The following is a 230,686-nucleotide window of genomic DNA, read 5'->3' on the forward strand; positions in this document are numbered from 1 at the left end:
TTCTCGGCGCTCTCATCCAGGTATGCCAAGTCGCTTTTCAAGCCATCCAAGCCTGTATTCTCAAAAATCATAAGCGTTTGATCCTCCTCATAAGCTTCCGAGTATAATTCTCGTGTGTTTCTCTAGTTCATGATAGTATGTTTCCCCTTCCCGTGCAAGCTTTCCAAAGGCCTTTCGTATCGGTTTTCGTTCAATTCTGCTACAATATACTGCAATAGGTTTGAAGAGGAAGGTTTGGGGCTATGAACAAGCCCTGCTGATGATCGAAAGGATGGGGTTACATGACAAATCAAATATGGTGGGAAGATCTGCAGATCCATATGGTGGAATGGCGGCGTCACCTTCATCGCAATCCTGAAGTTTCCTTTCATGAGGAGAAAACATCCTCTTTTGTGGCAGATATGCTGGAGAGCTTTGGCATTGAGGTGAAACGTCATATAGGTGGCCATGGGGTGATTGGAATACTTCGCGGGGACAGGTCAGGGCCTGTAGTCATGCTTCGCGCTGATATGGACGCCTTGCCAATCCAGGACGAGAAAGATGTAGAATATGCCTCCCAACAAGCTGGGGCAATGCATGCCTGTGGTCATGATGGTCATATTTCTATGTTGCTCGGAACGGCACTGTATTTTAGTCGGCATAAGCAGGAGGTGCGGGGAGAGATCCGTTTTCTGTTCCAGCCGGCGGAAGAACTGCTTCCAGGCGGTGCGGTTCAGGTCATAGCAGACGGAGCACTTGAAGGCGTAGACGTTATCTATGGCATTCATCTATGGACACCGCTTCCCGTTGGCATTGTTGCAAGCACAGCAGGACCGATGATGGCTGCGGCAGATGACTTTTACATTGATATCAAAGGAAAAGGTGGTCACGGCGGCATGCCGCAATCTACCGTTGATAGTGTCGTTGCGGGCTCTGCGCTTGTGATGCAGCTTCAGACTATAGTTAGCCGGTCCGTTGATCCGTTGCGCCCGGCAGTACTAACGATTGGCACGATGCAGGCGGGTTCTGCGCAGAATGTGATTGCAGAGCAGTGCAAACTCAGCGGCACGGTGCGAACGTTTGATGAAGAGACACGGACGAATATGAAAGAACGTGTGTTAGCCATGGTGGCACAAACTGGGGCTGCTTATGGTGCGGAAACACAGGTGAAATACATCATGGGGTATCCGCCGGTGGTTAATGATGCGCAGGAGACTGAACGTTTCTTTAATGAAGCAACGGCGATATTTGGACCAGACCGGGTGCAGAACTCTCCAATGCTGATGCCTGCAGAGGACTTTGCGTATTATTTGCAAAAGGTGCCGGGATGCTTCATGTTTGTCGGTGCGGGTAATCCGGAGAAAAATGCGGTGTACCCTCATCATCATCCGATGTTTGATTTTGACGAGGACGCCATGCAGACGGGCGTGAAACTGTTTGTGGCAATGGCGAAAGGCTACGCTACCGAATGCTGAGAACTATAGTTGGGCATCCTGAACATACCAAGGGTATGGACAGGGTGCTTTTTTTTGTTGTGTATGAAATGAAGTTTTCGGTCGGAGTATACGAGTCAGATTTTTGTTCGAATGATACAGATTAGGAATGGATGTGGGAAAGATGGAGATGTTCAATCCGCAGGGAGCTTGCATTGTACAGCGTGATTTCACGGTATTGCTCGAAGTGGGGCATCCCGAGTTTGAAACAGCCAGAGCGGAGCTCAGTATGTACGCGGAACTCGTAAAGACACCTGCAACGTTTCATACCTACCGGATCACCCCGTTGTCGCTGTGGAATGCGGCAGCACTAGGCTGGAATTCAGAATGGGTGATCAAAAGTCTTGAGAAGGTGTCACGCTGGAATGTACCTGCGGCTCTCGCTCAAGATGTGTGCAGAATAATGGAGCAATACGGCAAATTAAAGTTACATGCCGATCCGGACCATGCCAAAATGCGCCTAACTAGTGATGACGAGCAATTGTTGGATGATTTGAGCGACATCAAATCGATATCTGCTTTCCGTATGGAACGAACGAGCTTACATGAGCTTGTGTTATCGGGAGAAAAGCGCGGTTTATTGAAGAGGGAACTGACACGTCTTGGTTACCCTGTATTGGATTATGCCGGTTATCGGAAAGGGAGCGAACTTTCATTTGGCTGGCGGCCTAATATTAATGATTCAACGAATAGTATGTCTAGTAGATGCGGAGAGGGAAAAAGAGCTACATTTGCGCTTCGGCCTTATCAGCAGAAGGCAGTGGATGCTTTTCAAGACGGTGAAGGCATCGGCGGTAGCGGACTTCTGGTACTTCCCTGCGGAGCAGGCAAAACGATTATTGGCATGGCTGTGCTGGAACGGTTGCAATGTGAATGTCTTATTCTAACGTCCAATACAACGTCTGTCCGGCAGTGGATACAGGAAATTCAGGATAAAACAACGATAACTGCGGACCAGATCGGAGAGTATTCGGGGCAGAAAAAGCAGGTGAAACCCGTGACGGTGGCAACGTATCAAATTTTGACGCATCGAAAATCTAAAGCTGCCGATTTCACCCACATTCATCTTTTACAAGAGAGAAAGTGGGGGCTGATCATCTATGATGAAGTGCATTTGTTGCCTGCTCCGGTGTTTCGGGCTACTGCGGACATTCAGGCCACTCGTCGTCTGGGTTTGACCGCCACGCTTGTTCGTGAAGATGGATGTGAACAGGATGTCTTCTCGTTGATCGGCCCCAAATTGTATGATATGCCATGGAAAGAGCTGGAGCAGCAAGGCTGGATTGCAGAAGTGAAGTGTCAGGAAGTGAGGGTGCCCTTGTCTCCTGAATTAAGATCAACTTATGTGCAGGCTGAGAGTAAACATCAATTTCGTCTAGCAGCTGAAAATCCGGCGAAATTAAAGGTTGTAAAGCGTTTACTGGAACGACATCAAAACCTACCGACACTTGTCATTGGACAATACCTTGATCAGCTTGAGATGATTGCCCGGGAAATTGATGCACCTCTAATCTCTGGATCGATGTCACAACAGGAACGGATTCACTGGTTTTCTGCTTTTAGAAAGGGCGAAATTCGTACGATTGTTGTATCGAAGGTTGCCAATTTTGCGGTTGACTTGCCGGATGCTGCGGTAGCCCTCGAAATCTCTGGTAGTTTTGGTTCAAGGCAAGAAGAAGCCCAGCGACTTGGACGGATTTTACGCCCCAAAGCAGGTGAGAACAAAGCTTATTTCTATGCACTGGTCTCCGAAAATAGCAAGGAACAGGAATTTGCGTTAAATCGCCAGATGTTTTTGGTAGAGCAGGGCTACGAATATGCGATTGTGCATGAGCAGGACAAGGTTCATTAACATGTTGCAGAAGGGAAGGGAAATGCTGATGTCTGATCTGGAGTTTGAAGTGGAGAAATCGATGGAATCGAGAAAGTCGGCTGATCTGGCACTGTGGTCTGCACTTACGTCAGCGGAGCAACGGGTGCTTGGTGCTCTTTTTCACAAATATGCGGGTCAAACGTTCTCTTCTCTTCTGCCTTCGGAGGTTTGGGCTAAGGAAGGATTAAGTGGAGCAGAAGCGAAGCTTGCTTTTGCCATGTTGCGCCGTAAACAATGGATTAAATCCGTACATAAAAGCTGGGGAGAATGCTCTTTTCATATCCCTGGATGTCATCTGGCAACGTTGACCTTATCGTATACAGGTCGTGTGGAGCGCATTGTTGAACCGATGGTCGGTTCTGTCAGGCGTGTCATTAAGGAAGGGAAACCGCATATCGCAGGGGAATTACTTCATCTCCTTGCTTGGATTGATAGAGAAGGTCTGCCTGTCACTGGCAAAGGTACAATACATAAGAGAACGGTACAAAAGTTAAGCACATTAACGATCATGTCTCCAGAGGATTTCGAACCGTTGGAGATTACGTATGATCATAAGGCATTATATCCGGTGCATGTAGTCATTTTGCTGGATTTACTGCTCTGCTTGAACTTGGTGCAACAAACAGATAAAGGTTTCGAAATCAGGCAAGATAAATTGCAACAGTGGATCAAGTTGTCCTGGTTCGAGATGCATGGTGAAGTGTTTAGAGTATGCATGGAGCGATATGGGGCGTCTGGATCAGAGATGCAACATTTTCGCTATCAGCTCGCGGTACTTTCGCCTGGAGTGAATCAATGGTGCCGTGTACTATGCGAAGGAGGCAATTCAGGATTTCAAGGCTTTTTGCATGCTTTAGCTGGCTGGGGGTTTGGTGAGATCGGTGAGAACGAGAATGGGGAGGTTGCATTTCGCTGGTTGATCGATCCAGCCGAATTTTTGAATAGGGGAGTAGACTGTGGAGTTTATCATGTAGATAGGCTACACAAGCAGGGGGAGATACACTACGGCAAATTTTATGTTCAACCCGACTTTGAAGTTATGGTGCCGCCCGATGTGCCAGCTGAAGTCTGCTGGAGACTCGAGCAATACTGTGAACGGATCACACGCGACCAGATGTCAATCTATCGTTTAACCAAAGACCGAGTGGAAACCGCTGCTGCGAGTGGAGTGAAGTGGGAAGGCATCGCTGATTTTTTACAGAGACATGGCCAAGGGGAGTTGCCCGGCCAAGTATTGGTTACGTTGAAGGACTGGGCAACAGTCGGGGAGAAAGTTCAAGATAAGCAAGATCTGGTATTTGCTACGAATCCGGATCACCCTGAACAGCGGAACTCCCCTTTCTTTTACAACGGTGAGACTCAAGGTTTATTGCAATTCCCATTAATGCCTGGTATGACGGTGGGCTACGATGAGGATGAGTCTGACTATGATGCGATTGAAAAATCGGCATGGAACGAGAGGAAGGCTGATGTACCTGAGACTTGGCACAGGGAATGGAGAAAGTATCACCTGTCAACTGAGCGCCAAATTGCAATGCAAGCCATCGAATGGCAAGTGAAACTAGGAATTCAAAAGGGGAAGGATACGTTTGTTCTAATTCCGCATCAGGTGAAAGAGCAAGAGCGATGGATACTGGAAGGATGGTGCATCCTTGATCCGCACGAAACTGCATCGCGTACGGAATGGCGAACGTTTACCCCGGAAGACTGGGATGCAATGCGTCTTATTCTACCGGATGATGTCTAGTTTAGTGGAAAAACTCTTCTTAACCTTTCATGGATATGCTATGATGAATAAGTCTACGTTAAGTAGAACTTTATATATAGATAGGATGAATAATTCATGAGCGTAGCGGAAATAAACACGGTCGATATGGCCCAAGTGTTAACGGGCGCATATGAACTGGGCGACATGATTAACCAATCTGCCGAAGTATCGGATTATTTATATTGGAAGCAGCAAGTCGAAACAAGTTCTGAGATTCAAGAGGGCATCCGCAGATTAAATGCCAAGAAAGAGCTTTTTGAAGAAACACAGCGTTTTGGCCATTTTCATCCTGACTTTCATGCAGCGAAGGATCAGGTGCAAGCGATCGAGAAGGAACTGGAATCTTTTGAAGCTGTAGCTCGTTTCAAACAGGCTGAGCAAGCTTTGGATGAGATGCTGTTTCAGATGTCCGAAACCATTGCTTTTGCTGTATCGAGCACGATTAAGGTGCCAAGCAACGATCCTAATCCTAAAGGTGGCTGTGGTAGCGGCGGCAAATGTGGATGCAGTTAAACTTGAAGACCGTTACATTATAGTTTTTTAGAATTTGAACAGACCGGGCCTTTCGAGGGCCGGTCTCCATTTATAGAAGGGCGGGGAACGATGGTGTTTGCGGAAAGAACAGGATTTATTATTTGGGTCAGTGATTTGAAAGCGGCCCGCAATCTCGAAAAATATGGTACCGTGCATTATATCTCCCGCCGTATGCATTATGTTGTCATGTATGTTAATGCAGAACGGGCTGACGATACGATGAAAAACGTAAAGCGGCTTTCCTATGTGCGCAAAATCGAGCGCTCCTATCGAAACGAGATTAAAACCGAGTATGCTAGCAAAACGGCGGACAAAACAAGTTTTTACGGAGTATAGCAGGAAACATAGGAGGGACCCGCTGGGTCGCTCTTTTCTAAAATAAGCATAAATAGATTATTGCGAAAAAAAGTTACACTTACGCCTTGTTGTTACGGGACTAATGTTGTAATATATTGGGTAATAAATAGATAGAAAGTCCTATCTGGTGGAGAGTGATTCCCATGCGTGATAAGGTGATGCAACGTTGGAGCACCTACGAGCCGTTTTTTGTGGCTCTCGGAGACAAGAAAGTGGCTGACATCGTCATTACCCATCATGCAAAGATGCGGTATGCAGACCGTATTGAGCCTGCACGTAGTGATGATGACCATATTGCGGCTTGGTTATGGGAGTGTCTGAAGCAGGACAGGGTAACGCCATATTACCGCAATGAGCAGGATGTTTATCTGATTGACGATGATCTGGTGGTGGTTGCTGAGTTTTCCGAGCTTGAAGGAGAATATGACATTACAGGCAATCCGCTACACAAAATGATTGTAGTGACGTTTTTGGGACGTATGTCGGAGACGATTGAACTGAGAGATCTGAAGTCATATTATTCTTGGCTGAGGCATTCCAGAAGAATGACGCTGGTCAAAAATAGCCGGAAGCATAGATGATGAAACAGATTTGAGATTGCAATCATAAAAATTTATGGATGAGAAGTGAAGAATCATTTGTACCAACGCATGCAGACAAGCTGCATGCTTTTTTTTGTTGCCAGACTGGAAATCGGATACAATATAGTAAGTGTAGTAGAAGAGGGGCGAAGATATGAATTTTCATCAGTTGCACATTTTTTATACGGTAGCGGAAAAGGGGAGTTTTTCCGCAGCTGCGCAGGCGTTACATATGACTCAACCGGCCGTGACGATGCAGATCCAATCGCTGGAGGATTATTTTGGGACTAAACTGCTGCATCGTTCCACCAAAAAAATAGAATTGTCGGAGGCAGGGAGGACATTACTGCCTCACGCCAAGCGAAGTGTGGAACTGGTTCGTCAGACAGATGAAGCCATGTCTGCTTTTACGCAGAAATTGCAGGGAAGATTACAGCTTGGAGCAAGTCTGACCATTGGTGAATATGTGTTGCCACGTATGCTTGGGCCCTTTGCCAAGCAGTATCCCGATATCTCGATTGTGATGAAAGTGATGAATACCACGCAGATCATGGATGAGATTTTGAAGCACCAGTTGAATTTTGGATTAATCGAAGCACCGGTAAATCATCCGGATATGATCGTCGAACCTGTGATGCAGGACGAACTGAAACTGATTGTACCAGCAGGACATGATCTGGCAGGACGTGGAAAAGTAAACTTGGAAGAGGTAATGAACTACCCTTTTGTGCTACGTGAGGAAGGTTCAGGTACTCGCCAAGTGATGGAAGGTCAACTGCAAAAGAAAAAAATAGATCCGAATGACATGAATGTGGTTATGGAGCTTGGGAGTACAGGTGCGGTCAAATCGGCTGTAGAGGCTGGCGTGGGCATTACGATGTTGTCTCCTTCGTCCGTGCAGCATGAGCTGGCCCTGGGGCTTGTACATATTGTGGATATTCGCGGGCTTGAATTCAAACGGCAGTTTTATGCCATTCACCTTAAGTCATCTTTGTTGCCTTTGTCGGCTGTTGCCTTTCTAGGGTATTTGCGACAACAGGAGCTCGAGCAGGGAGAACGGGCTTAAGGATGAAAGGGCTGTAAAATTTCAATCAGAAAGGAATGGGAGCCAATGGATCAGCATCAAGGACGCTGTGATCTTCATACGCATAGTCAGGCTTCAGATGGGATGCAACCACCGGCTGATAATGTGAAGCTTGCAAAACAGAGAGGACTGGCTGCGGTAGCCTTAACGGATCATGATACGGTAGCAGGTGCAGCCGAAGCGAAGCAAGCGGGAAAAGAGTACGGTATCGATGTTATAGCTGGAGTTGAAATCAGCACGCGGGCTGGTGGTAAAGATATTCATGTGCTCGGTTATTACGTGAATACGGAGGATGAGTTATTTCTGCAACGGTTGCGCGGATTGAGAGAAGCGCGGGAGGAACGGAATCATCTGATTATTGGCAAGCTCCAGCAACTAGGATTGGATATAAGCTGGCAGGAAGTACTGGATGGACTCGGACGACCGTTAGCGCTAGATGAGAGTATTGGTAGACCTCATATGGCTGATGTATTGGTGAAAAAGGGATACGCTACCGACATGCGAGATGCATTTGATCGATATCTTGCTGAAGGCAAGCCTGGCTTCGTATCTGTCCCCCGAGTTACGCCTAAGGATGCTTGTGAGTGGATTAGAGCTGCAGGAGGTGCTGCAGTAATTGCGCATCCGGGTCTCTATAGCGATGATGAATTAGTACGCCGTATTATCACAGAATCCCTTCCGGATGGCATTGAAGTCTTTCATTCAGACCATGGCCCGGAAGAGGAACGTAGATATGCAGAGATGGCTAAAGCTTATAATCTTATAGTGACCGGCGGATCAGATTACCATGGCGAACGACAAGGCGTTGTTTTTCATGGAGATCTGGGTAGCAAGACGGTACCTTTTGATGTGCTCGAAAGACTGCAGGCGGCTTCACACAGCAAGAGATAACATCATTAGGATGTGTTTATCCTTAAATTGAATAGTTAACCCAATCGCCACGTTTAGCTCCAAGCCGATCGAATAATTGTTGCGCACGCTCGTTAGTCATGGCTGTAATCCATGACATATATGCACATCCATGTTCATGCGTGTATTGCTGACAGCGTGCGAATAAATTGGCTTCGGTTTCTCCTTCTCTGAATGCTTCCGTGACAAAAAGGTCATTCATAATCGTTACACGTTCTGCTTTCATCGTACTGTACGTGAAAAACAACGTAGCGAATCCAATCAACTTTCCGTCCTCTTCTGCTACAAATTGAGCGCCGATCTGCTGCTCCAGCAGGTTGTTAATCAAAAGTTCGATTGCTTGGTCACCTGGCCACGGATTATTGTAGAAACCTACGACGTAGTCATGCATCAATACTGTCAGTTGTTTCAGATCTTCCGAGCGAGTTTCTCTGATATGAATCGGCATAGTACACATCCTTCTTTTATGTTTTATGTATTCATTGAATTAATACGGAGTTATTATACGGTAATGTGAATAAATATACAATAAAATTAATAAATGGAGTGACATGTGTTACTTTTCTAAACATATATGGTAACCAAAAAAATCCCTTCAGCCTTAGCTGGCAGGGGATTTTTTTGGTTATCGTTACATCTCATCCTATAAGATAAGTGGCAGCTTATCCATTTTTTATCGTGGATGGTAAGCTTTTAATTAATTCATCGTTTGGTGTTACAAACAGAGTTTTCTGATGGTCGTATATGACAAATCCGGGTTTTGCACCACTTGGTTTGCGAACGTGACGGATATACGTGTAATCCACAGGCACACTGCTTGATTCCTTTGCTTGGCTGAAATAAGCGGCGAGTTGAGCGGCTTCCTCCAGCGTAGCTTCACCAAAATCAGTGCTGCGAATAACGACATGGGAACCCGGAATGTCCTTAGTGTGCAGCCAAGTATCATTAGCTGATGCCAGGCGATTGGTCACGTACTCGTTCTGTAGATTGTTTTTGCCGACCAGAATGTCAATTCCCTCTGATGAAGTGAACTGATGCACAGTTGGACGATCATTTTTCTTCTTTTTCTTGCCTTTTTTGTTCCGATCACGCAGATAACCTTGCTGTACAAGTTCGTCTCGAATTTCTTCGATATCGTTCATGGAGGCGATGGAGAGCTGCTGAAGCAGATTATCCAGATAGGCGATTTCATCCTTGGTTTTACCAAGTTGCTCGTGAATGACAGCCAGACTGTTTTTATATTTGTTATAACGTTTGAAGTAACGCTGAGCATTATCAGAAGGTGTGAGCAGTGGATCAAGCTGAATCGTAATGTTGCCCTGATCTTCATCGTAGAAGTTAATCAGCTCTACACTCTTATCACCCTTGTTGACCAAGTGCAGGGATGCGAATAACAACTCGCCCCATAGTCTGTACTTGTCCGCATCGTCGGCTTCAAGCAAGTCTTTGTTAAGATTATCGAGCTTTTTAATGTTTTTGCTACGCTCATTCTGCAGGAACCGGAGCAGATCGCTTACTCTTTGTTTAACGGTATCTCGCTCGGCCTTGTCCCCGTAGTAATCCTCCATACATTTGCTCATCGTATCGTACGTTTTTTCCTGATCCTGAATGCTCTCTAGTCGAATAGCGGAAAAGATCATTTTGCCTTTGGCGTTCAGCCCTGTTACAGGGGTGTACTGATGTTCTTTTACAGATTCGATGACTGACTTAAAAGCAGTCCAAAGTGCTCCTGCTTCCATGCGATCTGAATCGGAACCTGTTCGCGTTGCAATCTCACCTGCAATCAGCGGACTCATCCCACTAAAAGCATTGACGAGCCAACGTGAGGCGTCTGCTTTTGTTTCTATAGCCGTTTTAGTTGTGTCCGTTTGTGATCCAGCTTCATTTTCGTCTGCATCTACATTTGCTGCAGTAGCAATCTTCTGCTCAAACTCGTTTTGGGATACCTCTAACGGATTGCTTTTATGTTGCTCTGGCGGTGCAGTATAGGAAAAACCAGGCATAACCACACGATAACTACTGATTGATGGTGTGACATGGTGAATCCCGTCTAATATCGCATCCGTCGTAGGATCAAGCAAAATGATGTTACTGTGACGTCCCATCAGTTCGATAATGATTCGTTTGACCGAAACATCTCCAAGCTCGTCCCGCTGACGCACATCGATATGAATGATCCGTTCCATTCCAATCTGACGGATATTCTCAATGATAGCCCCTTCGCAGTGTTTCCGCATCAGCATGCAAAACATCGGTGCCTCTGTCGGATTCAAAAATGTTTTCTCTGTAAAATGTACACGCGGATATGTCGGGCTTGCCGATACAAGCAGTTTGCTGTTACCGCGCTGAGCGCGCAGGGTAAGCACCACATCATGGCCGTTAGGCTGATGAATTTTGCTAATACGTCCTCCGATACAGCCTTGCAGCTCATGTACGATGGCTCGGGTTACAATACCGTCAAGTGCCATATTGTCCACTTCCTCTCTATCTAGCATCTGAATGAATTCATGCAGAATGCATCATCTATAACGGTTCACAGGCAACCGCAGCCTATGTAATAACATTTTTATACGATGGCTGACTGCATTTTTCCAAATAACGGAGTTGAGCAGTAATCTACGCAGACCTTTATTTTAGCTTATTCTGCCCATGAGGGAAAGGATTCAGCTTCCGGGTGCTATTCACGGACCTGTCCGAATACATATAGAGCAGGTAGTTTGTCCGGCATAGTGTACAGCCTGCCCTAGCAACATGCCGGTGAAACATGTGAGCTTGCATTGCAGATGAAATAGGACTGGGAGGGAATTTTGGAGCATGGAACATACCAAGTGGCATCAATTAAACGACGAAGAGCTTCGTGAAACTCTCGGCGTGAGCCCGCAGGAAGGGTTGACGGACGAAGCGGCAGCAGAGAAGCGGAAAATTGCTGGTTCAAATGAACTGAGCGAGGGACAGCGGATATCCCCGATCACCCTGTTGCTGAATCAGTTTAAGGACTTCATGGTGTTAGTTCTCATGGGAGCGACGCTGGTATCCGGTTTACTTGGAGAGTATCTGGATGCAGTAACGATTGTGGCAATTATTGTATTGAATGCTATTTTGGGATTTGTACAGGAGTTCCGGGCAGAACGTTCTCTTCGAGCACTGAAGCAGTTGTCGGCTCCTGCCGCCAAAGTACTCAGGTCGGGACAGGAGGTACATCTTGCGGCCAAACAATTGGTACCGGGAGATGTTATCATGGTGGAAAGTGGTGACCGCATTCCTGCGGATGTGCGCTGGCTGGAAACCAACAGCCTCGATGTAGAGGAGTCGGCACTCACCGGAGAATCCGTGCCTGTCAGCAAACATTGCAGACCTATAGCTAGTGACGATGTTCCTTTAGGGGATCAAAAAAACATCGGTTTTATGGGCACTATGGTCACACGCGGTACAGCCAAGGGAGTTGTCATTCGGACGGGGATGGACACCGAGATGGGGAAAATCGCTGATCTGATCCAAAATACGGAGGAGCAGGAGACTCCGCTACAGCACAGACTCGAGCAGTTAGGCAAAATTCTGATCTTTGTTGCACTTGGATTAACGGTGATGGTCGTAGTCGCAGGTATCCTTCATGGACAACCCGCAGTAGGCATGTTCCTGGCAGGTGTCAGTCTCGCCGTGGCAGCCATACCGGAAGGATTGCCGGCTATCGTTACGATTGCACTGGCGTTAGGTGTCCAGCGGATGATCAAACGTAAGGCCATCGTACGTAAGCTGCCATCTGTAGAAACGTTAGGTTGCGCGTCGGTGATCTGCTCGGATAAGACAGGTACACTGACACAGAACAAAATGACGGTAACGAACGTGTGGCTTGAAGGGCGCAGCATTAAGGTGACTGGAGACGGTTATGCACCAGAAGGTCATATGTTGGAAAATGATCGAATACTCGACCTGAAAAATGATCAGTCCTTACGAAGAATGCTACAGATCAGTGCACTTTGTAACAATGCCAGTATTGTCGAGACGATTGTAAACGATCCAGCCAGCAAGAAAAAGAGTAAAGAGTCCAAAAAAGAGAGCAAGAAAGGCCGGAAGAACGGCCAGCAGGAGGAAGAGCAAGTTAGTGCTAACCAAGTGCTCTGGGAGTTAAAAGGGGACCCGACAGAGGGTGCACTTGTAGCCATGGCTTCTAAAATGGGTCTTACTCCTGCAGGACTCAAGGAATTATACGATCGAGAGCAGGAATTCCCGTTCGACTCCGAGCGAAAACGGATGTCTGTTATGATCAAACATCAAGGTGGGCGTATGGTGTATACCAAAGGGGCACCTGATGTATTGATTGAGCATTGCAGTTATATTTTGTGGGAAGGCAAGGTGGTTCCGTTCACCGGGACTCTGCGCCAGAAAGTGATGGCTGCCAACGAAAGTATGGCTGGTAACGCTCTGCGAGTTCTTGGTATGGCCTATCGTGAAGTCAAGCCGAAGGAACATGTGGCTGACGAGCATGCAGCTGAAAGCCAGCTTGTATTTGTTGGGCTTGCTGGCATGATCGATCCACCTCGCCGTGAAGTTCGTGATGCCATTGCGACATGCCGCAAAGCGGGCATCCGGACAGTGATGATCACGGGAGATCATGGAACAACAGCGGAAGCGATCGCTCATCAGCTGGGTATTCTCCCGCGCGGAGGAGCATCGTTAAGCGGGCAGCAACTGGCAGGCATGACGGATGAACAATTGGATAAAACGGTCAATGATATCTATGTGTTCTCCAGAGTCTCGCCTGAGCACAAATTGCGTATCGTCAAATCGTTGCAGCGCAAAGGACACGTTGTCGCGATGACTGGGGACGGCGTCAACGATGCACCTGCGATCAAGGCTGCGGATATCGGGATTGCCATGGGCATCACGGGAACGGATGTGACAAAGGAAGCTTCATCTCTCATTTTGAGTGATGATAATTTCTCCACCATTGTGGCGGCTATTGAAGAAGGGCGTAACATCTATGAGAACATTCGCAAGTTTATCCGTTATTTGCTGGCTTCGAATGTCGGCGAGATTTTAACGATGTTCTTTGCCATGATGATGGGCTTGCCGTTGCCACTCGTGCCAATCCAGATTCTATGGGTAAACCTGGTGACCGATGGTTTGCCAGCGATGGCGCTCGGGGTGGATCAGGCGGAAAAAGATTTGATGGAGCACAAACCTCGCGGCGCAAAGGAAAATATTTTTGCACGCAGGCTGGGCTGGAAAATCATAAGTCGCGGTGTATTGATCGGACTATGTACGCTCGGTGCCTTCTGGTTGACACTTCAGGCCGCACCGGATCATCCTGGTCAGCTACTCAAAGCTCAGTCCGTCGCTTTTGCTACATTGGTGCTCGCCCAGTTGATTCATGTGTTTGACTGCCGAAGTTCCCGTTCGATCTTCCACCGCAATCCGTTGCAGAATAAATATCTCGTTCTGGCTGTTATCTCATCGGTTGTGCTGATGCTGGTGGTAATGTATGTGGAGCCGTTGCAACCCATCTTCAAAACGGTACCTCTCGGTCTGCGAGAATGGGCTATCTGTATCGTAGCCGCAGGCATTCCAACATTCCTTATGGGGGCTGGCAGTGTCTGGGGTGGTCGTCGGAATCGTCGCCGCATGGGCGGTCCTGGACGCTTCGTACCGAAAAGTACAAAGTTTTCAGCATAAAATCAATAGCTTTTAATATCTCGTTTCGATATGCTATCCTCAAAATGATTCAAAGCGAAAGCTTTGATATTTTGCAGGATAGCTTTTTTTGTATGCTTTGTGCGCATGATATGAAGATTAGCTATAAATAAACTATAAAGCTTTGGCGGAAGACTGCCAAAAGGAGTGGGCAAGATATGGAATTTACGAAAATGCACGGACTAGGCAACGACTTTATCGTTGTATTTGGTGAAAAACAGCTTCCAGCAGATGCGGCTGAACTTGCGGTAAAATGGTGCAATCGGTTCTTCGGTATCGGAGCAGATGGTCTGGTTTATATACTGCCTTCGGAGAAGGCGGATTTTCAGATGCGCATCATGAACTCGGACGGTTCTGAAGCGGAGCAATGCGGCAACGCGATCCGTTGTGTGTCCAAGTATGTATATGACCATGGGCATGTTGATCGCGAGCAAATTACGATTGAAACGATTGGTGCAGGGGTTCAACCTGTAACTCTTAATATCCGGGATGGCAAGGTAGAGACCGTAAGGGTAGACATGGGCGAGCCGATTCTGGATGGTCTTCAAGTACCTACCACAGTGGATGCGAATCCGGTGGTCAATCACAACATTGAAGCGAATGGACATGCATTCAAATTCACAGCGGTGTCTATGGGCAACCCTCACGCGGTCATCTATGTCGATGATGCGGTGAATTTTGATCTGACAACATGGGGGCCATTGCTTGAGGTTCACCCGATGTTCCCGAAAAAAATTAATGTTGAATTCGCAACGGTACGCGACCGCGGATATGTAGACATGCGTGTATGGGAGCGTGGCGCTGGTCCGACACTGGCTTGCGGAACAGGCGCTTGTGCAACGCTGGTATCCTCTGTACTGAATGGTCATACAGATCGTACTGCTGTAATTAGCCTTAAAGGCGGGGATCTGAACATTGAGTGGAACGAGGCGGATAACCACGTCTATATGACGGGACCAGCCGAAGTTGTTTTCAAAGGATTTACTTCATAGTTTCTTGAAAAAAGTAGAGGGTTACACGGAAGAGGCCTGCAGGGCCTCTTTTTTTATCCAAATTAGACAAGATGTTACATGCTGTCCGGTCATCAAGGACGAATTCAGCACATATTTCGCAGGAATGTCCACTGGAGTCGGACATACAGTAAATACCTGTGTTTTTCTTCGTTTTTAAGCATTTTTTGTGTTACATTAGTATGAAAACGATCACAGTCAGGCGGGGGGAAACGGGATGAAGGCAGATTTACGTACAGCGATGAAGCAACGTGTCCTTGTTGGGGATGGGGCCATGGGGACATTTCTATATCAAATGGGATTTCCGGTAGGGATATCTTATGAAGAGTTGAACTTAATTTCACCTGAAGTTGTGGCTGATGTGCATCGTCGTTATCGTGATGCAGGCACGGATATATTCGAGACCAATACGTACTCGGCTAACTTTGACAAGTTGTCTAAATTTGGGCTAGAGTCCAAAGTGGAGGATGTGAACCGTGCGGGCGTACGCATCGCGAAAGAAGTGGCAGGGGCAGAGGGCTACGTTCTGGGTGCAGTAGGTTCGATTCGCGGCGGCAAACGGACAAATGTGTCTACTAGTGAATTGAAACGCTTCTATCAACAGCAGATTTTTGCGTTACTAGACGAAGGCGTAGATGGCATCTTGCTTGAAACGTTCTATGATATCGAAGAGATGGATATCGCTCTTTTGCAGGCCCGCAAGCTGAGCGACCTGCCTGTGATTGGACAATTCGCGGTAGAGGATGTAGGCCATACGCTGGACGGTTACACAATGCCTGAAGCATTTCGTATCATGCGCGAACAGGGGGCTGACGTCATCGGTTTCAATTGCAGGTCTGGTCCGAACGGGATCATGCGTGCGATGGAAACCGTTTCTGGACGTATCGGTGTTCCGATGTCCGTATATCCGAATGCGGGTGCGGCGGACTATGTGGATGGTCAGTTCCGTTACGGTGCAACACCAGAGTACTTTGGTCAGACTGCAATACAGTTTGCGGATCTTGGTGCACGTATTATCGGCGGTTGCTGCGGTACAACGCCGGATCACATCACTGCGATTAAAGAAGCGCTTGCGGATTACGTACCTCAGCCGATTGCTGAACCTGATCCTGCCGAGATTACGTCACGCATTGTACTTCATGAGAATGTGGATGAACGCGCAGGACGAGGGGGCCAGCCAACCATTGTTGATCTGGTCAAACAACGCCACACGGTCATTGTAGAGCTTGATCCCCCGCGTGATTTGGATATTGCCAAGTTTATGAAGGGTGCCGAAACACTGAAAGCGGCAGGAGCGGATGCCCTTACGCTTGCTGACAACTCCCTTGCTGTAACACGTATGAGTAATATGGCACTCGGACATCTGGTGCAGGATCGCACAGGACTTCGTGCACTTGTGCATATTGCCTGCCGTGACCGTAACTTGATCGGAACTCAATCCCATATGATGGGATTCGATGCACTCGGCATTAACCATGTGCTTGCCGTTACGGGCGACCCTGCAAGGTTTGGTGACTTGCCTGGTTCAAGCTCCGTGTACGATTTGACATCGTTTGAAATCATAAGAATGATTAAACAACTGAATGATGGTGTAGCCTTTTCGGGTAAACCGTTGAAACAGAAAGCCGGCTTTGTTATTGGAGCGGCCTTCAACCCGAACGTGAAACATCTGGACAAAGCGGTACAAAGGCTTGAGAAGAAAATTGCCTCCGGGGCAGACTATATTATGACTCAGCCGGTGTATGATCCGGAATTGATCGTGGCGATGCGTGAGGCAACCAAACATCTGGACATTCCTATTTTTGTCGGTATTATGCCACTCGCAAGCGGCCGAAACGCAGAGTATCTGCACAATGAGGTTCCAGGTATCCAGCTTTCCGATGAAGTGCGTTCACGGATGGCAGGACTGGAAGGTGAAGAGGGGCGTGCCATGGGAGTGACGATTGCAAAAGAGCTACTGGATGTAGCTACAGAGCACTTCAAGGGCATCTATCTGATGACTCCGTTTATGTTCTATGGCATGACGGCAGAACTGACTCAATACGTCTGGGAGAAATCGGAGCATCAATGTCCTACTTGTTTCAACCCTAATAATCAATTACAATAGTAAAACGGATGTGATGCCGATGTCATTCAGTATGACCGGATACGGTCAATCCGCCTTTCATTTTGGCGGCTACAAGGTACAATTGGAGATCAAATCAGTCAATCATCGTTATTGCGAAGTGATGATGCGTCTGCCTAGAGAGTGGACGTATTATGAAGATGGTTTGAGAAAGATCGTACAGGGCCGCTTGAAGCGTGGGCGGATTGATGTTTATGTAATGAAAGAAAAAGAGGAAGACCAGGCTCTCCCCGCTGTTCTGAATGAGCAGGCGGTCAGGGCCTATCTGCAGGCTGCAGAGCGGCTTGAGTCTCAATTTGGAATGCAGGGCAAGCCAAGTATTGTGGATATGCTAGGTTTGCCGGATGTTATGGTTCAACCGGATGGGACAAGCCCCATCCAAGAGGAACAAAAAGACGAGTGGGAGCAGGTTCTGCAGGCTGGGTTGAACGAAGCTCTGTCCAGTTTGGAGCAGATGCGCGCTCGTGAAGGTCTTCATCTGGCCAATGATCTGGAACGGCGGATTACCCGTCTGGAGTCACTACACACCGAGATGCTTGCACTTGCACCCACTGTGGTGAGCGATTACCGCAACAAGTTGAGACAGCGTCTTACGGAGTTGCAGGAGGACGGCTCTTTCCCTTTTGATGAGCATAAATTGGGTATGGAAATCGCAGTCTTTGCTGATCGTTCCAACATTGAAGAGGAGCTTACGCGTTTACTCAGCCACTTTGGACAATGTAGAGAATTGTTGAAGAGCGAGGAATCGGTAGGCCGCAAGTTGGACTTCCTGATTCAGGAGATGAATCGCGAGGTTAATACGATTGGATCAAAAGCCAACCACTTGGCTCTGGTGAACCGTGTTGTCGAGATGAAAGCGGAGCTGGAGAAGATTCGTGAGCAAGCGGCGAACATCGAATGAACGGCTAAATTTCGGCAAAAGAGTCGCATGTATAGGGGGAAGAACCTGATTATGGCAATCAAACTCATTAACATTGGATTCGGTAACATCGTATCGGCGAACCGGATTATATCCATCGTGAGTCCGGAATCGGCGCCGATCAAGAGAATTATACAAGAGGCTAGAGATCGTCACATGCTGATTGATGCAACGTATGGAAGACGTACACGTGCCGTAATTATTACGGATAGTGATCATGTTATTCTGTCTGCAGTTCAGCCTGAAACGGTCGCCCATCGTCTTTCCTCGAAAGATGATGATAACGACGAATAAAATGGAGTGTAATATGTCTAAGGGATTACTGATAGTGTTGTCCGGCCCATCTGGGGTCGGGAAGGGTACAGTATGCAGTGCGTTGCGCCAGCGGGTGCCGAATCTGACTTATTCGGTTTCAGCAACCACTCGTCAGCCACGTTTGGGTGAAGAGCATGGAGTGAACTATTTTTTCCACTCTCATGATGAGTTTTTGAGAATGATTGCCGAGGATCAACTGCTGGAACATGCAGAGTATGTGGGCAATTATTACGGCACTCCGCGTAATTTTGTGGAGAAAACGATCAACGAAGGCCGAGATATTATTCTAGAGATTGAGGTTCAGGGTGCACTTAAAGTGAAGGAGAAATTCCCTGAAGGAATTTTTGTTTTCCTGCTTCCTCCTTCTTTGGATGAGTTGAAGGATCGTATTCAAGGACGGGGCACGGAAAGTCAAGCGACGATTGATCACCGGATGTCTGTAGCAGTCGATGAGATCAATCTGCTCGAGCACTATGACTATGCCGTGGTTAATGATGAGATTGATTCGGCTTGCAAACGAATAGAAAGTATCATTATCGCCGAACATTGTAAGATCAATAAATAATCCCTTTTGCCGCCGCGTACAGCGATATTCATGGGGCAGTTGTCATATCATGTTAAGGTTGAGGTTCATTCTGGACTGCTGCTTCTACGTGAGGACACGCAACATCAGGTTCTGTCCGGCGGCAACTTGTGATTATACTAAAGCAAAGAGGTGTTTTGTTAATATGCTGTATCCTTCAATTGATGAAATGATGAACAAAGTTGACAGCAAGTATTCCCTGGTTGTTGCTGCTTCCCGCCGTGCGAGACAGCTTCGTGAAGGCGAAAAAACAGAGCTGAGAAACGCAAAGTCCCATAAACAAGTTGGCGTTGCTTTGGAAGAGATTTATGGTGATCACCTTGTTGTGATTAAAGGGCAGGACGAAGAAGAAGAGTAAGCCCCAGGGCTGCTCTTCAACTGCATACGGCGATAGCCGAAATCATTTTGACAACCGAAAGGTTGTTATTTTTTTACGAATAAGCCTTGATCATATCGATGAACTAGTATTGAACTTGTATTGATGTCTTAACATTATCGGGGGATATTGAACATGTTGAACGGTAAAAAAATCGTGCTTGGCGTAACAGGGGGCATTGCAGCTTATAAAGCAGCAACATTATGCAGCAAACTGGTGCAAAAGGGAGCGGATGTTCACGTCATCATGACCGCTTCGGCGACACAGTTTATTACCGAATTAACGCTGCAAACGTTGACCCGAAACGCAGTATATACAGATACATTCGATGAACGTGAGCCAGCGGTGGTCTCTCATATTAATCTCGCAGACATGGCTGATTTGGTGCTGGTCGCTCCGGCAACAGCGAATGTCATTGCCAAGATGGCACATGGGATGGCTGACGATATGCTAACTACGACCCTGCTTGCTACTACTGCACCAGTGATGATTGCTCCTGCCATGAATGTGCACATGTATGATCATCCGGCGGTGCAACACAATATGAATCTGCTGGCTGAACGGGGCACATTAATGATTGAACCAGGTGAAGGACTTCTGGCTTGCGGATATGTAGGCAAGGGGCGCCTGGAAGAACCGGAGACTATTGTGGATGTGGTAGAGCGTTTTTTTGCTCAGCGTGATGCGGTATCGGTAAAACCTTCAGAACAGACCTGGTTTACAACTGTTGCACAAGGTGGTGCGCAGCCGGGAACTCAAGAGTCGTTGCACAGCGTGATGTTAGGGCAGGATTCGCTTTTGAAAGGTAAAAGGGTCGTGGTTACCGCTGGCGGTACGATCGAGCGCATTGATCCGGTGCGTTATATTACAAATGATTCATCCGGGAAAATGGGATTTGCCATCGCCGCTGCAGCGCGTGATCTTGGGGCTGATGTGAAGCTTGTTATGGGTAATACACAGGCACAGCCGCCAGAAAATGTAGAGATCATACCCGTACAGTCTGCCCAGGACATGTATGAGGCAGTATCCCGTGAGTGGGATGGTGCGGATATCGTCATTAAGGCAGCCGCTGTCGCGGATTATCGCCCGAAAGAAGTTTACATGGAAAAAATCAAGAAAAAAGGCGACACGTTGTCGCTCGAACTTGTGAAAAATATAGATATTTTGGAGACGCTGGGTAAACGGAAAAACCATCAGTATTTGATTGGTTTTGCTGCCGAGACCCAGTCGCTCGAGATGTATGCACGTGAGAAACTGGAACGGAAAAATTGTGATCTGATCGTAGCCAATGATGTCACCCGTTCGGGAGCAGGATTTGGAACAGACACCAATGCGGTGCATATTTATGACCGTGATGGGTTGGTAGAGGAGCTTGAGCTGATGTCCAAGGAAGAAGTGGCACATCGTTTGCTCCGAATTGCGGCGGAGCGCATTGCCGGGAGGAATTAGAAGATGGAGATTGCCAAGGTCATTGTCGATGTGCCTGTGAAGCAGACCGACCGGCCTTTTGATTATCTGGTGCCCGACTCCATGAAGGAATGGATTGAGGTGGGGAGCAGGGTAGGTGTGCCTTTTGGACATCGCACCGTGCAAGGGTTCGTCGTTGATCTAGTTCCCCGTACGGGAGAAGAATCATTTAAGCTAAAACCTATTCAGGAGTTACTGGATATCGTGCCGCCACTGTCGAAGGATCTGGTGGAACTGGCGGAATGGATGAGCGAGCGATATGCGAGCAATCGGATTTTGTCCTTGCAAGTGATGGTGCCAACAGCGTTGAAAGGAAAAGCGGAGCGCTACATTTCACTAGGAGATGCACTAGATGGACATGTTGGAGGTGAATCTTCTAACGAGGACGTTCTGTTTATGTGGGGAGAGGAATCGACAACCGAGAAGGTGCAGCAGGATATTATTCGTTTTGTCAAAAGCCGGGGGCAGGTTCCGCTGCAACAATTAAGCCGAAAATACCCCAACCATGCAGCCTTGATCAAAAAGCTGTTGCTCGGCGGTGTGCTTTTGGAAAGTCAGGCGATTAAGGATAAGCTAAATAAAAAAACGATGAAGTCCGTGAATCTGGCTGTGGATATCGCTGTCGCGGAAGAAGCGTTGTCTTCGTTCCCGTCAAAAGCACAACGGCAGAAGGAAATTCTTTCTTTTTTGCTGGAGATGAAGGATTTGCTGCCCATGCCTTTGAAGGAAGTATTGTCTACGCTTCAAGTTTCGGCAGCAACGATCAAAGGCCTTGAGGAAAAAGGCTTGGTTGTAACAGAGGACGTGGAAGTATTCCGCGATCCGTATCAGGGCAGACGTTTTAAACCGACAGAACCACTGAAATTGACAGACGAGCAACAAGACGTATACAGCAGTATCAACGGTCGGTTGCAGGAACAGCGTCATGGTGTATTTCTTTTGCATGGTGTTACCGGAAGCGGTAAAACGGAAGTATATCTGCAGACGATTCAACAGTGCATCAATCAGGACAGACAGGCCATCGTGCTGGTACCGGAGATTGCTCTTACTCCACAGATGGTGGAGCGCTTCAAAGGACGTTTTGGTGATCAGGTTGCGGTCATGCACAGTCGTCTTTCCGGCGGTGAACGTTATGATGAATGGCGTAAAATCAGGGAAGGTCAGGTGAAAGTTGCGATTGGTGCCCGCTCTGCGGTATTTGCTCCATTCAGCCGTCTGGGACTGATTATTATGGATGAAGAACATGAGACTTCCTATAAACAGGAAGAAACGCCGAAATACCATGCGCGTGATGTAGCTGTCAAAAGAGCACAACAACATCAGGCCGTGGTGGTTCTGGGTTCGGCTACGCCTTCGTTAGAAAGTTATTATGCTGCGCGTTCGCAAAGCAATGATGATTTTGCTCCTCTCTTGCTTGAAATGCCTACAAGGGCGCTTGGCAACAATCTGCCAGCTGTAAGAATCATCGATATGCGTGAAGAACTGAAGGATGGCAATCGTTCCATGTTCAGCAGAGCGTTACACAAAGGGTTGGAAGAGCGCTTGGAGCGCGGAGAACAGACGGTGCTGCTACTGAATCGGCGCGGATATTCAACCTTTGTGATGTGCCGAAGCTGTGGATATGTGGCGGGCTGTCCTGAATGTGACATCTCTTTGACATATCATCAGCGTTCCAACAATTTACGCTGTCACTATTGCGGGTATGCAGAAGCGGCGCCCGAAACGTGCCCGGATTGTGGAAGTGAGCATATTCGCTACTTTGGTACAGGAACGCAACGGGTTGAAGAGGAACTGGCCAAGCTGTTTCCAGGGATACGGGTAATCCGTATGGATGTGGATACAACAACGGAGAAAGGCGCGCATGAGAAGCTGTTAAAACAGTTTCGGGAGAAAAAAGCCGATGTGTTACTTGGAACCCAGATGGTTGCCAAGGGGCTCGATTTCCCTGATGTGACGCTCGTTGGAGTCATCACCGCGGATTCAGCTCTTAACTTGCCTGATTTCCGTGCTGCCGAGAAAACCTTCCAACTGCTGACACAAGTGGCAGGCCGAGCGGGTCGTCATCAATTACCGGGTGAAGTATTTGTACAGTCTTACACGCCAGAACACTACTCCATTGGACATGCAAGCCAGCATGACTATGTATCCTTTGTGAAGGAGGAATTGCTACATCGGAGAAATTTACAGTATCCGCCATACTGTCGTCTGATTCTGGTAACCTTCTCCCATGAACAACTTCCTGTACTGATTCGATTGGCTGAAAACTATACCCGATTGCTGAAAGAAAAGGCGAATGCTGCTGGATGGCTGGGCAGTCTGGACCGTTTCAGTAACGAAGCCTTTGATGTGCTTGGGCCTGTAGCTTCTCCAATTCCAAGGATCAAGAATAGATACCGATTCCAATGTATGATAAAATGGCGTGGGGATGTGGATGCCATCGGTCTGGCTCTGACAACGGCCCGGCACATGGACGATGATGTTCAGGCCCAGAAGCTGCTCATTAGCCTTGATGTAGATCCGCAGATGTTAATGTAGACATTTTATAGCATTTTGATGCGAAAATGTGGATGTGAACAAGCGGTATAAACATAGATTAAATGAACAACGAAATAGAGATTATTGACTAGAAACTATGATGAGAATTGGGAAGGTGCTTACAACATGTCGATTCGTATTATCGTTAAAGAACCAGATGAGGTGCTTCACAAAAGAGCCAAGGAAGTTACCAAAGTTACACCTAATGTGCAAAAGTTGCTTGATGATATGGCAGACACGATGTACGACGCAGAAGGGGTAGGTCTTGCAGCTCCGCAAGTCGGTATTTTGAAACGTTTGATTGTGATTGATGCAGGAGATGAGCAAGGGCTGATCAAAATGATTAACCCGGAGATCATTTCCAGTGAAGGAGAACAGTTCGGACCCGAAGGATGTCTGAGTATTCCTGGAATTAACGGTGATGTTCGTCGTTTTGAGACAGTGACCGTTAAAGGCCTCGATCGTGAAGGTAAAGAGTTGATTATTACAGGAAGCGGTTTGCTATCCCGTGCGTTTCAGCACGAAATTGACCATTTGGACGGTGTGCTCTTCACAGATATCGCTGAAAAAGTATATGAAATTACCCCAGAGCAAACTGGACCGCGTCGCAATTAAGGAGTGATCGATTTGAATATTGTCTTTATGGGAACACCTGAATTTGCCGTTCCTTCTCTGAATATGTTGATGGCGGAAGGATACCATGTGGTAGGCGTGGTAACACAGCCGGATAAACCGCAGGGAAGAAAAAAAGTGCTTACACCTACACCGGTTAAGGCCGCAGCTGAACGCCACGGTCTGCCGGTGTTTCAGCCTGTCAAACTTCGTGATCCGGAAGCGGTAGCCCGCCTTGCGGAATGGAAACCGGATTTGATCGTCACTGCCGCATTTGGACAGATTCTTCCCAAAGCGGTGTTGGATATGCCGGTTCGCGGCTGTGTGAACGTGCATGGATCTCTTCTGCCTAAATATCGCGGAGGCGCTCCGATACAACGTTCTATCATTAACGGAGAATCCGTCACAGGGGTCACGTTGATGTATATGGCAGAAGGTCTGGATACCGGGGATATGATCTCTCGTGTGGAAGTACCAATCACGGATGAAGATACATCCGGCACGATGTTTGTCAAATTAAGTGAGGCCGGCTCCAAGTTGCTCCAAGCGGAGATGCCACGTCTCATCGCAGGCGAAACGACAGCTGTTCCACAGAATGATGAGGAAGCTTCCTATGCTCGTAATCTGACACGGGAAGACGAGAAGATGGACTGGAATCGTACATCCCGTGAATTGTTCAATCAGATTCGTGGTCTTGTTCCTTTTTCGGGTGCATTCACGATGTGGGATGAACAGGTATTTAAAGTTTGGGCAGCGTGCAATCCAGATCAGGTGGCGAATGAAGCTTCATCTGTTTCCAGTGCTGGACAAGCCGAGCCTGGAACCGTGTTGCAATTGAACAAATCAGGCATAGAAATCAAGACAGGCAATGGTTCTTTGTGGCTGACAGAAGTACAACCCGCTGGCAAAAAAGTAATGCAAGCTGCTGACTTTGCTCGCGGTGGAACATTGAAACCTGGTATGGTGCTGCGATGAGTACTTCAAGATCAGGACATTCTTCAGGAAAAGAACGCAAAGGAGCAGGCAACGGAAACGCAGGAGGCCCCGCGAATCTTCGTCAGACTAGCAAAGGTTCTTCTGCTAAGGGAAGCCAGACTCATGATCGTTCGCAGAAACCGAAGACATCTGCTCGTGCACTCGCTGTCAAGGTACTGAGTGCGGTGGAGCAGGACGGAGCATACAGTAATCTGGAACTGAACCGCCGCCTCAAAGAAGCAGATCTTAGTTCTGCAGATGCAGGACTCGCTACGGAACTGGTGTATGGAACGATTGCAAGGCGAAACACGCTGGATTATTATCTGGAGCGTTTTGTTGCCAAAGGAACAGCAAAGTTACAGCCTTGGGTGCGTAGTTTGCTTCGGATCAGTGCGTATCAATTGATCTACCTGGATCGAATTCCGGAACATGCCGTCGTCAGCGAAGCAGTGAACCTGGCTAAGAAACTTGGTCATCAGGGAATCTCAGGTATGGTTAACGGTGTGCTGCGGAATATGATCCGAAACAAGGAGCAGTTGCATGTTCCCTCGCATCTGCCGGTAGCTGAACGGATCTCACTGGAGCATTCTCACCCGCTGTGGATGGTGGAGCGGTGGATTGCTCAATATGGGGAAGAGACAACTGAGGCCATCTGTCGTGCGAATAATGAACCTCCAGCAGTGAGTATACGTGTGAATACGACGATGACAACACGGGACAAGCTGATGGAGGAGATGGTGAGCTCTGGGGCTGTGGTTGAAGCTTCGCATCTTAGCCCAGATGGCATTCTGGTTCGAAGCGGCGGCAATATGGCTCTAACGTCCTGGTACCGGGATGGACTTTTCTCGGTTCAGGACGAAAGTTCTATGCTGGTCGCTGAAGCCGTAGCGCCGGAAGAGGGACAAAAGGTGCTGGACTGTTGTGCAGCACCTGGCGGCAAGACAGCTCATATAGCAGAGAAAATGCGGGACCGTGGACGCATCATAGCTAACGATGTTCATGCACATAAACGCGAGCTTATTTTGGATCAGGCTGAACGTCTTGGATTAAGCTGCATTGATGCGGTAACCGGGGATGCGCTTGATCTAGACAAGCGATATGCCGAGTCTTCGTTTGACCGGATTTTGCTGGATGCACCTTGCTCAGGTCTAGGAGTCATTCGTCGCAAGCCGGATGTGAAGTGGACTAAATCCTCATCCGACATTGAAGACATCTCCAGTCTGCAACGAGAACTTCTGGATTGTGTTGCGCCATTGCTCAAACCGGGTGGCATTCTGGTATACAGCACTTGTACCATTGAATCGGCAGAGAACGAGGATATGGTAGCGGACTTTTTGGATCGTCATCCAGAGTATAAGGCTATCGAAACATCCGCATGGTCACAGCCAGGAAGCAGGGAATGGAAGGCTGTGAATGGTGGTGTGCAGATTTTGCCACAATACGCTCACAGTGACGGTTTCTACATCGCAAGGTTGACAAGAACGGTCAATTAAACGTTTAATAGAGCACTAAAGGAAGGCCGCCGAGGAAAACCCTCGGCGGATTTCTTTGTGAGAGGCCACTTGGTGATTACTAACTAGTTTATAAAACGATGTCAGGATGCGATGGTAACAGTGAGATGTTATAATGCATGAAGAACGGGTCTCCAGGGTATACATGGATGTAAAGTGCCGTTTGTGATAGAATAGGACGAATGCAGTAAAACGATGGAAAGCAAAAGAAGTGCAAATGAAAAGAAAAAAGGAATAGGTGTTGAAAACAAAATGAAACCTTTTATATACGATTTTTCCCTGGAGCAACTGCAGCAATGGGCTGTGGAGAACGGGGAACCAGCGTTTCGCGGCGGTCAGATCTTTGACTGGATTTATGTGAAACGTGTTAATGATTTTAGTGAAATGACAAATCTCTCCAAGACGCTACGCGAGAAGCTCGCAGAGCAGTTTGAATTCGTAACTCTTAAGGAAATTACGAAGTTCGAGTCCAAGGATGGCACGGTGAAATTCCTATTTGGTCTGCATGATGATCATGCGATTGAAACGGTTATTATGAAACATAACTACGGGAACAGCATCTGTGTAACAACGCAGGTTGGTTGCCGGATTGGTTGTACGTTCTGTGCATCCACGCTCGGGGGACTGAAACGTAACCTGACAGCCGGGGAGATCGTTGCTCAGGTTGTACAGGCTCAGAAAATTCTGGATGAGCGCGGTGAACGCGTCAGCAGCATCGTGATCATGGGTTCGGGTGAACCATTTGAAAACTATGAAGCAACGATGACGTTTTTACGGATTATGATTCACGAAAAAGGTCTGAATATTGGTCAGCGTCATATCACTGTCTCTACAAGTGGAATCGTGCCGAACATCTACAAGTTTGCAGATGAAGACACGCAAATTAATCTGGCCATTTCGATTCACGCACCAAATGATGCCTTGCGTTCGAAACTGATGCCGGTGAACCGTCGTTTCCCATTTGATGATGTGATGGAGTCTCTCCGTTATTATCTGGCCAAGACAGGCCGAAGAATTACGTTTGAGTACGCATTGATCGGCGGTGTGAACGACCAGCCGGAGCATGCGGCAGAACTGGCAAGTGTGCTCAAAAACATGTTATGCCATGTCAACCTGATCCCGGTTAACCATGTGCCTGAGCGCAAATATGTTAGAACATCAAGAAGTGATATTTTTAACTTCCAGAGAATTCTCTCGGAACAGGGAGTTAATGTAACGATTCGCCGTGAACAGGGACATGATATTGCTGCCGCTTGCGGCCAGCTTCGTGCAAAGCATATGGAGTTGAGGTGAGAGCGTTTTGATCAAAACAGTTCATGTGAGCCATATCGGACGAGTACGTTCGGTGAATGAAGATTCAGCCTGGATTCGGAATCTGGATACAGGATATATTCTGGGAATCGTTGCAGACGGCATGGGTGGACATCTTGCTGGTGATACGGCAAGCCGCCTTGCAGTGGAGACGTTGGTACAGGATCTGGCAACACTTGAGCCAGGTTTGTCCCATGCTTCCCTGTCAGCTGCGCTTAGCGATGCGATTCTTCATGCGAATGAAGTCATATTCCGCACAGCATCCACGGACGATAAGTATCATAATATGGGGACGACAGTTGTCGCCGCTCTGTTAAATGATGCGGAAGGTGTGATTGGACATATCGGGGACAGCCGTGCATACAAAATTGCAGGTAAGGAAGTATTCCAGCTGACCGAAGACCACACACTGGTGAATGAATTGTACAAAAATGGTCAGATTAGCAAGGAGGACGTATCTCACCATCCACGTCGCAATGTGCTTACCCGTGCACTTGGCACAGATGCTGAAGTGAAGGTGGATATGGACACTGTTCGATTGGAAGAGGGGGAAGTACTGCTTCTCTGCAGTGACGGACTCAGTAACCTGGTCAGCAATGAGCAGATTATTCAGGTTGCAGGCAATCTTGACCTTCCACTGGAAGATCGTGCAGATCGACTGCTACAGCTGGCATTGCTTGCTGGAGGAGACGATAATATCACTGTCGCTTTATTTGAGCCTCAGCAGCAAGACGCCCCACAAGTGGAAACGGGGTGTGAGTCATGATTGGGCATCAGCTAGGCGGACGCTATGAAGTCATTGAGCGTGTCGGTGGTGGCGGCATGGCTCTGGTTTACAAAGCCCAGGATTTGCTCTTAAACCGAAATGTGGCAATTAAAGTGCTCAGACAACAGTTTGTTCATGATGAAGAGTTTATTCGCCGTTTCCGGAGAGAGGCACAATCAGCTGCATCGCTCTCACATCCGAATGTCGTCAGCATCTATGATGTGGGTCAGGAAGATGACGTTCATTATATTGTTATGGAGTACGTTGAAGGCAAAAATCTAAATGAAATTATTAAGGAACGTGCGCCTTTGCAGGTCGAAGAAGCGGTACACATTGCTTCTCAGATCGCGGATGCACTGGATCACGCCCATCATAATCAGATTATTCACCGGGACATTAAACCGCATAACATATTAATTGGCCGGAATGGCCGGGTAAAAGTAACAGATTTCGGGATCGCGCGTGCTGTTACCTCTACAACGATCACACAGACTGGCTCTGTCGTGGGCTCAGTGCATTATTTCTCACCAGAGCATGCCAAGGGTATTGTGACTGGGGAGAAGTCGGACTTATATTCTCTTGGAATTGTACTTTATCAAATGCTTACAGGACAGCTTCCATTTCTCGGGGAAAGTCCGATTAGTGTAGCCTTGAAACATTTGCAGGAAGAGTTTGATGAACCACGCAAATTCAATCCGCTCATTCCGCAAAGTGTGGAAAATGTCATTCTGAAATCCATGCGTAAAAATCCGCAGGAGCGATATCAATCTGCGAAAGAAATGCAGCATGATCTGGAAACATGTCTCATGCCAGAGCGCCGCAATGAGTCCAAGGTTGATTTTCCGGATGAGGATGACATTGATCAGACGCGCGTAATGCCGGCCATCAAACCGGAACCGCGTGGAATGAAGTCTACTGGAGCAGTACCTGTGATGGAAACAGATCAGGAACAGAACGCAGGTAAACCGAAGCAGAAAAACTGGAAAAAACCAACGCTTATTATATCCTTGACGGTTCTTATTCTGATCGCCATGGTCGGAGTGGTATGGTATGTCAAAGGTATGCTTGTTGTACCTGAGGTAACCGTACCTAATGTAGTTAACCAGACAGAAGAAAAAGCCCGCCAACTGCTGGAAGAACAGGGTTTGGTGGTGAGCAATGAAGTCATTCGACAGTACAAAGAAAATGTAGAACCAGGCATTGTTTTTGATCAGAGCAGGAATGAAGGCGATGTGGTCAAAAAGGGCACTGAGGTTCAGCTGAGTGTTGGTATGGAAAAAGAAATGGTGAAGATGATTGATGTTAAAGGTATTCCATATACAGAGGCCGTCAAAAATTTGACTGCACTCGGTCTTAAGGAAGACCAAATCAAACGTAAGGACGAGTTTTCCAATGAAGTTCCTTCAGGTGAAGTCATTTCTCAGACACCAGGTGTGAACGAAGAATTTGATCCTGAAGCTGTTGAGATTGAGTTAACCGTAAGCAAGGGCACTGAAACGGTCAAAATGCCTGATCTGAAAAATCATACGCGCAGTGAAGCAGAACAGATGCTGAAAGAGAAGGGACTTGTGCTTGGACAGGTACAGGAGGAATCCAGCTACACTGTAGAAAAGGGAAAAGTTACCCAGCAATGGCCTGTGGAAGCAGGAACCGATGTGAATCCTGGCGACAAGATCACGATTTTTATCAGCACAGGATATCCGGATCAGGCTCTGGAGTATTCTTTTAATATCAATGTATCACCAAAAGAAGCAGGGAAAAACAGTAAAATTCGTATCACCTTTGAAGATGCACGCGGCAAAAATCAGGAGTGGGGCACACGTACAATCAATTCCGCTCAAGTCTTGACGATACCGCTTGTACTCGCACCGAATGAAAATGGCGCTGTGTCCGTTTATCGTGATGGTAAATTCCTGGATACGTATGTTGTGTCTTACAGTGAAGCGAAGAACGGTACAGTGAATGTACCTTCCATCGACCCTGAACAGAACACGCAAGCACCGCCAGCCAATACCCCTGATCCAGGGAATGGCGACAATGAAGGCAGCGTAGATAGTGGTCAGGAAAAAGAACCTGACTCCACCCCGGCTGATGGAGAAGGGGATAATCAGGAAGGCGACACTTCAGCAATGAAGACGGATAAAGGTCCAGGCAAGCATAAAGAGGATAAGAAAAAAGGAGTTATCAACGCATCAGGCCGTCCATAAGGACGGCTTATGCTGACGTAAGGAAAGAATATTACTCATCTGAAGGAGGGCGACGGAGCTGTGCCAGAAGGTATCATCGTTAAAGCGTTAAGTGGTTACTACTATGTCATGCCGGTAGAAGACAACGGGGTTCCTTCGGTTGAAGGTTCCGCCGTTCAATGCAGAGCCAGGGGGATTTTTCGCAAAAGAGGCACTTCTCCGCTTGTTGGTGACCGTGTAAGCTACATGCTCACGGAGAATGGGGAAGGAACCGTTGATGAGATTCACAAGCGAGAGACCGAGTTAATTCGTCCGCCGGTGGCAAACGTCAGCTTGGCTGTTTTGCTATTTTCGGTCAAAGAGCCCGATATGAACCTGAATCTCCTGGATAAGTTCCTCGTGCATATTGAGCAAGCTGGACTTGATGCCCTTATCGTGCTGACGAAACAGGATTTGATTGATCCAGAAGCTGAGGATCGGAACATCGTGGCTGAAGTGAAGGCGATGTACGAACAGATAGGCTACGAAGTCATATCAACCAGTTCGCGGACTGGAGAAGGCAGTGAGCTGCTTAGAGAACGCCTTGCGGGCAAGATCAGCGTGTTTTCCGGTCAGTCTGGTGTTGGCAAATCATCGATGCTGAACGCATTGATGCCAGGACTCACCCTAGAGACGAGTGCAATCAGCATGCGTCTTGGGCGCGGTAAACATACGACCAGACATGTGGAACTCATTCCACTCGATAATGGCGGATTTGTTGCGGATACACCGGGATTCAGCCAGTTGGACTTTCTGGAGATTGGTGTGGAGGAATTATCCACATGTTTCCGAGAGTTTGCTCAGTTTGCTGATCAGTGTAAGTTCCGTGGTTGTACACATACGCATGAACCAGGTTGTAAAGTGCTGACAGCCAAGGAGGAAGGTCTGGTCTCCGAAAGTCGATATCAGCATTATGTTCAGTTCCTGACAGAAATGAAAGATAAGAAGCGGAGGTATTAATATGATTAAAATTGCCCCATCAATATTATCGGCTGACTTCGCCAAATTAGGTGCAGAGGTTGCCGAAGCACAAGCAGCAGGCGGAGATTGGATTCATGTTGACGTTATGGACGGGCACTTCGTTCCTAATATTACACTCGGTCCTGCTATTGTTAAGGCCATTGCACCTCATACAACATTGCCGCTTGACGTTCATCTAATGATTGAGAATCCGGAACGGTACGTGGAAGAGTTCGCTAAAGCCGGCGCAGCGGTGATTACAGTTCATGCTGAGGCGTGCGTGCATCTGCACCGTGTCATTCATCTCATTAAAGAGCAGGGAATTATGGCAGGCGTTGCTCTTAATCCTGGTACTCCAGCAAGTGCAATTCAGGAAGTACTGGACGATGTAGATATGGTTCTTGTCATGACGGTGAATCCTGGTTTTGGCGGACAAGCATTTATTTCCGGTACGATGAACAAAATCAAGCAGATTCGTACATGGCTGAACGAAAGAGGACGCCATGACGTACATATCGAGGTAGACGGCGGTATTGCTGCAGATACAGCTCCACTCGTTGTGGAAGCTGGTGCTGATGTTCTGGTCGCTGGTAGTGCCGTATTCGGACGTGAAGACCGCGCTGCTGCCATTGCCGAGATTCGTAGCAGTTACGAGGGTTAATTCATGACTTTTAAAGAGACATTGCTGACAATGGCGGGAAGCATGATTACGGGCTTGGTGCTTGCACTGTTTTCAGTTCTCCAGGCTCCATTTAATGCGCTCACGTCATTAATTGGGGTTGCCGTAGTTATCATGTATTTCCGAAAGTTTGATCGGAAGGGACATCGGATTACTTTTGTCATTTTCAGCATACTGTATTATCTCATGAGTGTTTTTATGATCGCTGTTTATCAGTACATCCCTACTCAAACGTAAATGGGCTGATCTCAGGCTTGTCATTGTGGAATAGGGACAGCAGGTTCCGCATAAATATGGTTACATGAGCAGGTTTCTCATGTAGCCTTTTTTGTCGTGTTTGGGTGAAAAAGGCCTGAAGCATAGGATACGGCGGATGCATGAGCATGATGGGGAGGGTGAAGTATGAAATTTTACACATTCAAACTGCCGAAGTTTTTGGGAGGGTTTGTAAAGGCGATCCTGAATACGTTTCAAAAGAACTGATCTGATTAACAGCACAGTTAGTCGAATACCGCCGTTTTGGCTCCACGCTCATCTGGAGAACCAGATCTGTATGATGTGCCATGCGGCGGCCATTCCTGTGTGTTGGACATGTGCTTTTTGGAACACCAAAAAAGCACCTGCAAGGAACAAGGTGCTTTTTGCTTACCCGATTTATAGTAGCTTTGCGTGATTATACGCGAGTCACTTTACCGGCTTTCAGTGCACGGGTGCTTACGTATACACGTTTTGGTTTGCCGTTCACGAGAATACGAACCTTCTGAACGTTTACGCCCCAAGAACGACGGTTACGGTTGTTAGCGTGGGATACGTGGTTACCGGTGCCCGGTTTCTTACCTGTCACATAACATTTGCGAGACATAGATTACACCTCCTATCCTAAAATAACCAGTGCCTTTGGGAGAGACAAACGTCATTCCATAAGGACTTAATTGTTCTTACCTGATCCTAAAGGTCAGGCTTCAGTAGCTAATGGGTTGTTCAAGCCGGCATGGCCGGATCATTTCCATTACTTAACCTGCATAAAACAATACTTAAATATAATATCATAATCAAAAAAGCTTCGTCAACTGATCCAAAAACTTTATTTATTTCTCTTGTCTAATATAGTACAATGTTGAATAGTCCATAATACAGCCATGAATAGGCTGTTGCCGCGGGAAGCCGGAGAAAAAAACGTACGTAGAGGTTGGAGGTTTGCTTTTTTGGCAACGCTGTGAGATGCGGCATTCCATCATTGGCACCAGTCTCCATGCGGCATTCATGTCGGCTTCTGATACCGGTGCATATCCCTATGCCCGCATAACGGGTTGCAGAGAATGCAGGATATTGGTAGCCCGGCCGCCCAGACCGTTTATCCGGCTGACATGTTGTATTATATGCCTGTGCCGGACAAGGTATGGACGAAGAATAACGCAGCCGCGTTAGCGCATGAACAGACCAAATTGATTCTTGGTGCAAGTTGTTCGTGTATCAAGCTAGGAAGGGGAATTCTCACTTGAGTATACGTTCTTTAAATGGAACAGATTTCACCGCAATGGTTCTCGCCGGAGCGGAACAACTAGGGCAGCACGCAGAACATGTCAATTCCCTGAATGTTTTCCCTGTGCCGGATGGTGACACGGGAACAAATATGAATTTGACAATGACTGCTGGTGTTGCAGAGATCAAAAGAAAGAGCTCTGCTTCCATCGGAGAAGCTGCCGCAATACTGTCGAAGGGCTTGCTTATGGGCGCGCGCGGAAATTCAGGGGTTATTTTATCCCAATTGTTCCGTGGATTCAGCCGTTCAGCAGCTCCTTATGAAGAATTGAATACGATTCAATTCGCAGCCGCCCTGCAAAATGGTGTTGACGCAGCATACAAAGCTGTAGTTAAACCTGTGGAGGGAACCATTCTTACCGTAGCTAAAGAAGCGGCTAAACATGCCAGCTACTATGCAAGACGGACGAATGATATCACTGAATTAATGAATGAAGTTCTATTAAAAGCAAAAGAAGCGCTGGCGATGACTCCAGAGTTGCTGCCTGTTTTAAAGCAGGTCGGTGTGGTGGATTCGGGTGGTCAGGGTCTTGTATATATTTATGAAGGTTTTATGGACGTGCTATTGAAAACAGACGGTAGTTCACGTGCCTCACTGCAAAAAGAATCTGCTTCTTCAGCAGTAACACCGGTGAAAACGCCTGCAATCGAGCCAGTTGCAACGAAGGCGGCACAAGTAATTACGCCCGAGATGCCTTTGTCAGCTCAGGCAAGATTGGAAACAGAAGATATTGAATTCCTGTACGACATGGAGTTTTTCATCAATCGTGAGCTTGGTGAGAATGCAGGAGCAACATTTGATGAAGAGTCGTTCCGTAAATCGTTGTCAATAAATGGAGATTCGATCATCATCATTGCAGACGATGAAGTGATTAAGGTGCATGTGCATTCCAAGACACCTGGTGATGTATTAAATCTGGCTTTGAAGTATGGAGAGATTACACAGATTCATATTCTCAATATGCGTGAACAGCACCGGGACCTGCTGAGCGCAGGCATGGATATTGCAGCTTCACCTGATCTCTTTGCTGACATTCCGCATGAGAAGACAAGCACATTGGAAGAAGCGGTGCTTCCGGCTGATGAAATGGCACCATATGGCTTTATTGCGGTTTCTTCCGGTGACGGCATTGCGGAAATTTTCAAAAGTCTGGGTGTAGATGTGGTGATGTCTGGTGGTCAGACGATGAACCCAAGCACAGAAGACTTTGTAAAAGCCGTTCGTTCGATTGCGGCGGATCAAATCTTTATTTTACCGAACAACTCCAACATCGTTCTTGCAGCTGAACAAGCTCGTGAATTGCTGGAGGATGAGCGTCGGATTACGGTTATTCCAAGCAAGACGATTCCACAAGGGATGGCAGCGGCATTTGCTTTCCAAGAGGATGAGTCTGCAGAAACGAATCGTGAACAGATGCTGGAGGCCATTAGCCGCGTGCAGTCCGGACAAGTGACACATGCCGTTCGGGATACACAATATGATGAACTGGATATCAAAGCCGGAAATTATATCGGAATCTATAACTCCAAAATTGTTGCGACAGATGAGAGCATGCTTCATGCTTGTGAAGGTCTGCTTGGGCAGATGATGGAGAGCGGAGATGAAGTGGTTACGGTTCTTGAGGGGGAAGAGGCTGACGCTGAGATTACTTCTTCTCTTGTTGCATGGCTGGAAGAGCAGTATCCTGACGCGGAAGTCGAGGTACATCAGGGAGGACAGCCCGTGTACTATTATCTGTTCTCTGTAGAGTCCTAATTGCGGTTGTTTCACAAGCCAATCACTATTGATTTTAGACGCTGGACGAATGACTTGTTAAACATGCATGATAGCACTTGATGTGAAGAGGAGGAGAGCCTGTGAGCCACAAGGTTGCGATTGTAACGGACAGTACGGCGGATATTCCTGAGGAACTGATTCGTAAATACGGTATACATGTGGTTCCCTTGCGTGTGTTGTTTGGGGAAGAAAACTATGCGGATGGAGTGGAACTGACTTCGGAGCAGTTTTACGATAAGTTAAGGCAGAGCGCAGTCCTGCCTACGACTTCACAGCCTTCTCCTACCGATTTTATGGATGTGTACCAGCGTTTGCTGGACGAAAACCCGGACAGACCTATCGTATCTATACACTTGTCTTCGGGCATGAGTGGTACGTATCAATCGGCGATGCTCGGCAAGTCTCTACTGGAACGGGAAGCGGATCTAACAATCATTGATTCAAAATCGGCTTCCTACGGGTATGGTCTAATGGTTGTACATGCTGCCGAGCTTGCTGAACAAGGTAAGTCTGTTACTGAGATTGCAGTTGCTGTGAAGGCAATGCAACAATCCCGTAAACTGTTTTTTCTGGTGGATACGCTGGAGTATCTGCAGAAAGGTGGACGGATTGGCAAAGCTTCAGCGATCTTGGGAACGCTATTAAATATCAAACCGATCCTGTCTATCGATGAAGAAGGCGTAATCTACGCCGTAGAGAAAGTCAGAGGTCATAAAAAGGCTATGGCACGTATTATTGAACTGTTCCAGAGGGATCTGGCTGGAAAGCGAGTCAACCTGGCGGTAGGTCATACGGCCGACCCCGCGTCAGCAGAGGCTTGTGCGGAACAGTTACGAGGTCATTTTACATTGAATGAAGTGATCTATACGAACATCGGGGCCGTTATTGGCAGTCACGTGGGGCCCGGTGTTATTGCTATCTTTATGTGGCCTGTTCCGGAATGAGGGATTAGATATGAACTTGGAAGAAATATCAGTCAAGCAAATTAACGGCGTGAGTGCTCTCAAAGAGGGAGAGCTTCACGCCTTTGGCATCTCTAGTGTGAAAGACTTGCTGGAGTATTATCCGTTTCGTTATGAAGATTATCGTCTGCGTTCGCTTAGTGAGGTAAAAGACGGAGACAAAATTACGGTACAAGGTCAGGTTATGGGTGTTCCGGTGTTGCAACGTTACGGTAAAAAGTCCCGTCTGACTTGCAAGATTATGACGGAAGAGTGGATGATTACAGCAACGTGGTTTAACCGCCATTTTCTCAAGGACCAGCTTACACCCAACCGGGAAATTGTGCTTACCGGAAAATGGGAACAAAAGCGTATGCAGCTTACCGTATCTGATTCGGAATTCCCGGATAAAGGCGATGGACGTTCAGGCACACTGCAACCGGTATATTCCGTCACGGGCAAGGTCACGCAGCAATGGATGCGCAAGACGATTAATCAGGGGCTGACTCAGTACGGTGAGATGATTCCGGAGATTTTACCGCAGGCATTGGTTAAAAAATATAATCTGATGCCACGCAAGCAGGCCATCGCAGGTATTCATCGTCCGCAGGATAATCAGGAAGGTCAGCGAGCCAGACAGCGCATGGTCTATGAGGAGTTATTTTTGTTCCAACTTAAAATGCAGGCGTTTCGTGCGTTAAATCGAAACCGAATGGATGGCATGGTACATACAACGGACAATACGACGATTCGAGAGTTTGTACGTAGTTTGCCGTTTGAGTTGACAGATGCGCAGAAGAAGGTGGAACTTGAAATATTGCATGATATGCGTTCACCCTATGCGATGAATCGGTTGCTGCAAGGCGATGTAGGTTCTGGTAAAACGGTGATCGCAGCCATTGCACTTTATACGACGGTGCGCTCCGGCTTTCAGGGGGCACTTATGGTGCCAACTGAGATTCTGGCGGAACAGCATATGCGTTCCTTGCAGAAGCTGTTTGAGCCTTTTGGTGTGACGGTGGGTCTGTTAACGGGCAGTGTCAACGGGCGCAAACGCAAGGACTTGATCGCCTCATTGCAGATGGGGATGCTGGATATTGTTGTGGGCACACACGCCCTGATTCAGGAAGATGTCTTTTTCCGGGAGCTGGGCCTTGTAGTGACGGACGAGCAGCATCGCTTCGGGGTGAATCAGCGCAGCGTTTTGAGACGTAAAGGCTATAATCCTGACGTATTAACGATGACTGCTACGCCGATTCCCCGGACACTTGCGATTACGGCTTTTGGTGATATTGAGGTATCGACGATATCGGAGCGGCCGAAGGGACGGATTCCGATCTCCACGTATTGGGTGAAGCATGACATGATGGAGCGGGTGCTTGGTTTTATATCGAGGGAGGTAGATCAAGGGCGTCAGGCGTATCTGATCTGCCCACTGATCGAGGAATCGGAAAAACTTGATGTGCAGAATGCGATTGACCTGCATGTGCAGATGCAGCAGAACTTCCCCAAATACAAAGTGGGACTTCTCCATGGGCGCATGACAGCTGCGGAAAAAGAAGAAATGATGCGTGAATTTTACAGCAATGACATTCAGCTACTGGTGTCTACCACGGTGGTAGAAGTCGGTGTGGATGTGCCTAACGCCACTCTAATGGTGATTATGGACGCAGACCGTTTTGGTTTGTCCCAGTTGCACCAACTTCGCGGTCGTGTTGGACGTGGTGCTCATGCATCCTATTGTGTGCTGATTGCTGATCCCAAGACGGAAGTCGGGCAGGAACGCATGAAGGTCATGACTGAAACCGAGGATGGATTCGAGGTGTCACGGCGTGATTTGGATCTGCGGGGACCTGGCGATTTCTTTGGCACAAAGCAGAGCGGGTTACCTGAATTCCGTCTGGCCGATATGGTGGCGGATTTCGCTATACTGGAGCAGGCTCGGGATGATGTATCTGATCTGATTGCGGATGCTACGTTCTGGACGTCTGTTGACTATACACCCCTGCGTGATTTTCTTCAGCAACAGCAGGTGTTCAAGGGCGATCTGATCGATTAAGCGCTGGATGTGTTTTAAGGCATGTTTTGTAAAAAGTGACAAGTGAACAAGCCCTCCCGACATATGAATAAGAAGTGAGTTCATTTCTTGGGAGGTGCTGTACGTTTTGGGTTACCAACAATATGGAATTAGTCCGCAGCTGGTGGAGCGGATCAAACTTAAGATGAAAAATCCTGCGGTTAAAGAGCGGATTAAAAAGCTGATCGATGGCGTAACGAAGGCCGATCTGCAGGATAAAGCGAAGGTGCGCAGGCTCATTAAATCGTCGGCAGTCATTATGAATGAGAACTTCTCGCCTGCACAGGAGGAGCAATTTGTTACTTTTGTGATCGCGCAGAAGATTGATCCGAACAATACGTTTCATTTGATTAAGCTGTGGGGTATGTTCAGGTAAAGTTGAATGTGATGGGATTACTTCAAAACATATAGGGGTTTACACGGGACACTCCGAGTGCAGTACCATCTTCCGAGCGCTGTTATCCCCGAATTTTTGGAATTACCCTCTATAAGGGTAAAATCCGGTGATAAAGGCGCCCGCTTCGCTTCTTCAGATTGGTTCTGCTCTCTCCGTTAATGTGCAAACTGAATTTTTTGAAAAGCCGCATTACATTCAAAAGAGTATGGTAATGTAAAGAAGGGTGTTTCATCAGTCATGTGTGACTTGATGAAATGCCTTTTTGGATTTTTAGAGAGGATAATTTCTGTTTTCCTCACTTGGAAGGGAAGACCGCGGCATACGAGCGGGGTATTGATAACTTCGCAGTATGAGATGCAAGATGTATTACAGTTACCAGGTTATGTTATTTTTTGATAGATGTAGAGGAAGTTAGATTGGAAATATTTACGATGCTGAGAGGGCACCGGGGACTAGGTTTTTCTAACGATCACCAGAAACGCTATTTCAGCGATATCACACGTTTTTATTTTCTAACGATTCCAGGGAAGCTTATTTGAGTTGTTTGCCGCTAAAATGGGCTTGTTTCTTCTGTTTTTGTTGAAATAAGCTTTGTGGAGATCGTTACAATTTCAGAGGGCTCTATTTCGCTTAAATAAGCTCATCTGAGATCGTTAGAATTTGGAGAGATATGGTGAGCAGTTTTACTGGGAGGCTTTTCTCGTTAGCTATCTGATCATAATTGAAAATTACAAAAATAAATTGTGTTAGCTAACGTTTGCTGCGGAAGAAAGGTTGTAGTGTTGACTATTGTTATCTGAGGAAGAGAAGTTGGTCAATTCAGCCAAGTGAGGGTAGTGGAAGAAGGACGTAGTTTTGGCTGGCTTTATATGTGCTTGCCAAGTGTGGCTGTGTTAGCAGCGTTTCCAGATCAGTCTAGCATTCTCTGTGCAGGAAAAGATGCAATGACTTTGCACCAAACAGGCAAACCTCAAAGAACCAGGTCATCACTCGTGACCTGGTTCTTTGGTGCTGCACGTAACTTTGTATTGTTTCCGGAATTCCTCGGGGGTCAGTCCGGTCACTTTTTTGAATACGCGGAAGAAGTATTTTGGATTATCGTAACCAAGCTGCTTGGCAATGCGATAGACTTTGTCCTCTGTCAAGGTTAAGGCGCGTTTAGCTCGTTCAATACGCAAGCGGTTAATATAATCTGTGAAGTTCTCGCCGTGTTTTTCTTTAAACAGATAGCTGAGATAACTTGGGTTCAGGTAAAACAGGGAGGAGACCCATTCCAGCGTTAAATTTTTGGCATAATGAATATCGATATATTTTCTGACGTTGTCGATAACCTGATCGGATCGATAAGGATTATATTCTTGAAGTAGTAGTGCTGTCCCTGTCAACACCTTGTCCATATACTGACGAATGGATTCCATATCAAATGAAATGTCAAGCACGGCTTCTAGACTGGAGGAAGCATTTCCGTTGCTACTGCTACCGCTTTGCAAATAATGTTGCAGCAAGCGTTTCGTTTCAGCCACAATGTCCCGGCACTGCTCTTTCAGGTGTGCTAGTAAAGCATCAGGTTGCTGGAGAAAGAAAGCAAAGAAATCAGCGATTAACTCTTGCACTTTGGATACGCTGCCGCTTTCGATGGAAAACAGTAATTCATGCGACCTGCTCCAGCGCAAGGAAGACAAGGTGTTGTTCTCCTCTGTATAGGTATAACATTTACCGAAATCGGTAATGGAACGTTGGTCGAGAGCTAAAATAGTCTGATGATGAGCATCACGAATACGACTTACATCGGATAAGGGAAGACTGATTCCGATACAACATTCCGCTGTTGTTGTTTCTGCGAGGATACGCTCCGCGTATAGAACGGCACGTTTTTGCAGTTCAGCAACTGTGTCGCCTGGATCACACATCATGAGAAAAACAAGTTGTTCTGATTGAGGATGCGGGATATAGAGACTGTGCGAAAAAGATGGAAGATGCTCCACGATGAAGGGTTTAGGACTATAGATCATCATAAAAAGCAGAAGTTCGGATTCCAGAAGGACAGCGAATTCTCGGGAACGGAATATAGGGCGCTTCGCGGGCAGATGTGGACTCAGCACAACATGAAGAAAAGTCTGATGGTCAGCATCGATTTTCATTTGTTCTGTCTCCACAGTCAGCTGAACAACCTCTTGTTTCAGCGCGCGCTCCTGTTCAAGTGTTCGTATGGCTTGTTGCAAGGCACGTTGAACTTCGTCCCGGCTAAACGGTTTAAGCAGGTAATTGACTACCTTGGCCGAGATGGCCTCCTGCATATAATCAAAATCAGTATGGCCACTGATCACGATGAGTTTGATATGAGGAAAACGCTGGCTCACCGTTCGAATTAACCATTGCCCGTCCATCTCGGGCATGCGCATATCTGTGAAGACAATATCGGGGCTCAAGGATTCAATCAATTCCAATGCTTCGGCTCCATTGTCTGCTTCACCAACCAGCGTCATCTTATGCTCCGATGCCTCCAGTTTTTTTAACAGACCTTTACGAATCAAATGTTCGTCATCCACAACGATAAACGTATACATAGCCGTCACCTCTACTCTCAAAGACTTGGAATTTTTAAGGTAATTCGGGTTCCTCGATGAACCTCACTATGGAAGGTCAACCCGTATCCGTCACCATAATACAGAACAATTCGTGAATGTACGTTTTTGATGCCAATGCTCTGCTTGAGCCTTTGACCGACAGAAATGAATTCTGGCGGCTGTAATAGTAGTTGTCTCAGCTCATCTGCCTGTTCAGGTGCAATGCCTACGCCGTCATCGCATACTTCAAAGATGATCTGTTCATCTTGAACCTTGCCGGTAATCATAATCGTACCCTTGCCACGTTTGTTCTCCAGACCATGATAAATTGCATTTTCCACGAGCGGTTGCAACAGGAGTTTAAGCATATAGTGGTTTTGGATCTCAGGCTCCACGTAGAGCTCGAAGTTGATTTTATCTCCGTACCTGATCTGTTGAATGGCCATATAATTTTCAACATGCTGTAGCTCTTCGCTGACGGTCACGCGTTCACTATCTGTTTTGATGCTGTAACGGAACATATCGCCAAGTGACTTGGTCATAACAACAATGCTTTCGACCTCTTCAATCTCTGCAATACTGTTGATTGACTCCAGTGTATTGTATAAGAAATGAGAATTGATCTGTGCTTCGAGTGCTTTCATCTGTGAATCGAGTGTCAGGATTTTATTTTGATAGCTCTCCCGAATATGGGTATCAATATCCTTCATCATTTTATCGAATTCATGATAGAGGATTCCGATTTCATCCACATGTTTGCTTTTTGGCGGTCTGATCTTCACGAACTGATGTGATTTGGTCTTACGCATCATTTTGGTTAATTCAATGATCGGTTTGGTAATCAGGTTGGACAAGAAAAAGGATAAGAGTAGAAAGATTACAGCACAGCTTACAGCAACATACAAAAATAGCTTTTGAGAGATGTTGTACTGCTCGTATAAGCGTTCAAGAGAGATGTTGGCAATCACATTCCAGTTATGTCCAGGCACTTTTTGTATAACGGTCATCATTTTATCCTGAATGGTTTTATACTGTGAACTACTGTTCACTTGCTTCATTGCCGGATTAAAGCTGGCAGGAAGAGGATGTCCGATCTTGTTGCTTTCCGTGGAGTATAGTATTTTCCCCTGATCGTCAGCCAAATACAGGTTGGAGAGACTCGGAGCAGGATTTCGTTTCAATCCATCAAAAATGTTCATCCCGCAATCCAGCATGAATACGCCGAGAAACTCATGATTGTTCGGATCGTAAAGGGCTCTGGAGAAACCGATCGACTGTTTGGCATTGATAATATAAGGTTTAACGCCCACCTCACCAACATATAAATCGCCTTTACGCTGAATGGTGTCGAGATACCATTGATCTTGAAGAGCAACGTAGTCTAAACGCAGATCCGTGCCACTGCTTCCATAACTGATCCATTTTCCGTCCGGTGTGAAGAGGTAGAGACCATTAATGTAATTGTATCCGAGCAAAATATTTTCAAAGATCAGCTTGAGCTTGCTACGTATCATAAAAATGTCGTACTGATCATTCGTATTGTTCAGCTTCGTTAGTTCATCACTAACTGTACTGTAAGTGGTTGCATTGGAAGACTGCTGAAGAAGAGTGACCGAAATCCGGTCAATGTTCTGCAAAATCTCTTCCATACTTTTGACCGAATTGCCGATTGTTGTGGATGTAATCAGAGAAGTCTGCTCATTCACCAGCTTCGTATAACTTCGGTAGGAACTCAGGGATACAACGATAATGGGTATGATCGACACAAGAACGAGGATCAGAAACAGTTTGGTTTTGATATTGAACAGAATCATACGTGCTCCCCCTGCGAATGTCAATTCTAAAAATAGTGCACTACACAAGCTAAAGTAAATGTACTGATGAACGCCGTATGATGAAAATGTGCACAAAGCAAGAATAAACATGAATTGGGGGAATGACAAGATGAAAAATAGAAAACAACTGTGGTCTTTGACTCTAGTGCTGCTAATGATGTTCCTTAGCGCATGTAGTTCTGCCAGTCAGGAACAGGGAAGTTCCGACAATAATGGGGGAGCCGGTGACTCTGCCAAACCGATCACGTTGACGATGATGCTCTCAGGAAACAAGGCATCGAAAGGGGAGGACTTCGAACTCGAAACGTTGCCTCGTCTAGTCAAGGAAAAGTTTCCGAATATCACGTTGGAAGTGCAGAAGCTTCCTGATGATCAATACAACACCTCGGTACGAACGAAACTGGCAGCTGGACAGGGGCCGGATATGTTCTGGATTTTCCCCAAAAATTCAGCAGGTGGAGTCGTTGATTTTGCCAAAGCCGGATTTGCCGCTGACCTGTCTGACCTGAAGTTCTGGAATAATATCAGTCAAGGTGCAAAGGATGATATGTCTGTGGACGGCAAGCCATACGGCGTATCGGGTGGTATTGCATTTCTGGGGGCTTATTACAATAAGGAACTGCTACAACAGGTTGGTTACTCTGAATTTCCGAAAGATTGGCCTTCGTTTCTGGAATTATGCCAAAAGTTGAAGGATGCGGGGATCACACCGATTGCTATGGGAGATAAAGATCCTTGGGTGATCCAATTTGGAATGTACCAGATTGCGGCCAACATGGTATACCCGGATGATAAGGATTTTGATGTAAAGCTGCAAAAAGGTGAGAAATCACTGACCGATCCAAAGTGGATTGAAACGATCTCAAGGTATAAAGATCTGTACGACAAAGGTTACGTGGTTAAGAACTCACTGGGTATCGGCAGTGCACAATCAGCACAGCTGTTCATTGATGGCAAAGCAGCGATGACATTGACCGGTACATGGGATTACGCTTCCATGACATCCAAAGGTGCAGCTGACTTCACTCGCGGATTCTCTTCCCTTCCAGGCAATGATTCTGGCAAACCGGTATATGTGTCTGGTGCAACATCGGCCGGTTATGCACTCAATGCAAAATCAGCCAATCTGGATGCAGCGAAGCAAGTGCTGAATTATCTGTTTGACGGACAGTCAGAGTTGTTCAAAGCTTTTGTGGCTTCCAACAGTTCAATCAGTGTGTACAAAGGTGTGACATTGGAGAAGGAATTGTTCAAGGAAGTAAATGACAATTATCAACAAACAGGCAACTCTGTATATTTTAGCAATCAGATGTGGCCTGCGGGAGTGTCGGATGTCATGCAAGCCAAATTCGCAGAGATTATCGCTGGACAAAAGACAACACCTGAAGAGGTCGCAGCTGCGATGGAAAGCAAATTTAGAGAGCTGTGGAAGAACTAGAGTGTGTCTGAAAACACTTGATCAAGAATTAGATGAAACTGTCTGTTGCCATGGGGAAGGGCTTTTCAGCTACTTCCCTGGCCGCATTCTTCTGGGAGAGGATGGAGCAAGATGAACTCGACTGTCATGAAAAAGTCCATGTACTGGTTTGCTGTACCCGCATTACTTTTTTACCTTACGTTCTGGATTTTCCCGATTCTGCGGTTATTCCAGTACAGTATAACGGACTATAACGGATATGCTCAGGCGTTTAGCTATATCGGATTGGACAATTACAAAGATTTGTTTCGCGGTGATGTGCTTGGTGTATCGTTGAAAAACACATTAATCTATACGTTTGTTACGGTTGTTGTGGGTAATCTAATCGGTTTGGGGATGGCCTTGCTATTAAATATGAAAATAAGAGGAACCGGAATCTACCGTTCTTTGGCCTATATTCCTACGCTATTCAGCGCAATCGTTGTGGGATTTCTCTGGAGTTACGTATACATGCCGGATTACGGGCTGATTTCTTCCTTTCTGAATAAACTGGGTATTGCGAGTGAACTGAATTTCCTCGGTGATTATTCAACAGCCTTGTATTCCATCATCTTTGTGGAAATCTGGAAAACGATCGGGACTACGATGATTATTTTCCTGGCCGGTCTGCAAACAGTCCCGAATGATCTGTTAGAAGCGGGTCGGATCGACGGGTGCGGTCCTTGGCGGTTGTTGCGACATGTGAAGATACCTCTTCTGGCAACGGCTATCACCATTAATGTAACTCTGAGCTTAATCAACGGGCTCAAAGCGTTTGACTTTCCGTTTATTATGACCAATGGCGGCCCGGGTACAGCGACGAATACGTTAATCTTTTCGATCTATAAAATGGCATTTACCGAGCAGCTCTTTGGCAAGGCTTCCGCGCTTGGTGTCATATCTTTTGCTGTAATTATCGTTATTACGGCGGTATTTGTACTGAAAATGAACAAGCGGGAGGTGTCGGCATGACTTCTCGTAAATGGATGGGAAAAGGGTTTACTCAGCTCGCTGTCATTCTAATTATGGCGCTGAATCTTATTCCACTGATTATTGCTTTTTCGACTTCACTGCGTGATCCGAAAGATAACACCAATCCACTCGTCCTGTTTCAAGGTATGTCTCTGGCAAGTTACAAAGCTGCCTTCGAGCGTATGCATTTTCTGGATGCTTTATGGAACAGCGTTGTGTTAACTGGGGTATCGGTCATCTTTGTTGTCCTGTTCGCGGCGATGGCCTCATATCCGATGGCCCGGCTGAAAACAAAGCTCAGCAAGTTTATGTATTTATTTTTTCTGTCCGGGCTCGTGGTGCCTGCTCAGATGGTGCTGATCCCTATCGTGCAGATGATTAATGCGCTGCATATTCCGACGAACCAGTATACTCCGATCTTTATGTTTATAACTTGCAGCTTGCCGTTTTCCACCTTCCTGTATACCGGATTTATTCGCAGTGGTGTACCTGAAGAGGTGGAGGAGGCTGCACATATTGATGGTGCCGGATTATTCCAGCGTTTCTGGACAGTTGTTTTTCCGCTGCTCCTTCCAGTGACGGTGTCCGTTATTATTACGCAGGGAGTATGGATCTGGAACGATTACTTTTTTAATATGATTTTTATTTCCGGAGCCGGAGAATCGCCTTTACCTCTGGCGATGCTTGGATTTATGGGGGATCAGCAAAATCCGACCCAATGGAATGTATTGTTCGCAGCGTGCTTCCTGTGTGCACTGCCGCTGCTGCTGGTCTTTTTATTTTTACAAAAATACTTCGTTGGTGGTATGACGGTTGGTGCAGTTAAAGGTTAAGGAGGAGAACCTGGCATGAGTGAAAAGATTATAAGTGAACGTAGGATGGGCGAACATATCATAAACGCATCATGGATGGATCAGGCGCAGCAATGGATTCCAAAGCTCCACGAGCAAACGGTATATCCCGAGCGGATCGTTCGTTCCATGTCAGATTCACAGGCATTTCAAGGATGGCGGATGGAGACGATAGGCCCGGCTTCTGTTTTGCCCAAGCAAACGCTACGCAAGGGAGACGAGATAACACTGGATTTTGGCCAGCATCTCGTCGGTTATGTAACGCTGTCACTGTTGAACGTCCGAAGCAATGCAGATGCACCTTTGAGATTAAAATTGACATTTGGCGAGATGCCATGTGAGGTTTCGGAAGACTTTTCCACATATGAGGGGTGGCTTAGTCGTTCCTGGTTGCAGGATGAGGTGCTTAATGTAGACGTGCTACCTGGCACAGTTACGTTGAACCGTCGATATGCCTTTCGTTATCTGAAGATTGAAGTACTGGACACATCGATTCGGTATGATATCCAGATCAAGGATATCTATTGTACAACGGTGACTTCCGCATCGATGGATGCTGTACCGCCATTGCCGGAAAACATCGATGAAGAGCTCGCACAGCTTGATCTGGTATCGATTCGTACTCTTCGGGATTGTATGCAAACGGTATTTGAGGATGGGCCGAAACGGGATCGTCGGTTGTGGATTGGTGATCTGCGTTTGCAGGCCTTGGTCAACTATGAGACATTTGGCTGTAATGATCTGGTGAAGCGCTGTTTATACCTGTTTGCCGGATCAAGGCTGGAAGGTGGGCAAGTAGGTGCGTGCCTGTACGAAAAACCGGAGCCTTATGTAGATGACATCTACTTGTATGACTATGCCCTATTTTTCATCACTACATTATGGGACTATTACGAGGCAACGAAGGATCGAGAGACACTGGAGGTGTTGTGGCCTGTTGCCAGAGAGCAGATCGACATTGCCTTGAAACGGCTGGATGCACGTGGTGTTGTGCAGGATGATGACACGTGGTATTGCTTCCTCGATTGGCATGAGCAGTTGAATAAACAGGCAGGTGCACAGGCGATATTGATCTATGGCATGAAAAGAGGGCAATGGATTGCCCGGGAACTGGGGCTGTCCGCGCAAGAGGAACAGATTCAGATGCAGGTTCAGCAGGCGGAACGGACTACCCTTCATTATTTATGGGATGAGGAACAAGGTTTCTTCATCAGTGGTGAGGGACGTCAGGTATCGTGGGCATCGCAGGTCTGGATGATTCTGGCTGAAGTGGTGGATAAGGATGCAGCGTGGGCATTGTTGCAACGGTTGATGAATCATAAGGAAGCAATTCCAATGAACACGCCTTACATGATGCATCATTACGTAGAGTCGCTGTTGCAATGTGGAAAAAAGGAAGAGGCCTTGGCGCAGATTCGAGCATACTGGGGCGGCATGGTAAAGGATGGAGCAGATACGTTCTGGGAGCTATATAATCCCGACGACAAGACATATTCTCCGTATGGCAGTAATCTGATCAATAGTTATTGCCATGCCTGGAGCTGTACACCAAGTTATTTTATTAGACGAATATTTGCTTCAACTGTTAGCTGATCCAAATGCAGTGGAACGAGGTCAACCGGATGTTCGGTTGGCCTTTTTACGATATTCACAGGATATCCTTTGCTTTCCTCCAAGGGGGAGGGTAAACTGTTGCATACGAGTAGTACAGATATAATATCGCAGTGCGGGATGCATGAGGATGATCTGGCACTGTTATTGTTATTTTTCAGATAGATGCGGAGGAAGATGGATTGGAAATGTTTACGATGCTGCTGGGGCTGTTCGAGCGGGCGGCGCTGCTGATTATATTTTTGTTTTTTCTGTCGCGGGTGCCGCGGTTCAGGCAGATTTTGCAAAAGGGGAAGTTAAGGTGGCAGGAGTATGCTGCGGTAACTATGTTATTCTGTGCGTTTGCCATCTTTGGTACATATACAGGCATCAACGTTGAAGGCTCACTTGTTAATGTGCGGATCATTGCGATTTTATCAGGTGGAATTTTATTTGGGGCACCGGTGGGCATTATTACGGGACTCGTGTCCGGGGTGCATCGTTACCTCATCGATATGGATGGCATAACCGCGATTCCGTGCCTGATCACAAGTATACTTGCGGGGTTGGTGTCGGGTTACATTCACAAATACACCCCAAAATCCAAACGCTGGATGATCGGTATTGGGGCAGGCATGATCATTGAAGGGCTCACGATGCTGCTGATTCTCCTATACTCGTATCCTGACCCGCTTGGAGCAGATATCGTTTCGAAGATTGCACTGCCGATGATTTTGGGTGAGGTGAACATTGGGCTGATCGTACTTTTGGTGCAGAGTGTGGAGGGGGAAAAGGAGTTAATTGCAGGCCGTCAGGCCAAGCTGGCTTTGGAGATTGCGAATAAAACACTACCGTATTTCCGCTCGATTGATGAGGATTCCCTGCGCGAAATATGTAAAATTATTCAAGAGGATATCCAAGCGGACGCGGTAGCGATCACCGATACACGGAATGTTTTGGCTTATGTTGGTTTTGGCGAGGAACGGTATCATATTGGCAATGAGATTATTAGTGAAATGACCAAGAAGACGATTTCCAGCGGGGAAATTACGATCAGTAACGATGTAACAGATGAGAAAACCCCGGATATCCACTCGTTGCTGATTATACCGCTCAAAGAACGAGGCGATGTAACGGGCGCGCTCAAAATCTATTATCGTAAAGCCTACAAAATTACGTATCCTTTGCAAACGATGGCTGTAGGACTCTCGCAGATTATTTCCACTCAGATGGAGGTGTCTCGCGTAGAGGAGATTAAGGCTGCGGCGAACAAAGCGGAATTACGCGCATTACAGACAACGATTCATCCTCATTTTTTGTTCAATGCGCTGAACGCTATCGCTTCGTCCATACGCACCAAGCCGGATCGTGCACGGGAACTTATTGTTAATCTCTCGGGTTACATGCGTTACAACTTGGAGCTGTCGGATGAGTTAATTGATATTCATAAAGAGCTGGAGCAGGTCCGCAATTATGTGGAGATTGAAAAAGCACGCTTTGGCAGCAGACTCACGGTTATCTATGAGATTGATGAAGTGGCGGTCCATATCCCAAGCCTGGTTATTCAACCACTCGTGGAAAACGCGATTATACATGGTATTCTGAAGGTTAAAGGCCCGGGAACTGTGCGGATTCAGGTACAGGATCATTCTGATTTTGTGCGTATTAGCGTGAGTGATACCGGGGCAGGCATCAGTGGGGATATTATTGAAAAAGTCTACCATGATCGCATGCCGGGCAACCAAATCGGGCTATATAATGTGCATCGGCGTGTGAAGTTGATTTATGGACAAGGCCTGACGATTAGAAGGTTAGAGCAAGGGACCGAGATTTTATTTGATGTACCCAAAGGAGATGTCATAACAAAGTGATGATGGAGCGATGAAAGCGTCAGATGAAGGAATGTTGAGCGCGTTAGATAAGAGAAGGATGAGAGCATTAATTGTGGAGGATGAAATTCCGGCAAGTGAAGAATTGAGTTATCTCATTCACGAACATAGCCAGATTGATGTTGTGGATTGTCTGGAAGATGGCCTGGATGTGCTTAAATTTTTGCAGGAGAAGGAAGTGGATGTACTATTTCTCGATATTAACATTCCTTCGCTGGACGGTATGATGCTGGCACATCATATTGGCAAGTTTGCACGTAAACCTTACATCGTATTTACGACAGCATATAAGGAGCATGCGGCTGAGGCTTTTGAACTGGAAGCCTTTGATTATATTTTGAAGCCTTATGACGAGAAGCGGATCGCTGCCATGTTGCACAAGTTGGAGCTGACCTTCAAACGCGATCAGGAGCAAACGGAGAACTTGGATAGCCGAACGCAGAGTGAGAACCAGGCATATCGACGTGCCGAGGAGCATTCATCAACAAATGATCATGGGGCTCAGCGAGGATATGACACAAGAGAAGCTCCGCTTCATACTGGCACATTGCAGGCACATCAAGGGCTGGAGCAGCGACCGACATCTTCTAATTCTCCATCACAGGCGGCGGATCATCTGACAGGAACACGGGTCAATTTGCTGCGCAATGACAATATCATTGTCACCGATTCGGCGGACATCTATTATGCAGAGGCTCAGGAGAAGGTCACTAAGGTGTATACCAAAAATGGAGAGTTTACGATGCCGGTCAGCATTTCCGATTTTCACAGTCGCTTGCCGCAGGATGCCTTCTTCCGTTGCCATCGTTCCTACCTCGTGAATCTTGTCCAAATTCGTGAGATCGTGCCTTGGTTTAACAATACGTATCTGCTTCGTTTGCGTGATCTGGAAGCCGAAGTGCCCGTCAGTCGTGGCAAAGTCAAAGAATTCAGGCAACTCATGCGCATATAACGGCATTTCATTCCGTATTTGATGCAACTCATGCTCAGAACGGCTCGATGAATCCCCTTTCATATATGATGGTCTTGTGAACGCATTCAAGTATGTTTGAATGGTACAGAGAATGTTCAACATGTCACAGACATCGGCAAAGGGGAGATTACGATGAAAGCAGCTATTTCATCCGCTTCATCAGCATTGAATTCAACCACGACATCATCTTTATCCATGAACCGCTGGCTTATTGTACTGGGTACAATTATTGTACAAATGGGACTCGGCACCATTTACACTTGGAGTTTATTTAATCAACCGCTGTCTGATCGTTTCGGATGGGACGTCAGCTCGGTCGCGATAACTTTTTCGATTACGAGTTTTGCTTTGGCATTTGCTACCTTGTTTGCGGGCCGATTGCAAGAGCGCTGGGGGCTTCGGCGTTTGATCCGTGTAGCCGGGGTGGTACTCGGGCTTGGACTTATTCTAAGTTCTCAGGTGAGCTCGTTAACGCTGCTGTATCTGCTGGCTGGGTTTGTGGTCGGTTTCGCGGACGGCACAGCATATATCACTTCTCTATCCAATCTGATCAAGTGGTTCCCTGAACGTAAAGGTCTGATCTCGGGTATTTCGGTAGGTGCTTTTGGTACCGGTAGTCTATTGTTCAAGTATGTGAACTCCGCCCTGATTAGTGCGGTTGGCCCAGCGCAAGCATTTATGTACTGGGGGATAATCGTTCTTGTACTGGTTGTTGCTGGATCATTCCTGATCCGTGAAGCGGTGGTTCGTGAACAGTCTCCGGTGAATGCCAAAGAGGGCGCGGTTAGTGAACCTGCAGAAGCCCATCATGAATATACGGTTAAAGAAATGCTTCGTACAAAAGAGGCGTATATGCTTTTCGGTATTTTCTTCACAGCATGTATGAGCGGTCTGTATCTGATCGGCATTGTCAAAGACATTGGTGTACAGCTCGCAGGTCTTAACGTAGCAACGGCTGCAAATGCGGTGGCGATGGTCGCTATTTTTAACACAGCTGGTCGGATTATTCTAGGTGCCTTGTCGGATAAAGTAGGGCGGATGAAGGTCATCGCCGGAGCGCTACTGGTTACAGCCGTAGCTGTCATGACGCTGAGTCTGGTGCCACTAAACTTTGGAATTTTCTTCGCTTGTGTGGCAGCGATTGCCTTCTGCTTTGGGGGTAACATTACCGTGTTCCCAGCCATTGTGGCCGATTACTTCGGGTTGAAAAACCAGAGCAAAAACTATGGCGTGATCTATCAAGGGTTCGGATTTGGTGCTCTGGCTGGATCATTCATCAGTGCGCTACTGGGTGGTTTCCATCTTACCTTTATCGTTATTGCGGTACTCTGCGCGGTATCACTGCTGATGGCACTGATCATCACACCTCCAGGTACAAGCCTGCGGGCACGTGATTCCCATAATAAACAGATGCAGTTCAACCCGTCATCGCGGGCAAGCTAAGTTGTAGTTATATCGTTGTACAGATCCATATATACGTATCACAACATCACAGAGACCTAGCGATTGGACACGGCATTGGGCTAAGAACGAATACCAAAAGTTAGATTAGATTAATGGCAAGCGGTCTCAGATGAGGCCGTTTTTACCTTTTTCAAAAGCTTCACAAATCCCAAAAGCCTTGTTGCCAAGTGCAAGAGCGACGTAACCACGCTGACGTACATCCCAAGATGTGCATTGCTACCTTTGCTTCTGTTATACTTTAGGTGAATCAAAGCAAAACTGTACTCGATGACGCGCTATAAAATGATATACGGTATGCGACACGATGACATTGAAATGATCTATCCTGAGGAGGCATATTCATGAACTTTGTAAAATACACAGAACCGGACTTTGAACATTATTATGCACTCGTTTCCAATGAGGACGTCATGAAGCAGATTACCGAGCGGGCGATCCCGGAGCCGGAAGCGAGAACACAGTTCGATTCCATGCTAGATTATAACCTTCGTTCTTTATGCGGGCACTATAGAGTGACCACGCAGGATGATGCGGGTGTGGCCTACGCCAAATTGATTCTGGATGAAGATAACCCAAGCCGGGCAGAGATGGGGTATATGATTCTACCGGAGCATTGGGGCAAAGGTCAGGGTACAGCTATCGCGTCCCGCCTGATTATTCAGGCTCAGGCTGCAGGCATTGAGGTTCTATATGCCGTTATTGATCCTTCCAATGCGGCATCCCGTCAGATTTTGCTTAGACAGAACTTTGAATCAACATGGGTAGGGGATTACGACGGTTTGCCTGGGGAGATTCTGGAGTTGAATCTGCGTCCTAACAGATAAAGACGTTAGATACACATGAAAGTATATGCTTAAACATGCTGCAGCCGCTTATAAAGCGGCTTTTTTCTGTGCAATCTATATTAGATAGAGCCGTCCTAAATTACATGTAAAAGGAGAGCATTATGATAAAATCATTGGAATGGATTACGCATCCTCCGTTTAACCCTATTCATGATAAGCTTTATACTCCCTTTGAGTTGCTTAAGGGTTTTAATGCGGATGATGCACGGAGTCTATTAGCCACGCCGGATTTTCGGTGTTTTACATATTTTCATCAGCAAGGAGGTACAACCGTTTCAGATCCTTATGCTGCGATGATGGAGGCTGTGCATGATACATCCGTTGTACGCGAAATGAACGGATTTCTGGCAACGGAGTTACAGGCAGGCCGTCGTCCTGTTGCAATTATGGGAGGACATCGGGAGAAACGTGGAAGCGAAACCTATCGTAAAGTAGCACGAATTGCCCAGAAGCTATCAGAATCTGGTTTTATTGTCGTTAGCGGTGGCGGACCTGGTTGTATGGAAGCAACACATCTTGGTGCTCTTCACGCTGGACGGTCTGCAGGCTGCCTTGAATCTGCAATAAATCGTTTGGAGAAGGAACCGTTTGCTGAATTCCCGCAAAACATGAGCGATATTATCGGTAAAGATGGGCAGACCTTTAATGAAGAATTGTTAAGTAAGCTCCATAAATGGATGCTTCCCGCATGGGAAATAGCAAATGAACTCAAGGATCAGCTCAGCCCACTCAATTGCAGTTTGGCACTGCCGACCTGGCATTATGGCCACGAGCCGTTTACTCCGTTTGCTACCCACGTTGCGAAATACTTTCTCAATAGCATACGGGAAGATGTGCTTCTTACACTGGCTTCATGCGGTATCATTTTTTCGGAGGGGCGGGGAGGCACAATCCAGGAAGTGTTCCAGGACGCTGCTCAAGTCTATTACCGTGAGAATGACGCGTATAATAAGGCTCCAATTACTTCAATGCTGTTTCTTGACAGCCAGTTCTGGACCAATTCAGAGACCCCTGATAAAAGGCTGCACATGCCAGTGATGGGTTTGCTTTACCAACTTTTTGTGGGTACTAAAAATATGACAGAAGAGGAATTCAAACGTTATATTCGCGTTGTCGATGATGCTGATGAAGCCGTAAACATCATTATTGAAAATGCACAATCCGCGAGTCAGGTCGTGCACAAACTTGCCAGAATTGGCATTAGCAATATTGATTCGGAGCTTATGGCTGAAAGAGCGGAAGATTTTGTTAACCAGCGAGGGAACAAGACTGAAATATGATTCATGGAATTAGGAAAAATGAAGGAACAGTCCCCATCGTAATCCATGAACGACCTGATTCAGAGAATAGAACAAAGTCCCCAAAAAAAGCTGTTACTCTATCAGCTTTTTTGTTTTCCCGGTAGAAATTCGTGTAACTTCACGTACCACAGGGTAATGCATAGGATAGAATATGGAGTATAAGGTGTCTTGCCTCAGTACAGCGCTCCGTTGTATTGCAGGGCTAGTATCTCTTGTAAGATACTTCTATAGATAAACGTGGAGGAGATGACATATGAGTGATTCAACGATGGAACGACTGAATGCTCTGTTGCCCGAGTGGTTGGAGACCAGCCGCCTGCATACGGGACAGGGGAGAGTAGCTTCCTATATTCCGGAACTGGTCAAAGCATCTCAGGATGATCTGGGAATACATATCATGGACGCGGCAGGTAACCATGTGTCTGCCGGCGATTGCGGAGTTCCTTTTACGATGCAAAGTATCTCCAAAGTGTTCACCCTCATTCTGGCCCTGATGGATCACGGGGAAGAGGCGGTCTTCTTTAATGTAGGAAAAGAACCCACCGGCGATGATTATGACTCCATGATCAAGCTGGAACTGGTTGAACCAGGCATTCCGTTTAATCCTCTCATTAATGCAGGGGCGATCACCGTATCCTCTCTTGTTGGTGGGGACTGTAAGGAAGAGAAGTCCCGCCGTATTCTTGAATTTTTCCGCAAGTTAGCGAATAATGAACGATTGGGTTATAACGAAGACGTTTTTCGTTCCGAATCGGAAAGTGGCCACCTGAATCGCTCCCTCGCCTATTTCCTCAAACATAACGGTGTGATCAAAGATGATGTAGAAGATGTGCTGGCTGTTTATTTCCGTCATTGTTCTATTGAAGTCACCTGTGCTGACCTGGCTCGCATGGCACTTGTTCTCGCTCATGATGGAACCGATCCGATTACTGGCGAAGAACTCATTCCCCGTCGTTATGTGCAGATCGCCAAGACCTTTATGACTACCTGCGGGATGTACAATGCTTCTGGTGAATTTGCCATCGAGGTTGGTTTGCCCGCCAAAAGTGGTGTTTCAGGTGGAATACTGACGCTTGTTCCGGGGCAATTCGGCATCGGTGTGGTTGGCCCGGCACTTAATCGCAAAGGCAACAGCCTCGCTGGCGTTCATCTGCTCGAGCGTCTGTCCAAGGAGTTCGACTGGAGTTTTTTTTGATTTACGGGGTAAGTGGAATTTTGGACACTTCGGGTTGGGAAGCAAAACAAAATATTTACCCTGTGACAAGGAATAGAAAACAACCTTCAAAAAAATACAAACTAATTTTTTTTGAAGGTTGTTTTCTATTATTATTGAATTTCTCGTCTTTCTAGCCAAAATTCCTCAATACTTTTAATTTTATTCTCTGTAAGAAAAGTTCGAGTATCCTTTTCTAAATTCATCAGTAATTCAATCCATGAATCATTAGCAATACTTGTTATTTGTGTCCTGGTCATAGTAGTACTCCACTTTTTATTCAATTGTTGTGCCTTTTCTAATACAATTTTAGTATTAGAATCAAGAATCTGTTCTTTATTGTCACTTTGTAAATCTTTGAAATATTCTGTGAGTTTCAATGCGTTTTGTTGTGTTTCAGTGTATTGAGATTTTTCGCTTTCTTTGTCTAATTGAACAGCCATAGTTGAGAAACTATCAACAATTTTTCTGATTTCATCATTATTTCCCATAAGATAGTTAGACTGATCTTTTGACATCGTTTGAGATTGCAAAATTTCTTCATAAGCCAAGTCATTAGATGATAATGCGCTTCGTAGTTCGGTGATATCGGTGTTCAACTGATTAGTAAGAGTTGATTTGTATAACTCTTTTGTCTTGTATTGCGATATATTCGTAACAACGAGTATCACAATTAATAAAGCAAAAAGTATTCGAATATAGTTTTTTCTCAGCATATCCTCCTTAATAATTTAAGTTATTTGACTGTTTGAGCAAAGAAGAGGTAACTCACTAGAGTTACCTCGCATAAAATTATTTAGAAACACTATATTGGAATGTAATCTCTTTTTGATTTGAATCCAACAAGGCACTAGCATACATAACATCCCATTTAATTTTTAAAATAGCATTTGCTGTAGCTGATGTACCTGTTGTGCTTTCATATTGTACCACAGTCTGAAGATTTAAATGATGCCCAGTATTAGAACCGTTCAAGTCTGTAATCTTATATAATTGATTATTTCCGGAATTAACAGATTCCACAACAGTAGGAGATGTACTTAGTTTAATGTTTGAGCTTCCAAGAGTTACTGTTTTACTTGTTCCTGCATCTATAATAGCGTTAACCCAACTTCTAATTTCACTAATAGAAGGAGCTGCTGGTAAAGCTGTTGACCATGCTTTTTCTGCAATTTTAATAGCCAAACTAGACCCACTATTTATTCCGGCAAGACGACCATCTATAAACGCAGTAACTATGGAAGACTTTGCACCAACTGCTGTACTTAACTTGACATTACGATATTTAAAAGGACTATCCACGCTTCTATTGGTTGTTCCATTTACAGTTACGTGCTCTGCAATTTTGAAGCTGTTGGTCCATGTGGATTGGTTTTTTACATCTAAGGCTTTCCATGACCCATACGGCAAGGAATAAGCTTGAACATAATCATTCCCAACATAAAATGATTTATAGTAGGTTGTACTGTGTGTCCAATCTGAAAAATATCCAACTGCTGTAGGGAAAACAGAGTCCAGGCCAAGAGTTGATTTTATATTATCATTGGTCGGAATCTCTTTTTGTTCATATGGAGTTATTACATCATTGAACCAAAAAAAGTCCTTTTCAGTATCAATTTTCTCACTATTATTCACAGAAATATTTTCTAAATCTTCAGGTAGAGGTGTTTCAAAAAGTATGATGTTCCCTTGGTGGTCGTTTAAGTATGTTTTCAAATGTGGCATATTTTCTAGGGAATTGTTCACAATCATTTTATCTTTAGCTGTATCGTTGTAGATATCAAACAGCTTTATTTCAAAATTACCACTTTTATCTTTAAGGTCACCGACAATACTATTGATTGAATCTTCTTGTTTATAGCTATTGTAAAGTTCTCCGGTAGCCTCAAGTGTCTTGTTTTGGTTATTATAATTGACTACTGCAGATAGGAAGACTTGATTATCATTGACTTGAATATTTTGAATTTCTAAGGTTGCATTCTTATCAATACTTGTAATTTCTTTTAGATTACTAGTTGGCTTACCATATAGGATATTAAACTTTTCTATAGGAAGAGCCAATCCTTCGGTTAGTTCTGGGTCTTCTTTCACGCCTTGCTCGGCAAAAGCAGGTACAGTTAAACTTAAAGTAAGAATCATTGTTAATAAAACCTTCATCATAAATCTTAAGTTTTTCAGGGGGAATATTACCTCCTATAATTTTTGGAATCAAAAACAATATTACCACTATATTCTAAATAAGTAAATGAAAATACAATCTAAGTTAAATGTTGTAAAGTGAAAATGTGATTTGTGGATGTCATATTGCTAACTATAATTTTAAAAAGTATACAATTTGTTATTTTTAGTTTATTTACCTTTCTAGCTAATGATAAACTCTAACTTAGAGTAACCAATATAGTTTTTCGCGTATCTTTAAAATTTAGAGAGAGTTGATGATATACATAAGATTACTAAAGCTAATTTTAAAATTATTGGGGTAGGCTGAATGGTTCATTCTTCAGTAAAGATAGAGACTCAATGTTATGAATTTCGGAGAAATTATTTCAAAAGTTTAAGAGCAATCTTAGTTTAAATCGTATAAAGATTGTATGTTCACTTCTATACAAAGGTAGATTCAATCTGTTCCTTCATTATTTATTGTATAACTCACTCACTCATCCATCCACTCACCTGCTGGAGTCACACCTGTAATGAGATTCATCTGAAGATCCCGATTCCCGTCATCGGTTAGCAGTCTGAGTGTACGGGCGGGGCGATCCAATCGGAGCACACGTCCAGTATAAGAAATGTCATCATGCTCATGGAACAGCGTGATCGTAACGCGGTCGCCAAGTACCATGGAGTTGCTCAGCAAACGGGACATTTCATCTGCGGCCTGGGCATCCAGGGAGGGACGCGTGCGGGGGGCAAGCTGCTCCTGATGAAGAATATAGGCTTCCCGATGTTCGGGAAGCATCATACGTGAGGATTCAAAAAGTCCGTTTTGTTGCAATTTTTTACTCATCTATAGTGACCTCCAATTTTATGAGAACGATCCTGCGCCTGAGCGGACGAGCACAGGGATGAGGCACGCATGATGGCGGTATCTCCGAACTTGCGCTTGATATCATCCGTGGCTCGCTCCAGTTCTCTCTTGCGTTCGCGGTCGTCAAACCAGGACAGTTGTACTTCTGAATCGGGTACAAGTCCGCTCAGCGACACATGGATGCGTCTTATGGGTAATCCGTCCCAATGGCGCAGAAACAGAGCTGCCGCCGCATCATATACTTCATCTGTGATGTTGGTCGGTTCATTCACCTTCATCTGACGGGAAAAACCGGTTGGCCGGTCGTAATCCTGTCCGCGACACCCGACCGAAACGACATGCCCCATGAGTGATTTGTCCCGGGAACGTCGGCTGACTAGTTCCGCGAGCTCCAGCAACACAACCTTAATCTCTTCCCAAGTCTCGTAATCCCGTGGTAGCGTCATCTGATGTCCGATCCCCTGCTGCTGGTGTGTGTATGTTCCGGGTTTTACCGGAGAATCATCTATACCACGGGCGATACGCCATAACACTTCACCATTTACACCCCACCGCTCCTTGAGCCGGGATAGCGGTGTATTCGCCAAATCACCAATCGTATGAACGCCCATTTTGTAGAGATGCTGTGCCATGCGTGAACCAACCATGAACATATCGCGTACAGGTTTTTCCCAGATCGTGGAGGGCATATCCTTCCTTGGCAGCGTATAGATGCCTCCTGGGACTTTTTTGGCATACAGGTCACAGGCCATTTTGCTGACGACTTTGGTATCGCTGATGCCGATTCGAATGTAAACGCCAGTTTCATCCATCACTTTGGACTGAATGCTGCGTGCAATTGTTTCGGGACTGCCGAACAGATCGAGGCTTCCCGTGACATCGAGAAATTGCTCGTCAATGCTGTAGGGTTCCACCAGATCGGTATAGGACTGAAGAATACGTGTAATATGAAGGGATACGCGGATGTATTCGGCCATTCTTGGGCGAATAACGACAACATCTGGACATTTGGCAAGCGCCTCTCCCAGTCGTTCTGCGGTTGTAATACCGTAGGACTTGGCGAGAGGACACGCCGCCAGAATGATACCTGAGCGCCTCGCCGGGTCACCAGCTACAACGAGGGGGCGATCCTTGTACTCGGGATGTGCAGACTTCTCCACACTGGCGTAAAATGACTGGCAGTCTGCCAGCATGATGACACGTCTGTCTTGGCGGGGCATGATGTTTCCTCTCCTTATCTGCAATTCTTGATGTTGCTCCTGTCGTCTGATCCTTGCAGAGAGCTGTTCATTTACAGTTTATTTACAGTATGGAACAAGTGTTCTTGTTTTATAAGCATAAAGGACAATTCAAAATGCGGCAACCGGAATTATTTTGCAAATTGTACACAATTATACGATCGACAGATCAGAGGTCTGAAATAGGAAATAAGATGTGGCTTTTTACATTTAATGTGAGAGATCTGTGACCTACGGGTGATGACTGGTAGTTCATTTTGATTTTTGTAAAAGTGTCGTTCATGGACAGAGTCCTAGATAGGGGGACTGATGTCCTTTTTTCATTTTCAGTACTTTTCAGAAAACCTTGATAGGACGCGGATTTTCAGTGATGCGTTATCGGACTATAGTATCAATTTTGTAATCTTTATGGTTAATACTGTAAAAAACGCGAAACTTTAAAATGTTACTCGCGTTTAATGGGGTATATGTTTTTCGGGGGAAGAGTGCCTGTATCCGCGTTGCACATAACAATATTACGTGAAGATGTGCAGGATAAGCAGGGCATTCATCTGTGCTTTTCGGCAGATCACGAATGTAAAAAGACCGCAAACGGAATTGTTGCCTTGGAGTGCTGGCGGGTGGCTCAACGGGCTGAGTATGGGCAGAACGTTCCATATCATGTTTGCTTCCATCAGCCTAGTTACAATGCAGAGGCTTAGCGCTATAGTGAGAACTACACCGCTGACATCTCTACCAAGCGGACATCCGAAGCGGAATGATCGTATGTTTCCTGCATGGGTTTGTGCAGTGCATGAACCTGATCTATGGGGAAGCAGGATGCATACTAGAGAGGTGAGCAATCAGAAGTCATGAGTAGACAACGACGAAGACGCTGGTTACTGACAGCTTTGACAGGCGCATTGGTGGTGACTGGCGGAATACTTGCCGGATGGCATTACATGCAACCAAAGCTTGTTACGTATACAGCGGAGAACGGCACGGAAATGAAATTCAAGACCGATGGAGACCGGTTCATGCAATACGGGCCGGATGGAACGTGGAAGGAAATGTTCGTTAAAGGGGTGAACCTGGGGGCGACTTCGCCGGGACATTACCCGGGAGAGTTCCCGCTCACCGAGGAGGATTACCTGCGCTGGTTCGAGCAGATTCAGGATTTGGGCGCGAATGTGATCAGGGTCTATACCGTCCACCAGCCGATTTTTTACTCCGCACTGGTCGATTATAATCGTGGCCGGGAGCAACCGTTATATTTTATACAGGGCATATGGTCACCTGAGGAGGAATTGATTGAGAAGCAGGATGCCTATGCCGATCATATTGAACAGAGGTTCAAGCAGGAAATAGAAAAGGCCGTATCTGCCGTGTACGGTGATGCAGACATTCCTGCCAAGAACGGAGAGTCCAGCGGCAAGTACAGAACCAATGCCGGAAAATACTTGATGGCTTGGCATGTAGGTACCGAGTGGGACCCGGGGATGGTGGACAACACCAATAAGGTGCATGCGGATGTGCCGCAGTACAAAGGGGTTCACTTTTCCGGTAGTGCAGAAGCATCACCGTTTGAAAATTGGTTAGCAGAGCTGCTGGACTACACGGCGGTTCAGGAGAAAAAGTATGGATGGGAACATCCGATGACGTTTACCAACTGGGTTACAACCGATGTGCTGGATCATCCAGGCGAGCCGCTCTATGAAGAGGATCTCGTCAGTGTGGATGCACGGCATATTAAGCCGGAAGCATGGGATGGAGGTTATTTTGCTGCCTACCACGTGTACCCGTATTACCCGGATCTGTTCCACATTGATAAGACACTGCAAACCATCAAGGATGAAAAGGGCGAGTACAACACGTACAAAAGCTATCTGCAAAAGCTAAAAGCCGAGTTTTCCGATATGCCTGTAATGATTACAGAGTATGGTGTGCCGTCCTCACTTGGTATTTCTCATCTGGGCATGGGTGGTCGAAATCAAGGCGGGCATAACGAGGTACAGCAGGGAGACATCGATGCTTCGCTTACGCAGGATATCTATGATGAAGGCTATGCAGGAGCGATTCTGTTCATGTGGCAGGATGAGTGGTTCAAAAAGACCTGGAACACGATGCCGCTGGAAATTCCGGCAGATCGCCGGGCGTACTGGCTAAACGTGTTAACCAACGAAAAGATGTTTGGTTTGCTGGCCATGGACCCAGGGAAACAGGAACAGCTGACCATTGATGGCAAGCTGGATGACTGGGATAAGCTGAAAGATGAAGAAGTTACGGTCTGGCAGGGACAGGTGAATGGTATTCAGGAGATGAAAGTGACCCATGATGAAGCTTATCTGTATGTGGGCTTGACGCTGGATCAGCCATTTGACCCGGAGAAAACTGTACTTCGCATTGGAACAGATACCCTTACCGGCGGCAGTCAACCAAGCAACATGTTGCCAGGCAAAACTCTAAGTGATGGACTGGAAACGGTCATTACACTAGGCAAGGATAACGAGTCCCAGGTACAGATTGCGAAGGACTATGATTTCAATCAGCGTCTGTATGGCAAGGACGGATATAACATGATCCCAGACGAGCAATTGAAGTCAGCTGATCCGTTCCATCCGTGGGAACTGGCTGTCAGTCTGAAGATGACCCCGCCAGATACACGTTCAGCGCATCCATTCATGGCGGAGAACGTGGGAACGTTAAAGAGAGGTACGACAGCTTCAGGACAGGCAGACAGCGATTCGTTAACAGCTTGGCAGTATAACGGCAATCAGGTGGAAATGCGAATTCCTTGGATGCTGCTTGGTTTCGGTGATCCGAGCTCCTTGCAGGCCATCGAATACGGACCACTGAAAAACGGTCGGGAGTTTTCTACAACTAGCGTTGAAGGTATCACGCTGGTTCCATGGCTGACGGATCGTTCCACGAAACAGGTATCCTGGCCTGGGGGCGAGCAATCAACGCTGGATTTGAAAACTTTACCCGTCTACAGCTGGAAACCTTGGGAGCAGGTCGAATATAGCGAAAGACTTAAGTTAAGCTATGAGAAAATGCGGCAGAGCTATGAAAAAATGCCTAGTTTTCAGATCGAATAAATCAGCATAGAACATCATAAGCGAGTATAAAAGGAGGACTTTTTCACATGTTCCAGAGTTTAGCTTTGGCCTATTGGTTTTTGATCGCCTGCATTGCACTTGTGATTGTAGGCGTCATCGTTCTGTTTGCCATGAAAATGTCCCACAACGGCAAACGACGCAAAACCGCTTTGTATGAAATGAAGCAACGAGACTACTTCACGTATCTGCAGACCGCATTGACGGAGAACAGCCCACTCAAGCTGCCGCCAGGCAAGCTTGCTCCACTAGAAAGACGGGTTATTCAGGACAAGCTGATTGAATGGATTGACCAGTTCAAGGGAGAGTATCGTGACAAGCTGATCGAACTGTGCCGCGAGGCCGGATTCGTCGAACACGATCTGAAAGAGCTGGGCCGTCTGCGTTACGGACGTCAGATTGATGCAGCATATCGTCTCGGAGGCATGCGCTGTCCCGAAGCAGTTCCAGGTTTAATGGAGCTTCTCAAGGATGAGAAGCCGGGTCCGATGGCTATCATGATTGGACGTTCGATTGCGAGATGTACAACCCGGCATGGCGAGTTGAAAGACATGCTTACACTGCTTTTAACGAAAGGAAAATCGATTCATCATCTGGCAGCGGACATCTTATTGGAAGCAAACCTGGATACGAGTCGTGTGTTGATCGAATTGCTTGAGGATCGCAACCCTGATTTTGTCAAAGTAGGACTTGTGGCGATGTGGGGACAAGCGGTGCCGGAAGTAATGCCTGCACTCCACAGACTCGTCGGAGCAGAGCATGAGGATGTTCGTGCCGAAGCAGTGAAGCTGTATCTCAGTGCAAGTCCAGCACTTAAGGATGAGACGATTCTGAAGCTGATCCAGGACACCGATCCGGAAGTTCGGGCGGAAGTGGTACAGGCACTTGGTTTGAAGCATGCATCAGGCAGCATCCCGTTGCTGCGCAAGGCACTTCGCGATGAAGACTGGAGAGTTCGCTATAACAGCGCGGAAAGTTTGAGTAAGCTGGGCGAACCGGGATTCGAAGCTTTGTGTCAGGCAGCAGTGCAAGGAACGGGTGCAGAGCGCGAGATTGCCATGCAGCAGATCGAGAGCACGATGCAGCATTCGGGAACCGACCACAAGGCGGTAGAGCAGATGATTGCACATAACAAAAAAAGACTGCTGTACGAACGTTATTTTGGCCCGGTGCGCGGCGAAAACCGTACAACCAAGAAACGCACAGGCGTTGCAACAGTAGGAGGGGATTACACTGCTTAGAGATTTATTGCTAATCTACGGTATGGTCGCCATCTATTATGTGGTGTTTGTTAATACGCTTTATTTTTCCATACTGGCCTTATCATTTCGTAACATCTGGACGATCTTCCGGAGGTCACATTACTCCAAGTACAACACGTTATCCGGCTCGGAACTGGTTCCTTCGGTATCCCTGCTGGTGCCAGCGTACAACGAGGAACTGACGATTATTGAAAATGTAAACTGCCTCATGACACTGAACTATCCAACGTATGAAGTCATTGTCATTAATGATGGTTCGAACGACTCCACTTTGAAGGTGTTGCTGGAAGAATACCGGCTGAAGCCGGTGCCGAATACGCAAATTCGCGGAAAAATCTCCTGTCAGAAGATTCGCGGCATCTATCATAACCCGGACTTCCCGGATCTGTATGTCATCGACAAGGAGAATGGCGGTAAGGCCGACTCCCTCAACGCAGGGATTAATTTGTCCCATTATCCGCTGATCTCTTCCATCGATGCCGATTCACTTCTGGAGAAAGATGCTTTGATCCGCATGGCACGCATGTATATGGAGAATCCGGAAGAGACTGTCGCGATTGGTGGGGATGTCCGGATTGCCAACGGCTGCAAAATCGAAAACGGTGCGGTTCAGGACGTATCCTTGCCGCGTAAGATTTGGCCGATGTTCCAATCTATTGAGTATTTGAAAGCTTTCCTCGGCGGACGAATTGGCTGGAGTCACATGAACGGTCTGATCATCGTCTCTGGCGCATTCGGCATGTTCCGTAAGGATGCTGTTATCGCCGTAGGTGGATACCGCGACGGTTATCCAGGTGAGGACATGAACATTATTATCAAGCTTCACCGCTATATGCTGGAAAATAAACTCAAATACCGCGTCGCTTTCTGTCCTGAAGCGGTGTGCTGGACACAAGCGCCGGATTCGTACCGCATTTTGTCTAGCCAACGCAAACGCTGGGGCCGCGGGAATCTGAAAAACATGCTGGAAAATCGCGGCATGCTGTTTAATCCGAAATATAAGGTTATGGGGTTAATCACCATGCCATATAACGTTATTTTCGAAGCACTGAATCCGTATTTCCGCATTACCGGACTGATCGCTCTGGCTGGATATGTGCTTCTGGACATGACCCAGTGGCCGATCCTCGTTTTGTTTGGCTTGCTGAACTTTGTGAGTGGATATCTGCTGAGTGTAGGGGCGTTGATTCTGGAGGAAATTGCGTTTAAACGGTATAACAAGCTGTCCGATCTGGTCAAAATGCTGGTCTACTCCGCCCTGAAATTTGTGGGATATCATCAACTCGGCGTGCTGTGGAGATTGCAGGGACACATTCAGTTTTTGCAAAACAACAATTCCTGGGGCACGATGACACGCCAAAGCTGGTCTGAGGAATCCAAGGACGCCAGCAAGGCGGCTTAATTGTAACAACATTATAGAAGGGTGGAAAAGAACATGCCAAATACGGCGACATTGCAGCGTGAAGCTGCCGTTAATGTGTATCGCAATGTAGAACAGGGATTGAAGGAAACGGGTGCCGAAGCTTGTGGCTTAATGTTCATTCACTGTGCAGGTCAGGTTCAGCCGGAGCAGCAGGTCAGGACACATCTGGAGCAGGCGGGATATACGTCGTTCCAGGTATGGCAGGATAGTCATACACAGGCAATTGCTGTGCTGCTTCCAGGGCTTACGCTCGATGAAGTTCATTATGAAGGACTTCGTATCAAGCATGAGTTGCAAGAGAGTGCTCCTGGTGCTGATCCGCAGATCACACTGGCCAGTTTCCCGCCGGGGGAGCGCCCTTCAAAGGCAACGATTCAGCATATGGCCGAATCTTCGAAGCTTGTGGATTCATCGGAAATTCATATCTATACGCTGGAACATACGGCGGATGACCCCGAACGAATTCTGATCGTGGATAATGATCCGACGGTTCGTGAATTTTTGCAGCTGCGTTTGAAAATGCAAGGATACGAAACCTACGAAGCGGTGGATGGACTCGCTGCACTCGATCTGATCGAGAAAGTGACACCTGATCTGGTGCTGACCGAGCTGAATCTGTATGGAATCGATGGGCTTCCATTCATTCACCATATCCAGAAGCTAGAGATGGAGCAACCGCCGAAAATCGTCGTGTTGACCGAACAGCGGGTGGAGCAGACGATCAGCCAATGTTTCAGTAGCGGTGTAGACGATTATATGACCAAGCCGTTCTCTCCTGTGGAGCTGGACGCCCGGATCAGACGCTGCCTGCACTAGAAGTTAAGTAGATTAGAGTCACAACGGTTACAGTTACAACCACATCTATATGATCTGAACTATTTTTTACACTTTAACATCAAATATATTGCGCGGAGGGAATATCATGGAGAATCAACAATTTCACACTTTACTGAACGCGATCGAAAATAAAGAAGCGGTACTGGGCGTTGTCGGCCTCGGTTATGTCGGCCTTCCCCTTGCGGTGGAGATGGTCAATCAAGGGTTCACCGTCATCGGCATCGACCTGGATGCTTCCAAAGTCGACAGCATCTACAATGGAGATTCCTATATTCACGATATTTCGTCCGACGAATTGAAAAAAGTAATGCAAAGCGGTCGCTTTCAGCCAACAACAGACTACAGCATGTTGCGTGTCATTGACGCACTGAGTATTTGCGTACCGACACCGCTCAGCGAAAACCAGGACCCGGATACCTCTTATATCGAGACGGTTGTTGATCAGATTAAACTGCATATGAAACCAGGTATGCTGATCACACTGGAAAGTACGACGTATCCAGGTACAACGGAAGAGTTGATCCAGCAAGAGCTGGACAAGATTGGACATGAAGCCGGCAAAGATTATTTCCTGTGCTTCTCACCTGAGCGAGTGGATCCATCCAACGGCCGTTTCACCACGTTTAATACACCGAAGGTCATCGGCGGTACAACGGAAGCTTGTCTGAAACTAGGCACTGCGCTGTACAGCAAATATGTAGAGACTGTAGTTCCGGTATCTTCACCTAAAGTAGCGGAAATGTCCAAATTGCTGGAAAACACATTTCGCAGTGTCAACATTGCCTTTGTCAATGAAATGGCGATGATGTGTGATCGCATGGGCATCGATATTTGGGAGGTTATTGACGCGGCTGCGACGAAACCGTTTGGCTTTATGCCATTCTATCCAGGTCCGGGTATTGGCGGACACTGCATCCCGCTCGACCCGATGTATCTGTCGTGGAAGGCCAAAGGATTCCGTTTTTATAGCAAATTTATTGAACTGGCGCAATCCACCAATGACAATATGCCGTACTATGTACTGAATAAAACCTCAACAATCCTGAATGAATACGCGAAGTCTGTTCGTAAATCGAACATTCTCCTGCTCGGCATGTCGTACAAACCGAACATTGCCGATCTGCGTGAATCACCGGGACTGGAAGTATACGAGCTGTTCAAGGAAAGCGGCGCAAACGTTAACTATTACGACCCGCATGCAGAATCATTCAAAGACAAACATGGCGAAAACGTGCACAGCCAAGCCTTTAACCTGGAGCAGTTCAAAACGTACGATTGCATCGTGCTGATCACCAACCACAGCGACTTGCCTTATTATGATATTGCGGAACTGGGTGTACCAATTCTGGATACACGTAATGCATTCCGCACGTACAATCACTCACATATTTACAAGATCGGTCACTCGGTACAACATCCTGTGTTTGCACCAAGTGAAGCGGTTCTCGTCTGAGGCGACCGATGAGAATACAGGGCAAGTTGGCAGGTAAGGCGAAATGGGCTATTGTGGCTGTGGTGTTCTGCCTGCTGCTCCTGTCCTGGCTGTTCAAATGGTTTTCGCATGAGGAACACAAGGCAACCTGGCTGTGGGATACGTCGATCATTATGAAGCAGACACCTGAGATTATCGCGTTCTCCAAGGAACAGGGCGTGGATACCATTTTCCTGCAAGTTCAGGATGAGGTGCCCGATGCGGCTTATCGCAAGTTCATTGCGGCTGCAACCAATGCCGAGATCGAAGTGCACGCGCTGAACGGTCATGCCGACTGGGCTTATCGCGAGAAGCGCGCAGAAGGACTTGCTTTTATTGAACGCGTGCGGGCATACAATTCTTCTTCTGCGAAGAATGAACGCTTTGAAGGCATTCAGCTCGATGTCGAGCCATACCAGTTAAAACGCTGGGAGAACGAGCAGAGCAGTGTCATTGCCGAGTGGCAGAACAATATGGAGGTCTGGACGGAAGCCGGAAAGGAAGCAGGACTATATATGAGTGCAGCGATTCCATTCTGGCTGGATGCCCGGCAGTCTGCTGGAGGCAAGGAGACGTTCAGTCGCTGGGTCATCTCCCGTTTCGATGCGGTAGCTATTATGGCTTATCGGGATAGCGGGCAGCAGATGTACGATCTGTCCAAGGAAGAGCTGGCTGAAGCGGATGATCTGGGCAAGAAAGTCTGGATTGGAGCAGAACTCGCGGATACACACGAGGGAGATCACTTGACCTTTTTCCGCAAGCCCATCAGCAATATGGACGAAGAGATGCAGAAGGTGTTTGAACTCGGTGCCTCGCATTCATCGTTTGCAGGTGTGGCTGTGCATCATTATGAGGCGTGGTATGCGAAGCAAAATGGCATTCCGCTGGCGCGAAAGACCGGGGAAACGAAGGAAGAATCACAACATCAGAAACAATAACACAACCTTTAACGTTTAGTTGATAATCCCTTCTGGGCAAAGCAGCAGGTATTCGTTCCTGCTGTGTGTAGCTCAGAAGGGATTTTTATATTATTTAGGGAATGAGAAAGTGTAGAAATGGAGGTTTCTCTATGTCGAAAAGAGTGAAAATCAGTTGGATTGCTACTTTAGCGTTAGTTGTGGTGATATCAGGTTGGGTGTACTTCAGTTTATTTGGTAATCCGATCAAAATGAATGATGCTGAAGAGAAAGTGAGGGCTTATTTAATTCAACAAAAGCGATATTCTTCTGAGGAAATGATAGATATAACGGGTAATTATTCCTTCACAAGCTCAGAGGCTCCTTATGGTGCTTCCGTAACATTCGCTGATCAGCCTAATGATAAGTATCATTACATCATTTTCAAGGACGGGCACATTGAGCAGTACAGTTATTCGGGCGATAATCCTATACATCTGGAGTCTCCGATTAGATAAAAGCGTCCCAACTGGTGCGCTTGTTCCCCGTTTTGGTAACATTCTACCTTTGTGAACCAGGTGTAGCGTAAGTTACTCTTTACTCACTTGTACCGTTTTCGTCTGAGAGTTATAAGAAACATTAATGTCGTAGACCGAAACGATATCTTTTAGCGGAAAATAAATGCGGTTTTGAATCAAAAGAACGGGATCACTTAATCGAAATGACTTATCATTGTGCTGGAACGTATCACTTCCAACCTTGAACTGTAATTCTGGGGTAGGAATTGCAAAGTCTTCATTGAGTACCTTAAACGTTTTGGTTTCGGATTGAAAGGATAACGCTTTGGAATTAATTTGGAACGGAAGGCAATTCACGAATCCGTCGAGATCAACGTAGGTGTGCCCTTTAACAATCAGACCTGTAAATGATTTTTCGCCCAACACATTGGATTTGATGTTTACCGTTGAGCCGGAAGCGGAGAGAGAAGCCGCATTTACGGATGAACTGAAGCCAGCCATAGCAAGAGTTAGCACAGTCACCACTAAAAACTTGGAAATACGCATGATAACCACTCCTTTGGTATATTCATTAGAATTAACGTAAGAACCGGTACATAAGTTACATATGTTGGGAGTAAGTTTTTAGGAAGTGAAAGATGAGATTTTTTCGTACTGAATAAGGCAAATCCCGATCACTCGCATAGTGAAGGGGCTTGCCTTATTCAGGTTATTTTTGCGCTTGAGAACAGGAAAGTGTTACGTTAGTGCGCCGGTTCTCTTAACCAACTAATCTAATCAATCTACTGTTCTGTTGTCGTTGTTCGGTAGCGGTTGGGAGGTAAGCCAACTTGCTTTTTAAAAGCTTTGGAGAACGAAAATAAATCCGGATAACCTACGGAATGAGCCACCTCCGTTAAACTCAGCGTGGTCTGCACAAGCAGGAGTTTGGCTTGCTTCATTTTGAGTTGCTGGATATATTGCACAGGGGACAAGCCGTAGGCTTTACGAAACTGTTTGGCAAAATGGGTTCGATCCACCCCTGCATGGGCAGACACACCCTCCACCGAAATGCCGCCTGCAAAATGAAGTTCAATGTACTCTTTACCTTTTTGAAGCCAGGGGGTGGCTACATCCGGTTGCAAGTCTTTGTTCGCCGGAGAGCGTGCAATGCGGTCGAAAAGGCTGAGAAACCGGATCAGTCGCCCCAAATCACTGGCACTGTCCTGCGGTTTACGAACGTCCTCCATAAATGAACGCATGTTGCTAGCTGTTTCGGGCGTGAGTACACCTGAACGGTACGGATTTTCAGGACTTAAGCCAATTCGGGAGAGCAGTTCAGCGGCATATGCTCCGTCAAAGGCAATAAATATTTTCTGCAAAGGATGGTCGGGATCTGTCCAGTACTCATGCGTCACATGTGGAAACAGACAGAAGGCATCTTTTGCTCGCAAGGGATACTGCTGTCCGTTCTGAATGAATGAGCCTTCGCCCTCCAGCACAAATAACAAATAATGATAAGGCGTAGTCCGAGGACCTATATGATAATTGCTTTTAGCAATGTTACGACCAATGCGTAACGGCCATGCACCGCTGGCCTTCTCAAATTCAGACGGAGTGAAAAATAGAATATCTAAAAACTCGTGGTGGTCCTCCTTCATGCGCTCAAGCTCGGTCACCAGGAACACCTCTTTATTATATAAGTATCGTCGATATCATCTAAAAGATTCATTTATAACCTATTATACAGGTGGGTTTTATATAAATTCAAGATCAGGTAAACCTGAATTCGGAAAATGACCACAAAATGACAAAAATAAATTGCCGCGAAATGACATTGATCACAGACAAATCAATTGATATGATGTCCATACCTATTAAACCAAGTTAATTAATCGGCTTTTAGATGTGTACTTTACAAAACAATTAGAAATTAGGCGCACTTTAAAAATAGGGTTTAACGAGTGCGAACATAGTGGAGGGGACGAAATCGATTCTGAAGAAACGTAGTGTTCGCCTTTATCTCCGGATTTTCCCTTTGGAAAGGGAATCGAAAAATCTGGAGATAACAGCGATCGAAAGAACGATTCGTACCCGGAACGGCCATGTTGCACAACACCGATCTTATTTTTAACATGAGACTTTATTTATCCATAGAGGGGACTGACGTGAATGAGCGAACAGGAAGAGATGAAATTTGGATGGTTTTTACCAACCGCCGGAGATGGGAAGTATGTAGGTGTAGAGCCGGAGCGTGAGCCAAGTCTGGATTATCTGGTGCAGGTGGCACAGACGGCGGAAACGGCCGGATTCGAATTTGTACTCATTCCGACAGGGGGAGCCTGTCTGGACGCATGGGTGGTCGGCTCGGCGGTAATGAGTCACACCAAGACATTGCGTCCCCTTGTAGCGATTCGCCCAGGTTTAGTTACACCCGTACTTGCGGCCCGCATGGGTGCGGCACTGGATCAGCTCTCTGGCGGTCGCGCCATGATTAACGTAGTTACAGGCAGTTCGGTTCGAGATCTGGAAGAACTCGGTGATCCGCTGGCACATGCGCATGATGAACGGTATGTTCGCGCAAGCGAGTATATGGAAGTCATGAAGCGTTCGTGGACGCAGTCGACAGGCTTGAATCTGACGGAATTCGCCGGAAGTGGCGCACAATCAGGTGCAGATGCATCCAGCGAACCAAATCCTGAATTCAACGGTCAATATTACAACTTCAAAGGCCCGGTAGGCATGCCGGAGACGGTACAGAAGCCATACCCTCCATTCTATCTTGGAGGAAGTTCTCCGATTGCCAAGCGAGTGGCCGTTGAACATGCAGATACCTTCCTGATGTGGGGCGAGCCGCATGACTGGATTCAGGAACAGATTGAAGAGATCGAAGTCATTCGAGAGCAGGTAAAAGAGGAGACGGGTAAAGATCGTCAGCTCCGTTACGGTATGCGTGCTCAGGTGCTCATTCGGGATACGGAAGAAGAGGCATGGGCAGCGGCATGGGATATTATCAGCAAAGTACCACCGGAAGCGATTGAAAAGGCCAAAGCCGCATTCGCCGAAACGGATGCCACCAACCAACGCAGACAGAATGAGCTCCGGGAACTGTCCGAGAAGCAACAGTTTGTCGTTGGGCCGAACCTGTGGACAGGTTTGTCGGTGGTACGTTCCGGGGGAGCCATCCTCATCGTGGGTACAGCGGAGCAGGTTGCAGAACGTTTAATGGAATATGGAGACCTGGGCGTGACGACATTTATTCTATCCGGTTATCCGCATCTGGAAGAAGCCGAAATCTTCGGCAAGACCGTGATGCCCATCATCCGCGAGAAATGGAAAACAAGACAGAAACAACATTCTATTACTGCTAACTTAGGAGGTCGTCTTTCATGAAAAAAAATAAAAAAATGATCCTGCCGCTTGTCAGTATGCTGGTGATGTCCATCCTGCTGTCCGCTTGCGGCGGTGGAAATAATGCGGCATCCGGAGAGAACGGCTCCTCAGGTTCAGGCAAAGTAACCATTAGCTTCATGCACTGGCGCGGTGAGGATTCCGAAGCATTTAACAAGACGATCGACGCGTTTGAAAAAGAAAACCCGAACATCCATGTGGAGATGCAGACGCTCCCATCGGATCAGTATCAATCCACTGTGCAATCCAAAATCAGCGACGGCTCCACAGGGGATGTGTTTGCATCTTTCCCGGGCGCTCAATTCCAAGCGTTCAGCAAAGCTGGACTGTTTACGGATCTGACGGGATCATCCATCCTGTCGGCTTACAATCCAAAACTGATCGAAGCCGGACAGCATGATGGCAAACAATATGCGATTCCGTATCAACTTGTATATAACGATCCGATCTATAACGTTAAACTGTTTGAAAAGTACGGCCTGACCCCACCGAAAGATTGGGAAGGGTTCCTGGCGCTGTGCCAAAAACTGAAAGACAATGGCATTATTCCGATTGCCTTTGCCGGAGCGGACATTGGTCCGGGTCAATTCATGAATACGATGGTGATGAACAATGCACCGAGTGACGACATTTTTACCAAAGTTGAAGCGGGCGAAGCCAAACTGACAGATGAGTTCTGGGTGAAAACGTTGACGCAAATCAAAGAGCTGAACGATAAAGGATACTTCCAGCAGGATGCACTGGGTACAAAAGACCCGGCAGCAGGTGCACTGTTTATTCAGGAAAAAGCAGCGATGCTTGCAAGTGGATCGTATCAACTTGCTCAGAACAAACAACAAAACCCGAATCTGGAGCAAAAGTTGCTCGCGCCGATTACGGTAAGTGCGGATCAAGCCAAATATGAAGGGGTGCACACGACCACATTCATGCTTGCGGTAAACAGCAAATCGAAACACCCGGAAGAAGCAAAGAAATTCCTTGAATTCCTGAGCAAACCGGATGTAGCTAGCGCATACGCCAACCAAACCGGACAGAATGTAACGGTGAATGACGTGAAGTATGATACACCAGAGCTACAAGTTGCAGGAGAATGGGCGAACAAAAAGACCGTGTTCCAGCCACGGTTCACCATTCTGAATGGAGACAACCAGAAGGCGGTAACCAACTCCATTCAGGCTGTGCTGAGCGGGACTTCCCCGGAAGAAGCAGCACAGCAGGCACAAGCGATCATTGATCAGCATATCGGGAAATAAACGATGAAAAACCGTATTCAGCTATCCCTGTTTCTGTTACCCGGATTGCTGCTGTACGTTGGATTGTTCGTATTTCCTACATTGACGGGGCTGTTCTACTCCTTTACGGATTGGGACGGGGTATCCCCGTCGTATGCATTTGTAGGGCTGGATAATTACAAGGACAGTCTCAGCAGCATCGTATTTCGCAAAGCCTTCGGCAATAACGTGGAGTTTATGTTAACCGTTGTCATCGCACAAACCTTTATTTCACTCGTTCTAGCCCTGCTTCTGGTACGCAATACCAAGACAAAAGTGGTACTTCGGGCGTTGTATTTCCTACCTGCGATTCTGTCGTCGGTATCCGTTGGGCTGATCTGGGCGTTCATGTATGACCCGTCCATTGGACTGATCAATTATGGACTAAACGAGGCGGGCATGAGCAGCATGGCTCGTAACTGGATCGGTGATCCGAAGATTGCGATTTTCTCTATCGCTGCGGTGCAGGTTTGGGCTCACGCAGGACAGATGATGATTGTGTTCATCGCAGGTCTGCAAGGCATTCCGGCAGAACTGTACGAAGCGGCACGTATGGACGGCGGGAGCAAATGGCAGGTATTCCGTACCGTGACCTGGCCGCTGCTGGCTCCATCGGCAACGATTGTGGTAGCCTATACGACCATCCAGTCGTTCAAGGCCTTTGATCTTATTTTCACCATGACGGACGGAGGCCCAAACTACGCCACTGAAATTTTGACCACATATATTTATCATACGGCTTTTGGCAGTTATTCCTTTGGTCTGGCTTCTGCGGGTTCGATGATCTTCCTGGTGTTGCTCGCGCTACTGACGTTATTACAGTTCAAGGCGCTCCGTGCCGACCGGGTGAGCTATTAACGGATAGATGATTGCCTCTTTTCGTGAGCGTTTATCGAGAACTGTGTTCGAACAATAGGAACCAGTTGATTATGGATGTAGAGATTAATTTTAGGTGTGAGGTTGAGAGGAAGGAGGGATTTTTTATATGGTTTTAAAATGGTTCAATCGACTGATTCTGTTTGTGTACGCACTGCTGATCCTTGTGCCGTTGTATTTTGTATTTGTATCTTCGTTCAAAACAAGCAGTAACTTCTTCACCAGCCCCTTCAGCTGGCCGGAGCCGTTTACGTGGGATAATGTGACGGGTTTGTTCCGTAATCAGCCGATGTGGCAGTACTTCGGGAACAGTATGATTGTGACGCTCGGCACAGTTGCGATTGAACTGTTGCTGAGTAGCATGATTGCGTACGCCATTGTACGCTGGGGTGGCAGTGTAGGCAAAATAGTGTTTGCACTCTTTGTTGCAGGTTTGATCGTGCCGTCTCAGGTCAGCATGTTACCGATCTATTCCCTCACACGTACACTTGGATGGTCGGATAGTCTGACGGGTTTGATTATCGTATCGGCGGCCATGCTGATGCCCGTTTCTGTGTTCATGCTGACGGGTTTTATGCGTATGTTGAATTCGGAAATTTTGGAAGCAGGTAGTATGGATGGCGCAAACGAGTGGAGACTCTTCACCCGAATTGCTCTGCCACTCGCAGCACCTTCACTGGCGGCAACGGCAACGTTCCTGCTGGTGATGGTCTGGAATGACTTGCTCATTCCGATGCTTATGCTTACCAGCAAGTCCAAACTGACCTTGCCACTTGCCCTGATGCAATTCCGCGGGGAGTACGTGACGAATTATCCGATGATGCTGACTGGCGTTCTTGTGACAGCGATCCCGATGATTGTGCTGTTCTTGCTACTTCAGCGTTATTTCGTCGCAGGTCTGACCGCTGGTTCCCTTAAAGGTTGAGGGTCGAGAAGAAGACTGAGAGATCCTTTACAAAATCGAGTTCGTTGTATATTCGTTGTAAATTGGCGTCACGTCGTATTTTGCATTGATTTCTGGTTCATTCTGCATAATAATGGTTTAGTGTCAGGATGACTACATAGAGATCAAGGGAGCTATTAATCTGATGAGTAAATTGGAAGTGTTGCGGAATCCCAAGCAGCGCAAGCTGCTGTTCAGTGCCGGCATGAGTTGGCTGTTTGATGCGATGGAGGTCGGCATGATCTCCTTTATCGTAGCTGCACTCGCGAAGGAGTGGAGTCTTAGTCCCGGACAAGTTGGGGTGCTTACAAGTATCAACTCTATCGGTATGGCGCTAGGTGCCTTGCTTGCAGGTGCACTCGCAGACCGTTTTGGACGAAAAGCGATTCTGATGTGGACGTTGCTGATCTTCACGATTGCAAGCGGTCTATCAGCACTCGCTACTGGTTTTGCAGTCTTGTGTGCACTACGTCTCGTTGCAGGGATCGGTCTTGGCGGCGAGCTGCCCGTAGCATCTACGCTGGTATCGGAATCGATGCCTACAGCGGAACGTGGACGTGCGGTTGTGTTGTTGGAAAGCTTCTGGGCAGGGGGCTGGATTGTATCGGCGCTGATTGCCAATTTTGTAATCCCTGAGTATGGGTGGAGAATTGCATTTGCCATTGGAGCTCTTCCGGCGTTCTACGCGCTGTATTTACGCCGTGCTATCCAAGATCCTCCGCGGTACAAGAATCACACGAAATTGCACAAAATTACATTCCGCGAGAAGGTTGCCACGGTGTGGTCCGCACCGCATCGCCGCACCACATTAATGCTATGGATTTTGTGGTTTACCGTTATTTTCTCGTATTATGGCATGTTCTTGTGGTTGCCTTCGGTTGTGATGGCGAAAGGCTTTACGTTGGTCAAAAGTTTTCAGTACGTGTTGATCATGACGATCGCACAGTTGCCAGGTTACTTCACTGCTGCGTATTTCATTGAACGGTTTGGTCGGAAGTTTGTACTTGTCGTGTACCTTACTTTGACTGCGTTCAGTGCGATTGCCTTTGGACTGGCTACAACCGAAGCGACCATTTTGGCCGCCGGAATCTGCTTATCGTTCTTCAACCTGGGAGCTTGGGGCGGATTGTACGCTTACAGTCCAGAATTGTATCCAACATCCGTGCGTTCCACAGGCGTTGGACTGGCTACATCGGTAGGCCGGATCGGGGGCGTACTTGCACCATTTATGGTAGGTATGCTTGTTCAGAAGGCAGTTCCAATCAGCCTGATTTTCACCATTTTCTTCGTGACAATTCTCATTGGAGCAGCTGCTGTGCTGTTCTGGGGCCGGGAAACGAAAGGGCAGGAACTCGCCGAGTAATGTTCAGAAAATTTTAGCGCAACTTTTGTGCGGGTCTGTTTGCCTACGGAAGTGGATGCTCAATTAGCGGTAAAAGGTTGATATAAGAAGAGGTATGACCCTGATACGACCATGGGCTCATGCCTCTTTTTGATCTGTGCAGGACTCATTTTTTCATGCTCCATCGGTCCGATAGACGGGCAATTTTTGATATCCTATAATGACACTCGGGATGTCCATCCGAGAGGATTCAGGGGGAAGCCGTATAACTGGATTCAGAAAAATGGAGGGTTAAGGAAATGACGAATAAGAAGAATACAATGAGCGAAATGCATATGACGAGTGAACAGAATAGCGTGTACGAAATGGTGCGAGTTGATGAAGAGGTAGGGATGAATATCATATATGGGTATTCTGATCCGAATGATCTGCGCACGAGTGCAGACGATATGAAACCTATTACCGTGAGTCGTAAAGTCACCCATCGCAGGGGTAGAAAGACGAACAAAAGAGCAGGCCGAGTCAGTATGCTTCTTGGGGCCTGTGCAATGACGCTTGGACTTACCGTTGCTGCCCCTTCCGCTGGAGCACAGAAGCTGGAGCAGGGCATTCGCAGTGAGCATGTGGTGCAATTGCAGGAGCAACTGAGCGAGCTCGGGTATTTTGATGCTGGAGTAACAGGTTATTACGGTTCGATCACTCAGAGCGCAGTTCGCGATTTCCAGCAAGCACAGGGATTAAGTGCCGATGGTGTAGCAGGTCCGGTGACGCTGAACAGGCTGAACCAAAAGGTCAAAGCCGAAGGAGAAACACTGCGTCAACTGGCGAAGCTGATCCATGGGGAAGCACGCGGAGAATCTTTTGAAGGACAGGTAGCAGTAGGGGCAGTTGTCTTAAACCGGGTGCAATCGGGGGAGTTTCCGTCATCCATCTCCGAAGTCATTTTCCAGAAAGGTCAGTTCACAGCTGTAGACGATGGTCAATTTAATCTGAAGCCAACCGCAACCTCGTTCAAGGCTGCCCGTCAAGCTCTCAATGGTGCCGACCCAACGCATGGAGCGCTATTTTATTACAATCCGAAAATTGCCACGTCTGAGTGGAGCAAGAGCAGACCGACATTACTGACGATTGGGCAGCATGATTTTACGAGATAAGTGTAAGTTGAGATATGTAATGTAACACTGCTAAAAATAATAGTAATGATGAACCCCGGCCGTGCGCTGCTGAATGCAGATGTGCTACCGGGGTTTATTTTATATTTAGGCTATGCGGGACATACATATAAGTGGTACTGGAAATCCATGAAACCAAATATTAATTTACAAAGTATATATAAAGAAGGGTGTAATTAGTTATTAATTATAAATTTTTGCTTTGGTTTACATCCATAGAAGGGAGGACGAATATGCCATTTATTGGGGGAATCATTATAATCTTTATCCTTGCATTTATTCTATGGTCATTAATGTTCCCGCTATTCAATAAAATAGGTAGTAGAATTCTGAAGAAATACAATAAATTCAAACAAGAGGAGAACGGTAATGAAAAATTCAAAGACGTTTAGGGTAGGAGCAATTACGGTTGCGTTGGTTATTATCTTGGGAGTCGTACTGATGACCTTCTTTTTAACACGAATTCCGAATGGCTATGTCGGGGTTGTCTATTCACCCAATGGAGGGGTAAAAGATAGTACACTGAGTCAAGGGTGGAAGCTCGTTGGAGCGTTTGATAAAGTAACGAAGTATCCGATCCGAATTCAAACGGTTGAATACAGAGATATTCAGATTGCTACCTCTGATGGAAAGAACATCACCATCGATTTTGCTTATAACTATCAAGTCGAACCAAGTAAGGTATCTTCTATCTTTAATACATTTGGGCCAATTAGCATTCAAGAAATCGAGGATACATATCTCAAAACACGTTTCCGTGACGCAGCCCGTAAAGGGATCTCCAAGTTTACAGTCATTGATGTTTATGGCGAAAAGTCATCTGAAGCAGGTGTAGACGTGCAACAACGTTTCTCTGATGATGTTAAGGAGTTAGGCTTTATTGTATCTAACGTTACTGTAGGTGTTCCTCAACCTGATGCAAAGACTCAGGAAGCAATCGATAAGCGTGTCGAAGCTTCTCAAGAACTGGAACGTAAAACGACTGAGCTTGAGATCGCCAAGAAAGAAGCAGATCGCAAGCGCGTGGAAGCGCAAGGTAATGCAGACAAACTGTTGATCGAAGCAGAAGGTCAAGCCAAAGCCAATAAAGAGCTACAACAATCCTTATCCAGTCAACTCGTTGAATATGAAACCATCAAGAAATGGGATGGAGCTCTTCCATATGTAAGTGGATCAAATACACCAATGATTCAATTGCCGACGACCAAAACAGAGCAAAATAGCAGCACGGGTAGCCTGTCTCCCTAATTAGCGGTTTTGAAATGCAGACCTTGCTTTTTCAACAATTGAAGATGTTGAATTCTAATGAACAAGCCGGTCCAATATGGGGCTGCCTTGTTCATTTTTGAGCTTTTTCATAGGTATATAAGCCGTGTTCATCACACATCTTATATTGTTATAATGTAAATGGTAGGTGAGTAAAATGAAGTTCTTAAAAGGATCAATCATTTTTATAATATTAGCGGGCGTAGTTTCAATTATATGGTATGGTTCCTATGAAAATGATATGAAGAAACTAGAAGACGGCTTAAGAACGTATTTAACTGTTGAGAAAGGATTAAATGAAAACGATATTATAAGCATCACAGCTCGTCGTAGTAAAATGCCGAAGTATCCTGTAGTAGTGAAATTAAAAGATGATCCACAGGAGTATGTCTACTCTTATAGAGGAGAGCAATGGGTGCAATTAACACCTGACCCACATTCGTGAAAAATTATATTTTATGAATTCTGATAAACAAGTGAGTCCATTAGTGGAATGCTTGTTTATTTGAGTTTTTCTTAAGAGGTCCTGTAAGAGTTAATATGCCTCACCATTGGATTTACCTATCCAATCCTGTACAATGAATAACGACAAAACAACGGTAGATTAAGGATGGATTCGAACGATGAGGATTATTATATCACCGGCCAAAAAGATGAAGGTTGATACCGATCTGATGGCTAGCGCCGCGATACCGCAATTTATAAATGAATCAGAACAGTTATTAAGTCTGCTTCAAACCTTATCCTATGACGAGCTCAAAGCGCTCTGGAAATGTAACGATGCTATCGCCGAACAGAATGTGCAGCGGATTGAGAACATGAATGTGAAGACAAATCTGACGCCAGCAATCTATTCGTATGAGGGCATCCAGTATCAATATATGGCGCCAGGTGTTTTTCAACATGAGGAACTGGCGTATCTGGAGCAGCATGTACGCATATTATCCGGTTTTTATGGAATGTTACGGCCTTTGGATGGGGTTACCCCTTATCGGTTGGAGATGCAAGGCAAGCTGCAAGGCCCAGGGTTCAAATCGCTCTATCAGTTCTGGGGCAGCAAGCTGGCAGATCAGCTTCAGACGGAAAGTAACTGCATTCTCAATCTGGCTTCTAAAGAGTATAGCAAGAACATCACCCCTTTTCTAAAAGAGGAGACACGCTTTATCACATGTGTATTCGGACAGATGGTCGGTGGGAAGCTGGTTGAAAAGGCAACCCGCGCTAAAATGGCAAGAGGTGAGATGGTGCGATACATGGCAGAGCGTAAGATTACCGATGTGGAAGACATTAAGGGATTTGATCGGTTAGATTTTGTTTTCTCGGAAGAGAAGTCGGATGAAAGCACTTATGTGTTTGTTTATGCAGAGGAAAAGTAGTCATTGGTGTTCTTAGTTATATATAACAGAATAACAATTCGTTTATTGCATCAAAAGTCGCCATATGGCGGCTTTTTTATCTTTCATGCTCTGAAAAGGAAGAGATTACCTTTAATTGAGGACTATTTTACTATTACCTAAATTAAGGGAAATGACGATACTTATAATTCGACCATCTATGTACAGAGGTTTAGGAAAATTGAAATGATATGCACAGAAGGCCCACAAAGAAACAATATTAATGTATAAAAGGAGGATACATTTTTGAAAAAAGTATTGTTTATCGGCATCTTCTTGATCATTGCAACACTAGGTTGGGTATGGTATTCAATGAATGACCTTACGCCGATAGAATCAACTACGCACATTGTTTCGGTTGAACTGGAGGGAACTTCATCCTGTAAGGTAACAGTTAGAGATCTATCAAAGGGGCACAACAGAACGAAGACAGAAACATTTGAAAGTCCATCTTGCAACAAATTAAAAGAGGGAGATGAGATAACCTATCGGTATCTTAACGAGGGAAGGTATCTGTACATCGTTTCGATTAATAAAGTATCGACGAAAGATCCTCTGACAGGAGTGATTACTAAAATGAATGAACATGATGGTTACTATTATGTTAACATTGCATCCGCAGTTTTTGGAAAAGAAACCTTTCCGATTGATAAAAAGGATTGGAAAAAGTTAAATATCAGATCTAATATTACATTCTACTTAGACCATTGGAATAGGACAATTAAAATCCTTTAAATAGATTTTAGTCATAAATTTTTTTATAAGGGAGTTTGGGTTATCAAAAAGAAATGAAATAAGTGTGGAACATAAATGCTTGGTTGGTGTGAACGAGCCTTTTTCAAGTTTCTTTCATGTGGCTCTTTGTCCTCGTCAATTTCATTATGCTTTTTCCCATTAGGATATAGGACCGTAGTATGGAAACATAGCATTCAGAGGGAGGTTTACGAAGATAAATCAGGAGGTTAGACGGATCAAATTGCCATTAAACTTCTGCTAACATAGTTTTATCCTATATTAGATGAGCGGTGAACATGGATGAGCACGATTAAAGTTACTCCTGAGCAGTTACATCACGTATCGAATCAGGTGGATCAGGCGAGACAGCAATTGGAGTACATCCAAGATAATCTCTCCAGGCAGATGATGTTCCTTCAAACCATGTGGATGGGTGTGACACAGGAGCGTTTTTATGATGATTTTGCGCGGTCGCGTCCCGTACTACAGAAAGCACTGGAGAGTATGGTGTATACTTCGAAAGAGTTAGAGGATATTGCGACACGGTTTGAGAATGCAGATGCAGAGAAAGGCAGTCTGGGCGGTATTATTGGTGCTGTTGGTGCGGCAGCAATGATGAAGAGCTCAGTAAGTGATACGGGCTCGGAGGACAAAGGCTATCGGATGGCACAAGTGAATATCTATGGTAGGCTGATGTGGATGCCTGTAAACGAAAATGGTGTCCCCGATCAGGCATCTCTGCAGGCTTATGAGAAGGATCAGGGACATTTGGATATCAATCGGATGCAAGCAGGTCATGCGGAAGAGCCGGGGGAAGATATCAATGCGTTGCAGATTAAAGCTTTTGAAAACAGAATCCATCCCTTCACAGGCGAGCCTGTATCCGATAAGTATGCTCAGATAATGCTGACTTCTCTGAAGTTCAGCCAGATCTTTATGGCTTTCCAGATGGTTCGCGGAAGTATGCCGGGTCGCAAAGGGCCGTTTCGCTTGCCTGCTTCTGATCCGGCTGTGGCAAAGATTAAAAAGAATTTGGAAACGGGTGAAGTTAGAAAAACTAGCAGTACTGAGCGTACTAGTAACGTTAGGACGTTTATTTCAACCGATAAATATGTAGGTGAAACTGCTAATGCTATTGAAGCAAGATATCCTGGTAAAGTGGTAGATGTAAACAAGAAAGTATATAGAGATGATGGAACACCATTGACAGATTATGATATTGAGCTTGATAACGCAATAATTCAAGTTAAACAAGGTGGTGGAAAAGGTGCGACGCGACAAGCAATAAATACTGCCTCAAGTACAAATAAAGAAGTTATTGTATATTTACCTAATCAAATTTCAAATTCTGCTGTTGTAAAAGGGCTTCAAAAAGAAGGGTTCCAAGTGTTTACAAGTGAATCAGACTTAATTAATTATGTGGGTAGGTAATAAAAAGGGGAGAATGCTGTATGCAATGGATAATTCTTATTGGCAATGAAAGTTTCAATCTTAACCGTATTCGTAATCTGAAACATTACGGTGAAAATAAATCTACTAATCTTACTGAGAATAGATTTGTTGTAGATTACGGTTACGATCATGTTTTTTATGAAAGTGCAGCAGATATCATTAATGATTATGAAGAAGATGATATAAAACGAATTCCTTTTTCAAACCCTCAATTTATAATGATGACGTATACGAATGAAAAATTGATGAAACAAATATTGTCCCAAGAGAATTTTCCGCGTGACATTTATATTGATGATGATAATGGGAATATAGTTCCAATAGAAGATTTCATTGTGTCTTAATTATTAATTGGAGTTGACCTTGAAGGGGTGCATCCCTCAAGGTTTTTTTTACTTTAGAAAAAGCATTAATAAACTAAAAGAAGAGTTTCCAGACTACAAATTTAGTGCTGCTTTTGGAGGCGAATAAATGCATGTCAATTAGTGCTGTAATATATGAACCACAAAATGATTTTGAACAGAGTTTCTTTGTCCCAATTGCTACGGAATCGTTTTTTAAAGAACGTTGGCAACCTGCGATTGAGGAACTAGGGTTACAATGGATAGACCTCTTCTCATCAGGTGTTGATGTAGAGGAGGAAGATGTACCGTCAATTATTGAGGAACTAATTCAAATCAAAGATTGGGCCGTAAAAAATTTAGCAGAGGAACAAAGGGATAAAATGATCGAAAGAATAACGAGTCTATAAAATAAATTGCCACTAGCATTTCAGCGCAAAGATGCTGTTGTTTTTATAGGATAGATCGAATATTAGTCATGTTAAAATTTGATGGATTTACCCTGTGCAGAGTGAATCCATCATTCAATCAATACATAAGATTCGTATAAAGATTTCTTCAATGGGGTGGAACAGGAGGGGATACGTTGACTGCTCAAATGGATGAAAATTTTTTCGACGAATTTATCTAAAGCCGTTGCTTCTAAGGATTTTAATAAACATTTTGATAAAGATATCGAATACTAATGAGGTGAAAGAAATGTATCTTGAGAATGCAAAATTAAAAATAAATAATATACATTGGGATAAGATAGGAACAACTGTGAATGATGAAGATTCTAAATTGGGTTATGAGTTTTTAAGAAGATTAGCTATTTTTTTTAAAGAGGAACAGCTAAAACCCCTACCACCAGCTTTTACGAATATAGCAAAATTGCTGGGTGACGTTGAGGATGAAATAGAGATTTCAATGTATTGTAGTCCAGAAGCAGTAAAGTTTTTAAATAAAAATTTGTATGTAAAAAGAATATTTGAGTATTATTTACAGCTGGCTAAGTATGCAGACAAATCACCAATTGTCCATAAATACTTGAATATTTATGAACTTTTAATAAGAGTTTTTGAAAGAGGAGGCTCATTTTCTATTAAACCGCTTGCATTAGATATAACAAATGTTGCTCATTTTCCTTTGAATGTTAGGTTTTTGGAAAAAGAACCGATTGACATTAAAGACCTTTAATCTTGGAATAACGAAAAATTCAAATAATAGGCAATGAAGCATATTTAAATTTACTACGTACTGGACAAGTTCCAATGAATGATTTAAATATTTCAACGCTCCAGCAAGACAGCGGCAAGTTGTGGGGAGTCTATAGCACACATATGGCTGACTAATCAACGCATTGATTATGAAAATTTATCAAACCAGGAGTTACAGTGATTGAAGCGTTGTCTGTGATTAAAGCAAACCGTCCTGATTGGTATAAGACGTATTCAGAATTGTATTATCAATCATAGGTTAAAGACAGCCCTAAAGACCATCCTTTAGGGTTTCTTTGTTGTGAAGCTAACCGATGGTGTCTCAGTTTTTTTTAAAATGTAGGAGTTCAACCTGGTAGTTTCAAAGATTAGGAAGGAGTACTTACTGTGTTGAAAATAAAAAATGTAAAGCAGTCAGATGCAGGATTTTATACGGAATCTACTTATACCCCATCTGTACAAACATATAATATATTGACAGAACATATGTCAGATGATTGTATTCCAATTCAAATTGAATGTGGTGGATGTATTTGGTTGGATAATGAAGGGGCTCTTAGAGAAATTGAATTTATTTATCCCAAGACAGTTCAGAGTCCTTTACTTCACATTGTGGAACGAAGTATTATGGGGACTCCGCATTTTGAAGTAACAGACCCCATATATGAAAGTCCATTCATTCAGGTTTTTGAAGGTGGTTTTGTAATTTGGCTAAAAGAAGTAACCCATATTGAATTGGGTATATCAGATGGAGAAATTATATATTTTATTTCTAACAACGAACTATGTGGAATATTAGCAACAAAGACAGTAATAAATGAGTGAAATTTTAACCTTTACAAGCATAGAGTGAGACGTGAAAAGTTTTCATATCCAAGAGGACCTGAGCATATTGAACAACTGAAGAAAGCAATTGATAAAGAAGGAATAGCAGATAGAATATTATGGTTCCCCTAAGGAGTGGAAAAATGGAAGGAAAAGATATTATTAATATGTTTGCTTTGCATAAAAAGTGGGTTGAGACAATTGGTGAGGAAGGTGAACAGTTAAAGTTAGATGAAGTTGATTTAAGAGTTTTTGACTTATCCGATGTATTACTTGAACAATCCTATTTAATAGATTGCACTTTTGATGATCTCAAACTGGAAAATGTTGATTTTCATTCATCATTATTAGCCTCATCAACGTTTATCAATGCATCTTTAGATCGATGTGATTTTTATAAATCAGATCTCAGGTATACGGATTTTTCCAACTGCATCATTAGAAATAGTAGCTTTAGTAAAGCTGATTGTTGGGAAGCAGCATTTAATAACGCATGTTTAGTCGATTGTAATCTGATTAATGTATCTTTTCATTTAACCGATTTTAGAAATGCAAGACTAGAAAATGTAGATATAAGTGTATCGACATTTAAAGATACGTTGTTAAACAAAGTAACACTAAAGAGTATTAAAGGGATAGAGGAAGCTTTTTTTCAGAGTATAAATATTGGCACACCGGAAAAACCAGTGTTGTTAGAAAAAGAAGAAGCTAGGAAATGGTTTTTAGAAAAGTGTGAACCCTAATATTTGTTTCACTACATCAGACAGGTTGATCTTAGTTGGGTACTACAATGATTGACCTGTTTGGGTTATCTTCGTTTTCTGCCTGCCAGGTTTGTAGATAACAAAGAAGGGGATGCTGCAATACAATATTACAGTGAGAACAATTTGCTAACTTCTCTGAGAATAAAATTGTCTGGCGTGTGAACCTAGAGGACTTGCAAAAAAATAGTTGAGGAAGATCTTATAATGAAAATTAATGATTCAGTTTTCGGCGAGCTCGAATATGATTATGTTTGGACTAAGGATACGACTATTCAATTTTTTGAAAATGAAAACAAAATATCACCCATGATTGATGGAGATGAGGACGGTATATTTGATGAAGAACAGTACCTGGCATATCAGGCATTAATGAAAAATTGGAATGATTTGCAGCAAAATTTCTTACAAACACTCTTAGAGTATTATCAACAAAGGCGATATGAACTGGGTTATGATATCATTTTTAATGAGAACTATCCCTTAGTTGAAACAACGGGTCATATTCTGGAGATGATTGAGTTAGATGGCATTGTGGTTCCCTACGGAGATATAAGGGAAGGCCGAGATATTGGAGTACTATTTAATTGCTCATGGGATAAGGAAAATGGAGTGGGACTTCGTTTATTGGATGAAGAAGTGATTGAGGTAGGATACCAGGATATCGTAATTTAATTTTGCTCAAGCTTGCGAACAACTACAAAAGATCAGGTCGTCCGTGAAACATAAATCAGGAGGCGATACATATTGGCTTCATTCGTTTTGTTACTTAAGGAAATGGAAGATGAGAAAAGGTTATTTATAATTTGGACCAAATGAAAAGGTTATGGGGAGAATAGAGTTAAATAAAATAACAAGGGAATTTGCAGAATTAGACCCGATTCCTGACCCAAACATTGCAACAAAATTTCACTTCGATAGAGCAGCACAAAAGTTATCCGTTTGTTTAATTAGAGAAAATGGATTTTTCCCTAATAGAATCACATTTGAATCTTAATGTTTATATAAACTTTGATTGATTCGAGTTTGAGAGAGGAGGGGTTTACAATCTCATGGGCACTTCAGCTGTTATTTTAACGCAAAAAGATAAATATTCTCCAGACCAGCTCTTGGCTGATACGATTGTTGCGGCTTTTCATTCGGACGCTGCTCTTTATTTCTATAACAACAAAACGTATACCAATGAAGGAGAATTTTTATATACAACGCTTAACATTAACCGTAAGTCACCTACAGATGACAATGAAGCCTCATTGATTTTCCATATTCACAGCATAAGTAGCCCGAGTACTGAATTTTATGCTCACGAAGATTTAGGTTTAGATCTTAGCGAAACCTTATGCCAAGTCGGGCATATTGAAGATATCTATGGTAATCAAGAGTTAATATTTCATTTTATTTATGAATATCTCAAACTGAATCCTGATGATTATTTCTGGATAGCAGACAATGATTGGCTATACACCCGGGAGGACATGCAAAAACTGAAATCCGCATCATATGATCCAGACTGGTGCTATCAGAATCCTAGAGACTGATGAGAAAAAGGATGAAGGCTTTGACTTTACAAAAAACAGTGGAAACACTGCATCAATGGATTGACCAGAATTGGTTGACATTAGATCAGACTGAATTAAAAACAACGAGGGAGACGGTAGACTATTTATACCATCAATTGATATCAGAAATAGATCATACGGACAACTCGGATCATTTATTGGAAGCAATCCATTATGAACTTACTCATTTCTTTCTGCCGATTCCTTGTGTAATGAAGATGTATCAAAGATTGATTTGGTTGAATCCATCTAACCGTTCCTACTATGCAGGGTTTACAGATTACCTTTTACAATATGGTCCCGATTGGGAAGAAGAGGCAAATGTTTTAATCGAACTTTACAAGAAAGAAGATTTTCGAAAGGCTTGCGATTTTTCACAAAAGATTGAGCAAGTTAAAGATTTTGAGAATAAGTAATCCATGTCCAGGTATCATCCCAAATGGTGATCCTATAAAAGACTTTATCAAGGTTCGAAGTTCGAATAGGAGGAGATATGTTGATTACTCAAATGAATGAGGAAATTTTTTCGACTAATTTATCTAAAGCAGTTGATACGATAAGGAAGACTACAAACATTTCGAGCGATATCGTTAAGTTTGTCATCGAGCTCGTTGAGGAAGAGGGGAAAATGTTAGATGGTAGCGATGAAATGATGAGACACCCTGTGTTATCCACAGAGAATATTGGCGGTAAAAAACTATGGTTAAAAGATGTTGTTGGGGTTTTAGGAGGGCTTTTCCCGAAAGCTCCGATATGGATTAATGTATCTTTTGTAGAAATGGACGGAGATACCGCGATCTTCAAGCTGGAAACTAGTTTGCGCTTTAGAAAAAAGAGTTTATTAAGGAATACTGAAACAGGTCATGCTCCTTTTAAAGCCATTGCTAGACGGGGACTCTTTGAAATAAGAAGATGATTGGATTAGTAATATCCGAGACGAAATAATGAACTCATACTTATAGGAGATACGAACATGTTTAAATATAGGTATGCCATTGAATATAAAGACGATTTCAACGAAGTTATCCTGGACTTAGGCATTGATTCATCATTAAAGAATGGTCATCTAATAACTAATTCTTTGAGATCAGATATTTTTAGAGATTTTGCCACGATCCAAGAAGAGGTTGGAAACCTAATTGAATTACTGAAAGGAAAAATAACGTTATACGAAGGTGGAGGGAACGTCAATTTTATAAGATCGGACAAGTCTTTTACCACTTTTGAAGATATCTTTGTGGAAGAAGATGAAGAGGACAGCACATGTGAAATTGAGACGGTAGAATACGTAAAGGTACTATTGTTATGGGCAAAAGAGAACTTTCAATATAAAAGCCAGAAAGGTGTTATCTTGAAAGAAGACGCGGAATTAGCAATAGACTGGATCAATAAAAAATATATCGAGATCTGTGAGATTGAGATTCAATAATTTCAAAAGAGAGTTGACCCTGCTGAACATTAACTAGAAATGATTAGTGTCAATAGATTTATGCTCAAACTTGTTTGTAATGTGGTCTCACCATATAAGCTGTACTTTGGAAGAGGGAGAAATGAAAATGGGAACTTCAGCCGTTATCTTAACAAAGAAAGATAAATATTCTCCAGAGCAACTCCTAGCTGATATTATTGTTACAGCTTTTCATTCGGACGTTGCTCTTTATTTCTATAACAACAAAACGTATACAAATGAAGGAACTTTTCAGTATACAACGCTTAACATTAACCGCAAGTCATCTACAGGAGACAAAGAATCATCATTTATTTTCCATATTCACAGCATAAGTAGCCCTAGTACTGAATTTTATTATCACGAAGATTTAGGTTTAGATACTAGTGAATGACTGTGCCAGGTCAGGCATATTGAAGATATCTATGGTAATCAAGAGCTAATCCTTCATTTTATTTATGAATATCTCAAGCTGAATCCTGATGATTATTTCTGGATAGCAGACAATGATTGGTTGTACAGCTGGGAGGACGTAGAAAAACTAAAATCCGTACCGTATGACCCGGACTGGTGCTATAGAAATCCAAAAAACTATTTCTTAGAATATTAAAATACACGTTGAGTTCTGCAGATGGAAATTAATTATGTATATATGAGAAAAACCTTGAGAATTCTTCAAGGTTTTTTGGTTTCTATAAGTTAAAATCTTCGATTCTAATTAAACCATAATTTTAATTTAATCATCCTAAGATTATGTCTCGAAGAGGATAATATTTACAGGAGAGTATTTATTGAATTAGAATTAAAGTAGTATCATATTTTTTTGGAGAATGGGTGAAAATGATCATCAGTTCATTTTGTTATTTTTCTTGAAGTTAACTGTCATTTGTAATGAAAACTATATGTATATCTAAGGAGGAGAATAGCAATGGGAGTTGCACGTCAATTTGACTTGAACATTGAAAAAGTACTAGAACATTGGACACCCGCCTATGCTTTGCGAGAACTAATTGCTAATGCTTTTGATGAGCATCTATTATCGAAAACATCTGTCCCGGAGATTTATAAAGATGAACAAGGAGCATGGCACATTCGAGATTATGGCCGTGGTTTGCGATATGAGCACTTTACACAAAATGAAAATAAGGAAAAGTTAGATAATCCAGAGATGGTGATTGGGAAATTTGGTGTAGGGTTGAAAGATGCAATGGCTACTTTTGACCGTCAGAATATCCGTATCTTAATTCGTTCTCGTCATGCAGATATATCTATGGATAAAAGTCATAAGCATGGATTTGAGGATATCGTTACTCTGCATGCGGTGATTCAGCCACCATCTGATAATACTCTTGTGGGTACAGATGTGACTTTATATGGAGTCAAAGATGAGGATATGGAACAAGCCAAAGATTTTTTTCTTTATTTCTCTGGAGATGAAATATTAGAAAAGACCACCTACGGATCTGTGTTAAATCCAAATAGGCAGAATAAAGCAAGAATTTATGTGAACGGACTGTGTGTGGCTGAAGAAGAAAATTTCCTGTTTAGCTATAATATTACCTCTTTAAATGCGGCTTTACGCAAAGCACTTAATCGAGAACGGACGAACGTTGGGCGGAGTGCTTACACAGACAGAGTAAAATCTATATTACTTGCGTGTACCGATTCAGGAGTTGCTAATGAAATGGCAACGGATCTGAAAAATTTTGAAACCGGTTATATTCATGACGAACTGCAATGGACTGATGTGCAACTCCATGCATGTAAAATCTTGAACGCTAGCGAAAATGTAATTTTTCTCACGCCTGATCAAATGAGGAATGGGGGTTCGTTGGTCACTTATGCCCAAGGTGATGGATATCGAGTAGTAGTTGTACCAGATTCCATTGCTAATAGACTTACAAAACTCCAAGATATTGAAGGGAAACCAATTCGAGATTTAGAAGGTTATCGAGAAGAGTTTAATACAAGTTTTCAGTTTACTTACATACCGATCTCTTCTTTGTCGAAAGAAGAACAAAAAGTTTTTGCTATCAAAGAATTGATTTTAACATGGCTACCAAAGAGTCAGACAAAGAACATAAAAGAAATATGTATTTCGGAGACGATGAGAGTAGATTATTCTGGTTTTGAAGCCCTAGGATTATGGGAACCATTAGAACAAAGGATTACTATTAAAAGGAGTCAGTTACGAAATGTAATCGATTTTTCCGGTACTTTGTTACATGAAATTACTCATGCGTTTACTGGTGCGGATGATGAATCTTTAGAATTTGAAAACGGATTAACGCAAATGCTTGGTCAACTAACATCGTATGCTATTAAAAATGAATCACCAAAGAAATTTTTAGGTTTATTCAAGTTGTGAAACAGATTTCTTTTATAATACTAGTTTAATTAAAGATATTTGAGTTTTTTACGTAAAATATTACTTGTGCAGATACAAATACGAAGGTATGGCCCAGCGTTTGCTGGGTCTAATTTTAAGTGATTTGACGGGTTAAAGTTTCAGAAGTTGAAGGTTGTTGTTAGTGTCCTATACGTTAATTTCTTGTTATAATTGTTGTTTACTCAGTTCTTTTGCATACCATACTGGTATAATTTTTGTTTTAGGAAAAAGCGATTTCTATTAAGAGTTTAAATTTCTCTTATGAATGAACTAAAGATAAAACTAGCGCATTTCCCGCTAAATCCTCATCCTACCTCATCTCTTGATATACAATCTTTCTGAGGTGACCTTACCATGAAGGATAATATGTCAAACCTGATCGAAGATTTGTTTCACGGAAACTTGCGTTTGGACGAGTCGATTCATCCTGAACAGGCCGAGTATCATGAAATTAACAGCCAAATATCGGACATCATGCAAAACTACAAAACAAAGCTCCCAGACACAGACTATGATGCCTTGGAGCGACTGATCGATTTGATCGGACAGTCCACATCCATGTACGTGGAAGCGGCGTTTGAGCAAGGTTTTCGTACAGGCGGAAGATTGATGATTGAGGTTTTAGCCAAACCGTGAGTACCTATCTACCTTATGAGCCATTAGACAATACACTGCAATTCAAAAATCCCCTTCTCCATTACCACCGATTAGGCTGGCATGGGGGAGGGGACTTTGCTTTATAAATTATTCTTTTATCTCACCAACCCACACCTACCGTGCACCAATATTCTTACCCGCTGGCGTTCCAGATCCAACCAAGTCACTGCCACCTGCAAGCTTCAGGAAGTTACCCAAGACAGGCGTGCCGTCTGCGGCACGGGTTACTGAAGGTACGAGGGAGACAAAGTCGGCTGCGCTGGCGAGCAGGCCTTTGTCGTTGACGCTTTTTTTGTTTTTCCACCAGACGTTGGTGCTGCTGACATCGGTTCCGCTGGTTTTGTCGCTGGCGCCGCCTTGGAAGGACAGGTTGTTGGTGAAGATGTGGGTTCCTACATCAAATGCGAAGTTGCTCTGCCCATTGTTATAGGAGGTATTGTTTTTCATCTGAATTGAACCCGGATTGCTGTTATAGGTAAAGCCATGCTTTTTGTTATTAAACGCAATGTTGTTCTCAACAATGTGATTCACGGCAATTTTCTCGCCGCCTAGCTTAAATCCGTTACCGTCACTGTTCGAAGTGGACGTTCCGTCAGCAGTTGCGCCGTTGCCGTATGCGATACTGTTGCGAATCGTCACTGCACCGATGGCGCCTGTGTCTGTTTTGCTATAGAGATCCCAGCCATCGTCCACGTTATAAGCGGCAATACAGCCGTCAAAGACGTTCCCTGGACCAACCGTCAGCTTGGCGGCAAAACCGTCTGCATCCTCGCCGTCATCCGGGTCGTAGTTGTTGTGGGAATAGGAACGAATGACTTCGTTATATGAAGGCCATTCACTCTTGGCGGCGGTAGAAGCATAACGTCCCATCTGAATGCCCGTATCGCGGTTATGGTGAGCTTCGATCTGCTCCAGACGGTTGTAGCTGCCACCAATGAAGATACCGTTATCGCCGGCTCCTTTGACCTCCAGTCCTTTCACAAACCAGTAGTCCCCGAACATTTGTAATCCCCGATTCGTGGAGGCGAAGGCTTGAGCCGAGAAATCAAAGACAGGTTTTTCCGATCCGTAGGCGACCAGATTTTTGCGCTGTGAGGATGTGCCGCTGTTACCACGTTCAATCGTAATCGTTTGCGAGAAGCTGTAGGTTCCGCCGCGCAGATAGATTGTTTTGCCTGGGGCGATCTGGGTCAGAGCATTAGCCAGTGACGTTGGACTGTTTATCGTTCCCGGATTGCTGGCAGAGCCGTTAGGGGACACGTACAAATCACCCGCAGCCAGCGTAAGATTGGAACTGTTCACCACTGACTCTGATTCTGAGGTATTAGGCAATCCACCTTCCAAAAGTTCTGCGGCACCCACCGAACCACCGCTTAGCAGTAATAGAGGGAACGCGGCACTGAGACAGATGTTAGTCATTTTGGATTTCAGAGAACGCTGGGATCGTGCAGATGCATGAGTAGATGTGGAAGGGAATAATTTCATGATGCAAGCCTCCTTGGTTAATTGGGATAAAATATCGAGCTGGCGGGTAACTGGGTATGGACTGAACAGAGCAGTACAGAACAAGCAGAACAAAGCAGAACAGAACAGAGAGTACCTTCAATGAAATCACAATATGATACGTCACTTGCTTCGTCCTACCTGGCTCACTGCCTAAAAGGTATCCACCCGGACACAGCTTCATGGTAAATGTTGTAAACGCTCTCATCAATAATCATTTGATCAGGTTGCGTTAAAGGTTAGCAGGGCAAGCTTGACTGTTCACAATCCTGTCCCATTTATACAAGAAATATAATCCGATCATTGGCTGATCGCCTTTTATTAACGAACCATCGTCCGAAATGAACGTGAATATGCCTGTTTTTCCTGAGCTGATCACACGAGACTTATCCCGAATCCACCGCTTTGAACCTCATTTTTCTCCAAAATCAACAGCTGTCACGTAACAAAAAGCCCCATAAGCGGCTGCCAACACTGGCACCCAGACTCATGGAGCGATGCTTCATCTAACTTTTTAAGCAATAATACTCATCCAGTTATGGATAATACTCGTTCAGCTCATCTAATTCCAATTAATTAATACCCATCCGTCTCCCGACTGCGTTTTTCGGCTTGCTCAACGCTCGGATCATGTTTCGGCTGTACTGTTTCACTATCGTCTGTGGATACAGCAGCCAGTCCTTCTGCCACACGTCGCCCGTAATCCGCATCCGCTTGGGTAAAATAAGAGATCATGCGCTCCCGGATATCCGGTTTGCATTGGGCCAATGCGCCGACCATGTTGCTGATTAACTCATCTCGCTCCCAGTCCTCGAACGCCCGGTACGTATCCCCGGCTTGTCCAAAATCATTGGTACGCTCAATCTTCTCCCGCACCAGATGGCCTTCCACCAGCGGTTCATGCTCTTTACCACGCGGCTGAGCTTCCGTTAATCCCCCGAGCGAAGAAGGCTCGTAATTCACATGTGGATTTTGACCCGGTGCCCGGTCCACTTTATACTGCATTTGCCCGCCGCTTTGATTAGTAGCTACCCGGTTCTTCGGCGCATTCACGGGTAGTTGCAGATAGTTCGCACCCACGCGGTGACGCTGGGTATCCGAGTAGGAGAAGGTACGTCCTTGCAGCAGCTTGTCATCCGAGAAATCAAGCCCGTCCACCAGCACACCCGTCCCGAATGCGGCCTGCTCCACTTCATTAAAATAATCCTCGGGATTGCGATTCAATGTCATTTTACCTACGGGCAGAAACGGAAACTGATCCTGCGGCCACAGCTTGGTCGGGTCCAGCGGGTCAAAATCCAGCTCGGGATGCTCGCCATCCTCCATCACCTGAACGCACAGCTCCCATTCGGGAAAGTCACCTTGTTCAATCGCATGATACAGATCGAGCGTAGCGTGGTTGAAGTTCTGACCCTGAATTTCAATGGCGTCCTTTTGCAGCAGGTTGCGAATGCCTTGCTTCAACGGTTCCCAGTGGTATTTGATGAGCACACCTTTGCCGTCCTGGTTCACCCATTTGTATGTATTTACACCCGAACCCTGCATTTGCCGATAATTCGCCGGAATGCCCCACGGTGAGAAAAGGAAAGTCACCATATGTGTCGCTTCAGGGCTAAGGGAGACAAAATCAAAAAAACGCTCCATATCCTGCGCGTTGGTCAGCGGGTCGGGTTTGAACGCATGCACCATATCCGGGAATTTCAGCGGGTCACGGATGAAAAAGATTTTCAGATTGTTGCCGACCAGATCCCAGTTGCCGTCTTCGGTATAAAATTTAACCGCAAATCCGCGCGGGTCCCGTAGCGTCTCCGGGGAATGCCCGCCATGGATGACGGTCGAGAAGCGTACGAACACGGGCGTTTGTTTGCCTTTTTCTTGAAACAGACGTGCTCTGGTATACTTCGATACGGGTTCATTGCCGGCCGTTCCATACGCTTCAAATACGCCATGAGCGCCAGCCCCACGGGCATGCACGACCCGTTCCGGGATACGCTCGCGGTCGAAGTGTGTAATTTTTTCGAGAAAGTGATAGTTCTCCAGTGTGGTCGGTCCGCGGTTGCCCACGGTTCGTACGTTCTGATTGTCGGTAATCGGATGGCCCTGCCGATCCGTCAACGTTTCGTTGGATGGGTCTGAGGAATGGCCGGATGGTGAAGAATGTTTATCCATGGAGCGGTATACCACCTTTCCTAAAGTTGGATCCATGTATATTTTTTCCTAGTGGTCAACATCTATACATAGCCCTATCCAAGCTTCTCCGTTAACCAAGTAAAAAAAAGCTTGTCTCCTGATCCATCACATGCGATAATTAACTTTTGCCCTGCGGACTTTTTTGAACGGAAAAGGAAAGAGGACCGCGTCTAAGAATGGAGGCTGACCCAGGATTGTCTACACAACGTTACCCTTTTGCATATGATCCGGCTGAACCTTTTGTATCCCGTCTGGGAGAGTGGGTGGCCGATGTGTTTTATGATATTTTGCCAGAGTCCGGCTTTGAGGTACGGGACGAACAGATTTTTATGGCGTACCAGCTCGAACGGGCCTATGGAGATAAAAAAACGATTATGGCCGAGGCCGGCGTAGGAACAGGCAAAACACTCGTTTATCTGCTCTACGCGGTTTGTTATGCACGTTATACGGGCAAACCGGCGGTGATCGCCTGTGCCGATGAGTCTTTAATTGAACAGCTGGTGAAGCCGGGTGGAGATATTGCGAAACTCGCTGAACATCTGGATTTGCAAGTGGACGCACGTCTGGGCAAGTCCCCAGATCAATACGTCTGTCTGAACAAGCTGAGTGCCGTCCGATTCGCCGATGAGGATGCGCCAGTGATTGAAGAGGTATACGAGAGCCTGCCGGAATTCGTGAACACGCCGGGAACACTTCAGGCATTCCATCCGTATGGTGACCGCAAGCAGTATCCGCATCTGAACGACCGCCAGTGGAACAAGATTAACTGGGACCCGTTTCAGGATTGTTTCGTGTGTCCGAAAAGACAACGTTGCGGCCTGACGCTGTCGCGTGATCATTACCGTCGTTCCAAAGATATCATCATCTGTTCCCATGATTACTATATGGAGCATGTATGGACTTATGATGCGCGCAAGCGTGAAGGACAACTGCCATTGTTGCCTGACCATAGCTCGGTTGTATTTGATGAAGGGCATTTGCTGGAAGAAGCCGCATTGAACGCCTTGAGTTACAAATTGAAACACCGGATCTTCGAAGAACTGGTCACACGTTTGCTTGAAGGGGAGATTCGTGAAACCCTTGCCGAGCGTGTAGATGAAGCAATTGAGAGCAGTGAGCGATTGTTCCGACTGCTGGATACGTATACGGTGGCGATTCCCGGCTCCGAGCGGAAGGAAGTTCGCGTAGAAGCACCGCTGTTGCAAGAGATCGAACGGTTGAACAGTGTACTGGATGCAATCGGCGAAGAGCTGGTATTCGAGAGTGGATTATTCTCGCTGGATGGGTATCAGATGCGTGTTGTGGAAGAACATCTCGATATGATTCAGACAGCATTGTCTCTGTTCCGTAAGGAAGATGGTTACATCTGTTGGGCGGAAGAGAGCGAGGAAGAGACGACATTGTCGATCATGCCACGTACGGTAAAAGAAATACTGAACGAGCGTGTGTTCAACACTGGCATTCCAATTGTATTTTCCTCGGCAACGCTGTCTGTGGATAGTTCATTCCGTTATGTGGCGGACAGTCTGGGGATCGACGATTTTGTATCGTTCTCGGTCGCTTCTCCGTATGATTATGCGGACAAAATGCAGATGAAGATTGCTGAACAAGCCGCACCGGGTCATGTAGAGAACGAAAACCGTTTGCGTGATGCGGCTGCTTTGCTCCAGGAGAGCGGCGGTCGTGCACTGATTCTGTTCCGTACAATGGAAGAATTACGTGCGTTCAAGCAGGACATCGTTCATGTGCCTGAAGCTGAAGGATTACGCTTTATGTACGAGGGAGACAGAGAGATCAGTGACCTGATCGCGGCGTTCCAGCAGGATGAGGAAAGTGTGCTGTGCTCTGTCAATCTGTGGGAAGGTCTGGACGTTCCAGGACCATCATTATCCAACGTGATGATCTGGTCACTTCCGTATCCACCGCAGGACCCCGTGTTCAATGCCAAACGGAATGCATCGGCAGCGCCATATGAAGAGATCGATCTGCCGTATATGCTACTGCGTGTGAAGCAAGGCCTTGGACGTCTCATTCGGACAAGCAGTGACTCCGGTTCGGCCGCGATTCTGGATGAGTCTCTCTATACCCAGAAGGAAGCCAAAGACCGCATTGCTGCTCTGCTTCCCGAAGGTGTGGAATGGACAACCTTGGCACATTAATCGATGTAGATCACATATAGATTTCATACGAAAATAAAAATAAGCTCCTGTTCACTGGGATACATGATCCGAGGTGAGCAGGGGCTTATTTGTTTTGATTTTCTATTCGGTTATTCATTTGGTTCTCGATTTTGTTATGCAATATGGACTTAGAGCTTGAGTAGATGATGCAGAGAAATAATAGATTGTCGGGTTAAGGATCGTTGTCTTCGGCTTTGTTAAAAAATACCCATGCTCAAATACCGTTCCCCGGTATCCGGCGCAATGCAGAGCACCCGGTGCCCCGGCCCCAGTTCCTTCGCGATGCGAAGGGAGGCCCACACCGAAGCGCCAGAAGAAGGGCCGAGCAGCAGCCCTTCCCGGGCAGCAAGCTGCCGCATCGTATCCAGTGCGTCCTCATCGGACACCTGGATGATGGCATCCCATACGTCGGTATTCAAGATGTCCGGGATGAAGCCCGGACTTGTACCGACGAGCTTGTGCGGTCCAGGCTCGCCGCCGGACAGCACCGGGGAACCTTGCGGCTCCACCGCATAGATGCGGAGGTCGGGAAGCTGCTTGCGCAGCTCTTCGCCCGTTCCGGTGATCGTGCCGCCGGTTCCGGCTGTAGCGATGAAGGCGTCTAGCCTGCCATCCATCTGCTCCATAATTTCGGGCGCCGTCGTGATCCGGTGGATATCCGGATTCGCCTGATTCTCAAATTGCTGCGGAATGAAGCTGCCCGGCAGATCGGCGTGGAGTTCCTTCGCCTTGCGAATCGCTCCAGGCATCCGCTCCGCAGCAGGCGTAAGTACAACCTCTGCGCCATATGCCTTCAAAATGTTGATGCGTTCCTTGGACATGTTATCCGGCATGATGAGGATCGCTTTGTATCCTTTGGCCGCGGCATTCATCGCAAGGCCAATTCCGGTATTGCCGCTGGTCGGTTCGATAATGGTTGCCCCAGGCTGCAACAATCCATCTCGTTCAGCCTGAGCGATCAGGTTGTAGGCGGCACGATCCTTGACGCTGCCGCTTGGGTTGAAATACTCCAGCTTGACGAACACGTCAGCGGAGTCAATGCCTGTGAGCCTGCTTAATCGAACCGCAGGGGTCTGGCCGATCAGTTCAGTCACATCTGCGGCTACGAGCGGATGTGGATTTGTATTATTTTTCATAAATGAAGGTGAATGCGAATTCGAAATTATATCCATAAAGTACAGCTCCTTGATTGAAAAGACGTTTAAGTTATATCCGTTTCCCATATTGGAATGGTTGGATATGTCTTCTCCATCTTAATGACAGAGCACGCAATGGTCAACCTGTTCAGCAGTCACTTGCCTGGAATATGGAGTCTCGGCAGAGCCTTGCTTCTTTCATCTGCAAGTTTGGGAACCAATCGCGCCTCCTACCTCGAAAACCAATCATACTCAAGTTTGGGTCAGATCCATCTGAAGATGGCGACTTAACTCTTTTTTGACCTCATTACGTGCAAATGTCCAGAGCATATAGAACCGCTGTCCGTATCCTCTGCACAAATAAACGGTTTCGATGCCATCCTTGCCCCGCGTTTCCTCCAGAACTTTCACGCCACGGGTTCTCATTTGTTTGCGCAGTCCGAGCATCTCCTGAAGTACCTCATTCTGAATACGGGTCAGCGACAGAATATAGACCTCGGGCATTTTCAGAAGCAGCGTATCCAGTGTTCGAATATCCCGTTCCAGTACATCCAGCAAAAGGGTGCGTACGACCATACCTTTGATCAGGCGGTGATCTTCATCGGAAGGGGTGGGGGCGGAAGTAGAAGAGGATGTCATGGCAATTCACTTCCTTATCCTATAATTGGAATTTAATGTTTACAGAACATGTGTTCCTATATTATAATCAATATATGCAAAATATAACCGTTATACAACCGAGAAATAATGGAAATGAGTTTGTTCTCCATTCTTAATCGTTTATATAGAAACCCAAGTTGTAGTAAGGCGAACGCATCATTCATCTCAATGAAGTCTAATTGCCAAGTAAGAGCACATGATTTGCGTTACAACATCTATGATGTGTTAATTGAGAAGTTTGTGGTTTTCAGATGGGAGAATACTTGCTAAGAACGGACAAGCTGACTCCAAAATTTAGGTATAATTTATGGGTTTTGCAGGAAACCTAAGGTCAGTAGCAACATCAACTTGGTAAAACATATATTCAGAGCTAACGTTCCTTATATGCGAATATTGTAATTAGAAATAACAAAGAAAGAACACATTGAGGAATTTGCAAAAGAGCATCAAAAAAGCCCTGCCTTGGGGGGCGGGGCCTTGAGTAAATGCTGCCGATACAGCGGCAGTCTAAATGTTAGATGTGTAATGGAATAAAATAGAAGCTTCTTCAACAGTAAATAAACAACTAAAACTAAAGTCTGCAACAGGTTGTTACCCAATTTTAAGCAAGATATTGAGGTTTCTCGTAATATGCTTCTTTTTCTAAAATGACTTTGTAAGGCCGCTCCTTGCCCTTCAGTGATGGGCCGATGGTAACGAGCGGTACGGCCGGTTTGTGGAAACGATCCTCTTCCTTGGGTTCCGGAACCGGTCGTGATGAATCAGGCGCAGAACTAAGGCGAACTTTCTTCTCGCTGCCCCAGCGCTTGCTTATTTTTTTCATTTCCGGTCTCATTCCGGTTCGCCTCCTAACAGATCGTTGATGGCGTTAAACAGTTGACGATTTTGCAAGTCAATGTGCTGAAACACCGCCTCATCCGCTTCAATATGACCTATAATGTGAACGGTAATTACATACCTCTTGGCTACAGGATAGCACAGCAGATACTCTTTCTCAAGGTAATCGTCGTACAGATTTACTTTGATTTTGTTTTCTTGATATGAATCGACAACAAGAATGCGTTTGGGATCGTCCGGCGGTTTGTCATCATTGGCGGACAAGTCGTATTTTCTGCCGGGTTCTCCAACATTACCACATAATTGCTCAATGTAACCATTACCATCTGTACGATAGATCGCAGTGCCGCGTACAGTGAATGGCGGATGTGAAACAAAGGCACTTCGCAGTGCGTCACTCATGCGTTCGAGCATCTGGGCATCTGCTTTGCGTGTACGCAGCAATTCCCTAAAGAAACGTAGCAGTTTGAATAATTGCAGTCTTGCCTGATCTTCGGAGCGCTTATGATTCTCGATGATACGCTCAGCTTCGGGATCACTCCAGCGTCCTTGTTCTTCAATGCTGTCTGCGATCTTGGAGCAGGCTACAGATACGGCGGGAGCCCATTTTCCGTCAGAACGAATCTCATATACCAGCGGATTCAATCCCAGCAGATCGGTGGGCATCCGCAATCCTTCGACTTTGGCAGCATCCTTGATGTCCGTAATATCTTCAGGAAGAATGAAAAAAATACGCTTTCGTCCCAGACGGCCCATAAATAGACCCATTTCAAGCATTGTATTATCCCGAACCGATGCGTAGTACTTCCCGCGAATTTTGGATATGTCATCTGGATGGAAGATAAAAATGGCAAAGTCCGTTGTGCGTACCTCAGCTTCCAGATCGTCCATGGTATAACTGCTTGGATTAAATACCCCCGAGTACCACGGGGTGACTTCGGCTGAAAAGCGCAAGTTTTCGTGTACAGCGGCTGCAATCGGCTTCGCTTCCAGCGAGCAGCCAATAAAGACTCTCGGCTTTAACGTTTTCATCACTCCGCCTCGCTTAAACGGTAATGGGATTCAATTGTTATATTATACCATAAAAAGCAGAGTAAGTCTGGAAACGTTTGAATTGTATTGGCGATACCGTTCGCTATAGTGTATGTGCATAAGGAAAAGGATTCCTTTGCTAACGACTAGAAAATAAAAAAAAAGCCCGTAATTGTCACAGTTGGGTGACTGCACTGTTATATTTGAAAGCTTCGGTCATAGAATAAAGGAGCAGGTAGCACCATTCGTTAGCTTTGCTGATACGGGTGTGCCTGTATGACGGCTGGAGCAGCCCAGAGGCTGTTTTATGCGTGTTTTTGCTGGGTTGCTTGTTTAGACCCGGTCACATTGGTGTTATATAATAGAAGTACAAGCAAGTTAGCTTTGGTGTTTAAATTGAATGAAATAAAATGCTGTGAGTTGAATCTCCCTTTTACACGTTAACGAAGAATGCAGAACCCATCAGTAGAAGCGAAGCGCTCGCGTTTATCACAGGATTTTTCCTTTTGAAAAAAGGAATCAAAAAAATCCGGGGATAACAGCGATCAAAAGAGGGTACTGCAATCGAAGTGGTAAGTGTAAAGCGACCTGTTCAACCTTCTGCATCATTTATTTTTCAATTTAACCAAGCACAGCTAACCACAAAACACAGAAAGGATCAGGATACCATGAGTCCCCGAAGGACAATCTCCCCAAGGACAATCTGGAAACGTTACGATCTCTCATACACATAGCGCCCCTTGTAGAGTAAACCAACCGGTTCAACAAAACGGCTGACTCTGCGAAAGAGGGGATTGGGATGAATATTCGAAGGACGTACACGATGATTTCTTCCAGGCTTACCTTTTGCAGGGTACGGTCGGTCTAAAAAACCAACTACAAACTGCGAGGGAACCTGTATGAAGAGAACATCGTTAACCGTACAACACGTTAAGACAGAAGCGATCAAGTTTGCAATTATGTTACTTGGTACATTTATTTTGGCATTTGCTTATTATCACATTAACTTTCAGAATCATTTATCGGAGGGCGGATTTGTCGGTCTGGCCCTGCTCGGAAAATATGCAACGGGTTTATCGCCGGCGATCGGCATGTTGCTACTCGACATTCCTGTCATGATCCTGGCCTGGTTCATCAAGGGCTGGAAATTCATGATCCAAGCACTGCTTGGTGTGGGTGCATTTTCCCTATTCTACGACGGCTTTGAGCGTTACTCCACACTGGTGATGAATTTTAACGGAAACCTGTGGATTCCTGCAGTACTGTCCGGTGTATTGACCGGGGTTGGTGCGGGAATTGTACTTCGCTTTGGTGGAGCGACAGGTGGAGACGATATTCTCGCTGTGCTCGTCAGCCGCTGGAAGGGATGGAAACTGGGAACGGTTTTCTTTGTCAGTGATGCGTTCGTTTTAGGATTGTCACTCTTCTTTCTTCCGGTAAAAGAAACTTTATATACAATTCTGGCTGTATGGATTGCCAGCAAAATGATTACGTATGTGGTCGGCATTCCGGCTCGCGGTACAGTGGTTACAACATCTGCTGTAAAATTACCGATTCCATCGGTTGCCGCCAAAGCGGTCAATGCAGCTACAACACGGACTTCCGTGGCACAAGGCGTAACGAATTGAGCAGGCATTTCAGAATAACCCATAGCTTATATGGCATAAAAAGTGTTCGAGCTTTATCAAGCTTTGACTGGTTTGAAGCAAGCTCTGATTTAGAGAGGAATCCCTTTTGTCTGCAGACTCTGCAACAAGAGGGATTTTTTGTTATGCGTTAGGAATGCTTTTAAATAAATGTCCTTGGACATTAGTGTAATAGATGCACATTAGGATTTAAGAGAACGAGCAATTTGTCCATCCTGATTATGAATAATGGCTCGAATATGATGTTTGGTGCTCCATGCTTTAGCGGCATCAACAGCCTCCACTTTGGTATCGTAGGTGGAATGGTAATCGGATGTGCCTTCTTGTTTAATGGCCCAGCCCGATTCGGTCGGTACAACATGAATGTTGTTATGGCTCTTGGATGAGGAGACAGGTTCGGAGTGGCGCCGATTCCGAGAAGAAGATTCTGAAGAAGAAGACTCGTCAGGCTTTTTTGATGATGTACGAGAAGACGAATCGGAGCCTGACGCCGTATGATCAGGGTGATTCTCATCCCACTCCTCCGCTTTGGCCGTTGCGATGGCAATTGCCCGTCCTTCTTCATAACCGTCATCAAGCAGAGCGTTGGCAATGTCGATGGCTTTATGCCGAATGCGTGGCTTCAGATTTTTCATGGATACCGGGTAGTCGCTTTTATTCCATGGCATACGTTATCCCTCCTGAAATAGTATGGGTTAGTAGTATATTACCCCCAGGCATATCAGATAAACGCCAAACGGTTTCTCATTCCTTTTCTATACTTCGGGGGAGATAAGGCGTATAATACGTTGGTGATAAAAATTGGATAAAATCAAACATTAGAACCAATATAAAGGAGAACGTACATATGTTCAGTCTAAGTCTCGCTCTTCCAATGATATTCACCATGCTGATCCATGCAACAGATAGCTTATCTTATGCACTTCGTCTTGGCGGTTTGCGTACGCGCCGGATTGCTCTTGCGATATCACTCGCAGGCATTTTGCTACTCGTGTCTCGTACGTCCAATATGGCACAAGGCCCCATGATCGGTAGTATGGTGGACTCCGCCACCCATGGAGCCAACCCGCACTTTGCAGCACAACTGCATTGGTTGATGGGGGCAGCAACGTTAGGAACAGCATTAGCCATACTCTGTTTCCCGACAATGGTCAAACTCTCATCGCGAATGGTTGTACATTTTGAAGCGGCAGGTTCCATTCCTGGCATGGTCCGGCAACTTCTGAAGCGGAGTAAGCTTCGTAATGCAACGTATTACATCACTCCGCCATCTTGGGAAATGGCCAAACGTTTGGTACAACACGGCATGCCAAGACGGTTAATGTTGCTCAATGTAGCCGTAACTGCCATCTATACTACAGGTGTTTTGTCCAGTTTATACGCAGCGTATCTATACCCGGATCAGGCTGTTGCTGCATCTCAGTCGACAGGATTGATTAACGGTATGGCAACCATTTTGCTTACAATTCTGGTCGACCCGCGGATTTCACTCCTGAGTGACCGATCTTTGCGTGGTGAAATCCGGCTGAATCGCATGAATCAAATTTATGGCTGTATGCTGATCTCTCGTCTTTTTGGTACACTGGTGGCGCAGTTACTGTTGATTCCTCTGGCCTACTGGATTGGCTGGATCGTAAGTATGATGTGATCATTTTTTCACAGTGCTTACGAATGAGTGAGAAGGGATGCCTTACTTCTATCGATTGACAGAAATTAGGGTGCGTGCTACTATTAGACCGAATAGTCGGTTTTTTTGTAGGGAGGGTATATTTATCGAAGTCAAACGGAGAAAAGACGTTGCTCAGATAAAAAAAGATATTGTACGTAACACCAAAGAGCTTTTTGCCCAGAAGGGGTATGGAGCCACTTCGATGGAAGACATATGTACGATTAACAATCGAAGCAAAGGTAGCATTTATTATCATTTCAAAAGCAAAGAAGAGCTATTTATGTACCTGATCAAGCTGAACAACGAAGACTGGATGGACGAATGGCTTGAGAAGGAACCTCAATATAAGACCGCTACAGAGAAGTTGTACGGACTCGCTGATCATTATGTCGATGACATGGCGAATCCGCTGAATCATGCGATTAATGAATTTGTCTCTGGTCAGGTGGTTAGCCAAGAGATGATGGATGAGATGCTTGCTCTGATTCGGATTCCGTATGCGACCTACGAGCGTATTTTATCTGAAGGTATGGAAGCTGGAGAGTTTAAAAAGGGTAACCCGCAGGACATGATGCATATTATTTACGGCCTGCTTAGTGGATTAAGTACACTTTATTTCGAAAAAGATGTGCAAGAAATCCGGCGCCTGTACCATATCGGGATCAGTAGTTTACTGACAGGCATCCAGCAACGTTAATGAGAACAAACTGATGAAATATCAGTTTTTCTTTTTAAACAATAATAAACCGGACAGTCGGTTTAAAAAGGGAGATGGAATATGAATACGTTATTCAGAAACAGAGCTTTTCTTATCATCACAGGATCAGATTTGTTGCAAAACCTTGCGATATGGATACGCAATATGGCAATCCTCTATTACATTATGGATCAGACGCAAGGAAACCCGGTGGCAATCTCCCTCATTACTGTTCTGGAATATGCTCCAATCTTTATATTTTCCATCATAGGCGGTGCGCTTGCAGATCGGTGGAATCCCAAACGAACGATGATTATCGGAGACATTCTAAGTGCTTTATCGATTGTCATCATCATGGGTATTCTTAGCTCTGGTTACTGGCAGGTTCTTTATGCAGCAACCCTCGTTTCCTCCATCGTCAGCCAGTTCTCTCAACCCTCATCTGTCAAAATAGTTAGACGGAATGTCAAAAAGGAGAATGTACAGTCAGCAATCGCCGTAACGCAAAGTGCAAACTCCCTTTTCCTTATTTTTGGGCCAATCGTAGGTACTTTTATATATACTGCTATGGGCATTCAAACATCCATGACGGTGTTGCTCATCTTATTTGTCGCTTCTGCTATTTTGCTAACGTTTCTGCCCAAGGATCAAGACAAGCGGGAAACCGGTACTTCTCTCTTCGCTGATATTAAAGAAGGATGGAATTATGTCACTCAGTCTCGTTCACTTCGCATGTTGGGTCTGGTTTTTGGCTGTGTTGGCCTATCCGCGGGTCTGATCAATCCACTAGCCATTTTCCTGGTTACGGAACGATTGGGATTGGAACAAACCGCACTACAGTTTCTGTCGGGAGCATCCGGGCTTGGTTTGCTCATTGGCGGGGGGATCGCTGCGGCTGTCAGCAACAAGTTGAATCAAACGAAAACATTAATGATCGGGCTGTTGTGTCTGGCTGTTACAATGTTAGGTGAGGTCCTATCCAGTTGGCTCTGGTTAACGATGGGTCTGACGTTCCTGAGCTCCATAAGTCTTGCTTTTATTAACATCATTATCTCTTCCTATATGGTCAGCCGGATTGATGAACACGTCATTGGCAGGGTGAATGGAACCATTATGCCCTTATTTATGGGAACGATGCTGATTGGTTCCTCACTCGCGGGTGTGATCATGAATCAGACTTCTTTGATTTTCGTGTATGTGATATCGGTCATCATCATGCTCCTGAGCATGATTCCGGGTTTAAGAGTTCAGTTTAATGATCAGAATATTTTGAATAATGTTGAACTAAAAAGGTGATCGCACACTGTGGCTTGAAGGTTTCGAAGCCGATATGTTAATTCAAATAAAAAAAAGAGCAAAGGGATCAACCCATTGCTCTTTTGGCTTAGTAAGAGGGTACTTTTGCTACATTTATTGCTTCCGCCCAGACTTATTCGAATAAAACGTGGTATTCGCCGTAGCCTTCTTTTTGCAGATCCTCTTTAGGTACAAAACGAAGTGCCGCGGAGTTGATGCAATAACGCAATCCGCCTGCTTCCGTAGGGCCATCCGGGAATACGTGCCCCAGGTGGGAATCTCCTTCACGGCTGCGAACTTCGGTACGGATCATGAAGTGGCTGAGATCTGTTTTTTCCTTCACGTTGTAGTCTCGAAGTGGACGAGTGAAGCTTGGCCAGCCGCAACCCGAATCGTATTTGTCGGTAGAACTGAACAGGGGCTCACCCGATACGATATCCACATAGATGCCATCCCCATGATGATCCCAGAATTCGTTGTGGAACGCGGGCTCCGTGGCATTGTTCTGTGTTACCTCATATTGAAGCGGAGTCAGACGCTCCTTAAGTCCGCTTTTGTCCACACTACCCGACCAGTTGCGCTCAATGAAGTCCTGACGGCCTGAGCCTTTGCTGTACCGTTTGTAATGAGCAGGGTTTTTGCGGTGATAGTTCTGATGATGTTCTTCTGCTTCATAGAACGGTTTGGCAGGCAGGATTGGGGTGAAGATCGGTTTGTCAAAACGTCCGCTCTGTTCCAGTGCAGCTTTGGAAGCTTCAGCAATCTGGCGTTGCTCCTCACTGTGGTAGAAGATAGCCGTCTGATAAGATGATCCGCGGTCATGGAACTGTCCACCGGCATCTGTTGGATCAATCTGCTGCCAGAAGAGCTCAACCAGTTTCTCATATGGGAAAATGGATGGATCAAACGTGATCTGCACCGCCTCCACATGACCTGTTGTTTCCGAGCATACTTCCTCATACGTAGGATTTTCGGTATGTCCACCTGTATAGCCTGAAACGATCTTATGAATACCAGGCAGTTCTTCAAAAGGGGATACCATACACCAGAAGCATCCGCCTGCAAATGTTGCTTTTTCCAATGACTGTTGTTCCATGCTATATTCACTCCATTTCTGATGAAAGAATCTGGCGCTTGTATTTTGCTCCAGCAATCATCGTTATATTTGAATTTCTAAATATGAATATTAGGCTTACTCTTCTATTATATCCCGAATGGTCAAGTCAACCAAGCGGGATCGCGCCAAGTAGGCATGAATCAGACTGGAAAAATTGTATCAGTACAGCCTCAAGCCTTTTTACGTGACCGATAGCGGAACAACATGAAAATCATAGCCATAACAATCATATATCCCGCCAGTATTCCCAAACTCAGCCAGATCGATGAACCGGCCTGTGCCCCTGCGTAGGCAAATACAAAGATTGCAGGCATTTTGCCAATCGCTGTCGCGGCCAAGAACACCCAGAAGGGGGTATACGTAATGCCGGCATAGATGTTAACAGCCATCTGGGGAACCACGGGCAGTAAACGCATCGTCATCACGCCCATGAACGGATGTGCCTCCATCCAGGCTGTAAACCGATTCAATCCACGGATACGTGCAAGATAACCCCGAGCCTGTTCCCGAAAAATAGTTCTTGCTCCAGCATAGACGAGGATTGCCGCAAGCGTTGTGCCGAGCCAGCATATCCATGCAGCCATGGTTATACCGTAGCTGTACCCAAAAGCAATAATAACAAATTTGTAGGGAATAACAGGTACAAGGGCAAACAGTGTTGCCAAGGAAAGTAAAAGCGGAATGGACTGATGATCCTCTGCCCATGCCAGCAGTTCATATCTGTAAATAAACGTGACTCCGGCAAGTAAAACATAAACGAGGAGCCATAACCATTTTCGCAAAAGCCAAACGCTCCTTTCAATTCAGATCCTTGGAGACTCAGAGTCTCATCCGGTTCTGCTATCCTTTATAAGTTTACCACGACAGGCCATCTTGTGAACAATGTAGACAGCTATTACTTCGGATCACTGGCAAGTTAGAGGCGGAGAGGTTACACTATAGGACGGAGAAAGTCATAGGCCGGATTACAAATGAAGGCTGACGAATGAATATAGCTGAAGGTGGAATGCTCATCATGGAAACGATCAAGCGCACCCGAATTGCAATCATCGGACTCGGGGGAATCGCACGTAAAGTATATTTGCCACTGCTCACGGCCCATCCGCAAGTAGAGATTGTTGGCATTATGAACCGGTCACTTGAACCAGTAAAGGAGATTGGTCAGGCGCATCGCATTGAGCGGGGCACAACCGATCTGAAAGAGCTGCTGTCCTGGGATTTGGATGCGGTATTTGTACATACGGCAACAGAATCTCATTTCGAAATTGTGATGGCATGTTTGGAGAAGGGACTGGCCGTTTATGTAGACAAGCCATTGTCCTATACCTTGCGGGAGTCTGAAGAGATGACTGCATTCGCAGAAGCACAGGGCTTGCTACTTGCTGTTGGATTTAACCGCAGATTCGCACCGATGTATCTAAAGGCAAAAGAATGGATGCAGGGCGGGAAGGGGTACGAAACACTCACTTTGACCAAACATCGGACAGGTCTACAAGATCGCCCAGCCGCTGAGACCATCTATGATGATCTTATTCATATGCTCGATCTGATGTTATGGTACGCAGATAACGATGTACAGCTTGTACATCAGTGGCTTCGCCGAGATGATCAAGATCGGTTGCTACACGCGGCTGGAACAGCCAAGCAAGGTAAAACGGCACTCGCCCGGTTCGAAATGATTCGTGCCGCAGGCGCTGATCTAGAAAAGGTAGAAATGTACGGCGGAGGAAGATCGGTAGAAGTCGTGAATATGGATACAGCTTACTATGCAGAACAAGGGGAACTGGATACAAAAGAGACATTTGGAAGCTGGGATACCGTACTGGCTCGCAGAGGTTTCGCCGGAGCTGTAGATCATTTCCTTGCCTGTCTGGATACACCCGATGACTGCCAGATCAGTGCTAGTTATGTTATGGACAGTCATGAGCTGGCTGAGGAGCTGATCACCGGATAAGTAAATACAGTGTACAGTTGAATGAGGTAAAGTAAAGGAGTGCTAACAAAGCATGGATGAGTATCAAAAGGAACGCAACAAACAGATTGAGGAAGCCGTCATTGAGTCTTATAAGCAGGAAGAAGAGATGATGATCTTGGTCTTTGCTCAGTGGTGTGTAAATAACGAGCTGGACCCGGAAGAGATGTACCGACAAGCGTATCCCGAGCAACAGAGCAATGAGCGTTTGCAACAGATACAGAAGCTGATTGTATCCAAGGAGGAAGCTGGAGATATTCCAGACGACACGGTTCTTGGTGTACTCTCCATGTTTGGCAACGAAGACCTCGCTATGGTTGTGTCCGAGGCCATCGCCGCGCGCAAATAAGTGTATAAGACGTATACTACTGTATCACCAAAATGGTAACCAATTTGACATTCAACAGCGTTTAACGACATCATTACATCTGTTCCCGGTGAATCAGGCGAAATTCTTTTGGTGACATGCCAAACCGGGAACGGAATACACGATGGAAATATGTATAATTGTTAAAACCGGATGATTCAGAGACTTGTTCGAGGGTCATCGGACTAAAAATAATCCGTTCTCTGGCCATATTAAGACGCACATCTAGCGTATATTGCATAATGCTTTTGCCAAACGTTTCTTTAAAAAGATGCACCCCTCGTGAGACGCTTATGCCCAGATGCGTTGCCACATCCTCCAGTTTGAATAGAGAAGAAGCATTTTCCTCGATATAATTTTTAATTTCATAAGCAACATAATTGGTTTTCGTATGGGTTGGATGCTCGGATAACAATCGATCCACTTCCAGACATAATATACGCATGTAATAACTCGAAATCTCGGGGTAAGGATTGGAAAGGCGACGTTGCTCCAGAATCAACTGTCTGAATAAAGTTAATAAGCTTTCGGACAATTCCACCTTGATTCGAGTCGGCCGTTTATGGTGTTTCCACCACTCATCCACCCAGGAACCGTTGAAGAAAATATGATAGTCCCCACTCTCCACAAGCCGCTCCCCCATAGGATTGTACTCGTTGTCTATTCTCAGTTCATAAGGTTCATCCGGATCAAAAAGAAGCAAGTCTCCTGCGTCAACCCTGGACATGGAGCCATCAATGCGAGCACGGCAGCGTCCATCCGTTTGAAGCCGCATCAAGTAATTTTTTACCCCATCCAGTTGAACCATGCTGTAAGGTTTACGATGGAATGAAAAGCCAGCTGTAAGAACTTGGCAGGAAAAGTCTGTTGGCATAGGTATACTCCTTGTGTGAATTAGAAAATTATGACCAGATAGTTCATGTTTCAATCATATTATTCATTTTAATTGAAGCGCAAACAGAATACCATAGACTTAGAGTTGAGCAACATAAACAAACTATGGTTTCAACAAGCATTTTAAGCAAATGAACATGGTTCTTACATGCGTAAGGAGATGAACATCATCGTGGAAAAAATGAAAGCAGGCATCATTGGCTGCGGCAATATCAGTGCGATTTACTTAGAAAATCTTAAAACAAATCCTTATATCGAGGTTGTTGCGGTCGCTGACCTGATCCGTGAGCGTGCTCAGGAACGGGCAGATGAATTTAATATCGCAAACGTTTACAATGTAGATGAGTTGTTACAAAATGACGAGATTGAGCTTGTGCTGAACCTGACGATTCCGGGCAGTCATGCGATGACTGATCTGGCTGCTCTGGAAGCAGGCAAGCATGTGTATGCCGAGAAACCGCTGGCCATTTCGCTGGAAGATGGACGCAAAGTAGTGGAGCTTGCCGAGGAAAAGGGACTGTACGTTGGCTCTGCGCCGGATACGTTCCTTGGATCAGGCATCCAGACTGCTCGCAAAGCCATTGAAGAAGGTTTGATTGGCAAGCCGATTGCGGCTACTTCCTTCTTTATGGGCGGGGGGCCGGAGGCATGGCACCCTGATCCTGAGTTTTTTTACATGGCAGGGGGCGGGCCAATGTTTGACATGGGGCCATATTATTTGACGGCTCTCGTTACGCTCCTTGGCCCGATTCGCCGGATCAGCGCGTCCGCAGGTATTCAGATTGCTGATCGCAAGGTTGGTTCAGGTCCCAAAGAGGGAACTACGCTTCGTGTCGAAACACCAACCCACTTGGCTGGAACGATCGATTTTGCGGATGGAGCCATCGTAACGATGATTACAAGCTTTGATATCCGCGGCGCTTCTGATCTGCCACGTATCGAAATTTATGGCACGGAAGGCACGCTCAGTGTCCCTGATCCTAACTTTTTCAATGGAGAAGTCAAGCTTCGCCGTTATGGTCAAGACACATGGGAGACGGTTCAGCCGGCCTTCGAAAGTGGGCACAATGAGAGGGGCATTGGACTAACCGAGATGGTGGAGTCCATTCGTGCCGGACGCGAGCATAAAGCAAGTGGCAAGCTGGCATATCATGTGCTTGAAGCCATGCATGCATTTCAGCGTTCTTCTCTTGAAGGCAAGCACATTCATCTGGAGAGCACCTATGACAGCGTTGTAACAACCAATGCCAGTTCATCCGAAAATGAAACAGTTGAATCTCATTAATGGATAATGGAGCTTCCAGTTTGAAGATCCATGAGTGACAACGTGAATTTTCGGGATAGAATCATGCTTGTTTTTCCACAATAACTAAACAAGCATGAGAACGGAGCAAAAATGCAACAGCGACAGGTTTGATAAACTATATCGTTTGAACATTTTATTTACACAGCAACGGAGAGGACGGAAAAAACCTGGAAAAGCGAAGCGCTCGCCTTTATCACCGGATTTTTCCCTATCAAAGGGAATCAAAAAAATCTGGGGATAACAGCTACTCTCCAGGTTATTCTGTCATCGGAGTGCTCCGTGTAAAGATTTGGTTCAACATATATAGGAGAGCAAACACAGCAATCATACACTATCTAAATCAGGGAGGAATTGCACTTGAAACTCGGCGTATTTTTGGTACTATTCGGTGGACGTAAATTAGAGGATGCCCTTGATTATGTAGCTTCCAAGGGACTTAAAGCAGTAGAGATCGGAACAGGTGGACACCCGGGGAACGCTCATTGTAAGCCAGATGAATTGTTAAGCAATCCTACAGCACTTAAAAACTTCAAAAATGCGGTGGAATCACGCGGTCTGACGATCAGCGCTCTTAGCTGTCACGGTAACCCGTTGCATCCGCAAAAAGATATTGCGAAGGGTTTCCACGATGATTTCGTAAAATCGGTAGAGCTGGCTGAAAAGCTGGAAGTACCTGTTGTGAATACGTTCTCCGGCTGTCCGGGAGACCATGAGGATGCGAAGTATCCAAACTGGCCTGTGGCGCCGTGGCCAAATGATTTTCAAGAAATTTTGAAATGGCAATGGGAAAACAAAGTGATCCCTTACTGGACGGAGTGGGGCAAATTTGCTGCGGATCGTAACGTAAAAGTAGGTCTGGAGCTGCACGGTGGATTCTCCGTGCACACACCTGCAACGTTGCTGAGACTGCGTGAAGCCGCAGGCGAAGTCATTGGTGCGAACCTTGACCCAAGCCATATGTGGTGGCAAGGCATCGATCCGGTTCAAGCGATTCACATTTTGGGTCGTGAAAATGCAATCCATCACTTCCATGCCAAAGATACAACAATTGATCCGGTGAACGTGAATAAACACGGGGTAACAGATATGCAGGATTACACGAACATGTTGGATCGTGCTTGGCAGTTCCGCTCCGTGGGTTATGGACATGATAACAAAACGTGGGCGGACATTATGAGTGCCCTGCGTCTGGTTGGATATGATTATGTGGTAAGTATTGAACATGAAGACGGTCTGATGTCGGTTGAAGAAGGATTCTCTAAAGCCGTGCAAAATCTCCAGCAAGTATTGATCGAGGAACCGCTGGGCGATATGTGGTGGGTTTAGAGCTATACTAGGGGGAAATTGAATATGATTAACGTCACCATTTGGAATGAGTTTGTCCATGAGAAAATACATGATGAAGTAAAAGAAGTATATCCGGACGGTCTGCACCGTGCACTTGCTGACGGACTTGGCGGCGAGGGATTTGCGATTCGTACAGCTACATTGGATCAGCCTGAACACGGTTTGAGTGATGAGGTACTGGATTCCACAGATGTGCTTATATGGTGGGGACATATGGCACATGATCGCGTTAGCGACGAGATTGTACAGAAGGTAGTGCAACGTGTATTGAACGGTATGGGTATGATTGTGCTCCATTCGGGTCATTTCTCGAAGCCTTTCAAAGCGTTAATGGGCACAAGCTGTGATCTCAAGTGGCGTGTAGCAGATGAGCAGGAGATCGTGTGGTGTGTCAATCCGTCTCACCCGATTGCGGAAGGCATCGACGCCAAGATCGTATTGGAAAAAGAAGAGATGTACGGTGAATTCTTCGATATTCCAGTACCGGATGAGCTGGTGTTCGTGAGCAATTTCCAAGGCGGAGAGGTATTCCGCAGTGGATGCACGTTCCGTCGCGGCGAAGGCAAAATCTTTTATTTCCGGCCCGGACATGAAACGTACCCCACGTATTACAATCCGGAAATCTTGAAAGTGATCAGCAACGCTATAAAATGGGCTTACCCTGCCCGTAGTTCGAAGCCGCAATACGGCAAGAGCGAACCCGTAAGACCAATTGGTGGCGTGCTGGTCTAAGCCGCAGAAGCTTTAGCTTTACTCATGGATATTCATCATTAAAATTGATTAGGTAATACAGTAATACTAGGAACCCTTCTCCAGGTCGTCTGACTGTGGTAGAAGGGTTCTTTTTGGGTAATATAAGGATATCAGTTGTTAAACGATATTTCCCATGGTTACCTGCCATAACGTGTTGTATACTGAAGGTATACTGTATCGACAGTATTCAGTTTTGTTTTTTTTATGTAAAGTTTTTTGCGGCAGACGTTTTCTTTAAAGCTCAAATGTGTTATTATGAAATATACTAACAAAACGTAAGTTGAGTGATCTCTAAAGAGGTGATAAAAGTGGAAGATCAAGATATGCGGATGTGTCCGCGCTTTGAGACGGCGTTTTCTTTTTTGGGCAAGCGCTGGAATGGGTTGATTATTCAAACATTAATGAGTGGTTCAAAGCGATTCAAAGACATCTCCAATCTGATACCATCCATGAGCGACAAGATGTTGTCTGAACGGATGAAAGACCTGGAGAGCGAAGGTATTCTGGTGCGTCATGTGTACCCGGAAACGCCAGTGCGAATTGAGTATGAGTTGACCGAGAAAGGCAAGGCGTTACAGCCTGTAATGAGTCAAATTCAAGACTGGGCAGAGCACTGGGTAGAATAACCAGCTGATGCTGTGTGCAGAAAGTACAAGAAACTCTTGATTTCCAGTGAAATCAAGAGTTTCTTGTCTTCTGTGACAGCTTACATGGGACTTTTTCGCTTATCCGTTGCACATGTTGTCATCAGATGTAGTATAATCTATAGAAAATGGCCGCAGACGGCCGGAGCGAAGGAGGCCACTTGTCATGAGAGAAGAAAGCTTATCCCGTGAAATACGCTACGGCAAACAAGATATTGCAGAACTTGAGAGCGCATCCATTCAGGTTCATCTGATTTATCAGAAAACGGCAGAACTGTTCAAACGCTCGGTTGATTCACCTTCGGGGAGTAATAATCCTGTCCACACAGACGTGGATTGGATGAACAGCGCTGGCTCAGGATCGTCTCCGGCGGTGCTGCAAAAATGGATCCAAGCGCCTAGTGGCTGGAAATGTATCGGCTGTGAACTGCGGTTACCAGATCGTGTATCTCATGCAAAACAACAAACTTACAACGACCGGCTCTGTCTGAAGGCCGGAAACGGTAAATTGGTTCAGATCGAAATGCTCATTCAGGCCGTGGTTTGGTCACAATACGAAAAAATCCGTATGTTTGCACCTTGGCTTGGTGATGAGCCGTTCTACACTGCGGAAGAACTGGAAGTTATTGCACGATATATTGTTCCGACGTATTTCTCGGATCGCCCATTGCATGAGCAGGGCAAAGTGTTCAAAATTCATCAGCCCTACGGTCATATTCCGTTGTATCAGGAATACGTAGATGCTCCGTCCTGCTGCGTACAGGTAGACGGTGCATTACTTGAAGGTCGTTTGCTTACTGGTGTTTTTGTATCCGATACTCAGACGTTTGGCCTTAATCCCTATGTGAAGGACGGCGACGGAGGTCGTACCTACATGCAGGCTTTTGTTCAATAGTGGTCGGGTCAAACGCATGGCTAATGCAGTATAAGGAGGGTCTGCTTGCAGGCTCTCCCTTTTTTGATGGTAGGTGCGTAAACAGGGAAAGGACAAAAGTAACGGCTTTGACACTGTTTTTTATCAAAGAATGTGCCATAATAAAGGGTATGGACAACAGGGTGAATGATTTTACGCAGGGTGGTGTTACCTACATGATGAAGAAAATTCCCGGTTACATAGGTCTATGTATGCTTGTTCTCGTCATTTTGACGGGGTGTACCAGAGAGACACAGCCTTCCGAACAGCCGGTTGTCTCAGAGAAAGATTCAGCCAATACGATTACGGTTGCCATTGATGGCAGTACTTTTTTACCTGATGCGACGAAGTCCATCAAACGAGATTTCAGTGAAGGCTTGACGCTCAAAAAAGCTTTGCTGAACAGCGGGCTGGTTGATTTTACGGCAGACGGAAAACGGATCCAGTCTGTGGGTGAGGTTTCTCTTGATTCGTCTCTGAGTTGGGCAGTGAAGCTGAACGGTAAGGATATTGCTCCAGAAAAGTGGGATACCGAGCTTCATGCTAAGGATGAAGTCATTATATACGTCAAAGCTGCTGACAGCGGGGGAGAAGGTGTCGCATATCAGACAACCCTGCTTAAAGTGAGCGGTGGTAGCGTGGAACCAAATCTGAATCGGCAGTATGCCGGTATTTATGTGCAAGAATGCACTGTTCGTGACGTATTAAAATCCAGTGGAGTTGTGCGTCTGTCGGAGAATAACAAGTTTGTTGTTGCCGTTGAGAATGTTATGCCTCGGACGAATCAGCGCTGGGTAATCAAGGTCAATGATAAAGAGTTAATGGAGAATGGATTGGATATGAAATTAAATCCACGGGATGCGGTGAAGCTTGAACTTGTCAACGCATCCTGAGCACATACAAGGAAATACGAAAAGCCCAATGTTGATAATAATCAAATTTGGGCTTTTTACTGTATGATGAACTCTTTAAACAGTCGTGACAGCAAGTGAAAGGCCCGCTACCTGAGGTCAAGCTATTCATTTAACATGACGTCAAATGCGGCAAATTTCATTCGGGCACAATTCGCAGTGGCAAATGCCCTGCAACATTTTCAGGTCTTTGATCACAATCATACCATTGTCATATTCAATGGCATCTTTTTTGCGAAGGTCACTGAGCATGCGGTTTACACTTTCACGGGTAGCGCCAATCATATTGGACAGATCCGTGTGGGTAATTTTTTTATGAATCATCACATGATCTCCGTGCGCCTCTCCATACGAATTGGATAGCCTGATCAAGGTAGAACAGAGTGCCCCAGGTTTACCGTACAACATCAAATCCCGGAACTTTGTTTGGGTTAAACGATGATGAATGCCCATCCACTTCATGAAATCAATCGCAAAGTCACAATGCTGACAGATCAACATTTCCAGGTCCTTGTGTTCCAGCACACCAATCTCGCTGTCCTCCAGTACTTCCGCCGAGAAGCTGTGTCTGGAGCCAAAGAACGGATCGGCCTGACCAATCATATCGCCTGTCTGGTACATGTACATGATCAGTTCCTTGCCCTCGTCGGTGGATTTCGTGATCTGTGCACGTCCCCGTTTCATATAATAAAGTTTGTCAGAGACGTCACCTTCCCAGTACAGATGTGTTCCTTCCGGGTAGGTTCGGTCTTTCATCGTTACGAGCAGATGATTAAAATTCACTTCCGAGAAACAGTTGGTGTTTCCGCGTTTTTCCAGTACGTTTGTTAGTTCTCCCATACGTTGATCTCCCCTTTATCTCCCCGGTCTGGCGAGTGCAGCTACATGTTGCCCCCGAGGTTCGCCGCAAACTGTGCCATCCTGATCTGGGCATCTCGGCCGTGTGGAGGTACGGTACAAATTGCGGTGGTTCAATTTTTAAGTTCAGTATATACCTAATCTTACCGTTTGAGGGGCATGGAAAGCATTTAAAAATGGCGAAATTTCAAACATTGTGATTAAATTCACTTTTCGAGGGGAAGGATGAGGCTGTTGGTCTACTATTTTAAATAGAAACTGAAATATGACTTCTAAGGGGAGGTTAAAAACTTAACTAAAATTTGTCATACTTTGTGAAAAAAATCACATAATATATCTTTTCCCCATGGTACGATGTGCATGTAAAGAAGAGAGACAAACCAATACGAACCTTTAGGAGGATGAGGGAGATGGCTGTAAAAAATGAAGTCGCCCCAACAAAAGAACCGACAGCAGGTCAGTATATTCAAACGTTAATTGATAAAGCGAACAAAGCACATGCAGCATTCATGTCCATGGATCAGGAGCAAATAGACCGGATTGTGCAGGCAATGGCGCTTGCGGGACTGGATAAACATATGATGCTCGCCAAAATGGCCGTGGAAGAAACGGGACGCGGTGTATATGAAGATAAAATTATTAAAAATATATTCGCAACAGAGTATGTTTATAACAGCATTAAATATGAAAAAACAGTAGGCGTTATCGAAGACAATGAATATGACAGCTTCCAGAAAATTGCGGAGCCGGTTGGTATTATCATGGGGATCACACCGGTAACCAACCCGACATCAACAACGATGTTTAAAGCACTGATTGCCATCAAAACACGTAATCCGATCATCTTTGGTTTCCACCCTTCCGCACAGAACTGTAGCCGCGAGGCCGCGAAAATTTTGCTTGAAGCTGCTGTGAAAAACGGTGCTCCAGCCGACTGTATCCAATGGATTGATGATCCATCCATGGATCGTACGAACGCATTGATGAATCACAATGATGTGGCTCTCATCTTGGCGACAGGCGGATCAGCGATGGTACGGGCAGCATACAGCTGTGGTAAACCGGCACTGGGCGTAGGACCAGGTAACGTGCCTTGCTTTATCGAGAAAAGTGCAGATATCAACCAGGCGGTAACGGATTTGATTCTGTCGAAGTCTTTTGACAATGGTATGATCTGTGCGTCCGAACAAGCGGTCATTATTGAAGAACCCATCTTCGATCAAGTGAAAAAGAAAATGATTACGAACGGCTGTTACTTTGTGAACAAAGAAGAGGCAGCCAAACTGACAGCAGGTGCAATCAACGCAGAGAAATGTGCGGTTAACCCGACCATTGTAGGTCAGTCCGCTGTGAACATTGCCAAAATGTGCGGTATTGAAGTACCGGCAGGTACTAAAATTCTGGTAGCCGAGATTGAAGGTGTAGGCACCAAATTCCCATTGTCTGCTGAGAAACTGAGTCCGGTGCTGGCATGTTACAAAGTTAAATCTGCAAAAGATGGTATTGAGCGTGCGGCAGAAGTGGTTGCTTTTGGTGGTATGGGTCACTCCTCTGTCATTCATTCGAACAATGAAGAAGTGATCAATCAATTTGCGGATCGCCTGCAAACCGGACGGATTATCGTGAACTCCCCTTCAACACATGGCGCAATCGGAGATATCTATAATACCAACATGCCATCGTTGACACTGGGTTGTGGATCGTACGGACGTAACTCGACATCTTCCAACGTAACTGCTGTGAACCTAATCAATGTGAAAAGGGTGGCTCGCCGTACCGTGAATATGCAATGGTTCAAAGTGCCGAACAAAGTCTACTTCGAAAAAGGGGCAACTCAATACCTTGCCAAAATGCCGGACATTACTCGCGTAGCGATTATTACAGATGCCATGATGGTCAAACTCGGATATGTGGAAAAAGTAGAGCATTATCTGCGTCAACGTCAGACACCGGTAGCGATTGAAGTCTTCTCAGAAGTTGAGCCGGATCCATCAACAACAACAGTAGACCGCGGTACAGCCATGATGGAACGCTTCCAGCCAGACTGTATTATCGCACTCGGTGGCGGGTCACCAATGGATGCTGCCAAAGCGATGTGGTTGTTCTATGAATATCCGGATACAGAGTTCAACAACCTGAAACAAAAATTCATGGATATCCGTAAACGGATTTACAAATACCCAAGACTCGGATCAAAAGCGAAATTCGTAGCCATCCCGACAACATCAGGTACAGGTTCGGAAGTCACATCGTTTGCGGTAATTACGGATAAAGAGCATGGCAACACCAAATATCCGCTCGCTGACTATGAATTGACACCAGACGTAGCGATTGTTGACCCTGAGTTCGTATACAGTTTGCCAAAAACGGCAGTAGCCGACACCGGTATGGACGTATTGACACATGCGATTGAAGCGTACGTATCCGTTATGGCGAATGACTACACAGACGGTCTGGCAATCAAAGCCATCCAACTGGTGTTCCAATACCTGGAGCAATCGTCACTGCAAGGTGACAAACTGGCACGTGAGAAAATGCATAATGCTTCCACGATTGCCGGTATGGCTTTTGCCAACGCGTTCCTGGGCATTAACCACAGCTTGGCGCATAAATGGGGAGGTCAATATCACACCGCACACGGACGCACCAATGCCATCCTATTACCACACGTTATTCGTTACAATGCGAAAAAACCGACGAAATTTGCATCGTTCCCGAAATATTCGCACTTTGTGGCCGATGAGCGGTACGCCGAAATCGCACGTATTCTCGGATTACCAGCACGTACAACCGAAGAAGGCGTGAACAGCTTGATCAAAGCCATCCGTGATCTGAACAAAAAACTGGGCATCGAGGAATCGTTCCAGGAGATCGGCTTTGACGCGAAAGACTTCGAATCGCGTGTAGACTACTTGGCAGATCGTGCCTTCGAAGACCAATGTACAACAGCGAATCCAAAACTGCCGCTGGTCACTGAACTTGCCGATGTGTACCGCAACGCTTTCTATGGCAAATTTGAATAACAAGCAACATAAATTACAACTTAGTACTTCAAGTTAAGGCAAGTGATTCAGGGGTTCTCCACATTGGGGAGCCCCGATTGCCGTATAGTTGCATAGCCGAAGGAAAGAACGGAGAGATAGGAAAGGAGGTGAGGAAAAGAGGGCAGAGAAACGAGAAACGAAGCCCTCATTTATCAGTCCGCTAGACAGGTCTTGTGCAAGGTCGAAGCGGACCGTCCACAGGCACAGCGCAGACTAAGTCATCGTAGCGAGTCAAAATGGGCAGAAAAACGGAGAGGCGGAGCGTCCGTCTTTCAGGAGCGATCTAGTCTCATGCATGAACGAGGTCATACGGACAACGCACCAGTAGAGTTGTAGCAAAGTGATACCCGCGTAAGCAGTAGAAAAAGGATGGGCAGAAAAACGGAGAAGCGAAGCCTCCGTTTTTCAGGAGCGATCTAGTCTCATGCATGAACGAGGTCATACGGACAACGCACCAGTAGGGTTGTAGCAAAGTGGTTCCAGCGTAAACAGTAGAAAAAGGATGGGCAGAAAAACGGAGAGGCGAAGCGTCCGTTTTTCAGGAACCTATATCATGCCCTTGGTTGCTCCGAGCATAGCGGAGCAATGGTTCCCCAAAATGCTAGGAACAAAGGGGAGGTGGCTGTTTGCACAGAAGAGGTTCACACGATAACGGAGCGGGCAGGACAGACGGAAGAAGCGAAGCGTTCGCATTTATCCCCGGATTTTCACTTTGGAAAAGTGAATCGAAAAAATCCGGGGATAACGGCGATCTGAAGTTGTTCTGCCCGCGGAGTGGTCAAGTGTGAACAACCGTGGCGCAGTTCAATAAGACAACATCCAAAGTTTGTGATAAAAATCACAGATGGTGTGACTTGCTCGACGTATACTGAAAATATAAGAAAAACATTCATTCCGCGGTTCCGGTTCCCCAGTAGAGAGAACGTGTTCCGGATCATGTGAAACAATTCACATAAATCGCGGCTTTGGACACATGATGATACGTCTATTGCAACAATATAATGTGTCCAGAAATCCAAAAAAGCGGAGGGATTACGATGTCGGTGATCGAAAAAGATGTTAAACAACAAACAGGCTGGAGAAACTTTACCAAAGGAACATGGACCAAGACGGTTAATGTAAATGATTTTCTGGAACATAACCTTTCCCCATATTATGGCGATGAGGCGTTCCTTGCAGGTGCAACCCAGAATACCAAAGAATTGTGGGATATTGTATCCGACCTGACCAAAAAAGAACGGGATAACGGTGGGGTGCTTGACGTTGATGTGAATACGCCTGCAACAATTACTTCCCACCAACCGGGATATTTGGATCAAAGCAAAGAGCAGATTGTCGGAGTTCAAACAGACGCTCCGTTCAAACGTTCCATTCAGCCATTCGGCGGAATTCGCATGATGATTGATGCTTGTGAAGCATACGGGTTCGAAATGCCACAAGGTGTCATTGATATATTTACAAATATTCGTAAAACGCATAACCAAGGTGTATTCGATGCTTACACTTCCGAGATGCGTGCAGCACGTAAAGCGGGTATTATCACAGGTTTGCCGGATGCTTACGGTCGTGGCCGGATCATCGGTGACTATCGCCGGGTAGCTTTGTACGGAGTAGACTTCCTGATTCGTAACAAAAAAGGTGAGCTCAATGCACTTGAAGTTGATGTTATTGATGAAGATGTCATTCGTCTGCGCGAAGAGTTATCCGAACAGATTCGTGCACTGCAAGAACTGAAACAACTGGGCGAGATGCATGGCTTCGATATTTCATTACCAGCAACAACGGCTAAAGAAGCATTCCAATGGTTGTACTTCGGCTACCTTGCAGCGATCAAAGAACAGAACGGTGCTGCAATGTCCCTGGGACGTGTATCTTCATTCCTGGATATCTACATTGAACGTGATTTGCAAGAAGGTATCCTGACAGAAGAACAGGCTCAAGAACTGGTTGACCACTTTGTCATGAAACTGCGGATTGTTAAATTCCTGCGCACGCCGGATTACAACGAATTGTTCAGTGGTGACCCAACATGGGTAACAGAGTCTATCGGCGGGATGTCCGTCAACGGCGAGACACGTGTAACCAAAAACAGCTTCCGTTTCCTGCACACACTGCACAACCTGGGACCTGCTCCGGAGCCGAACTTGACTGTTCTGTGGTCCACGAAGTTACCTGAAGCTTTCAAAGATTATTGCAGTAAAGTATCGATCGAAACCAGCTCCATCCAGTATGAAAATGATGATCTGATGCGTCCAATCTATGGCGATGATTATGGTATCGCCTGCTGTGTATCTGCAATGAAGATCGGTAAACAAATGCAGTTCTTCGGCGCACGTGCCAACTTGGCGAAAGCATTACTGTATGCGATCAACGGTGGACGTGACGAAAAATCGGGAGCACAGGTTGGTCCGGAGTATCCTGCCATTACAAGTGAGGTACTGGATTATAATGAAGTGATGAAACGCTTCAAACCGATGATGGAGTGGCTCGCTAAACTGTACATGAACACTCTTAACGTCATCCACTACATGCATGATAAATACAGCTACGAGCGGATTGAAATGGCGCTCCATGACCGTGACATTCTACGTACGATGGCTTGTGGTATCGCGGGACTGTCGGTAGCAGCGGACTCACTCAGTGCCATCAAATATGCCAAAGTTAAACCGATTCGCAACGAACAAGGCATTGCCGTTGATTTTGAAATTGAAGGTGAATTCCCTTGTTACGGCAACAACGATGACAGTGTAGATAGCATTGCTGTAGAGCTGGTAGAAAGCTTCATGAGCATGATTCGCAAGCACAAAGCCTATCGTAACGCAATGCCAACGCAATCTGTACTGACCATCACTTCCAACGTGGTGTATGGTAAGAAAACAGGAACAACACCGGATGGACGTAAAGCAGGCGAACCATTTGCACCAGGGGCGAACCCAATGCATGGACGGGATAAAAAAGGTGCACTGGCATCGCTCGGTTCTGTAGCAAAACTGCCTTATGAACACAGCCTTGATGGTATTTCCAACACCTTCTCCATTGTGCCAAAAGCACTGGGTAAAGAAGATGCTACACGCAAATCCAATCTGACTGCGATGATGGATGGATACTTTGGTCAAAATGCGCATCACTTGAACGTAAACGTATTTGATCGTCAGCAACTGATTGATGCAATGGATCACCCGGAACAATATCCGCAATTAACTGTACGGGTGTCCGGTTACGCAGTTAACTTTATTAAACTGACACGTGAGCAACAACTGGATGTTATCAATCGTACGTTCCACGGTTCGATGTAAGTTACTTTTCCAGTAGTCCAGTCAAGTATTCTGATTCAACATAAAAATGAACGCATAGCGGATGCGAAAAGAAAGGAAGAGGCAACATGGTTAACGGACATATTCATTCACTCGAAACTTTCGGGACGGTTGACGGCCCAGGTATCCGCTTCGTGCTTTTTATGCAAGGATGCCTGCTCAAATGTCAGTATTGTCACAATCCTGACACGTGGGCACTGGATGGTGGAAAAGAGATGACATTAGAGGAGGTGCTGGCTGAAATACAGCCGTACCTGTCCTACTATCGTAGCTCTGGCGGTGGACTTACCATATCTGGCGGAGAACCTACCCTGCAAGCTCACTTTGTCGCAGAAATATTCAAGGAAGTCAAACGTCGCTGGGGGCTTCATACGACACTGGATAGTAACGGGTTTAATGAACCGGATCGTATTCATGATCTGCTTGACCATACCGACCTTGTATTACTCGACCTGAAACATATCGATGACGAGAAACACATCAAACTGACAGGCAAATCCAATGAACGTACGTTGAAGACAGCAAGATGGTTATCCGATCATGGTCGAAAAATGTGGATCAGACATGTATACGTGCCTGGTATTCATGATCAGGAAGAGGATTTGTTAAATCTCGGGCGTTTCATTGGTACGCTAAATGGAGTAGAGAAGTTCGAAATTCTTCCTTATCATCAAATGGGAATTTACAAATGGGAAGCACTGGGTAAAGTTTATCCGCTGGATGGCGTACCTTCTCCAACCGAAGAAGAAGTTGAACGGGCATATCGCCTGATTGAGCAAGGTCGTGCAGAAACAGCCAGCGTCATTTGTTCAGGAAAGTAAGCGGTAAGCGAACATCTATTCACAAGCAACCTTTACGAATATTATTTCGTAGAGGTTGTTTTTTTTTTATTTTTTACTCTCAACGGTTAAAACAAATGCTTCTGCACTGGAGCTAGGTAAATCTTTAGATTAACCCATACAGCTTGTTTATTTTAACAGATAACTATTTTCATAGTTTTTCACTTCTATTAAAAGTTTACAATTCTTATTCATTATTTTTAGCAACTTTTCCCGTTTCTGAGCGTCTAATCATATGACTTTTAGAGGGGATATTAATAAATGGGAGCAGAAGGAGCCAAAGACAAAGAATGAATTTGAAGAAGAAGTTGTCCATAATCACCGCTTTTGCTGTTTTTCAGGCGTTTGCAGTTATTCCAGCGAATGCACAAGCAGCAGAATCAAGCGAAGCTACGCCAGTGAATACCGCAAAAGTGAAATCCGTTGAGGTTGTAAAGAAAGAACAGCCAATTGCTGAGTCCGAAGTAAAATCAGGAGCAACGACTGATCCTGCTAACAATCCATCAAACAACTCACAACCTGCCAACAATGAAAGCGCCATAGAATCCAATCAGGGAACAACAGATCCTTCTGGAACAGAAGCTACACCGGTAAATCCGGCAACAGGAGCAAACGGGGAACAAGGAACAGGTGAAGAAACAAACACACCAAACACACCAACACCTGCTGAAGTAGAGCAACCAACGACTGGTGTAACAGCTGCGACTGTGCGATCTGCCGGAGACCTGACACTTTATATGAATAGCAACAAGATGGTTCAGGATGGGAAAACGTATCTGGCTGGACAGCCAATGGCTGTAAAAAATGGTGTTTCCTACGTGGCCATTCGTGCATTGGTTGATCGGGTAGGTTACGATGTAAAGTACGATAATACAACCAAAGAGACAATCATTCTCAGCGGTGCGGACGAACTTCGTTTTAAAACAAACAGCAAAGTGTATACCGTTAACGGAGAATCCAGAACGATGAAAGGCCCTGCTTATCAAGAAAAAAGCACGTTCATGATTCCATTGACGTCCATTACACAAGCGCTGAACATCACATATACCGTTAATCAGTCTGCGAAGACGGTTGTATTGAAGCTTAACACTAAACCTGTAGCCAGCTTTACGGTACAAAAGGAAATTTTTGCAGGAGATCAAGTGATCTACACGACTAAAAACAGTTCGCCGAACGGCCTTCCGATTGTGGATGAGCAGTGGACTGGACGTCAAGATTCCTTTGATCAGCCAGGCGTTTATACGGTGACTTATACGGTTCAAGATTCCAGTGGCCAGTGGAGTAACCCTTATACGCTTACGATCAAAGTGGAGCGTCCGAATCTTCCCCCAGTAGCGATGTTTACAACGGACAAGGAAGAATACAAAATGGGTGAAAAAATCTCCTACACTGATCAAAGTACAGATGATGAGGATGCGATCGTCAAAAGAGACTGGAGCAACAATGCACTCGCATTTTTCCTTCCGGGACCGAAGACGGTATCACTTACGGTTACAGATCAGCACGGTTTGAGCAACACATATACGAAAGAGATTATGATCACAAGCGAGACGCTTTATAATCAGTCTGATTTCAACAAATTGTTCGTACCAGTAGGGGACAAATTTACATTCAACGGCGGAGAAGTTCCTGGCATGGAAAAAGTTCCGTTTACGTACACGGATGAATCAAGCCTGCTTATTCGTAGTAACAGCCCTGAGACCGTTAACCAGGAAGGCATTGTCTACAAGGAATCTTCCTTTGGACAGACGCGTTTCATGATTCACCATGTCAATAATACGGGCAAAAGAGTAAAGATGTATGTGATTGCAACCAATAACAATCCATACACAGCTGTATTCGATCAGCAAAATATGGGCTTTGCAGGACCGACGCCATTTGCTACCGTTGCGGGTAAATTGTCCATCGATAAATGGTTCAAATCCATGCAAACGGGGGCAGATTCGAAGAGAGTATACATCCAGCCAGGAGAAAGCAAATTGATTCTGACGGAATTGAACAATATTTCGATGAAAGAAGGGCAGGTCATCTCCCTTTATTCCGACGCTTTCAGTGATTATACTCTTGACTACAACATTGTAATGATCGAAGAAAATAAAGATCCGATGGCCGTGTTGTCCTCATTGCCAGTTCTGGACCGTGACGGCGTTCATAACCGTGGGACTTATCCAAACGCAACACGAATCATTACGTACGATCAGGAAGTTGGCACGAAGCCTTCCCGTCTGCCACTCGGGGATAATGCAAGTGATCCGAATCTCGACGGCACAGACCCGATGGCCTTCACAAGCGCTTCTAACGCTGGTAACTTCGGTGTACTGTACAAAATCACCCTGAACAATGTTGCTCCGCGTACACTGATTTCGTTTAATCCTCGCGGAGGCAAGTATTACGGTTCAGCACTTGTGAATGGACAGCTGGTGCAGTTGTCGAATAACAGCCAGTCTCTAAGTGCGCCGAATGAACAAAATGTGCTGTATCGCACAGGTTCTTACGGTGAGAGTGTTACCATTGTTTTCTCTGCTGCCCCTGGTAGCAACTTGCCGGTAAACATTCTGTTTACCCCACTTCCAGCTGAGAAGTAATATTCTAGTGAATCAAACCGTACGGTTTGGAGTGAAAGCTTATATTTTATATACCCGTTCACCCCAAAAGTCACCTGTATGACCTATATTCTGAACCGTCAACCGAAGGACTCCATACTTATGGGGTCCTTTGTCTTTAGTTTAAGTTTTTAGTTTAAGCAAAACCCCTATACTTGCGTGTAGGGTTCCGTTGACTCTGTTCTTCATTTCATGCATTATTAGAGGTATACAAAAAGAGCAGAAGCAACGGTTTTGCCAAAAGATTTTGTCGTATGATGAAAATGCAAAAGGTTTGTATGACAGGAGGTGCTGTAAATCATGCTGTCGACGGAAGAGATTATATCAACTATGTCCTCACAGGGACTTCGTATAACTGATCAGCGCAAGACACTTGCACGGTTATTTGCCGAGTCTCCGGGGTATCTTACACCCAAGGACGTCTACGAATATATGGGTAAAACTTACAGCGGATTAAGCTTTGACACGGTGTACCGAAACTTGCGTGTAATGCAGGAACTAGGCGTGCTGGAGCAAGTTATATTTGAAGATGGAGTGAAGTTCAGAGCACATTGCAGCGAAGGCCATCATCATCATCATATGATCTGCCTGAAGTGTCAGAAGACCTACCCGATCGTTTTTTGTCCGATGCAACTTGCTGATGCTCCCGAGCAATTTCAGGTCGTGGATCACAAGTTTGAAGTATTCGGATACTGCAAGGATTGTGCTGAGCATGCTCCAGCGAAGAAGTCATCTACACATCAGCATGCACACAGTCACGGGAAGAATTGAAGATGAAACTTTCGCGTAGAATCGTGCAAGCTCCCATCCGGGTATACCGCAATTATATCTCTCCACTAAAACCGCCGACCTGCCGATTTTATCCTACGTGTTCGGCGTATGCGATGGAAGCAATTGAAGTGCACGGTGCACTCAAAGGTTCCCTTCTAGCGGCGAAACGGATTGCCAAATGTCATCCGTTTCATCCGGGCGGTGTAGATTTGGTTCCGCCTAAGGTGGAGAAAAATGTAGTGATATCCGAACCGTAATGTGCAGAAGAGCTGATGTTCATTTTTGCTGATCAAAGTGTTATAGAGCAGGTTGCTGGAACCCAGAAGCTTGGTTCTATTCGGTGGTATACTTGACAACAAGGTCAGCATTTCAGTATATTTTTTGTATATGATTTTCCAGTGAAGGGATAAGTACAGACACACCCCCAGTGCAGAGAGCCGGAGAAGCTGAGAACCGGTCTGGGAGGAGGATGGAAGATGGTCCCGGAGGAACCTCTTTCGAGCGTGCAATCAGCGACTTGTCGCTATTGTCGTAAGCCTGAGGCGTGATCCAGCGTTAATGGGCGGTCGAAGGACCGGAAGAGCCTGCGTTTTGTGAAAAATGCGGGGAAATTGGGTGGTAACACGTGAGAGATACTCTCGTCCCATACAGGGCGGGAGTTTTTTTGTGTTCATTTTCGGATCAGGAAGATGGTTCCATTCGAGCGATTGGTATGTATTCGTTAGAACAATTGAAGGAGGAGAAGTCATTCATGACGGATCAAAAAACATTTTATTTAACAACGCCGATTTATTATCCAAGCGACAAGCTACATATTGGGCATGCGTACACAACAGTAGCAGGTGATGCAATGTCTCGTTACAAACGCTTGCGTGGATACGAGGTGCGTTATCTGACAGGTACCGATGAACATGGCCAGAAGATTGAGCGCAAGGCTCAGGAGAAAGGATTGTCTCCACAGGCTTTTATCGATGAGATTGTCGTAGGCATCAAGGAACTGTGGAACAAGCTGGACATCTCCAATGATGACTTCATTCGCACAACTGAGGAGCGTCACAAAACCGTCGTACAAGATATCTTTGATCGTTTGCTGAAGCAGGGTGATATCTACAAGGGTGAGTACGAAGGTTGGTATAGCATCCCGGATGAAACTTATTACACTGAAACACAGCTGGTGGATGTTGAAAAAAATGAGAAAGGTGAGATTATCTCGGCTAAAAGTCCGGATAGCGGACACCCGGTTGAACTCGTCAAAGAAGAATCTTACTTCTTCCGTATGAGTAAATATGCAGATCGTTTGCTGAAATATTACGAAGAGAATCCTGGTTTTATCCAACCGGAATCCCGCAAAAACGAGATGATCAACAACTTTATCAAGCCGGGTCTTGAGGATTTGGCGGTATCCCGTACCACATTTGAGTGGGGTGTCAAAGTTAAAGGCGACCCGAAACACGTCGTTTACGTATGGATTGACGCGTTGTCCAACTACATTACAGCACTGGGCTACGGCTCTTCGGATGCTTCATTGTACGACAAGTTCTGGCCAGCGGATGTTCATCTGGTGGGTAAAGAAATTGTTCGTTTCCATACGATTTATTGGCCAATTATGCTCATGGCGCTGGATCTGCCATTACCGAAAAAGGTATTTGCACATGGCTGGCTGTTGATGAAAGATGGAAAAATGTCCAAATCCAAAGGAAATGTAGTAGATCCTGTAACCCTGATCGATCGTTACGGCCTGGATTCGCTTCGTTACTATTTGCTGCGTGAAGTGCCGTTTGGTTCCGATGGTACATTTACACCGGAAAGCTTCGTAGAGCGTGTAAACTCCGATCTGGCGAACGATCTGGGCAACCTGCTGAACCGTACCGTAGCGATGGTCGACAAATACTTTGAAGGCAAAGCGCCTGCGTTTGCTTCCAATGTAACGGAATTTGATGCTTCGCTGGAAGAAGCAGGACATGCAACGGTGGAAAAAGTAGAGCAAGCGATGGAAAATTTGCAGTTTTCTGTGGCGCTTACAGCGATCAGTCAATTTGTTAGCCGTAGCAACAAATATATCGACGAAACACAACCATGGGCTCTTGCTCGTGATGAAGCGAAACGGGATGAGCTGGCATCCGTAATGTCCCATCTGATTGAAAGCTTGCGTATTGCCTCCATTCTTCTACAGCCGTTCCTGACTCGTGCGCCGCACAAAATATGGGAACAACTGGGCATCCAAGAAGGTGAACTGACAGCTTGGGATTCAGCGAAACAATGGGGCATCGTGCCTGCTGGCAACGCATTGCACAAAGGCGAGCCGATCTTCCCGCGTTTGGATGCGGAACAGGAAATTGCTTATATCTCTGAAGCGATGACAGGTGGACAAAAAGCAGCACAGTCCGATGCAAGCCATGCAGAAGCAGGAGCCGCTACTCCAGCTTCAGCAGACCCGGTAACAGCACCTGAAGGCAAGGAAGAGATCGGCATTGATGATTTTGCCAAAGTTGAGCTACGTGTGGCACAAGTCATCGCTTGTGAGCCTGTTAAAAAGGCAGATAAATTGCTTAAGCTGCAACTGGATCTTGGTTATGAGCAACGTCAGGTTGTATCTGGTATCGCAAAGTTTTATTCGCCAGAAGAGATGGTTGGACGTAAAGTCATCTGTGTGACCAACCTCAAACCAGTAAAACTGCGTGGAGAGCTGTCCCAAGGCATGATCCTGGCAGCTTCTCATGGGGATCAGCTGACCCTGGCAACCGTACCGGACAGTATGCCAAATGGCGCGCAAGTGAAATAAAAAGTTTTTAAGTATAAGACAAGTAACTAGGGTGTTCAATCGTACAGAGATTGTCACAAGTTTGAACCAAGGGTGGTCCGAAGTGATTCGGACCGCTTTTTTATGCTGAAAAAAGAGCTGATAACTGAAGAACAAGCATATATTGTTATGAACTCCGTACTTCGGGAAAGAATGAATAGGACATGAGCCTTGACAATTAGGAGCAGGTTACCTATAATTCTTTCAGTAATATTTACGATTAAGTGATGCGGAGTGAATTATATATGACATTTATTCAAAAGAAGAGACAGGCACGATTAGATCGATCTAGCAAACTTGGCAAACGGAGTATAATGAAGCTACTTTGGAGTGGTCTGCTCATACTTAGTTTGCTTGTATTGTCTGCATGTGGGCAAAACAACGAGAATACAGCCAAAATTGTTGAAGGCAAAGTTAATGTGGTGACCACATTTTACCCGGTATATGCGTTTACTGCAGCGATTGGCGGAGAGGATGCCAATGTTATTAACTTGCTGCCTACGGGAGTAGAGCCGCACGATTGGACACCGAAGAGCCAGGATATTGTGAATACGTCCAAGGCACAGCTTTTCTTATACAATGGTGCGGGTCTGGAAGGATGGGTGCCGAACTTTTTGAAATCACTGAACAGTGATACAAAAGTGAAATCCGTGGCTGTCAGCGAAGGTGTCAAGTTGTTAACAGCAGAAGGAGACGATGGTCACGGACATGGTGAAGAGCATGAGGATGAACATGCTGATGACCATGCAGACGAGAGTGGCAATGAGGAACAAGTAGCCGACCATCATATCGATCCTCATACATGGGTTAGCCCCAAATCCGCAATGATCATGGCGGAAAATATCAAGAACAGTTTAGTAGAAGTTGATCCTACACACAAAGCTGGTTACGAGCAACGTTATAAGGAGCTTCATACCAAACTTGAAGCACTGGATCAGCGTTTCACGAATGAATTAGCATCCGTAGCAAAGAAGGAAATTGTAGTGTCACACCAAGCGTTCGGTTATCTTGCACGTGATTATGGTTTGAAGCAACATGCCATCATGGGACTGTCCCCGGATGCAGAACCAACTGGACAGGATATTGTAAAACTGGCTAAACTGGTTAAAGATGAAGGTATCAAGTACATTTTCTTTGAAGAGCTTGTATCCGACAAATTAGCCAAAACACTTGCCAGCGAAGCAGGGGTAGAAACGATGGTGTTGAACCCGGTTGAGGGTCTGACGCAGGAACAGGTGAAGAACAAAGATGATTATTTCACCTTGATGGAGAAAAATTTGCAAAATCTGCTGATCGCATTAAAATAAGAAGAATGAAGGTAAACATCCAGAAGTCTTTGCTGTTCCATCGGCGAAGACTTTTGGAATGTTAAGCACGATATTTACGTATTTTTATTTATTATGAAGGGCGGCTTTGCCATGCAGCAAATCATGCCATTATGTCATGATCCGATTATCCAGATCGAGAATTTGTCTTTTTCCTACGGGGATCAGCGCGTGATTCAAGATCTCAATTTTATGGTTCAACAACGTGACTTTGTAGGTATTATCGGTTCAAACGGAGCAGGGAAAACAACGTTGCTTCGTATGCTGGTAGGACTACTTCCTCCAGCGCAGGGGGATATCAAGTTGTTTGGAGAGTCGATTCGTAAATTCAAGGATTGGAACCGGATCGGGTACGTGCCACAAAAAAATGCATTTAATCCGTTATTCCCGGCTACCGTTCGTGAGGTCGTCATGTCCGGGCTGTATAATAACAAAAACATGTTCCGCCGCATCTCTCGTCAAGGTCAGCAACAATGCATCGATGCAATGAAGGTTATGCGAATCGAGGATATTGCAAACAAACGTATTGGACAACTGTCCGGCGGTCAGCAGCAACGTGTTTTTTTGGCCCGTGCGTTAATTAATCACCCGGATCTATTGATTCTCGATGAACCTACCGTGGGGATTGATGCAGAGTCACAAGCCAGTTTTTTTGAACTGATTACCCATATGCATGAACATCATCGGATGACGTTTCTCATGGTGTCACATGATATGGATCGCATGGAAAGTTATCTTGGCGCGGAAGCGGCGCTCACGAATGGCAAGATTCATTTCCATGTGCGTCATTCGCATGAGATCGAGGATTGTGCAGAAACCAACCTGCAGCATACTACCGCGCAGGTACGCTAGCTATGTATGTGGGCCATTAGATGATAGGCCGAAGGAGTCGTGTTAGTTTTGGAAATATTATGGAGTGATTTTTTTCAGCGTGCACTTGCAGGTGGTTTGCTTATCGGTATCACTGCTCCGCTGATTGGACTTTTTCTTGTACTGCGCAGACTTTCGATGATCGGAGACACCTTGTCACACGTAACGATCGCAGGTGTGGCGCTTGGTTTTCTGATCGAGGTATACCCGATCGGCGTTGGTCTGATTTTTGCGGTACTCGCATCGTTTGCTATTGAAAAGTTGCGTAAAGCTTACAAAAGCTATGCTGAGTTGTCCATTGCGATCATTATGTCTGGAGGCGTAGCGCTGGCTTCGCTGTTTTTTACACTGGGAAAAGGGTACAATGCGGATGTGATGAGCTATTTGTTTGGTAGCATCTACACATTGGACGTGGCGGATCTGAAGCTGGTGGGTATCGTGACGCTAATCGTTGTTATTGTAGTGGGCTTCCTACATAAAGAGTTTTTCCTGCTCAGCTTTGAGGAGGACGCAGCTGCAGTGACCGGATTGCCAGTCAAAATGCTGAATATGTTAATTACAGTGATGACAGCATTGGTAATCAGTACGGCGATCAAGATCGTGGGTGCTCTGCTTGTATCCGCCTTGTTGACCATTCCTGTCGCCGTCAGCCTGCTCATGGCTCGAAGCTTCAAATCAGCCATTATTCTGTCGGTGGTCATCGGAGAGATTGCGGTTGTGATTGGACTAGTTACAGCGGGGATCTGGAACCTGGCACCTGGAGCAACGATTGTACTGCTGCTCATTGGTATGCTGATCCTAACGATGATTGCTAAAAAAGGGTTCCGAGCCTGATCTCTGACTACTACACTTATCGTTTGAAAACAAGTACTTAAGAGCAAGTGAGCCCCAGGAAGGGAGACATTGCTTCATGCCTGATGTTAATGTATGGCTGGCTTTTGTTGCTGGCCTCGCTTCTTTTATATCACCGTGTTGTCTTCCGCTATATCCTTCGTATCTCTCATACATCACGGGAATGACTGTGCAACAGTTGAAAGAGGATCGGAATCAGCGAGAGGTGCGCTTGAAGACGTTAACGCATACACTGGCGTTTATTCTCGGATTCTCTGCAGTATTTTATTCGCTGGGTCTGGGTGCAGGATTATTTGGACAATTTTTCAATGATAACCGGGATTTGATTCGTCAACTGTCCGCGATTTTAATTATGTTGATGGGACTGTTTTTGTTGGGTATCTTCAAGCCGCAATTTTTAATGAAGGAACGTAAACTGGATATGAAATGGAAGCCGGCGGGGTATTTAGGTTCCTTTGTTTTTGGGATTGGTTTTTCGGCAGGCTGGTCGCCTTGCATCGGACCGATTCTGACGGCGATTATCGCCATGGCAGCGAGCGAACCTTCAACTTGGCTGACACTGATTACAGGTTATACGGTAGGCTTTGCTTTACCCTTTTTTGTTCTAGCGTTCTTTATAGGTTCGACACGCTGGATTTTGCGTTATTCAAACCTCATGATGAAGATTGGCGGAGCTTTAATGCTCTTAATGGGTATTTTGCTATTCACGGATCAGATGACCCAAATAACAATCTGGCTGCAGCAAATTACACCCGATTGGATGATCAACTTAACATGAAGCATTTTTCTTCTTCAGCAGAATAAATAATTGAAAGCAGGCTGCAGGAACCAGAACTTCTCTGGAACATGCAACCTGCTTTTTATCTGATGATATACGAGTTGAATTAGGTAAAATAGTCAATGTTGGCTAAAGGAAAGTGTTCGAAAATGCGTTCTGTAATGAATTCGCGCAGGGCATCTTGCTGGTCATCTTTATACACATATTTGTACTGACCCCAGCGACCCCATTTCATTTTCCGTTTCTCAATATCCATCTCCAGCTTGGTTTTTGGATATCTTTTCTCAATGGTCGCTTTAGCCGTTTTGGTGAAACGGTGCTGAATCATTTCAAACGTCAGGTCTTTGGTAGCCTCTTCAGGCAAGGTATCTGCCAGCTTTTGCAGTAGCTCAGCATAACCTTCTTGCCAGCCATCGTACCAAATAATCGGAGCAATAATGAAACCGAGTGGATATCCGGCATGGGCTATTTTGCCTGCAGCTTCAATTCGCTCTTCAAAGCGGGAAGTTGCGGGTTCAAAGTTTTTGATAACATAATCCGAGTTCACGCTGAACCGGATACGCGTATGGCCATTATGCTTGATGTTAAGTAGCGGATCGACGTGATGATATTTGGTCACAAAGCGTAAACGCCCGTATTCTTCATCAGCCATAAAACGAATAAGGTCGCTCAGGTTTTCCGTGATATGTTCCAGACCGACGGGGTCGGAGGTACAGGCTGCTTCGAAACGGGTAATTTCGGGTTTGCGTTCCTCGATGTAACCTTTGGCAGCTTCAATGATTTCTTCCGTGTTTACGTACACGCGAACGTATGGTTTTGCACCTAATGTGGTTTGAAGATAACAATAATGGCAATGCCCCATACAACCTGTCGAGATAGGGATCGCATACTCTGCTGATGGTTTGGACTGGTCAAATTTCAAGGTTTTACGTACCCCTACAACCAGAGTTCGCTTGGCCATCCGGTATTTTTCTTGCTCTGTCTCACCGGGGAGGTTGGTGATTCGATTGTGTGAAGTGGTCATCTGATAAGGAATGTTTTGGGAGGTTACCCATTCCATAATCCGTTTTCCTTTTTCATATTCAAGCGCACCTGGTTCAAAATACACCAAATCGGGAATAAAGGGTTTAGTACCCTTTACTTTTCTAACAGGGGGCTGGGCCACGCTTGTGCTCACAGAATCACTCCTTTCAATACGAAACTGGACTTAGTTTGCCTCAAATGAAGAGAAGTCACGCCTGCCAATCCTTGTGTAAGGCGGATCGGAATCGGGTAGGACTTGCCAATGCGCATTGATAACATGTATCATTAGAAGATAGGGACCAGGTACGTAGAACCGGTCAGAGAGAAGAGAGGGAAGCAGATGCCAACGCCCAGTATGGAAGATTATTTGGAGCGTATATACAAATTGATTGATGAAAAGGGCTATGCTCGTGTGTCTGATATAGCTGAAGGACTGGAAGTACATCCTTCATCCGTGACGAAGATGATCCAAAAGCTAGACAAAGACGAGTACCTGATCTATGAGAAGTACCGCGGGCTGGTACTAACGCCAAAAGGGAAAAAAATGGGCAAACGGTTGATGGAGCGCCATCATCTGCTTGAGCAGTTTCTAACGACGATCGGTGTTCAGGAAGAGAACATATATAACGACGTAGAAGGTATTGAACATCACTTAAGCTGGGACTCCATTACATGTATTGAGTCTCTCGTGGAATATTTCCGTCAGGATGAGAGTCGTCTGCAAGACCTAAAAAACATTCAGGAAATCATGAGTAACACGGACTCTTGAGCCTTGAATTCATAAGTTGATAAATAAAGGATGCTTCTTGCCAATGGAATGGCGAGGAGCATTTTTAATTTCAATATTTTAATTCCAACCAACATTTGGTCAATTGCGCAACTAAACCCGTCTGCCAAGCGTCTATTAAACTAGTAGAATTTACCGCAAATTTAATGATGTTGGAGGATTGTATTGATGAAATTGCGTAAAGGATTGTTGCTACTGCTCATTTTTGTTCTTGGATTACAGTCAGTCGGTATGACCGCTCAGGCAGCAAGTTCAAAACAGATTACTATTTTTCTGGATGGTCAGCGTCTGGAATCAGATGTGTCACCCTATATCATGCCCAAGGTGAACGTAACAATGGTGCCGTTACGGGTCATCAGTGAAGGACTGGGGGCTTCTGTGTTATGGTCCCAGGCAAACCGGACGGTGACGATTCAGAAATCGGATTCAACGATTACGATGACGAGTGGACGTCAGCAAGCGACAGTGGATAATACCGTGGTTGATCTGGATGCTTCCGTGCAACTCAAACAAGGTCGCGTGATGGTTCCAATTCGTTTTGTAAGTGAAAATTTGGGGATTCAAGTGAACTGGAATCAGGCGGCTCAAACCATTGATCTGTACACCGGGGCAGAACCAACGCCAACACCGGAACCAACTCCTGCAGAACCAGGAGGAAGTGTAACCCCACCAGCAACGAATGAGATGCGCGGAGCCTGGATATCTACAGTTAATGGGGACTGGCCATCTTCTGGCGCGAAAGGCAATGTAGATAAACAGAAGCAGGAGTACACAAGTCAACTGGATCAGTTAAAAGACATGGGGATCAATGCTGTATTTGTACAAGTTAGAGCAAATGCAGACGCCATTTATCCATCCAGTCTGGTGCCTTGGAATAGTGTTCTGACAGGAACCCAGGGGAAAGATCCAGGTTATGACCCACTGGCTTTTATGATTGAGGAAGCGCACAAACGCGGGCTTGAATTTCATGCCTGGTTCAATCCGTTTCGGGCAACGAACTCAGCAACAACAGCCAATCTGGCGACTAACCATGTATCCAAGCTACATCCTGACTGGATTGTAAATGCATCGGGTAAACTATATATTAATCCAGGTGTTCCAGAAGCAAGGCAGCATATTATGGATACCATTATGGAAGTTGTGAATAACTATAACGTGGATGGAGTGCATCTGGACGACTACTTCTATCCTTCCAATGTGACCTTTAATGATGATGTTGCTTACAAAATGTATAACACGTCAGGTTCAACAGACCGTGCAGCTTGGCGCCGTGACAACATTAATCAGTTTGTACAGCAACTTGGACAACGTATTCATCAAGCGAAAGCTAATGTAGAGTATGGGATCAGTCCATTTGGTGTATGGCGTAACAAAGCAAATGATCTGACTGGCTCAGATACCAAAGCAGGCGTAACTGCTTATGATAGCATGAATGCAGATGTTCGGACATGGATCAAACAAGGGTGGATCGACTACGTTGCACCACAGGTATACTGGAGCATGACGCTAAGTGCAGCAAGATACGATAAGGTCGTCGATTGGTGGGTTAATGAGGTAGCCAATACCAATGTAAAATTGTACATCGGCCATTCTCCTTATAAACTCGGAACGCCAGAGATTGGGTGGCAGACATCACAAGAAATCATTGATCAATTGACATATAATCAGAAGTATCCATCTATTGGCGGAGACATTTATTTCAGTTCCCAATATCTTACGAAAAACCCACTCGGTTTGATTGAACGACTGAAAGCTTACTATGGATTGTAGGGTCTAGTCTAACGTTAATTTTTCCTTGTTAATGATCACGGATTCTTCAACTCATAGTTATATGACCAACCCCTGTTCTCATACAGTGGCAGTAGAAGTATGGCTGCCTGGAGAACGGGGGTTTTTCGTTGTGTTAATTAATGGCGTTTTTGAAGGTGGAGGCGTAAAAGGGGTTTCCCTTGCAGGAGCTGTACAGGGAGCACAGGACTGCGGAGTGCAATTCAACCGAGTTGCTGGCACATCATCCGGTTCGATTGTTGCTGCCCTACTGGCTGCGGGTTACCGGGCCGAGGAGATGAAAGAAATCATTGAGAGTACGCCGTTTGCTTCGCTTCTGCAACGGTCGCCTATATTTAATACACGCTGGATTGGTCCAGCAACAAGATTGTTTTTGAAAAAAGGTTTATATTCAGGTGAAGCACTGGAATCATGGATACGCAAAATGCTGGCACAAAAAGGAATCCGAACCTTCGCTGATTTGCCACCTGGAAAGTTGCTCATTACCGCATCGGATATTTCTAACGGAAACATTCTCGTCTTGCCCGACGATATTCGGCGCTTTGGGATTGAACCTTCGAAGCTTGAGGTTGCTAAAGCTGTACGTATGAGTTGTAGCATTCCGTATTTTTTCGATCCTGTCATTATTCGGAAATCACCGATGATGTCCAAGGGGCTACCATTCCAAGATCAGTTTGTGTATGTCGTGGACGGAGGGCTACTGAGTAACTTCCCACTGTGGTTGTTCGATGGAGAACGCTCTGAATCAGGGGGAGAGATCATTCCAGTAGTCGGTTTTAAAATGGTAGGTAAGACAGAAGTAGAACCTGCACGAATTAAAGGACCTTTGACCATGTTGCAAGCGCTTGTCGAGACCATGTTAACAGCTCACGATGAGCGTTACATTGAGCAGATTAACCGATTCCGTACGGTCAAAATTCCTACGCTGGGTATTAAACCGACACAATTTAATCTCTCCGTTCAAGACAGTATGAACTTATATCGTTCAGGTGTGGCCTCTGGTCTGGAGTTTTTCACCACATGGAATACGAAGATGTACAACGAGCAATTGGAAAAGCAGCGAAAAGAAATGCGGAAGAAACAGGCGGGTTCGCCGCCGCTGGTTCCCATATAGAAACGTGAAAAAAGCAATTCTCCGGATGATGGAGAATTGCTTTTTGGGTTTTATTTTACATTTTACTGTGAGAAGAAAACAGAGATATCACCGGAAGGACAAATCAGTGATACTTGGGAACGTCCTCTTCGTTGTTTTTGCCTTTCTGGCCCTGAATGACCTGAAAAGGATAGTCCTTGCGTTTCTTGGACGAACTGCTCTTTCTTGCATTGACATTATTCTGTGCGTTCACTTTAGCCATCGTTTTTGCCGAAGGTTTGATCTTTGGTGTTTTGGCTTTTCGTGACCAACGGGCAGGCGGGAATTTGTACAGCAGGAACACAACTCCGAACACGATCAGAGGGATGAGAATACTGGACAACGAAGCTCTAGTCATAAAACTGATAACCCCAAGAGCAGCCAGTATAATGAATGCCCAAAATACAATAGCCTGCTTATTCATTTCATTCACCCTTTCACAGGATCAAGTGTTGCTACAGGAACTTCCGTTACGGTCGAAACGTTGGCAAGTTTGGCGTCCAGTTCAAGCATGCGATTGAAAGACGCAATGGATACTTCCACTTGAGCGTTCGTAGGTTCTTTGGTCGTAAGCAATTGCAACCACAGGCCAGGGTATCCCAGATAACGTAAGACAGGAATATCACGAAGCGAATTCGTAATCTTGAGTAGCTCGAACGAAATACCTAGTACGACTGGCAACAAGAGCAAACGCTGTCCCATCCGTTCCCATAAATTATCGTATGTGAATACGGAGTATAAGAAAATACCGATGATGACAGTCAACATGATAAAGCTACTACCACAGCGGTAATGTAGCCTGCTGTACTTCTGAACATTTTCCGGTGTAAGTTCTTCTCCAGCTTCGTATGCGCTTATGACTTTGTGCTCTGCCCCGTGGTATTGAAACAGGCGTTTAATCATTGGTGTCTGTGAGATTAGCCACAGATAAGCGAGTAACAGGATCAGTTTGATGACACCTTCCAATACATTATGCAGAAATTGATTGTCGAATACATTTTTAAATAAGAAGTCCTCGATCACGACAGGAAGCAGCGTCAGTACAATTTTGCCGAAAAGGAAGGAAAGTATGGCTACCGCAGTCACACCGATTATCATGCTAAGGCTCCAGCCAGTTCCTTGTTTCTCTTGTTGTTTGGCTTTTTCTTCAGGTTCGAGCTCATCATCAGCATAAGCGTCAGCAGAGTAATTAAGATGTTTGCTACCTTTGACACTTGAATCTATAATGCTGACAATTCCGCGTAATAAAGGAATCCGCCGCAATTTCATGACCCAGGTCTTGTCTTGCTTGGGAACTTCCAGATACGTAATTTCGCCGTCTTTTCTACGAACTGCCGTAACATTGACGTGTTTACCGCCAAACATTACGCCCTCGATGACAGCTTGCCCCCCGTAGCTGACAGGCTTGGATTGTTGAGGCAAATTATTCACCTTCCTATTCTGTTCTAAGCCTTTACAATCAAAGGCAGTTTAATATCCTTATTGTATCGAATTTTGAGAGCAATTTCTAGTTTACGAGAGAAAAGGCAAGTGCTGCTGTTAAGATTGTCCTGTTTTGAACATACTACGCCCTAGAACTGTGAGAAAATATCTAGCATGCTTGTGAGATCATCTAGTGAAGAAGGGGACGTTTATGATGACAGATCATACTCATGAGGACGTATTAACGAATCATAATCACGAAGGTAAAACGGATCAGCGCACAAATCGGCAACGACCGCGAGAACGTGACGAAAACGTGACGAAACGGCGCTCCGTGCCAAGGCAGGGAGATGCGCACTATTTCACAAATCCGTTTTCCTTTGCGCTGGAACTGGGGTTCTTTGCCGGGCTAATCTGGGGAGGAATCCACTGGCTATTTCATTTTCTGCATTTTACCGTTGTACCCGTGGGTTTTCTGGCGGAGCCTTTTTTCAAGCATAAATATATTTATACGCCGGCAGGTCACTTGACAGGTTGGTTGTGTTTTATCGTGTTTTCCATCTTTGCGTCACTGTTATATACCTTTACCATCCGCAAATTAAAAGGGCCGTTTCCCGGTATGGTGTATGGGATCGTCTGGTGGGTGATCCTCTTTATCCTGCTTGGGCCTAAACTCGGAATGATGAAACCGTTAAATCAATTGACATGGGATTCAATTTTCACGGAAATTTGTTTCTTCCTTCTTTGGGGGCTGTTCATAGGTTACACCGTAGCGATGGAGTACACCGACGAAAGGAAACGGGAGCCAGAGCACGCAGGAGCCTAGACGCAAAAAAGCTTCTCAATCCGGTAACGGCTGTGTTAAAATAGCAGATGGTTATTTGCAGAGAGGGTGGAGCAGCGATGAAACGAATTATTGTGATCAATGGCCCGAACCTGAACATGCTTGGTGTTCGTGAACCAGGTATCTATGGAACGCTTAGTCTGAAGGATATTGAAGACAAAATTCGCAGACAGGCTGAAGAATTGGGCGTCTCCATCGCTTTTTATCAATCCAACCATGAAGGAGACATTATTGACCGCATTCATGCCGCAATGGGTGAGGCAGACGGGATCATGCTGAATGCCGGGGCTTTTACTCATTACAGTTATGCGATACGGGATGCAATCAATGCCGTGAAAGTTCCTACCGTGGAGGTTCATCTATCCAACATTCATGCACGCGAAGCGTTCAGACATCATTCAGTGCTAGCAGCAGAAACGATCGGGCAGATTGCCGGATTTGGCGAAGTAAGCTATGAACTGGGATTGCTGGCTCTCGTGCGTCATCTGGACAAACAAACCTGAGCCGGGAACCCGGGAATGTGAGAGAAAGAAGGGTTACCGATGGAAAACAAACGAGTACACAAGTTACGTGAGGCCATGGCCGAGCGTGAACTCAAAGCAATGCTGATTACGAATCCGATTAACCGCCGTTATATGACGGGATTTACGGGTTCGGCAGGATATGTGCTTATTACTGAGCAGGAAGCTTATTTGCTTACTGATTTCCGTTATATGGCACAGGCATCCACGCAAGCCCAAGGTTTCAACGTGGTAGAGCACGGTGTAAAACCGATGGATTCTGTACGTGATTTGCTGGTTGCAGCGAACATCAACGAAGTTGGCTTCGAACAGGATTCGGTTACATTTGGTACGCACGCTTCTTATGCGGAATCGTTGCAATCGGTTAAACTTACAGCAGTATCCGGCATTGTTGAGCAGCTTCGGATGTTCAAGGATGCTGACGAAATTGCAGTGATGCAGCGTGCTGCAGATTTGGCAGATGCCACATTCAGCCACGTTTTGCAATTTGCGAAACCGGGTATGACTGAACGTGAAGTGGATCTTGAAATGGAGTTCTTCATGCGCAAGCATGGGGCGACCAGCTCCTCCTTTGACACCATTGTCGCTTCAGGCGAACGTTCTGCTATGCCTCACGGTGTTGCAAGTAGCAAAGTAATTGGACAGGACGAACTGATTACGTTTGACTTTGGCGCGTTGCTGGACGGATACTGTTCAGATCTGACACGTACGATTGCAACAGGTAATCCTGTACCTGAACTGCGCAAGATTTACGACATCGTACTGGAAGCACAATTACATACGCTGGAGAACCTGAAACCAGGTATGACCGGACGGGAAGCGGATGCACTTGCTCGGGATATCATTGCAGGCTATGGATATGGAGAACAGTTTGGACACAGCACGGGCCATGGTCTGGGTATGGAGGTTCATGAAGCTCCGCGTCTGTCCAAGCTTAGCGATGATGTGTTGAAACCGGGAATGGTGGTTACAGTTGAGCCGGGAATTTATATTGATGGACTTGGCGGCGTACGAATTGAGGATGACGTTGTGATTACCGAGTCAGGTATTCATATTCTTACGAAATCGGACAAAAAGTTCACCGTTATTGGCTAACATACCCAAACACTTTTTACTTATATCAGGAGGGATCTTTTGTGATTTCAGTTAACGATTTTAAAACAGGTTTGACCGTGCAAGTAGACAACGATATCTATACCGTGCTTGATTTCCAACACGTAAAACCAGGTAAAGGCGCAGCTTTTGTACGTTCCAAGTTAAAAAACCTTCGTAATGGTAATACGGTTGAAAAAACATTTCGTGCAGGTGAAACGATTGGCCGTGCAATTATCGAAAACCGTGGAGTATCTTACCTGTATGCAAGTGGTTCTGAGCATACGTTTATGGACAATGAAACATACGATCAATTCACACTGACTAGTGATCAACTGGAGTGGGAACTGAACTTCCTTAAAGAAAACATGAACGTGAAGATCGTTAGTTACCAAGGTGAAATCCTGGGTATCGACTTGCCTACAAGCGTTGAGCTGAAAGTTATTGAAACAGAGCCAAGCGTTAAAGGTAACACAGCACAAGGCGCTACGAAGAACGCAAAAGTGGAAACAGGTCTGAATGTACAAGTTCCTTTGTTCATCAATGAAGGCGACGTGCTTCTGATTGATACACGTGAAGGTAAATACTCTTCCCGTGCGTAACTTTCACTTGCTGTAAGCTTTAATGCAAGAATGAAAACCCTTTGCCATGAATATGGCAGAGGGTTTTTTTGAAAAAAGATTAGCCTATCAGACGCTTTCGTAATATACTGGGTTAAAGTCATTTCTCGTAGAGAATAATGACGAAAGATATCAATTGATGCATACTGCACAAGGTAGGGAGTGGATTTGCGTTGTCATTGTACGTCATGAAATTTGGGGGCAGCTCGGTCGGAGATACAGAACGCATGAAGCGTGTAGCCGGACGTGTTGTAGAAAAAGCGGATGAAGGACATCAATGTGTCGTCGTGGTTTCGGCCATGGGAGATACTACAGATGATTTGATTGATCAGGCGAAGCTGCTAAACAGTGATTTGCCTGCTCGTGAAATGGATATGTTGTTGACAACAGGGGAACAAATTTCGATCTCCTTATTATCCATGGCCATTCAGGCACTTGGACGCAAGGCCGTATCCTTTACAGGATGGCAAGCCGGTTTCCGAACAGAACCGGTTCACGGTAAAGCCCGGATTCAGGATATCCGTCCTGAACGTGTCAAATCTGCGCTTGCTGAAGGCAATATCGTTATTGTCGCTGGTTTCCAAGGCATGACGGAAGACGGCGAGATCACTACACTGGGCCGCGGCGGTTCGGATACAACAGCTGTTGCGCTCGCAGCAGCAATTCAAGCGGACGCTTGCGAGATCTATACGGATGTGGACGGAATTTATTCCACAGATCCGAGGATCGTCAAGGTAGCGCGCAAACTGAAAGAAATATCCTACGACGAAATGCTGGAGCTTGCGAATCTGGGAGCGGCGGTATTGCATCCACGTGCTGTTGAGTACGCGAAGCATTCCGGTGTACCTTTGATTGTAAGATCAAGCTTTAACCATAATGAAGGAACGGTTGTGAAGGAGGAAGCGGCAATGGAACAAGGAGTAGTGGTAAGTGGGATCGCGTATGACAAAAACGTAGCTCGCATCAGTATTTTGGGTGTTCCGGATGTCCCGGGCGTCCTTGCCGAAGTATTTGGCGAACTGGCTAGTGAGCAACTGGACGTCGATATTATCGTGCAGAGCGGGGTACAGGACGGCAAAGCGGACTTCTCCTTCTCGGTTGCACTGTCTGATCGCGAGAAAGCACTTCGTGTCATTGAAGGTCTGCACAGCCGGTTGCCTTACCGTGAAGTTACCTCCGAAGAGAACCTGGTTAAAATCTCGATTGTTGGTGCAGGTATGGTGAGCCATCCAGGTGTAGCTGCTAAAATGTTCAAAGTGATCTCAGGTGAAGGCGTAAGCATCAAAATGGTCAGCACTTCCGAGATCAAGGTCTCCTGCGTTATCGATGGAGAGAAGCTTCATGACGTGATTAAAGCTCTGCACACGGCTTACGATCTGGATACAGCTGAGCAAGCCGTAATCGGTGGACCGCAAGTTCGCAGATAAGATTGCAAATGAGGCGTAAAATAAACGTATAATTAGGAAGAGGTGTACCGTTGCCACTAGGCAGCAGTACACCTCTTTTAGCTGTGACTATAGTCGTTTGCACATGTTGCCTCCTCTTACTTTACGGTAAGGTTTTAGCTCGTTCCCTTCCCTCATCTCTGGTACACAATCCAGCAGATTCAATTGTGAACAATAGGTAACATCATGCATTTTCCCTAGTTTATCCAGTCTGCGTGCACTGGATGATGTGCGAACCAGATCTGTAATCTGGTCATGACACTGAGACACAGCCTGATGCAGAATAATACCAAGATCGTTCAGTTGCAGTGGCGAACGGGTCTGACGATACAACTCTTCAATAATACATCCGGCACACAGGCCGTCCTCGAGAGCAAACTCATCCTGCTCACCGGCACATAATAACAAAATATCCCGTTGTAATTCCAGTAGAGCGGAAGCAACCGCTCTAACATTTAAGAATGCTCCCGCAAGTATATGTCTGGCTCTGGATGCTTTAATCAGAGCTCTTGTACCATCTGTTGTGGTGAGGATAATGACTTTTTCCGCAATGTCACCACTCATATATTCATAGGGAGAATTACCCGCATCGAATCCGGTTATTTGTTTGTCAAAACGTTCCCCGCCCCGAATACTGTTTCCTACCAACATCTGTTTGGCTTGCGGAACAGTCTCCGTAGCAATAACTCCCGCAGCATGATGAGCAAGCGCGGTCACAATTGTGCTTGTTGTTCGCAAAACATCAATGACAACCACACTTCGCCCTTCAATATCTATCGTTCGTACTTCATTTACATTACCTACGACGTCGACACGCACACCCCACAACTCCTTTTTGTTCCTCGGGATCGAGCATTGGTTTATCAGTGGAACAGTCCATCTGTTTGCAAGCACTATATGCATGAATGTCTAGACAGGTCCCTAGAACAAAAGATGTCTATGAGTTTTGGCTCTCATTCATCGTCTTTGAAGAATTGATAGATTTCAGCGTCATAAAATGAATGTACAGGCATAAACTTGAGATATGAACAAGCATCAGAGATGAAATTAATCAAGTTGGAGGAGCCTACTCATGAAAGTGAAATGGAGGGATCTTTTTCCGGAACCCATCCGAACCATTCTGGGCAGAATGCCGCCCGCCTTATTGGAACAAGTAGAGGAAATCCGTATTCGAGAAGGCAGGCCGCTGGAAATTAATGCAGGAAACAATTATCACTTCCTCACTCCAGAAGGTGTACCAACGGGAAAACCAGAGGAAGCTTATGTTCCTCTGAAAGAAGCAACGCACAGACTGCTTGATCTCATAAGCAACCATTCGCTCTATACCTTGGAAGAAGAATTACGAAAAGGATTCATCACCATCCCGGGAGGGCATCGAATCGGACTTGCTGGCCGGACGGTGCTTAGTGGAGGACGTGTAGAATATTTACGGGATATCAACGGATTTAACGTCCGTGTTGCCCGGGAAGTGCAAGGCGTGGCTGACCCGATTCTTCCATACCTGCTAGATATGAGGAACGGACAGGTGATGCATACCTTGATACTATCTCCACCGCAGCAAGGCAAAACAACGTTGCTACGAGATTTGGCAAGGCAGATCAGCAACGGCACGAAACTGACAGCCGGTGGTGAACTGAGGCAGGGGATACGCCCGCGACTAAAAGTGGGCATTGTAGATGAACGTTCTGAGATAGCGGGAAGCTATAAAGGTGTGCCTAGCTTCGATGTAGGGCCGCGCACAGACGTAATGGATGGATGCCCCAAGGCTGAAGGCATGATGATGATGCTTCGTTCCATGTCACCGGACGTTCTGATTGTGGACGAGATTGGTCGGCCAGAGGATGCGGAGGCAGTTATGGAGGCCCTGCATGCAGGAGTTTCTGTCATTGCCACGGCTCACGCACGGGATCTGACTGAACTATCTGCAAGGCCTGCCTTGAAAACACTGATTGCCGAGCAGATGTTTCAGCGTTATGTACAGCTGCAGCGGACGAGCAGAGGCATGAGCTTTCGACTGTCCGATGGCAAGATGCGAGGACTGCAACAGACCGGGTCAGGAGGTGAAGCCTTTGCTTAATATGCTTGGCGCCTTGCTGATTCTGCTAGCAAGTACTCTCGCTGGTTTTCACAAGGCGAGGCAATATGCATTGCGGCCAAGGCAGCTACGTGAGTTGATTGCGGCCCTACAGCGGCTGATGACAGAGATTAATTACGGCTTAACGCCGCTGCCTGATGCGATGAACAAGATGGGGGCCCAGACCAAAGAGCCGGTGAGAACTCTTTTTTTACATGCCTCCACACAGATGGAACCCCCACATGGCCTTACAGCCAGGGAGAGTCTGCAAGCCGGTGTCGAGGAGGCATGGGGGAAATCAGCGATGAAATCAGACGAGCGGGAGGTCATGCTACAGTTGAGTTACAGCCTTGGCACCAGTGATCGTCAAGATCAGACCAAACATATTTCGTTAGCCATTCAGCAACTTATGCATGAGGAATCCCGCGCACAGGCCGATCAAGTGAAGTACGAACGAATGAGCCGCAGCCTGGGGATGCTTGTCGGAGCGTTAATCGTCATACTGATCTTCTGAAATAGCCGGGATAGCGAGGTGCCAAGGTCATGAATTTAGAAGTGAACGCAATCTTTCAAATTGCGGGCATTGGAATCATTATAGCGATGATTCATACCGTATTGAAACAAATGGGAAAGGAAGATATGGCTCACTGGGTGACCGTAATCGGATTTGTCGTTGTACTGTTCATGGTTGTTCGAATGCTGGACAGCCTGCTACAAGAGATTAAATCCATATTTCTTTTTCAATGAAATCGGTCATGAAGCCGGATGGTGGTGACCCGTGGAGATTATTCAAGTTGTTGGTCTGGCACTCATTGCAACCGTATTGATTTTAGTCATTAAGGAACAAAAGCCGATGTTTGCCTTTCTGATTGCGGCAGCCACTGGTGTAGTGATCTTTATGCTGTTGATTGGCAAAATTGGCACAGTCATTGAAGTGCTGAAGCGACTTGCTGAAAATTCCGGTATGGAGAGCATCTATCTGAAAACGGTATTGAAGATTATCGGCATTGCTTACATTGCTGAATTCGGTGCACAGATTGTCAGAGATGCAGGGCAAGAGAGCATCGCCTCCAAGATTGAACTAGCTGGCAAAGTGCTGATTCTTGTACTCGCGATTCCGATCATTAGCATCATTATCGAAACCGTGATGAAACTGATGCCGGTGTAGAAAGGGCGGGCGGATAACTGATGAAATTGATGCATAACAAGCCGCGCTGGCGCCTCATCATTGTGCTGATGATATGTTTCATGTTCGGTGTAATTGGACAGGTTGTAGCCACCACGCCTTCAAACGAGTGGATAAAGCAGCAGGCTGATGAGCTTCCGAAGGATCAGGTCGAGAAATATTGGGATCAACTGATGAAACAGTACGGTGGTTTTTTTCCAGAAGGCAAAACGCCATCGTTCATGGATATGTTAATTCCCGGGAATGAAGGATTCAGTCTGAAATCGGTATTTTCGGCAATTGGCACGTTTATGTTGCATGAAATTTTATATAACGGCAAACTTTTGGTCACGATCGTGATGTTGACAGTGCTGAGCATGATTTTGGAGACACTTCAGACTGCTTTTGAGAAGAACAATATTAGTAAAATTGCATATGCCATCTGTTATCTGGTCATCATTATCATCGCAATCAACAGCTTTAGCGTAGCAATTGGTTATGCAAAAGAGGCTATATCCGGCATGATCAACTTTATGATGGCGATGGTTCCACTTCTGTTCACACTGCTCGCTTCGATGGGTAATGTCGTTACCGTTTCGGTGACGCACCCGCTAATTATTTTCATGATTCATCTCGTAAGTACGCTGATCCATCTGCTAGTGTTCCCACTTCTCTTCTTCTCGGCTGTGCTGCATCTGGTGAGCTCGCTTTCGGATAAATACAAATTGACACAAATGGCTGACCTGTTGCGAAACATCAGTGTAGCCTTGCTGGGCATTCTGCTGACGATGTTTCTGGGGGTTATTTCGGTACAGGGAGCTTCGGGATCGGTTGCGGATGGTGTCAGTTTGAAGGCAGCCAAATATATTGCAGGAAACTTTGTACCCGTTGTAGGGAGGACATTTGCAGATGCAACGGACACCGTGATCACGGCATCGTTGCTTGTCAAAAATGCAATCGGACTGACAGGTGTCATTATTATCTTGTTCCTCTGTGCGTTTCCGGCCATTAAAATTCTGGCGCTGGCCTTGATCTACAACGTGACCGGAGCGATCATGCAACCTTTGGGAGAGACGCCGATCGTAGATTGCTTGCAAGCGATTGGTAAAAGCATGATTTATGTGTTCGCGGCACTGGCCGCCGTTGGACTCATGTTTTTCCTGGCAATTACGATTCTGCTGACCGCAGGCAATCTTACGGTCATGATGCGTTAAATACCTGTCTGCAGGAAAGGGGCTGGATAGGATGGGGTGGCTGAGCAACTGGCTGCAGGATCTGATCATGATCGTTTTACTGGCAACGTTTGTAGATATGCTACTCCCGAATCGTTCCATGGAACGGTATGTCAAGCTTGTGCTGAGCCTTCTCATCCTGCTGACCTTGTTATCCCCCATCACGAAACTGTTGAAAAGTGATCCGGTAGGGGAACTAAAACGCGCCATGACCGCAATGGATGCACCTCCTGACGGGCAAGCCACACTGGAGCAGATTCTGGCTCAAGGGAAGCGAATGCAGGCGAGTGAACAACAACAGTCCCTAAAGTGGACGGCGAAGGAACTCGCTAACGTTATGAAAGGTCAGATTGAAGAGACAACTGGAGCAAAGGTTCAGTCGGTTGAGGTACAACTGGCGATGAAGAAATCAAATTCGGATACCCAAGCAACCACTTCTGTTGAACTGCCTGTCATTCAGCATGTGAAGGTGCAACTAGCAAGTGGAAAGGGTGATTCGAAAACGGATGCGGCCGAACCTGTGAGTAGCAACCCGATGAAAGAAACCAAAGATTCGTTAGAACATGATGAAAATTACCCGAGTACTCAACCTGTGCAGATTGATCCAGTTGAAATTAAGAATATACAGATTGAGTCAAACGGGCAGCGATCCGAGCAACCAAAGAGAGATCAGGTAGCTTCTAATCAAGCATCCGAACCCTCCGTTACCCGGAATGATAGTGAAGATTCAAACGTTAAGCAAACTAGTGTTTCACGGTCTGAACACGCAGTACAAATCATCACATTGCTCAAAGAGAAGTGGGAAGTTGATGCGAGCCAGGTGCGAGTGACGGAGACAAACAATTCAGAAGTGCTCTGAAAAGGAGGCGATCCGATGAAACACTGGTTCAAAAAGCTGGAAAGCTGGATGGGTGGCGGTGAAGGCGGTGCGAAGCGCAGTCAAACCTTACGGTGGTTAATCATTTTGGGACTGATCGGTGTGGGCATCATGCTCTTTAATTCCTTTGTCAACGTCAAAAAGATCGATTCTGAAAACATCGGTCGTGAACCACCAGAACAAGCTACTTCCATGTCGACTATGCAAAATGGTTTGTTGGAAGAAAACCCTTTTCAGGCGATTGAAATAGCATTCGAAGACAAGATCAAAGGCGTGTTGGAAAATATCGTTGGTGTAGGCACTGTGGATGTGATGGTTACCGTGGATTCTACGGAAGAACTCGTGGTGCAGCGGAACGTCAAAGATTCACAGCAGCTTACCGAAGAGACGGATGCCAATGGCGGTAAACGGCATATGACGCAATATACCCGTGACGGTGAGATCATTACGTACGAATTATCAGGGGATCAGACACCCATTGTCACGAAAAAGCTGAAACCGCAAATCCGCGGAGTGCTGGTGGTGGCAAAAGGTGCAGAGAACAAGGTTGTGAAGGACCTCATTACAGATGCCGTTGAAAAAGGTTTGAACGTAGCGGCTTACCGGATCTCGGTTGTTCCGCGCAAACAGGATTAAAGCTTTGAATGACGATAAGAAGAGATGTGTTGTCAGAATCAACCCTATTTTTGAGGAGGAACTTCTAAATGAATAACAAACGTCAAACAATATGGCTGGTTTCCATGCTGAGTCTAATGGTTATCTTGTCCGCCTATTATCTCTTTACTGAAGATTCCGGGCCCGTTAATCCCCCTGTAGCTGACAGTCAGCAAGTAGATGCGATGAAACAAGGCGAGGCAAAGGAAACCGCTGGTATTCTTGATCCAACAGAAGGTCTGGTGATCAACGAGGTCGTGAACAGCGGAGAGATTAAGGGTGATTCCGGTGCGGCGAGCCCGGCCGAAAACACAACTGGCGCAGAAGGTAAGGAAGCGGGAAGCGCAGAAAAAACACCTGCTACTGAACCAGGCAGCAAAGAAGGAGAAACGGATCAAAAGTCAGAAACTAGTGTGGAAAAAGGAGCGGTGACTACCCCAGGAACGGAAGGGGAAACAGAGGGGACTGCTGCTAAAACGGATGAAGAAGTGCTGAAAGAGATGGAACAGCAAAATACGGCTGTGTCGGCAAGCAGTCAGTTCCAGAATTACCAGTGGCAGCGTGAAGAGAGTAACAACCGTAAGTACGAGGAATTGATGACTATTGCAGGTGATCTTAGTAAAACACCGGAAGAAAATGCAAAAGCAACAGAACAGCTCCGGGTACTTGAAGATAAAGAAGCCAAAATTACAGGCATTGAAGAGACACTTTCCCAGCAATTCGCAAATGCAGTCGTTCAAGAAGAGGCTGACAAGTATAAAGTGGTGGTTCTGAGTGACAAACTTGACGTTAAACAGGCGGTTTCTATTGTTGATCTGGTTATGAAAGAATTGTCTGTATCACAGAACAAAATCAGCGTGCAATATGTCACAGAACAGTAATCGGAAATGTGATAAGGAAGCCCCGGGAGCCTGTTCGACTCTCGGGCTCTTTCCATTTTTAATGATTATGATATAATACTAAAAGCCATATGACCGTCCTCGTGAGACTGGCATGATGCCGAAGGAGTGAATAATGGAAATGTTTAAATTGAGCGAAATTAAAGAACTGATCAAGTTGGTTGATGAAAGTTCTGTTCAGGAATTGGAAATTGAAAATGAAGGATCACGTTTGTCGATTCGCAAACCAGGTAAAACGGAGTTCGTACAGGCTGCTGCCGTACAACCGCAAGTGATTGCTGCTCCTCAGGTGCAACCTGCTGCTACCGCAGTGGTTAGCGAGGCTGCCCCGCAAGCCGATACAACAAGTCATTTACATAAAATTGTATCTCCGATGGTAGGTACATTTTACAGAGCTTCCTCACCGGAAGCTGGTTCTTTTGTGAGTGTGGGTGATAAAGTTGTTGAGAAAACAACGGTATGCATCATCGAAGCCATGAAACTGATGAACGAGCTTGATGCGGACATCAAGGGAGAAATCGTTGAAGTGCTGGTTGAAAATGGACAGCTTGTCGAATACGGACAGCCTCTGTTCCTGGTAAAACCGGAATAACGGTTTACAGGTTTATAGCAACCGCATGAGCTTCGAAGGAGGACAAAGACGAAATGAAATTCCATAAAATATTGATTGCCAATCGTGGTGAGATTGCTGTGCGCATTATTCGTGCCTGCCGCGAGCTTGGCATTTCGACAGTGGCTGTTTACTCGGAAGCGGACAAAGATTCCTTGCATGTCCGTCTTGCAGACGAGGCCTACTGTATCGGACCAACACTGTCTAAAGACAGTTATCTTAACTTTACTAACCTGATGAGTGTAGCTACTTTGACGGAATGTGACGCCATCCACCCTGGATACGGTTTCTTGGCCGAGAATGCTGATTTTGCGGAAATCTGTGATTCCTGCAACATTACATTCATTGGTCCTTCACCGGAAGCTATTACCAAGATGGGTGACAAGGCTGTAGCGAAACAGACGATGAAGGATGCAGGCGTACCTGTTATTCCTGGATCAGACGGCCTTGTGGAAACTACCGAAGAAGCGATTATGATTGGACGTGATATCGGGTATCCTGTCATTATCAAAGCTACCGCTGGTGGTGGGGGTAAAGGGATTCGGATCGCTGAAAACGAAGAGCAATTGGTAAAACAAATCACGGCTGCACAGCAGGAAGCTCAGAAAGCATTCGGGAACGCCGGTGTGTATCTGGAGAAATTCCTGACAGGCATGAAGCACGTTGAAATTCAGATTATGGCTGACAAACACGGCAATGCCGTGCATCTTGGCGAGCGTGATTGTTCGGTTCAGCGCCGTCGTCAGAAGCTTGTTGAGGAAGCACCGTGTCCTGTGATCAACGAGGAAGTCCGTACGCTCATGGGAGAAGCTGCTGTGCGAGCTGCACTTGCGGTGAATTACTCCGGAGCCGGTACACTGGAATTCCTTCTAAGTCCAAACGGGGAGTTCTACTTTATGGAGATGAATACTCGTATTCAGGTTGAACATCCGGTTACCGAGATGGTAACGGGTGTCGATCTGATCCGTGAAATGATCTCTGTTGCCGAAGGTAATCCGTTATCTTTCCGTCAGGAAGATGTGGTTATTAACGGATGGTCCATTGAATGCCGAATTAACGCTGAAGATCCTGACCGTAACTTTATGCCTGCACCAGGCAAGATTGGTTTTTACCTTGCACCGGGTGGCCCTGGAGTTCGGGTGGACAGCGCAGCGTATCCTGGTTACACAATCTCACCATTCTATGACTCCATGATTGCAAAATTGATCGTTTGGGGCGCAACTCGTGATGAAGCGATCGCCAAAATGAAGCGTGCTTTGGCAGAATTCGCGATTGAAGGCATCTCAACAACGATTCCTTTCCATCAGAAACTTCTGGAGCATCCAACGTTTATTCGCGGAGATTTTGATATTAAATTTCTCGAGGAAAACGAGATTTAACAGTCATATTGGACTTGTTTGTCATAATCTAGCCCAAATGATATAGTATGTAATAATAAGAGCGCATGTCTCCTGCATCGGATAAGCCCGCCTTCTAGCGGATGGTTGCAGGAGCTCCGGTAAAGCCGGACCGGAAGGGTTCTGAGTGTTGTGAAAATGAACCGGCACCCTGACGGATGGCCGCAAACTTATCTCGCGAAAGGTGTGTTGAACATTTATGAGTACACTACCGACAGAATTTGAACGCACGGATATCGGTGAAATCCAGATCGCACCTGAAGTTATCGAAGTGATTGCTGGACTTGCAACTGTGGAAGTTAAAGGAGTAGCTGGGATGAGCGGTGGATTCGCAGGTGGATTCGCGGAATTGCTCGGCCGCAAAAACCTTTCAAAAGGAGTTAAGGTTGAAGTAGGTCAACGCGAAGCTGCAGTGGATGTTTCCGTTATTATTGAATATGGATACCGTTTGCCGCAGGTTGCTACTGAAATCCAACAAAACGTGAAGCGCTCCATTGAAAACATGACAGGATTGAACGTAAATGAAGTGAATGTTCACATTCATGACGTTCAATTCAAGAGTGCTGAAAAGGTGGAAGAGATCGACCTGAACACGCAACGTGTAAAATAATAAGACAGATTTCCCCCGGCACTTCTGTCGGGGGTTATCCCGTCTTGGACGGGTCTTTCGTTATGCACTTGAGACGGACAAGGTGATCAACGTTAAGCTTTTCAGCAGTTAAGCAATGTGAGTGAGCAAGGGAGGCTGTGCAGTTCGTGGCTAAAATACTGGATCGGCTTCTGTTGTTTATATACAGCATAAGCGTAGGAGCAATATCGGCAGCGGTAATCTTACTGATTAGCGGTGTGCTGCCATACGAATTGAATTACCAGCAGGAACAAAATGTTATTGTTGCGTCAATTGTCGCGGCAGCGATTTTGTTTGTCCTGAGTTTACGTTTTTTCTACATCTCGATTCGCCGCGAGCGTGGCTCGTTACCTTCTGTGGATCAACGTACCGAGTTCGGGGATGTTCAGATTTCAATGGAGACAATTGAAAATCTCTGTTTGAAGGCTACTTCCCGTTTTCGTGGAGTACGTGACGTCAAAGCGCGCATCCGTGTGGTGGAGTCAGGACTGGAGATTAAGATTCGGGCTGTTGTGGATGGGGAGACACCTATTCCGGCGCTGACTACGGATCTGCAAAAGGCGATACATGATCATGTGCAAGAGATTACAGGAATTCCTGTTTCTTTTGTAACCGTATATATCGCTAATGTGACCCAGTCGCCTAACTACAAGAGTCGCGTGGAATGAGGTGAGTTTCACTGATGTTGTGGAAAGAGCTTTGGGATAGCTACAAGGGACGTATTCTAGGCGTTGCCTTTGGTATTTTATTGGGATTTCTTTATGTTTGGATCGGTTTTTGGGATATGTTGTTCTTTGCACTTTTGGTGTTCATCGGGTATACATTTGGCAGACGAAGCGATGAGAAGCTAGGCTCGTTCATCCCTTGGGGAGAGTTACGACAATGGCTTGGAGATCGCTGGCGTCCGTTCAAATAAGCCTATCAGAACCCTGCAATATGTTTCTTCCGAAAATAGAACTGTAGTTTGAGTTGCCCGATTTTTGGAGGAAACGTGTTGCAGGTTTTTTTGTGAAAAGAGAACGCAATATCAGAGAGGAGCCATGGGTATCCTGTATAGGGTAATGAAGTGGTTTCTTGAATTTTAAAATAAGCATGATGACGCTCGGGAATGAGCGCTGCAGGAGGCAGGACATGAAAAGACGTTTGGCAAGGGAAATTGCAGTACAGAGTCTGTATCAGATGGAAATGAATGAAGTAAGCGCGTCTGAAGCGGTAAATATGCTGATTAATGAAGCGGCTGAGGAAAATGAAACGGAAGTTGAAATCCGTGATGAAGAAAAAATGCGTAGCTACGTTACCGAAATGGTGCAAGGTGCGTGGGGGCATAAGGAAGCGATTGATGGTTTGCTTGTGGACTATTTGAAAGGCTGGCAGCTGAGCCGTTTGTCACGTGTAGACCGCCAAATTTTGCGCTTGTCCACCTATGAGATGGTATTCCGTGATGATGTACCAGCCAAAGTTTCTGTCAACGAAGCGATTGAATTGTCGAAGTATTTTGGTACAGATGAATCAGGCAAGTTCGTCAATGGTGTTCTTGGCCGCATGATTCAGGAAGTGGATAGCATCAAGCAAAAATTATCCTAAGGGAACTTTCTGATGGAGTAGAGTAGACAAGCCAGCTTTTCTGTAAGGATGTATCTAGATCGTTTTATCTAATATATGTTCATATAAGGGAGAGAGTACAATGACAGCATCTATTATTAACGGTAAAGAAGTATCCCAAGAGCTCCGCGCAAGCATGACCGCAGAAGTAAAACAACTAAGCGAACAGGGAGTAGTACCGGGTCTGGCTGTTGTGCTCGTGGGGGAAGATCCGGCTTCTCAAGTTTATGTGCGTAATAAGGAAAAAGCATGTCATGACCTCGGCTTTTACTCTGAAGTACATCGGTTGGATGCAAGTACATCGCAAGCGGATTTGCTAGCTCTCGTGGACAAGCTGAACAATCAGAAGTCCATCAATGGTATTCTTGTGCAGCTTCCACTGCCGAGCCACATTGAAGAGAAAGCGGTAATCGATGCGATTGCTGTAGATAAAGACGTAGATGGATTCCACCCAGTGAATGTGGGGAATTTGGTTATCGGTGATGACAGCTTGCTCCCGTGTACACCTGCCGGTGTCATTGAATTAATTAAACGCACGGGTCTGGAAATGTCCGGTAAACACGCTGTCGTTATCGGTCGTAGTAACATTGTAGGTAAACCGGTGTCCTTGTTATTGCAACGTGAAAATGCAACCGTAACGATGTGTCATTCCCGTACGGCTAATATGAAAGAAATTACACGTCAAGCGGATATTCTGGTCGTAGCGATCGGTCGTGCCAATTTTGTGGATGCCGATTATGTTAAACCAGGCGCTGTTGTGATCGATGTCGGCATGAATCGTTTGGATAACGGAAAACTCGCGGGGGATGTAGATTTTGAAAGTGTAAAAGAAGTCTCTGGCCCAATTACACCTGTTCCCGGCGGCGTGGGTCCAATGACGATCACCATGCTGATGCAGAACACTTTGATCGCGGCAAAACGCGCTCACGGATTGGCCTAGGTAACTGTCTGTGGCAGAGCAAAAAATTTACTCTATCAAAGACCTGAACCGATATATCCGGATGAAACTGGAATCGGATCAGGTTCTGTCGGACGTCTGGCTGCGCGGAGAGATATCCAATTTCACGCATCACTCCAGCGGCCACATGTATTTTACATTAAAGGACAAGGACAGTCGGATTAAATCCATCATGTTTGCATCGCATAATCAGCGTTTACCCTTTGTACCGAAGGAGGGTGCAAGGGTTATTGCGCGTGGTAACGTTTCGGTATATGAACGCGACGGGCAGTATCAATTTTATGCGACACATATGCAGCCAGATGGTATAGGCAGTCTATATCTGGCTTATGAGCAGCTGAAAAAGAAACTGGAGGACGAAGGATTGTTCTCTCCTGCTCGCAAAAGACCCATCCCAAGTTATCCACAAACGATTGGTGTTGTAACATCTCCTACAGGAGCGGCTGTTCGTGACATTATAATCACACTGCAACGAAGGTATCCATCGGCTAAAGTTGTATTGTACCCGGTGCTTGTTCAAGGCAAAGGGGCTGCACCATCCATCGTCAAGGCAATAAACAACTTTAACCATATGGCTGAAGCAGATGTGCTTATTGTAGGACGGGGCGGTGGATCACTCGAAGAACTGTGGGCTTTTAATGAAGAAATTGTAGCTCGAGCCATAGCAGCTTCAACCATTCCAGTGATCTCTGCGGTTGGTCATGAAACGGACTTTACGATTGCAGACTTTGCTTCCGATTTACGTGCTGCGACACCAACAGCGGCAGCGGAACTTGCTGTGCCGAATCGTGCAGAGCTGATGGAACAGATTGCACGAAGACAGCGCCAGTTACAGAACAGTCTGAAGCAACGTGCCGTATATCATCGTGAACGCCTAAATCGTCTTCAGCGCTCCCCCGTGCTGGTGCATCCGCGCAGAACGTTGATGCAGCATACAGAACGTCTGGATATGTTACATCAACGCTTGCAACGAAGTGTGGATACACGAATGAAATGGACGGGAGAAAAACAAGAACGGTTGCGGACAGCTTTACAGCGGTTTAATCCTCGGGAACAAGTGAATACAGCACGCCGGGATAATGCAGCCGCTCGTAAGCAACTTGAACTTGCGATGAGATCAATTACACGTAGCAAGCAACAACAGTGGAAGTCACTGGTAAGGCATCTCGATGCACTCAGTCCGCTGAAGGTAATGTCACGTGGTTATAGTCTTGTCTACGATGAGCAGGAACAGCAATTGATTAAATCCATAAATGATGTACAGCCGGGCGACTCGGTGAAGATCAAATTAGCGGACGGACAGCTGGACTGTCAGGTCTGGGGAATGAAGGAGGACAACAACATCCATGGCGAATGAACCGGAACTGAATTTTGAAGAGGCAATGGCGGCATTAGAAGACATCGTAGGTCAGCTGGAGCATGGAGATGTTCCTCTGGAGCAAGCGATTGATTTGTTTCAGCGCGGAATGAAACTTTCCCAGTTATGTGGCCTGAAGCTGGAACAAGTGGAACGTAAGATCGAGATGATCGTAGAAGAAGATGGGGAGCTTCGCAAGAAGCCTTTTGGCACGGCTGACGATGAGAGCGGTGAGATCAATGAGTAACCGTCTTTCATTCGAAGCGTACCTTCAGGAAGTAACTGGAGATGTTACGGAAGCGCTGAAACACACCCTTCCCGAGCATTGGGATATACCTCGTTCGCTCACGGAATCGATGCAGTATTCATTAATGGCTGGAGGTAAACGCCTTCGTCCACTTCTGGTCGTTGCTGCGGCGGAAGCCTTCGGCGCGGAGCGTACAGCTGCGATGCCGGTAGCCTGCGCCGTGGAGATGGTTCATACGTATTCGTTGATCCACGACGACTTGCCTGCGATGGATAATGATGATTATCGTAGGGGAAAATTAACGAATCACAAAGTATATGGCGAAGCGACAGCCATTCTTGCGGGAGATGCACTGCTGACCCACGCTTTCTACAGCATTGTTCAGACAGGACGTCAAAGCGGAGTGAATGCTGATGCTCTGTTAGCTATTGTTCAGGATTTAGCTGAACTTGCAGGAGCCAGAGGCATGGTTGGTGGCCAGGTTGCTGATATGGAAGGCGAGCAAGGGTTGACCGATTTGTCTCAGCTTCAATATATTCATCTGCATAAAACAGGTGATCTGATGGTCTTCTCCCTCCTTGCAGGTGCTCGCATCGGCGGGGCTACAGAAGGACAGTTGGAGGCGCTGAGTGTATTTGGGCGGGATTTAGGACTCGCATTCCAGATTCAGGATGACATTTTAGACCTGACGGGTGACGAGCAGAAGATGGGGAAAAAAACGCAAAGTGACGTGAATCAGCAGAAGGTAACTTATCCGTACTTTATCGGAATGGAAGCTTCCGTTGCAGAAGTGAAATCCCTCACACAATCCGCTAAAGATGCACTTGAACGAGCGCAATTGCCGGATGCTTCAAGGTTAATGGAGATTGCCGATTATCTGATGAGCCGTGACCATTAACATTTAACTTAGGCGGCTGATTCAATGTGAAATGAACAGTGTAATGATAGTAATGGCTTCTTTATGCCAATAAACGAGACGAAAGCTTCTTTCAATGATTGGAGAATACATAATTATAGAGCTTCGGATATGAATCGTAAGCGAACGACTCTTGATCGGCTGAAGCGGTCTGTAAATTATGATTCTTGTTCATTTATGGTATAATGATTCAATGTTATTCAATCCATTACACTCAATAAATGATATATATCTAATAAACAACAACATTCTAGGAAAGCGGGGAGATTCTCGTGCTGCTTCCACAAATTAAACAACCCAGTGATCTAAAGGTGATGTCCCAGGATGATCTTGTCCTTTTGTCGGCAGAGATCCGCCAGTTTCTGATTGAGAAGCTGTCTGCTACAGGCGGGCATCTTGCACCGAACTTAGGAGTGGTTGAGCTCACCGTGGCCCTGCACTACTGCTACAACAGTCCAACGGATAAAATGATTTTTGATGTGGGACACCAGGCTTATGTGCATAAAGTTTTGACGGGGCGGATGGATCGCTTTGATACGTTGCGTCAACAGAACGGATTATGCGGATTTGTCAAACGGAACGAAAGTGAACATGATGTATGGGAAGCCGGACACAGTAGTACTTCATTGTCTGCTGCCATGGGTATGGCTATGGCTCGTGATCTGAAAGGTGAGGATAACCAGGTTATCGCCATCATTGGAGACGGAGCGCTTACAGGCGGTATGGCGTTTGAAGCACTGAACCATATCGGACATGAACAGCGTAAGCTGATGGTTATTCTCAATGATAATGAGATGTCTATCGCACCCAATGTGGGAGCCATGCATAAATACTTGAGTAAAATTCGTTCAGATCGTCATTACTTGAAAGCTAAAGATGATGTGGAAGGTATTCTCAAAAAAATTCCGGCCATTGGTGATCGTCTGGCGAAATCGGCGAGCTGGATTAAGGATAGTGTCAAATATATGATGGTTCCTGGTGTTCTTTTTGAAGAACTGGGTTTCACGTATTTGGGCCCGATTGACGGGCATGACATCCCGCAACTGATTGAGGCTTTCAAACAGGCTGACAATGTGGATGGTCCTGTAATGGTCCATGTGCTTACAACCAAAGGCAAAGGTTATCAGCCTGCCGAGGCAGATTCGCATAAGTGGCACGGAATTTCGCCATATAAAATTGAATCAGGTCAAGTGCTCAAAGCCGTTGGAAAACCGATGTACACCGAAGTATTCGGTCAGACGCTCGTTGAACTAGCGAAAGAGGATAAACGTATCGTTGCGGTTACACCTGCAATGCCTACAGGTTCAGGTCTAATTCCTTTCAGCAAAGAGTTTCCGGATCGCATGATTGATGTGGGGATCGCAGAACAGCATGCAGCTACGATGTGTGCGGCACTGGCCATGGAAGGGTTAAAACCGGTTTATGCGGTATACTCTACGTTCATGCAACGTGCATATGATCAGATCGTTCACGACATCTGTCGTCACAATGCAAATGTTATATTTGCAATTGACCGCGCTGGATTTGTTGGACCTGACGGTGAGACACATCAGGGAGTATACGATGTTGCGTTTATGCGTCACATTCCGAATATCGTACTTATGATGCCAAAAGATGAGAATGAACTGCGCCATATGATGAAAACGGCGCTAGATTATAACGAAGGTCCGATTGCGTATCGTTACCCGCGTAACAATGTGGTTGGCGTACCAATGGACGATGTGTTAGTTCCGATTCCAATTGGTTCCTGGGAACAGCTACGTCCAGGTGAAGGATACGCGATTATCGCCTCAGGTTCCATGGTTCAGCTGGCTGAAGAAGTAGCAGATACGGTGAAACGGGAAGGGATAAATACTGGAGTTATCAATGCTCGTTTCCTCAAACCATTGGATGAACAGATGCTTCGTGATCTGGCTGTCCGTGGAACAAAGCTGATTGTGCTCGAAGAAACCTCGCAGGCAGGCAGCATGGGAAGTGCGGTGTTGGAATTCTATGCTGAACAAGGTATACATGATGTTCATGTGCATCTGATGGGCATTCCTGATCGATTTATCGAACATGGCAGCATCAAGGAACAACGTGAAGAGGTTGGTCTCACGGTGGAGAATGTAAGTGCCGAATTGCGTAAAATGGCCGTTCAATCTTCATACGGAATGTCCAAAACACGTTTCCCTTCCTAACATTAGAATGATTAGCGGATAGGAGATAGACATGTCACTCCCGAAAGAACGAATCGATGTGCTGCTGGTGGAACAGGGCTACTACGAAAGCCGTGAGAAGGCAAAAGCTGCGATTATGGCTGGACTTGTGTATGCCAATAATGAACCGATTGAAAAAGCAGGCATGAAAATTCCAAGGGATGCTCAGCTGAAGGTAAAAGGTTCAGTGCATCCTTATGTAGGCAGAGGTGGACTAAAGCTTGAAAAAGCGATTCGTCATTTCAACCTGAATATGAATGATCTTGTCATGTTGGATATCGGTTCATCCACTGGTGGTTTTACGGATTGTGCTCTTCAACATGGCGCATCCCATGTATACGCCATTGATGTGGGGTATAATCAACTGGACTGGTCACTGCGTAATGATGAGCGGGTCACCGTGATGGAACGTACGAATTTCCGTTACGTCACGCCTGAAGATCTGAGTGGACCTGTGCCAAACTTTGCAAGCATTGACGTATCCTTTATTTCCTTGCGAATTATACTTCCGCCGCTTCTGGCTCTGTTGCAACGGCCTGCGGATATTGTGGCTCTAATTAAACCACAGTTTGAGGCGGGACGAGATAAAGTGGGTAAATCAGGTGTTGTCCGAGACCCGAAGGTGCACAAGGATGTATTGCAGACCATGCTTCATTTTGCCAGTCAACTTGGATTAAACCTGAAAGGCCTGACCTTCTCACCGATAACGGGTGGGGAGGGGAATATCGAATTTCTCGCACACTGGCGTCTGGAAGCACCAGAGGCCGCACAACCAGAGAACGACGAGGCTTCACTTGATGCACTTGCAGAGCAGGTCGCCAAAGAAGCCGCTCATACTTTTACGGGAAACTCATCATAGGATGGGTTTCTTTTCGCTGGAAAGATATTTTGGGACAAAGGAAAACGGGTGTTCGATCTCGAATATATCACTGAGGTGAGCGGTAATGGAGGGTCAATATGACACAATCGTTATTGGTGTGTTTGCTGTCTGTTTAATCGTATGGTTGTTTCTCGGACTGCGTAGCTGGCTGAATCGTCCGATTCCGGTAAGCTTTGCCGAGTTGAGACTTAATGAAAACATTCAAGATTCTCCTGCTCTGACTTTACTTGAGGCAAATGGATACGACGTGATTGGCGGGAAAATGAAAGTACCTTTAGCCTTTGAGGCCGATAATTCCGTTTTATACAGCAGGTTGTTTATTGATTATGTTGCTGAGCGGCAGGATGCAAGGTATCTAGTCAAAACTTCCCGTCGCAGGCAACCGCTTGAACGAAGCGGACCTGCTATAAGGGATCGCTTTCTTCCCTATTTATTATTGTACCCTGGATGTGAAGGATTGCTTTATGTAGATCTGGATGATTCCGATATAATGGTAATCAGGCTTATGGATTATCAAGAAGACGTGTATGATGGAGAGGATCTGGATTAATATATAATAAGTTTGAAATATGGCATGATACAGCATTGCATTAAAGGTCAGGACTGCATCTTTGCAATACATTTTTAATTGGAGGCATGTATGAAAGGACAACGACATATCAAGATTCGTGAAATAATTAGCCAAAATGAAATAGAGACCCAGGATGATCTGGTTGAAGCATTGCGACAAGCGGGTTTTCAGGTGACACAGGCAACGGTATCGCGGGACATCAAAGAGCTTCTTTTAATCAAAATTCCAATGGATGATGGACGATATAAATATTCATTGCCAACCGATCAGCGCTATAATCCGATTCAAAAGCTTAAGCGCGCGCTCGTGGATAATTTCCTGCACATTGATCACACCAACAATCTTGTAGTGATGAAATGTTTGCCGGGAACAGCGAACTCCATTGCAGCATTGCTTGACAATATCGAGTGGACTGAAGTGATGGGCACGATCTGTGGAGATGATACGATCCTTATTATTTGCCGTACAGAAGACAACAGCGTCACTGTCATTGAGCGCATCATGGGATATATTGCTTAAATCAGCCGGAGGTGTTTTTGCAGATGTTAGTTACATTATCAATTCGCAATCTCGCCGTGGTGGAAGAAGTCGATGTGGTCTTTCATCCGGGATTTCATGTGTTGTCTGGGGAAACCGGTGCAGGTAAATCCATTATCATCGATGCTCTCGGCTTGATAGCGGGAGGACGGAGTTCAGCAGATCTGATTCGGTACGGATGTGACAAAGCAGAGATGGAAGCGCTGTTTGAGATGGAGCCTAGTCATCCGGTGTGGAATACGCTGGAGCAGCTGGGTATTCACTGTGAGCCCGAGGAACATCTGGTGATTCGGCGTGAATTGAACACGCAGGGTAAAAGTACATCACGGATTAACGGACAGCTTGTGAATTTGACAATGCTACGCGAAGTGGGCGAGAAGCTGATCAACATTCACGGTCAACATGAGCATCAGAGTCTGCTTCGTGCAGAAAGTCATCTCGGGTTGCTGGATACGTATGGCTCCGATATAATCGGCCCCGTCAAAGCTAAATACCAGGAGCGCTACAGCAAATTTATTGCAGCTGAGAAGGAATTGCGGGCGCTACAAGAGTCAAGCCAGCGGGCTTACCAACTTCTTGATATGTACCGTTTTCAACTGGAAGAAATCGCTGCGGCTGGTCTTACCCAAGGGGAAGATGAATTACTTGGCGAAGAACGGGTCAAACTATCCCATAGCGAGAAAATGATGGACAGTGTTTCGGGTGCATACGATTTACTGAGTGGACAACGCGGATTAGAAGCGATAAGCATTGCGTTATCCCAAATTGAGGATATCTCTGGATATGACAGCAAAAGATTGCAGCCGATTGTAGAGCAACTACAGTCTGCTTTTTATCAATTGGAAGACGTCACCTTTCAACTGCGGGATTACCGGGAGCGAATCGAATTTAATCCCGGCAGACTGGAAGAGGTGGAGCAACGATTAAATCTGATCTCTGGACTAAGACGCAAATATGGAGATAGCGTAGAACTCATTTTGAATTATTATGAACAGATTAGTCATGAGACCGACCAGCTAGAGAACAAAGATGAGCGTTTGGAGAAGCTTCGTACGGAGCGTGACAAACTGCTTGTGCTTGTGATGGAATCGGCTGAGGAGCTAAGTAAAGTGCGTAAACAATGTGCGGAGGAACTGGCTGCTCAGGTCGAAAGTGAGCTCAAGGATCTGCAGATGGAACGCACGTCACTGCGTGTTCAGATCGTGCCTGCTGAAGATCCAAAGGGCATTGAATGGAATGGACGCCGTATCAGGTTCAGCCGCCAAGGGGCCGACAATGCGGAATTTCTGATCTCCCCTAACCCGGGTGAGCCTCTTCGGCCACTAGGTAAAATCGCTTCAGGCGGAGAATTATCCAGAATCATGCTAGCGATGAAGAGCATATTTGCTCGTCATGACCGCATTCCGGTATTGATTTTTGACGAGGTGGATACAGGGGTTAGCGGCCGGGCGGCACAATCCATTGCGGAGAAGCTTCATCGTCTGTCTTCGACGTGTCAAGTATTCTCAATAACACACTTGCCACAAGTAGCTTGTATGGCGGATCATCAGTATTTGATCGAGAAACATGTTTACGACGGACGCACGATGACTCAAGTGGAATCGCTGTCCGAGGAAGGCCGAGTGAAAGAGTTGGCACGTATGCTCGGTGGTGTGGAAATTACAGAAAAAACATTGCATCATGCGCAAGAAATGCTGAATTTGGCGGAAGCCAAAAAAGGGTGAAACGGACGGCTGGCGTAATGTTTGACAGTAATAAAAGCCTGGGGGCGGGGTTATCTTATAGGTACGCAATTGGCGACCACCTTTCGTCAAGCGAAAGAAGCAAAGGGAGTGTGACAGCCATTGAATTCCCCCCTCAGGAAAAAATTGCTAGGTCTTTTATTTGCCTTCTTTCTATGTGTACTTAGCCAGGTTGTACAGCCGATGCAGAGTTATGCTTCTCTGCCTGATGAAGTGCAGGTCTTTGCGGGCAGGCAAGCAGACGTCAGGCTTACAGTACCAGCCGCTTCAAGCGCTGTCGTAGATCGGCCGGATATCGTTGGACTGGATCATCAGTCTGCAATCAAGGTTACTCGTCAGGAACCTTTACATCTTCATCCTCAGCAGACGGGACATGCTAAACTAACCTTGAAGCTATGGGGGAAAATTCCCGTTAAAACGGTTAATGTAAACGTAATTCCTGATCTGCGTGTTGTTCCAGGGGGTCAAACGATTGGCGTCAAAGTTAAATCTGCAGGTATCCTGGTTGTTGGGCATCATCTCGTTCGTTCTAATCCGGATGAACAAAAATCACCAGGTGAAGCGGCTGGGATTAAATTAGGTGACTTGATTACACATATGGATGGCAAACGTCTGGATGGTGTATCGGGTGTATCCGAGGCCGTAGAACTTGCTGGTAAACGTAATCAAGGTATTGATGTTGTGCTAAAACGGGGGAATGAAACCATTAAAACCAAGTTAACCCCGGCGTATGATGCAGAAGATAAAGCATGGAGACTGGGATTGTACATTCGAGACTCGGCAGCTGGTGTAGGTACGCTTACCTTCTATGCACCTGATCAAGGCGTTTATGGGGCGTTAGGTCATGTCATCACGGACATGAATACTCAAACCTCCATCGTTGTAGGCAGTGGACAAATTGTACAATCTAATGTTACATCCATCTCCAAAAGTGAAACTGGTGATCCTGGTGAGAAAAGAGCCCATTTTCTTAAAGAAAGCAAAATTTTAGGTAACATTGAGCGTAATACGGCTTTTGGTATCTTCGGTAAGATGTCTCAGAATCCGGAACATAGCTTGTATTCGCAAGGAATACCTGTCGCTTTTTCACATGAAGTGAAGGAGGGACCGGCTGAAATTTTGACTGTGGTCGATGGGCAACAGGTTGAACGATTCACCATCGATATTGTGCATGTTGCCGATCAATCGGAGCCAGCGACAAAAGGGTTGGTATTACGTATTACAGACCCTAAACTGATCGATAAGACGGGTGGCATCGTTCAAGGAATGAGCGGTAGCCCGATTGTTCAAGATGGCAAGCTTATTGGCGCAGTGACTCATGTCTTTGTGAATGATCCGAAATCCGGTTATGGATGCTTCATTGAATGGATGCTCCAAGATGCTGGTGTAATGATGAAAAAAGGTCAAGCGAAAAACCTTAAGGCTGGTTAAACAGCTTTAAGGTTTTTTGTCGAAAGTAAACATATTATATCGTATGCTGAAATAAAATATTTATTATAAAGGATCAAGAAAAAAAAATAAAGAAAAATAATTTTCGACAGAAGGAATTTCACTTGGCGTGTCGAAAATTTAACGTGTAAGGAAATGTACGAAATTGTAAAATACGAGGTTTTAAATAAAAGGAGGATACCGTTTTGCAAAAAATTGAGGTATTGCTGGCCGATGATAACCGTGAATTTACGAATTTGCTCGCCGAATATATATCCGAACAGGAAGATATGGAAGTGACCGGTATTGCATACAACGGTGAAGAAGTATTGCAATTGCTGGAACAAACTCGGGATGTACCGGATGTGTTAATTCTGGATATTATCATGCCTCATCTGGATGGACTCGGAGTGTTGGAACGCCTGCGCGGCTTAAACCTGTCTCCGCAGCCCAAAGTAATTATGCTCACTGCATTCGGCCAGGAAAACATCACACAGCGTGCTGTGCAACTCGGAGCTTCCTATTATATTCTCAAGCCATTTGACATGGAAGTACTGGCGAATCGGGTGCGTCAGCTTGTAGGCACGCAAACGACAATGTCTACAAGCAGCGGTTCTTCTTCCTCCATGTATATCAATAAATCTAATGTTGTACCGATGGGCAAACACAAAAATCTGGATGCCAGCATCACGTCAATCATACATGAAATCGGAGTTCCTGCGCATATTAAAGGTTATCAGTATTTGCGGGAAGCCATTACGATGGTATACAACAATATCGAAATTTTGGGCGCCATCACCAAAACGTTGTACCCGGCCATTGCCGAAAAGTTCAAAACGACGCCGTCTCGCGTCGAACGTGCCATTCGTCACGCCATTGAAGTGGCATGGACACGCGGCAACATCGACAGCATCAGCCACCTGTTTGGTTACACGATCAATATCAGCAAGTCGAAACCGACGAACTCCGAGTTCATCGCGATGGTCGCTGACAAGCTGAGAATTGAGCATAAGGTTAGCTGAACTGATGAGCTGTAAGATTTTGAGGGTATTAAGGATTACAGTTTAGTTGCGGCTATAAAAAATAAGGACGTTTTGAGCCGATAATTTCGAATAAATAATACAACAAAAAACCACTTGTTTATGGGATTTCTACAATCACATAAACAAGTGGTATTCTTATCGACAAATTTATGCTTTGTATCAATTCGAAAAATCTTTTCCGCAAGACATCGGCTTCCTTTGTTTGGCGTATGATTTACGAAATCTGGCGAAGGTCAAGCCAAATCAAGTTTATATTTATTTCAAAAAAAGAGGAAATTCTCAACGTCTGACACCGTAAGATTAACGACGTCAGTTCGAGACATAAATGTTTTACAATGTTTTGAATTGAGATATTAAAATCAGAATTCAATGAGATGTTCTTTTCTTTTTATCCTTGTATCCATGATGTAACAGCAATGGATGATGGCTTTGGTTCAAGGTATGTTGCTCCACCCAAAAGTGTATCACCGAAGAGCCCTTTTTGATAAACTTGACCATACGTTGATTTATAAATTGGATAGCCAACTCCTATACCTGTTTTACCTCCGGGGACATTCATAGGAACCATTACGGATGTGGATACGCCAATTTGTTCATTAAGAGTACGACCAAACTCGGCCGCAACAAACTCTTTAACTCCGATGCTGAGAGAAGTTTGTACCTCTACTGATACACTTTCGTTTGCAGCTATCGAAATTTCTACATCATTGCATGACTGAGTTTTCGGTTTATTGCAAAAGTATTTGCCTCTCGCAATTTCAGTCCAACCATCAACACTTTGGGTTGGACTTTTTACAAGTTTGAAACCCCAAATGTTCTGTGGACTAATAGAGTCATCTTGCTCTTTTACAGGATCTCGAGGGTTATCAGATTCATTGTTTACTATTTGAATTGAAACCAATTTTGCGCTTTCGGAAGGCTTCTCAAGTCCGTATTTCTCAATAAGTTCTTCCTGATTATTTTCTATAGCGTAAACAGTGGTGTTTTCTTTAATTGGTTCCCCATTTAGGTAAACATAGCCAGAAATTTCACCAGAATTTACGGGGATCAACTCTTTTTCGGAAGCACTGGCTAGACTGTAAAAAGTAGCAGATAAAGCCAAGACTGAAGAAGCGAGGACCAGAGATAATTTCTTCTTCAATTTTTTAGTCCTCCTTTTAATATTATGTACTAATAATATCCAATTGGAATGGTATATTCAACATATATTTGTAAATATAATTAATCTTTTGGAAGTAATAAGAGAGTCAACCTATTAAGTTTCATTAAAATGATTTTTTCCACATGAATATATTGACCAACGTTAAGTTATATAGAAGTGTATAAACTGCTACCCAGCTATTGCCGAAAAAATTCAAAATCATGCAGTTCACATCGAACTTGCGATCCGTCACGCCATTGAACTGGCATGGACTCGAGGGCATCAGTGACAGCATTAGCCACCTGGATGTTTTGCTAAAGCCCAATAAATATCCGAATTTTTAGTGTATTTCTATATTTGATTTAATAGACATTACAAACTAACAATTTGAACAACACGAAAAAGTGGAAATGTGACTTATTACCTAAAAAGTTTACAGATTTAAGCAAAAAATTGGTGTTTTTTCGAAAAAATTTACCTGAAGTTAACGCTTTTTTAGGTAAAAAGTGGTACGATGTGACCACGGATAGATCAAAAGTGACATGGTTGACGATATGGCGAGGGGTTGATTTATGTGTTTACTCAAATAGGTGAAATTGCTGAACCGATTCCAGTCGTACTGCCAGAAACCAAGTGTGATGCCTTATATCAACTGTTTAAATCCAATCCAAATCTGGAAGGTGTAGCGGTTGAAGGGAAAAAAGGAATTTCATTGATGATGCGAACACGTTTTTTTCAACAGATCGGCTCACAATATGGTTACAATCTCTACATGGGGCGTCCTGTGAAGCTGCTTATGAACCTAAACGCACTAGTCGTAGATTATTTGGAACAGATTACAGATGTCAGCGTGGCGGCGATGAAGCGTGAAGAAGCGGATCTGTATGATCTGGTTCTGGTAACATCTGGAGGTCGATTTCATGGGGCGGTGAGTATTCGGCGATTACTGCTAGAGGTTGCGGATGTTCGAGCGGAAATGGCGATTTTTATGAATCCGTTAACAGGGCTTCCTGGCAATCGAATTATAGATGATCGATTAGTTCAAGTACTTAAACAGGATCAGTTCAGTGTTCTATACATTGATCTGGATCAGTTCAAATCGTATAACGATAGCTATGGTTTCAAAATGGGGGACGAGCTTATCCAAGCAACCGCCACTTTACTCCGTGAGCATTTTGGGGTAGCAGAGGCTTTTCTAGGCCACATTGGCGGGGATGATTTTATTGCCATTCTAAACCACCATCAATACAAACAAGTCTGTGAAGATGTTATTGTCCAGTTTGAGGAGATCAAAAAAAGTTTCTACAACGAACAGGACTGGAACAATCAATATGTGATGGGTGAGGGACGCTCTGGATTGAATCGACCTATTCCTTTAGTATCGGTATCCATCGCAGTTGTAACCAATCTTTACCAAAAATATGAAAATATGAATCAAATCGTACATGAGGCAACTCGTGTGAAAAAAAGCTGCAAATCCATCAATGGCAGCATCATTTGTTCGAATGACATGGAGGGGGAGGCTGTGCGGGCCTAGTTGTGCCTAAACTTAGATACTACATAGGTTAATGTTAATCGTTTCGAGGAGAAGTAATCATATTGAAGCTTATATAGGTGGCAGTCGAATCACCCAGAGTAATTATCCATCCATGGTGAATGACAAAAAAAACGCCGAGATTTTGAGAACAACTCTCCAAAAACAGCGGTTGTCTGATTAGATGGATCGATACAAAAGAATCACAAGATGTGAAGCAATGAAGGATCGTTAGGTGATATAAAAGGTAATATTAAAACCATCTCACAATATGTATATTTTCTTTACAGGTCTACATCCGTTTAGGTCTAACCATAATTCACCTTCCTTAGATACGAATGTCTACAGAAGAATAAGCCGAAGTAGCCGATGCACCTGCTTTGTTTGGTACAGAGCTGCTTACGTGTCCTTTTTCTGATTGTTCTACATCGGGAGCACTGTCTTTCAACGTAGGTACCGCCGATTTTCCTCGGTCAATCTCTTGGGACTCTTCTTTGCGCGAACCTACAGATGAGGGGAACTGTCCCGAATCGTGACGTCCAGGCTTATGAATTTCGTCTACCAACTCTCCGAGCTTATGATTTGTTTTACTTATGTGGGACTCTAGCTCCTGCACAACTTCTCTTTTTTTCTGAAAAACAGTGCGTTCAGCGTTTTCCAGCATCTGCGTTTTGCCAAGATCGCTGTGTGTATCGTACTCCAGCACAATCCGGTCAAACCGGGTTTCCCCCTCGATAGTATAAATAGAACTTTGCATTTTATCCCGCAAACCAACCAGCTTTCCCATCTGATCGTACGTCTGACTATGCTTCATAAGATGATTCATCGACGGAGTCTGTTGCTGTTCTTCCGGCTTGGATTGTTGTTGCTTCGTCTGATCCATCTGTTGTAACTTGTTTTTCTCTTCCATTTCTTCTGCTTTAATTTGGGCTATTCGGCTATCAATCTGCGCAATGGAACTTGTTAAGGATTTTATGCGTTCTGCTTTTGTTTTGATATCAAGCTCATCATTGGATTTAACAATCTGGATTTGTTCATTGAATTTTACTTTCTGCTGCATCAACCCTTGAATTTCTTTATCTCGATTGGAGGTAGGGCTGGCTGGTGGGGTGAAACTGCTTTTGGTTACAGGTGAAATTGAATTCATTTTACCTTCTCCCTCTTTAGTATGGTCATGGCCTTTTATACATATATCGGTTGATAAGGGAGAGAAATAAAGCTTCTTTCTGATCACAAAAATATTACTTTACGTAAAGTATTGCGAACTTTATCAGGATAATTGATAATGGTTATCAATGAGTGTGTATGAGAAGAGGGTGTATGAGAAATTTTCAGCGGTTATTGTTTCAGGAGAAACGGGGATTGGAGAGAAATGATGAAATTAAACGAACAGATGCAATATTGGAATTATGCGGCCGTGAAGGTGCTGGATATACGCCGTATCGTCTTAAAGAACGAAATACAACATGGATCATATACACTGCCTGCTGCTTGTTTTATATATTCGATTCGAGGGTCGGCCGACCTTCAATTGAACGGACATAAGTATAGATCAGAACCATTTTTTATACTTCATGGAGCCAAAGGATCAATATTAAATATAAAGAACGATGAAGAGTTCGAATATATTATGTTGTATTACAGAGCATTTCGAGCATTTCCCAATTATCGTAAAAGGTGGTCGCAGGGACAGACTCTAGGTGCTCCGTTATCCTTACAATATGGATTTACACCGAGTAGTCCGTTGAAATTGTTACGATATCTTCATGAGATGGAGAAAGTATGGGCGCAACAATCAAATTTGAACCTGCTTCATACGAAGAGTCTGTTTTACCAATTCATTCATGAACTGATGGTTCAGCTAGCTGCACAAGAGGTTCAAACCGAAGTTGTTGATCCGGTGAAACAGACGCTTGAATACATTCATCAGCATTATAGAGAACAGGTTACACTTGATTTTCTAGCAGAACAATTCAATTTTAGCTCGCGTCATTTATCTATGCGATTCAAACGAAAGACGGGTTACAGTCCCATCGATTACTTAATTCAGACGCGAATCGGCAAGGCTCAGGATTTACTTGTACGTTCAGATGCAAAGCTTGGTGATATCGCTGCAGAGGTTGGTTATTCAGATGTATATTATTTTAGCCGAATTTTCAAGAAACATGTGGGCATGTCTCCAACCCTGTATCAAAAGAAGATGAAGGAATTGCGCCGAATAGAAGATCGTCCATTGCACGTATCCGAATCGTCCATTGGCTGGGCATTGAAGTCAAGATATATTGATTATGATAATCATTATCGATATATAAACGGAGGGTCCACACCAATGAAAAGAAAAAATTCAAGTTCCAGCATGATCATGATTGCAATATTAAGTCTAACGATGCTCCTTACGGCCTGTTCTTCAGGTACCGCCAATACACTTTCAGCTGGAGAAGGAACGGGTGCTAATTCGACTAACAGTAGTTCATCAGTAACATCAGAGACGGGAAGTCAAGTAAACAAAGATAAAGAAACACGCACGGTCTCGACCATAAAAGGTGATGTTATCGTTCCGGCTAATCCGAAAAGAGTTGTTGTGCTGTATCTTCAAGGTGATGTGGTTGCACTTGGAGTCAAGCCAATCGCTACATCGGATGTATACGACGGGGCTGCTTACAAGAGTGAGCTTGAAGGTGTAAATTCACTCGGTACCTGGTTCGAACCGAACCCTGAAGCGGTCATTGACCTTGATCCAGACCTGATTATTGTTCCGTCGGAAGAAACATATAACACGTTGAAAAATATCGCACCTACGGTGTATATTCCGTACGAGAAAATGACAACGGAAGAACGACTTCACAGCATAGCCAGCATTTTTGGCAAAGAGAAGGAAGCTGAAGTCTTGATTAACAACCTTAACAGCAAAGTGGAAGAGAGTAAAAAAACTCTTGCAGACGCTGGTATATTGGATAAAACCATTTCCATTATTGAAGGCGGACTAAAAGGTATGGTCGTTGTGGAGAGCAAGCAATTTGGTCGGGGTTCTCAGGCAGTCTATGAGTATTTGGAGATGAAAGCTCCTAAAGTAGTACAAGACAAAATCGATGTCGTATCAGACGAAGATGGCTCTACAATCTCAATGGAAGTTCTTCCAGAATACATAGGTGACTATGTGTTCCGCTCTGTGTATGAAGGGGCAGATGTTCTAACAGATAACCCTATATGGAGCAGTATTCCGGCAGTAAAAGAAGGTCGGTTGATCGAGATTGATTTTGATTTCTTTTATTATTCAGACATCTATTCCATCAATAAACAACTCGATTTTGTTGTAGATAAACTTTTGTCTGCTCCAAGAGCACAATAAATGAAGAGGAAATCGCGCACATAAAGTTACGCAGGAGGCGAAAATGATATTGTGATTGTAATTTGAACCCATTTCCATTAGACTTAAACGATAATGAGAATCAATATCACATGAATAACTACCATAGTCGAGTGGATGGAGGTCCTGTAGAGATGAATCAAGAATTAGAGCTTTATGATGTGACGATTATCGGAGGCGGCCCGGCAGGCATGTACTCTGCTTTTTATAGCGGTATGCGAGATATGAAAACGAAATTAATTGAGGCACGCGACAGATTGGGTGGACGGATGCTGTTTTATCCGGAAAAGATGATCTGGGATGTTGGAGGGGTAACACCCATCCTGTGTGAAGATCTGATTAAACAGTTGGAGCAGCAGGCGCGCACATTTGAACCGACACTTGTGTTTGAACAACAGATTGAAGGATTTGAACGTAAACCGGATGGCACCATTCTGCTAACTTCTGCTACAGGTGAGCAACACTGGACACGCACTGTCATTTTGGCAATAGGATACGGGATATACAAAATGGCGAAACTGGAGCTTGAAGGGGCAGACCGCTATGAAGTATCCAATCTACATTATACGGTGCAAGAGCTCGAGCCTTTCCGCGGTAAACGAGTGTTAATCTCGGGCGGGGGAGACTCCGCTGTGGATTGGGCGAATGAGCTAGAGAGCTTGGCTCAGCAGGTAACGGTCGTACATCGACGTGATCACTTCGGAGGACTGGAGCGGAACGTGTCGCGTATGAAAGAATCCTCAGTTGACGTGCGCGCACCCTACGCAATTGAGAAGTTACACAGCATAAGCGGGGATATGATTGAACAGGTAACCGTTACACATATGGAAACCGGAGAGACGGAGATGCTTGAAGTGGATGCGGTGATTGTCAATCATGGCATGAAGAGTGATTTTGGTCCCATTCGTGATTGGGGATTAGACTTGGGTGAATGGCATGTGAGCACAACCGAAAGATTGCAAACGAACATACCTGGCGTTTTTGCCGCGGGTGATTTCGTCGATTATGGAAGCAAATTGTATCTGATCGCGGGTACATTTACAGATGCAGCTCTAGCTGTTAACAGTGCGAAGTTATACATGGATCCGGAAGCCGAAAAAGTAGCTTATGTCTCTTCTCATAACAGTCGCTTCAAAGAAAAAAACAAAGCACTTGGTGTTGTGGAGTAGTTAATATTAAGTCGAAACAAGACTTGAACTTAAAATAACTTCGGGAATTTTCCGAGGTTATTTTTTGTACCATGCGCGTATGAAGTAGTTAGAATTGCACAAGATAGAACAGTCTTTAAACAGGTTTTGGATTGAAGATCAGCTCTAAACCGTCTATAATCAACATCTACAAGAGGCTTGCGCGTATAATAACAGGTTTTCACGTCTTGCATGCTAGCTTAGGGACTCAAAACCGGATTACATTTCGACAAGGGTGGAGTACAACAATGAAAAAAGGTTCATCATCCGGACAACAAAATACGACTTTCATTCAGCGATTGCTTCAACGCGTGAATATGAAACGAGTGAAATGGTCCGAGGTTTATCTTGCTACAGCCGGAGCACTGCATCATTTATTGGTCGAGGGCCGACGTAAACGTGCCGCTGTAAAAAGGAAACAGCAGGATATGCCTCTCAGTGAATTAAAATCGTTGAAGCTTGAGCCAGGGGACATCGTCTATACGCCAAGCTCGGAATCAACTTATTATGCCGGGCATATGGGCATTATTGGTCTGGACGGAAAGGTGTATCATGTGCATCCTTACGGGCCGGTTTTTGCGGATACATTGGACTGGTATCTCACTCGTTTTTATGAAGGAGATCGCTTCATTGTGTTCCGTTCCAAGCTCCATCAGGTGGGTATTCGGGCAGCAGAATGGGTTCAAGAACATTATAAGCAGGTAAAATTCTACCGCTTGCAAACGAACCTTCTAAGTGTCGAGCGAAATTATTGTTCCAAATTCATATATCAGGCTTATAAGTTTACATCCGGACTGGATCTGTGGGGACGAAAGTTCGCTAAACTGAAACAGGGGTTCATCTATCCTTTTCGCATAGAGCGTTCATCGGATCTCGACGTACTGGGCACATTTTATAAATAAAACGATGACTGAAAAAACCGATTAGGCCGCTGTTTCTCGGGTGTAGAGAATACTGGTGTCTACGGTTTTTTTTAATATGTACTGAGATTAAAACAGGAAAAACACCCGAAACGTCGAATAAAATATGAGATCGGCACGCACAACTTGGAATCGTATACATAACAGGTGGCGCGATTTTTGCAGGCCAAGGAAAAAACGACGACAAGGCTAGCGCATAAGAAAGAGTGAAGCGAATATGAATTGGCTAGGTTTTTTACGGAGGTTTCGGCGGCAGCAAAACGTAGTGAAGCTATCGGACTACACTCCAAAAAAGGAAAGGAGGAACTACTGTTCCATTTGCAGGAAACATATGAAAAGGGTCGTGTATTATGCCGCTCCACAGGGAAATGTTACAGGTGTATGCAGTTCTTGTAAGACAATAGCAGATGAGAGAGGTATGTTTCCCATTTAATAAGAAGAAATGCGCTCAGGAAACAATATTTTTTTGATTTATGCGCGTTTTTGTAGTACATTAGCAAATGTATTCGAAGGAGGATTCTAATGTACTCAGGAAGACAAGACGATACTTTATACATCATGACCTACACCTTAAATAGCGGTATCAAGGGTACGGTTCCACTGTCTAATAAGCAGATTGTTGAATGGCTCGATTGTTATAGAAATGAGAGACGCTTCGTAACGGAGATCGGCAAAGAATTTTTTGGGTTAAATGCAGGTTTGGTCGCAGACTTTAAGGTTCAAAATCATTTATCCGATTATCAGCAGACGATCATGCCAACACAGCAGCAGGATAACCTGGAACGTCTGTCCAGTGCTTATAAATCCACCGAGCTATTGATGAAAATTGATTGTAAATGCGGCACGGCCTACGTCACAGAATCTCCTTATAAACGTACCAAATGGTATTGCACGAAATGTAAAGAGATTGTATTCCTGGATGCCAAAAAAGGAATGGTAGAAACGTCACGTGGCGACGCATATTACATGACCAACAAATATTTTGTTTCCCGTGACTAGCGGGAAGTGATTTGGAGAGCATCGCACACAGCGGTGCTTTTTTGTGCCTGTTCTGTTGCTGACAATAAAAAAAGCCCAATTGGGCTTTGGTGCTGAGTGTATCTTAGGACGGGCATTCCACTTTATGAGGAGGAATAAAGCAGCAACGACAGCGGGGCTCATAAGCCTCCGAATCGCCGATCATGACAACTGGACCCAATGTAACAGGTTCTCCGTTGACAATTCGCTGTGTAAAGGCAGCATCCGGGCTGCCGCATACCGCGCAGAATGCAGAAAGTTTCTCAATATCATCAGCCATGGCAAGCAGGCCACCGATATATCCGAATTCTTTTCCGCGATAATCCATGTTCAGTCCATCCACAATCACATGTTTGCCACAGTAAGCCAGTTCGGAAACGAGTTCCATGATGGCACTGCTGAAAAACTGAACTTCATCAAAGGCAACAACATCGGCATCTATGGTTTGGTTCAGAATGGTCTCTACGGATTCCGGCGTTAATTGCCGGGGAATGGAATGTGCAGGAAGTCTGTAGCCGATCCGGCTTACGATCTCGTCCTGAGCGAATCGATCATCCTCGGCTGGTTTGTAGGCAACGACCTTTTTACGGCCAAATTGAATAAGTTTCTGACAACGGCGAATAAGTTCACCAGATTTTTCACTGAACATGGGTCCAGTAATTACGGTAATACGTCCAGTTTGCACGGTGCTGCTACCCCTCTCGCATACGGAATTCAAAAAAAGCGACCATTACAGATTACCACATCTTCTTTGGAAAGAGCCAGAACTAATATAAATCGGTTTGTGTTACTATATGGATGGTTACGATGTTGGTTCCGAAAGCTGGAGCCACTAGAGTTATCTGAAAAGAGGTGTTACCAATGAACGAAGCATTAACCTCACTGAAGCAACGATATGAGGAGCTGAATAAACAAGGCAAGCTGGATGAAGCTGCGCAGGCATTATTTACAGAACTACTGACAGAAGCAGAACGGCTACAAGCCAGCAATCTGACATTGCGCAGAACGATTCTGAAATCATCTTCGAAAGAATCACGCATGTCCACTAAACTTCGAGATGCCTTGTATGAATGAAGCATTTCTAATCATGCGCAGAAAACAAAAAAGCCCGGAATCATGAAGTGCTTCCGGGTGTTTCCATCTGTTCTGACTGTTTTTTGGAGCGAAAACGTGGTCCTACATAATTGCGTTTGCGGTCGCGAAACAGAATCCAGCCGCCGAGAAAACTCATGCCTGCCGCAAAAAGCACGAGCCCACCCAAGAAGGAAAGCCACTGGAATCCGGGAGCGATCAGGTCGTTTCCGTGCTCCGCGTAATATAGAAATAAGGCATCTTTCATCATGAGGAAGCCCTTCATGGCCATTAAGCCTGGGATAACGAGTATAACAATTGCGAGAAAGCGCGCAAAGACTATTTTTGTATTCATGAGCATTATACCCTTTCTGCCAGTGTAGACATAAAATAAAGGTTACGCTTACAGGGAATCCCTGCTTATATCATAGCTTGGAATGTACAGACTGTCCATGCGAGAATGGGTCAAATTTTGAGTTGACCGCGCAAGGAGAGTACAATGATATATAGAGGATATGAAAAGTGTTAAGGTACCATCGGTCATTTTATTAATATTTATATTCAAAAAAATGAGCATATAGAGGAGAACATAGAGATGCCAATACCATGTGATGTTGCTGTATTAGGTGGAGGAACGGGCGGATATGTTGCGGCGATCCGTGCTGCCCAGCTAGGCAAAAAGGTCGTTATTATAGAAAAGGACAAGCTAGGTGGAACTTGCCTGCATCGTGGATGTATCCCAAGCAAGGCGCTGCTAAAAAGTGCGGAGATGTACGCTGAGATTCAGGATAGCGAGAGCTACGGCATCGAGACAACAGGAACAACGCTTGTGTTCCCGAAGGTCCAGGCGCGTAAAGATGCGATTGTGGAGCAACTTCATCAAGGCGTTCAATATTTGATGAAAAAAAATAAAATCGAAGTCGTGCACGCCAAAGGACGTGTGATTGGGCCGTCGATCTTCTCACCACAGAGCGGGGCTGTAGCGGTGGAGTATGAGGACGGCGAGATGGACACGGTTGTTCCAACGAACCTGATTATTGCTACGGGCTCACGTCCACGTGTGCTACCGGGTCTTGAACCGGATGGTCGATACATCATGAGCAGTGATGAAGCGCTTCGCATGGACGAATTGCCTGCTTCAATCCTCATTGTGGGCGGTGGTGTTATCGGTCTGGAATGGGCCTCTATGCTGAATGACTTTGGCGTGAGTGTGACGGTGGTTGAGACAGCGGCTCATGTGCTTCCTGCAGAAGATGAGGACATAGCAAAAGAAATGCAACGTTTACTTGGCAAACGAGGCGTGCGTTTCTTGACTAACGCTAAACTGATGACGGATAGCTACCGCACCGAAGATCAGAACGTGAACATTGATGTGCAGCTTGCGGGAGATAAGGTAGAAACGCTGACGGCTGAAAAAATGCTGGTGTCTGTTGGGCGTCAAGCTAATGTTGAAAATATCGGACTTGAGAATACCGATATCAAAGTGGAACGAGGTTTTATTGCGGTTAACAAACACCTGCAGACTGGAGAAGGCCATATCTATGCGATTGGTGATTGTATCGGCGGGTTACAGCTTGCTCATGCCGCAAGTCACGAAGGCATCCTTGCAGTGAATCATCTTGCTGGCGAGAGCGTGCATCCGGTTGAAGCACATCGGATTCCGCGCTGCGTGTATACACGCCCGGAAGCTGCCAGCATTGGATTCACCGAAAAAGAAGCTAAGGAACGCGGATACGAGATCAAAACCGGCAAGTTCCCATTCCAGGCCATCGGCAAGTCTTTGATTCACGGAAGTCGCGATGGATTCGTGAAGGTTATTGCGGATGCCAAAACGAATGATATTTTAGGGGTACATATGATTGGCACCCATGTTACGGAATTGATCGCTGAGGCTGCATTGGCACAAATGCTGGATGCAACGCCATGGGAAGTCGGACAGACCATACATCCGCATCCTTCATTGTCGGAAATTATGGGCGAAGCGATGTTAGCCGTGGATGGAAAAGCGATTGGAATGTAAGTCAGACAACCCTGAGTGAGAAAGGTACTTTCCTTTTTTGGGCAAAAGGGATTATAATAAGGTTAAGCCAAGTCTTAGTACCAGGTTATAAGATCGGGTAGTAGGACTTGCAAAAGGCTTTGATTAAAAGGAGGTACCTCATATGAGTTCACAAGGTACTGCAGATGCGGTTCATCGACATCAACAACTGGGACTTACTGATGGAGAAGTTTTAGATATGTACAAATACATGCTGCTTGCACGCAAGTTTGACGAACGTTGCTTGCTCTTGCAGCGGGCGGGCAAAATTAACTTTCACGTATCCGGTGTAGGCCAGGAGGCAGCGCAAGTCGGGGCGGCTTTTGGTTTGGACCGTGATCATGATTACTTTTTGCCTTATTACCGCGATTACGGTTTCGTTATGGCCGTGGGTATGACACCGCGTGAGCTGATGCTGTCTGCCTTTGCCAAGGCCGAAGATCCAAACAGTGGCGGCCGGCAGATGCCAGGCCACTTTGGTCATAAGAAACTGCGTATCGTTACCGGGTCCAGCCCGGTGACTACACAAGTTCCTCATGCGGTCGGATTTGCTCTTGCTGCCAAAATGCAGAAGAAAGAGTTTGTTTCTTTTGTTACCTTTGGGGAAGGTTCAAGCAACCAGGGGGATTTCCACGAAGGCGCAAACTTTGCAGGTGTGCATAAGCTGCCTGTCATCATTATGTGTGAGAACAATCAATATGCAATTTCGGTTCCTATTCACAAACAGCTCAGCGGCAAAATCTCTGATCGTGCATTGGGGTATGGTTTCCCGGGACTTCGCGTAGATGGCAATGATGCACTCGAAGTGTACGCGGCTGTGAAGGAAGCGCGTCAGCGTGCTATCGCCGGTGAAGGTCCAACACTGATTGAAGCGATGATGTATCGTTTGTCTCCACACTCGACTTCGGATAATGATTTGGCCTACCGGACGAAGGAAGAAGTTGAGGAGAACTGGAAGAAAGACGGCGTACTTCGGATGAAAAATTATTTGATTGAATGCGGCATCTGGGACGAAGCCCGGGATGCGGATCTGGCTTCCCAGCTTGCGCTGGAAATGAAAGAAGCAACTGAATATGCAGACAATGCGCCATATCCTAAACCTGAGGACACGCTGACGCATGTCTATGCAGACAGCGAAGAAGGGGGACGGTAATCATGGCTATGATGGAATATATTGATGCAATCCGTCTCGCAATGAAAGAAGAGATGGAACGGGACGAGAATGTTTTTGTTCTTGGCGAGGACGTTGGTGTAAAAGGTGGCGTGTTCACCACAACCAAAGGGTTGCAGGATCAATTTGGCGAGATGCGTGTCATGGATACGCCATTATCTGAATCGGCGATTGCCGGTGTGGCTATCGGTGCAGCAATGTACGGCATGAAGCCGATTGCGGAAATGCAATATTCGGACTTTATGTTGCCGGCAACAAATCAGATTATTAGTGAGGCGGCCAAAATCCGCTATCGCTCCAACAATGATTGGAGCTGTCCAATTGTGATTCGAGCGCCAATCGGTGGCGGGATCTTCGGCGGCTTGTACCACTCCCAATGTCCGGAATCCATCTTCTTTGGTACACCGGGACTCAAAATCATTGCTCCTTACTCGGCGTATGACGCGAAAGGTTTGCTGAAAGCGGCTGTCCGCGACCCGGACCCGGTACTCTTTTTCGAAAATAAAAAATGCTACAAGCTGATCAAGGAAGATGTGCCTGAAGATGATTACATCGTTCCAATCGGTAAGGCCAATGTGCTTCGTGAAGGTGCCGATATTACAGTTATCGGGTACAGTCAGCCATTGCATTTTGTTATGCAGGCCGCTGAGGAGCTGGAACGGGAAGAAGGTATCACGGCACACGTACTGGATCTGCGTACGCTGCAACCGCTCGACCGTGAAGCGATTATCGATTCTGCCCGGTTGACAGGCAAGGTGCTGATCGTGCACGAAGATAACAAAACCGGTGGTGTAGGCGCAGAAGTGGCGGCGATCATCAGTGAGGAATGTCTGTTTGATCTGGACGCCCCTATTCAGCGTTTGTGCGGTCCAGATGTACCAGCTATGCCAATCAGTCCTACGCTGGAGAAATTTTATATGCTGAGCAAGGATAAAGCCAAAACAGCCATGCGTGAACTTGCAGCGTATTAATCGATAAAGATAGAACAAAGTTTGGAGTGATAAATCAATGGCTGAACGTATGAAATGGATCGAGGTCATTATGCCGCAGCTCGCGGAATCTCTGGTCTCGGCTACCATAGCCAAATGGTTGAAAAAACCGGGTGACCGTGTGGAGCAGTACGAGCCGATCTGCGAAGTCATTACGGATAAAGTGAATGCCGAGATACCGTCTACGGTGGATGGCATTATGGGTGATCTATTGGTGGAAGAAGGAACGACCATTGCGGTGGGTGAGGCCATCTGCCGTATGCAAGTCGTTGCTACGGATGAAGATACGGCGGAACAAGTTACACCTGTCGCGAGCGAGCAACAACAATCGCAGCAAACTCAAGTACAGCGTAGTGCAAGTCAATCTGCAACTACGGGTACACACGCAGCTGCGTTTGATCCGAATCAGCCGATGCGCCATCGTTATTCTCCTGCGGTACAATCCCTTGCAGCGGAGCATGGATTGAATCTGCAACATGTTCAGGGAACAGGGGCAGGCGGCCGGATTACACGTAAAGATGTGCTTTCTTATGTTGCACGGGGCGGCCAGGCAAACACAGAATCAGCGTCCGTACAAACATCTAATGTTGGTACTCAGGCTGCACAGGCTTCATCGTCTTCTCCGTTCAGTGGAATCAGAGATACCGGTGCAACTACGTCATCGATATCTATGAACGGTGTAACTGGACAGACAGTTCCTGCATCCGATGCGGGCGTTCCTGTGCGTCATTCCGGAATCCACCTGACCGAAAGTCCGAAAATTCCACAGATTGAAGTGGAAGGCGGCGGACAAGGAAGATCAGAATATTTTATCGATGTTACCCCGGTGCGTAATGCCATAGCGCGTAACATGCGTCAAAGTGTATCTGAAATCCCTCATGCGTGGACGATGATTGAAGTGGATGTAACCAACCTCGTCATGTTGCGCAATAAATTGAAGGATGAGTTCAAACGGAAAGAGGGCATTAACCTGACCTATCTTTCGTTTATGATGAAGGGTGTCGTCAATGCGATTAAAGATTACCCGATTATGAACTCAGTATGGGCTGTTGATAAAATTATTGTGAAGCGGGATATTAACTTGTCCATGGCTGTAGGTACAGAGGATTCGGTGCTTACACCGGTCATCAAACAGGCCGATCAGCGTAATATCGCAGGTCTCGCTCGCGAGATTGATGATCTGGCTCGCAAGACCCGTGAAGGTACGCTGAAGCTGGATCACATGCAAGGCGGTACATTTACAGTGAACAATACAGGTTCATTTGGTTCGATCTTGTCCCAGCCAATTATCAACTATCCACAGGCCGCTATTCTTACCTTTGAATCCATTGTGAAGAAACCGGTGGTCATTAATGATATGATCGCGGTGCGGTCCATGGCTAACTTGTGTCTTTCTCTGGATCATCGGATTCTGGACGGGGTCATCTGTGGACGGTTCCTGCAACGTGTTAAGGAGAACCTGGAAGGCTACAACATGGAAACAAAAGTGTATTAAGTTTATGATAGAATGACAGGAAAGTGTATGTGCCTCAGGCCGTGCACTTTTCTGGCTGTCTAGAGACAGACTTATTTTCATATATTAAACCATGGGCAGAAGGATGTGGGGAAACATGGGCAAACCGCTGAATGTGGCATACATACCGATGCTGGATTATGAAGCGGCATGGAATCTTCAGAAATCAATTGTGCAGCAACTGGACGAAGGCGAAGGTCCTGAACAGATGTTGCTTTTACAGCATCCACCAACCTATACCATTGGTTCACAGAACCATCCGGAGCATCTGCTGTGGAGTGAGGAAGAGCTGAAAGCGCAGGGCATCTCCTTGTTTCAAATTGATCGCGGCGGTGATATTACTTATCATGGACCGGGTCAATTGGTAGGTTACCCTTTGTTAGTACTTGGTCGGGATGAGGAGCTGGATCTGCATGCTTACTTGCGTAAGCTGGAGCAGGTGATGATCGATTATCTCGCTGATCAGGGCGTTGAATCTGAGCGCAAAGAAGGATATACAGGCGTATGGATCGGTGATCTGAAGATTGCGGCCATCGGCATTAAGTTTAATCGGTGTAAGCATCGACGTGGATTTGTGACGAGTCACGGGTTTGCTTTTAACATTACCTCAGGCATTCAACATGCTGGGTTTCAGGGTATCATTCCATGCGGAATTGAACAGTATGGTGTGACTTCTTTGGAGGATATCACGGGGAATTCATACACGGTTGAGCAGGTAGCCCGGGATATTGTACCTTATTTTCAGCGTATATTCCCATATGATCTGATATGGAGTACAGAAAAAGAAGCCCTCCAGCGTCTATAGCGTTAGAAGAGCTTCAGATCAGGGTGACTATCCGAACAGCAACGGTTCCAGTGCGATGAAAAGAGTGGAGCCAACCATAGCTGCCAGCATGAGATAGATCACAATTTTGAACCATTTCTTATTTTGCATGAAGAGAGAACTCCTTTCAGAACTTTTGAACAAGCCATAGTACCTGTATTGTACCGTATCTACGATAGGGAGGAAAGTCTAATGATTAATGAACAGCGTGTGATTCAGCATTTTATGGATCTGGTGCAGATTGATAGCGAAACAAAAAATGAGCAGAATATATCCAAGGTGTTAAAAGAACAATTCGCGGGTCTTGGTCTTCATGTCTATGAGGACGATACAATGAACGAGACAGGGCATGGAGCAGGCAATCTGGTCGTTACACTGGAAGCTGAAGGTGTGGCAGGTGTAGAAGGTGTAGAGCCGATGCTCTTCACATGTCACATGGACACCGTAACCCCCGGACAGGGAATCAAACCGGAGCTTGGTGAGGACGGATGGATTCGCAGTGATGGCACAACAATTCTGGGAGCGGATGACAAGGCGGGCATTGCAGCTCTGTTTGAAGCCATTCGTGTTATTCAGGAGAACAACATTCCGCATGGCAAAATTCAGTTTGTGATTACGGTCGGAGAGGAGTCGGGTCTTGTCGGTGCACGAGCAATGAATCCGAAAGATATCGATGCTTCCTTTGGTTATGCGCTGGATTCTAACGGAGCGGTGGGTACGATCTGTGTGGCTGCTCCAGCAAGAGCAGAAATTGAGATGAAAATCTATGGCAAGTCAGCGCATGCTGGAGTGAATCCGGAAGATGGAATCAGTGCCATTCAGGTTGCAGCCAAAGCGATTGCGGCGATGAAGCTTGGACGCATTGACGACGAAACGACAGCGAATATTGGCAAGTTCCAAGGTGGCTCTGCACTGAACGTGGTATGTGACTTTGTTCAGATCGATGCGGAGGCTCGCAGTATTGTGCAAGAGAAAATCGAACAGCAAATTGCCCAAATGCGTGAAGCATTGGAGACGACATGTCGCAAATATGGCGCAACCGCAGAGTTCCGCAGTGAGATTAAATATCCTGCATTTGGCTTCCATGACGACCATGAGGTGGTGCAACTTGCCCAGCGGGCGATTCGAAGCCTGGGGCTGGAAACAAGCACGTTTGCTTCTGGCGGTGGCAGTGATGCGAACATTTTTAACGGGTTCGGCATTCCGACGGCGAATCTGGCTGTAGGGTATGAAGAAATCCACACGACCAAAGAACGCATTCGCGCAGCAGATATTGTGAAACTGTCCCAGGTCGTTATCGCGATTGTGCAGGAAACGGCAAAAGGCAAATAAGTGATTGGGATATTTGATAGTCCATGAGACGATGTAATTGGAGCGTTGGTTGAAAAAAAGAAATGAAAGTCCGAATTTGGTGCAGACCGGGTTCGGACTTTTTGAACAATGGTGAAGCTCTAGCCTTTGCGTCCCGCAAGCATGTCGCTGAGTTTGGTTTCAGGGCCCCATTCACGCATCCACTGTCTAAGGATAAGCTGTACTTGTCTGGCTTGTCCGACTACATGCGCAGACTGAGGTGTGAGATAACTTTTCATTTGGTGAATCCCCCTTGGTTCTCGCTGTACGCATTAGACTTGTACACACGATAAAATTCTTATAGGCTCACCATATGCCTGAAATCACAGTTATATACTACATCTCAGTCCAATTGAACGAGTTTTTTACACATTTAAAAGGAGCTGAAGTACACATGAAATCCAAAACATCTGCTGCATCCATCTATGCACCTCAACCTGGGAATCCCAAACTTGACGAAGTGACGGTATCCACCAAGCCGATCTTTGAAGGCAAAGTGATTTCACTTCAGGTAGACACAGTGAAGCTACCGAACGGACAGACGGCGACCCGAGAGATTATCAAACACCCAGGAGCGGTAGCGGTACTGGCATTGAGGGGAGATCGTATGCTGGTCGTGGATCAATATCGTCAGGCGATGGGACGTACCGAAGTGGAAATTCCTGCGGGCAAGCTTGATCCGGGTGAAGAGCCGGAGGTGGCTGCAGCGCGTGAACTGAAGGAAGAAACGGGATATGAAGCCAAGTCGCTCCGTCATCTGCGGTCTTTCTACACCTCACCAGGCTTCGCGGATGAGATCATTCACCTGTATATCGCCGAAGAGCTGGAAGCTGGAGAGATGGCTCTGGACGAAGATGAGTTTCTTGAAGTATCGGAGATCACGCTAGAGGAAGCGTACAAGCTGATGGACGAAAATCGAATCAGTGATGCCAAAACGATGATGGCTGTGTATGCCTGGGATATTTACAAAACGACAGGACGGTTTTAATCATGCAAAATCAAAAGGGAACGCTACCGCTGTGGGAGCCGTGTTATGCGGATCTGCATATCCACATCGGACGCACGTCCCGTGGTGAGGCAGTTAAAATCAGCGGCAGCCGTGACTTAACTTTTGAGAATATAGCCCGGGAGGCCTCCACTCGTAAAGGAATTCATTTGCTTGGGGTCATTGATTGCCATTCTCCGGTTGTGCAGAGGGATATTGAGGATCTGCTGGAGAACGGTACGATGTCTGAGGTTGAGGGCGGCGGTATTGCGTATCAGGACACCACCATTCTGCTCGGAACCGAAATCGAGCTTCGCGAGCCTGAGATGCGTGAGTTCCACATGCTCGCCTACTTCCGTGATCTGGGTACAATGAAGTCTTTTACAACCTGGATGGCACGTTATATGAAAAATGTAAATCTCAGCTCCCAGCGGGTATATGTACCTGCTCTTGAGATGCAAGCGGAGATCAAGGCACGCGGCGGGTTGATTGTACCCGCTCACGTGTTTACACCGCACAAGGGCATTTATGGTAGCACAGCGCCACGTATGGGAGATGTGCTGGACACGAGCCTTGTGGATGCGGTTGAACTGGGTCTAAGCTCTGATTCCTCTATGGCGAGTTACATTCGGGAACTGGATCAGGTTCCGTTTCTAACGAATTCGGATGCACATTCGCTAGGTAAAATCGGGCGGGAATACAATGAGTTACAGATTGCATCGCCTTCTTTTGACGAATTCCGTATGGCATTGCTAGGGAAAGAGGGAAGAAGGATTGCGGCCAATTATGGTTTGAATCCAAGACTCGGTAAGTATCACCGGACCTATTGTGCAGCATGTGGTAGCGTCATGGATGAAAAGGATCTGTCTGCTGAATATTGTTCTCTTTGTGGTAGCCCCAAGCTAGTTCAAGGGGTGCTGGATCGTATTCTGGCTATTGCTGATCGTGAGCAACCGGAGCTTCCTGCTGATAGGCCACCATACTATTATCAGGTTCCGCTTGAGTTCATTCCAGGGCTTGGTAAAGCCAAGCTGCGTCAACTGCTGGATCGTTTTGGAACAGAGATGGCTGTCCTGCATCGTACAGATGAAGCTCAACTAGCCGAGGTCGTTGGTCCGGTTCTCGCTGAATTGATCGTAGCGGCTCGTAATGGTGGGCTGACATTGTCCTCTGGCGGTGGGGGCACATACGGTAAGGTCTCAACCAAAGAGCAGACATCTCAGAAAATGTAGAACGAGTATAATGTGTAGAGCGGGTTGTTATAATTCGGACAAGAAGTCATACAGGTGAGCCCAGGTTCATAAGCTGAATCATAAGGATGATTAAGTCTAACGTTTGATATGTCTTATATCTCCTTGCAGCAGGATAACCGGAAAGGGGACTCGTACCTGTATGCGTTCTTCTTATTTTACGTTCAAAGGGCAAACCTCGTTATATGTATTCGTCGCTGTCTTGTTTCTGGTCGGTGTCATCTTTGGCGCATTGATGGTCAATGCTCTTTCCTTGGAACAGCGCCAGGATCTCGAGGCCTATTTGGGCAATTTTTTCATGACGGTGCAACATAGTTCGCAAGGGACAGAGCACACCGCTTATTGGGATATTGCCATGCTTCATCTAAAATGGGTCGGTTTAATCTTTATTCTCGGCTTGTCTGTTGTAGGTTTACCAGGCATACTGGTTCTGGATTTTTTAAAAGGGGTGCTGATCGGTTTTACCGTAGGTTACCTCGTTGGACAGTATTCGTGGAAAGGGCTGCTGTTTGCACTTGTATCCGTAGCGCCGCATAATCTGTTCGTCATCCCAATCCTGCTGATCTGCAGTGTAGCTGCGATGACGTTCTCGTTATATATCATACGTAATCGCGTTTTGATGCAGCGCTCACCAGGCCGCCAAAGACCGTTTGCTTCCTATGTTATTTTGACGGTGGTTATGGCGGTATTGCTGCTTGGGGTGGCCTCTTTTGAAACCTGGATAACCCCCGCAATGATGCGCTGGGTCACGCCGATGCTACTTCCTGTCTAGCTTGTACTACATGTCCTAAAATGTTGACTTTGATATTGAACTCCCCCTATAATGAAAAGAGTGGGTTAAGTTGCAGTGTGCAATGATTTCCTAGGGGGAGGGAGAAAATGGAAGCACGGATCGATAAAATTAAGCAGCAACTACAGTCCCAAGGTTATAAATTAACGCCCCAGCGGGAAGCCACCGTAAGAGTACTTTTAGAGAATGAAGAAGATCATCTGAGTGCAGAGGATGTATTCATGCTTGTTAAAGAAAAGGCTCCCGAAATCGGTCTGGCAACCGTGTACCGTACCCTCGAACTATTGAGTGAGTTGCATGTTGTAGAGAAAATCAACTTCGGCGACGGTGTAGCGCGTTATGATCTGCGCGGAGATACATCCAAGCATCACCATCATCACTTAATCTGCGTGCAATGCGGAAGTATGGATGAAATACGTGAGGACTGGCTTGGACCGCTTGAAGAACGACTGGAGCGGGAATTTAACTTTTCGGTAGTAGATCACCGACTGGACTTTCATGGAATTTGTTATCGTTGCAAAGCTAAAAATGAACAAAAGCCCAAAGATGAAGAATAACATAGCCTATCTTCAAGCTCTCACCGGCGGTTTTGACGGGGGAGCTTTTTTGGTCACGAACCTGGCTTATGGTTCACTCGTCAAGGCATATTCCCGGACATTTGGACATACCCTGTTTCAAGAACGATACTGGACTTGAAATACGGGAGGGGACAGTTCCAATGATTATATCTGTGCGGAGAGGGCTCCGTTTTATACGATTTATTGTATTTTTTGCTGCGCTGGTGTATCTTTTCTACCACGTACTCGATCTGTTTAACGGCTGGATTTCACCTGTGGATCAGTATCAGATGCCAACGGGCAATGCGGTTAAGGTATTTCAGGAAACGGATTGGCCAGGCACGGGAGAAGCACGTCCTACGATGGCGGAGCGCCTTCGTCTCTTCTATTGGTACGGTGAGTAGCTGCAGGCGTGGAGAGTAGCTCCGACAGTCAGGGATGCAAATACGGAAGCAGCCTGCCGTTTGGCATTGCTGTCAGATGAGGAGTGTTGTACATGAATCAGACCATACACGCCTATGCTTTATACCTGGAAGAAGATAAAGGGATGTCGAGCAGTACGCTGGAATCCTATCTTCGAGATGTGGACAAGTTCGTTGAATTTGTGAAAAAGGAATATGGAATCCGCGAGGCGAGTGAGGTTAGACGAACACATGTTGTGTTATTTGTGGGTCAGCTCAAACAGGACGGCCGTGCGAATGCAACGATTGCTCGCAGCATCGTGTCTTTGCGATCGTATTTCCATTTTCTGATGCGGCGCGGCGAGATTGTACAGGATCCTACGTTTGATGTGGAAGCACCCAAGGCCGACAAGACACCTCCCCAAGTTCTTACCATTCCGGAGATCGAACTGCTGCTTGCCTCTCCTGATGTAAGCTCTCCGCAAGGCGTTCGAGATCGAGCCATGTTGGAGCTATTATATGCTACGGGCATCCGGGTGTCGGAACTGATTGCGCTGGATGTACGGGATGTCCAGCCTGGTATGCGCTTCATTCGTTGCGGAGGAGCGGGTAAAGAGCGCATTCTTCCGATTGGTGCACCGGCTGCCCACTGGGCGAGCGTATATATAGACGAGTTCCGTGAACAATTGCTTAAAGCAGGAACGGACGAGCAGGCATTATTTGTGAATGTATCCGGCAGACGATTAACCCGTCAGGGATTCTGGAAGTTGCTGAAAAAATCTGCTGTGGACGCGGGGATCTCGGGTGAGATTACACCGCACACACTTCGCCATTCATTTGCGGCTCATCTCATTGCAAACGGAGCAGACACTCGTGCGGTTCAGGACATGCTTGGTCATGTCGAACAGCCCGGACAGCAATACAGTCAGCATGGGCGCAAGACGATGAAAGAAATTTATGAGACCCATCATCCACGTGCAAAATAAAGCTTAACGCATGGTTCGCACCTTTAGCGTTTTAAGTTAACTTATATTTGAAACCAACCAACGCCGTTATACATACGCGGGTTGCATGTTAATTTCTGATTTCTTACGCCAACACAGGCGTAGACATGACAACCTTGCTGAATCTTAAACGGTTCGTTACTACTCAAGGAGGAACAACATCTTATGACAACACTAAACCAACAGATGATTGCAGAGGCGGCAGCCTACATTCAAAGCAAAAGCTCCATCAAACCGGAAGTCGGTTTGATTCTCGGGTCAGGGCTCGGCGTTCTGGCTGAACTAATTGAGGATGGCGTTAACATTGCGTACCAGGATATTCCGCATTTTCCGGTGTCCACTGTAGAAGGACACGAAGGCGAACTGTTGCTTGGTACGATTCAAGGCCGTCCGGTTGTGATGATGAAAGGCCGCTTTCATATGTACGAAGGATACGGCCCGGAATTAACGGCATTCCCGGTACGTGTCATGAAAGAGCTGGGCGTGAGCAGTCTGCTAGTAACGAATGCAGCTGGTGGCGTAAATACTTCTTATCAAGCAGGCGACTTGATGCTCATCTCCGATCATTTGAATATGACTGGCAAAAACCCGCTAATTGGTCCGAATGATGCTGCGCTTGGCGTACGCTTCCCGGATTTATCCGAAGCCTACAGCCGTCGTTTGCGTGCACTTGCTAAAGATACAGCGGCAACTCAAGGTTTTAATGTGCAGGAAGGTGTGTATGCAGGTCTGCTTGGCCCTAATTACGAAACTCCAGCAGAGATCAGAATGCTTCGTACCCTCGGTGCCGATGCAGTAGGCATGTCCACCGTTTCCGAAGTGATCGTAGCGCGTCATGCGGGCATTGAAGTGCTCGGCATTTCTTGCATCAGTAACATGGCAGCGGGGATCTTGGATCAACCTTTGTCACATGATGAGGTAATGGAAACGACGGAGCGTGTACGTGAAGCTTTCTTGGCGCTCGTGCTGGCGGTTATTCCTAAGATGTAATGTTGAACTGAAGATGAACAAAAGCGATCTTTAGTTTGAAGGACCTAATAAGGAACAATTCATTGGATGATGTTTGCTCAATGAGCTGTTCCTTTTTTTATAATATGAAATATGAGAATGATGATATTCACTTTAGATGGAGAGCAATGATTGAATGCTTGGTTCAATGTCAAATGGTTCCGTCGTTGTCTCAAATCTTCCTCGCACCTGACCGTTCTGATCGATCAAAAATTTAGTGAAGTTCCACTTGATCCCATCACCCTTGTAGATATCAGGGAATTTTTCGTTTAGAAAATGGTGCATCCATTCTCCGCTAGCCGTTTCGGTGTCAAAGCCTAGAAATGGTGCTTGTTCGGTTAAAAACTGAAAGATATGATGAGCGTTTAGCCCCCTGACTTCGATTTTTTCAAATAACGGGAACGTTAACTTCAATCGATTTTCACAATGAGCTTTCACTTCCGAATTGTCCCCTGGCTCTTTCTCATTAAACTGGTTACACGGAAATGCTAGAATCTCGAAACCATAACGCTGGTACTTTTCGTACAGCTGTTGAAGTGTCTCGAATTGACGAGAGTAGCTACACTTACTGGCTGTGTTAACAACAAGCAGTACCTTTCCTCGGTATATAGTTAGATCAGTTAGCCTGCCATCTATGAAATGGACTTTTTTGTTATAAAAAGACATTGGAATCATCCTCCTAAGTTATTTCAATTGTGACATATACATCATAATCTGATATCACTCATAGGGGAAACATATATAAATGATAAATAAAATAGGTAAATCCTATAAATAATCTTCTCAAGGCCTAGTGTTCGTTTCAAATCAGTGTGTATTCAGATAAAAAAGTTAGGGAAAACCTGCTGAGATTGGAATAATTTACTTCAAACCCGCCGACAATGGATAGCAGTACATGCGAGGACTTACCACCGCGCTATTCATTTGAGGAGGGAACCTAGTGAAAAAAAGAATAATGGCATCGTTCATGACCCTTTGTATGCTGCTACCCGTAATGGCATCTTCTGCTTTGGCTGAGGAAACACCCAAGGCTGCTGGCGGGGCGGATTTGGCTCCATCAGCACGTTCAGCCATTCTGATGGATGCAGATACGGGAACTGTTATTTATGAGAAAAACAGTCATGATCAGCTGCCTCCGGCGAGCATTACGAAAATTATGACCATGTTGCTTACCATGGAAGCGATTAGTTCAGGCAAACTGAAGTTAACGGATAAGGTAAGAACGAGTGAATATGCGGCGTCTATGGGGGGCTCACAGATCTTTCTGGAGCCTGGGGAAGAGATGAGCGTGGATGATATGTTAAAAGGTATTGCCATGGCCTCCGGCAATGATGCATCTGTAGCCATGGCCGAGAAGCTTGCTGGTTCGGAAGAGGCTTTTGTACAGATGATGAACGAGCGTGCGCAGGAGCTGGGCATGAAGGATACACGTTTTGCCAATGCGAACGGTCTGCCGGTGGATAATCATTATTCCTCTGCGCACGATATCGCGGTGATGAGCCGCGAACTGCTGAAACATCAGGGCATTACGAAGTATACCGGTGCATATCAGGACTACTTGCGTAAAGATTCCGAAAAGCCGTTCTGGCTCGTGAATACCAACAAACTGGTGCGTTTTTATCAAGGGGCAGATGGTTTGAAAACGGGGTACACGTCCGAAGCGAAATTCTGTCTGTCGGCTACAGCTTCTAAAGATGGGCTGCGTGTCGTTGCGGTAGTCCTTGGCGAGCCGAATACAAAAACCCGGAACAGTGAAGTATCCTCCATGTTTGATTATGCATTTGCTCAATATACGATGAAGGCGTTGTACAAAGCAGGTGATCTGCTGGGTAGTCTGAAAATTGAAAAAGGTGATGTCGCGGAGATGCCGCTGAATGCTGCACAAAACTACAGCGTTCTGATGCGTAAAGGTGCGAAGTCGACAGATATCCGCCATGAATTGATTGTAGCCAAAGAATTGAAAGCTCCAGTCAAAGCGGGTCAGAGTGTGGGTAAGCTCGTCGTATATCAAGGCAACGAAGTGATTAAGGAATTCGATATCCAGGCTCCGCAAGACGTGGGTAAGGCAGGCTGGTGGAAGCTGTTTAAACGCACAACCTCGAACTTGTTCGATTAGTTGGCAGGAAACGCCATTCTCCCTGGGGCTGGAACGGTTTTTGTAGTTAAATAGGAGTTTTCTTCTAGTTTTGTCGGGGGGCAGGAAAAGCTTTTGGCAACGTAGAAAACCTTGTTCTAAGACAGGGAGGAGAGTGGGCAAACGTGAATTTGAATGTGGACATGGAGCATCACCGCGGGATTTTGATTGTGCGATTATCCGGGGAGCTGGATCACCATACAGCTGACATGGTACGTATGCAGATGGATGAAGCGATACAGCGCAGACAATGTGAACATCTGGTGCTGAGTTTGAAAGACCTCGAATTTATGGACAGTTCAGGCCTAGGTGTTATTTTGGGAAGATACAAGTTGATCAAAAATAAAGGCGGTAAAATGGTCGTCTGTGATGTAAATCCGCCGGTATACCGTTTGCTGGAAATGTCGGGATTGTTCAAGATCATGCCGATTTACGAAAATGAGGGCACTGCTCTCTCAGGTCTGGAGGTCGTCTCATGAATGAAGGAACAGGGGCAAATTTCATGAATCTGCAATTTGCGGCCAAGTCGGAGAACGAATCGTTTGCACGGGTTACCGTTGCGGCTTTTATCTCTCAGCTTGATCCCACGATGGACGAGCTTAGTGATCTCAAAACGGTCGTCTCTGAAGCGGTGACCAATAGCATCATCCACGGATACAATAACAATCCCGAAGGTGTTGTGACGATTCAGGCCGAGATTCGTGACGATATGATCACGATCATTGTAGAGGACCGCGGTGAAGGCATCGAGGATCTTGAACTGGCCAAACAGCCGCTGTATACGTCCAAACCCGAACTTGAGCGGTCGGGCATGGGATTCACGATCATGGAAAATTTTATGGATGAATTCGAAGTCAGCAGTGAGCCCGGCAGAGGCACCTCCATCAAGATGAAAAAAAGGATTGAATCCAAGAAAGCATTGTATAATTAGGGGTTGGTGTTCTTATGGATGCTGAAGTGAAACCATCTTCACAGACCTATTTGGACGATGCCGAGGTCAAACGGCTGATTGCGCTCAGTCAGTCGGGTGACCATGAATCACGGGATACGCTGGTGAACTGCAACATCAGACTCGTCTGGTCCGTCGTGCAGCGTTTTATGAACAGGGGATATGAACCGGAGGATCTGTTCCAGATTGGTTGTATCGGCCTGCTCAAGTCAGTGGACAAGTTCGATCTCAGTTATGACGTGAAGTTTTCGACGTATGCGGTACCGATGATTATTGGTGAGATTCAGCGTTTCCTGCGGGATGACGGAACCTTGAAGGTCAGTCGTTCGCTGAAAGAGATGGCCAATAAAGTTCGCAAAAAGAGGGATGAGCTGTCCAAACATCTGGATCGATTGCCCACAATTAAGGAAGTTGCTGCTGAACTCGGGGTTACCCCGGAGGAAGTGGTATTCGCCCAGGAGGCTAACAAACCGCCAACCTCCATTCATGAGACGGTATTCGAGAATGATGGTGATCCGATTACACTGATGGATCAGATCGCGGATGAGTCTCAGGAGAAGTGGTTCGACAAGCTAGCGCTGAATGAAGCAATCGGCGGCCTGAGTGAACGGGAGCGACTTATCGTATACCTTCGGTATTACAGGGATCAGACTCAATCCGAAGTGGCAAGCAGGCTGGGTATATCCCAAGTGCAGGTCTCAAGGTTGGAGAAAAAAATACTGCAATCTATTCGCGATCAAATCGCGCAGTGATTCAGGATTGATTCAGGGATGATTCCATCCGCCGGTATGGGTATGGATTCATCATGATACGACAACTAACAACCTCAATTCGCGTTATTTAGCGATGGGGTTATTTGTCGTTTTAATATTTTATGCGGACACGGAGGACGAACGTTTGAACTGTAAAATGACAATTAAAAGGATAATACAGCCAGTACCTAACCATTGATAGATACCGAAGGGCTCATTCAGCCAAAGAACTGTGGTACCCACTGCCGCCAAAGGTTCGGCGCTCCCTAACAAGCTGGTCTCCTGAGGCGTGAGGTATTTCAGGCTGGCAATGTAGAACCAGAATGCGAGTAACGTTCCAATCAATATGGAAAACAACAAATAACTACAGGTCTCTGATGTCAGCAGTGTAAGGTGGATCTTCCATGGCGCATGAACAAAGCTCATACCCACTCCACCAATAACCATGGCCCAGCCAACGACCACGAGAGAATCAAATTCGTTAAGTAATCTGACCGCATACAATGTATAAAATGCAGCAGATACACCAGATAACAATCCCCAGATCACTGCTGGCTGCGAGACGGATAACTGATGCAGAGAGCCATTTGTAAGCAGAAGAAAACATCCCAAAAGCGCCAGAGCAGCGCAGATTATAAGTTTGGCTGTAAGTGGGGATTGTTTGCGCAATACCATATATACCATGATCATGACAGGAGAAAGATATTGCAAAAGTGTGGCGACAGCCGCATTGCCGTGATCAATGGAAGCCATGTAAGTGTACTGTACAGCCAACATGCCGACCAAGCCAAAGATAATAAATGGCAGGGCTGTTTGTTTCGATTTCCAAACTTCAAGAATCTGTGAACGGATAGGTGTAAATAATTGCAGTAAAAGGAGAAGGATGCCGGCACATAACAATCGCACGGTTACATACCAATTAACATCGATATGGTGCATTTGAAATAGATTTTGAGCCACCGTTCCTCCGATACCCCAACAAGTAGCTCCTGTCAAAACCAGAAGTATACCGATGAGAAGAAAGAGATACGTAGTTAGTGTTTAGGATTCATGAATTGTCAGACAGGAGCATCATCTAATGGATCAAACAAGTATGACTCTGGCCGAGCATACTTAGAAGAGGGAGAGCTGAACCATATCGGCTTGCCTTTTTAATTTCTTCCAATGTGGATCCCATCTAGAGCGCCCGATACCGATCCATCCCGGAGCGTCCAGCGCCCCTCCATACTCTTTTCATCCACGAACAGACTTCCAGCTTTTATCCCCCTGCCCTACCCCCGCAAGTTTCTTCCATTTCGTTTGGAACAAGAGGGAGGCAAGCCAGCGGAGGGAAGGAATCGGTAAAAGGAGCGAAGCGAGCGCGTTTATCACGGGATTTCCTCCTTGAAGAGGAGAAAATCAGAAATCCGGGGATAACCAGCGCCCGATACCGATCCATCCCGGAGCGTTCAGCGCCCCCTCCACACTCTTTTCCAATTTAAATGTAATAAATTTGCACATTCTTCAAATACTAACCTAAATTACGCAGTAAAGGAGTGCTGTGGATGTCCCAGACACCCACTCCCACGGTCTACGTCCGCATGCGCAGCCGGATTCGCATTCAGAGAGGGCGAGCGGTCAAACTGCGGGATATTGCCCACGTACTGGCCTCATCCGAGGAACAGGAAAACAGGCTACTGGAACTTGAACTGCTGCAGCCCGGACCGGAGGACGGCAACCTGATCCTTATTGACATTTTGCAGATTATTCCCCAGATTAGGCAGCTTCTGCCGGATGTGAATGTGGAGCTGATGGGGTCCGGGCATACGTTAGTTGAAGTAATGGCAGGTAGTGGTAAGGCTTCGAAATCCTTGTTTATTCTGGTATGGTTGCTGCTGTTCTTCGGTTCAGCACTGACCATTATGAATTTTCACGCAGACGTGAATATGCAGGAAGTACAGATTCGCATCGTAGAGATGCTGACAGGGCACCGGGATGAGCATCCGTACTTATTTCAGCTCGCCTATTCCCTTGGGATCGGCTTCGGCATGGCGGTATTTTTCAACCATCTATTTAAGAAAAAGTGGAATGAAGAGCCAACACCGCTCGAAGTGGAAATGTTCCTTTACCAGCAAAATGTAGACCAATTTGTCGTCATCGAAGAAACCGAACGTATGCATAAGCAGAATCAAAGGGAGCTGAAAGGCGATGAGCGTGCTTAACGGAGCGATCAGCATTGTGCTTGGCATTGCCGGGGGAATCGCTGTGGGGAGTGGTGTTATTGCGCTTATTCTTGTACTCGACATGATTCCGAGACTGGCTCAAGTGACACAGTCCTATGACAAAACGCATTGGTACGAGGGTGCTCTCATTGGAGGTTCGCTACTGGGCACGGTAGCCGATTTCTGGCATTGGAAAATGCATGGCGTTATGTTGCTCAGCCCGATCGTTGGATTGTTCTGCGGCGTTTTTATTGGTCTGCTGGCTGCCGCTCTGACAGAAGTTTTAAACGTGCTACCCGTTCTAGCTAAAAGGTTGGGTATGAGATCATACTTGTTTGGACTGTTGCTCGCGATGATTCTGGGGAAAATGACAGGTTCATTGTTTGACTTTTTTATTTACCAACGGTAAAGCAGCGAGACAGGTTAAAGGAGGATGGACATGGACGAACATACGGATCAAACGGGTCATGAACAAAGAGACGATATAACGGAAGATGTGTTGCACAAGTCTGCTTACGAGATCCAGCAGGAAGAAGAAAAGAAGGCGTACCAGAAAAAAAAGCAAAACGAGATGTCCGACAGTATTGAAGAATCTGTTCATTATTGGCAGCATAACGATAACATCTCCCCGCGCATGAGTGATAACAAAAACACGTTAAAACAAGTGATCGGTCTTGGCGAGTCGTTTGATGTGGATATGAGGGAAATGGTACTTGGCGGCAAACATGTGGGATTACTGTTACTCACGGGTTTTGCTAAAGATGAGATTTTGCTCGAAGTATTGAAAAGATTAACCTATCTGACGCCGGATCAAGTATCAGAGCATGCACTCAAGTCCTATTTCGAATGTTATATTCCTCATATACAGGTAGAACGAGTGGAGAAGATGAGTGCTGTCATTAGCAAGGTGCTCATGGGCATGAGTGCCATGTTTGTCGAGGGAGACCGGTCTGTGCTTATTATGGACACTCGGAGTTATCCGGTTCGATCCCCCGAAGAGCCTTCGCTTGAACGCGTGGTTCGTGGTTCACGGGATGGTTTTACCGAAACATTGCTGACCAATGTAGCGCTGGTGCGCCGTAGAATACGGGACCCCGGACTAAAGTTTGAACTCATGCAGGTAGGACGGAGAACCCAAACCGATGTATGTGTAGTTTATATTGACGATATAGTGGATAAGGTGCAGGTGGATTCGGTAAAGGAAAAAATACAACGGATCGATATCGACGGTATTCCGGCTGCCGATAAACAGTTGGAGGAAGCGATCATCAACAAAGGATGGAATCCATTTCCCCTTGTTCGTTATTCGGAACGCCCTGACGTTACCGCATCCCACTTGCTGGAAGGACGAGTCGTTATTTTTGTAGATACATCCCCCAGCGTAATGATCTTGCCGACGACTTTTTTTGATCTATGCGAACATGCGGAGGAGAACAGGCAGACGGCTCTTATGGGAACCTATCTGCGCTGGGTACGTTTTGCAGGCATCCTGATCTCTCTGTTTCTACTGCCGCTATGGATGCTGATGGTCATCGAACCTTCACTGAAACCGATCGGTTTCGATTTCATCGGCCCACAGGAAAATGTGAAATTACCGATTATTTTGCAATTTCTGCTCATTGAGCTGGGTGTAGACTTATTACGGATGGCTGCGGTTCATACGCCTACGCCGCTGGCTTCCGCCATGGGTCTAATTGCGGCAATACTGGTCGGAGATATCGCGGTGAAAACGGGCTATTTTGTCAATGAGGTTGTGCTCTATATGGCGATTGCGGCAATCGGAATGTTTGCTACACCGAGTTACGAGTTAGGACTCGCGAATCGACTGGTCAGGCTGCTACTGCTCATTGCAGTTGCGATATTTAAGGTGCCGGGTCTGGTCGTTGGAACTACGTTGCTGGTTGTGGCGTTAACCATTCACCGTTCGTACAACTCATCGTATCTTTGGCCATTTATACCTTTTAATGCAAAGGCATTTGGCAACTTCTTGTTCAGAGTTCCATTGCTTGTCAGCAAGAAACGTCCATCATTCAACAAAACACGTGACAACACCAAGATGTCCGAGGATCCCGACGGTGAATTGCGAAAAGGTAAAAAACACAAATGATGTGCCGAAAAATCCATTCATCTCCCGGCTTAATTTGATATACTGGTGTAAAATCAATGGAATAGTAACTGTTCCAGTATACAAAAAGTGAGGAATGCAAACGATGTATTTACACGGTACAAGTAGAATAAATGAGCAAGGTCACCTGGAGATTGGTGGAGTAGACGTTACGGATATGAAAGAGCAATTTGGAACACCGCTCTATGTTGTGGACGAGCAATTGGTTCGCGAGCGCTGCAGAGAGTACATGGAAGCATTCCGCGCTTCAGGTTTGGGCTTCCAAGTTGCATATGCAAGCAAAGCATTTTGTGTTATGGCGATGTGTGCTCTGGCAGCAGAGGAAGGTCTTTCTCTGGACGTTGTCTCTGACGGCGAACTGTTCACTGCATTGCAAGCAGGGTTCCCGGCAGAACGCATTCATTTCCACGGCAATAACAAAACGCTCGAAGAGATCGAAATGGCGCTTGACGCCGAGATTGGATGCTTCGTGGTAGATAACTTTAACGAGTTGCACCTGCTCCAAGCTGTCGCAGCGGACAAAAACCGTAAAGTTAACATCCTACTGCGTGTAACGCCAGGTGTTGAGGCGCATACGCATGAATATATTTCGACAGGACAAACGGACTCCAAGTTCGGTTTCGATATCGGCAACGGTACAGCATTCGAAGCTATTGAACTCGCATCCAAACAGTCCAATCTGGTATTGCTTGGTGTACATTCTCACATCGGCTCCCAGATCTTTGAGGTTGAAGGATTCCAGATGGCGGTTCAACGTGTTGCTGAATTTGCAGCAAGTGTATACGAGCGCCTGAATGTGGCATTCAAAGTCGTAAACCTGGGCGGCGGATTCGGAATCCGTTATATTGACGGTGACACGCCGCTTGAAGTGGCTCAGTATGTGAAGGCCATTACCGATGCGGTAAAAAATCATTTTGCGCAAATCGGCTATGCAGTGCCTGAAATTTGGGTCGAGCCAGGCCGTAGCATCGTAGGTGAAGCAGGCACAACGCTGTACACCGTTGGAACGAGCAAAGACATCCCCGGCGTGCGTAAATATGTAGCAGTAGATGGCGGGATGACGGATAACCCACGCCCTGCATTGTATGAGTCCAAGTATGAGGCCGTACTGGCAAATCGTGCAAACGAAGCGGCAACAGAAACGGTATCTGTAGCGGGGAAATGCTGCGAGAGCGGTGACATGTTGATATGGGATCTGGATCTGCCAAAAGTGGAGAGCGGTGATCTGCTTGCCGTAGCTTGCACAGGGGCATATAACTACTCCATGGCAAGTAACTACAACCGGATTCGTCGTCCGGCGGTTGTGTTTGTCAAAGATGGTCAAGGTGATGTAGTTGTACGTCGTGAGTCATATCAGGACATTATCCAAAACGACCTCGTGCCAGCGCGTATTGGCAAACAGCCAGTTACTCGTTAATTCAAGTTCCTATAGCGCTAGATGAGGACGGAATGGGCTTGCCCCTTCCGTCCTTTGTCATGGACATTGTAGCTATTTGGCACGCTTGAAGGCTTGTATTTGAGAGTAGAAAATCAAAAATATAGCTCTTTCTTTTGCGATTCGGCCCTTTTCGGTGTACACTAAGAAAAGTGCTGTAATGCTTGACCACAAGTTTGGTATTGCATCACAATTACTTTTGCTCAAAATTGAAAGGAGTCATTTACATATGGCGAAACAAGCGAAAATTAAATTGGCAAACGGCGGAGAAGTTCTGATTGACCTGTTCGATCAAGAAGCTCCAAACACCGTAGCAAACTTTGAAAAATTGGCAAACTCCGGTTTCTATAACGGACTCGTTTTCCACCGTGTAATTCCGGGCTTCGTAGCTCAAGGTGGATGCCCTAGCGGTTCCGGTACTGGCGGTCCTGGTTACACAATCAACTGTGAGATCAACCCGAACAAACATGAGCGTGGAACACTTGCGATGGCACATGCTGGCCGCAACACAGGCGGAAGCCAGTTCTACATCTGCTACCAACCACAGCCACATTTGGACGGACAACATACTGTATTTGGTAAAGTAAGCAAAGGTATGGAGTTTGTTGATGCATTCGAAGGCCGCGACAAAATGGAAACTGTTGAAGTTGTAGAAGTTTAATTTCAACTGAATCTGCTCGGCGGCATCAAGTTAACCCCTGGTACATTCCTATTACGGAAGTACCAGGGGTTTTGTGCATTGTACAACTTTTTTGCGTCATTGCCTTGCAAAGTGTTATTAAAATAAGCTTAAAGGAACTGGCGGGACGAGTTGATTGTAGGTTATTCTAGCTAGGTACAGACTGTTGAAACCGAATACATGAGGTTTGACAGCGCACTATATTGAGTTTGCATGTTTTCAGAACTACTGTGAAAGGATGTTGTTACTTTGACTTTAGATGTTGTACAGCAACTGAAATTACTTCAACATATTTATAGTGAGAGCACGATTTGGGACGAGGAGTTACGTGCTTCAAGACACAATGTACCAGAGGACGTATCGGCGGAACAATTACAGGCACTAGAGGCTACTGGACATGAGCCTAATCACTTTGAAAGACCGCAGCATGAGGATACGATCCGAGAACTGAGAACATTGGCTGAGCGTTGGACACTTCAGGAGGCTGCTCAGGCTTTTGTGGCTTCTCTATGGTCAGCGCCAATGATCTGGCGTTCACTTCTTGCAGGAAAACTGATTGCAGCCAGCATACCTGACCATGAATATAGTCCATATCCTTCCAGTCGCAAGTGCCAGATCTGTGGTTTGGATGTGAATGACGGAGTAGATACTTCGCTTCAGTGGTACTGGCGAATGACCAACGGTACACCGCTTGATGGAGATATCTTTGGACATGTACTCGCTCTGAGAGAGATGCCTGCTTCGCAGGCGCCTCCTGTTCCTAATGAGTATGATCGCTGGACGTTACGCGCGGTGTTAACGGTGTTGCGTAATCTGCCACCTAAGACTCGGTACAGCAAGGCAGCGGATGCGCTCAAAAAAGAACAACTCCTGCCTACGAAAAAAGTATATGTTTACCGCGATTTGCTTGAAACGCTGGCGCTGATCGGCATTCTGGACACGCCAGAACAGCCAGGAATGATTACAGCCTTCACCTCATATGCAGAACGCGACAAGAGACCTAATACCCGCGTTGAGGTACAAGCTCCCTTGGCATGGTGGGATTCATCTGTAGGAATCAACGAGCACAATTTGAACCTGATCTTTGGTGAATTCGATTGCAGTAATGTATCGCTTGAGAACAAGCCTGAACCGAATCCACTGGCGAGTGAGACCGTTATTGGTGCATTTGAAAGCAGACGAGGTGTAGGTACCAAGGCGAAGGTGCCGAAAAAATCTCCGGATGCCGGTACAGGTGAAGTGCAGCCTGGAGACGTATATGCAGTGAAAGTACTTAGTGGTTCTTGGGTTACTGTATATTGTCATGAAGTGAAGGACAAACGTACCATTGTTGAATATCTGGATGGCGTGTTCCCCGATATGCCAGGAAAAGAAGACCTTATTCTGACCGTTCGTCCAAGGCCGGATGAGCGCTGGCAGTGTTCGGCCATTGGAATCGACTCGACCAGTTGGGTTAGAAGAGTAGCCCGCGATATGCCAGCTCCTAATGCTTCCCAGCCCAAACCTGAGAGTGTTCCGTTCCATGCTGCAAAGGATTTGAGGCACATGGCCAGCTGGTGTTTTCCGGACCTTTAGAATTTATTGTGAATATTTGATGAAGTCCGTGTCTCGTCTGAGATGCGGATTTTGTAATATAAATGCTTATTAAAAGTTAGTATGTGACAAAAAGAAACAAAAATGAATTGATTTTTTGACATTAAAGTGCTAACATCCAATTAATAACGAAAGCGATCCTTCAGGGCAGGGTGTAATTCCCTACCGGCGGTGATGCGTGTTGGGGATATTATTTTCCACCGACATGGCAAAGTCCGTGACCTGTCTGCTTATAGCAGATGGCTGATCTGGTGTAATTCCAGAACCGACAGTATAGTCTGGATGGGAGAAGGAGTGGGTGTAAGCCGGTGTGGTTACACTCCGCAGGAGTGATGTCGCATAGCATTCAGCTCGTTTGGATGATATGTGTGGAAGGCTTGTTTATAATGAGTTTTCTGGTACATAATACCGTTATATAGAAACTCTTCACCTGATTTTTTGTATATCATTCTATAGCTCGAATGGGTATGCAATAAGGTATGTGTTTGTTTTCACTTACCTGTTAACTGGTTTTGGTGAAGTGTCGGTATTGGTGTGTTTCATCTCTCCTGCAGATGACAGTAGTCTTCCATCATCCCTACCTGAACAGATTGTTCGGTGGGGATTTTTTAGTTCAAGATTATAACCGTGGGGTGAACGGATATGGAAATGATCAATGATGAATTTTATATGGCGTTAGCACTGGATATGGCAGAACGGGCACAAGGACAGACCGGAATTAATCCTGTCGTGGGATGTGTCGTTGTTAAAGAAGGACGTGTTGTTGGTCTAGGAAGCCATCTGAAACGAGGTACAGGCCATGCAGAGGTGCATGCGCTGAATATGGCTGGAAGCGACGCGGAGGGGAGTACCGTTTACGTAACGCTTGAACCTTGCAGTCATTATGGCAAAACGCCACCCTGTAGCGAACGTTTGATCCATGAGAAGGTTAAACGGGTGGTGGTTTGTTGTGAAGATCCGAATCCGCAGGTTTCTGGTACAGGCATTAGTATGTTGCGTCAACAAGGCATCGAAGTTGAAGTGGGTGTTTTGCGCGAACGCGGAAGACGTATGAATGAAAAGTTTATCAAGTTTATTACAACAGGCCTTCCTTTCGTTACCCTCAAAACAGCTTCTACGCTGGATGGAAAAATTGCTACGCGTAGCGGGGACAGCAAATGGATCTCCAACGAACTGGCGCGTGAGATCGTGCATGCGCTTCGTCATCGTCATCAAGGCATTATGGTTGGCGTGGATACGGTAATCGCCGATAATCCGGAGCTGACTACCCGCTTGCAGGTAGAAGGCATCAGTCCGGTACGGATCGTTGTGGATTCCAAGCTGAGGTTGCCTGTAGGCTCCAAAATGGTCAAGGACGGACTTGCGCCAACTTGGGTGCTTACAACCGATGAGGCTAGCCAGGAAGCGGCTGAGCGACTCGAGGCTTACGGTGTTGAAATTATTCGCTGTGGGCCTGGACCACGCGTAGATTTGCTACATGGGCTGAGCAAACTGGGAGAGCGGGATATTGGCTCGATTCTGCTAGAAGGCGGCGGTACACTAAATGGTGCAATGCTGGAAGCACGGCTCGTAGATCGTTTACTGATGTTTATCGCTCCCAAGATTGTGGGTGGATATGATACTCCGGGAAGTTTCCGTTTTGAAGGCGTAGAGCGCATGAGTCAGGCAATCCAATTGCATCAGCTGGAAATTGAGCAAGTTGGAGATAATATTAGCATTGGCGGTATTCCGATTTGGCCAGAATAGGAGGAAGATAGCATGTTTACGGGTTTGGTGGAAGAAGTCGGTCAGATCCGGCGCATTGGCCGTAAAGGTGAGGCCCTGGTTCTGAACATCGCTGCTTCTGTCATTATGGACGATCTCAAAATTGGTGACAGTGTTGCGGTTAACGGGGTTTGTCTTACCGCGACCACGCTGGAAGGCGGAGGTTTTACCGCAGACGTCATGCCGGAAACGTATAGACACACCAATCTCAATCAGCTTCAGTCCGGCAGTAAGGTTAATCTGGAGCGGGCCATGTTGTCCGGTGGACGATTCGGCGGTCATATCGTGCAGGGACATGTGGATGGGACTGGGGTTATCGGTAGTATTACTCGGGATCAGAATGCAGTTGTTTTCGAGATCAGACCGGGTGACCATGAACTTTTCAAATTTCTAATTCCAAAAGGTTCGGTCACTTTGGATGGGATTAGCTTGACAGTGGTACAGACGACTCAAAGTTCCTTCACGGTTTCGATTATTCCCCATACGATTGGGGAAACGGTTTTGAATGTCAAAAAGACAGGAGATACCGTCAACATTGAATGTGATATTTTGGGGAAATATGTAGATCATCTGTTGCAATACGGCAAGAGCCATGCGGAAACGAGAACAGGCAAGCCAAGCAGTCTTAGTGAAGAGTTTCTCTCCAATCACGGGTTTGCATAAACATAGGAAAGACAGGGATAAAACATAGAACTGGAAACAGGAGGTGCAGCTGATGTCAGAACAATCCGAGCCATCCATTCTGGACTCAATTGAGGCAGCTATTTATGATTTGATGCGTGGTAAACCCGTAATTGTGGTCGATGACGAAGATCGGGAAAATGAAGGGGATTTTATTGCTTTGGCTGAAAAAGCAACCCCTGAGGTCATCAATTTCATGATTACCGAAGGTCGAGGACTCGTCTGTGTTCCCATTACGCAGCAGCGTGCAGATGAATTAAATTTGAAACCGATGGTTCAGCAGAATACAGATTTCCATGGCACAGCTTTTACGGTCTCTGTGGATCACAAAGATACAACGACGGGAATCTCGGCGCATGAGCGTTCCATTACCGTTAAAGGTTTGATTGATCCGAATGCGAAAAGCAGTGATTTTCGCAAGCCGGGTCACATGTTTCCGCTCATTGCCAAAGACGGCGGTGTGTTGCGTCGTGCCGGACACACGGAAGCAGCAGTTGATCTGGCGATCATGTGCGGCTCTTACCCCGCAGGTGTCATCTGTGAAGTGATCAAGGAAGATGGTACGATGGCCAGACTTCCTGATCTGCAGAAGATTGCACGTAAGCATGATCTGAAACTGATTAGTATCCAGGACATGATTCGTTACCGGAATGAGAAGGAGAAGCTGGTGCAACGTGAAGTTTCCGTTCGTATGCCGACGGACTTTGGCGAATTCCAGGCAGTGGCGTATACGAATGCAGTGGATAATAAAGAACATGTTGCCTTGGTCAAAGGGGATATTGACGGTTCCAAACCTGTATTGGTTCGTGTTCACTCCGAATGTTTGACTGGCGACGTGTTCCACTCTCACCGTTGTGACTGCGGCCCGCAGTTTGATGCGGCGCTGAAGCAGATCCATGATGAGGGTAATGGCGTACTGCTCTATATGAGACAAGAAGGCCGTGGGATCGGTTTAATCAACAAACTCAAGGCTTACAAGCTGCAAGAAGAAGGTCTGGATACAGTGGATGCCAATCTGAAGCTTGGTTTTGCTGCTGATCTGCGCGATTATGGGATCGGTGCACAAATTTTGAAGGATCTTGGCGTTCGTCAGATTCGATTATTAACGAATAATCCACGGAAAATTAAAGGCTTGGAAGGATATGGTTTGGAAGTGGTAGAGCGTGTACCGATTCAGATGCAGGAGAATGAAGATAATACAGCTTACCTTCACACCAAGCAAGCCAAATTGGGCCATATGCTCAAGTTTGATGATATCGAGCAGAATGAACAGTGATTTCAGTTACTCACGATAATTTTCTGATATGTAATTATTGGAGATTTCACATGTTCAATTGCAGCACCTATAACATTATATATCGACAGGGAGATGACGATAATGCCTAACTATTTTGAAGGACATTTGGTATCGGAAGGTTTAAAATATGGCGTGGTAGTTGGACGTTTTAATGAATTTATTACGAGCAAGTTGCTTAGCGGGGCGCTGGATGCGTTCAAACGTCACGGTGTGCAAGATAATGAAGTAGATGTAGCTTGGGTACCGGGAGCTTTCGAAATCCCGCTTATCGCTCAGAAAATGGCCGAAAGCGGCAAATACGATGCGGTCATCACACTCGGAACGGTTATCCGTGGGTCAACAACACATTATGATTATGTCTGCAACGAGATGGCTAAAGGGGTAGCGGCAATTAATCTGAAAACAGGGGTGCCGACCATCTTTGGATTGGTTACTACGGAGAACATTGAACAGGCGATTGAGCGTGCAGGAACGAAGGCCGGCAATAAAGGCTGGGATGCTGCTACAGCTGCAATTGAAATGGCGAACTTGACGAAACAGCTAAAATAGTGCTTATTTAATAGTAGTGCCCTGCTTTGCGCAGACGAAATCGGGATACCGGTTTCGGACGGCTGGCAGGGTTTTGTATTTTTCTGGCGGGAGGATTCGTCTAGTGACGGTAGTTACATACAAACTGGAGACTTTTGAAGGGCCTTTGGATCTGTTGTTGCATCTGATTGATAAGGCTGAGATCGACATCCAGGATATCCCCATCAGCGATATTACCGATCAGTACATGGCGTATCTGCATTCCATGCAGGAGCTGGAACTGGATATAACAAGTGAATTTCTGGTGATGGCAGCTACGCTGCTGTCCATCAAGAGCAAACTTTTACTGCCCAAACCACCGGTAATCGAGGATTTCGAGGATTATGATTATATGGAAGATGAGGATTATGATCCGCGTGCCGAACTGATTGCACGCCTTATCGAATATCGCAAATATAAAGGAATAGCGCGGCATCTGCATGAACGGGAATGGGAACGCAGTCTTATTTTTTCCAAAGAGCCCGAAGATTTGCGACCTTATATGCCTATGGAGGAACAAACGAATCCGGTGCAAGGTCTGCATACTTCTGATCTCATCGCGGCGTTTCAGAAAGCACTTCGAAAGGCTGAGAAGCGTACAACGGTCACCCGGATCAAAAGGGACGAAATTTCGGTCAAGGATCGCATACGTGAAGTTATTGGTGCCTTGGAGCATTTAGGTCCTGGGGGGCGGTTGTTATTTTCCAAGCTTATGGATGATCAGATATATCGCCATGAGATCGTGGTTACGTTTCTAGCAGTGCTGGAGCTGATGAAGATGAAGCAGATTGTTTGTTACCAGGAACGGTTGTTTGAGGATATCGTTATGGAGTGGAGAGGGGAAACAACGAATCATGGATTTTCCGAAATTGAAGTCGATTATTGAGGGCCTTTTGTTTTTGTCCGGAGAAGAAGGTCTAAGTGTCAAACAGATTGCTGAAATTGTGGACCAGCGGGTAGAACTGGTTACGGATGCCATTGAGGACATGATCGGCGATTTTGCAAGGCAAGGGCGAGGTGTGCAGATTCTGAAGATTGCAGGTGTCGTGCAACTCGGAACATTGCCGGAACATGCGGCCTATTTTGAGAAGCTAGCTTACTCTCCTGCACGTACATCGTTATCCCAAGCGGCGCTTGAAACTTTGGCCATTGTAGCTTATCGTCAGCCCATTACACGGGTGGAGATTGAGGAGATTCGTGGCGTAAAATCGGAGCGTGCTATCCATACACTCGTGAACAAGGATCTCATTGTTGAAGTGGGGAGAGCGGAAGCGATTGGACGCCCGATTTTGTACGGAACAACGAAGTCATTCCTTGATTATTTCGGACTAGCTTCGATTAAAGATCTTCCCGAACCGGGTTTGTTTGAAGATTCGGAAAACTTGGAGGAAGAAACGCAGTTGTTATTCAACAAGTTGGACATGAATCAGCCGGATGTCTCGGATACTGACGTACAAAGCGTGTTTGATTTTGAAGAGGAAGGAGCATTCCCGGAAGAAGATATCGCTGTAGATCCAGAGGATGATTCTTCGGGTTCCTCCTCCTAATAAATGCTAATAGTTAAAGCCATATAGGGACAATGTGGAGATCGATCCACGTTGTCTTTTTGTATTTTCTCCAGAACAGCGGTGAAGTTGTCTGGAATGATGTATACGATATCGGGCATTTCAATGGTGATTTCGGCAAAAATTGGGGAATTTCATGGCATTCGTGAATTTTTTCCAGCAAGGAATGCCATACTAGACATGATAAGAATCGAGGGCTTGGAGGTAAGGCCTGTGTGGATCTGGCTTGGAGGAATCGGTTTGTTCATCGCACTGCTGATTGCCGCAGTCCTCATCTCAAATGTTCATGTTCATGTTATATTTCGCAAACATAAGAGCGATGACTACGCAAATATCAATGTTCGACTGCTGTATGGCTTCGTGCGGATGAATTACGAAATTCCGAGCATTGTTTTCCGAAATATGAAAGAAGGCTTCTTGCTTAAAACAGAACAGTCCATGAACCATTCCCGAGGAGAAGTTTTGGGTAGCGAGCAGGTGAACAAACGAAAAGTAAAAAACTGGGTAAAAGAAGTCAAGGTGATGCTTCGAGCAACAGAGGCTCTGAAAGTATGGGTCAGACAGACGCTCAGACGAGTATATATAACGAATCTGTTCTGGTCTACTGCGGTTGGTGTAGGTGATGCTGCTTACACAGCAATGCTAACAGGTTGGTTATGGAGTATTAAATCCATGATTGTTGGCTTCTTAACGTACCAAATGCGTTTCAAAACGGTGCCTGACCTTGAGGTTCTTCCGGTATGGTCCGACGAGATGGAATTTCGAACAGAACTGGATTTCAAACTGCGAATCCGCATGACGACCATCTTAATTGCTGGAATGAGACTGCTTACCCGCGTGCTGCAGGTCGAGGGTGGCTGGCGAATGTGGATTAAACTCCTTCGGGAGCAACGCCGCAAATCAAAGCAAAAGAAGAAGCATAGGCACATTGCGGAAAAGGAAGCTCGTTAAAGCAGAACTTAACTAGCCTGAGATTGAATCCATTGTATTGGTGTTAAGGTTCTGCGACGAGAACATGCGATAACGATTCCCTGTATTGATTACATAAGTCCTGCAAGTTTGGGGATGATATGGTTAGATCAAAAACCTATATAAGTTGATTAATCATTGACACAACTTGTTTGTGTTAATCTGCTTAAGCTCAACGGATATAGTTTATTATTGAAACTGGAGGGAAGTCACATGTCAGATCATCCAATTCAAGGATTAATGGAAACTGCAATGGAAAATATCAAGGGCATGGTAGATGTCAATACAATCGTTGGTGATCCTGTAGAAACACCGGATGGTACGGTCATTCTGCCGATTAGTAAAGTCGGATTTGGCTTCGCGGCAGGCGGAAGTGATTTTAATGTAAGTGATGGAAAAGGTAACAGCGCATCAAGCACAACGGAACATGCTCACTCCGCAAAGGTTGCTTCCCCATTTGGCGGTGGTAGTGGTGGCGGTGTATCCATCCGTCCAATCGCTTTTCTGGTTGTTGGCAAGCAAGGTGTGCACATCGTGCCGCTTGACAATTCGACGCACTTGTTCGAAAAATTGATTGATTCAACACCTTATGTACTCGATCGCATTCAGGAAATGTTCCGCCACCGTAATCATGGCACAACAGAACATGATGTGCGGGTGACAACGGATCATACAACGTATAGCTGAGTCATATGATTAATTCGTAATCCCTCTTGCACTTCAAAAGTGCAAGAGGGATTTTTGCTGTTTGCATAACGACAATTTATTGTATTTTAGGATGATTCCATTTTAGATGAGACAGAAGTCTGTGAACGGCCTAACCTAAACATCAAATAGATCTGAAGGGGGAAAGGCAGTGCATAGAGATACAGTATTTATGGTTATGTTTGGGTGGGCGTTATCAGCTGTCGTTTATTTGGTAGGTGGAATTAATCACCTATTGATTGCGGTGACCATTTTTGTGGGACTGGATTATATGACAGGTGTGATGGCGGCTTGGTATAAAAAGGAGCTTTCGAGCAGGATTGGATGGTGGGGACTTGCACGTAAATCTTTAACTTTTGTTTTCGTGATCATTGCTCATCAACTTGATATTGTGGCAGGCAATGAAAGTGATTTTATGAGAGATGCGATGTTAATGTTTATAATTGGCACGGAAGGCATCAGTATACTGGAGAATATGGGGAAGTTAGGACTCCCTGTACCCAAATTTATTACATCTGCGTTGTTTAAACTCCGGGGCAATGATCATCAGGATGAGGATCGGGGGAATACATAATGGTGCAGCTCGTCGAAGACTACATTCCTTTAAATAAGTACAGCAGATCTGGTCTGAAGTTAAAAGCAAAGCGTGGGATTGTTTTGCATTACACAGCATCTCCGGGAGCTTCGGCAAAGAATATAAGCAAATATTTTGCGAGTCTTGCCAATCAAAAATCTAGCGATGGAGATAAGGGGCGTTATGCAAGTGCCCATTTTTCAGTGGATCGTACAACGATTTATTACAGCCTTCCCGATGATGAACTGGCATATCATTGCGGTAGTAAAACCTACACCAAGCAAGCTTTGCAACTATTGGGGAGTTACCCGAATAACAGTACGGTAGGTATTGAGATGTGTATCGAAAAGGATGGAAGCATTCATGAGGATACGTTCAATCAGGTTGTTGATCTGGCTGTGTATCTCATTGAACAACGAGGTTTTCCAGAAGTCTTTTTCACTCACAAAGAGGTCGTGGGTTGGAAGGAATGTCCATTACCATGGATTAAGCACCCGGAAGAATATGAAAGGTTTAAACAAAAGGTACATCAAAGGTTATATCCAATGCAAGATCAAGCGGTTACGGAGGATGAAGAAGATATGGATAAAGTGTTGGCTTATGCAGAGTGGGCGTGGAATGAACTGGACAAATATATTGGCGATGCGTACAACGATCAAATCATTCATGAATGGACATGGGTGGAAAAGGTTCGGAAAAGAAAACTAACCTACGGAGAGTTGCTTATGCTCAAGGTACTCATTGATGAGCGCAGACGTAAGGGGATTCAGGGACAGGGTCAAAGTAGTTAATCCTCGATTCTGGAAGAACCGAGCAGGGCACTGCGTGCTGGGGGTTGCACGCAGTGTAAATTAATGTTCAGTTAGCCAAGCGTTGAAGTGAGCTATGTCCTTCAGAAAATAAAATTCTTGTATAATGACAATCCTCTCTGGATGCTCCAACTCATATTGAAGATGAAGGGAAGAGGAATCCACCGATCCGACCAAGGAGGTAGAATCCATCAACGACCGCTCATCCGGTATCATGGAATGCAATAGTACGATCAACCTTTCTGTATAATATTGAATCTGATTTAGAGCTACTTGAGATGAAATCAAGATCCTTTGTTCGTTATACGATTTCTGTTCTTCATGGTTAACCCCAAATTTAAAAAAGCAGAACCCTACGTCGATGTTGACGCAGGGTTCTGCTTTTTCTGACTTGAACGATGTGACAATAATGCTTTCTAAGAAAGTGGGACCTCCGATTGTGCAAACGTAGCTAGATCGTTATCCGTGAGTTCAAGATTACCAAAGGCTTTGCATAGTTGTTGAAATGCTCTGATCGTATTCGTCTCATACAGAATTTCCATAGGATCGAATCCTAACATGACCAGCGAATCTACAAGTTCTGATTGATCTACTTCTTGATACTGAAGAACTTCGAACATGGTTTCTATTACGGTTAAATATAAAATAGCTTTGTGAACGGGCTCGATGACGTTTCCCTCCTCTGGATTGTATCCCATGCGCCTATGATTTCCTCGCATAAGATTAGAGTAAGTCCAGGGAGAAATAAACTAACAAAAAGTTGATAGGGGACGGTGTGTCATGGATGAATTGGTTTAAATCTTGTGTATTACACGCGTGGTATGTACGTTTAATCCTATTCGCTGACTTCCTGAAGGATGGAATCAATCAATTGATCATCAATCAGCGTGCTTGCTTTTTCCAGAGCTAGTAAAATGCCCTGAGGCTGTTCAAAAAAAACAGTTTGAAGAATTGGAGCTACCTCATCCAGTTCAATTTTTTCTGCTTTTACCATACTAATCAAGGCAACGACGATCTCGTGCCCTTCTACATTGCCTTCCATAAATCTTGCCCTTAAATGATTAGCCACGGTTTCGGTCTTTGACTGCGAGTACGCCATTATATTTCCCTCCAACAGTTCGAATATCTTAGCAGAACTCCCCCAAATGCAAGTCTAAACCAGGTTAGATTAGGAGTCTTAACAATAATAAAGCAGATGGTTTATTTTATCAACAGATTATCGGCAGAAGGATGGGCGACACATAGTGCTGTTTATAGACCGAAAAAAAGACCCTTCTACGGGTCAGTTCTGGGGCCGGCCTTCCCAGTAATCGGGGAATCCTTGATAATCCCATGCGTTCAGGTTTTCTCTATCGGCCTGAATGGCAACATCTGCCCCAGAACCAAAGTCCACACCTACGGTATGTAGTTCCTTGGCTTTCACCGTAAGTACTTTACCCGGAGCACCTGCGCATACCAACGCAAGTTTCCAAGGAGATTGCTGATAGAGCTGTTCCATTTGCACACATGCTTCATCCACATGAGACCAGGAGCCACAATCAATTGTTCCTACAATGTTGCTCCAACCATATCTTCGTTGCAACACCTCTCTGTACAGATCTGCCTTGGCTCCGCAAATCAGAATGGGGACGGTTTTAAATAATTCATAGAATAACGGGTAACGAGCAATATAGTTGTTCTCAAATGCATAGAACGTTTCAGCCGGTTCTACCTTGTAATAGGCGAGACACATGGCAAATAACGGTTGGAAATACCAATGCTCAGTCTGTGTTAAATGCCCCACGTAATCGGCTTTCCTCAGACAGTGCACCAAGGTCTCGCGCGCTTCTGCATGAGGTAGGGTAATTCCGCAATATGTAGGATCACTGAGCCAGCCATAATGTGACTTAATGAAGTCCATAGTCAGCACGGCGTCGTGAGCCAAAATGGTGTTGGAGGCGTCCCCGAACCTGACGGTAGCGTGCGCCTCCCCATCAACAGCCTTCTGATGCCAGCTTCGAATTAAATCTACACTTCCTAGCAATATTCTCACCTTCTTTTCATGGATTGTTTAAAGTAAACAGGATCCGATCAACTCGGATTAACCTGTTCACCCCTTTCAATTCTAGGATAGGGGGAAAACAGACTTCTCTCTCTGTTTTCCTGAAAATGAACATTTTTATCATGTGGGTGCAAAGAATCTAAATAATCGGTCTATTCTATGTAAAAAGGAGAGAGGGGATAATTGTGAGTAAAGTTTTGATTGGCAGTCCTGTAAGAAACCGTGCCTGGGTGCTGGAACGGCATCTGCAATCCCTTGACCAACAGGCGGTTCACCAACAATTCAGGTATATCCTGAATGACAGCGAGGATCAGACGGAACATATTCTTCAAGAACATCGAATTCCTTATTCAACGTACGATCTGGGGAAAACATACGGACACCTGCGCGGGCAATATGCTTATGCACATCTGGCAAAGTTGCGAAATCGGCTGTTGGAGGAGTTTTTACTCACTGACTGCGACTACTTGTTCTCTGTAGATACGGATATTATTGTGCCGGAAGACAGCCTAGAGCAACTCATGAATAACGACAAAGATATCTGTTCGATGCTGATCCGCAATCACCCGCAGATCAAAGCACATAATGCCCTCATCCGGGGACAACATGTTCCTGAATTCAGGGAAGGTCTAATTCCTGTTGATTTAACCGGGGCGGTATATTTAATTAAGCGAGAAGTGATTGAAGCAGGTGTGCGATATGCGAACCATGCTTCAGGGGAAGATGCCCCATTTTGCGAACAAGCCAAATCATTAGGTTTTGAACTTTTCGTGGATACACGACTTCGGCCAGTTCATGTCTATGCGGAAGGAGTGGAGTTGATTGCTCAATTGGCTGCTTCCTAAAAAGAAGGTACAAACAAATCAGATCTTTCAAAGCATCGAAATGACTATCATTTATCCACCAGCACTCGATTGGAACTTGTTATTTCAGCGCCCGCAACAGTTAATGACGGCGTTCTCCAAGATCAAGGGAGTGCGGGCCATTTTTATCAATCAGGAAACATATCGTAAGCAGGAAAGACCCATTGAGAAGCTCAGTGAGGACCTGTTTCTTGTGAAACAAGGCATGAATTATGATCATTTGGTCAAGGGGAAAAAGGTACTTTGGTTCTCCAGTCCAGCACAATATGATTATTCGGATGCAAAAGATTTTGATTTCAGAGTATTTGATTATCTCGACAATTCAGCAGATGAGTTTGCAGTGTGGAAGGATTATATTCCGAGGTGTTTCAATCGGGCGGATTTGATCTCAACTACGGCAAAGATCATGTATGAAGCCCATAAACATGATGGAAAACCGATATTTATGTGTCCTAACGGTGCAGATTACGATCACTTTGAAAAAGCACAGACGGTACTTCCCAGACCATCCGACTTTCCTAAAGTAGATGAAGGCCAATACATCGTCGGTTTTCACGGGGCCATGGCTTCATGGGTCGATTATTCGTTGATTACAGATATAGCTGATTTAGGCTACCATGTTGTGCTCATTGGTAACAATGCTTTATATCAAAAGAGAATTGTTCATCCTAACATTACTTGCTTACCACATAAGGATTATAGGGTACTTCCCGCTTATATTGCCCAATTCGATGTATGTATTGTGCCATTCAAGCTTACCGAGATGATTCGTGGTTGTGATCCAATCAAGTATTATGAATATTTGGCAGCAGGCAAGCCCGTTCTGACTACTCGTATGGACGAGATTATAAATAAATACAGCCAAGTGACTTACTTTATAGACCGATATAATTGTGGAAAGATGCTGGCAAAAGCGATTCGTGAAAATGATCATCATAAAATGGCAGCTCGCACGCAGGTTGCCAGAGACAATAGTTGGGATGGCAGGGCCAGGGATGCGATTAAAATGATAAATCAGGTGATGGGAGAGTAATGCAGCATGATTAAAATATTTAAAAGATTGTTAGGTAAACAAGAGCAATCTCCTCCAGTGAAGGAATCGGAAGCGACTATGCCTCTTACAGATGACATTACCGTGTCCAAGGCTTACGTGCCTGTTACCGAAACAACAATAGTTTATCTACCTGCTATTGATTTTCATAGTGAACGATTTGGAAGGCGCCCTCAACGATTGTTAAAAGCACTTGCTGAAGTGGGCTACCACGTTATATACCTTAACTCCAGTGATGAGTATTATCAGGTGGACGATTTCGAATATCCCTATGAGAATCTGCCTCATTTTGTCGTGGCCAGAGCAGGGCAGTCTGTGCGCCATTTATTTGGTCATAACCGAATCGTGTATTGGGTCAATGATAGCCGGCTAAGTGACTCGGTGGAAGCAGCGTATCCCCATCTGGTGATCTATGATTCTTTAACCGACCCGGATCAATATGAGAAACAGAAACATGCTATGGAAGCTGTTGCGGATACCGTTTTTATCACGCCTGAACGAATCTATGAACACGGCAAGCACTGTGCGCATGTGCATCTGATTACTGCTGAAGAGTTTGAAATACATGAGCGTGCAGAACAAATCGCCAAGATAATCGATCATCTGCCCAACAGACCGGCTCCTCTGATGTAATGGAGGGGTCTTTTTACTATAACTAAAGGGCTCTTTCTGGAAAAAACGAAAAACTATTTCTTGCTAAAGTTGATTTATTTTTAGTAATCGTTAGTGAATGTTGAAATGGTTCTACACTATATACACAGAGAGGATAACAAGCAGCCTGGTCTTAGCTTGGATCTCCCGACCAAATAATGGTACGGCCACGGTTCAGCTTATCCATGTCTCCGTAATCATAGATTATATACCCATTTAAGGAGTGGACAAATTCATGGCAAAAAAGATGATTATTAAAGGTGTAGGCACATTTATGGCTAAACGCTATCCTACAGACCCGATGGGCGCAATTGAAGTTGTTACCCTGGGAACACTCCAGGATCTGAAAATTGACCTGAACGTAGAGCTGGAAGATATTTTTGGTGGTGACGGTCTGTTCGCGATTGATGTACTTGTGAAATCCAAATCCATTGAGGTATCCGCTACCGATGCCAAATTCGATCTGGATGCCATTCAATTGATGATGGGTTCAACGGTACAAGAGCAAGTCAAGTCCTACGTATGGGTTCTGAATGAGCAGACGATTGCTACTACGGGAACAGCAAATTCCGGATTTGCCGAAGCGAAACCAGCTTATGCAAGTACCATCTATGAAAAAGATGCGGGTATTGCCGTTCGTTTGAAAGAATCCAATACATTGCTGAAGCAACTTGCATCTAAAGGTTCTACGATTAAGCCGGATGAGTTCTTCTATGATGCTGCTAACGGTGTAGTGGTCCTCAACGCCGTACATAACGACAAAGAATTCGTATTGAATTACAAACGTGATGAAGTGGTCGACATGGTAGATCTATTAGTGGATGAAGTGCCGTTCCCGATCTCTGTAATTCACCACGGTACGTTCCAACAAAAAGATGGCACATTTGCGGGTGTGGAAACCGAGTTGTACATGTGCCGTGCCAAAGGAACGTTTAGCATTAATGCTCAACGTGCTGCTGCATCTGCATCGGCAATTTCCTTGCAAATTCTTGATCCGGAACGTCCGGATGGAAAAATCGGCAGCATTAAACGTTTCAGTGCGAAAAGTAAAATCTAATCCAGATTCATGATGATTGCTCCTGGCAAGGTATTTCAATGGCGGCTGTGTTCTCCCCTTCACAGCGCCTTGCCTTGTCAGGCTCTTTTATATTGTGGGGAGAAATGTAATGTATTGAGGGGGCGTTATCTATGGAAACAGATCAAGAACGGGCTGAGCGTGAGCTTGCGGAACGTTTGAATGAAGAAGCTGCCAGCAGAATCAAGCATGATCCTGAGAACCAAAAAGCAACATTTGAAGAAATTGAAGCAGCAGAGCGTGCATTTTTTGAAGATGATGAGATTGTAACCCTGCGGGATCGGCGTAAATATAGAATTCCCCCATGTAATCTGAAGGATGCCAGACGGCTGATGCAATTGCTGAAAACGGTGAATATTGATGCCATCATTCTAAATTTTATCCCGACGGACAATGACGAATTGGATCAGCGGCGGCAACAGGATTTATTTGATGTGCTCGGTATCGCTTTTAAAAATTATCCGCATATTGTGACAAAAGATGACCAAGGTGAATATATCATTAATCGAGATTATTTGGACGAGTATCTGGATCTCAATACAGCTCGCAAAGTCATTGATCTGATGATTGGTCTCAACGGACTAAAAAAGTAGAACGCGCCGAGGGAGAGCCTTTGGAGGGAACCGAAATCCGTGATACGGAGACACAGGAACCCGTGCACTGGGGAGAGATCTTCTTCACCCTCCATAAGCATTGTGGATTGAACAAATGGGAGATTTGGGAGTACACCCTCCCTCAGGTTGCAGCGTTGTGTAAGTCAGCCGAGAAATATATTCAGTTTGAGGTTGAACTCATGACAGCACCTCTTCGCATGTTCGGTAGTGGTGGAGGTGAGGAAGCTGGAGAAGATGGAGAAGATGGCACTGTTAAGCGGACCAGAACTTTTGCAGATGAGGAGTATACCGAAATATCGGAAGAGGATATTGGTCTGCTCGCGCAAGCGCTTGGAGGATAAACAAAGAATTTCCCGTTTTGCCTATGCGAAGGTGGAACGGGATTTATGCATAGAAGGCGGTGAAGATGATGGATGAACAAAACAAGAGTACACACTCTTTAATAGAAGAAATGGTTAACCAAGTCAAATCCAATACGGGTGAGAGCGATGCACCAAAACAGCAACATGTTACCGGTATCCGCACGTTAATCAATAAAGTGCATACGATGAGGGACTCCATGCAGGAGCAGTGGATCGAATCCTTAACGGTGGATCTGGAACAATTCTACCTTGGGGCATTTCACGAGTTGAATTCCCTTTCTGTAGCTCAATCCCTGGATATGGAAAATTCTGTGGCACATATGATGAAGTATTTGTCGATGGGGCAATGGAAGGGATTCTCACCGTCGAGGCTAAAGCGCTCACTTGAGTCCTCACGTCAGCTTGAGGAACAAGTAGCCAAAGCAGAGCAGAATTTTGAAATCAAATCTACCCGGCAAAGGAATCTGACTGAACCGGAGACATCAAAGCGAGATACGGTTAACCAATTGCAAAATATTGCAATGCAACATGGGATGAATCAGGAAGACGTAGGACTAGCCTACCGTATTGGATCAAGGAAATATAACCGTTCTTCGGAAGCCGTACGTTTTGCTACAGAAACGGCCAAAGTACAAGCAACAGGCCACGGCGATGTGGAGCAAACTGCATCAGGTCTTGAAGAGATCTCGTCCTTGTGGTCAGCAGCTATTTCCGAACTCTCCAAAATGACAGACATGATCATTCAAGCTTCATCCATGCTTCAAGTAAGTGCGCATGAACTTATAAGAGAGCTTCAACAAACAAGCATTCAGTCAACAAGTCAACCGGAAGCCAATCTCAGCCGAGATGACCGAATGGCGAGTTGGATCAGTCAGGTAGCCTGGTCCGTTCACACCAATTCAGGTATGGGTAACGATCAGACCAACTCGTCTAATCGAGTTAGGGTGGACATTCTGGCAGAGCAGCTGAACTCAGTCGTTGAATCAGAACTTAGCTCTGCGCAGCTGGGTTCTACAGATCATATGGAGATACAGCAGAAAAAATGGGAAACGATATTTCAGATTTCGACGCATCGTGTGATGCAAAGCCTGAACGAAGAATTTGCTTCATTTGGAAACGTTCTGCTGGGCATGTTGCGATTGATTGAAAATCAAGCTGGTGGAGTCGTGGACCATATGGATCTTCTCAACCGCATTATGGACAATGTAGGTGTTCAGGTGGACTGGGAGAAGGTAGGCCACTTCATGGATCAAGCTGATCAGAAACGATATGGTCAAGCGAGATTGAATAGTGATAGCTCCGAAAACCGGGATACAAGTTCAATGAATCAGATTCAGAGCGCTGATATCCAGCGTGCGGGTGCGGTACAAGAGATGAAGCAGCAACAGAATCGTTTGCAATATTTCCAACAGCAAAAAACGGAACTGTCGAATAAAACGTTAGGGAAACAAACGGACCTGACAAATGCCAAACAGAGTCGGGACAATCATAGCGAAAAGCAACATCTCGCGTTGCAACAAGGGAATTCTGTGGCGGCTGCCTTGTATGCAACAGAACAGCAGGAGGCTGAGAAAAAGGTAAGGACCTATGCAAGGGAGCTCTTTTTACTCCGAGAAGAGATGGACGCTTTGGATACCCAGATCGCCAAGACGAAGCGGAACCTCCAGTTTCTAAGTCGTGAGGTAGATGATACGGGTACATCAATCATGCAACTTGAACATCAATCCAGAAGATGGTTAATGACGATGAATGATATGGACCTGGAGGCTGTGGAGCTTCGAAACAAGTTGTACTATCTAAACACGGAGCTTCAATTGGGTGCAACCGACATTCAGCGTTATGAATCTGATATGGAAAAGCTCCAAAGACAGTCTGACATACTGAATAATGCTCTGAAGAAGTTGAGAAGTGAAGTGAATGAGTTAAACATTTCCTTTAGAAAGGGATTAACAGATGCGTCTGCCTACATTGCTAAGCTAAAGGAATTGGAAAAAGTTCAACTTGGTATGATGATGAATGGCTCTGGAGGTATGTTGGTTGCCCCTGGAGCAGGGACTGGAACCTCACCCGCAAAAGAGGAAAAGAAAGAACCAGAGAACAAATCCTTTGTAGCCCGTCATGAAGACCTGATCAAGGATGTTATGAAAGATGCAATTATGGAGGGGGTAGATTACGGAGGAAAGAAAGATAACAAAGTCAAAAGGAGAGGTCTCCTATCCCGATTTAAGGATATGAAAGACACGGGAAATCGCAAAGCCTTTTTTAACAACCATGCACCTCTCCGGGATCCAAGTGGAACTATTCTAAAAGACAGACATGGCAAAGTTATTACAGAGCATGCCATCAATGCAGAACGTGTTGCCAGAGGTATCAAGGTTCCAGGGAAATTATCCAAACTCGTTAAATTTGGCTCCCGATTGGTAAGGCCACTGAAAGCTGTTCCGGCTCTTGGGGGCGCCATGCTTGCTATGGATGTTATTTCAGGTCTGGTGGACCCGCTTAGCAATATGGGTAAGTCAGAAGCGGAGAAGCAAAATATCCGAGCAACAAATAAGGAAGAATTGGCGAAGGATTTTAAAGATATGAAGGATTCCTCCTTTGTGGGGAAGGTCTGGAAGGGATTCAATCTGGGGATGGATGCGGTAGTATCCGGAACGATGAGTTCTCTTTTTGGCAACAGTGCTACCAACAATAAGTTCGGAGACTACAAAGATGGGTTTATGGCACTGTGGACGGAGAAAGATGGAGCGGCGGTAGAGAAGAAGCTGGCGAAGGAATACAACTATGAGAAGGAGAAAAAAGAGTCGCAGCTTCAGATGGACAAAGAGACTGGCAAAACTCCTGAAAATGAGAATGGGCCCCAGTCTCAAAATAATCAGCCACAGATACAATACATACCGGCTCCACAGTATATTCCAGCAGCTGGATCAATTGGATCTATTGCAAGTGGAGCAGTGCCGCAACCTAAGAGCAATGGCGTCGAAGAGATGATTGCCAAAATTAACAGGCAGCTGAGCAATTCCACAAGTAAAAATGAAACAAACTATCAGGTAACACGTTCCCGGCTACTCATTAGTGGAGTTCGTGAAGACTCGGGTCAGATGCGTGCGTTGATGGAAAAGTATTTGCAAGAAAATATCAAATTTTTTGATAAAGCTATTGCAAGCTTGCAGAAAACGTACGACAAGTTAGCCGAAGGTAAAGAAAAAGAAGATTTAGGGATGGAAATTAACGAGAAGAAACAACAGAAGGCTCAATCCGAACTGGAATTAAATAGTGTTAAAAATAGTAAAATTGACGAGTTAAAACGCAAGATGAGTGATCAACTGGAATTAACCCAGATGGATTATGACAGACGGATGTATGATCTCCTCGCTGCGAATGGGGGCAGGGAAGATTCGGCTGAAGTGACATCACTTAACAAGGCTCGTGCCCAAGAGATGAATGTCAAGATGGGCGAATACAAGCTGCAATGGGAAAATCTGCTTAAAAACGGCGGATTCAATGTTAATTCCGATGAGTACATGACTATTCTGAAGGAATTAAGCTCGATCGGAGTGGAACAGTCCAAAAATCTGGCAGAAATCAGCAAAAAAATGGACAAGCCTATATCCACGTTTAATCTACCTACAGGGCTTAAAGTGATGGACTATTTTGACTACATGACGGCAAGTAATACCCATAAAAGTGTAATGGTTGGGTCAGGAGATGTCACCGTTCACGTCAATATTGATAATATGACAGGCAGCACCAAAGATGTGGAGAAGCTCACATCCGCTCTGGATAAAACATTGAGACAAAATAACCCGGGTTTAGTGAATCGGATGGCTAGTAACGTTGGTGCAGGAATGGGAAGCACGCATATTCCAAGATAATAAACGAGTAATGAACGAAGGAGGGATTCAACTATGCCTCAGCGAGACCCATTTGGTTTGGTTAACGACCGGTACAAAAGAGCGCTTTTTGTCGATACCGGTATGAAGTTCGAGCCTGTAGCGGGAAGAATTATTGATCCGTATTCTTCCCCCTCACCCAATCCGCAGGTAAGAGAGATTAAAATGATTAATGCTCCCTCTCATTTTCATCAAATGGGTGTGTCCTCTTATAAAGCCATCATTAATGTGTTGTTTCGAGATAAAAAGTCATATCACGACTATGTGATGTATGTAGGCTGGACACATAAATTTTATGATGAAAAAGGCAATATCTATGTTGGTGTTGTTGAGTCGATTAAAGTGGACCCGATCTTCTATCATCAGGATACAATGGATAAAGACCAAAAGGGATACAAAGTTGAGCTGACAATGACGCTCATCAAAAAGGACGGCTATGATCGCAAAAGTGCTGTTCAATTTCAAGATTTACAGACAACTGAAGGTCAAAATCATTGGGCTAAGGCGTCTATTGAACGTTTAGCTGACCTCGGTTTGACCGTTGTTACACAACTGGATGGGACACCCATTTTGTACTTCCGTCCGAATGATTTTATTACCAGAGCAGAATTTGTTACGTTCCTGATGCGTACCAAACGTCTACTGGAGCGAACAATTCGAGAGTAGGGTGACCTACTCTTTTATTCTGTCTATCCTAAATATAGGAGGTGTATCATGCGAAAATGGGTTGACGTTAATGAAGGTGATTGGTTCTATAACGATGTCATGGAAGCGACGAATATGGTGCTCGAAGATGGGGAAGTTTTTGTAGCCGGAATTAACTATAACAAGTTTAAGGAGGGAAAACCTTTTGTCTACGAAGAGGTCAGAGGCACATCGGGACAAACCTCATTTAGCTTGCCGGTTCTGATTGAACCGACGGATGAGAATCCTTTATACGTTTTTATTGATGGTGTGCAGACGATCTATAAATCGGCAGAGAAGAACAATAAGAATTTAACAGATGTTGAGTTGTATACAGGTGTGAAAGCAGGACAGGTTGTATCTTTTTGCAGTTACGGAGAACCACTTCTGGATGAGAAATGGAAAAGACCACCCGTCTCCTGGACTGGAAATTTACCACGAGCAATTCTAGGTGCTGCCACCACGTATTTTTATGATCCGTTTAGTCGGAGTCATCAGGAATACATGTATGCAGGCGGTCAGCCGCTTCGCAGACTTAGTATTCCTTCCGAGATATGGGCGGATAGCATGGGAGATGTAGCAGCGGTAACAAAGATTGCAACCAATGCGATCGGTTATCGCACAGATGTGTATTGTGTTAGTCCGGGAGGATCGGTTTTCCTGCCTTTTAACTTGAACGGGGTGACTTGCAAGTTTAATTATTGGACGAAGACTAGCGGCGGGGCATTTAAGTTCATGAGTGAGGAGATCAAGGCCAAGTCAGACAATCCCACCTATAACAACTGCTTTTTCCCGAATGCCATTATCCAACGTGGTGAAGCTTTTCACCTCATTAACAAGCTGCGCAAAGTATTTTATGCCAGATTTACGGATATGGATGCGCCGACAAGGGGTATCGATCAGAAGATTACAGCTTTTCAAGGTCAGCGTGTTTTCCGATTGAATGGGAACTATCCTTCAGGAGCGAAGAAGCTGCAAGTAACCGTGGAATTGAAAGATAAGAAACATACAGTGCCGGGTTATACCGAGATCGACAATCATACCGTTGTCTTTAATGGTCCTTTGTCTGAAGGGGATGAGGTGAAGTTCTATTATCTGAAAAACGAGAGTGAACGATTTGCAGATATAGGAAGACCTTCAGCGATTTATTATCAAAACAAGGGTGAACGGGTGGAGCAATCCAAAGATGCATTCTGGAAAATCGCTGTTTCTGAGATGGAGGATGAAACCTTTTCCAATAATGATCCGCTAATTATGGGTATCCCGGTGAAAAGAAAATTAAATGGCGCAGCGGTCGTAACCGATATGGGGACGCCCGTCAATGGTATTGATCCGGAGGAAACCTGGTTCTTGGGAAATTCCGCCATGACGCGTGCCGAGGCAGCAGCTTTTTTGGATCGTTTTATGAAATGGACGATTGAGCGATTTAAGTAAAGGAGGTGGACATTAATGATACCAATTTCGGATGAGGTTTTAAGCGTGTTGTCTGAGCGGTTAAAGCTCGGAGAGTATGCCCTCCCCAATATCCGGGTCGAGGTGGACAGGCTTGCATTTATTCCAGGGAGAACAGAAGAATTCAGGCATATGGTTTCCGAAGCTGTTCCGATTATGAATACACAATCGGCATGGGTAGATGAAACAGCGAATGGTACATATAACGGCTCAACGCAAGCGAGTTCGCAGGATATATGTTTTCCGGTGAAGGGAAAGACAATGAAAACGATCAAAGTTTCGGATCATTTCGGGTCTCCCAGAGACAAAGGGCGGTCACACCGAGGAATTGATCTCTGGGATGAGATTGGGACTCCGATTTTAGCGGCCTGGTCAGGAAAAGTGGTTCGTATCTCGAGAAGTAAGACAGAAGGTGCAGGTAATGCCGTAAATATCAGGCATGCTGGTGGCATCATTACGAAATATTTTCATCTGAAGGATATTCATTGCTCTGTGGATGATGAGGTAGCACAAGGTGATGTTATTGGAACGCTGGGCAATACAGGCGGCGTGTACACAAACGGGCATAAAGTATCTGCTGCTGAACGAGCAGCTGGTCGAGGAAGACATTTGCATTTCGAAATTTGGGAAGGTGTTAATCCGACCACCAAAACCGGTGAAGGCGGTAAGGCAGTTAATCCTCAATTGTATTTGGAAGGCAAGCGTAAATTGCACGGTAACGCTACTACTACTTTTCGTGATGTGACACCGATCGATGTTGGAGGTTACCCGGGAGAAATCAAGCTGAATGAGAAGTTCGATAAACGTAGCTGGTATGAGAAAAGTATATACAAGACAGGCTTGAAATTTACGGATTACGCCAAGATTGAATCGGGCTGGACGCTGTCTGATTCGGGAGGAAAACTCGTGTATACCTTTGACAAACAGCAGGTCGTCGTTGAGTTTGAGATCGATGTAACCAAGCTGAGCATGCCTACGCAAGGGCTACTTAGCATCGGATTAGGTACTAATTTTAGTGGGTCGGAAGGGGACTCCTTCACGGTAGTTATCGATGGCAAGACATATGCATATGTAAACTCGTTTTCCGGTGCTTATGATCTGACGAAGCTGACGGAATTGAAAAACATTGTGATTCCTGCGAAGGCTAAACGTATTCAGATTAAGGTTACATATGGGGGGAAACCCAAGAATGCTTCTTCTCCAGATACAAGTGCGGCTTCTAAGAACAAGTATAAGAAATTGGCCATTGATTATATTCGCATTCAGGAATTGTTACCTGCTCCTTTGAAGAACAAAAAGGCTGAAGAGGGACTAGACCCTTCCCAAGGTTATTTTCAGACCCATAGTTATGAGAGTTTTGTAATGAATAATCGTCCGGAAACGGATGTTATTCAAGTTGGATCTTTTGTATACATGGACACTCAGGTACTACCCAATATCATTGCTGCAGAGATTGACGATGTATTTGATGCAGAAGCGAGGGAAGCGAGACTAACAATCTCCAATCCCCGAGGATTTTTTTCCCCGGATTACAATCCAGCTTATTTCCCGGAGCTGGAGGGCACACCGTCACCTTGGTCGTATTACGCTAATGGTTTTCATGTCGGGGTGTTGAGCGAGAATACACCGATACGTATCTATATGGGATATGGTCAGCATATGATGCGCGTTTTCACAGGATTAATCGATAAGATCGACATCAATGGCGAGGACTCTACGCTTGAAATTACGGCAAGGGATATGTACAAGCGGGTGATCGAAAAAGTTATTTCTGAGAAAAAGGCTTACCCCGAAGTCGATGAAATTGACAATGTGCCTGATCCGCTTCCTCCTGCTGCTATTCAAACAGATCGGACATCGACTATTATTCAGGCCGCTCAAGTGCAAGCGGCAGCTTATGGTGTCCCGGATCACAAATTCTTACTTGCTATTTGTAGGCATGAAACGGTAATGGGCACTCAGGGCAGGGGCAGAGAGGCTAGCGGCAGCTTCATTCTAGGATATGGAATCCCTGATAAGAAATATAGTGGCATTCAGGAGCAGATGAAGCGCGGTGCAGAACGAATGTCTCGGGCTCTTGCATCCAAAGGCAAAAAAGTAACGTCTAAGGCGGATGTCCTTTACTTCCATCGAGGTGGAGATATTGCACCTATGACTTGGAGTGAAGATGAGGACAACTGGGTGAATCGAGTGTGGGCGTATTATCAAGAGATGTTGGCCGACCCGACAAGCTGGAGCGTCACAGCTACATCTGCTGCATCGGTTGCTCCGACATCCCCTCAGCCAGTAGAGTTTGAAAAAGCAGCCTGGGTGAAATCAACCGTCGTACTGGATCTTATTAAACATGCGGGTTTGGTCGGGTGGAGAGCTACGAGTGAAGATCGTTCATATCCAGATTATGTGATCGACGAAACGTACTTGGTTGAAGTGAACCAGAAAACAGGGAGAGTTATTGTTCCAGTGCCCGGCCAAGAAGGCGAATTTGAAGTGAAGGATGCAAGTACAGTTCTCACGCCAAATGGTTGGTTGAATCCGTTCACAGAGGAATACGGTAAAACATTTGAACAATGGTCTGCAAAGGTGACGGAAGCGGTTCAGGAGATCATCTCGGAAATCCCTTATCGAAGCTACTGTGATCGTTACGGTACGTATCGTTTGGAACGTATCAATTACGACAAGCCGGTAGTTTCGGAATTTTCGGAATATGACAATCTGATATCAATTACCAAATCAACGGATTGGTCCAGAGGCAGGAGTCACATTGTAGTAGTGGATGCGAACCGGGGACAGAGTAGTTTCGTTGATAAAGAAATTTTACTGGAGCTTAAAGGAGAAATACGAACGATGGTACTAAACGTACCTTGGGCGAAAACAACAGAGGCCAAACGCCAAGTTGCAGAGCGAGCTTTTTTCGACATGAAACGTATGTGCCGTACGCTGCAAGTATCCATTCCGGCAAATCCTGCACTTGATCTACTGGATAACGTTATTGTAACGGATAAAACAACGACTACACGGTCGATCTATACGATAAAGAGTATTAAGACCACATATTCTGTGGATCGCGGTATGCTTCAAGTCATCGATCTGATGTGGGCTAGAAAGGGAGTAATGGTGTAATGGCAGGTATCGTAAACGAGAATATCGTATTTCCCGT

At 45.6% G+C, this 230,686-nt stretch carries 223 protein-coding genes, 1 pseudogene and 1 riboswitch (2 of these 225 cut by a window edge); of the genes and pseudogenes, 185 read left to right on the top strand and 39 right to left on the bottom strand.

The features are described from left to right. Window positions 1–71, bottom strand: partial view of a YugN family protein gene (locus J2T16_RS12090; RefSeq protein ID WP_090923657.1) — the start only. Its footprint begins 277 nt before the window's first position; 71 of the gene's 348 nt are visible here — the first part of the coding sequence; the start codon lies at window positions 69–71; its stop codon lies beyond the left edge, outside the window. A 210-nt stretch (window positions 72–281) separates the two neighbouring features. Between J2T16_RS12090 and J2T16_RS12095 the strand changes: the two genes are divergently transcribed. The 8 genes from J2T16_RS12095 (at window position 282) to J2T16_RS12130 (ending at window position 8,560) form a co-directional block, all read left to right on the top strand. Next, window positions 282–1,454 (top strand): M20 metallopeptidase family protein, encoded by a 1,173-nt coding sequence (locus tag J2T16_RS12095; protein ID WP_499018393.1) that lies wholly within the window; start codon window positions 282–284, stop codon window positions 1,452–1,454. A 142-nt stretch (window positions 1,455–1,596) separates the two neighbouring features. Continuing rightward, window positions 1,597–3,324 (top strand): DNA repair helicase XPB, encoded by a 1,728-nt coding sequence (locus J2T16_RS12100; protein ID WP_499018394.1) that lies wholly within the window; start codon window positions 1,597–1,599, stop codon window positions 3,322–3,324. Further along, window positions 3,302–5,092, top strand: coding sequence for a helicase-associated domain-containing protein (locus tag J2T16_RS12105; protein ID WP_499018395.1), 1,791 nt, complete (start codon window positions 3,302–3,304; stop codon window positions 5,090–5,092). The genes J2T16_RS12100 and J2T16_RS12105 overlap by 23 nt, the downstream gene beginning before the upstream one ends. 96 nt (window positions 5,093–5,188) lie before the next feature. Next, window positions 5,189–5,626 carry a YlbF/YmcA family competence regulator gene (locus tag J2T16_RS12110; RefSeq protein WP_221789051.1) on the top strand — a complete coding sequence of 146 codons (438 nt, stop codon included), beginning with the start codon at window positions 5,189–5,191 and terminating at the stop codon, window positions 5,624–5,626. A gap of 93 nt (window positions 5,627–5,719) precedes the next feature. Next, a complete protein-coding gene (locus J2T16_RS12115; protein WP_090923781.1) occupies window positions 5,720–5,983 on the top strand; it encodes a YlbG family protein in 264 nt (87 codons plus the stop codon). A 164-nt stretch (window positions 5,984–6,147) separates the two neighbouring features. Further along, the gene (locus J2T16_RS12120) at window positions 6,148–6,585 is read left to right on the top strand and encodes a hypothetical protein (RefSeq protein ID WP_090923653.1); all 438 of its coding nucleotides are present in this window, start codon (window positions 6,148–6,150) and stop codon (window positions 6,583–6,585) included. A 154-nt stretch (window positions 6,586–6,739) separates the two neighbouring features. Then, window positions 6,740–7,651 carry a selenium metabolism-associated LysR family transcriptional regulator gene (locus tag J2T16_RS12125; RefSeq protein ID WP_221789052.1) on the top strand — a complete coding sequence of 304 codons (912 nt, stop codon included), beginning with the start codon at window positions 6,740–6,742 and terminating at the stop codon, window positions 7,649–7,651. Window positions 7,652–7,696: 45 nt separating this feature from the next. After that, window positions 7,697–8,560 carry a PHP domain-containing protein gene (locus J2T16_RS12130; protein ID WP_221789053.1) on the top strand — a complete coding sequence of 288 codons (864 nt, stop codon included), beginning with the start codon at window positions 7,697–7,699 and terminating at the stop codon, window positions 8,558–8,560. A gap of 22 nt (window positions 8,561–8,582) precedes the next feature. On the opposite strand, the gene J2T16_RS12135 is transcribed toward J2T16_RS12130, so the two are convergent. Then, window positions 8,583–9,026, bottom strand: a complete 444-nt coding sequence (locus J2T16_RS12135; RefSeq protein WP_221789054.1) for a GNAT family N-acetyltransferase — start codon at window positions 9,024–9,026, stop codon at window positions 8,583–8,585. 214 nt (window positions 9,027–9,240) lie between these two features. Beyond that, a complete protein-coding gene (locus J2T16_RS12140; RefSeq protein ID WP_336120337.1) occupies window positions 9,241–11,046 on the bottom strand; it encodes an Rqc2 family fibronectin-binding protein in 1,806 nt (601 codons plus the stop codon). A gap of 346 nt (window positions 11,047–11,392) precedes the next feature. Between J2T16_RS12140 and J2T16_RS12145 the strand changes: the two genes are divergently transcribed. The 19 genes from J2T16_RS12145 to spoVM all read left to right on the top strand — a co-directional run bounded on the left by J2T16_RS12145 (window position 11,393) and on the right by spoVM (window position 33,121). Further along, complete coding sequence (locus tag J2T16_RS12145; protein WP_090923648.1) at window positions 11,393–14,251, top strand: calcium-translocating P-type ATPase, SERCA-type; 2,859 nt, start codon at window positions 11,393–11,395, stop codon at window positions 14,249–14,251. Between the two features lie 176 nt (window positions 14,252–14,427). Continuing rightward, the gene (dapF, locus tag J2T16_RS12150) at window positions 14,428–15,261 is read left to right on the top strand and encodes a diaminopimelate epimerase (protein ID WP_090923647.1); all 834 of its coding nucleotides are present in this window, start codon (window positions 14,428–14,430) and stop codon (window positions 15,259–15,261) included. Between the two features lie 235 nt (window positions 15,262–15,496). After that, entirely contained in the window at window positions 15,497–17,386 is a 1,890-nt protein-coding gene (locus tag J2T16_RS12155) for a bifunctional homocysteine S-methyltransferase/methylenetetrahydrofolate reductase (protein ID WP_336120336.1), read from the top strand. Window positions 17,387–17,405: 19 nt separating this feature from the next. Further along, entirely contained in the window at window positions 17,406–18,305 is a 900-nt protein-coding gene (locus tag J2T16_RS12160) for a YicC/YloC family endoribonuclease (RefSeq protein WP_090923645.1), read from the top strand. A gap of 51 nt (window positions 18,306–18,356) precedes the next feature. Further along, on the top strand, window positions 18,357–18,617 hold the full coding sequence (gene remA, locus J2T16_RS12165) for an extracellular matrix/biofilm regulator RemA (RefSeq protein WP_006209218.1): 261 nt from the start codon (window positions 18,357–18,359) through the stop codon (window positions 18,615–18,617). Window positions 18,618–18,630: 13 nt separating this feature from the next. After that, window positions 18,631–19,203, top strand: coding sequence for a guanylate kinase (gmk, locus tag J2T16_RS12170; protein WP_154888312.1), 573 nt, complete (start codon window positions 18,631–18,633; stop codon window positions 19,201–19,203). Between the two features lie 163 nt (window positions 19,204–19,366). Continuing rightward, the gene (gene rpoZ / locus J2T16_RS12175) at window positions 19,367–19,579 is read left to right on the top strand and encodes a DNA-directed RNA polymerase subunit omega (protein WP_090923643.1); all 213 of its coding nucleotides are present in this window, start codon (window positions 19,367–19,369) and stop codon (window positions 19,577–19,579) included. A gap of 153 nt (window positions 19,580–19,732) precedes the next feature. Then, the gene (gene coaBC / locus J2T16_RS12180) at window positions 19,733–21,046 is read left to right on the top strand and encodes a bifunctional phosphopantothenoylcysteine decarboxylase/phosphopantothenate--cysteine ligase CoaBC (RefSeq protein WP_154888314.1); all 1,314 of its coding nucleotides are present in this window, start codon (window positions 19,733–19,735) and stop codon (window positions 21,044–21,046) included. A 3-nt stretch (window positions 21,047–21,049) separates the two neighbouring features. After that, window positions 21,050–23,599, top strand: a complete 2,550-nt coding sequence (gene priA / locus J2T16_RS12185; protein WP_499018397.1) for a primosomal protein N' — start codon at window positions 21,050–21,052, stop codon at window positions 23,597–23,599. A 126-nt stretch (window positions 23,600–23,725) separates the two neighbouring features. Then, window positions 23,726–24,214, top strand: a complete 489-nt coding sequence (gene def, locus J2T16_RS12190) for a peptide deformylase (protein WP_090923640.1) — start codon at window positions 23,726–23,728, stop codon at window positions 24,212–24,214. 12 nt (window positions 24,215–24,226) lie between these two features. Next, window positions 24,227–25,186, top strand: coding sequence for a methionyl-tRNA formyltransferase (gene fmt / locus J2T16_RS12195; protein ID WP_336120332.1), 960 nt, complete (start codon window positions 24,227–24,229; stop codon window positions 25,184–25,186). Next, on the top strand, window positions 25,183–26,679 hold the full coding sequence (gene rsmB / locus J2T16_RS12200) for a 16S rRNA (cytosine(967)-C(5))-methyltransferase RsmB (RefSeq protein WP_221789057.1): 1,497 nt from the start codon (window positions 25,183–25,185) through the stop codon (window positions 26,677–26,679). The genes fmt and rsmB overlap by 4 nt, the downstream gene beginning before the upstream one ends. A gap of 270 nt (window positions 26,680–26,949) precedes the next feature. Next, window positions 26,950–27,990: a dual-specificity RNA methyltransferase RlmN gene (gene rlmN / locus J2T16_RS12205; RefSeq protein ID WP_090923780.1), complete on the top strand. Its 1,041-nt coding sequence runs from the start codon at window positions 26,950–26,952 to the stop codon at window positions 27,988–27,990. Between the two features lie 7 nt (window positions 27,991–27,997). After that, the gene (locus tag J2T16_RS12210; protein WP_336120331.1) at window positions 27,998–28,774 is read left to right on the top strand and encodes a Stp1/IreP family PP2C-type Ser/Thr phosphatase; all 777 of its coding nucleotides are present in this window, start codon (window positions 27,998–28,000) and stop codon (window positions 28,772–28,774) included. Continuing rightward, window positions 28,771–30,981: a Stk1 family PASTA domain-containing Ser/Thr kinase gene (pknB, locus tag J2T16_RS12215; protein ID WP_336120330.1), complete on the top strand. Its 2,211-nt coding sequence runs from the start codon at window positions 28,771–28,773 to the stop codon at window positions 30,979–30,981. The genes J2T16_RS12210 and pknB overlap by 4 nt, the downstream gene beginning before the upstream one ends. A gap of 60 nt (window positions 30,982–31,041) precedes the next feature. Then, a complete protein-coding gene (rsgA, locus tag J2T16_RS12220; RefSeq protein ID WP_221789059.1) occupies window positions 31,042–31,959 on the top strand; it encodes a ribosome small subunit-dependent GTPase A in 918 nt (305 codons plus the stop codon). A gap of 1 nt (window position 31,960) precedes the next feature. After that, window positions 31,961–32,620 carry a ribulose-phosphate 3-epimerase gene (gene rpe, locus J2T16_RS12225; RefSeq protein WP_090923634.1) on the top strand — a complete coding sequence of 220 codons (660 nt, stop codon included), beginning with the start codon at window positions 31,961–31,963 and terminating at the stop codon, window positions 32,618–32,620. Window positions 32,621–32,623: 3 nt separating this feature from the next. Beyond that, entirely contained in the window at window positions 32,624–32,875 is a 252-nt protein-coding gene (locus J2T16_RS12230) for a hypothetical protein (RefSeq protein ID WP_090923633.1), read from the top strand. Window positions 32,876–33,040: 165 nt separating this feature from the next. After that, entirely contained in the window at window positions 33,041–33,121 is an 81-nt protein-coding gene (spoVM, locus tag J2T16_RS12235) for a stage V sporulation protein SpoVM (protein ID WP_019424875.1), read from the top strand. A gap of 190 nt (window positions 33,122–33,311) precedes the next feature. Here the strand turns inward: spoVM and rpmB are convergent, their stop codons facing one another. After that, the gene (gene rpmB, locus J2T16_RS12240) at window positions 33,312–33,500 is read right to left on the bottom strand and encodes a 50S ribosomal protein L28 (protein ID WP_024631107.1); all 189 of its coding nucleotides are present in this window, start codon (window positions 33,498–33,500) and stop codon (window positions 33,312–33,314) included. A 457-nt stretch (window positions 33,501–33,957) separates the two neighbouring features. On the opposite strand from rpmB, the gene J2T16_RS12245 reads away from it, so the two are divergent. The 5 genes from J2T16_RS12245 (at window position 33,958) to J2T16_RS12265 (ending at window position 39,351) form a co-directional block, all read left to right on the top strand. Next, window positions 33,958–34,140, top strand: a complete 183-nt coding sequence (locus J2T16_RS12245) for a hypothetical protein (protein WP_090923632.1) — start codon at window positions 33,958–33,960, stop codon at window positions 34,138–34,140. Then, window positions 34,137–35,936 carry a DAK2 domain-containing protein gene (locus J2T16_RS12250; protein ID WP_154983135.1) on the top strand — a complete coding sequence of 600 codons (1,800 nt, stop codon included), beginning with the start codon at window positions 34,137–34,139 and terminating at the stop codon, window positions 35,934–35,936. Before J2T16_RS12245 ends, J2T16_RS12250 begins: the two co-directional genes overlap by 4 nt. Window positions 35,937–36,037: 101 nt before the next feature. Beyond that, the gene (locus J2T16_RS12255; protein ID WP_221789061.1) at window positions 36,038–36,901 is read left to right on the top strand and encodes a DegV family protein; all 864 of its coding nucleotides are present in this window, start codon (window positions 36,038–36,040) and stop codon (window positions 36,899–36,901) included. Window positions 36,902–36,911: 10 nt separating this feature from the next. After that, a complete protein-coding gene (recG, locus tag J2T16_RS12260; RefSeq protein ID WP_499018398.1) occupies window positions 36,912–38,957 on the top strand; it encodes an ATP-dependent DNA helicase RecG in 2,046 nt (681 codons plus the stop codon). 106 nt (window positions 38,958–39,063) lie between these two features. After that, entirely contained in the window at window positions 39,064–39,351 is a 288-nt protein-coding gene (locus J2T16_RS12265; protein ID WP_145331903.1) for a stage VI sporulation protein F, read from the top strand. 1,007 nt (window positions 39,352–40,358) lie between these two features. Here J2T16_RS12265 and J2T16_RS12270 read toward each other — a convergent pair. Continuing rightward, window positions 40,359–41,960, bottom strand: a complete 1,602-nt coding sequence (locus J2T16_RS12270; RefSeq protein WP_336120327.1) for a response regulator transcription factor — start codon at window positions 41,958–41,960, stop codon at window positions 40,359–40,361. Continuing rightward, complete coding sequence (locus tag J2T16_RS12275; protein ID WP_499018399.1) at window positions 41,957–43,753, bottom strand: sensor histidine kinase; 1,797 nt, start codon at window positions 43,751–43,753, stop codon at window positions 41,957–41,959. The genes J2T16_RS12270 and J2T16_RS12275 overlap by 4 nt, the downstream gene beginning before the upstream one ends. 130 nt (window positions 43,754–43,883) lie before the next feature. Between J2T16_RS12275 and J2T16_RS12280 the strand changes: the two genes are divergently transcribed. The 10 genes from J2T16_RS12280 to glsA all read left to right on the top strand — a co-directional run bounded on the left by J2T16_RS12280 (window position 43,884) and on the right by glsA (window position 56,310). Beyond that, window positions 43,884–45,212 carry an ABC transporter substrate-binding protein gene (locus tag J2T16_RS12280; RefSeq protein ID WP_336120325.1) on the top strand — a complete coding sequence of 443 codons (1,329 nt, stop codon included), beginning with the start codon at window positions 43,884–43,886 and terminating at the stop codon, window positions 45,210–45,212. 126 nt (window positions 45,213–45,338) lie between these two features. After that, window positions 45,339–46,202, top strand: a complete 864-nt coding sequence (locus tag J2T16_RS12285) for a carbohydrate ABC transporter permease (RefSeq protein ID WP_260510925.1) — start codon at window positions 45,339–45,341, stop codon at window positions 46,200–46,202. Beyond that, on the top strand, window positions 46,199–47,035 hold the full coding sequence (locus tag J2T16_RS12290; protein WP_336120324.1) for a carbohydrate ABC transporter permease: 837 nt from the start codon (window positions 46,199–46,201) through the stop codon (window positions 47,033–47,035). Before J2T16_RS12285 ends, J2T16_RS12290 begins: the two co-directional genes overlap by 4 nt. A gap of 15 nt (window positions 47,036–47,050) precedes the next feature. After that, a complete protein-coding gene (locus J2T16_RS12295) occupies window positions 47,051–48,646 on the top strand; it encodes an alpha-L-rhamnosidase-related protein (protein WP_499018400.1) in 1,596 nt (531 codons plus the stop codon). A gap of 215 nt (window positions 48,647–48,861) precedes the next feature. Next, window positions 48,862–50,514, top strand: coding sequence for a LytS/YhcK type 5TM receptor domain-containing protein (locus tag J2T16_RS12300; protein ID WP_499018472.1), 1,653 nt, complete (start codon window positions 48,862–48,864; stop codon window positions 50,512–50,514). Between the two features lie 58 nt (window positions 50,515–50,572). After that, window positions 50,573–51,484 carry a LytR/AlgR family response regulator transcription factor gene (locus tag J2T16_RS12305; RefSeq protein WP_336120322.1) on the top strand — a complete coding sequence of 304 codons (912 nt, stop codon included), beginning with the start codon at window positions 50,573–50,575 and terminating at the stop codon, window positions 51,482–51,484. Window positions 51,485–51,637: 153 nt separating this feature from the next. After that, the gene (locus J2T16_RS12310) at window positions 51,638–52,948 is read left to right on the top strand and encodes an L-lactate MFS transporter (protein ID WP_418792653.1); all 1,311 of its coding nucleotides are present in this window, start codon (window positions 51,638–51,640) and stop codon (window positions 52,946–52,948) included. 362 nt (window positions 52,949–53,310) lie between these two features. Beyond that, window positions 53,311–53,793, top strand: a complete 483-nt coding sequence (locus J2T16_RS12315; protein WP_090922690.1) for a GNAT family N-acetyltransferase — start codon at window positions 53,311–53,313, stop codon at window positions 53,791–53,793. Window positions 53,794–53,915: 122 nt separating this feature from the next. Then, window positions 53,916–55,094, top strand: a complete 1,179-nt coding sequence (locus J2T16_RS12320) for an LOG family protein (protein ID WP_336120321.1) — start codon at window positions 53,916–53,918, stop codon at window positions 55,092–55,094. A 274-nt stretch (window positions 55,095–55,368) separates the two neighbouring features. After that, the gene (glsA, locus tag J2T16_RS12325; protein WP_336120320.1) at window positions 55,369–56,310 is read left to right on the top strand and encodes a glutaminase A; all 942 of its coding nucleotides are present in this window, start codon (window positions 55,369–55,371) and stop codon (window positions 56,308–56,310) included. A 131-nt stretch (window positions 56,311–56,441) separates the two neighbouring features. On the opposite strand, the gene J2T16_RS12330 is transcribed toward glsA, so the two are convergent. The 4 genes from J2T16_RS12330 to J2T16_RS12345 form a co-directional block, all read right to left on the bottom strand. Next, complete coding sequence (locus J2T16_RS12330; protein WP_253492994.1) at window positions 56,442–57,044, bottom strand: hypothetical protein; 603 nt, start codon at window positions 57,042–57,044, stop codon at window positions 56,442–56,444. A gap of 76 nt (window positions 57,045–57,120) precedes the next feature. Further along, a complete protein-coding gene (locus J2T16_RS12335) occupies window positions 57,121–58,488 on the bottom strand; it encodes a hypothetical protein (protein WP_336120319.1) in 1,368 nt (455 codons plus the stop codon). Between the two features lie 493 nt (window positions 58,489–58,981). Continuing rightward, window positions 58,982–59,335: a YolD-like family protein gene (locus tag J2T16_RS12340; RefSeq protein ID WP_090922683.1), complete on the bottom strand. Its 354-nt coding sequence runs from the start codon at window positions 59,333–59,335 to the stop codon at window positions 58,982–58,984. Beyond that, window positions 59,332–60,576: a DNA polymerase IV gene (locus tag J2T16_RS12345; RefSeq protein WP_090922681.1), complete on the bottom strand. Its 1,245-nt coding sequence runs from the start codon at window positions 60,574–60,576 to the stop codon at window positions 59,332–59,334. The genes J2T16_RS12340 and J2T16_RS12345 overlap by 4 nt, the downstream gene beginning before the upstream one ends. A gap of 869 nt (window positions 60,577–61,445) precedes the next feature. Between J2T16_RS12345 and J2T16_RS12350 the strand changes: the two genes are divergently transcribed. The 7 genes from J2T16_RS12350 to J2T16_RS12380 all read left to right on the top strand — a co-directional run bounded on the left by J2T16_RS12350 (window position 61,446) and on the right by J2T16_RS12380 (window position 70,096). Continuing rightward, complete coding sequence (locus tag J2T16_RS12350; RefSeq protein WP_308723154.1) at window positions 61,446–63,671, top strand: hypothetical protein; 2,226 nt, start codon at window positions 61,446–61,448, stop codon at window positions 63,669–63,671. 47 nt (window positions 63,672–63,718) lie between these two features. Then, window positions 63,719–64,930 (top strand): HEAT repeat domain-containing protein, encoded by a 1,212-nt coding sequence (locus J2T16_RS12355; RefSeq protein WP_154888335.1) that lies wholly within the window; start codon window positions 63,719–63,721, stop codon window positions 64,928–64,930. Window positions 64,931–64,952: 22 nt separating this feature from the next. Continuing rightward, a complete protein-coding gene (locus tag J2T16_RS12360; protein WP_186809635.1) occupies window positions 64,953–66,353 on the top strand; it encodes a glycosyltransferase family 2 protein in 1,401 nt (466 codons plus the stop codon). 33 nt (window positions 66,354–66,386) lie between these two features. Further along, window positions 66,387–67,190: a response regulator transcription factor gene (locus J2T16_RS12365; protein ID WP_090922675.1), complete on the top strand. Its 804-nt coding sequence runs from the start codon at window positions 66,387–66,389 to the stop codon at window positions 67,188–67,190. 106 nt (window positions 67,191–67,296) lie between these two features. Next, entirely contained in the window at window positions 67,297–68,664 is a 1,368-nt protein-coding gene (locus J2T16_RS12370; RefSeq protein WP_336120316.1) for a nucleotide sugar dehydrogenase, read from the top strand. 8 nt (window positions 68,665–68,672) lie between these two features. Continuing rightward, window positions 68,673–69,620, top strand: a complete 948-nt coding sequence (locus tag J2T16_RS12375; protein WP_336120315.1) for a hypothetical protein — start codon at window positions 68,673–68,675, stop codon at window positions 69,618–69,620. A 131-nt stretch (window positions 69,621–69,751) separates the two neighbouring features. After that, window positions 69,752–70,096 (top strand): DUF3139 domain-containing protein, encoded by a 345-nt coding sequence (locus tag J2T16_RS12380; protein ID WP_336120314.1) that lies wholly within the window; start codon window positions 69,752–69,754, stop codon window positions 70,094–70,096. Between the two features lie 72 nt (window positions 70,097–70,168). Here J2T16_RS12380 and J2T16_RS12385 read toward each other — a convergent pair whose 3' ends face one another. After that, a complete protein-coding gene (locus J2T16_RS12385; protein WP_336120313.1) occupies window positions 70,169–70,642 on the bottom strand; it encodes a stalk domain-containing protein in 474 nt (157 codons plus the stop codon). 236 nt (window positions 70,643–70,878) lie between these two features. Next, window positions 70,879–71,754 carry a helix-turn-helix transcriptional regulator gene (locus J2T16_RS12390; RefSeq protein WP_336120312.1) on the bottom strand — a complete coding sequence of 292 codons (876 nt, stop codon included), beginning with the start codon at window positions 71,752–71,754 and terminating at the stop codon, window positions 70,879–70,881. A gap of 493 nt (window positions 71,755–72,247) precedes the next feature. Here J2T16_RS12390 and J2T16_RS12395 point away from each other — a divergent pair, with 493 nt between their 5' ends. The 26 genes from J2T16_RS12395 (at window position 72,248) to J2T16_RS12520 (ending at window position 93,094) form a co-directional block, all read left to right on the top strand. After that, the gene (locus J2T16_RS12395; RefSeq protein WP_336120311.1) at window positions 72,248–73,468 is read left to right on the top strand and encodes an LLM class flavin-dependent oxidoreductase; all 1,221 of its coding nucleotides are present in this window, start codon (window positions 72,248–72,250) and stop codon (window positions 73,466–73,468) included. Next, window positions 73,465–74,739: an ABC transporter substrate-binding protein gene (locus J2T16_RS12400; protein ID WP_336120310.1), complete on the top strand. Its 1,275-nt coding sequence runs from the start codon at window positions 73,465–73,467 to the stop codon at window positions 74,737–74,739. Before J2T16_RS12395 ends, J2T16_RS12400 begins: the two co-directional genes overlap by 4 nt. A 3-nt stretch (window positions 74,740–74,742) precedes the next feature. Next, the gene (locus tag J2T16_RS12405) at window positions 74,743–75,615 is read left to right on the top strand and encodes a carbohydrate ABC transporter permease (RefSeq protein WP_186811624.1); all 873 of its coding nucleotides are present in this window, start codon (window positions 74,743–74,745) and stop codon (window positions 75,613–75,615) included. Between the two features lie 127 nt (window positions 75,616–75,742). Next, window positions 75,743–76,558, top strand: a complete 816-nt coding sequence (locus J2T16_RS12410) for a carbohydrate ABC transporter permease (protein WP_090922663.1) — start codon at window positions 75,743–75,745, stop codon at window positions 76,556–76,558. Window positions 76,559–76,721: 163 nt separating this feature from the next. After that, window positions 76,722–77,939 carry an MFS transporter gene (locus tag J2T16_RS12415; protein WP_090922661.1) on the top strand — a complete coding sequence of 406 codons (1,218 nt, stop codon included), beginning with the start codon at window positions 76,722–76,724 and terminating at the stop codon, window positions 77,937–77,939. Window positions 77,940–78,445: 506 nt separating this feature from the next. Next, window positions 78,446–79,072 (top strand): cell wall hydrolase, encoded by a 627-nt coding sequence (locus tag J2T16_RS12420; RefSeq protein ID WP_154888672.1) that lies wholly within the window; start codon window positions 78,446–78,448, stop codon window positions 79,070–79,072. 311 nt (window positions 79,073–79,383) lie between these two features. After that, the gene (locus J2T16_RS12425; RefSeq protein ID WP_491630686.1) at window positions 79,384–79,482 is read left to right on the top strand and encodes a hypothetical protein; all 99 of its coding nucleotides are present in this window, start codon (window positions 79,384–79,386) and stop codon (window positions 79,480–79,482) included. Next, the gene (locus J2T16_RS12430; RefSeq protein ID WP_336120308.1) at window positions 79,460–80,338 is read left to right on the top strand and encodes a prohibitin family protein; all 879 of its coding nucleotides are present in this window, start codon (window positions 79,460–79,462) and stop codon (window positions 80,336–80,338) included. The genes J2T16_RS12425 and J2T16_RS12430 overlap by 23 nt, the downstream gene beginning before the upstream one ends. 175 nt (window positions 80,339–80,513) lie before the next feature. Then, window positions 80,514–80,801, top strand: a complete 288-nt coding sequence (locus J2T16_RS12435) for a DUF3139 domain-containing protein (protein ID WP_336122707.1) — start codon at window positions 80,514–80,516, stop codon at window positions 80,799–80,801. A 178-nt stretch (window positions 80,802–80,979) separates the two neighbouring features. Continuing rightward, the gene (yaaA, locus tag J2T16_RS12440; protein ID WP_336120307.1) at window positions 80,980–81,732 is read left to right on the top strand and encodes a peroxide stress protein YaaA; all 753 of its coding nucleotides are present in this window, start codon (window positions 80,980–80,982) and stop codon (window positions 81,730–81,732) included. Window positions 81,733–81,996: 264 nt separating this feature from the next. Beyond that, on the top strand, window positions 81,997–82,485 hold the full coding sequence (locus tag J2T16_RS12445; RefSeq protein ID WP_336120306.1) for a hypothetical protein: 489 nt from the start codon (window positions 81,997–81,999) through the stop codon (window positions 82,483–82,485). A 300-nt stretch (window positions 82,486–82,785) separates the two neighbouring features. Further along, window positions 82,786–83,916: a WXG100 family type VII secretion target gene (locus J2T16_RS12450; RefSeq protein WP_336120305.1), complete on the top strand. Its 1,131-nt coding sequence runs from the start codon at window positions 82,786–82,788 to the stop codon at window positions 83,914–83,916. A gap of 20 nt (window positions 83,917–83,936) precedes the next feature. Beyond that, complete coding sequence (locus J2T16_RS12455; protein ID WP_154983734.1) at window positions 83,937–84,281, top strand: hypothetical protein; 345 nt, start codon at window positions 83,937–83,939, stop codon at window positions 84,279–84,281. A gap of 131 nt (window positions 84,282–84,412) precedes the next feature. Beyond that, window positions 84,413–84,688, top strand: a complete 276-nt coding sequence (locus tag J2T16_RS12460; protein ID WP_336120304.1) for a hypothetical protein — start codon at window positions 84,413–84,415, stop codon at window positions 84,686–84,688. 289 nt (window positions 84,689–84,977) lie between these two features. Next, complete coding sequence (locus J2T16_RS12465) at window positions 84,978–85,457, top strand: hypothetical protein (protein WP_499018402.1); 480 nt, start codon at window positions 84,978–84,980, stop codon at window positions 85,455–85,457. A gap of 407 nt (window positions 85,458–85,864) precedes the next feature. Then, window positions 85,865–86,302 (top strand): hypothetical protein, encoded by a 438-nt coding sequence (locus J2T16_RS12470; protein ID WP_499018403.1) that lies wholly within the window; start codon window positions 85,865–85,867, stop codon window positions 86,300–86,302. A gap of 143 nt (window positions 86,303–86,445) precedes the next feature. Next, the gene (locus tag J2T16_RS12475; RefSeq protein ID WP_499018405.1) at window positions 86,446–87,045 is read left to right on the top strand and encodes a pentapeptide repeat-containing protein; all 600 of its coding nucleotides are present in this window, start codon (window positions 86,446–86,448) and stop codon (window positions 87,043–87,045) included. Between the two features lie 225 nt (window positions 87,046–87,270). Beyond that, window positions 87,271–87,738, top strand: coding sequence for a DUF6985 domain-containing protein (locus tag J2T16_RS12480; protein ID WP_499018406.1), 468 nt, complete (start codon window positions 87,271–87,273; stop codon window positions 87,736–87,738). A 151-nt stretch (window positions 87,739–87,889) separates the two neighbouring features. Beyond that, the gene (locus J2T16_RS12485) at window positions 87,890–88,060 is read left to right on the top strand and encodes a hypothetical protein (RefSeq protein WP_434349151.1); all 171 of its coding nucleotides are present in this window, start codon (window positions 87,890–87,892) and stop codon (window positions 88,058–88,060) included. A gap of 55 nt (window positions 88,061–88,115) precedes the next feature. Continuing rightward, window positions 88,116–88,601, top strand: coding sequence for a hypothetical protein (locus J2T16_RS12490; RefSeq protein ID WP_499018407.1), 486 nt, complete (start codon window positions 88,116–88,118; stop codon window positions 88,599–88,601). Between the two features lie 11 nt (window positions 88,602–88,612). After that, a complete protein-coding gene (locus tag J2T16_RS12495; protein ID WP_336120298.1) occupies window positions 88,613–89,038 on the top strand; it encodes a hypothetical protein in 426 nt (141 codons plus the stop codon). Window positions 89,039–89,130: 92 nt separating this feature from the next. Continuing rightward, window positions 89,131–89,538, top strand: a complete 408-nt coding sequence (locus tag J2T16_RS12500; protein WP_499018473.1) for a hypothetical protein — start codon at window positions 89,131–89,133, stop codon at window positions 89,536–89,538. Between the two features lie 57 nt (window positions 89,539–89,595). Then, window positions 89,596–90,051, top strand: coding sequence for a hypothetical protein (locus J2T16_RS12505; protein ID WP_336120296.1), 456 nt, complete (start codon window positions 89,596–89,598; stop codon window positions 90,049–90,051). A 70-nt stretch (window positions 90,052–90,121) separates the two neighbouring features. Next, complete coding sequence (locus tag J2T16_RS12510) at window positions 90,122–90,463, top strand: hypothetical protein (protein ID WP_499018408.1); 342 nt, start codon at window positions 90,122–90,124, stop codon at window positions 90,461–90,463. A 534-nt stretch (window positions 90,464–90,997) separates the two neighbouring features. After that, window positions 90,998–92,437 carry an ATP-binding protein gene (locus J2T16_RS12515; protein WP_336120294.1) on the top strand — a complete coding sequence of 480 codons (1,440 nt, stop codon included), beginning with the start codon at window positions 90,998–91,000 and terminating at the stop codon, window positions 92,435–92,437. A gap of 375 nt (window positions 92,438–92,812) precedes the next feature. Continuing rightward, complete coding sequence (locus tag J2T16_RS12520) at window positions 92,813–93,094, top strand: DUF6809 family protein (RefSeq protein ID WP_336120293.1); 282 nt, start codon at window positions 92,813–92,815, stop codon at window positions 93,092–93,094. Between the two features lie 135 nt (window positions 93,095–93,229). On the opposite strand, the gene J2T16_RS12525 is transcribed toward J2T16_RS12520, so the two are convergent. Beyond that, window positions 93,230–94,600, bottom strand: a complete 1,371-nt coding sequence (locus J2T16_RS12525; RefSeq protein ID WP_336120292.1) for a right-handed parallel beta-helix repeat-containing protein — start codon at window positions 94,598–94,600, stop codon at window positions 93,230–93,232. A 594-nt stretch (window positions 94,601–95,194) separates the two neighbouring features. Continuing rightward, window positions 95,195–96,787, bottom strand: a complete 1,593-nt coding sequence (locus tag J2T16_RS12530; protein ID WP_336122706.1) for a catalase — start codon at window positions 96,785–96,787, stop codon at window positions 95,195–95,197. Between the two features lie 197 nt (window positions 96,788–96,984). Between J2T16_RS12530 and J2T16_RS12535 the strand changes: the two genes are divergently transcribed. Continuing rightward, window positions 96,985–98,967 (top strand): ATP-dependent DNA helicase, encoded by a 1,983-nt coding sequence (locus J2T16_RS12535; RefSeq protein ID WP_499018410.1) that lies wholly within the window; start codon window positions 96,985–96,987, stop codon window positions 98,965–98,967. 218 nt (window positions 98,968–99,185) lie between these two features. On the opposite strand, the gene cysK is transcribed toward J2T16_RS12535, so the two are convergent. The 4 genes from cysK to J2T16_RS12555 form a co-directional block, all read right to left on the bottom strand. Continuing rightward, window positions 99,186–100,124 (bottom strand): cysteine synthase A, encoded by a 939-nt coding sequence (gene cysK / locus J2T16_RS12540; protein ID WP_499018474.1) that lies wholly within the window; start codon window positions 100,122–100,124, stop codon window positions 99,186–99,188. A gap of 252 nt (window positions 100,125–100,376) precedes the next feature. Then, on the bottom strand, window positions 100,377–100,763 hold the full coding sequence (locus J2T16_RS12545; RefSeq protein WP_090922615.1) for a YhjD family protein: 387 nt from the start codon (window positions 100,761–100,763) through the stop codon (window positions 100,377–100,379). Between the two features lie 622 nt (window positions 100,764–101,385). After that, complete coding sequence (locus tag J2T16_RS12550; RefSeq protein WP_090922613.1) at window positions 101,386–101,619, bottom strand: hypothetical protein; 234 nt, start codon at window positions 101,617–101,619, stop codon at window positions 101,386–101,388. Then, a complete protein-coding gene (locus tag J2T16_RS12555; RefSeq protein ID WP_090922612.1) occupies window positions 101,616–102,653 on the bottom strand; it encodes a nucleotide-binding protein in 1,038 nt (345 codons plus the stop codon). Before J2T16_RS12555 ends, J2T16_RS12550 begins: the two co-directional genes overlap by 4 nt. A gap of 899 nt (window positions 102,654–103,552) precedes the next feature. On the opposite strand from J2T16_RS12555, the gene J2T16_RS12560 reads away from it, so the two are divergent. Next, window positions 103,553–104,281, top strand: coding sequence for a YitT family protein (locus tag J2T16_RS12560; RefSeq protein WP_154888393.1), 729 nt, complete (start codon window positions 103,553–103,555; stop codon window positions 104,279–104,281). A 200-nt stretch (window positions 104,282–104,481) separates the two neighbouring features. On the opposite strand, the gene J2T16_RS12565 is transcribed toward J2T16_RS12560, so the two are convergent. Beyond that, window positions 104,482–104,967, bottom strand: a complete 486-nt coding sequence (locus J2T16_RS12565; protein ID WP_499018411.1) for a DUF2188 domain-containing protein — start codon at window positions 104,965–104,967, stop codon at window positions 104,482–104,484. A gap of 179 nt (window positions 104,968–105,146) precedes the next feature. Between J2T16_RS12565 and J2T16_RS12570 the strand changes: the two genes are divergently transcribed. The 3 genes from J2T16_RS12570 (at window position 105,147) to J2T16_RS12580 (ending at window position 107,961) form a co-directional block, all read left to right on the top strand. Then, window positions 105,147–105,947 carry a lipid II flippase Amj family protein gene (locus J2T16_RS12570; RefSeq protein ID WP_499018413.1) on the top strand — a complete coding sequence of 267 codons (801 nt, stop codon included), beginning with the start codon at window positions 105,147–105,149 and terminating at the stop codon, window positions 105,945–105,947. A gap of 124 nt (window positions 105,948–106,071) precedes the next feature. Continuing rightward, on the top strand, window positions 106,072–106,665 hold the full coding sequence (locus J2T16_RS12575) for a TetR/AcrR family transcriptional regulator (RefSeq protein ID WP_464681466.1): 594 nt from the start codon (window positions 106,072–106,074) through the stop codon (window positions 106,663–106,665). A gap of 81 nt (window positions 106,666–106,746) precedes the next feature. Beyond that, the gene (locus tag J2T16_RS12580; RefSeq protein ID WP_499018414.1) at window positions 106,747–107,961 is read left to right on the top strand and encodes an MFS transporter; all 1,215 of its coding nucleotides are present in this window, start codon (window positions 106,747–106,749) and stop codon (window positions 107,959–107,961) included. 133 nt (window positions 107,962–108,094) lie between these two features. On the opposite strand, the gene msrA is transcribed toward J2T16_RS12580, so the two are convergent. Further along, window positions 108,095–109,057 (bottom strand): peptide-methionine (S)-S-oxide reductase MsrA, encoded by a 963-nt coding sequence (msrA, locus tag J2T16_RS12585; protein ID WP_090922599.1) that lies wholly within the window; start codon window positions 109,055–109,057, stop codon window positions 108,095–108,097. Between the two features lie 191 nt (window positions 109,058–109,248). Beyond that, entirely contained in the window at window positions 109,249–109,860 is a 612-nt protein-coding gene (locus J2T16_RS12590) for a TVP38/TMEM64 family protein (RefSeq protein WP_499018415.1), read from the bottom strand. 233 nt (window positions 109,861–110,093) lie between these two features. Between J2T16_RS12590 and J2T16_RS12595 the strand changes: the two genes are divergently transcribed. Together J2T16_RS12595 and yxiS are read left to right on the top strand one after the other, a co-directional pair. Then, complete coding sequence (locus J2T16_RS12595; protein WP_499018416.1) at window positions 110,094–111,032, top strand: Gfo/Idh/MocA family protein; 939 nt, start codon at window positions 110,094–110,096, stop codon at window positions 111,030–111,032. Window positions 111,033–111,084: 52 nt separating this feature from the next. Beyond that, complete coding sequence (yxiS, locus tag J2T16_RS12600; RefSeq protein WP_154957673.1) at window positions 111,085–111,399, top strand: protein YxiS; 315 nt, start codon at window positions 111,085–111,087, stop codon at window positions 111,397–111,399. A gap of 73 nt (window positions 111,400–111,472) precedes the next feature. On the opposite strand, the gene J2T16_RS12605 is transcribed toward yxiS, so the two are convergent. Then, complete coding sequence (locus J2T16_RS12605) at window positions 111,473–112,291, bottom strand: AraC family transcriptional regulator (protein WP_090922593.1); 819 nt, start codon at window positions 112,289–112,291, stop codon at window positions 111,473–111,475. 192 nt (window positions 112,292–112,483) lie between these two features. Between J2T16_RS12605 and J2T16_RS12610 the strand changes: the two genes are divergently transcribed. The 6 genes from J2T16_RS12610 (at window position 112,484) to J2T16_RS12635 (ending at window position 118,167) form a co-directional block, all read left to right on the top strand. Next, window positions 112,484–113,596, top strand: a complete 1,113-nt coding sequence (locus J2T16_RS12610) for a Gfo/Idh/MocA family protein (protein WP_499018417.1) — start codon at window positions 112,484–112,486, stop codon at window positions 113,594–113,596. A 378-nt stretch (window positions 113,597–113,974) separates the two neighbouring features. Further along, window positions 113,975–114,943: a sugar phosphate isomerase/epimerase family protein gene (locus tag J2T16_RS12615; protein ID WP_090922589.1), complete on the top strand. Its 969-nt coding sequence runs from the start codon at window positions 113,975–113,977 to the stop codon at window positions 114,941–114,943. 24 nt (window positions 114,944–114,967) lie between these two features. Next, on the top strand, window positions 114,968–115,696 hold the full coding sequence (locus tag J2T16_RS12620; RefSeq protein ID WP_090922587.1) for a ThuA domain-containing protein: 729 nt from the start codon (window positions 114,968–114,970) through the stop codon (window positions 115,694–115,696). A gap of 344 nt (window positions 115,697–116,040) precedes the next feature. Then, entirely contained in the window at window positions 116,041–116,343 is a 303-nt protein-coding gene (locus J2T16_RS12625) for a winged helix-turn-helix transcriptional regulator (protein ID WP_090922720.1), read from the top strand. A 184-nt stretch (window positions 116,344–116,527) separates the two neighbouring features. Next, on the top strand, window positions 116,528–117,256 hold the full coding sequence (locus J2T16_RS12630) for a hypothetical protein (protein WP_090922585.1): 729 nt from the start codon (window positions 116,528–116,530) through the stop codon (window positions 117,254–117,256). Window positions 117,257–117,450: 194 nt separating this feature from the next. Beyond that, the gene (locus J2T16_RS12635; RefSeq protein WP_090922583.1) at window positions 117,451–118,167 is read left to right on the top strand and encodes a hypothetical protein; all 717 of its coding nucleotides are present in this window, start codon (window positions 117,451–117,453) and stop codon (window positions 118,165–118,167) included. A 141-nt stretch (window positions 118,168–118,308) separates the two neighbouring features. Here the strand turns inward: J2T16_RS12635 and J2T16_RS12640 are convergent, their stop codons facing one another. After that, window positions 118,309–119,025 (bottom strand): Crp/Fnr family transcriptional regulator, encoded by a 717-nt coding sequence (locus J2T16_RS12640; protein WP_090922581.1) that lies wholly within the window; start codon window positions 119,023–119,025, stop codon window positions 118,309–118,311. A gap of 428 nt (window positions 119,026–119,453) precedes the next feature. Here J2T16_RS12640 and adhE point away from each other — a divergent pair, with 428 nt between their 5' ends. The 13 genes from adhE to J2T16_RS12705 all read left to right on the top strand — a co-directional run bounded on the left by adhE (window position 119,454) and on the right by J2T16_RS12705 (window position 136,239). Continuing rightward, window positions 119,454–122,066, top strand: coding sequence for a bifunctional acetaldehyde-CoA/alcohol dehydrogenase (gene adhE, locus J2T16_RS12645; RefSeq protein WP_154888415.1), 2,613 nt, complete (start codon window positions 119,454–119,456; stop codon window positions 122,064–122,066). A gap of 192 nt (window positions 122,067–122,258) precedes the next feature. Then, on the top strand, window positions 122,259–122,423 hold the full coding sequence (locus J2T16_RS12650; RefSeq protein WP_499018418.1) for a hypothetical protein: 165 nt from the start codon (window positions 122,259–122,261) through the stop codon (window positions 122,421–122,423). Window positions 122,424–122,713: 290 nt separating this feature from the next. Continuing rightward, the gene (locus J2T16_RS12655) at window positions 122,714–122,875 is read left to right on the top strand and encodes a hypothetical protein (RefSeq protein ID WP_336120286.1); all 162 of its coding nucleotides are present in this window, start codon (window positions 122,714–122,716) and stop codon (window positions 122,873–122,875) included. A gap of 249 nt (window positions 122,876–123,124) precedes the next feature. Beyond that, the gene (gene pflB, locus J2T16_RS12660; RefSeq protein ID WP_090922577.1) at window positions 123,125–125,383 is read left to right on the top strand and encodes a formate C-acetyltransferase; all 2,259 of its coding nucleotides are present in this window, start codon (window positions 123,125–123,127) and stop codon (window positions 125,381–125,383) included. 86 nt (window positions 125,384–125,469) lie between these two features. Beyond that, window positions 125,470–126,222, top strand: a complete 753-nt coding sequence (gene pflA / locus J2T16_RS12665; protein ID WP_090922575.1) for a pyruvate formate-lyase-activating protein — start codon at window positions 125,470–125,472, stop codon at window positions 126,220–126,222. Between the two features lie 308 nt (window positions 126,223–126,530). Beyond that, entirely contained in the window at window positions 126,531–128,825 is a 2,295-nt protein-coding gene (locus J2T16_RS12670) for a stalk domain-containing protein (RefSeq protein WP_499018419.1), read from the top strand. Between the two features lie 318 nt (window positions 128,826–129,143). After that, a complete protein-coding gene (locus J2T16_RS12675) occupies window positions 129,144–129,614 on the top strand; it encodes a Fur family transcriptional regulator (RefSeq protein WP_090922571.1) in 471 nt (156 codons plus the stop codon). A gap of 2 nt (window positions 129,615–129,616) precedes the next feature. Continuing rightward, window positions 129,617–129,871, top strand: a complete 255-nt coding sequence (gene yidD / locus J2T16_RS12680; RefSeq protein ID WP_090922569.1) for a membrane protein insertion efficiency factor YidD — start codon at window positions 129,617–129,619, stop codon at window positions 129,869–129,871. Between the two features lie 494 nt (window positions 129,872–130,365). Further along, window positions 130,366–132,396, top strand: coding sequence for a methionine--tRNA ligase (metG, locus tag J2T16_RS12685; RefSeq protein WP_499018422.1), 2,031 nt, complete (start codon window positions 130,366–130,368; stop codon window positions 132,394–132,396). A 332-nt stretch (window positions 132,397–132,728) separates the two neighbouring features. Further along, the gene (locus tag J2T16_RS12690) at window positions 132,729–133,721 is read left to right on the top strand and encodes a metal ABC transporter solute-binding protein, Zn/Mn family (RefSeq protein ID WP_253500025.1); all 993 of its coding nucleotides are present in this window, start codon (window positions 132,729–132,731) and stop codon (window positions 133,719–133,721) included. Window positions 133,722–133,814: 93 nt separating this feature from the next. Then, window positions 133,815–134,591 (top strand): metal ABC transporter ATP-binding protein, encoded by a 777-nt coding sequence (locus tag J2T16_RS12695; RefSeq protein ID WP_308723129.1) that lies wholly within the window; start codon window positions 133,815–133,817, stop codon window positions 134,589–134,591. A gap of 48 nt (window positions 134,592–134,639) precedes the next feature. Beyond that, window positions 134,640–135,443 (top strand): metal ABC transporter permease, encoded by an 804-nt coding sequence (locus J2T16_RS12700; RefSeq protein ID WP_090922562.1) that lies wholly within the window; start codon window positions 134,640–134,642, stop codon window positions 135,441–135,443. A gap of 76 nt (window positions 135,444–135,519) precedes the next feature. After that, entirely contained in the window at window positions 135,520–136,239 is a 720-nt protein-coding gene (locus J2T16_RS12705; protein ID WP_090922559.1) for a cytochrome c biogenesis CcdA family protein, read from the top strand. Window positions 136,240–136,345: 106 nt separating this feature from the next. On the opposite strand, the gene splB is transcribed toward J2T16_RS12705, so the two are convergent. Further along, complete coding sequence (splB, locus tag J2T16_RS12710) at window positions 136,346–137,416, bottom strand: spore photoproduct lyase (RefSeq protein ID WP_154957666.1); 1,071 nt, start codon at window positions 137,414–137,416, stop codon at window positions 136,346–136,348. A 186-nt stretch (window positions 137,417–137,602) separates the two neighbouring features. Between splB and mntR the strand changes: the two genes are divergently transcribed. From mntR to J2T16_RS12725, 3 genes are all read left to right on the top strand, one after another. Then, window positions 137,603–138,031 (top strand): transcriptional regulator MntR, encoded by a 429-nt coding sequence (gene mntR, locus J2T16_RS12715; RefSeq protein ID WP_090922556.1) that lies wholly within the window; start codon window positions 137,603–137,605, stop codon window positions 138,029–138,031. A gap of 186 nt (window positions 138,032–138,217) precedes the next feature. After that, on the top strand, window positions 138,218–139,819 hold the full coding sequence (locus J2T16_RS12720; protein ID WP_336120283.1) for a family 10 glycosylhydrolase: 1,602 nt from the start codon (window positions 138,218–138,220) through the stop codon (window positions 139,817–139,819). Window positions 139,820–139,949: 130 nt separating this feature from the next. Continuing rightward, window positions 139,950–140,951: a patatin-like phospholipase family protein gene (locus J2T16_RS12725; RefSeq protein ID WP_499018475.1), complete on the top strand. Its 1,002-nt coding sequence runs from the start codon at window positions 139,950–139,952 to the stop codon at window positions 140,949–140,951. A gap of 103 nt (window positions 140,952–141,054) precedes the next feature. Here the strand turns inward: J2T16_RS12725 and J2T16_RS12730 are convergent, their stop codons facing one another. Beyond that, a complete protein-coding gene (locus tag J2T16_RS12730) occupies window positions 141,055–141,393 on the bottom strand; it encodes a hypothetical protein (protein ID WP_499018425.1) in 339 nt (112 codons plus the stop codon). 5 nt (window positions 141,394–141,398) lie between these two features. Beyond that, window positions 141,399–142,391, bottom strand: a complete 993-nt coding sequence (locus tag J2T16_RS12735) for a DUF1385 domain-containing protein (RefSeq protein ID WP_221788513.1) — start codon at window positions 142,389–142,391, stop codon at window positions 141,399–141,401. 214 nt (window positions 142,392–142,605) lie between these two features. Between J2T16_RS12735 and J2T16_RS12740 the strand changes: the two genes are divergently transcribed. From J2T16_RS12740 to J2T16_RS12760, 5 genes are all read left to right on the top strand, one after another. Then, on the top strand, window positions 142,606–143,217 hold the full coding sequence (locus J2T16_RS12740; protein WP_154888684.1) for a YqhR family membrane protein: 612 nt from the start codon (window positions 142,606–142,608) through the stop codon (window positions 143,215–143,217). Window positions 143,218–143,294: 77 nt separating this feature from the next. Continuing rightward, complete coding sequence (gene aroQ / locus J2T16_RS12745) at window positions 143,295–143,738, top strand: type II 3-dehydroquinate dehydratase (RefSeq protein ID WP_090922544.1); 444 nt, start codon at window positions 143,295–143,297, stop codon at window positions 143,736–143,738. A gap of 39 nt (window positions 143,739–143,777) precedes the next feature. Then, window positions 143,778–144,851: a M24 family metallopeptidase gene (locus J2T16_RS12750; RefSeq protein WP_090922542.1), complete on the top strand. Its 1,074-nt coding sequence runs from the start codon at window positions 143,778–143,780 to the stop codon at window positions 144,849–144,851. A 41-nt stretch (window positions 144,852–144,892) separates the two neighbouring features. Then, complete coding sequence (efp, locus tag J2T16_RS12755) at window positions 144,893–145,450, top strand: elongation factor P (RefSeq protein ID WP_090922540.1); 558 nt, start codon at window positions 144,893–144,895, stop codon at window positions 145,448–145,450. Between the two features lie 191 nt (window positions 145,451–145,641). Beyond that, window positions 145,642–146,895, top strand: a complete 1,254-nt coding sequence (locus tag J2T16_RS12760) for an aspartate kinase (RefSeq protein ID WP_090922538.1) — start codon at window positions 145,642–145,644, stop codon at window positions 146,893–146,895. An 87-nt stretch (window positions 146,896–146,982) separates the two neighbouring features. Here J2T16_RS12760 and J2T16_RS12765 read toward each other — a convergent pair whose 3' ends face one another. After that, window positions 146,983–147,732 (bottom strand): 2-phosphosulfolactate phosphatase, encoded by a 750-nt coding sequence (locus tag J2T16_RS12765; protein WP_221788514.1) that lies wholly within the window; start codon window positions 147,730–147,732, stop codon window positions 146,983–146,985. Between the two features lie 253 nt (window positions 147,733–147,985). Here J2T16_RS12765 and spoIIIAA point away from each other — a divergent pair, with 253 nt between their 5' ends. The 25 genes from spoIIIAA (at window position 147,986) to spo0A (ending at window position 169,907) form a co-directional block, all read left to right on the top strand. Next, a complete protein-coding gene (gene spoIIIAA / locus J2T16_RS12770) occupies window positions 147,986–148,990 on the top strand; it encodes a stage III sporulation protein AA (protein WP_221788515.1) in 1,005 nt (334 codons plus the stop codon). After that, the gene (gene spoIIIAB / locus J2T16_RS12775; RefSeq protein WP_154888439.1) at window positions 148,983–149,501 is read left to right on the top strand and encodes a stage III sporulation protein SpoIIIAB; all 519 of its coding nucleotides are present in this window, start codon (window positions 148,983–148,985) and stop codon (window positions 149,499–149,501) included. Before spoIIIAA ends, spoIIIAB begins: the two co-directional genes overlap by 8 nt. Window positions 149,502–149,530: 29 nt before the next feature. Then, window positions 149,531–149,734 carry a stage III sporulation protein AC gene (gene spoIIIAC, locus J2T16_RS12780; protein WP_017687585.1) on the top strand — a complete coding sequence of 68 codons (204 nt, stop codon included), beginning with the start codon at window positions 149,531–149,533 and terminating at the stop codon, window positions 149,732–149,734. 31 nt (window positions 149,735–149,765) lie between these two features. Continuing rightward, on the top strand, window positions 149,766–150,155 hold the full coding sequence (gene spoIIIAD, locus J2T16_RS12785) for a stage III sporulation protein AD (RefSeq protein WP_090922532.1): 390 nt from the start codon (window positions 149,766–149,768) through the stop codon (window positions 150,153–150,155). Window positions 150,156–150,175: 20 nt separating this feature from the next. Further along, window positions 150,176–151,366 (top strand): stage III sporulation protein AE, encoded by a 1,191-nt coding sequence (spoIIIAE, locus tag J2T16_RS12790; protein WP_221788516.1) that lies wholly within the window; start codon window positions 150,176–150,178, stop codon window positions 151,364–151,366. A 31-nt stretch (window positions 151,367–151,397) separates the two neighbouring features. Next, window positions 151,398–152,243, top strand: coding sequence for a stage III sporulation protein AF (spoIIIAF, locus tag J2T16_RS12795; protein WP_221788517.1), 846 nt, complete (start codon window positions 151,398–151,400; stop codon window positions 152,241–152,243). Window positions 152,244–152,258: 15 nt separating this feature from the next. Then, window positions 152,259–152,897 carry a stage III sporulation protein AG gene (gene spoIIIAG / locus J2T16_RS12800; RefSeq protein WP_221788518.1) on the top strand — a complete coding sequence of 213 codons (639 nt, stop codon included), beginning with the start codon at window positions 152,259–152,261 and terminating at the stop codon, window positions 152,895–152,897. Window positions 152,898–152,965: 68 nt separating this feature from the next. Continuing rightward, window positions 152,966–153,796: a SpoIIIAH-like family protein gene (locus tag J2T16_RS12805; RefSeq protein ID WP_221788519.1), complete on the top strand. Its 831-nt coding sequence runs from the start codon at window positions 152,966–152,968 to the stop codon at window positions 153,794–153,796. Between the two features lie 139 nt (window positions 153,797–153,935). Next, window positions 153,936–154,406, top strand: coding sequence for an acetyl-CoA carboxylase biotin carboxyl carrier protein (accB, locus tag J2T16_RS12810; RefSeq protein ID WP_090922713.1), 471 nt, complete (start codon window positions 153,936–153,938; stop codon window positions 154,404–154,406). Between the two features lie 53 nt (window positions 154,407–154,459). Further along, window positions 154,460–155,803, top strand: coding sequence for an acetyl-CoA carboxylase biotin carboxylase subunit (gene accC / locus J2T16_RS12815; RefSeq protein WP_090922521.1), 1,344 nt, complete (start codon window positions 154,460–154,462; stop codon window positions 155,801–155,803). 217 nt (window positions 155,804–156,020) lie between these two features. Continuing rightward, a complete protein-coding gene (locus tag J2T16_RS12820; protein ID WP_090922519.1) occupies window positions 156,021–156,431 on the top strand; it encodes an Asp23/Gls24 family envelope stress response protein in 411 nt (136 codons plus the stop codon). Between the two features lie 146 nt (window positions 156,432–156,577). Continuing rightward, a complete protein-coding gene (amaP, locus tag J2T16_RS12825; protein WP_090922517.1) occupies window positions 156,578–157,117 on the top strand; it encodes an alkaline shock response membrane anchor protein AmaP in 540 nt (179 codons plus the stop codon). A gap of 14 nt (window positions 157,118–157,131) precedes the next feature. Continuing rightward, window positions 157,132–157,365 carry a DUF2273 domain-containing protein gene (locus tag J2T16_RS12830; protein ID WP_090922515.1) on the top strand — a complete coding sequence of 78 codons (234 nt, stop codon included), beginning with the start codon at window positions 157,132–157,134 and terminating at the stop codon, window positions 157,363–157,365. Window positions 157,366–157,580: 215 nt separating this feature from the next. Then, on the top strand, window positions 157,581–158,033 hold the full coding sequence (nusB, locus tag J2T16_RS12835) for a transcription antitermination factor NusB (RefSeq protein WP_154888448.1): 453 nt from the start codon (window positions 157,581–157,583) through the stop codon (window positions 158,031–158,033). 100 nt (window positions 158,034–158,133) lie between these two features. Further along, window positions 158,134–158,991, top strand: coding sequence for a bifunctional methylenetetrahydrofolate dehydrogenase/methenyltetrahydrofolate cyclohydrolase FolD (gene folD / locus J2T16_RS12840; protein WP_090922511.1), 858 nt, complete (start codon window positions 158,134–158,136; stop codon window positions 158,989–158,991). Window positions 158,992–159,001: 10 nt separating this feature from the next. Then, window positions 159,002–160,366, top strand: a complete 1,365-nt coding sequence (xseA, locus tag J2T16_RS12845; protein WP_221788520.1) for an exodeoxyribonuclease VII large subunit — start codon at window positions 159,002–159,004, stop codon at window positions 160,364–160,366. Further along, window positions 160,356–160,613 carry an exodeoxyribonuclease VII small subunit gene (gene xseB, locus J2T16_RS12850; protein ID WP_221788521.1) on the top strand — a complete coding sequence of 86 codons (258 nt, stop codon included), beginning with the start codon at window positions 160,356–160,358 and terminating at the stop codon, window positions 160,611–160,613. Before xseA ends, xseB begins: the two co-directional genes overlap by 11 nt. Then, entirely contained in the window at window positions 160,606–161,511 is a 906-nt protein-coding gene (locus tag J2T16_RS12855) for a polyprenyl synthetase family protein (RefSeq protein ID WP_418792650.1), read from the top strand. The genes xseB and J2T16_RS12855 overlap by 8 nt, the downstream gene beginning before the upstream one ends. Before the next feature lie 290 nt (window positions 161,512–161,801). Continuing rightward, window positions 161,802–163,709, top strand: coding sequence for a 1-deoxy-D-xylulose-5-phosphate synthase (gene dxs, locus J2T16_RS12860; protein WP_154888452.1), 1,908 nt, complete (start codon window positions 161,802–161,804; stop codon window positions 163,707–163,709). 31 nt (window positions 163,710–163,740) lie between these two features. Next, window positions 163,741–164,586 (top strand): TlyA family RNA methyltransferase, encoded by an 846-nt coding sequence (locus J2T16_RS12865; protein ID WP_154957657.1) that lies wholly within the window; start codon window positions 163,741–163,743, stop codon window positions 164,584–164,586. 85 nt (window positions 164,587–164,671) lie between these two features. After that, window positions 164,672–165,157 carry a hypothetical protein gene (locus J2T16_RS12870; protein ID WP_154888456.1) on the top strand — a complete coding sequence of 162 codons (486 nt, stop codon included), beginning with the start codon at window positions 164,672–164,674 and terminating at the stop codon, window positions 165,155–165,157. 90 nt (window positions 165,158–165,247) lie between these two features. Beyond that, a complete protein-coding gene (gene ahrC / locus J2T16_RS12875; RefSeq protein ID WP_090922497.1) occupies window positions 165,248–165,697 on the top strand; it encodes a transcriptional regulator AhrC/ArgR in 450 nt (149 codons plus the stop codon). 23 nt (window positions 165,698–165,720) lie between these two features. After that, entirely contained in the window at window positions 165,721–167,439 is a 1,719-nt protein-coding gene (gene recN, locus J2T16_RS12880; RefSeq protein WP_090922495.1) for a DNA repair protein RecN, read from the top strand. Between the two features lie 120 nt (window positions 167,440–167,559). Next, a complete protein-coding gene (gene spoIVB / locus J2T16_RS12885; RefSeq protein ID WP_221788529.1) occupies window positions 167,560–168,888 on the top strand; it encodes a SpoIVB peptidase in 1,329 nt (442 codons plus the stop codon). A 203-nt stretch (window positions 168,889–169,091) separates the two neighbouring features. After that, window positions 169,092–169,907, top strand: coding sequence for a sporulation transcription factor Spo0A (gene spo0A / locus J2T16_RS12890; protein ID WP_090922491.1), 816 nt, complete (start codon window positions 169,092–169,094; stop codon window positions 169,905–169,907). A 409-nt stretch (window positions 169,908–170,316) separates the two neighbouring features. On the opposite strand, the gene J2T16_RS12895 is transcribed toward spo0A, so the two are convergent. Continuing rightward, window positions 170,317–171,069 (bottom strand): hypothetical protein, encoded by a 753-nt coding sequence (locus tag J2T16_RS12895; protein WP_336120276.1) that lies wholly within the window; start codon window positions 171,067–171,069, stop codon window positions 170,317–170,319. Window positions 171,070–171,259: 190 nt separating this feature from the next. Between J2T16_RS12895 and J2T16_RS12900 the strand changes: the two are divergent. Further along, a pseudogene (locus tag J2T16_RS12900) lies at window positions 171,260–171,374 on the top strand (sporulation initiation factor Spo0A C-terminal domain-containing protein); the annotation flags it as partial. Between the two features lie 269 nt (window positions 171,375–171,643). Continuing rightward, on the top strand, window positions 171,644–172,606 hold the full coding sequence (locus J2T16_RS12905; RefSeq protein WP_221788531.1) for a GGDEF domain-containing protein: 963 nt from the start codon (window positions 171,644–171,646) through the stop codon (window positions 172,604–172,606). Window positions 172,607–172,931: 325 nt separating this feature from the next. On the opposite strand, the gene J2T16_RS12910 is transcribed toward J2T16_RS12905, so the two are convergent. Next, window positions 172,932–173,750, bottom strand: coding sequence for a hypothetical protein (locus tag J2T16_RS12910; protein ID WP_336120275.1), 819 nt, complete (start codon window positions 173,748–173,750; stop codon window positions 172,932–172,934). A gap of 228 nt (window positions 173,751–173,978) precedes the next feature. Here J2T16_RS12910 and J2T16_RS12915 point away from each other — a divergent pair, with 228 nt between their 5' ends. The 4 genes from J2T16_RS12915 to J2T16_RS12930 all read left to right on the top strand — a co-directional run bounded on the left by J2T16_RS12915 (window position 173,979) and on the right by J2T16_RS12930 (window position 179,076). Continuing rightward, complete coding sequence (locus J2T16_RS12915; RefSeq protein WP_221788552.1) at window positions 173,979–175,952, top strand: AraC family transcriptional regulator; 1,974 nt, start codon at window positions 173,979–173,981, stop codon at window positions 175,950–175,952. A gap of 152 nt (window positions 175,953–176,104) precedes the next feature. Beyond that, entirely contained in the window at window positions 176,105–177,139 is a 1,035-nt protein-coding gene (locus J2T16_RS12920) for an NAD(P)/FAD-dependent oxidoreductase (RefSeq protein WP_221788533.1), read from the top strand. Window positions 177,140–177,405: 266 nt separating this feature from the next. Continuing rightward, a complete protein-coding gene (locus J2T16_RS12925; RefSeq protein WP_221788534.1) occupies window positions 177,406–178,059 on the top strand; it encodes a hypothetical protein in 654 nt (217 codons plus the stop codon). 540 nt (window positions 178,060–178,599) lie between these two features. Further along, window positions 178,600–179,076, top strand: coding sequence for a hypothetical protein (locus J2T16_RS12930; RefSeq protein WP_090922478.1), 477 nt, complete (start codon window positions 178,600–178,602; stop codon window positions 179,074–179,076). 103 nt (window positions 179,077–179,179) lie between these two features. Here the strand turns inward: J2T16_RS12930 and J2T16_RS12935 are convergent, their stop codons facing one another. Beyond that, a complete protein-coding gene (locus tag J2T16_RS12935; protein ID WP_090922476.1) occupies window positions 179,180–179,779 on the bottom strand; it encodes a thymidine kinase in 600 nt (199 codons plus the stop codon). A 176-nt stretch (window positions 179,780–179,955) separates the two neighbouring features. On the opposite strand from J2T16_RS12935, the gene J2T16_RS12940 reads away from it, so the two are divergent. Beyond that, the gene (locus tag J2T16_RS12940) at window positions 179,956–180,168 is read left to right on the top strand and encodes a hypothetical protein (RefSeq protein WP_154888469.1); all 213 of its coding nucleotides are present in this window, start codon (window positions 179,956–179,958) and stop codon (window positions 180,166–180,168) included. 40 nt (window positions 180,169–180,208) lie between these two features. On the opposite strand, the gene J2T16_RS12945 is transcribed toward J2T16_RS12940, so the two are convergent. Then, entirely contained in the window at window positions 180,209–180,526 is a 318-nt protein-coding gene (locus J2T16_RS12945) for a DUF2627 domain-containing protein (RefSeq protein WP_090922472.1), read from the bottom strand. Between the two features lie 234 nt (window positions 180,527–180,760). Between J2T16_RS12945 and lpdA the strand changes: the two genes are divergently transcribed. From lpdA to lipB, 5 genes are all read left to right on the top strand, one after another. After that, window positions 180,761–182,185 carry a dihydrolipoyl dehydrogenase gene (lpdA, locus tag J2T16_RS12950; protein WP_221788535.1) on the top strand — a complete coding sequence of 475 codons (1,425 nt, stop codon included), beginning with the start codon at window positions 180,761–180,763 and terminating at the stop codon, window positions 182,183–182,185. Between the two features lie 142 nt (window positions 182,186–182,327). Beyond that, window positions 182,328–183,356: a thiamine pyrophosphate-dependent dehydrogenase E1 component subunit alpha gene (locus J2T16_RS12955; RefSeq protein WP_090922468.1), complete on the top strand. Its 1,029-nt coding sequence runs from the start codon at window positions 182,328–182,330 to the stop codon at window positions 183,354–183,356. A 2-nt stretch (window positions 183,357–183,358) separates the two neighbouring features. Next, the gene (locus J2T16_RS12960; protein WP_090922464.1) at window positions 183,359–184,345 is read left to right on the top strand and encodes an alpha-ketoacid dehydrogenase subunit beta; all 987 of its coding nucleotides are present in this window, start codon (window positions 183,359–183,361) and stop codon (window positions 184,343–184,345) included. Between the two features lie 37 nt (window positions 184,346–184,382). Beyond that, the gene (locus J2T16_RS12965; RefSeq protein WP_221788537.1) at window positions 184,383–185,858 is read left to right on the top strand and encodes a dihydrolipoamide acetyltransferase family protein; all 1,476 of its coding nucleotides are present in this window, start codon (window positions 184,383–184,385) and stop codon (window positions 185,856–185,858) included. Between the two features lie 115 nt (window positions 185,859–185,973). After that, the gene (gene lipB / locus J2T16_RS12970) at window positions 185,974–186,681 is read left to right on the top strand and encodes a lipoyl(octanoyl) transferase LipB (protein WP_154888478.1); all 708 of its coding nucleotides are present in this window, start codon (window positions 185,974–185,976) and stop codon (window positions 186,679–186,681) included. A gap of 27 nt (window positions 186,682–186,708) precedes the next feature. Here lipB and prli42 read toward each other — a convergent pair whose 3' ends face one another. Further along, window positions 186,709–186,810: a stressosome-associated protein Prli42 gene (gene prli42 / locus J2T16_RS12975; protein ID WP_090922458.1), complete on the bottom strand. Its 102-nt coding sequence runs from the start codon at window positions 186,808–186,810 to the stop codon at window positions 186,709–186,711. A gap of 81 nt (window positions 186,811–186,891) precedes the next feature. On the opposite strand from prli42, the gene J2T16_RS12980 reads away from it, so the two are divergent. Then, window positions 186,892–188,031, top strand: coding sequence for a M20/M25/M40 family metallo-hydrolase (locus tag J2T16_RS12980; RefSeq protein ID WP_221788540.1), 1,140 nt, complete (start codon window positions 186,892–186,894; stop codon window positions 188,029–188,031). A gap of 119 nt (window positions 188,032–188,150) precedes the next feature. On the opposite strand, the gene J2T16_RS12985 is transcribed toward J2T16_RS12980, so the two are convergent. After that, window positions 188,151–188,288 (bottom strand): Z-ring formation inhibitor MciZ, encoded by a 138-nt coding sequence (locus tag J2T16_RS12985; protein ID WP_090922454.1) that lies wholly within the window; start codon window positions 188,286–188,288, stop codon window positions 188,151–188,153. 155 nt (window positions 188,289–188,443) lie between these two features. Between J2T16_RS12985 and J2T16_RS12990 the strand changes: the two genes are divergently transcribed. From J2T16_RS12990 to J2T16_RS13020, 7 genes are all read left to right on the top strand, one after another. Then, a complete protein-coding gene (locus tag J2T16_RS12990; RefSeq protein ID WP_221788542.1) occupies window positions 188,444–189,037 on the top strand; it encodes an NUDIX domain-containing protein in 594 nt (197 codons plus the stop codon). A gap of 2 nt (window positions 189,038–189,039) precedes the next feature. Then, window positions 189,040–190,266 (top strand): endonuclease Q family protein, encoded by a 1,227-nt coding sequence (locus J2T16_RS12995; protein WP_221788543.1) that lies wholly within the window; start codon window positions 189,040–189,042, stop codon window positions 190,264–190,266. 160 nt (window positions 190,267–190,426) lie between these two features. Next, complete coding sequence (gene spoIIM / locus J2T16_RS13000; RefSeq protein WP_221788545.1) at window positions 190,427–191,056, top strand: stage II sporulation protein M; 630 nt, start codon at window positions 190,427–190,429, stop codon at window positions 191,054–191,056. Window positions 191,057–191,163: 107 nt separating this feature from the next. Beyond that, on the top strand, window positions 191,164–191,631 hold the full coding sequence (fur, locus tag J2T16_RS13005; RefSeq protein WP_090922447.1) for a ferric iron uptake transcriptional regulator: 468 nt from the start codon (window positions 191,164–191,166) through the stop codon (window positions 191,629–191,631). A gap of 161 nt (window positions 191,632–191,792) precedes the next feature. Then, entirely contained in the window at window positions 191,793–192,035 is a 243-nt protein-coding gene (locus J2T16_RS13010) for a DUF4227 family protein (protein WP_090922446.1), read from the top strand. 92 nt (window positions 192,036–192,127) lie between these two features. Beyond that, window positions 192,128–193,018: a tyrosine recombinase gene (locus tag J2T16_RS13015; protein WP_154888486.1), complete on the top strand. Its 891-nt coding sequence runs from the start codon at window positions 192,128–192,130 to the stop codon at window positions 193,016–193,018. 183 nt (window positions 193,019–193,201) lie between these two features. Continuing rightward, window positions 193,202–194,026 carry a purine-nucleoside phosphorylase gene (locus tag J2T16_RS13020; RefSeq protein ID WP_090922442.1) on the top strand — a complete coding sequence of 275 codons (825 nt, stop codon included), beginning with the start codon at window positions 193,202–193,204 and terminating at the stop codon, window positions 194,024–194,026. 132 nt (window positions 194,027–194,158) lie between these two features. Here J2T16_RS13020 and J2T16_RS13025 read toward each other — a convergent pair whose 3' ends face one another. Further along, window positions 194,159–194,710: a glutathione peroxidase gene (locus J2T16_RS13025; RefSeq protein ID WP_341181032.1), complete on the bottom strand. Its 552-nt coding sequence runs from the start codon at window positions 194,708–194,710 to the stop codon at window positions 194,159–194,161. Window positions 194,711–195,038: 328 nt separating this feature from the next. Here J2T16_RS13025 and J2T16_RS13030 point away from each other — a divergent pair, with 328 nt between their 5' ends. From J2T16_RS13030 to sigF, 4 genes are all read left to right on the top strand, one after another. Then, the gene (locus J2T16_RS13030) at window positions 195,039–196,160 is read left to right on the top strand and encodes a D-alanyl-D-alanine carboxypeptidase family protein (protein ID WP_499018476.1); all 1,122 of its coding nucleotides are present in this window, start codon (window positions 195,039–195,041) and stop codon (window positions 196,158–196,160) included. Window positions 196,161–196,303: 143 nt separating this feature from the next. Beyond that, a complete protein-coding gene (spoIIAA, locus tag J2T16_RS13035) occupies window positions 196,304–196,657 on the top strand; it encodes an anti-sigma F factor antagonist (protein WP_090922436.1) in 354 nt (117 codons plus the stop codon). Then, window positions 196,654–197,109, top strand: a complete 456-nt coding sequence (gene spoIIAB, locus J2T16_RS13040) for an anti-sigma F factor (protein ID WP_090922434.1) — start codon at window positions 196,654–196,656, stop codon at window positions 197,107–197,109. Before spoIIAA ends, spoIIAB begins: the two co-directional genes overlap by 4 nt. A gap of 14 nt (window positions 197,110–197,123) precedes the next feature. Beyond that, window positions 197,124–197,879, top strand: coding sequence for an RNA polymerase sporulation sigma factor SigF (sigF, locus tag J2T16_RS13045; RefSeq protein ID WP_090922432.1), 756 nt, complete (start codon window positions 197,124–197,126; stop codon window positions 197,877–197,879). 120 nt (window positions 197,880–197,999) lie between these two features. Here sigF and J2T16_RS13050 read toward each other — a convergent pair whose 3' ends face one another. After that, window positions 198,000–198,893, bottom strand: coding sequence for a DMT family transporter (locus tag J2T16_RS13050; RefSeq protein ID WP_499018477.1), 894 nt, complete (start codon window positions 198,891–198,893; stop codon window positions 198,000–198,002). Between the two features lie 219 nt (window positions 198,894–199,112). After that, window positions 199,113–199,250 (bottom strand): hypothetical protein, encoded by a 138-nt coding sequence (locus J2T16_RS13055; RefSeq protein WP_499018436.1) that lies wholly within the window; start codon window positions 199,248–199,250, stop codon window positions 199,113–199,115. A 173-nt stretch (window positions 199,251–199,423) separates the two neighbouring features. On the opposite strand from J2T16_RS13055, the gene J2T16_RS13060 reads away from it, so the two are divergent. The 16 genes from J2T16_RS13060 to J2T16_RS13135 all read left to right on the top strand — a co-directional run bounded on the left by J2T16_RS13060 (window position 199,424) and on the right by J2T16_RS13135 (window position 214,825). Continuing rightward, on the top strand, window positions 199,424–200,080 hold the full coding sequence (locus J2T16_RS13060) for a stage V sporulation protein AA (RefSeq protein ID WP_499018437.1): 657 nt from the start codon (window positions 199,424–199,426) through the stop codon (window positions 200,078–200,080). Next, window positions 200,067–200,489: a stage V sporulation protein AB gene (locus J2T16_RS13065; RefSeq protein ID WP_111269610.1), complete on the top strand. Its 423-nt coding sequence runs from the start codon at window positions 200,067–200,069 to the stop codon at window positions 200,487–200,489. The genes J2T16_RS13060 and J2T16_RS13065 overlap by 14 nt, the downstream gene beginning before the upstream one ends. Window positions 200,490–200,519: 30 nt before the next feature. Continuing rightward, the gene (locus J2T16_RS13070) at window positions 200,520–202,187 is read left to right on the top strand and encodes a spore germination protein (RefSeq protein ID WP_499018438.1); all 1,668 of its coding nucleotides are present in this window, start codon (window positions 200,520–200,522) and stop codon (window positions 202,185–202,187) included. A 103-nt stretch (window positions 202,188–202,290) separates the two neighbouring features. Beyond that, entirely contained in the window at window positions 202,291–203,622 is a 1,332-nt protein-coding gene (gene lysA, locus J2T16_RS13075; RefSeq protein WP_154888500.1) for a diaminopimelate decarboxylase, read from the top strand. A gap of 247 nt (window positions 203,623–203,869) precedes the next feature. Further along, the gene (locus tag J2T16_RS13080; RefSeq protein WP_090922413.1) at window positions 203,870–204,301 is read left to right on the top strand and encodes a peptidylprolyl isomerase; all 432 of its coding nucleotides are present in this window, start codon (window positions 203,870–203,872) and stop codon (window positions 204,299–204,301) included. A 267-nt stretch (window positions 204,302–204,568) separates the two neighbouring features. After that, the gene (locus tag J2T16_RS13085) at window positions 204,569–205,894 is read left to right on the top strand and encodes a hypothetical protein (protein ID WP_221791555.1); all 1,326 of its coding nucleotides are present in this window, start codon (window positions 204,569–204,571) and stop codon (window positions 205,892–205,894) included. A 152-nt stretch (window positions 205,895–206,046) separates the two neighbouring features. Beyond that, window positions 206,047–206,210: riboswitch (FMN riboswitch) on the top strand. A gap of 344 nt (window positions 206,211–206,554) precedes the next feature. Next, window positions 206,555–207,658: a bifunctional diaminohydroxyphosphoribosylaminopyrimidine deaminase/5-amino-6-(5-phosphoribosylamino)uracil reductase RibD gene (gene ribD, locus J2T16_RS13090; RefSeq protein WP_090922409.1), complete on the top strand. Its 1,104-nt coding sequence runs from the start codon at window positions 206,555–206,557 to the stop codon at window positions 207,656–207,658. Window positions 207,659–207,670: 12 nt separating this feature from the next. After that, on the top strand, window positions 207,671–208,339 hold the full coding sequence (gene ribE / locus J2T16_RS13095; protein WP_090922407.1) for a riboflavin synthase: 669 nt from the start codon (window positions 207,671–207,673) through the stop codon (window positions 208,337–208,339). Window positions 208,340–208,391: 52 nt separating this feature from the next. Continuing rightward, window positions 208,392–209,633, top strand: a complete 1,242-nt coding sequence (locus J2T16_RS13100) for a bifunctional 3,4-dihydroxy-2-butanone-4-phosphate synthase/GTP cyclohydrolase II (protein ID WP_260511182.1) — start codon at window positions 208,392–208,394, stop codon at window positions 209,631–209,633. A gap of 102 nt (window positions 209,634–209,735) precedes the next feature. Next, window positions 209,736–210,203, top strand: a complete 468-nt coding sequence (gene ribH, locus J2T16_RS13105) for a 6,7-dimethyl-8-ribityllumazine synthase (protein WP_090922403.1) — start codon at window positions 209,736–209,738, stop codon at window positions 210,201–210,203. A gap of 103 nt (window positions 210,204–210,306) precedes the next feature. Continuing rightward, complete coding sequence (locus J2T16_RS13110) at window positions 210,307–211,107, top strand: segregation and condensation protein A (protein WP_090922401.1); 801 nt, start codon at window positions 210,307–210,309, stop codon at window positions 211,105–211,107. Next, the gene (gene scpB, locus J2T16_RS13115) at window positions 211,076–211,768 is read left to right on the top strand and encodes an SMC-Scp complex subunit ScpB (RefSeq protein WP_221791552.1); all 693 of its coding nucleotides are present in this window, start codon (window positions 211,076–211,078) and stop codon (window positions 211,766–211,768) included. The genes J2T16_RS13110 and scpB overlap by 32 nt, the downstream gene beginning before the upstream one ends. A 51-nt stretch (window positions 211,769–211,819) precedes the next feature. Continuing rightward, a complete protein-coding gene (locus J2T16_RS13120) occupies window positions 211,820–212,737 on the top strand; it encodes a DUF2953 domain-containing protein (protein WP_221791549.1) in 918 nt (305 codons plus the stop codon). Between the two features lie 231 nt (window positions 212,738–212,968). Continuing rightward, window positions 212,969–213,442: a GerW family sporulation protein gene (gene ytfJ / locus J2T16_RS13125; protein ID WP_221791547.1), complete on the top strand. Its 474-nt coding sequence runs from the start codon at window positions 212,969–212,971 to the stop codon at window positions 213,440–213,442. Window positions 213,443–213,611: 169 nt separating this feature from the next. After that, window positions 213,612–214,034, top strand: coding sequence for a phage holin family protein (locus tag J2T16_RS13130; RefSeq protein WP_244159356.1), 423 nt, complete (start codon window positions 213,612–213,614; stop codon window positions 214,032–214,034). Then, on the top strand, window positions 214,034–214,825 hold the full coding sequence (locus tag J2T16_RS13135; RefSeq protein WP_090922392.1) for a peptidoglycan recognition protein family protein: 792 nt from the start codon (window positions 214,034–214,036) through the stop codon (window positions 214,823–214,825). The genes J2T16_RS13130 and J2T16_RS13135 overlap by 1 nt, the downstream gene beginning before the upstream one ends. 434 nt (window positions 214,826–215,259) lie before the next feature. Here J2T16_RS13135 and J2T16_RS13140 read toward each other — a convergent pair whose 3' ends face one another. From J2T16_RS13140 to J2T16_RS13150, 3 genes are all read right to left on the bottom strand, one after another. Continuing rightward, complete coding sequence (locus J2T16_RS13140; RefSeq protein WP_499018439.1) at window positions 215,260–215,463, bottom strand: hypothetical protein; 204 nt, start codon at window positions 215,461–215,463, stop codon at window positions 215,260–215,262. A 215-nt stretch (window positions 215,464–215,678) separates the two neighbouring features. Further along, window positions 215,679–215,942 (bottom strand): hypothetical protein, encoded by a 264-nt coding sequence (locus J2T16_RS13145; RefSeq protein ID WP_090922388.1) that lies wholly within the window; start codon window positions 215,940–215,942, stop codon window positions 215,679–215,681. 183 nt (window positions 215,943–216,125) lie between these two features. Next, the gene (locus J2T16_RS13150) at window positions 216,126–216,866 is read right to left on the bottom strand and encodes a GT-D fold domain-containing protein (protein WP_499018441.1); all 741 of its coding nucleotides are present in this window, start codon (window positions 216,864–216,866) and stop codon (window positions 216,126–216,128) included. A 203-nt stretch (window positions 216,867–217,069) separates the two neighbouring features. On the opposite strand from J2T16_RS13150, the gene J2T16_RS13155 reads away from it, so the two are divergent. From J2T16_RS13155 to J2T16_RS13205, 11 genes are all read left to right on the top strand, one after another. Further along, window positions 217,070–217,729, top strand: coding sequence for a glycosyltransferase family 2 protein (locus J2T16_RS13155; protein WP_499018442.1), 660 nt, complete (start codon window positions 217,070–217,072; stop codon window positions 217,727–217,729). 40 nt (window positions 217,730–217,769) lie between these two features. Then, window positions 217,770–218,780 (top strand): glycosyltransferase, encoded by a 1,011-nt coding sequence (locus J2T16_RS13160; protein WP_499018443.1) that lies wholly within the window; start codon window positions 217,770–217,772, stop codon window positions 218,778–218,780. Between the two features lie 6 nt (window positions 218,781–218,786). Then, complete coding sequence (locus J2T16_RS13165; RefSeq protein WP_336120263.1) at window positions 218,787–219,431, top strand: hypothetical protein; 645 nt, start codon at window positions 218,787–218,789, stop codon at window positions 219,429–219,431. 253 nt (window positions 219,432–219,684) lie between these two features. After that, window positions 219,685–220,506: a YomU family phage tail tube protein gene (locus tag J2T16_RS13170; protein WP_090922378.1), complete on the top strand. Its 822-nt coding sequence runs from the start codon at window positions 219,685–219,687 to the stop codon at window positions 220,504–220,506. 131 nt (window positions 220,507–220,637) lie between these two features. Continuing rightward, the gene (locus J2T16_RS13175) at window positions 220,638–221,117 is read left to right on the top strand and encodes a hypothetical protein (protein WP_090922376.1); all 480 of its coding nucleotides are present in this window, start codon (window positions 220,638–220,640) and stop codon (window positions 221,115–221,117) included. A 20-nt stretch (window positions 221,118–221,137) separates the two neighbouring features. Beyond that, the gene (locus J2T16_RS13180; RefSeq protein ID WP_499018444.1) at window positions 221,138–221,479 is read left to right on the top strand and encodes a hypothetical protein; all 342 of its coding nucleotides are present in this window, start codon (window positions 221,138–221,140) and stop codon (window positions 221,477–221,479) included. A 68-nt stretch (window positions 221,480–221,547) separates the two neighbouring features. Then, window positions 221,548–225,375, top strand: coding sequence for a coiled-coil domain-containing protein (locus J2T16_RS13185; protein ID WP_499018445.1), 3,828 nt, complete (start codon window positions 221,548–221,550; stop codon window positions 225,373–225,375). A gap of 33 nt (window positions 225,376–225,408) precedes the next feature. Continuing rightward, a complete protein-coding gene (locus tag J2T16_RS13190; RefSeq protein ID WP_090922372.1) occupies window positions 225,409–226,059 on the top strand; it encodes an S-layer homology domain-containing protein in 651 nt (216 codons plus the stop codon). 48 nt (window positions 226,060–226,107) lie between these two features. Next, a complete protein-coding gene (locus J2T16_RS13195) occupies window positions 226,108–227,511 on the top strand; it encodes a hypothetical protein (RefSeq protein ID WP_336120260.1) in 1,404 nt (467 codons plus the stop codon). A gap of 15 nt (window positions 227,512–227,526) precedes the next feature. After that, on the top strand, window positions 227,527–230,649 hold the full coding sequence (locus J2T16_RS13200) for a M23 family metallopeptidase (protein ID WP_499018446.1): 3,123 nt from the start codon (window positions 227,527–227,529) through the stop codon (window positions 230,647–230,649). After that, window positions 230,649–230,686 carry the beginning of a hypothetical protein gene (locus J2T16_RS13205; RefSeq protein WP_154957624.1) on the top strand. It continues 379 nt past the right edge of the window, so 38 of the gene's 417 nt are visible here — the first part of the coding sequence; the start codon lies at window positions 230,649–230,651; its stop codon lies beyond the right edge, outside the window. Before J2T16_RS13200 ends, J2T16_RS13205 begins: the two co-directional genes overlap by 1 nt.

Origin of the sequence: Paenibacillus intestini (assembly GCF_030803945.1) — a bacterium.
GTDB lineage: Bacteria > Bacillota > Bacilli > Paenibacillales > Paenibacillaceae > Paenibacillus > Paenibacillus polysaccharolyticus.

What these genes read in the sequence shown, in the direction of transcription:
- J2T16_RS12740 (WP_154888684.1), top strand. Translation starts at nt 142,606, where the DNA reads ATGACAGATCATACTCATGAGGACGTATTAACGAATCATAATCACGAA.
- J2T16_RS13170 (WP_090922378.1), top strand. Translation starts at nt 219,685, where the DNA reads ATGGCAAAAAAGATGATTATTAAAGGTGTAGGCACATTTATGGCTAAA.
- J2T16_RS12140 (WP_336120337.1), bottom strand. Translation starts at nt 11,046, where the DNA reads ATGGCACTTGACGGTATTGTAACCCGAGCCATCGTACATGAGCTGCAA.
- pflA (WP_090922575.1), top strand. Translation starts at nt 125,470, where the DNA reads ATGGTTAACGGACATATTCATTCACTCGAAACTTTCGGGACGGTTGAC.
- J2T16_RS12720 (WP_336120283.1), top strand. Translation starts at nt 138,218, where the DNA reads ATGAAATTGCGTAAAGGATTGTTGCTACTGCTCATTTTTGTTCTTGGA.
- J2T16_RS12345 (WP_090922681.1), bottom strand. Translation starts at nt 60,576, where the DNA reads ATGCCCCGCCAAGACAGACGTGTCATCATGCTGGCAGACTGCCAGTCA.
- J2T16_RS12495 (WP_336120298.1), top strand. Translation starts at nt 88,613, where the DNA reads ATGAAGGCTTTGACTTTACAAAAAACAGTGGAAACACTGCATCAATGG.
- J2T16_RS12560 (WP_154888393.1), top strand. Translation starts at nt 103,553, where the DNA reads ATGAAGAGAACATCGTTAACCGTACAACACGTTAAGACAGAAGCGATC.
- lpdA (WP_221788535.1), top strand. Translation starts at nt 180,761, where the DNA reads ATGCCAATACCATGTGATGTTGCTGTATTAGGTGGAGGAACGGGCGGA.
- J2T16_RS12410 (WP_090922663.1), top strand. Translation starts at nt 75,743, where the DNA reads ATGGTTTTAAAATGGTTCAATCGACTGATTCTGTTTGTGTACGCACTG.
- J2T16_RS12315 (WP_090922690.1), top strand. Translation starts at nt 53,311, where the DNA reads ATGAACTTTGTAAAATACACAGAACCGGACTTTGAACATTATTATGCA.
- cysK (WP_499018474.1), bottom strand. Translation starts at nt 100,124, where the DNA reads ATGAAAAATAATACAAATCCACATCCGCTCGTAGCCGCAGATGTGACT.
- J2T16_RS12155 (WP_336120336.1), top strand. Translation starts at nt 15,497, where the DNA reads ATGAAGGCAGATTTACGTACAGCGATGAAGCAACGTGTCCTTGTTGGG.
- rpoZ (WP_090923643.1), top strand. Translation starts at nt 19,367, where the DNA reads ATGCTGTATCCTTCAATTGATGAAATGATGAACAAAGTTGACAGCAAG.
- J2T16_RS12105 (WP_499018395.1), top strand. Translation starts at nt 3,302, where the DNA reads ATGAGCAGGACAAGGTTCATTAACATGTTGCAGAAGGGAAGGGAAATG.
- J2T16_RS12355 (WP_154888335.1), top strand. Translation starts at nt 63,719, where the DNA reads ATGTTCCAGAGTTTAGCTTTGGCCTATTGGTTTTTGATCGCCTGCATT.
- J2T16_RS12275 (WP_499018399.1), bottom strand. Translation starts at nt 43,753, where the DNA reads ATGATTCTGTTCAATATCAAAACCAAACTGTTTCTGATCCTCGTTCTT.
- J2T16_RS13010 (WP_090922446.1), top strand. Translation starts at nt 191,793, where the DNA reads ATGATTATATCTGTGCGGAGAGGGCTCCGTTTTATACGATTTATTGTA.
- J2T16_RS12960 (WP_090922464.1), top strand. Translation starts at nt 183,359, where the DNA reads ATGGCTATGATGGAATATATTGATGCAATCCGTCTCGCAATGAAAGAA.
- J2T16_RS12350 (WP_308723154.1), top strand. Translation starts at nt 61,446, where the DNA reads ATGAGTAGACAACGACGAAGACGCTGGTTACTGACAGCTTTGACAGGC.
- J2T16_RS12520 (WP_336120293.1), top strand. Translation starts at nt 92,813, where the DNA reads ATGAAGGATAATATGTCAAACCTGATCGAAGATTTGTTTCACGGAAAC.
- ytfJ (WP_221791547.1), top strand. Translation starts at nt 212,969, where the DNA reads ATGTCAGATCATCCAATTCAAGGATTAATGGAAACTGCAATGGAAAAT.
- J2T16_RS12450 (WP_336120305.1), top strand. Translation starts at nt 82,786, where the DNA reads ATGAGCACGATTAAAGTTACTCCTGAGCAGTTACATCACGTATCGAAT.
- J2T16_RS12120 (WP_090923653.1), top strand. Translation starts at nt 6,148, where the DNA reads ATGCGTGATAAGGTGATGCAACGTTGGAGCACCTACGAGCCGTTTTTT.
- J2T16_RS13065 (WP_111269610.1), top strand. Translation starts at nt 200,067, where the DNA reads ATGAGCGTGCTTAACGGAGCGATCAGCATTGTGCTTGGCATTGCCGGG.
- J2T16_RS12375 (WP_336120315.1), top strand. Translation starts at nt 68,673, where the DNA reads ATGAGAATACAGGGCAAGTTGGCAGGTAAGGCGAAATGGGCTATTGTG.
- J2T16_RS13190 (WP_090922372.1), top strand. Translation starts at nt 225,409, where the DNA reads ATGCCTCAGCGAGACCCATTTGGTTTGGTTAACGACCGGTACAAAAGA.
- J2T16_RS12465 (WP_499018402.1), top strand. Translation starts at nt 84,978, where the DNA reads ATGTATCTTGAGAATGCAAAATTAAAAATAAATAATATACATTGGGAT.
- J2T16_RS13140 (WP_499018439.1), bottom strand. Translation starts at nt 215,463, where the DNA reads ATGTTCGAAGTTCTTCAGTATCAAGAAGTAGATCAATCAGAACTTGTA.
- J2T16_RS13100 (WP_260511182.1), top strand. Translation starts at nt 208,392, where the DNA reads ATGTCAGAACAATCCGAGCCATCCATTCTGGACTCAATTGAGGCAGCT.
- J2T16_RS13165 (WP_336120263.1), top strand. Translation starts at nt 218,787, where the DNA reads ATGATTAAAATATTTAAAAGATTGTTAGGTAAACAAGAGCAATCTCCT.
- J2T16_RS12690 (WP_253500025.1), top strand. Translation starts at nt 132,729, where the DNA reads ATGAAGCTACTTTGGAGTGGTCTGCTCATACTTAGTTTGCTTGTATTG.
- J2T16_RS12335 (WP_336120319.1), bottom strand. Translation starts at nt 58,488, where the DNA reads ATGATGAAGGTTTTATTAACAATGATTCTTACTTTAAGTTTAACTGTA.
- recG (WP_499018398.1), top strand. Translation starts at nt 36,912, where the DNA reads ATGAACTTGGAAGAAATATCAGTCAAGCAAATTAACGGCGTGAGTGCT.
- J2T16_RS13020 (WP_090922442.1), top strand. Translation starts at nt 193,202, where the DNA reads ATGACAACACTAAACCAACAGATGATTGCAGAGGCGGCAGCCTACATT.
- spoIIIAG (WP_221788518.1), top strand. Translation starts at nt 152,259, where the DNA reads ATGAAACACTGGTTCAAAAAGCTGGAAAGCTGGATGGGTGGCGGTGAA.
- J2T16_RS12830 (WP_090922515.1), top strand. Translation starts at nt 157,132, where the DNA reads ATGTTGTGGAAAGAGCTTTGGGATAGCTACAAGGGACGTATTCTAGGC.
- accB (WP_090922713.1), top strand. Translation starts at nt 153,936, where the DNA reads ATGTTTAAATTGAGCGAAATTAAAGAACTGATCAAGTTGGTTGATGAA.
- dapF (WP_090923647.1), top strand. Translation starts at nt 14,428, where the DNA reads ATGGAATTTACGAAAATGCACGGACTAGGCAACGACTTTATCGTTGTA.
- J2T16_RS12670 (WP_499018419.1), top strand. Translation starts at nt 126,531, where the DNA reads ATGAATTTGAAGAAGAAGTTGTCCATAATCACCGCTTTTGCTGTTTTT.
- J2T16_RS13135 (WP_090922392.1), top strand. Translation starts at nt 214,034, where the DNA reads ATGGTGCAGCTCGTCGAAGACTACATTCCTTTAAATAAGTACAGCAGA.
- yidD (WP_090922569.1), top strand. Translation starts at nt 129,617, where the DNA reads ATGAAACTTTCGCGTAGAATCGTGCAAGCTCCCATCCGGGTATACCGC.
- J2T16_RS12360 (WP_186809635.1), top strand. Translation starts at nt 64,953, where the DNA reads ATGGTCGCCATCTATTATGTGGTGTTTGTTAATACGCTTTATTTTTCC.
- J2T16_RS12305 (WP_336120322.1), top strand. Translation starts at nt 50,573, where the DNA reads ATGAGAGCATTAATTGTGGAGGATGAAATTCCGGCAAGTGAAGAATTG.
- J2T16_RS12820 (WP_090922519.1), top strand. Translation starts at nt 156,021, where the DNA reads ATGAGTACACTACCGACAGAATTTGAACGCACGGATATCGGTGAAATC.
- pflB (WP_090922577.1), top strand. Translation starts at nt 123,125, where the DNA reads ATGTCGGTGATCGAAAAAGATGTTAAACAACAAACAGGCTGGAGAAAC.
- J2T16_RS12640 (WP_090922581.1), bottom strand. Translation starts at nt 119,025, where the DNA reads ATGGGAGAACTAACAAACGTACTGGAAAAACGCGGAAACACCAACTGT.
- J2T16_RS12865 (WP_154957657.1), top strand. Translation starts at nt 163,741, where the DNA reads ATGTCACTCCCGAAAGAACGAATCGATGTGCTGCTGGTGGAACAGGGC.
- J2T16_RS12980 (WP_221788540.1), top strand. Translation starts at nt 186,892, where the DNA reads ATGATTAATGAACAGCGTGTGATTCAGCATTTTATGGATCTGGTGCAG.
- scpB (WP_221791552.1), top strand. Translation starts at nt 211,076, where the DNA reads ATGGATTTTCCGAAATTGAAGTCGATTATTGAGGGCCTTTTGTTTTTG.
- rpmB (WP_024631107.1), bottom strand. Translation starts at nt 33,500, where the DNA reads ATGTCTCGCAAATGTTATGTGACAGGTAAGAAACCGGGCACCGGTAAC.
- J2T16_RS12370 (WP_336120316.1), top strand. Translation starts at nt 67,297, where the DNA reads ATGGAGAATCAACAATTTCACACTTTACTGAACGCGATCGAAAATAAA.
- coaBC (WP_154888314.1), top strand. Translation starts at nt 19,733, where the DNA reads ATGTTGAACGGTAAAAAAATCGTGCTTGGCGTAACAGGGGGCATTGCA.
- J2T16_RS12385 (WP_336120313.1), bottom strand. Translation starts at nt 70,642, where the DNA reads ATGCGTATTTCCAAGTTTTTAGTGGTGACTGTGCTAACTCTTGCTATG.
- adhE (WP_154888415.1), top strand. Translation starts at nt 119,454, where the DNA reads ATGGCTGTAAAAAATGAAGTCGCCCCAACAAAAGAACCGACAGCAGGT.
- ribD (WP_090922409.1), top strand. Translation starts at nt 206,555, where the DNA reads ATGGAAATGATCAATGATGAATTTTATATGGCGTTAGCACTGGATATG.
- glsA (WP_336120320.1), top strand. Translation starts at nt 55,369, where the DNA reads ATGAGTGATTCAACGATGGAACGACTGAATGCTCTGTTGCCCGAGTGG.
- J2T16_RS12920 (WP_221788533.1), top strand. Translation starts at nt 176,105, where the DNA reads ATGAATCAAGAATTAGAGCTTTATGATGTGACGATTATCGGAGGCGGC.
- priA (WP_499018397.1), top strand. Translation starts at nt 21,050, where the DNA reads ATGGAGATTGCCAAGGTCATTGTCGATGTGCCTGTGAAGCAGACCGAC.
- metG (WP_499018422.1), top strand. Translation starts at nt 130,366, where the DNA reads ATGACGGATCAAAAAACATTTTATTTAACAACGCCGATTTATTATCCA.
- spoIIIAF (WP_221788517.1), top strand. Translation starts at nt 151,398, where the DNA reads ATGGGGTGGCTGAGCAACTGGCTGCAGGATCTGATCATGATCGTTTTA.
- J2T16_RS12320 (WP_336120321.1), top strand. Translation starts at nt 53,916, where the DNA reads ATGATAAAATCATTGGAATGGATTACGCATCCTCCGTTTAACCCTATT.
- J2T16_RS12805 (WP_221788519.1), top strand. Translation starts at nt 152,966, where the DNA reads ATGAATAACAAACGTCAAACAATATGGCTGGTTTCCATGCTGAGTCTA.
- J2T16_RS13080 (WP_090922413.1), top strand. Translation starts at nt 203,870, where the DNA reads ATGGCGAAACAAGCGAAAATTAAATTGGCAAACGGCGGAGAAGTTCTG.
- J2T16_RS12435 (WP_336122707.1), top strand. Translation starts at nt 80,514, where the DNA reads ATGAAGTTCTTAAAAGGATCAATCATTTTTATAATATTAGCGGGCGTA.
- J2T16_RS12945 (WP_090922472.1), bottom strand. Translation starts at nt 180,526, where the DNA reads ATGCTCATGAATACAAAAATAGTCTTTGCGCGCTTTCTCGCAATTGTT.
- fur (WP_090922447.1), top strand. Translation starts at nt 191,164, where the DNA reads ATGGAAGCACGGATCGATAAAATTAAGCAGCAACTACAGTCCCAAGGT.
- J2T16_RS12605 (WP_090922593.1), bottom strand. Translation starts at nt 112,291, where the DNA reads ATGCCAACAGACTTTTCCTGCCAAGTTCTTACAGCTGGCTTTTCATTC.
- J2T16_RS12425 (WP_491630686.1), top strand. Translation starts at nt 79,384, where the DNA reads ATGTTCCCGCTATTCAATAAAATAGGTAGTAGAATTCTGAAGAAATAC.
- lipB (WP_154888478.1), top strand. Translation starts at nt 185,974, where the DNA reads ATGGGCAAACCGCTGAATGTGGCATACATACCGATGCTGGATTATGAA.
- J2T16_RS12475 (WP_499018405.1), top strand. Translation starts at nt 86,446, where the DNA reads ATGGAAGGAAAAGATATTATTAATATGTTTGCTTTGCATAAAAAGTGG.
- J2T16_RS13070 (WP_499018438.1), top strand. Translation starts at nt 200,520, where the DNA reads ATGGACGAACATACGGATCAAACGGGTCATGAACAAAGAGACGATATA.
- J2T16_RS12730 (WP_499018425.1), bottom strand. Translation starts at nt 141,393, where the DNA reads ATGAATAAGCAGGCTATTGTATTTTGGGCATTCATTATACTGGCTGCT.
- J2T16_RS12955 (WP_090922468.1), top strand. Translation starts at nt 182,328, where the DNA reads ATGAGTTCACAAGGTACTGCAGATGCGGTTCATCGACATCAACAACTG.
- J2T16_RS12400 (WP_336120310.1), top strand. Translation starts at nt 73,465, where the DNA reads ATGAAAAAAAATAAAAAAATGATCCTGCCGCTTGTCAGTATGCTGGTG.
- J2T16_RS12485 (WP_434349151.1), top strand. Translation starts at nt 87,890, where the DNA reads ATGGGGAGAATAGAGTTAAATAAAATAACAAGGGAATTTGCAGAATTA.
- spoVM (WP_019424875.1), top strand. Translation starts at nt 33,041, where the DNA reads ATGAAATTTTACACATTCAAACTGCCGAAGTTTTTGGGAGGGTTTGTA.
- J2T16_RS12915 (WP_221788552.1), top strand. Translation starts at nt 173,979, where the DNA reads ATGAAATTAAACGAACAGATGCAATATTGGAATTATGCGGCCGTGAAG.
- J2T16_RS12930 (WP_090922478.1), top strand. Translation starts at nt 178,600, where the DNA reads ATGTACTCAGGAAGACAAGACGATACTTTATACATCATGACCTACACC.
- rpe (WP_090923634.1), top strand. Translation starts at nt 31,961, where the DNA reads ATGATTAAAATTGCCCCATCAATATTATCGGCTGACTTCGCCAAATTA.
- J2T16_RS12490 (WP_499018407.1), top strand. Translation starts at nt 88,116, where the DNA reads ATGGGCACTTCAGCTGTTATTTTAACGCAAAAAGATAAATATTCTCCA.
- J2T16_RS12565 (WP_499018411.1), bottom strand. Translation starts at nt 104,967, where the DNA reads ATGCCATGGAATAAAAGCGACTACCCGGTATCCATGAAAAATCTGAAG.
- J2T16_RS12395 (WP_336120311.1), top strand. Translation starts at nt 72,248, where the DNA reads ATGAGCGAACAGGAAGAGATGAAATTTGGATGGTTTTTACCAACCGCC.
- J2T16_RS12550 (WP_090922613.1), bottom strand. Translation starts at nt 101,619, where the DNA reads ATGAGACCGGAAATGAAAAAAATAAGCAAGCGCTGGGGCAGCGAGAAG.
- J2T16_RS12570 (WP_499018413.1), top strand. Translation starts at nt 105,147, where the DNA reads ATGTTCAGTCTAAGTCTCGCTCTTCCAATGATATTCACCATGCTGATC.
- J2T16_RS12340 (WP_090922683.1), bottom strand. Translation starts at nt 59,335, where the DNA reads ATGAGTAAAAAATTGCAACAAAACGGACTTTTTGAATCCTCACGTATG.
- J2T16_RS12925 (WP_221788534.1), top strand. Translation starts at nt 177,406, where the DNA reads ATGAAAAAAGGTTCATCATCCGGACAACAAAATACGACTTTCATTCAG.
- J2T16_RS13175 (WP_090922376.1), top strand. Translation starts at nt 220,638, where the DNA reads ATGGAAACAGATCAAGAACGGGCTGAGCGTGAGCTTGCGGAACGTTTG.
- prli42 (WP_090922458.1), bottom strand. Translation starts at nt 186,810, where the DNA reads ATGCAAAATAAGAAATGGTTCAAAATTGTGATCTATCTCATGCTGGCA.
- J2T16_RS12110 (WP_221789051.1), top strand. Translation starts at nt 5,189, where the DNA reads ATGAGCGTAGCGGAAATAAACACGGTCGATATGGCCCAAGTGTTAACG.
- yxiS (WP_154957673.1), top strand. Translation starts at nt 111,085, where the DNA reads ATGGATGAGTATCAAAAGGAACGCAACAAACAGATTGAGGAAGCCGTC.
- pknB (WP_336120330.1), top strand. Translation starts at nt 28,771, where the DNA reads ATGATTGGGCATCAGCTAGGCGGACGCTATGAAGTCATTGAGCGTGTC.
- J2T16_RS12455 (WP_154983734.1), top strand. Translation starts at nt 83,937, where the DNA reads ATGCAATGGATAATTCTTATTGGCAATGAAAGTTTCAATCTTAACCGT.
- rlmN (WP_090923780.1), top strand. Translation starts at nt 26,950, where the DNA reads ATGAAACCTTTTATATACGATTTTTCCCTGGAGCAACTGCAGCAATGG.
- J2T16_RS12365 (WP_090922675.1), top strand. Translation starts at nt 66,387, where the DNA reads ATGCCAAATACGGCGACATTGCAGCGTGAAGCTGCCGTTAATGTGTAT.
- J2T16_RS12310 (WP_418792653.1), top strand. Translation starts at nt 51,638, where the DNA reads ATGAAAGCAGCTATTTCATCCGCTTCATCAGCATTGAATTCAACCACG.
- folD (WP_090922511.1), top strand. Translation starts at nt 158,134, where the DNA reads ATGACAGCATCTATTATTAACGGTAAAGAAGTATCCCAAGAGCTCCGC.
- aroQ (WP_090922544.1), top strand. Translation starts at nt 143,295, where the DNA reads ATGAAACGAATTATTGTGATCAATGGCCCGAACCTGAACATGCTTGGT.
- J2T16_RS12555 (WP_090922612.1), bottom strand. Translation starts at nt 102,653, where the DNA reads ATGAAAACGTTAAAGCCGAGAGTCTTTATTGGCTGCTCGCTGGAAGCG.
- spoIIAB (WP_090922434.1), top strand. Translation starts at nt 196,654, where the DNA reads ATGAATGAAGGAACAGGGGCAAATTTCATGAATCTGCAATTTGCGGCC.
- spoIIIAE (WP_221788516.1), top strand. Translation starts at nt 150,176, where the DNA reads ATGAAATTGATGCATAACAAGCCGCGCTGGCGCCTCATCATTGTGCTG.
- J2T16_RS12580 (WP_499018414.1), top strand. Translation starts at nt 106,747, where the DNA reads ATGAATACGTTATTCAGAAACAGAGCTTTTCTTATCATCACAGGATCA.
- J2T16_RS12500 (WP_499018473.1), top strand. Translation starts at nt 89,131, where the DNA reads ATGAATGAGGAAATTTTTTCGACTAATTTATCTAAAGCAGTTGATACG.
- J2T16_RS12695 (WP_308723129.1), top strand. Translation starts at nt 133,815, where the DNA reads ATGAAGGGCGGCTTTGCCATGCAGCAAATCATGCCATTATGTCATGAT.
- J2T16_RS12100 (WP_499018394.1), top strand. Translation starts at nt 1,597, where the DNA reads ATGGAGATGTTCAATCCGCAGGGAGCTTGCATTGTACAGCGTGATTTC.
- J2T16_RS12280 (WP_336120325.1), top strand. Translation starts at nt 43,884, where the DNA reads ATGAAAAATAGAAAACAACTGTGGTCTTTGACTCTAGTGCTGCTAATG.
- J2T16_RS13015 (WP_154888486.1), top strand. Translation starts at nt 192,128, where the DNA reads ATGAATCAGACCATACACGCCTATGCTTTATACCTGGAAGAAGATAAA.
- J2T16_RS13060 (WP_499018437.1), top strand. Translation starts at nt 199,424, where the DNA reads ATGTCCCAGACACCCACTCCCACGGTCTACGTCCGCATGCGCAGCCGG.
- J2T16_RS12145 (WP_090923648.1), top strand. Translation starts at nt 11,393, where the DNA reads ATGGAACATACCAAGTGGCATCAATTAAACGACGAAGAGCTTCGTGAA.
- J2T16_RS12625 (WP_090922720.1), top strand. Translation starts at nt 116,041, where the DNA reads ATGCGGATGTGTCCGCGCTTTGAGACGGCGTTTTCTTTTTTGGGCAAG.
- J2T16_RS12940 (WP_154888469.1), top strand. Translation starts at nt 179,956, where the DNA reads ATGAACGAAGCATTAACCTCACTGAAGCAACGATATGAGGAGCTGAAT.
- J2T16_RS12415 (WP_090922661.1), top strand. Translation starts at nt 76,722, where the DNA reads ATGAGTAAATTGGAAGTGTTGCGGAATCCCAAGCAGCGCAAGCTGCTG.
- J2T16_RS12995 (WP_221788543.1), top strand. Translation starts at nt 189,040, where the DNA reads ATGCAAAATCAAAAGGGAACGCTACCGCTGTGGGAGCCGTGTTATGCG.
- spoIIIAC (WP_017687585.1), top strand. Translation starts at nt 149,531, where the DNA reads ATGAATTTAGAAGTGAACGCAATCTTTCAAATTGCGGGCATTGGAATC.
- J2T16_RS13025 (WP_341181032.1), bottom strand. Translation starts at nt 194,710, where the DNA reads ATGTCTTTTTATAACAAAAAAGTCCATTTCATAGATGGCAGGCTAACT.
- J2T16_RS12630 (WP_090922585.1), top strand. Translation starts at nt 116,528, where the DNA reads ATGAGAGAAGAAAGCTTATCCCGTGAAATACGCTACGGCAAACAAGAT.
- ribH (WP_090922403.1), top strand. Translation starts at nt 209,736, where the DNA reads ATGCCTAACTATTTTGAAGGACATTTGGTATCGGAAGGTTTAAAATAT.
- J2T16_RS12965 (WP_221788537.1), top strand. Translation starts at nt 184,383, where the DNA reads ATGGCTGAACGTATGAAATGGATCGAGGTCATTATGCCGCAGCTCGCG.
- accC (WP_090922521.1), top strand. Translation starts at nt 154,460, where the DNA reads ATGAAATTCCATAAAATATTGATTGCCAATCGTGGTGAGATTGCTGTG.
- J2T16_RS12285 (WP_260510925.1), top strand. Translation starts at nt 45,339, where the DNA reads ATGAAAAAGTCCATGTACTGGTTTGCTGTACCCGCATTACTTTTTTAC.
- J2T16_RS12870 (WP_154888456.1), top strand. Translation starts at nt 164,672, where the DNA reads ATGGAGGGTCAATATGACACAATCGTTATTGGTGTGTTTGCTGTCTGT.
- J2T16_RS12290 (WP_336120324.1), top strand. Translation starts at nt 46,199, where the DNA reads ATGACTTCTCGTAAATGGATGGGAAAAGGGTTTACTCAGCTCGCTGTC.
- remA (WP_006209218.1), top strand. Translation starts at nt 18,357, where the DNA reads ATGGCAATCAAACTCATTAACATTGGATTCGGTAACATCGTATCGGCG.
- J2T16_RS12990 (WP_221788542.1), top strand. Translation starts at nt 188,444, where the DNA reads ATGAAATCCAAAACATCTGCTGCATCCATCTATGCACCTCAACCTGGG.
- J2T16_RS12230 (WP_090923633.1), top strand. Translation starts at nt 32,624, where the DNA reads ATGACTTTTAAAGAGACATTGCTGACAATGGCGGGAAGCATGATTACG.
- J2T16_RS12480 (WP_499018406.1), top strand. Translation starts at nt 87,271, where the DNA reads ATGAAAATTAATGATTCAGTTTTCGGCGAGCTCGAATATGATTATGTT.
- J2T16_RS12675 (WP_090922571.1), top strand. Translation starts at nt 129,144, where the DNA reads ATGCTGTCGACGGAAGAGATTATATCAACTATGTCCTCACAGGGACTT.
- J2T16_RS12295 (WP_499018400.1), top strand. Translation starts at nt 47,051, where the DNA reads ATGAGTGAAAAGATTATAAGTGAACGTAGGATGGGCGAACATATCATA.
- J2T16_RS12125 (WP_221789052.1), top strand. Translation starts at nt 6,740, where the DNA reads ATGAATTTTCATCAGTTGCACATTTTTTATACGGTAGCGGAAAAGGGG.
- J2T16_RS12420 (WP_154888672.1), top strand. Translation starts at nt 78,446, where the DNA reads ATGCTTCTTGGGGCCTGTGCAATGACGCTTGGACTTACCGTTGCTGCC.
- spoIIM (WP_221788545.1), top strand. Translation starts at nt 190,427, where the DNA reads ATGCGTTCTTCTTATTTTACGTTCAAAGGGCAAACCTCGTTATATGTA.
- J2T16_RS13195 (WP_336120260.1), top strand. Translation starts at nt 226,108, where the DNA reads ATGCGAAAATGGGTTGACGTTAATGAAGGTGATTGGTTCTATAACGAT.
- J2T16_RS12135 (WP_221789054.1), bottom strand. Translation starts at nt 9,026, where the DNA reads ATGCCGATTCATATCAGAGAAACTCGCTCGGAAGATCTGAAACAACTG.
- J2T16_RS12405 (WP_186811624.1), top strand. Translation starts at nt 74,743, where the DNA reads ATGAAAAACCGTATTCAGCTATCCCTGTTTCTGTTACCCGGATTGCTG.
- mntR (WP_090922556.1), top strand. Translation starts at nt 137,603, where the DNA reads ATGCCAACGCCCAGTATGGAAGATTATTTGGAGCGTATATACAAATTG.
- J2T16_RS13030 (WP_499018476.1), top strand. Translation starts at nt 195,039, where the DNA reads ATGGCATCTTCTGCTTTGGCTGAGGAAACACCCAAGGCTGCTGGCGGG.
- J2T16_RS13160 (WP_499018443.1), top strand. Translation starts at nt 217,770, where the DNA reads ATGACTATCATTTATCCACCAGCACTCGATTGGAACTTGTTATTTCAG.
- def (WP_090923640.1), top strand. Translation starts at nt 23,726, where the DNA reads ATGTCGATTCGTATTATCGTTAAAGAACCAGATGAGGTGCTTCACAAA.
- J2T16_RS12525 (WP_336120292.1), bottom strand. Translation starts at nt 94,600, where the DNA reads ATGAAATTATTCCCTTCCACATCTACTCATGCATCTGCACGATCCCAG.
- J2T16_RS12620 (WP_090922587.1), top strand. Translation starts at nt 114,968, where the DNA reads ATGATTAACGTCACCATTTGGAATGAGTTTGTCCATGAGAAAATACAT.
- J2T16_RS12530 (WP_336122706.1), bottom strand. Translation starts at nt 96,787, where the DNA reads ATGGATAAACATTCTTCACCATCCGGCCATTCCTCAGACCCATCCAAC.
- spoIIIAA (WP_221788515.1), top strand. Translation starts at nt 147,986, where the DNA reads ATGAAAGTGAAATGGAGGGATCTTTTTCCGGAACCCATCCGAACCATT.
- J2T16_RS12380 (WP_336120314.1), top strand. Translation starts at nt 69,752, where the DNA reads ATGTCGAAAAGAGTGAAAATCAGTTGGATTGCTACTTTAGCGTTAGTT.
- J2T16_RS12130 (WP_221789053.1), top strand. Translation starts at nt 7,697, where the DNA reads ATGGATCAGCATCAAGGACGCTGTGATCTTCATACGCATAGTCAGGCT.
- J2T16_RS12330 (WP_253492994.1), bottom strand. Translation starts at nt 57,044, where the DNA reads ATGCTGAGAAAAAACTATATTCGAATACTTTTTGCTTTATTAATTGTG.
- recN (WP_090922495.1), top strand. Translation starts at nt 165,721, where the DNA reads ATGTTAGTTACATTATCAATTCGCAATCTCGCCGTGGTGGAAGAAGTC.
- J2T16_RS12855 (WP_418792650.1), top strand. Translation starts at nt 160,606, where the DNA reads ATGAGTAACCGTCTTTCATTCGAAGCGTACCTTCAGGAAGTAACTGGA.
- yaaA (WP_336120307.1), top strand. Translation starts at nt 80,980, where the DNA reads ATGAGGATTATTATATCACCGGCCAAAAAGATGAAGGTTGATACCGAT.
- J2T16_RS12910 (WP_336120275.1), bottom strand. Translation starts at nt 173,750, where the DNA reads ATGAATTCAATTTCACCTGTAACCAAAAGCAGTTTCACCCCACCAGCC.
- sigF (WP_090922432.1), top strand. Translation starts at nt 197,124, where the DNA reads ATGGATGCTGAAGTGAAACCATCTTCACAGACCTATTTGGACGATGCC.
- xseB (WP_221788521.1), top strand. Translation starts at nt 160,356, where the DNA reads ATGGCGAATGAACCGGAACTGAATTTTGAAGAGGCAATGGCGGCATTA.
- J2T16_RS12300 (WP_499018472.1), top strand. Translation starts at nt 48,862, where the DNA reads ATGCTGCTGGGGCTGTTCGAGCGGGCGGCGCTGCTGATTATATTTTTG.
- ahrC (WP_090922497.1), top strand. Translation starts at nt 165,248, where the DNA reads ATGAAAGGACAACGACATATCAAGATTCGTGAAATAATTAGCCAAAAT.
- msrA (WP_090922599.1), bottom strand. Translation starts at nt 109,057, where the DNA reads ATGGAACAACAGTCATTGGAAAAAGCAACATTTGCAGGCGGATGCTTC.
- J2T16_RS12750 (WP_090922542.1), top strand. Translation starts at nt 143,778, where the DNA reads ATGGAAAACAAACGAGTACACAAGTTACGTGAGGCCATGGCCGAGCGT.
- J2T16_RS12985 (WP_090922454.1), bottom strand. Translation starts at nt 188,288, where the DNA reads ATGAAAAGTTATCTCACACCTCAGTCTGCGCATGTAGTCGGACAAGCC.
- J2T16_RS12245 (WP_090923632.1), top strand. Translation starts at nt 33,958, where the DNA reads ATGCAGGATATTGGTAGCCCGGCCGCCCAGACCGTTTATCCGGCTGAC.
- lysA (WP_154888500.1), top strand. Translation starts at nt 202,291, where the DNA reads ATGTATTTACACGGTACAAGTAGAATAAATGAGCAAGGTCACCTGGAG.
- J2T16_RS13145 (WP_090922388.1), bottom strand. Translation starts at nt 215,942, where the DNA reads ATGGCGTACTCGCAGTCAAAGACCGAAACCGTGGCTAATCATTTAAGG.
- J2T16_RS12705 (WP_090922559.1), top strand. Translation starts at nt 135,520, where the DNA reads ATGCCTGATGTTAATGTATGGCTGGCTTTTGTTGCTGGCCTCGCTTCT.
- rsmB (WP_221789057.1), top strand. Translation starts at nt 25,183, where the DNA reads ATGAGTACTTCAAGATCAGGACATTCTTCAGGAAAAGAACGCAAAGGA.
- J2T16_RS12505 (WP_336120296.1), top strand. Translation starts at nt 89,596, where the DNA reads ATGTTTAAATATAGGTATGCCATTGAATATAAAGACGATTTCAACGAA.
- gmk (WP_154888312.1), top strand. Translation starts at nt 18,631, where the DNA reads ATGTCTAAGGGATTACTGATAGTGTTGTCCGGCCCATCTGGGGTCGGG.
- J2T16_RS12595 (WP_499018416.1), top strand. Translation starts at nt 110,094, where the DNA reads ATGGAAACGATCAAGCGCACCCGAATTGCAATCATCGGACTCGGGGGA.
- nusB (WP_154888448.1), top strand. Translation starts at nt 157,581, where the DNA reads ATGAAAAGACGTTTGGCAAGGGAAATTGCAGTACAGAGTCTGTATCAG.
- J2T16_RS12430 (WP_336120308.1), top strand. Translation starts at nt 79,460, where the DNA reads ATGAAAAATTCAAAGACGTTTAGGGTAGGAGCAATTACGGTTGCGTTG.
- ribE (WP_090922407.1), top strand. Translation starts at nt 207,671, where the DNA reads ATGTTTACGGGTTTGGTGGAAGAAGTCGGTCAGATCCGGCGCATTGGC.
- J2T16_RS12095 (WP_499018393.1), top strand. Translation starts at nt 282, where the DNA reads ATGACAAATCAAATATGGTGGGAAGATCTGCAGATCCATATGGTGGAA.
- J2T16_RS13185 (WP_499018445.1), top strand. Translation starts at nt 221,548, where the DNA reads ATGGATGAACAAAACAAGAGTACACACTCTTTAATAGAAGAAATGGTT.
- J2T16_RS12545 (WP_090922615.1), bottom strand. Translation starts at nt 100,763, where the DNA reads ATGACATCCTCTTCTACTTCCGCCCCCACCCCTTCCGATGAAGATCAC.
- J2T16_RS12515 (WP_336120294.1), top strand. Translation starts at nt 90,998, where the DNA reads ATGGGAGTTGCACGTCAATTTGACTTGAACATTGAAAAAGTACTAGAA.
- J2T16_RS12635 (WP_090922583.1), top strand. Translation starts at nt 117,451, where the DNA reads ATGATGAAGAAAATTCCCGGTTACATAGGTCTATGTATGCTTGTTCTC.
- J2T16_RS13200 (WP_499018446.1), top strand. Translation starts at nt 227,527, where the DNA reads ATGATACCAATTTCGGATGAGGTTTTAAGCGTGTTGTCTGAGCGGTTA.
- J2T16_RS12535 (WP_499018410.1), top strand. Translation starts at nt 96,985, where the DNA reads ATGGAGGCTGACCCAGGATTGTCTACACAACGTTACCCTTTTGCATAT.
- J2T16_RS12160 (WP_090923645.1), top strand. Translation starts at nt 17,406, where the DNA reads ATGTCATTCAGTATGACCGGATACGGTCAATCCGCCTTTCATTTTGGC.
- J2T16_RS12460 (WP_336120304.1), top strand. Translation starts at nt 84,413, where the DNA reads ATGTCAATTAGTGCTGTAATATATGAACCACAAAATGATTTTGAACAG.